Annotated in this window: 208 protein-coding genes, 1 tRNA gene and 2 pseudogenes (1 of these 211 cut by a window edge); 110 read left to right on the top strand and 101 right to left on the bottom strand. The window is 71.2% G+C overall.

The genetic code is table 11. The features are described from left to right. The first annotated feature begins 94 nt into the window (after positions 1-94). From ACIBF7_RS27185 to ACIBF7_RS27165, 5 genes are read left to right on the top strand one after another with little or no spacing between them, the layout of a single operon-like run. Complete coding sequence (locus ACIBF7_RS27185; RefSeq protein ID WP_364225847.1) at positions 95-1639, top strand: acyl-CoA synthetase; 1545 nt, start codon at positions 95-97, stop codon at positions 1637-1639. Between the two features lie 16 nt (positions 1640-1655). Next, a complete protein-coding gene (locus tag ACIBF7_RS27180; protein WP_364225850.1) occupies positions 1656-2549 on the top strand; it encodes an OB-fold domain-containing protein in 894 nt (297 codons plus the stop codon). Continuing rightward, positions 2550-3569: a thiolase domain-containing protein gene (locus ACIBF7_RS27175; RefSeq protein ID WP_271278242.1), complete on the top strand. Its 1020-nt coding sequence runs from the start codon at positions 2550-2552 to the stop codon at positions 3567-3569. It abuts the gene before it with no gap. After that, positions 3569-4717, top strand: a complete 1149-nt coding sequence (locus ACIBF7_RS27170) for a thiolase domain-containing protein (protein WP_364225853.1) — start codon at positions 3569-3571, stop codon at positions 4715-4717. Before ACIBF7_RS27175 ends, ACIBF7_RS27170 begins: the two co-directional genes overlap by 1 nt. Continuing rightward, complete coding sequence (locus tag ACIBF7_RS27165) at positions 4717-6303, top strand: acyl-CoA synthetase (protein ID WP_397198448.1); 1587 nt, start codon at positions 4717-4719, stop codon at positions 6301-6303. The genes ACIBF7_RS27170 and ACIBF7_RS27165 overlap by 1 nt, the downstream gene beginning before the upstream one ends. 43 nt (positions 6304-6346) lie before the next feature. Here the strand turns inward: ACIBF7_RS27165 and ACIBF7_RS27160 are convergent, their stop codons facing one another. Genes ACIBF7_RS27160 through ACIBF7_RS27150 form a run of 3 tightly spaced genes read right to left on the bottom strand, consistent with a single transcriptional unit; the run spans position 6347 to position 15258 of the window. Then, positions 6347-13666 (bottom strand): hypothetical protein, encoded by a 7320-nt coding sequence (locus tag ACIBF7_RS27160; protein WP_397198447.1) that lies wholly within the window; start codon positions 13664-13666, stop codon positions 6347-6349. Between the two features lie 41 nt (positions 13667-13707). Then, entirely contained in the window at positions 13708-14334 is a 627-nt protein-coding gene (locus ACIBF7_RS27155; RefSeq protein ID WP_271279121.1) for a LysE family translocator, read from the bottom strand. Between the two features lie 30 nt (positions 14335-14364). Beyond that, positions 14365-15258 carry a LysR family transcriptional regulator gene (locus ACIBF7_RS27150; protein WP_397198446.1) on the bottom strand — a complete coding sequence of 298 codons (894 nt, stop codon included), beginning with the start codon at positions 15256-15258 and terminating at the stop codon, positions 14365-14367. Positions 15259-15361: 103 nt separating this feature from the next. On the opposite strand from ACIBF7_RS27150, the gene ACIBF7_RS27145 reads away from it, so the two are divergent. After that, the gene (locus ACIBF7_RS27145) at positions 15362-15892 is read left to right on the top strand and encodes a cysteine dioxygenase family protein (protein WP_148034143.1); all 531 of its coding nucleotides are present in this window, start codon (positions 15362-15364) and stop codon (positions 15890-15892) included. On the opposite strand, the gene ACIBF7_RS27140 is transcribed toward ACIBF7_RS27145, so the two are convergent. Together ACIBF7_RS27140 and ACIBF7_RS27135 are read right to left on the bottom strand one after the other, a co-directional pair. Further along, a complete protein-coding gene (locus ACIBF7_RS27140; protein ID WP_397198445.1) occupies positions 15883-16533 on the bottom strand; it encodes an alpha/beta fold hydrolase in 651 nt (216 codons plus the stop codon). The genes ACIBF7_RS27145 and ACIBF7_RS27140 overlap by 10 nt on opposite strands. Next, on the bottom strand, positions 16533-16976 hold the full coding sequence (locus ACIBF7_RS27135; RefSeq protein ID WP_397198444.1) for a pyridoxamine 5'-phosphate oxidase family protein: 444 nt from the start codon (positions 16974-16976) through the stop codon (positions 16533-16535). Before ACIBF7_RS27135 ends, ACIBF7_RS27140 begins: the two co-directional genes overlap by 1 nt. Before the next feature lie 110 nt (positions 16977-17086). On the opposite strand from ACIBF7_RS27135, the gene ACIBF7_RS27130 reads away from it, so the two are divergent. After that, complete coding sequence (locus ACIBF7_RS27130) at positions 17087-17713, top strand: winged helix-turn-helix transcriptional regulator (protein WP_397198443.1); 627 nt, start codon at positions 17087-17089, stop codon at positions 17711-17713. 40 nt (positions 17714-17753) lie between these two features. Then, positions 17754-18254 carry a pyridoxamine 5'-phosphate oxidase family protein gene (locus ACIBF7_RS27125; RefSeq protein WP_397198442.1) on the top strand — a complete coding sequence of 167 codons (501 nt, stop codon included), beginning with the start codon at positions 17754-17756 and terminating at the stop codon, positions 18252-18254. On the opposite strand, the gene ACIBF7_RS27120 is transcribed toward ACIBF7_RS27125, so the two are convergent. Continuing rightward, positions 18255-19595 (bottom strand): M20/M25/M40 family metallo-hydrolase, encoded by a 1341-nt coding sequence (locus ACIBF7_RS27120; RefSeq protein WP_148034138.1) that lies wholly within the window; start codon positions 19593-19595, stop codon positions 18255-18257. Positions 19596-19828: 233 nt separating this feature from the next. On the opposite strand from ACIBF7_RS27120, the gene ACIBF7_RS27115 reads away from it, so the two are divergent. Together ACIBF7_RS27115 and ald are read left to right on the top strand one after the other, a co-directional pair. After that, positions 19829-21214: an aspartate aminotransferase family protein gene (locus tag ACIBF7_RS27115; protein ID WP_271279115.1), complete on the top strand. Its 1386-nt coding sequence runs from the start codon at positions 19829-19831 to the stop codon at positions 21212-21214. Positions 21215-21279: 65 nt separating this feature from the next. Beyond that, positions 21280-22395 (top strand): alanine dehydrogenase, encoded by a 1116-nt coding sequence (gene ald, locus ACIBF7_RS27110; protein ID WP_397198441.1) that lies wholly within the window; start codon positions 21280-21282, stop codon positions 22393-22395. On the opposite strand, the gene ACIBF7_RS27105 is transcribed toward ald, so the two are convergent. Next, positions 22392-23819 (bottom strand): tetratricopeptide repeat protein, encoded by a 1428-nt coding sequence (locus ACIBF7_RS27105; protein ID WP_148034135.1) that lies wholly within the window; start codon positions 23817-23819, stop codon positions 22392-22394. The genes ald and ACIBF7_RS27105 overlap by 4 nt on opposite strands. 53 nt (positions 23820-23872) lie before the next feature. Next, positions 23873-24739 carry a sulfite exporter TauE/SafE family protein gene (locus ACIBF7_RS27100; RefSeq protein WP_397198440.1) on the bottom strand — a complete coding sequence of 289 codons (867 nt, stop codon included), beginning with the start codon at positions 24737-24739 and terminating at the stop codon, positions 23873-23875. 135 nt (positions 24740-24874) lie between these two features. Here ACIBF7_RS27100 and ACIBF7_RS27095 point away from each other — a divergent pair, with 135 nt between their 5' ends. Next, the gene (locus ACIBF7_RS27095; protein ID WP_397198439.1) at positions 24875-25498 is read left to right on the top strand and encodes a methyltransferase domain-containing protein; all 624 of its coding nucleotides are present in this window, start codon (positions 24875-24877) and stop codon (positions 25496-25498) included. Positions 25499-25502: 4 nt separating this feature from the next. Here the strand turns inward: ACIBF7_RS27095 and ACIBF7_RS27090 are convergent, their stop codons facing one another. The 5 genes from ACIBF7_RS27090 to ACIBF7_RS27070 all read right to left on the bottom strand — a co-directional run bounded on the left by ACIBF7_RS27090 (position 25503) and on the right by ACIBF7_RS27070 (position 28421). Beyond that, a complete protein-coding gene (locus tag ACIBF7_RS27090) occupies positions 25503-25874 on the bottom strand; it encodes a VOC family protein (protein WP_397198438.1) in 372 nt (123 codons plus the stop codon). After that, entirely contained in the window at positions 25874-26347 is a 474-nt protein-coding gene (locus ACIBF7_RS27085) for a Clp protease N-terminal domain-containing protein (RefSeq protein WP_397198437.1), read from the bottom strand. The genes ACIBF7_RS27090 and ACIBF7_RS27085 overlap by 1 nt, the downstream gene beginning before the upstream one ends. Positions 26348-26355: 8 nt before the next feature. Next, on the bottom strand, positions 26356-26553 hold the full coding sequence (locus ACIBF7_RS27080) for a helix-turn-helix domain-containing protein (protein WP_271279122.1): 198 nt from the start codon (positions 26551-26553) through the stop codon (positions 26356-26358). 111 nt (positions 26554-26664) lie between these two features. Further along, the gene (locus ACIBF7_RS27075) at positions 26665-27312 is read right to left on the bottom strand and encodes a response regulator (RefSeq protein ID WP_397198436.1); all 648 of its coding nucleotides are present in this window, start codon (positions 27310-27312) and stop codon (positions 26665-26667) included. Then, positions 27309-28421 carry a sensor histidine kinase gene (locus ACIBF7_RS27070; RefSeq protein WP_397198435.1) on the bottom strand — a complete coding sequence of 371 codons (1113 nt, stop codon included), beginning with the start codon at positions 28419-28421 and terminating at the stop codon, positions 27309-27311. The genes ACIBF7_RS27075 and ACIBF7_RS27070 overlap by 4 nt, the downstream gene beginning before the upstream one ends. 95 nt (positions 28422-28516) lie before the next feature. Here ACIBF7_RS27070 and ggt point away from each other — a divergent pair, with 95 nt between their 5' ends. Beyond that, on the top strand, positions 28517-30253 hold the full coding sequence (ggt, locus tag ACIBF7_RS27065) for a gamma-glutamyltransferase (RefSeq protein ID WP_397198433.1): 1737 nt from the start codon (positions 28517-28519) through the stop codon (positions 30251-30253). Positions 30254-30326: 73 nt separating this feature from the next. On the opposite strand, the gene ACIBF7_RS27060 is transcribed toward ggt, so the two are convergent. After that, positions 30327-30503: a hypothetical protein gene (locus tag ACIBF7_RS27060; protein ID WP_187281371.1), complete on the bottom strand. Its 177-nt coding sequence runs from the start codon at positions 30501-30503 to the stop codon at positions 30327-30329. A gap of 104 nt (positions 30504-30607) precedes the next feature. On the opposite strand from ACIBF7_RS27060, the gene ACIBF7_RS27055 reads away from it, so the two are divergent. Both ACIBF7_RS27055 and ACIBF7_RS27050 read left to right on the top strand, forming a co-directional pair. Then, positions 30608-31390, top strand: coding sequence for an SURF1 family protein (locus ACIBF7_RS27055; protein WP_397198432.1), 783 nt, complete (start codon positions 30608-30610; stop codon positions 31388-31390). 2 nt (positions 31391-31392) lie between these two features. Next, the gene (locus tag ACIBF7_RS27050) at positions 31393-31695 is read left to right on the top strand and encodes a DUF3817 domain-containing protein (RefSeq protein ID WP_187281369.1); all 303 of its coding nucleotides are present in this window, start codon (positions 31393-31395) and stop codon (positions 31693-31695) included. A 19-nt stretch (positions 31696-31714) separates the two neighbouring features. On the opposite strand, the gene ACIBF7_RS27045 is transcribed toward ACIBF7_RS27050, so the two are convergent. The 3 genes from ACIBF7_RS27045 to ACIBF7_RS27035 all read right to left on the bottom strand — a co-directional run bounded on the left by ACIBF7_RS27045 (position 31715) and on the right by ACIBF7_RS27035 (position 33969). Further along, complete coding sequence (locus tag ACIBF7_RS27045) at positions 31715-31906, bottom strand: hypothetical protein (protein WP_148034129.1); 192 nt, start codon at positions 31904-31906, stop codon at positions 31715-31717. Between the two features lie 94 nt (positions 31907-32000). Continuing rightward, complete coding sequence (locus ACIBF7_RS27040) at positions 32001-33080, bottom strand: protein kinase (protein ID WP_397198431.1); 1080 nt, start codon at positions 33078-33080, stop codon at positions 32001-32003. Between the two features lie 46 nt (positions 33081-33126). Then, complete coding sequence (locus tag ACIBF7_RS27035) at positions 33127-33969, bottom strand: arylamine N-acetyltransferase (RefSeq protein WP_271280023.1); 843 nt, start codon at positions 33967-33969, stop codon at positions 33127-33129. Positions 33970-34041: 72 nt separating this feature from the next. On the opposite strand from ACIBF7_RS27035, the gene ACIBF7_RS27030 reads away from it, so the two are divergent. The 6 genes from ACIBF7_RS27030 to ACIBF7_RS27005 are packed head-to-tail and all read left to right on the top strand — an operon-like array spanning position 34042 to position 43206. Then, positions 34042-34725, top strand: a complete 684-nt coding sequence (locus ACIBF7_RS27030) for a response regulator transcription factor (RefSeq protein WP_271280024.1) — start codon at positions 34042-34044, stop codon at positions 34723-34725. Next, the gene (locus ACIBF7_RS27025) at positions 34722-38957 is read left to right on the top strand and encodes a DUF4153 domain-containing protein (protein ID WP_397198430.1); all 4236 of its coding nucleotides are present in this window, start codon (positions 34722-34724) and stop codon (positions 38955-38957) included. The genes ACIBF7_RS27030 and ACIBF7_RS27025 overlap by 4 nt, the downstream gene beginning before the upstream one ends. 11 nt (positions 38958-38968) lie before the next feature. Then, the gene (locus tag ACIBF7_RS27020) at positions 38969-40504 is read left to right on the top strand and encodes an amidohydrolase family protein (RefSeq protein ID WP_397198429.1); all 1536 of its coding nucleotides are present in this window, start codon (positions 38969-38971) and stop codon (positions 40502-40504) included. Between the two features lie 36 nt (positions 40505-40540). Continuing rightward, positions 40541-41620 carry an alanine racemase gene (locus ACIBF7_RS27015; protein WP_397198587.1) on the top strand — a complete coding sequence of 360 codons (1080 nt, stop codon included), beginning with the start codon at positions 40541-40543 and terminating at the stop codon, positions 41618-41620. Then, on the top strand, positions 41617-41997 hold the full coding sequence (locus ACIBF7_RS27010; protein WP_148034124.1) for a RidA family protein: 381 nt from the start codon (positions 41617-41619) through the stop codon (positions 41995-41997). The genes ACIBF7_RS27015 and ACIBF7_RS27010 overlap by 4 nt, the downstream gene beginning before the upstream one ends. Before the next feature lie 12 nt (positions 41998-42009). Next, positions 42010-43206, top strand: a complete 1197-nt coding sequence (locus ACIBF7_RS27005) for a hypothetical protein (RefSeq protein WP_271280026.1) — start codon at positions 42010-42012, stop codon at positions 43204-43206. Between the two features lie 35 nt (positions 43207-43241). On the opposite strand, the gene ACIBF7_RS27000 is transcribed toward ACIBF7_RS27005, so the two are convergent. Both ACIBF7_RS27000 and ACIBF7_RS26995 read right to left on the bottom strand, forming a co-directional pair. Further along, on the bottom strand, positions 43242-43784 hold the full coding sequence (locus tag ACIBF7_RS27000; protein ID WP_148034122.1) for a TetR/AcrR family transcriptional regulator: 543 nt from the start codon (positions 43782-43784) through the stop codon (positions 43242-43244). Between the two features lie 4 nt (positions 43785-43788). Continuing rightward, entirely contained in the window at positions 43789-44406 is a 618-nt protein-coding gene (locus ACIBF7_RS26995) for a LysE family translocator (RefSeq protein WP_148034121.1), read from the bottom strand. A gap of 100 nt (positions 44407-44506) precedes the next feature. Here ACIBF7_RS26995 and ACIBF7_RS26990 point away from each other — a divergent pair, with 100 nt between their 5' ends. Then, positions 44507-47242: an AAA family ATPase gene (locus tag ACIBF7_RS26990; RefSeq protein WP_364225912.1), complete on the top strand. Its 2736-nt coding sequence runs from the start codon at positions 44507-44509 to the stop codon at positions 47240-47242. Here ACIBF7_RS26990 and ACIBF7_RS26985 read toward each other — a convergent pair. Further along, positions 47232-47609, bottom strand: a complete 378-nt coding sequence (locus tag ACIBF7_RS26985; RefSeq protein ID WP_364226723.1) for a response regulator — start codon at positions 47607-47609, stop codon at positions 47232-47234. The two genes, ACIBF7_RS26990 and ACIBF7_RS26985, sit on opposite strands and share 11 nt — an antisense overlap. Positions 47610-47724: 115 nt before the next feature. On the opposite strand from ACIBF7_RS26985, the gene ACIBF7_RS26980 reads away from it, so the two are divergent. Beyond that, a tRNA-Arg gene (locus ACIBF7_RS26980) sits at positions 47725-47796 on the top strand. A 435-nt stretch (positions 47797-48231) separates the two neighbouring features. On the opposite strand, the gene ACIBF7_RS26975 is transcribed toward ACIBF7_RS26980, so the two are convergent. The 4 genes from ACIBF7_RS26975 to ACIBF7_RS26960 are packed head-to-tail and all read right to left on the bottom strand — an operon-like array spanning position 48232 to position 50741. Then, the gene (locus tag ACIBF7_RS26975; RefSeq protein ID WP_271278848.1) at positions 48232-49116 is read right to left on the bottom strand and encodes a hypothetical protein; all 885 of its coding nucleotides are present in this window, start codon (positions 49114-49116) and stop codon (positions 48232-48234) included. Next, complete coding sequence (locus tag ACIBF7_RS26970) at positions 49113-49691, bottom strand: RNA polymerase sigma factor (protein WP_271278847.1); 579 nt, start codon at positions 49689-49691, stop codon at positions 49113-49115. The genes ACIBF7_RS26975 and ACIBF7_RS26970 overlap by 4 nt, the downstream gene beginning before the upstream one ends. Positions 49692-49734: 43 nt before the next feature. Further along, positions 49735-49935, bottom strand: coding sequence for a hypothetical protein (locus tag ACIBF7_RS26965; RefSeq protein WP_148034117.1), 201 nt, complete (start codon positions 49933-49935; stop codon positions 49735-49737). Further along, positions 49932-50741: a bifunctional 2-polyprenyl-6-hydroxyphenol methylase/3-demethylubiquinol 3-O-methyltransferase UbiG gene (locus ACIBF7_RS26960; RefSeq protein WP_271278846.1), complete on the bottom strand. Its 810-nt coding sequence runs from the start codon at positions 50739-50741 to the stop codon at positions 49932-49934. Before ACIBF7_RS26960 ends, ACIBF7_RS26965 begins: the two co-directional genes overlap by 4 nt. 103 nt (positions 50742-50844) lie before the next feature. Here ACIBF7_RS26960 and ACIBF7_RS26955 point away from each other — a divergent pair, with 103 nt between their 5' ends. The 9 genes from ACIBF7_RS26955 to ACIBF7_RS26915 all read left to right on the top strand — a co-directional run bounded on the left by ACIBF7_RS26955 (position 50845) and on the right by ACIBF7_RS26915 (position 59285). After that, entirely contained in the window at positions 50845-51336 is a 492-nt protein-coding gene (locus tag ACIBF7_RS26955) for a hypothetical protein (protein ID WP_271278845.1), read from the top strand. Between the two features lie 207 nt (positions 51337-51543). Then, positions 51544-52158, top strand: coding sequence for an RNA polymerase sigma factor (locus ACIBF7_RS26950; protein WP_271278844.1), 615 nt, complete (start codon positions 51544-51546; stop codon positions 52156-52158). Further along, positions 52155-52811 (top strand): hypothetical protein, encoded by a 657-nt coding sequence (locus tag ACIBF7_RS26945; RefSeq protein WP_271278843.1) that lies wholly within the window; start codon positions 52155-52157, stop codon positions 52809-52811. The genes ACIBF7_RS26950 and ACIBF7_RS26945 overlap by 4 nt, the downstream gene beginning before the upstream one ends. Before the next feature lie 242 nt (positions 52812-53053). After that, positions 53054-54487, top strand: a complete 1434-nt coding sequence (locus ACIBF7_RS26940) for an aminotransferase class V-fold PLP-dependent enzyme (protein WP_271278842.1) — start codon at positions 53054-53056, stop codon at positions 54485-54487. 132 nt (positions 54488-54619) lie between these two features. Continuing rightward, complete coding sequence (locus ACIBF7_RS26935; protein WP_271278841.1) at positions 54620-55183, top strand: dihydrofolate reductase family protein; 564 nt, start codon at positions 54620-54622, stop codon at positions 55181-55183. A gap of 166 nt (positions 55184-55349) precedes the next feature. Then, positions 55350-57320 (top strand): hypothetical protein, encoded by a 1971-nt coding sequence (locus ACIBF7_RS26930; protein WP_271278840.1) that lies wholly within the window; start codon positions 55350-55352, stop codon positions 57318-57320. Between the two features lie 14 nt (positions 57321-57334). Further along, positions 57335-57877 carry a hypothetical protein gene (locus ACIBF7_RS26925; RefSeq protein WP_397198428.1) on the top strand — a complete coding sequence of 181 codons (543 nt, stop codon included), beginning with the start codon at positions 57335-57337 and terminating at the stop codon, positions 57875-57877. 4 nt (positions 57878-57881) lie between these two features. Continuing rightward, the gene (locus ACIBF7_RS26920; protein ID WP_364225957.1) at positions 57882-58184 is read left to right on the top strand and encodes a hypothetical protein; all 303 of its coding nucleotides are present in this window, start codon (positions 57882-57884) and stop codon (positions 58182-58184) included. A gap of 150 nt (positions 58185-58334) precedes the next feature. Next, positions 58335-59285, top strand: a complete 951-nt coding sequence (locus ACIBF7_RS26915) for an NAD(P)-dependent oxidoreductase (RefSeq protein WP_271278838.1) — start codon at positions 58335-58337, stop codon at positions 59283-59285. On the opposite strand, the gene ACIBF7_RS26910 is transcribed toward ACIBF7_RS26915, so the two are convergent. After that, positions 59280-59714, bottom strand: coding sequence for an anti-sigma regulatory factor (locus tag ACIBF7_RS26910; RefSeq protein WP_271278837.1), 435 nt, complete (start codon positions 59712-59714; stop codon positions 59280-59282). The genes ACIBF7_RS26915 and ACIBF7_RS26910 overlap by 6 nt on opposite strands. Before the next feature lie 321 nt (positions 59715-60035). On the opposite strand from ACIBF7_RS26910, the gene ACIBF7_RS26905 reads away from it, so the two are divergent. Then, the gene (locus ACIBF7_RS26905; RefSeq protein ID WP_397198427.1) at positions 60036-60863 is read left to right on the top strand and encodes a helix-turn-helix domain-containing protein; all 828 of its coding nucleotides are present in this window, start codon (positions 60036-60038) and stop codon (positions 60861-60863) included. Next, a complete protein-coding gene (locus ACIBF7_RS26900) occupies positions 60854-61060 on the top strand; it encodes a DUF397 domain-containing protein (protein ID WP_219551276.1) in 207 nt (68 codons plus the stop codon). The genes ACIBF7_RS26905 and ACIBF7_RS26900 overlap by 10 nt, the downstream gene beginning before the upstream one ends. Before the next feature lie 168 nt (positions 61061-61228). Here the strand turns inward: ACIBF7_RS26900 and ACIBF7_RS26895 are convergent, their stop codons facing one another. After that, on the bottom strand, positions 61229-61972 hold the full coding sequence (locus tag ACIBF7_RS26895) for an MBL fold metallo-hydrolase (RefSeq protein WP_397198426.1): 744 nt from the start codon (positions 61970-61972) through the stop codon (positions 61229-61231). A 603-nt stretch (positions 61973-62575) separates the two neighbouring features. Between ACIBF7_RS26895 and ACIBF7_RS26890 the strand changes: the two genes are divergently transcribed. The 3 genes from ACIBF7_RS26890 (at position 62576) to ACIBF7_RS26880 (ending at position 65830) form a co-directional block, all read left to right on the top strand. Next, positions 62576-64546 (top strand): hypothetical protein, encoded by a 1971-nt coding sequence (locus ACIBF7_RS26890; RefSeq protein WP_397198425.1) that lies wholly within the window; start codon positions 62576-62578, stop codon positions 64544-64546. 71 nt (positions 64547-64617) lie between these two features. Beyond that, a complete protein-coding gene (locus ACIBF7_RS26885) occupies positions 64618-65088 on the top strand; it encodes a hypothetical protein (RefSeq protein WP_397198424.1) in 471 nt (156 codons plus the stop codon). A 256-nt stretch (positions 65089-65344) separates the two neighbouring features. After that, positions 65345-65830 carry a hypothetical protein gene (locus tag ACIBF7_RS26880; protein ID WP_397198423.1) on the top strand — a complete coding sequence of 162 codons (486 nt, stop codon included), beginning with the start codon at positions 65345-65347 and terminating at the stop codon, positions 65828-65830. A gap of 12 nt (positions 65831-65842) precedes the next feature. Here the strand turns inward: ACIBF7_RS26880 and ACIBF7_RS26875 are convergent, their stop codons facing one another. The 5 genes from ACIBF7_RS26875 to ACIBF7_RS26855 form a co-directional block, all read right to left on the bottom strand. Further along, positions 65843-66229: a TraR/DksA C4-type zinc finger protein gene (locus tag ACIBF7_RS26875; RefSeq protein WP_271278830.1), complete on the bottom strand. Its 387-nt coding sequence runs from the start codon at positions 66227-66229 to the stop codon at positions 65843-65845. A gap of 95 nt (positions 66230-66324) precedes the next feature. Continuing rightward, entirely contained in the window at positions 66325-67437 is a 1113-nt protein-coding gene (locus tag ACIBF7_RS26870) for a winged helix DNA-binding domain-containing protein (protein WP_397198422.1), read from the bottom strand. 265 nt (positions 67438-67702) lie between these two features. Continuing rightward, on the bottom strand, positions 67703-68464 hold the full coding sequence (locus ACIBF7_RS26865) for a ComF family protein (protein ID WP_397198421.1): 762 nt from the start codon (positions 68462-68464) through the stop codon (positions 67703-67705). Then, complete coding sequence (gene dprA / locus ACIBF7_RS26860) at positions 68461-69438, bottom strand: DNA-processing protein DprA (RefSeq protein WP_271278827.1); 978 nt, start codon at positions 69436-69438, stop codon at positions 68461-68463. The genes ACIBF7_RS26865 and dprA overlap by 4 nt, the downstream gene beginning before the upstream one ends. Before the next feature lie 482 nt (positions 69439-69920). Continuing rightward, a complete protein-coding gene (locus ACIBF7_RS26855) occupies positions 69921-70403 on the bottom strand; it encodes a DoxX family protein (RefSeq protein ID WP_397198420.1) in 483 nt (160 codons plus the stop codon). 277 nt (positions 70404-70680) lie between these two features. Between ACIBF7_RS26855 and ACIBF7_RS26850 the strand changes: the two genes are divergently transcribed. Both ACIBF7_RS26850 and ACIBF7_RS26845 read left to right on the top strand, forming a co-directional pair. Continuing rightward, positions 70681-71901, top strand: coding sequence for an erythromycin esterase family protein (locus ACIBF7_RS26850; RefSeq protein ID WP_271279926.1), 1221 nt, complete (start codon positions 70681-70683; stop codon positions 71899-71901). A 78-nt stretch (positions 71902-71979) separates the two neighbouring features. Beyond that, positions 71980-72669 (top strand): DUF998 domain-containing protein, encoded by a 690-nt coding sequence (locus tag ACIBF7_RS26845; RefSeq protein ID WP_271279927.1) that lies wholly within the window; start codon positions 71980-71982, stop codon positions 72667-72669. On the opposite strand, the gene ACIBF7_RS26840 is transcribed toward ACIBF7_RS26845, so the two are convergent. Then, positions 72609-73298 carry a DUF899 family protein gene (locus tag ACIBF7_RS26840; protein ID WP_148034071.1) on the bottom strand — a complete coding sequence of 230 codons (690 nt, stop codon included), beginning with the start codon at positions 73296-73298 and terminating at the stop codon, positions 72609-72611. The two genes, ACIBF7_RS26845 and ACIBF7_RS26840, sit on opposite strands and share 61 nt — an antisense overlap. Positions 73299-73419: 121 nt before the next feature. On the opposite strand from ACIBF7_RS26840, the gene ACIBF7_RS26835 reads away from it, so the two are divergent. The 5 genes from ACIBF7_RS26835 (at position 73420) to ACIBF7_RS26815 (ending at position 82382) form a co-directional block, all read left to right on the top strand. Continuing rightward, complete coding sequence (locus tag ACIBF7_RS26835) at positions 73420-74451, top strand: hypothetical protein (RefSeq protein WP_271279929.1); 1032 nt, start codon at positions 73420-73422, stop codon at positions 74449-74451. 191 nt (positions 74452-74642) lie between these two features. Beyond that, positions 74643-75248: a 2'-5' RNA ligase family protein gene (locus ACIBF7_RS26830; protein WP_219551266.1), complete on the top strand. Its 606-nt coding sequence runs from the start codon at positions 74643-74645 to the stop codon at positions 75246-75248. Between the two features lie 82 nt (positions 75249-75330). Beyond that, positions 75331-78147 (top strand): AAA family ATPase, encoded by a 2817-nt coding sequence (locus ACIBF7_RS26825; RefSeq protein WP_397198419.1) that lies wholly within the window; start codon positions 75331-75333, stop codon positions 78145-78147. Between the two features lie 66 nt (positions 78148-78213). Next, positions 78214-78342 (top strand): hypothetical protein, encoded by a 129-nt coding sequence (locus tag ACIBF7_RS26820; RefSeq protein ID WP_397198418.1) that lies wholly within the window; start codon positions 78214-78216, stop codon positions 78340-78342. A gap of 62 nt (positions 78343-78404) precedes the next feature. Next, the gene (locus ACIBF7_RS26815) at positions 78405-82382 is read left to right on the top strand and encodes a S8 family serine peptidase (RefSeq protein WP_397198417.1); all 3978 of its coding nucleotides are present in this window, start codon (positions 78405-78407) and stop codon (positions 82380-82382) included. Positions 82383-82423: 41 nt separating this feature from the next. Here the strand turns inward: ACIBF7_RS26815 and ACIBF7_RS26810 are convergent, their stop codons facing one another. After that, positions 82424-83824, bottom strand: a complete 1401-nt coding sequence (locus ACIBF7_RS26810) for a M1 family metallopeptidase (RefSeq protein ID WP_397198416.1) — start codon at positions 83822-83824, stop codon at positions 82424-82426. Between the two features lie 237 nt (positions 83825-84061). On the opposite strand from ACIBF7_RS26810, the gene ACIBF7_RS26805 reads away from it, so the two are divergent. Further along, positions 84062-85066, top strand: a complete 1005-nt coding sequence (locus ACIBF7_RS26805; protein ID WP_148034064.1) for a glycoside hydrolase family 11 protein — start codon at positions 84062-84064, stop codon at positions 85064-85066. 49 nt (positions 85067-85115) lie between these two features. On the opposite strand, the gene ACIBF7_RS26800 is transcribed toward ACIBF7_RS26805, so the two are convergent. Both ACIBF7_RS26800 and ACIBF7_RS26795 read right to left on the bottom strand, forming a co-directional pair. After that, entirely contained in the window at positions 85116-86006 is an 891-nt protein-coding gene (locus ACIBF7_RS26800; RefSeq protein ID WP_148034063.1) for a hypothetical protein, read from the bottom strand. Then, positions 86003-86455, bottom strand: a complete 453-nt coding sequence (locus tag ACIBF7_RS26795; protein WP_148034062.1) for a MarR family winged helix-turn-helix transcriptional regulator — start codon at positions 86453-86455, stop codon at positions 86003-86005. The genes ACIBF7_RS26800 and ACIBF7_RS26795 overlap by 4 nt, the downstream gene beginning before the upstream one ends. 62 nt (positions 86456-86517) lie before the next feature. Between ACIBF7_RS26795 and ACIBF7_RS26790 the strand changes: the two genes are divergently transcribed. The 4 genes and pseudogenes from ACIBF7_RS26790 to ACIBF7_RS26775 all read left to right on the top strand — a co-directional run bounded on the left by ACIBF7_RS26790 (position 86518) and on the right by ACIBF7_RS26775 (position 88768). Beyond that, entirely contained in the window at positions 86518-87639 is a 1122-nt protein-coding gene (locus ACIBF7_RS26790; RefSeq protein ID WP_397198415.1) for an FAD-dependent oxidoreductase, read from the top strand. After that, positions 87540-87767 (top strand): annotated as a pseudogene (locus ACIBF7_RS26785) (hypothetical protein); the annotation flags it as partial. The gene ACIBF7_RS26790 and the pseudogene ACIBF7_RS26785, both read left to right, overlap by 100 nt. A gap of 129 nt (positions 87768-87896) precedes the next feature. Continuing rightward, complete coding sequence (locus ACIBF7_RS26780; protein ID WP_397198591.1) at positions 87897-88397, top strand: hypothetical protein; 501 nt, start codon at positions 87897-87899, stop codon at positions 88395-88397. Continuing rightward, on the top strand, positions 88394-88768 hold the full coding sequence (locus ACIBF7_RS26775; protein WP_397198414.1) for a hypothetical protein: 375 nt from the start codon (positions 88394-88396) through the stop codon (positions 88766-88768). The genes ACIBF7_RS26780 and ACIBF7_RS26775 overlap by 4 nt, the downstream gene beginning before the upstream one ends. Before the next feature lie 32 nt (positions 88769-88800). Here the strand turns inward: ACIBF7_RS26775 and ACIBF7_RS26770 are convergent, their stop codons facing one another. Further along, entirely contained in the window at positions 88801-89400 is a 600-nt protein-coding gene (locus tag ACIBF7_RS26770) for a dihydrofolate reductase family protein (protein ID WP_271278429.1), read from the bottom strand. A gap of 173 nt (positions 89401-89573) precedes the next feature. Between ACIBF7_RS26770 and ACIBF7_RS26765 the strand changes: the two genes are divergently transcribed. Continuing rightward, positions 89574-90047: a hypothetical protein gene (locus ACIBF7_RS26765; RefSeq protein WP_397198413.1), complete on the top strand. Its 474-nt coding sequence runs from the start codon at positions 89574-89576 to the stop codon at positions 90045-90047. Here the strand turns inward: ACIBF7_RS26765 and ACIBF7_RS26760 are convergent, their stop codons facing one another. Next, entirely contained in the window at positions 90048-91202 is a 1155-nt protein-coding gene (locus ACIBF7_RS26760; RefSeq protein WP_271278431.1) for a hypothetical protein, read from the bottom strand. It lies immediately after the preceding gene. Between the two features lie 147 nt (positions 91203-91349). Between ACIBF7_RS26760 and ACIBF7_RS26755 the strand changes: the two genes are divergently transcribed. Both ACIBF7_RS26755 and ACIBF7_RS26750 read left to right on the top strand, forming a co-directional pair. Further along, positions 91350-92504, top strand: a complete 1155-nt coding sequence (locus ACIBF7_RS26755) for a DUF418 domain-containing protein (RefSeq protein WP_397198412.1) — start codon at positions 91350-91352, stop codon at positions 92502-92504. Positions 92505-92567: 63 nt separating this feature from the next. Further along, a complete protein-coding gene (locus ACIBF7_RS26750) occupies positions 92568-93167 on the top strand; it encodes a TetR/AcrR family transcriptional regulator (RefSeq protein ID WP_397198411.1) in 600 nt (199 codons plus the stop codon). Between the two features lie 4 nt (positions 93168-93171). Here the strand turns inward: ACIBF7_RS26750 and ACIBF7_RS26745 are convergent, their stop codons facing one another. From ACIBF7_RS26745 to ACIBF7_RS26735, 3 genes are read right to left on the bottom strand one after another with little or no spacing between them, the layout of a single operon-like run. Next, positions 93172-94377 carry a CoA transferase gene (locus ACIBF7_RS26745; protein WP_364226087.1) on the bottom strand — a complete coding sequence of 402 codons (1206 nt, stop codon included), beginning with the start codon at positions 94375-94377 and terminating at the stop codon, positions 93172-93174. Beyond that, positions 94374-95525: an acyl-CoA dehydrogenase family protein gene (locus ACIBF7_RS26740; RefSeq protein ID WP_397198410.1), complete on the bottom strand. Its 1152-nt coding sequence runs from the start codon at positions 95523-95525 to the stop codon at positions 94374-94376. The genes ACIBF7_RS26745 and ACIBF7_RS26740 overlap by 4 nt, the downstream gene beginning before the upstream one ends. A 32-nt stretch (positions 95526-95557) precedes the next feature. Beyond that, positions 95558-96352 (bottom strand): enoyl-CoA hydratase/isomerase family protein, encoded by a 795-nt coding sequence (locus tag ACIBF7_RS26735; RefSeq protein ID WP_397198409.1) that lies wholly within the window; start codon positions 96350-96352, stop codon positions 95558-95560. Positions 96353-96447: 95 nt separating this feature from the next. On the opposite strand from ACIBF7_RS26735, the gene ACIBF7_RS26730 reads away from it, so the two are divergent. After that, on the top strand, positions 96448-97245 hold the full coding sequence (locus ACIBF7_RS26730) for an acyl-CoA thioesterase II (RefSeq protein ID WP_219545583.1): 798 nt from the start codon (positions 96448-96450) through the stop codon (positions 97243-97245). Here ACIBF7_RS26730 and ACIBF7_RS26725 read toward each other — a convergent pair. After that, positions 97229-97777, bottom strand: a complete 549-nt coding sequence (locus ACIBF7_RS26725) for a YceI family protein (protein ID WP_397198408.1) — start codon at positions 97775-97777, stop codon at positions 97229-97231. The genes ACIBF7_RS26730 and ACIBF7_RS26725 overlap by 17 nt on opposite strands. A 59-nt stretch (positions 97778-97836) precedes the next feature. Between ACIBF7_RS26725 and ACIBF7_RS26720 the strand changes: the two genes are divergently transcribed. The 6 genes from ACIBF7_RS26720 to ACIBF7_RS26695 all read left to right on the top strand — a co-directional run bounded on the left by ACIBF7_RS26720 (position 97837) and on the right by ACIBF7_RS26695 (position 103472). Next, on the top strand, positions 97837-98265 hold the full coding sequence (locus tag ACIBF7_RS26720) for a GNAT family N-acetyltransferase (RefSeq protein WP_397198407.1): 429 nt from the start codon (positions 97837-97839) through the stop codon (positions 98263-98265). A gap of 75 nt (positions 98266-98340) precedes the next feature. After that, on the top strand, positions 98341-99162 hold the full coding sequence (locus tag ACIBF7_RS26715) for a hypothetical protein (protein ID WP_271278438.1): 822 nt from the start codon (positions 98341-98343) through the stop codon (positions 99160-99162). Positions 99163-99187: 25 nt separating this feature from the next. Then, positions 99188-99925, top strand: a complete 738-nt coding sequence (locus ACIBF7_RS26710; protein ID WP_397198406.1) for a hypothetical protein — start codon at positions 99188-99190, stop codon at positions 99923-99925. A 98-nt stretch (positions 99926-100023) separates the two neighbouring features. After that, a complete protein-coding gene (locus ACIBF7_RS26705) occupies positions 100024-100431 on the top strand; it encodes a DUF2267 domain-containing protein (protein ID WP_148034047.1) in 408 nt (135 codons plus the stop codon). An 80-nt stretch (positions 100432-100511) separates the two neighbouring features. Beyond that, the gene (locus ACIBF7_RS26700; RefSeq protein ID WP_397198405.1) at positions 100512-103010 is read left to right on the top strand and encodes a molybdopterin oxidoreductase family protein; all 2499 of its coding nucleotides are present in this window, start codon (positions 100512-100514) and stop codon (positions 103008-103010) included. A gap of 3 nt (positions 103011-103013) precedes the next feature. After that, positions 103014-103472 (top strand): hypothetical protein, encoded by a 459-nt coding sequence (locus tag ACIBF7_RS26695; protein ID WP_271278441.1) that lies wholly within the window; start codon positions 103014-103016, stop codon positions 103470-103472. 15 nt (positions 103473-103487) lie between these two features. Here ACIBF7_RS26695 and ACIBF7_RS26690 read toward each other — a convergent pair whose 3' ends face one another. Continuing rightward, positions 103488-104621 (bottom strand): mandelate racemase/muconate lactonizing enzyme family protein, encoded by a 1134-nt coding sequence (locus tag ACIBF7_RS26690; RefSeq protein ID WP_364226095.1) that lies wholly within the window; start codon positions 104619-104621, stop codon positions 103488-103490. 149 nt (positions 104622-104770) lie between these two features. Between ACIBF7_RS26690 and ACIBF7_RS26685 the strand changes: the two genes are divergently transcribed. Beyond that, the gene (locus tag ACIBF7_RS26685) at positions 104771-105988 is read left to right on the top strand and encodes a serine hydrolase domain-containing protein (protein WP_364226098.1); all 1218 of its coding nucleotides are present in this window, start codon (positions 104771-104773) and stop codon (positions 105986-105988) included. On the opposite strand, the gene ACIBF7_RS26680 is transcribed toward ACIBF7_RS26685, so the two are convergent. Beyond that, on the bottom strand, positions 105978-106691 hold the full coding sequence (locus ACIBF7_RS26680) for an SIR2 family NAD-dependent protein deacylase (protein ID WP_397198404.1): 714 nt from the start codon (positions 106689-106691) through the stop codon (positions 105978-105980). The two genes, ACIBF7_RS26685 and ACIBF7_RS26680, sit on opposite strands and share 11 nt — an antisense overlap. 138 nt (positions 106692-106829) lie before the next feature. Here ACIBF7_RS26680 and ACIBF7_RS26675 point away from each other — a divergent pair, with 138 nt between their 5' ends. From ACIBF7_RS26675 to ACIBF7_RS26665, 3 genes are all read left to right on the top strand, one after another. Beyond that, positions 106830-107762, top strand: coding sequence for a hypothetical protein (locus tag ACIBF7_RS26675; protein WP_397198403.1), 933 nt, complete (start codon positions 106830-106832; stop codon positions 107760-107762). Positions 107763-107828: 66 nt separating this feature from the next. After that, positions 107829-108578 (top strand): MerR family transcriptional regulator, encoded by a 750-nt coding sequence (locus ACIBF7_RS26670; protein ID WP_271278445.1) that lies wholly within the window; start codon positions 107829-107831, stop codon positions 108576-108578. Next, the gene (locus tag ACIBF7_RS26665; RefSeq protein ID WP_397198402.1) at positions 108575-109180 is read left to right on the top strand and encodes a hypothetical protein; all 606 of its coding nucleotides are present in this window, start codon (positions 108575-108577) and stop codon (positions 109178-109180) included. Before ACIBF7_RS26670 ends, ACIBF7_RS26665 begins: the two co-directional genes overlap by 4 nt. On the opposite strand, the gene ACIBF7_RS26660 is transcribed toward ACIBF7_RS26665, so the two are convergent. The 6 genes from ACIBF7_RS26660 to tnpA all read right to left on the bottom strand — a co-directional run bounded on the left by ACIBF7_RS26660 (position 109177) and on the right by tnpA (position 115355). After that, a complete protein-coding gene (locus ACIBF7_RS26660; RefSeq protein WP_397198401.1) occupies positions 109177-109800 on the bottom strand; it encodes a TetR/AcrR family transcriptional regulator in 624 nt (207 codons plus the stop codon). The two genes, ACIBF7_RS26665 and ACIBF7_RS26660, sit on opposite strands and share 4 nt — an antisense overlap. Beyond that, the gene (locus tag ACIBF7_RS26655) at positions 109797-110408 is read right to left on the bottom strand and encodes a DUF998 domain-containing protein (protein ID WP_271278449.1); all 612 of its coding nucleotides are present in this window, start codon (positions 110406-110408) and stop codon (positions 109797-109799) included. The genes ACIBF7_RS26660 and ACIBF7_RS26655 overlap by 4 nt, the downstream gene beginning before the upstream one ends. A gap of 71 nt (positions 110409-110479) precedes the next feature. After that, entirely contained in the window at positions 110480-112987 is a 2508-nt protein-coding gene (locus tag ACIBF7_RS26650; protein ID WP_397198400.1) for a glycoside hydrolase family 9 protein, read from the bottom strand. 98 nt (positions 112988-113085) lie between these two features. Further along, entirely contained in the window at positions 113086-114249 is a 1164-nt protein-coding gene (locus ACIBF7_RS26645; protein ID WP_364226119.1) for a macrolide family glycosyltransferase, read from the bottom strand. Positions 114250-114258: 9 nt separating this feature from the next. After that, positions 114259-114786: a hypothetical protein gene (locus tag ACIBF7_RS26640; RefSeq protein ID WP_148034035.1), complete on the bottom strand. Its 528-nt coding sequence runs from the start codon at positions 114784-114786 to the stop codon at positions 114259-114261. A gap of 140 nt (positions 114787-114926) precedes the next feature. Beyond that, positions 114927-115355, bottom strand: a complete 429-nt coding sequence (gene tnpA, locus ACIBF7_RS26635; RefSeq protein WP_148034034.1) for an IS200/IS605 family transposase — start codon at positions 115353-115355, stop codon at positions 114927-114929. A gap of 24 nt (positions 115356-115379) precedes the next feature. Here tnpA and ACIBF7_RS26630 point away from each other — a divergent pair, with 24 nt between their 5' ends. After that, complete coding sequence (locus tag ACIBF7_RS26630) at positions 115380-116534, top strand: RNA-guided endonuclease TnpB family protein (RefSeq protein WP_187281359.1); 1155 nt, start codon at positions 115380-115382, stop codon at positions 116532-116534. A 53-nt stretch (positions 116535-116587) separates the two neighbouring features. Here ACIBF7_RS26630 and ACIBF7_RS26625 read toward each other — a convergent pair whose 3' ends face one another. Then, positions 116588-117589, bottom strand: coding sequence for a hypothetical protein (locus ACIBF7_RS26625; RefSeq protein ID WP_397198399.1), 1002 nt, complete (start codon positions 117587-117589; stop codon positions 116588-116590). A gap of 119 nt (positions 117590-117708) precedes the next feature. On the opposite strand from ACIBF7_RS26625, the gene ACIBF7_RS26620 reads away from it, so the two are divergent. Further along, the gene (locus ACIBF7_RS26620; RefSeq protein WP_397198398.1) at positions 117709-118017 is read left to right on the top strand and encodes a hypothetical protein; all 309 of its coding nucleotides are present in this window, start codon (positions 117709-117711) and stop codon (positions 118015-118017) included. A gap of 61 nt (positions 118018-118078) precedes the next feature. Here ACIBF7_RS26620 and ACIBF7_RS26615 read toward each other — a convergent pair whose 3' ends face one another. Genes ACIBF7_RS26615 through ACIBF7_RS26595 form a run of 5 tightly spaced genes read right to left on the bottom strand, consistent with a single transcriptional unit; the run spans position 118079 to position 124718 of the window. Next, the gene (locus ACIBF7_RS26615) at positions 118079-119302 is read right to left on the bottom strand and encodes an acyl-CoA dehydrogenase family protein (RefSeq protein ID WP_148034029.1); all 1224 of its coding nucleotides are present in this window, start codon (positions 119300-119302) and stop codon (positions 118079-118081) included. A gap of 9 nt (positions 119303-119311) precedes the next feature. Further along, positions 119312-120289, bottom strand: a complete 978-nt coding sequence (locus ACIBF7_RS26610; protein ID WP_148034028.1) for an ABC transporter ATP-binding protein — start codon at positions 120287-120289, stop codon at positions 119312-119314. Continuing rightward, positions 120279-122159 (bottom strand): dipeptide/oligopeptide/nickel ABC transporter permease/ATP-binding protein, encoded by a 1881-nt coding sequence (locus ACIBF7_RS26605; protein ID WP_148034027.1) that lies wholly within the window; start codon positions 122157-122159, stop codon positions 120279-120281. The genes ACIBF7_RS26610 and ACIBF7_RS26605 overlap by 11 nt, the downstream gene beginning before the upstream one ends. Continuing rightward, positions 122152-123093 (bottom strand): ABC transporter permease, encoded by a 942-nt coding sequence (locus tag ACIBF7_RS26600; RefSeq protein ID WP_261808814.1) that lies wholly within the window; start codon positions 123091-123093, stop codon positions 122152-122154. Before ACIBF7_RS26600 ends, ACIBF7_RS26605 begins: the two co-directional genes overlap by 8 nt. Beyond that, positions 123090-124718, bottom strand: a complete 1629-nt coding sequence (locus ACIBF7_RS26595) for an ABC transporter substrate-binding protein (RefSeq protein ID WP_397198397.1) — start codon at positions 124716-124718, stop codon at positions 123090-123092. Before ACIBF7_RS26595 ends, ACIBF7_RS26600 begins: the two co-directional genes overlap by 4 nt. A 139-nt stretch (positions 124719-124857) precedes the next feature. Between ACIBF7_RS26595 and ACIBF7_RS26590 the strand changes: the two genes are divergently transcribed. Next, a complete protein-coding gene (locus ACIBF7_RS26590; RefSeq protein ID WP_271278127.1) occupies positions 124858-125496 on the top strand; it encodes a TetR family transcriptional regulator in 639 nt (212 codons plus the stop codon). Here the strand turns inward: ACIBF7_RS26590 and ACIBF7_RS26585 are convergent, their stop codons facing one another. The 3 genes from ACIBF7_RS26585 to ACIBF7_RS26575 are packed head-to-tail and all read right to left on the bottom strand — an operon-like array spanning position 125497 to position 129308. Further along, positions 125497-126405 carry a rhamnogalacturonan acetylesterase gene (locus tag ACIBF7_RS26585; protein ID WP_219545602.1) on the bottom strand — a complete coding sequence of 303 codons (909 nt, stop codon included), beginning with the start codon at positions 126403-126405 and terminating at the stop codon, positions 125497-125499. 18 nt (positions 126406-126423) lie between these two features. Beyond that, positions 126424-127944 (bottom strand): long-chain fatty acid--CoA ligase, encoded by a 1521-nt coding sequence (locus tag ACIBF7_RS26580; protein WP_271278126.1) that lies wholly within the window; start codon positions 127942-127944, stop codon positions 126424-126426. Continuing rightward, the gene (locus tag ACIBF7_RS26575; protein ID WP_271278125.1) at positions 127941-129308 is read right to left on the bottom strand and encodes a CdaR family transcriptional regulator; all 1368 of its coding nucleotides are present in this window, start codon (positions 129306-129308) and stop codon (positions 127941-127943) included. The genes ACIBF7_RS26580 and ACIBF7_RS26575 overlap by 4 nt, the downstream gene beginning before the upstream one ends. Before the next feature lie 209 nt (positions 129309-129517). Between ACIBF7_RS26575 and ACIBF7_RS26570 the strand changes: the two genes are divergently transcribed. From ACIBF7_RS26570 to ACIBF7_RS26550, 5 genes are read left to right on the top strand one after another with little or no spacing between them, the layout of a single operon-like run. Then, positions 129518-130276, top strand: a complete 759-nt coding sequence (locus ACIBF7_RS26570) for an ABC transporter ATP-binding protein (protein ID WP_271278124.1) — start codon at positions 129518-129520, stop codon at positions 130274-130276. Then, the gene (locus ACIBF7_RS26565) at positions 130273-130983 is read left to right on the top strand and encodes an ABC transporter ATP-binding protein (protein WP_219545605.1); all 711 of its coding nucleotides are present in this window, start codon (positions 130273-130275) and stop codon (positions 130981-130983) included. Before ACIBF7_RS26570 ends, ACIBF7_RS26565 begins: the two co-directional genes overlap by 4 nt. A gap of 2 nt (positions 130984-130985) precedes the next feature. Next, on the top strand, positions 130986-131867 hold the full coding sequence (locus ACIBF7_RS26560) for a branched-chain amino acid ABC transporter permease (RefSeq protein ID WP_219545606.1): 882 nt from the start codon (positions 130986-130988) through the stop codon (positions 131865-131867). Continuing rightward, positions 131864-132889, top strand: coding sequence for a branched-chain amino acid ABC transporter permease (locus ACIBF7_RS26555; protein ID WP_271278123.1), 1026 nt, complete (start codon positions 131864-131866; stop codon positions 132887-132889). Before ACIBF7_RS26560 ends, ACIBF7_RS26555 begins: the two co-directional genes overlap by 4 nt. A gap of 6 nt (positions 132890-132895) precedes the next feature. Then, positions 132896-134182, top strand: coding sequence for an ABC transporter substrate-binding protein (locus ACIBF7_RS26550; protein WP_148034017.1), 1287 nt, complete (start codon positions 132896-132898; stop codon positions 134180-134182). Positions 134183-134251: 69 nt separating this feature from the next. On the opposite strand, the gene ACIBF7_RS26545 is transcribed toward ACIBF7_RS26550, so the two are convergent. Together ACIBF7_RS26545 and ACIBF7_RS26540 are read right to left on the bottom strand one after the other, a co-directional pair. Then, positions 134252-135148 (bottom strand): NAD(P)-dependent oxidoreductase, encoded by an 897-nt coding sequence (locus ACIBF7_RS26545; RefSeq protein WP_148034016.1) that lies wholly within the window; start codon positions 135146-135148, stop codon positions 134252-134254. A 22-nt stretch (positions 135149-135170) separates the two neighbouring features. Further along, on the bottom strand, positions 135171-135734 hold the full coding sequence (locus ACIBF7_RS26540; RefSeq protein WP_271278122.1) for a transcriptional regulator: 564 nt from the start codon (positions 135732-135734) through the stop codon (positions 135171-135173). Positions 135735-135855: 121 nt separating this feature from the next. On the opposite strand from ACIBF7_RS26540, the gene ACIBF7_RS26535 reads away from it, so the two are divergent. Beyond that, complete coding sequence (locus ACIBF7_RS26535) at positions 135856-138450, top strand: M28 family peptidase (protein WP_397198395.1); 2595 nt, start codon at positions 135856-135858, stop codon at positions 138448-138450. Positions 138451-138656: 206 nt separating this feature from the next. Here the strand turns inward: ACIBF7_RS26535 and ACIBF7_RS26530 are convergent, their stop codons facing one another. Both ACIBF7_RS26530 and ACIBF7_RS26525 read right to left on the bottom strand, forming a co-directional pair. Then, a complete protein-coding gene (locus tag ACIBF7_RS26530; RefSeq protein WP_397198394.1) occupies positions 138657-140153 on the bottom strand; it encodes a M28 family metallopeptidase in 1497 nt (498 codons plus the stop codon). Between the two features lie 217 nt (positions 140154-140370). Continuing rightward, positions 140371-141846: an alkaline phosphatase PhoX gene (locus ACIBF7_RS26525; protein WP_271278120.1), complete on the bottom strand. Its 1476-nt coding sequence runs from the start codon at positions 141844-141846 to the stop codon at positions 140371-140373. Positions 141847-141973: 127 nt separating this feature from the next. Between ACIBF7_RS26525 and ACIBF7_RS26520 the strand changes: the two genes are divergently transcribed. Continuing rightward, a complete protein-coding gene (locus tag ACIBF7_RS26520) occupies positions 141974-143644 on the top strand; it encodes a DUF4434 domain-containing protein (protein ID WP_397198393.1) in 1671 nt (556 codons plus the stop codon). A gap of 76 nt (positions 143645-143720) precedes the next feature. Further along, the gene (locus ACIBF7_RS26515) at positions 143721-145073 is read left to right on the top strand and encodes a trypsin-like peptidase domain-containing protein (RefSeq protein ID WP_397198392.1); all 1353 of its coding nucleotides are present in this window, start codon (positions 143721-143723) and stop codon (positions 145071-145073) included. Here the strand turns inward: ACIBF7_RS26515 and ACIBF7_RS26510 are convergent. The 4 genes from ACIBF7_RS26510 to ACIBF7_RS26495 are packed head-to-tail and all read right to left on the bottom strand — an operon-like array spanning position 145065 to position 149504. Beyond that, positions 145065-146444, bottom strand: a complete 1380-nt coding sequence (locus tag ACIBF7_RS26510) for a glycoside hydrolase family 5 protein (RefSeq protein WP_397198586.1) — start codon at positions 146442-146444, stop codon at positions 145065-145067. The two genes, ACIBF7_RS26515 and ACIBF7_RS26510, sit on opposite strands and share 9 nt — an antisense overlap. Positions 146445-146446: 2 nt before the next feature. After that, the gene (locus ACIBF7_RS26505; RefSeq protein ID WP_148034009.1) at positions 146447-147265 is read right to left on the bottom strand and encodes a carbohydrate ABC transporter permease; all 819 of its coding nucleotides are present in this window, start codon (positions 147263-147265) and stop codon (positions 146447-146449) included. Then, a complete protein-coding gene (locus ACIBF7_RS26500; RefSeq protein WP_364226177.1) occupies positions 147262-148230 on the bottom strand; it encodes a sugar ABC transporter permease in 969 nt (322 codons plus the stop codon). Before ACIBF7_RS26500 ends, ACIBF7_RS26505 begins: the two co-directional genes overlap by 4 nt. After that, the gene (locus ACIBF7_RS26495) at positions 148227-149504 is read right to left on the bottom strand and encodes an extracellular solute-binding protein (RefSeq protein WP_271280476.1); all 1278 of its coding nucleotides are present in this window, start codon (positions 149502-149504) and stop codon (positions 148227-148229) included. The genes ACIBF7_RS26500 and ACIBF7_RS26495 overlap by 4 nt, the downstream gene beginning before the upstream one ends. Before the next feature lie 161 nt (positions 149505-149665). Here ACIBF7_RS26495 and ACIBF7_RS26490 point away from each other — a divergent pair, with 161 nt between their 5' ends. Both ACIBF7_RS26490 and ACIBF7_RS26485 read left to right on the top strand, forming a co-directional pair. Beyond that, positions 149666-150679, top strand: a complete 1014-nt coding sequence (locus ACIBF7_RS26490; protein ID WP_148034006.1) for a LacI family DNA-binding transcriptional regulator — start codon at positions 149666-149668, stop codon at positions 150677-150679. Between the two features lie 40 nt (positions 150680-150719). Next, positions 150720-151217 (top strand): DUF6789 family protein, encoded by a 498-nt coding sequence (locus tag ACIBF7_RS26485; RefSeq protein WP_397198391.1) that lies wholly within the window; start codon positions 150720-150722, stop codon positions 151215-151217. Here the strand turns inward: ACIBF7_RS26485 and ACIBF7_RS26480 are convergent. Beyond that, a complete protein-coding gene (locus ACIBF7_RS26480; protein WP_397198390.1) occupies positions 151187-151939 on the bottom strand; it encodes an aminotransferase class IV in 753 nt (250 codons plus the stop codon). The genes ACIBF7_RS26485 and ACIBF7_RS26480 overlap by 31 nt on opposite strands. Positions 151940-152042: 103 nt before the next feature. On the opposite strand from ACIBF7_RS26480, the gene ACIBF7_RS26475 reads away from it, so the two are divergent. Both ACIBF7_RS26475 and ACIBF7_RS26470 read left to right on the top strand, forming a co-directional pair. Beyond that, a complete protein-coding gene (locus ACIBF7_RS26475; RefSeq protein ID WP_148034004.1) occupies positions 152043-152408 on the top strand; it encodes a nucleotide pyrophosphohydrolase in 366 nt (121 codons plus the stop codon). Positions 152409-152434: 26 nt separating this feature from the next. Then, entirely contained in the window at positions 152435-155569 is a 3135-nt protein-coding gene (locus tag ACIBF7_RS26470; protein ID WP_397198389.1) for a BTAD domain-containing putative transcriptional regulator, read from the top strand. 3 nt (positions 155570-155572) lie between these two features. Here ACIBF7_RS26470 and ACIBF7_RS26465 read toward each other — a convergent pair whose 3' ends face one another. Next, complete coding sequence (locus ACIBF7_RS26465; protein WP_271275498.1) at positions 155573-155995, bottom strand: SRPBCC domain-containing protein; 423 nt, start codon at positions 155993-155995, stop codon at positions 155573-155575. 90 nt (positions 155996-156085) lie between these two features. Between ACIBF7_RS26465 and ACIBF7_RS26460 the strand changes: the two genes are divergently transcribed. The 3 genes from ACIBF7_RS26460 to ACIBF7_RS26450 all read left to right on the top strand — a co-directional run bounded on the left by ACIBF7_RS26460 (position 156086) and on the right by ACIBF7_RS26450 (position 157964). Then, on the top strand, positions 156086-156772 hold the full coding sequence (locus tag ACIBF7_RS26460; protein WP_148034001.1) for a helix-turn-helix domain-containing protein: 687 nt from the start codon (positions 156086-156088) through the stop codon (positions 156770-156772). Between the two features lie 25 nt (positions 156773-156797). Next, a complete protein-coding gene (locus tag ACIBF7_RS26455; RefSeq protein WP_271275494.1) occupies positions 156798-157025 on the top strand; it encodes a hypothetical protein in 228 nt (75 codons plus the stop codon). 120 nt (positions 157026-157145) lie between these two features. Further along, a complete protein-coding gene (locus tag ACIBF7_RS26450) occupies positions 157146-157964 on the top strand; it encodes an alpha/beta hydrolase (RefSeq protein ID WP_271275493.1) in 819 nt (272 codons plus the stop codon). On the opposite strand, the gene ACIBF7_RS26445 is transcribed toward ACIBF7_RS26450, so the two are convergent. From ACIBF7_RS26445 to recQ, 5 genes are all read right to left on the bottom strand, one after another. Then, positions 157950-158453, bottom strand: a complete 504-nt coding sequence (locus ACIBF7_RS26445) for a hypothetical protein (RefSeq protein WP_271275492.1) — start codon at positions 158451-158453, stop codon at positions 157950-157952. The genes ACIBF7_RS26450 and ACIBF7_RS26445 overlap by 15 nt on opposite strands. A 68-nt stretch (positions 158454-158521) precedes the next feature. Beyond that, entirely contained in the window at positions 158522-158947 is a 426-nt protein-coding gene (locus tag ACIBF7_RS26440) for an SRPBCC family protein (protein WP_397198388.1), read from the bottom strand. Positions 158948-158956: 9 nt separating this feature from the next. Next, on the bottom strand, positions 158957-159658 hold the full coding sequence (locus tag ACIBF7_RS26435) for an aromatic ring-hydroxylating dioxygenase subunit alpha (protein WP_397198387.1): 702 nt from the start codon (positions 159656-159658) through the stop codon (positions 158957-158959). Between the two features lie 163 nt (positions 159659-159821). Beyond that, positions 159822-160583: an SDR family NAD(P)-dependent oxidoreductase gene (locus ACIBF7_RS26430; RefSeq protein ID WP_397198386.1), complete on the bottom strand. Its 762-nt coding sequence runs from the start codon at positions 160581-160583 to the stop codon at positions 159822-159824. A gap of 1045 nt (positions 160584-161628) precedes the next feature. Next, entirely contained in the window at positions 161629-163437 is a 1809-nt protein-coding gene (gene recQ / locus ACIBF7_RS26425) for a DNA helicase RecQ (protein WP_271275488.1), read from the bottom strand. A 133-nt stretch (positions 163438-163570) separates the two neighbouring features. Here recQ and ACIBF7_RS26420 point away from each other — a divergent pair, with 133 nt between their 5' ends. Together ACIBF7_RS26420 and ACIBF7_RS26415 are read left to right on the top strand one after the other, a co-directional pair. Further along, the gene (locus ACIBF7_RS26420) at positions 163571-163816 is read left to right on the top strand and encodes a type B 50S ribosomal protein L31 (protein WP_364226210.1); all 246 of its coding nucleotides are present in this window, start codon (positions 163571-163573) and stop codon (positions 163814-163816) included. 69 nt (positions 163817-163885) lie between these two features. Next, entirely contained in the window at positions 163886-164089 is a 204-nt protein-coding gene (locus tag ACIBF7_RS26415; RefSeq protein WP_397198385.1) for a DUF3040 domain-containing protein, read from the top strand. On the opposite strand, the gene ACIBF7_RS26410 is transcribed toward ACIBF7_RS26415, so the two are convergent. The 3 genes from ACIBF7_RS26410 to ACIBF7_RS26400 all read right to left on the bottom strand — a co-directional run bounded on the left by ACIBF7_RS26410 (position 164060) and on the right by ACIBF7_RS26400 (position 165873). Beyond that, complete coding sequence (locus ACIBF7_RS26410; protein ID WP_148033992.1) at positions 164060-164317, bottom strand: DUF6343 family protein; 258 nt, start codon at positions 164315-164317, stop codon at positions 164060-164062. The two genes, ACIBF7_RS26415 and ACIBF7_RS26410, sit on opposite strands and share 30 nt — an antisense overlap. Before the next feature lie 17 nt (positions 164318-164334). Then, positions 164335-165039, bottom strand: a complete 705-nt coding sequence (locus tag ACIBF7_RS26405) for a maleylpyruvate isomerase family mycothiol-dependent enzyme (RefSeq protein ID WP_219545631.1) — start codon at positions 165037-165039, stop codon at positions 164335-164337. A gap of 93 nt (positions 165040-165132) precedes the next feature. Further along, entirely contained in the window at positions 165133-165873 is a 741-nt protein-coding gene (locus ACIBF7_RS26400; protein ID WP_148033990.1) for a hypothetical protein, read from the bottom strand. A 185-nt stretch (positions 165874-166058) separates the two neighbouring features. On the opposite strand from ACIBF7_RS26400, the gene ACIBF7_RS26395 reads away from it, so the two are divergent. Further along, positions 166059-166931 carry a sugar kinase gene (locus ACIBF7_RS26395; protein WP_148033989.1) on the top strand — a complete coding sequence of 291 codons (873 nt, stop codon included), beginning with the start codon at positions 166059-166061 and terminating at the stop codon, positions 166929-166931. Here ACIBF7_RS26395 and ACIBF7_RS26390 read toward each other — a convergent pair whose 3' ends face one another. Beyond that, a complete protein-coding gene (locus tag ACIBF7_RS26390; protein WP_397198384.1) occupies positions 166932-169874 on the bottom strand; it encodes a discoidin domain-containing protein in 2943 nt (980 codons plus the stop codon). Positions 169875-170031: 157 nt separating this feature from the next. Between ACIBF7_RS26390 and ACIBF7_RS26385 the strand changes: the two genes are divergently transcribed. From ACIBF7_RS26385 to ACIBF7_RS26350, 8 genes are all read left to right on the top strand, one after another. Then, entirely contained in the window at positions 170032-171021 is a 990-nt protein-coding gene (locus tag ACIBF7_RS26385; protein WP_219545634.1) for a LacI family DNA-binding transcriptional regulator, read from the top strand. A gap of 93 nt (positions 171022-171114) precedes the next feature. Further along, the gene (locus ACIBF7_RS26380; RefSeq protein WP_364226220.1) at positions 171115-172455 is read left to right on the top strand and encodes an extracellular solute-binding protein; all 1341 of its coding nucleotides are present in this window, start codon (positions 171115-171117) and stop codon (positions 172453-172455) included. Positions 172456-172458: 3 nt separating this feature from the next. Beyond that, on the top strand, positions 172459-173325 hold the full coding sequence (locus ACIBF7_RS26375; RefSeq protein ID WP_219545636.1) for a carbohydrate ABC transporter permease: 867 nt from the start codon (positions 172459-172461) through the stop codon (positions 173323-173325). Continuing rightward, the gene (locus ACIBF7_RS26370) at positions 173322-174254 is read left to right on the top strand and encodes a carbohydrate ABC transporter permease (RefSeq protein WP_364226224.1); all 933 of its coding nucleotides are present in this window, start codon (positions 173322-173324) and stop codon (positions 174252-174254) included. Before ACIBF7_RS26375 ends, ACIBF7_RS26370 begins: the two co-directional genes overlap by 4 nt. 2 nt (positions 174255-174256) lie before the next feature. Next, entirely contained in the window at positions 174257-175768 is a 1512-nt protein-coding gene (locus ACIBF7_RS26365) for a glycoside hydrolase family 13 protein (protein WP_397198383.1), read from the top strand. A 24-nt stretch (positions 175769-175792) separates the two neighbouring features. Continuing rightward, a complete protein-coding gene (locus ACIBF7_RS26360; protein ID WP_364226230.1) occupies positions 175793-176320 on the top strand; it encodes a carboxymuconolactone decarboxylase family protein in 528 nt (175 codons plus the stop codon). 194 nt (positions 176321-176514) lie between these two features. Beyond that, a complete protein-coding gene (locus ACIBF7_RS26355; protein WP_364226233.1) occupies positions 176515-176838 on the top strand; it encodes a hypothetical protein in 324 nt (107 codons plus the stop codon). Between the two features lie 28 nt (positions 176839-176866). Further along, the gene (locus ACIBF7_RS26350) at positions 176867-177961 is read left to right on the top strand and encodes a HigA family addiction module antitoxin (RefSeq protein WP_397198382.1); all 1095 of its coding nucleotides are present in this window, start codon (positions 176867-176869) and stop codon (positions 177959-177961) included. Between the two features lie 85 nt (positions 177962-178046). Here ACIBF7_RS26350 and ACIBF7_RS26345 read toward each other — a convergent pair whose 3' ends face one another. Both ACIBF7_RS26345 and ACIBF7_RS26340 read right to left on the bottom strand, forming a co-directional pair. Continuing rightward, complete coding sequence (locus tag ACIBF7_RS26345; RefSeq protein ID WP_364226239.1) at positions 178047-178571, bottom strand: NUDIX domain-containing protein; 525 nt, start codon at positions 178569-178571, stop codon at positions 178047-178049. 118 nt (positions 178572-178689) lie between these two features. Then, positions 178690-179493, bottom strand: coding sequence for a glycerophosphodiester phosphodiesterase family protein (locus ACIBF7_RS26340; RefSeq protein WP_364226242.1), 804 nt, complete (start codon positions 179491-179493; stop codon positions 178690-178692). A 246-nt stretch (positions 179494-179739) separates the two neighbouring features. Here ACIBF7_RS26340 and ACIBF7_RS26335 point away from each other — a divergent pair, with 246 nt between their 5' ends. Then, positions 179740-180915: a PQQ-binding-like beta-propeller repeat protein gene (locus ACIBF7_RS26335; RefSeq protein ID WP_397198381.1), complete on the top strand. Its 1176-nt coding sequence runs from the start codon at positions 179740-179742 to the stop codon at positions 180913-180915. A gap of 26 nt (positions 180916-180941) precedes the next feature. Here the strand turns inward: ACIBF7_RS26335 and ACIBF7_RS26330 are convergent, their stop codons facing one another. Beyond that, positions 180942-182153, bottom strand: coding sequence for a hypothetical protein (locus ACIBF7_RS26330; protein WP_397198380.1), 1212 nt, complete (start codon positions 182151-182153; stop codon positions 180942-180944). 124 nt (positions 182154-182277) lie between these two features. Between ACIBF7_RS26330 and ACIBF7_RS26325 the strand changes: the two genes are divergently transcribed. After that, positions 182278-182760, top strand: a complete 483-nt coding sequence (locus tag ACIBF7_RS26325; RefSeq protein ID WP_148033979.1) for an FBP domain-containing protein — start codon at positions 182278-182280, stop codon at positions 182758-182760. Here ACIBF7_RS26325 and ACIBF7_RS26320 read toward each other — a convergent pair whose 3' ends face one another. The 6 genes from ACIBF7_RS26320 to ACIBF7_RS26295 all read right to left on the bottom strand — a co-directional run bounded on the left by ACIBF7_RS26320 (position 182761) and on the right by ACIBF7_RS26295 (position 189538). Next, the gene (locus ACIBF7_RS26320; RefSeq protein ID WP_397198379.1) at positions 182761-184008 is read right to left on the bottom strand and encodes a phosphatidylserine/phosphatidylglycerophosphate/cardiolipin synthase family protein; all 1248 of its coding nucleotides are present in this window, start codon (positions 184006-184008) and stop codon (positions 182761-182763) included. Between the two features lie 76 nt (positions 184009-184084). Beyond that, positions 184085-185080, bottom strand: a complete 996-nt coding sequence (locus tag ACIBF7_RS26315; protein ID WP_271275475.1) for a LacI family DNA-binding transcriptional regulator — start codon at positions 185078-185080, stop codon at positions 184085-184087. A 33-nt stretch (positions 185081-185113) separates the two neighbouring features. Then, entirely contained in the window at positions 185114-186484 is a 1371-nt protein-coding gene (locus tag ACIBF7_RS26310; RefSeq protein WP_397198378.1) for a GH1 family beta-glucosidase, read from the bottom strand. Further along, positions 186481-187284, bottom strand: a complete 804-nt coding sequence (locus tag ACIBF7_RS26305) for a carbohydrate ABC transporter permease (RefSeq protein ID WP_148033975.1) — start codon at positions 187282-187284, stop codon at positions 186481-186483. Before ACIBF7_RS26305 ends, ACIBF7_RS26310 begins: the two co-directional genes overlap by 4 nt. Continuing rightward, positions 187281-188237: a carbohydrate ABC transporter permease gene (locus ACIBF7_RS26300; protein ID WP_148033974.1), complete on the bottom strand. Its 957-nt coding sequence runs from the start codon at positions 188235-188237 to the stop codon at positions 187281-187283. Before ACIBF7_RS26300 ends, ACIBF7_RS26305 begins: the two co-directional genes overlap by 4 nt. Next, complete coding sequence (locus tag ACIBF7_RS26295; RefSeq protein ID WP_148033973.1) at positions 188234-189538, bottom strand: ABC transporter substrate-binding protein; 1305 nt, start codon at positions 189536-189538, stop codon at positions 188234-188236. The genes ACIBF7_RS26300 and ACIBF7_RS26295 overlap by 4 nt, the downstream gene beginning before the upstream one ends. Before the next feature lie 110 nt (positions 189539-189648). On the opposite strand from ACIBF7_RS26295, the gene ACIBF7_RS26290 reads away from it, so the two are divergent. Then, on the top strand, positions 189649-189867 hold the full coding sequence (locus ACIBF7_RS26290; protein WP_397198377.1) for a hypothetical protein: 219 nt from the start codon (positions 189649-189651) through the stop codon (positions 189865-189867). Here the strand turns inward: ACIBF7_RS26290 and ACIBF7_RS26285 are convergent. Next, entirely contained in the window at positions 189860-190747 is an 888-nt protein-coding gene (locus ACIBF7_RS26285) for a serine/threonine-protein kinase (RefSeq protein WP_148033972.1), read from the bottom strand. The two genes, ACIBF7_RS26290 and ACIBF7_RS26285, sit on opposite strands and share 8 nt — an antisense overlap. Positions 190748-190787: 40 nt before the next feature. Beyond that, positions 190788-192551 carry a class I SAM-dependent DNA methyltransferase gene (locus ACIBF7_RS26280; protein WP_397198376.1) on the bottom strand — a complete coding sequence of 588 codons (1764 nt, stop codon included), beginning with the start codon at positions 192549-192551 and terminating at the stop codon, positions 190788-190790. 75 nt (positions 192552-192626) lie between these two features. On the opposite strand from ACIBF7_RS26280, the gene ACIBF7_RS26275 reads away from it, so the two are divergent. Together ACIBF7_RS26275 and ACIBF7_RS26270 are read left to right on the top strand one after the other, a co-directional pair. Continuing rightward, entirely contained in the window at positions 192627-193397 is a 771-nt protein-coding gene (locus tag ACIBF7_RS26275) for a PP2C family serine/threonine-protein phosphatase (protein WP_148033970.1), read from the top strand. A 135-nt stretch (positions 193398-193532) separates the two neighbouring features. Next, a complete protein-coding gene (locus tag ACIBF7_RS26270; protein ID WP_397198585.1) occupies positions 193533-194351 on the top strand; it encodes a CHAP domain-containing protein in 819 nt (272 codons plus the stop codon). A gap of 2 nt (positions 194352-194353) precedes the next feature. Here ACIBF7_RS26270 and ACIBF7_RS26265 read toward each other — a convergent pair whose 3' ends face one another. After that, positions 194354-195397 carry a glucose 1-dehydrogenase gene (locus ACIBF7_RS26265; protein WP_271275471.1) on the bottom strand — a complete coding sequence of 348 codons (1044 nt, stop codon included), beginning with the start codon at positions 195395-195397 and terminating at the stop codon, positions 194354-194356. A gap of 87 nt (positions 195398-195484) precedes the next feature. On the opposite strand from ACIBF7_RS26265, the gene icmF reads away from it, so the two are divergent. Continuing rightward, on the top strand, positions 195485-198682 hold the full coding sequence (gene icmF / locus ACIBF7_RS26260; protein WP_271275470.1) for a fused isobutyryl-CoA mutase/GTPase IcmF: 3198 nt from the start codon (positions 195485-195487) through the stop codon (positions 198680-198682). On the opposite strand, the gene ACIBF7_RS26255 is transcribed toward icmF, so the two are convergent. Continuing rightward, a complete protein-coding gene (locus ACIBF7_RS26255) occupies positions 198679-199452 on the bottom strand; it encodes an SAM-dependent methyltransferase (protein ID WP_271275469.1) in 774 nt (257 codons plus the stop codon). The two genes, icmF and ACIBF7_RS26255, sit on opposite strands and share 4 nt — an antisense overlap. Before the next feature lie 100 nt (positions 199453-199552). Between ACIBF7_RS26255 and ACIBF7_RS26250 the strand changes: the two genes are divergently transcribed. Then, positions 199553-200323: a helical backbone metal receptor gene (locus ACIBF7_RS26250; RefSeq protein WP_378525229.1), complete on the top strand. Its 771-nt coding sequence runs from the start codon at positions 199553-199555 to the stop codon at positions 200321-200323. Here ACIBF7_RS26250 and ACIBF7_RS26245 read toward each other — a convergent pair. From ACIBF7_RS26245 to ACIBF7_RS26230, 4 genes are read right to left on the bottom strand one after another with little or no spacing between them, the layout of a single operon-like run. Further along, positions 200316-201473 carry an ROK family transcriptional regulator gene (locus ACIBF7_RS26245; protein WP_271275468.1) on the bottom strand — a complete coding sequence of 386 codons (1158 nt, stop codon included), beginning with the start codon at positions 201471-201473 and terminating at the stop codon, positions 200316-200318. The genes ACIBF7_RS26250 and ACIBF7_RS26245 overlap by 8 nt on opposite strands. 4 nt (positions 201474-201477) lie before the next feature. Then, entirely contained in the window at positions 201478-202323 is an 846-nt protein-coding gene (locus tag ACIBF7_RS26240; protein ID WP_271275467.1) for a carbohydrate ABC transporter permease, read from the bottom strand. Continuing rightward, positions 202310-203227: a carbohydrate ABC transporter permease gene (locus ACIBF7_RS26235; RefSeq protein WP_219545671.1), complete on the bottom strand. Its 918-nt coding sequence runs from the start codon at positions 203225-203227 to the stop codon at positions 202310-202312. Before ACIBF7_RS26235 ends, ACIBF7_RS26240 begins: the two co-directional genes overlap by 14 nt. Next, complete coding sequence (locus ACIBF7_RS26230) at positions 203224-204591, bottom strand: ABC transporter substrate-binding protein (RefSeq protein ID WP_271275466.1); 1368 nt, start codon at positions 204589-204591, stop codon at positions 203224-203226. Before ACIBF7_RS26230 ends, ACIBF7_RS26235 begins: the two co-directional genes overlap by 4 nt. A gap of 476 nt (positions 204592-205067) precedes the next feature. Between ACIBF7_RS26230 and ACIBF7_RS26225 the strand changes: the two genes are divergently transcribed. From ACIBF7_RS26225 to ACIBF7_RS26215, 3 genes and pseudogenes are all read left to right on the top strand, one after another. Continuing rightward, the gene (locus ACIBF7_RS26225; protein ID WP_148033962.1) at positions 205068-206102 is read left to right on the top strand and encodes a zinc-binding dehydrogenase; all 1035 of its coding nucleotides are present in this window, start codon (positions 205068-205070) and stop codon (positions 206100-206102) included. Beyond that, positions 206099-206884 (top strand): sugar phosphate isomerase/epimerase, encoded by a 786-nt coding sequence (locus tag ACIBF7_RS26220; protein ID WP_148033961.1) that lies wholly within the window; start codon positions 206099-206101, stop codon positions 206882-206884. Before ACIBF7_RS26225 ends, ACIBF7_RS26220 begins: the two co-directional genes overlap by 4 nt. After that, positions 206815-208059, top strand: a pseudogene (locus ACIBF7_RS26215) (MGH1-like glycoside hydrolase domain-containing protein); the annotation flags it as partial. The gene ACIBF7_RS26220 and the pseudogene ACIBF7_RS26215, both read left to right, overlap by 70 nt. 9 nt (positions 208060-208068) lie before the next feature. Here the strand turns inward: ACIBF7_RS26215 and ACIBF7_RS26210 are convergent. Together ACIBF7_RS26210 and ACIBF7_RS26205 are read right to left on the bottom strand one after the other, a co-directional pair. Continuing rightward, entirely contained in the window at positions 208069-209181 is a 1113-nt protein-coding gene (locus ACIBF7_RS26210; RefSeq protein WP_271275465.1) for a zinc-binding dehydrogenase, read from the bottom strand. Then, the gene (locus ACIBF7_RS26205; RefSeq protein WP_271275464.1) at positions 209174-210124 is read right to left on the bottom strand and encodes a Gfo/Idh/MocA family protein; all 951 of its coding nucleotides are present in this window, start codon (positions 210122-210124) and stop codon (positions 209174-209176) included. Before ACIBF7_RS26205 ends, ACIBF7_RS26210 begins: the two co-directional genes overlap by 8 nt. Positions 210125-210229: 105 nt before the next feature. On the opposite strand from ACIBF7_RS26205, the gene ACIBF7_RS26200 reads away from it, so the two are divergent. Next, positions 210230-211204, top strand: a complete 975-nt coding sequence (locus ACIBF7_RS26200) for a glucosyl-3-phosphoglycerate synthase (RefSeq protein WP_271275463.1) — start codon at positions 210230-210232, stop codon at positions 211202-211204. Continuing rightward, positions 211201-212334 (top strand): glycosyltransferase, encoded by a 1134-nt coding sequence (locus tag ACIBF7_RS26195; protein ID WP_148033957.1) that lies wholly within the window; start codon positions 211201-211203, stop codon positions 212332-212334. Before ACIBF7_RS26200 ends, ACIBF7_RS26195 begins: the two co-directional genes overlap by 4 nt. Here the strand turns inward: ACIBF7_RS26195 and ACIBF7_RS26190 are convergent. Continuing rightward, positions 212306-213100 carry a universal stress protein gene (locus ACIBF7_RS26190; protein WP_261808810.1) on the bottom strand — a complete coding sequence of 265 codons (795 nt, stop codon included), beginning with the start codon at positions 213098-213100 and terminating at the stop codon, positions 212306-212308. The genes ACIBF7_RS26195 and ACIBF7_RS26190 overlap by 29 nt on opposite strands. 77 nt (positions 213101-213177) lie before the next feature. Here ACIBF7_RS26190 and ACIBF7_RS26185 point away from each other — a divergent pair, with 77 nt between their 5' ends. The 3 genes from ACIBF7_RS26185 (at position 213178) to ACIBF7_RS26175 (ending at position 215053) form a co-directional block, all read left to right on the top strand. Further along, complete coding sequence (locus tag ACIBF7_RS26185) at positions 213178-213486, top strand: hypothetical protein (RefSeq protein WP_271275462.1); 309 nt, start codon at positions 213178-213180, stop codon at positions 213484-213486. A gap of 66 nt (positions 213487-213552) precedes the next feature. Further along, positions 213553-214119: a phosphatase PAP2 family protein gene (locus tag ACIBF7_RS26180; protein ID WP_271275461.1), complete on the top strand. Its 567-nt coding sequence runs from the start codon at positions 213553-213555 to the stop codon at positions 214117-214119. Between the two features lie 4 nt (positions 214120-214123). Continuing rightward, positions 214124-215053, top strand: a complete 930-nt coding sequence (locus ACIBF7_RS26175; protein ID WP_364226291.1) for a threonine/serine dehydratase — start codon at positions 214124-214126, stop codon at positions 215051-215053. Here ACIBF7_RS26175 and ACIBF7_RS26170 read toward each other — a convergent pair. The 4 genes from ACIBF7_RS26170 to ACIBF7_RS26155 all read right to left on the bottom strand — a co-directional run bounded on the left by ACIBF7_RS26170 (position 215032) and on the right by ACIBF7_RS26155 (position 217616). Further along, complete coding sequence (locus ACIBF7_RS26170; RefSeq protein WP_261808809.1) at positions 215032-215610, bottom strand: hypothetical protein; 579 nt, start codon at positions 215608-215610, stop codon at positions 215032-215034. The two genes, ACIBF7_RS26175 and ACIBF7_RS26170, sit on opposite strands and share 22 nt — an antisense overlap. Positions 215611-215706: 96 nt before the next feature. After that, a complete protein-coding gene (gene mscL, locus ACIBF7_RS26165; RefSeq protein ID WP_148033954.1) occupies positions 215707-216135 on the bottom strand; it encodes a large conductance mechanosensitive channel protein MscL in 429 nt (142 codons plus the stop codon). Between the two features lie 283 nt (positions 216136-216418). After that, on the bottom strand, positions 216419-216610 hold the full coding sequence (locus ACIBF7_RS26160; RefSeq protein ID WP_397198373.1) for a DUF397 domain-containing protein: 192 nt from the start codon (positions 216608-216610) through the stop codon (positions 216419-216421). Positions 216611-216767: 157 nt separating this feature from the next. Further along, positions 216768-217616: a helix-turn-helix domain-containing protein gene (locus ACIBF7_RS26155; RefSeq protein ID WP_397198372.1), complete on the bottom strand. Its 849-nt coding sequence runs from the start codon at positions 217614-217616 to the stop codon at positions 216768-216770. A gap of 250 nt (positions 217617-217866) precedes the next feature. Here ACIBF7_RS26155 and ACIBF7_RS26150 point away from each other — a divergent pair, with 250 nt between their 5' ends. The 4 genes from ACIBF7_RS26150 to treY all read left to right on the top strand — a co-directional run. Continuing rightward, positions 217867-218133: a hypothetical protein gene (locus ACIBF7_RS26150; RefSeq protein WP_397198371.1), complete on the top strand. Its 267-nt coding sequence runs from the start codon at positions 217867-217869 to the stop codon at positions 218131-218133. Then, positions 218130-218666, top strand: a complete 537-nt coding sequence (locus ACIBF7_RS26145) for a hypothetical protein (protein WP_397198370.1) — start codon at positions 218130-218132, stop codon at positions 218664-218666. The genes ACIBF7_RS26150 and ACIBF7_RS26145 overlap by 4 nt, the downstream gene beginning before the upstream one ends. Before the next feature lie 161 nt (positions 218667-218827). Next, the gene (glgX, locus tag ACIBF7_RS26140; protein ID WP_148033950.1) at positions 218828-220921 is read left to right on the top strand and encodes a glycogen debranching protein GlgX; all 2094 of its coding nucleotides are present in this window, start codon (positions 218828-218830) and stop codon (positions 220919-220921) included. After that, positions 220914-222994 carry the 5' portion of a malto-oligosyltrehalose synthase gene (gene treY, locus ACIBF7_RS26135; protein WP_397198369.1) on the top strand. It continues 88 nt past the right edge of the window, so 2081 of the gene's 2169 nt are visible here — the first part of the coding sequence; the start codon lies at positions 220914-220916; the stop codon falls past the right edge of the window. The genes glgX and treY overlap by 8 nt, the downstream gene beginning before the upstream one ends.

Genomic DNA, 222994 nt, shown 5'->3' with positions numbered 1-222994 from the left:
CACCATAGCCGCGGGTTACGCTGCCCGAAAGAAATGAGAACCTGTTCTTATTTCGCCGGTTCGGGGGCCTCGTACGACCTGGTGAGGAGTACCGATGGGCACGCTCGGTTTCTGGCGGCTGGCGCAGGCGGACCCCGGCTGGATCGCGGCCGTGGACCCCGACGGCACCGAGCACCGGGCCGGTGACCTCCTCGCCCGCGCGAACCGCCTCACCCACGGGCTGCGCGCGCTCGGCCTGCGGGCCGGCGACGGCCTCTGCGGGCTGGTGCCCAACGGCTCCGACGGGCTCGTGCTCTACCTGGCGGCCCTCCAGGCAGGCTGGTACTACACGCCGATCAACTGGCACCTGACCGGGCCGGAGATCGCGTACATCCTGACCGACAGCGAGGCCAAGGCGTTCGTCACCCACCCCCGGTACGCGGCAGAGGCGACGCGTGCGGCGGAGGCCGTCGCCCCCGAGCGGCGCTTCGCCGTGGCGGACCTGCCCGGGTTCCGGCCGCTGGACGAGCTGACCGAAGGGCAGCCGGACACCATGCCCGCCGACCGCACGGCCGGCGCCACCATGCACTACACCTCCGGCACCACCGGCAGGCCCAAGGGCGTGCGCCGCCCGCTGACCGGCCTCGACCCCGACGACGGGGCGGAGCTGATGACGTTCCTGCTCGGCCTGTTCGGCGTCACCCCCGGGCGGCCCAACGCCCACCTGGTCACCTCGCCCAGCTACCACACCGCCGTCAGCCAGTTCGGCGGCACCGCCCTGCACATGGGCCACACGCTCGTCTACATGGACCGGTGGGACGCCGAGGAGATGCTCAGGCTCTGCGAGCGCCACCGGGTCACCAGCTCCCACCTGGTGCCCACCCACTTCAAGCGCCTGCTCGCCCTCCCCGAAGAGGTGCGGGGGAAGTACGACCTGTCCTCGCTGAAGTGGATGATCCACGCCGCCGCCCCCTGTCCCGTACCGGTGAAGCAGGACATGCTCCGGTGGTGGGGCGACGTCGTGTACGAGTACTACGCGGCCACCGAGGGCGGCGGCACCCTGGCCACGCCCGGCGACTGGAAGGCGCACCCCGGCACGGTCGGCAACGCCTGGCCCATCACCGAGCTGCTCATCGCCGACGACTCGGGCGAGCCGGTGCCCGCCGGCACCCCCGGCACGATCTACATGAAGATGATGGGCGCCTCCTTCGAGTACAAGGGCGACCCGGCCAAGACCGAGGCGAACCGGCTCAAGGACTTCTTCACCGTCGGCGACATCGGCTACCTGGACGAGGACGGCTTCCTGTTCCTGTGCGACCGCAAGGCCGACATGATCATCTCCGGCGGCGCGAACATCTACCCGGCCGAGATCGAGAACGAGATCATGATCCACCCGAAGGTCGCCGACGTGGCGGTGTTCGGCATCCCCGACGAGGAGTGGGGCGAGCAGATCAAGGCCGTCGTCGAGCCCGCGCCCGGCGCGGCGCCCGGTCCGGAGCTGGCCGCGGAGATCCTCGCCTCGCTGGAGGGCCGCCTGGCCAGGATGAAGTGGCCGAGAACCGTCGACTTCATCGACGAGATGCCCCGAGAGCCCAACGGCAAGCTGCTCAAACGCAAGCTGCGCGCCCCGTACTGGGAGGGCCGCGACCGAGCCATCTGACCACCCGGGAGGGTGCATGTCCGATCCGCTGACCGCGGAGCACGTGCTGGAGTTCCCCGGCGGCTACACCCGCTCGACGGGACCGGTGATCGGCCGGTTCCTGACCGAGCTGCGCGCCGGACGGATCGTCGGGGTGCGCACCGCCGACGGACGGGTGCTCGTCCCCGCGCTGGAGTACGACCCCGCCACCGGCGACGCGGTGACCGGCGAGTACGTCGAGGTCGGCCCGGCCGGGACCGTCACCGCGTCCGCCTGGGTGGCCGAGCCGCGCCCCGGGCACCCGCTGGACCGGCCCTTCGCCTGGGCCATGATCAAGCTGGACGGCGCCGACACCGCGCTCGTGCACGCCGTCGACGCGGGCAACCCCAAGGCGGTCACGCCCGGCACCCGGGTGTGGCCGGTGTGGCGCGGCGAACGCTCGGGCCACATCACCGATCTCGCCTGCTTCGCCCCCGAGGTCACCAGGATCGTCTCGCCGGTCCGCGTCCCGTACACGCTCCAGGCCGGCGGGGCGCTCCGCGTCTTCCTGGAGGGGATCAGGCGCGGCGTCTTCGTCGGCGGGAGGTGCGCGAGCTGCGGGAAGGTGTACGTGCCCTACCGGCTGTCCTGCCCCGAGTGCGGGATCGCGATCGGCGAGCAGGTCGAGCTGCCCGACACCGGCACGGTCACCACGTTCGCGATCAACAACCTGCCCGACCCGCGCGCCCCCGAGGTGCCCTTCGTCTCCGCGTACGTGCTCCTCGACCGGTCCGACGTGCCCGTGATCGCGCTCGTCGGCGGCGTCCCCGCGCACGAGGTGCGGCAGGGCATGCGGGTCAAGGCCGAGTGGGTGCCCGAGAGCGAGCGGACCGCGTCCATGGCGAACATCCGGTGGTTCGCGCCCACCGGCGAACCCGATGTGGAGCTGTGAATGAGACAGGTCGCGATCGTCGCCTTCGCCCAGACCCGGCACACCGCCCACGACACCGGGCTGTCCGAGCCCGAGCTGATCCTGCCCGTGATCGAGGAGGTCAAGGCGCTGACCGGGCAGAAACGGTTCGGCTTCACCTGCTCGGGCAGCTGCGACTACCTGGCGGGGGCGCCGTTCTCGTTCGTCTCCGCGCTGGACGCGGTCGGCGCCTGGCCGCCGATCTCGGAGAGCCACGTGGAGATGGACGGCGCCTGGGCCCTGTACGAGGCGTGGGTGCGGCTCCAGCACGGCGACGTGGACACCGCCCTGGTGTACGGGTTCGGCAAGTCCAGCCAGGGCGACCTGCGGGCCATCATGACCTTGCAGCTCGACCCGTACTACCTGGCGCCGCTCGGCCTGGACCAGCTCTCGTACGCGGCGCTGCAGGCGTCGGCGCTCGGCGCCGGACGGGCCGAGCTGGACGCGATCGCGCGCCGCAGCCGCGCCGACGGCAGGCGCAACCCGTACGCGCTGGACCTGCCGGAAGAGCTGCCCGACGGGTACGCGGTCGAGCCGCTGAAGGCGTCGGACGTCGCGCCGATCACCGACGGCGCGGCGGCCGTGGTGCTCGCCGCCGGAGACCGGGCCCGCGAGCTGTGCGCCACCCCCGCCTGGATCACCGGCATCGCGCACCGCATCGAGCCGCACTACCTGGGCCTGCGCGACCTCAGCCGGTCGCCGTCGGCGGCCGACGCGGGCCGCGCGGCGGGCGTCGGCAAGGGACCGGTCGACGTGGCCGAGCTGCACGCCCAGTTCGCGCACGAGGAACCGATCCTGCGCCGGGCGCTCGACCTGCCCGACGACACCGTGATCAACCCGTCCGGCGGCCCGCTGGCCGCGAACCCCGTCATGGCCGCCGGGCTGATCCGCCTCGGCGAGGCGGCCCGCCGCATCCACGACGGATCCGCCCGCCGCACCGTCGGCCACGCGGCGAGCGGCCCCTGCCTGCAGCACAACCTCGTCACCGTACTGGAGGCCTGATGGCTGAGCGCTGCGCCGTGATCGGCGTCGGGCAGACGCGCTACACGACCAAGCGCAGGGACGTGTCGATCGCCGGGCTGGTGCGCGAGGCGGCGCTGCGGGCGCTGGAGGACGCCGGGCTGACGTTCAAGGACATCGACGCCGTCGTCATCGGCAAGGCGCCCGACCTGTTCGAAGGCGTCATGATGCCCGAGGCGTACCTCGCCGACGCGCTCGGCGCCGCGGGCAAGCCGATGCTGCGCGTGCACACCGCGGGCAGCGTCGGCGGCTCCACCGCGCTCGTCGGCGCGGGCCTGATCCAGTCCGGCGTGCACGAACGGGTGCTGGTCGTCGGCTTCGAGAAGCAGTCGGAGTCCAACGCCACCTGGGCGCTCTCCACCCACCTGCCGTTCAGCTCGTCGCTGGTGGTCGGCGCGGGCGGCTACTTCGCCCCGCACATCAGGGAGTACATGCGCAGGAGCGGCGCCCCCGGCCACGTCGGCGCGCTCGTGGCCGTCAAGGACCGGCTCAACGCGCTCAAGAACCCGTACGCGCACCTGCGCATCCCCGGCATCGACCGGGCGATGGTCGAGTCCACGCCCATGCTGTGGGAGCCGATCCGCTACCTGGAGTCGTGCCCGTCCAGCGACGGCGCCTGCGCGATCGTGCTCTCGTCCGAACAAGCCGCCACCGGCACCCCGGCCTGGGTGCACGGCGCCGCCATGCGCTCCGAGCCGCTCTCCAGGGCCGGCCGCGACACCGTGAGCCCGCAGGCCGGCAAGGACTGCGCCGCCGACGTCTACCGGCAGGCCGGCGTCACCGACCCGCGCCGCCAGATCGACGTGGCCGAGGTGTACGTGCCGTTCTCCTGGTACGAGCCGATGTGGCTGGAGAACCTCGGCTTCGCCGCCGAGGGCGAGGGCTGGAAGGTCACCGAGTCCGGCGCCACCGCGCTCGACGGGGACATCCCGTGGAACCCCTCCGGCGGCGTGCTGTCCAGCAACCCCATCGGGGCGTCCGGGCTGATCAGGTTCGCCGAGGCCGCGCTGCAGGTGCGCGGCATGGCCGGAGAGCACCAGGTCGACGGGGCACGCCTGGCACTCGGGCACGCGTACGGGGGAGGAGCGCAGTTCTTCGCCATGTGGATCGTCGGACGGGAGAAGCCGTGATGGAGTTCAACCACGCTGACTTGTTCGAAGGGGTGGCCGACGCGATCGGGGACCGCACGGCGGTGGTCTGCGGGCCGGACCGCCGCACCTACGCCGAGCTGGACGCCGAGGCCAACCGGCTCGCCCACCACCTCCAGGACCGCGGCATCGGGCCCGGCGACCACGTGGGGATCCACCTCTGCAACGACATCGAGTACGTGGCCGGCCTCCTGGCCACCCTGAAGCTCCGCGCCGTCCCGGTCAACGTCAACTACCGGTACGTCGAGGCCGAGCTGCTCTACCTCTACCGCGACTCCGACATCCGGGCCCTGCTGTACGACGTCGAGTTCGAGCCCCGCGTGGCCGCCGTCGCCGGCCAGGCGCCCCGGCTGGGCCATCTCATCGCGGTCAACGGCCCGCCCGGCATCCCCGGCGCGATCTCGTACGAGGAAGCCCTGCGGAGCGGCGACCCGGGGCGCGGCTTCGGGCCGCGGTCCGGGCAGGACGTCTACATCATCTACACCGGCGGCACCACCGGCATGCCCAAGGGCGCGATGTGGCACGTCGAGGACCTGTTCATGGCCTTCGGCGGCGGCAACCCGACCGGCGAGCCGCGCGCCACCCCGCAGGAGGTGGTCGACGAGGCCGTCAAGGCGAGCCCGATCGCGATGATGGCCGCCGCGCCGCTCATGCACGGCGCTGCCCAGATGGGCACCTTCATCGCCTTCTGGATGGGCGCGACCATGGTGTACGTGCGCACGTTCGACCCCGACGAGGTGTGGCGGGCCGTCGAGCGGGAGAAGGTGCTCACGATGAACATCACCGGCGACGCCATGGCCAGGCCGCTCGCCGAGGCGCTGGAGCGGGGCTCCTACGACGTGTCGTCGCTGTTCGTGCTCAGCTCGACCGGCGCGATCCTGAGCGGCACCGTACGCGACCGGCTCCAGGAGCTCCTGCCCGACGTGCTGATCCGCGACAACTTCGGCTCCACCGAGGCCGGCTACACCGCCGACGGGATCGACGGGGCCACCCCCGAGACGGGCCTGCGCTACCGGCCCAACCCCCACGCCAGGCTGGTCGTGCTCGACGACCGGCTGCACCCCGTCAGGCCCGGCTCCGGCGACCTGGGCACCGTCGCCAAGGCCGGCCGCATCGCGTTCGGCTACTACAACGACCCGGACAAGACCGCCCGCACCTTCGTCACCACCGAGGACGGCACCCGCTGGCTGCTCACCGGCGACCTGGCCACCGTCGAGGAGGACGGCACCATCACCGTGTACGGGCGCGGCTCGCAGTGCGTCAACACCGGCGGCGAGAAGGTGTTCCCCGAAGAGGTGGAGGCCGTGCTCAAGGGGCACCCGGCCGTCTTCGACGCGGTCGTCACCGGGGTGCCGGACGAGCGGTGGGGCAACCGGGTGGCCGCCGTGGTCGAGCCGCGTCCCGGCGCCGCCGTCACCGCCGAGGAGCTCGACGCCCACTGCCGGAAGCAGTTATCGGGCTACAAGGTGCCGCGCTCGTACGCGTTCGTGCCGCGCATGGAGCGCTCGCCGTCGGGCAAGGCCGACTACCGGTGGGCCAGGGACACGGTGCTGGCCGCGCAATCTTGACCAGCGCAGGGCCGGCGCGGGCCCTGTGCTGGTCAACCACCGGTCAACGGGGCCGGAACCACCGAAGGCTGATGAGGTCGTGCTCCACCAGCGCGACCTCCCCGGCCCGCCCGGCCCGCTCGTTCAACCCCAGCCGCGCCCGCAGCACGTCCCGATGCATCTCGACCAATTCCTCGTCGTACCCGCCGTCCCCGTACCTGTAGCCACCGTCGCGGTCGTCGTCGTCGCCGCCGTCGCCGCCGTCGCCGCCGTCACCGCCGTCACCGCCGCCGCCTTCGGCGTCGAGCAGCTCGCGCAGTCGCGCGTCCGCGGAGCGCAGTGCCGCGTCGGCGGCCTCGTCGCGCCCCAGCCGCAGTTCGCACAGGCCGAGCTGGTAGTGGGCGACCGCGCTCAGGTAGCCGTCCCGGATCACCCGCGTCCCCCGGTGCAGCACCGCGCTCGCCTCCGGCGCCCGGCCCGCCGCCAGCAGCGCGTCGCCCAGCATGAGCATCGCCCTGGCCAGATGGCCGCCCAGCACAGGGTTGCCCGGCGCGTACCGTTCCAGCGCCGTCACCGCCTCACGCAGCGGCGCCACCTCGTCCTCGTACCGTTCCTGCGACGACAGCGCCGCCGCCAGCGACAGGTTGGCGCCCGCCCGCCCGGCGTGCACGCTCTCGGCGCCCACCCCCGCCGCGATCAGCCCGTCGTACAGCCTGATCGCCTCCCGAGCCCTGGCCTCCGCCCGCGGCCCGTCGTCCAGGTGCAGCATGGTGAGCAGCTCCGCGCTCTGCGCGAGCGAGTCCGCGAGCACCGCCCGGTACGTGAGATCGCCAGGAGCCCGCCTGGCGTCCACGATCAGCTCCTCCACCAGCGGAGCCGCCTCGCCCAGCGCGCCGCGCATCAGGTGGCAGCGGACCAGCCGCTGCTTGGCCAGCGCCTGCTTGAGCCTGGCGGCCGGGGATCCGGCGTACCCGTCGACGGCGAGCGCCGCGTACTCCACCGCCTCGCCGGCCCGCCCGTCCGCCAGCATGTCGTCCACGATCACCACCGCCACCTCGGCCTCCGCCAGCCGCCGGGCAGCGGTACGGGGCAGCCGCCGGTACTGGTTGACCGCCTCCACGAGATGGGCGAGCGACTCCCGCTTCCTGCCCATCCGGCGCAGCACCAGCCCGCGCACCTCGTCCGCCCTGGCCCGCGCCGCCGGGTGGCCCTCCGGCAGCCGCTCCTGCTCGGCCACCGACCAGGCGACCGCCTCCAGCGCGGCCTGCGGCCGGTCCAGCGCGGCCAGCGCCGCACCCAGGCAGGAGTACGCCATGGCGGCGACATCGGGCTCGTCCAGCTCGTCGCACAGGTCGGCGGCCCGCTCCAGATGGGCCAGCGCCTCCACCGGACGGCGCGCGCCCAGCAGCGCGTCACCGTAGAGCGTCAGCGTCCTGGCCAGCGCCGCCTTCTCCGGCGTACCGGCCAGCAGGTGGGCGGCCTGCTCCAGGGTGGCGAGCACCGGGCGGGCCAGCTCGTGCTCGATCCCGGCCAGCGCGGCGAGCGCGACCCCCAGCCGGGCCCGGTGGCGGGGGTCGGCCGCCGCCATCCCCAGCCGGGCCCGGTAGCGCGGCCCGGCCGCCGCCAGCCCCTGGAACACCCGCACCGCCGCCTCGGCCGCCGCCGCCTCGCCGGTCAGCGCCGCGTACCGTGCCAGGCAGTCGCCGAGCGACTCGTGCAGCTCCGGACGGGCGCGGACCGGAACCTCGCGCACGAACGCCTCGGCGAACGCGGTCATCGGCCCCAGCAGATCCACCTCGCCCGCCCCGTCCAGAAGGTCGGCGAGATCGTCCAGCAGAACCCGCAGCGCATCCGGGGGCGGCAACGGCCTGACCTCCAGCGCCCGCGCCAGGAACGGCGCCGGATCCTGCTGCAGCTCACCGAGCGCCAGCAGGGCGAGCAGGTGCGTGGCGGCCGGCTCCGGCGCGAGCGGCCCGTGGTCGTCCAGCAGCCCGGCGATCAGCGTGGTACCCCGCACCAGGTCCAGCCCCGCCCGCTCGTCGTCGTCCAACCGCACCCGGCACAGCCCCCGCAGCTGCAGGCACGTCCCGGCCAGCAACCGCCTGGGCACCGTCGCCTCCTCCGGCAACGCCTCGACCGCCCCGCCGGCGGCCTCCAGCGCGCCGCCGAAGTCCCCCCGCGCGAACCGCGCCCCGGCGAGCAGCCGCAACGCGACAGCGCGCCCCAGCGGCTCCCGCACCAGCTCCGCCGCCCGCCCGGCCGCCTCCTCCGCCTCCTCCCACCGCTCCAGCCCGGTCCACGCACAGGCGACCAGCAGCACCCGCTCCGCCGCCCCCTCGTCCGCGTCCACCGCCGCCACCAGGTGCGGCAACGCCTCCTCGAACCGCCCCGCCCCCAGCAACCCCCGCCCCAGAGCCGCCTCGACCTTCCCCCACAACCGCACGTCATCCCCGCGCCGCCGGCGATCCTCGTCCTCTCCTCGCGCGCGAAGGCCCTCCTCCCACACGGGTCCCGGGCGCGCGCGGTCACCCTGCGGCCGGGCGCCATCCCTCCGGTGCCCGAGCAGCAACCCGGCAGCCCGCGAGGCGAGCACCACCGCGTCCCGCGCCCGCCCGGCTCCCGCCCACACCCACGCCAGATGCGCCTGAGCCTCGGCGAGCGCGCCGACGTCCGTCTCTCCTCCCGCCACGAGAACCGCCAACGCCTCCTCGGCCCGCTCCACACTCTCCCCACCCCCCACCGCCACCCCAACCAGCGACAACCCCTCCACGAAGCGCCTGTCATAGGCCCCGCGAAGTGCAAATCCAAAGCCCTCTTCGGGCGTCCCGCGAGGTGTTGGTTTGGGGTTTTCGGCGGGTGTCTCGCGGGGTGTTGGTTTGGGGTTTTCGGCGGGTGTCTCGCGGGGTGTTGGTTCGGGGTTTTCGGCGGGTGTCTCGCGGGGTGTTGGTTCGGGGTTTTCGGCGGGTGTCCCGTGAGGTGTTGGTTCGGGGTTTTCGGCGGGCGTCCCGCGAAGTGTCGGCCCGAAGTCCTCTGCAGGTGTCGCGTGTCGTGCTTGTCGGAAGTCCTCCGCAGGTGGCCTGTTTCTGGCCCGTCCGTCCTCGGCTGCTCCGTACGGTGCCTGCGAGGAGTCCGCCGCCGACGCCTGCCCGTCGTCGGCGATCGTCTGGTGACGCGTCCGTACGGAGTCTGTGGGGAATTCCTCGTCCGGGAGCACAGATTCGGCGAGTGGCAGGGCACGTCCCAGGAGCGCGCGCGAGCGGCGGACCCATCCCGCCACATCCCGCCGCAGTCGATCCTCGTCGCCCAGTTCCCGCAGCAACCCGGCCGCCGTCTCGAACTGCGCCAGCCCGTCGGCGGGCCGATCCAGCTCCACCAGGCACATCCCGAGCAGCCGCCGGCATCCGGCCATCAACCGGTCATGCCCGTCACCGAGCCCGTCGGCCACCCACACGGCCTCCCGCAGCGAGTCCAGCGCCTCCTCAGGCAACCGGCGGAGCAGCAGGTACTCGCCCAGGTCCCGCAGCCGCTCGGCCAGGTCCCGCCCGTGCCGCCCCGGTTCCAGGACGGCCAGCGCCCGCAGGTTCTCCACCGCCTCCCCGGCACTCCGCACCGCGGCCTGGAGATCCCCCCGTTCCCCGTGCACCCGCGACGCCAGCCCGGCCGCCCCGGCCAGCACCGCACGCAACCCCGGCTCCTCCGCCGCGATCCCGCGCAGCCGCACGACCGCCTCACCGGCGACCACCACGGCCGCCTCTCCCCGCCCTTGCCGGTCCAGCCGCGACCCCAGCCGGTCGAGCCGCCGGCACACCTCCAGATCGGTGACCGCCACCCCCCGCACGGCCTTGGCGACCTCCACCGCCAGCCCGGCCCCCAGCCCGACCAGCCGCTCCTCGTCCAACTCATCCAGCGGCCCCAGCACCCCACCCCCCACCAACGCCCACCCCTCACGAGAGCCAGGCGCGGAACCCCCCACCGACCCGTCACCCCCCGGACGCACCCCTCCATACGGCGAGGAACCACCCGACAAGCCCTCCCCACCCACGGGCCGTGCATCATCCCCCACACCCAACGGCACACCAGCCCTTCGAGCACTCACGTACGGTGCGCCATCGTCCAGATACACCCCCGCAGCCCTCCCGTACGGCGGAGGGCCACTCGGTGAGGCACCTTCACGCACCCCCGGAGTTCCGTCGTCTGGCGGCGGACCGGTCGGTGGGGCGCCTTCACGTACCCCTGGAGTTCCTCCGTACGACGGGGTACCGGTTGATGGGGCACCTTCACGCACCCCCGGAGTTCCCTCGTACGGCGGGGTACCGGTCGGGGCACTTTCACGAACCCCAGGAGCTCTGTCGTATGGCGAGGGACCGGTCGGTGGGGCGCCTTCACGTACCCCCGCAGCTTCTCCGTACGACGAGGTCTCGTAGGAAAGGCCGGGAGAGAGCCCGGCCGGGTCGGGCAGCACGGAGAGGACCGCTTCCATGTCCCCGGCCAGCAGCACATCCCCGCCCGCGGCCAGGAACGCCGACACCGCCTCCCGCAGCCGCCCCGTCCCCGCCAGCGCGCAGGCCAGGTTGTACTGGGCCCGCTCCGCGTGCGCCGCGTACCGCGGATCCTCCTCCACCAGGATCCTGAACCGCGCCGCAGCCTCCCGCGCGGGCCTGACCGCGAGCTCCGGCACCCCCGAAAGCAGCAGGCACGCCGCCTGGTTGAACAGCGCCTCCGCCTGCCCCTCCGCCTGCTCGTACGGGGGAGCCGCCGCGAAGATCTCGGCCGCCTCACCCGCCGCGACCACCGCCTCGGGCAACCTCCCCGCCGCCGCCAGCCAGGCCGACGCCGTGGACAGCGCCGTGGCGACGTCGGCCCGTTTCCCGCCCCTGAGCCGCTCCACCAGCATCTCGGCCAGCGTCACCCTCAGCGCCCGCACCCCGGGATGCCCCGCCTGCCACGGCGGCAGCGCCGCGACCGCCCCGGCCACCTCCGGCTCATCCCGCAACAGTTGGAGCACCGCGTTGAGCCGGTCGCCGAGCTGCTCGCCCGGCCCCAAGGCGGCCTCGCACAACATCCTGTCCAGCCGGTGCACGACCAGCGACCGCAGCGCGACCCGTACCCGCCCGTGATCCGCGCAGACCCGCAGCACGTCGAGCATCCGCGCCAGGTGCGCCGCCGTCCGACCCGGATGATCGTGTACGGCGGTCACCAGCGACTCCAGCCCCGCCGTCTCCTCCAACACCTGCCCGACCACCACATCAGGCACATCGATCACCAGCCTGCCGGACAGCCTCTGCCCATCAGAGGCAAGCCGCCCGCTGGAGAACCACCCACCCCGCACGTCGGGGACCCGGCTGCCCTGCGCGTCAGGGGTCTGCTGCTGGGCGAGCCGCTCGTTCTGTACGGCGGGAACCTGCTGTTCGGAGGGCCGCTCGTTCTGTACGGCGGAGGCCTGTTGCTCGGGGGGCCACCCGCTCTGTACGGCGGGAACCCGCTGTTCGGAGGGCCGCCCACCCCGTACGTCCGGCGGGAACAGCCCCGCGACCCACGCCGCGACCTCGGCCCTCCGGTCCTCCTCCAGGCCGGGTACGACGGACAGCAGGGCCCGCAGTTCCCTCGGCGACGGCGCGAACAGCATGGCCACCGCCATCGCCGCGCCCGCCACGCCGTCGTCCGGCGCTCCCGGCGACGCCGACCACCGCTCGCGTTCGCGGTTCAGGAAGCGGTGGACCAGCTCGTTGCCGGGTCCCGCCTCATGGCCGCGCACCCGCATGAGGGCCGCCAGATGGACCCGCAGCGGGACCGCGTACAAGGGGTCGTCGAGCGGAAACGGGCGGATCCGGTCGAGTCCATCACCTGCCCCGGGCCGCGTGGCGAAGGCGCGGATGGCGGCGGCGGCGTGTCCCGCGCGCTCCGGAAGGGTCAGGGGGTGGTCCTCCAGGCGGACGGTCGCGCGGATGAGGCGCTTGAGACGGCCGCCGGCGGCGGTGTCCAGCCGACGCCACCAGGCGGCCGGAGGCGGGGCGGCACCCACGGAGGTACGGGCCACCAGCAGGAGACGGATACGCGGGTTGTGCCGGTGGGCGGCCAGGCCGCGCACCAGCTCGGCCACCAGGGCGGCCGACGGCTCGGGGAAGTCGAGCACGAGCAGGGTGGGCCGCGACGCGTCGAGCCGGACGGTGGGATCCGACAGCGGTCCCACGAGAGCCGTCGCCGGCAGGAGCCCGGCGTCCCACCCGGCCGCCGACAGCTCCGCGCACAGCTCCACCGCCAGCCTGCTCTTCCCGGACCCGCCCGGCCCGGTGATCAGCGCGGCCGACAGCGGCTCGGGCCCGGCGGCCCAGTTTCGCAGCGCCGTCAGCTCCGCCTTCCTGCCGACGAACGGCACCACCGCGTGCCGCGCCACCGGCAACGACCAGTCCGGGCAGTTCTCCGGAGGCTCTCCCGTGGCCGGTTCCAGCAGGTCGGGGAGCAGGACGACCCGCTCGTCCCCGGACACGTCCTCCAGCAGCCCCGACGCGGGAAGGGCGTCACCCTCCACCCATGCGCGGAAGGTGTCGTCCAGGAGCAGCGCCTCCACCGGTACGACATCCGCGTGCCCGTCCTCGTACCAGGAGACGAGGACCCCCACGAGCTGACCCGTCGGCTCCGCCAAGAGGGCCGCGCCCGAGAAACCGAGCCTGAAGGCACCCGGCGGCGAGCCGGGAAACTCGACCCCCAGAGAAGCGGGCACCGCCCCGGCACCGGCGGCCGCCACCACCGAAACCAGCGGCTCACCCCGCGAATCCGCTCGGGCGAAACCCCGGACGACGCACCGCACCCCATCCCCGGTCACCCGCCCCCACCGAACCGGCCCCAAGGACCCCTCCCAGGGCATCCCCGAAGCGTCCGACCCCGACGGGTCCGGCGAGCCGGGATCCCCTCCGCCCCCGCCCGCTCCCCGCGCTGGGGACGGGCGGGCCGCGCCACCACTCCCTCCAGGCGCCCCACCCACCGAAAGCCGGGACGGGCCCGACGAGCCGGGGTTCCGCCCGGACGGGGCCGGTGAGGGTGCCGGTGGGACGGTGGGGACCTCAGGGATGTGGAGCAGGGCCGCGGCGAGGGGGCCGTGGCCGTGCCAGACAGGCTGGGCCCGGGTCCAGGGGCCGGTGCCGCGTACGTGGCAGGGGGCGGCGGGGTCGATCACCTGGGCGGAGGTCAGGATCAGGCCGGGGGCGACCACGTACCCGGAGCCGGTCACGCCCGTGAAATCGTCGTGGCCGGAGTGCACCTGGACGACCCGCTCTGAGGCGACGCGTGCGGATCTGGAGTCGCGTGGTGGCCTGTCCATGGCGCCGTGTCCTGGAATGCCCTGCCCGGCGTCGATGTCGCCCCGGCTCAGGGAGAATTCCGCCACCCGCTCACTATCGCACTACGGCACCGAAATTTCCGGGCTTGTCAGGCCTTCTCACCTGTGAGCCAGGCCGCCAGCCCCAAGTAGACCAGCCCGCTGCCGATGTCGATCCGCCGCCGGGCCCGCACCGAGCGCCGCACCCGGGTGGCCAGCGCCGACGACAGCAGCGCGTACGTGCCGTCGGAGGCCATGCCGAGCGCCATCCAGAGCAGGCCGAGCACCAGCATCTGCGGCGCGACCGCCCCAGCCGCGGGGTCGGCGAACTGCGGCAGGAACGCCATGAAGAAGATCGCGGTCTTCGGGTTGAGCACGTTGACCACGAACCCCTCCCAGAACATCCGCCGCTTGGACTGCTCCGGCAGCTCGACCGTCTCCTCAGCGGTTCCCCGGGCCAGCAGCTTGCGGAGCCCGAGCCAGACGAGGTAGGCGACGCCCGCGTACTTGACGATCGTGAAGGCGGTCGCCGACGCGGCGAGCAGGGCGCTGACGCCGAGGGCGGCGGCGACCACGTGGACCACCGACCCGGCGTGCACGCCGAGAACCGAGACCAGCCCCGCCGCCCGGCCCTGGGCGACGCTGCGCGTGACGATGAAGATCACCGCCGGGCCCGGCACGAGCAGAATCGCCAGGGTGGCCGCACAGAAGAGGGCGAGTGTGGAGAGATCCGGCATGTCGTCATCCTATGGAGCCCGTCAACGGGGTTAAAGGCTGTCGCGCAGGGCCGCGACCAGCACCTCGGTGGCCGACGGGTGCGGCGGGTGGCCGTAGACGGCGGCGAACACGTGCCGGGTGGAGCCCGGGACGCGGCGCGCGGTCACGTCCGGATGGCGGTGCGCGCGCAGCGCGAGCGCCGGCAGCACGGTGACGCCTATCCCGGCGGCCACCAGCGCCTGCACGGCCACGATGTCGTCGCTGGTGAACGAGATGCGCGGCTCGAACCCCGCCTTGTCGCACAGGTCGAACAGATGGCTCCGGCACCGGTCACACCCGGCGATCCACGCCGCGTCCGCGAAAGCCCTCAGATCGGCCTCACCGGACTCCGGCGAACCGGCCTCCACTGACCCCGGGCCCGGGGTGATCAGGTAGCTCGGCTCGTCCCACAGGTGGATCAGCTGAAGCCCGGGAGCCTCCGGCGCCGTGTCGTCGTACCGGAACATGACCGCGACGTCCACCCGCCCGGCCCGGAGCAGCCGCAGCGCCTCCGGCGGCTCGGTCTCGGTGAGTTCGAGCCGCAGCCCCGGGTGCGACTTCCGCAGCAGGGCGGCCGCCTCGGGGATGAACGTGCCGAGCGCCGAGGGGAACGCCGCCAGCCGCACCCGCCCCGTCTGCAGCCCGACGTGCGCGGCCAGCTCCTCGGCGGCGGCGTCGAGCCGTCCGACGATGTCGCTCGCCCGCTCGGCCAGCAGCCTGCCGGCCTCGGTCAGGCGGATGCCGCGCCCGGCCCGCTGGATCAGCTTGGCGCCGGTCTCAGCCTCCAGCCTGGCGAGGTGGTGGCTGACGGACGGCTGCGCGTAGTGCAGCTCCCGGGCGGCCGCGGTGAGCGAGCCGGTACGGGCGACCGCGAGCAGGACACGGAGCCGGGTGACATCCAGCATTCATCAATCATATCTATAGGTCGGCTCGAATACTTCTGTTGGACCTATCGATGGTCAGCGCGAGACCGTAGGAAGAGGAAGCCGCACGACCTCGGGAGGATGCATGGACACCGTCACGACCGTACGGCCCGGCCTGGCCGAGCTGGTGGCGGGCGTCGGCGCGCTGACCGCGCGCCGCCTTCCCGCCCGCGACACCGCACTCGCCGTCGCGGATCTGATGCGCGACCGGCTGCCGAGCCTGGACATCCTGACCGCACAGGAGCGGCTGGGCTCGCCCGAGACGTACGTGTCGTGGCCCCTGCACGCGCAGGACGACTTCTCGATCGTGGCCGTGGTCTGGCGGCCCGGCCAGGAGACCGCCATCCACGACCACATCTCGTGGTGCGCGTTCGCCGTGCTCAGCGGCAACGAGCACGAGACCCTCTACCGGGACGAGGGCGACCATCTGGTGGAGATCGGCCGCGCCGACAACCGGCCCGGCGACGTCAGCGGCTTCGCCCCGCCCGGCGACATCCACTTGGTGCGCAACACCAGCTCCGAGACGGGGGTGTCGATCCACGTGTACGGGGCCGACATCGGCAGGCTGGGCAGCAGCGTCCGCCGCGTGTACGAGCTGCCGGTCGTTCAGAGGTAGCCGGCGAGCCGGTCGGCCAGTTCCTCCGGCCGCGACAGCATGACGCTGTGGCTGCCGCCGATCTCGTCCGGTTCGATGCCCAGCCGCTCGCGCACCATCGGCCGGACGAACTCGGGCGGGAACCACCGGTCGTCGCGGCAGAGCAGGTAGCGGGTCGGCACGTCCGGCCACTTGTCCAGCGGCCACGGCTCCACGAGCGCCTTCTCGGCGTGCCCCCGCCCGTGCCGCAGCGCCTCGGCCGCGAGGTCGGCGGGCACGTCGTGCATGAACAGCGCGACCGGGTCGTCGATGTCCTTGTCGCCGAAGCCGCTGTTCGCCCACCAGTCGGCGGGCGGCTCACCGGGCGCCGGCACCATGCCCGCCAGCAGCACCAGCAGGTCGGCCTTCGCCCGGTCGCAGACGATCGGGGCGACGAACCCGCCCCATGAGTGCGCCACGACGACGAGGCCGTCCAGGTGCCCGACGGCCTTCCGCACCTCGGCGATCACGTGGTCGGCGTGATCGGTGAGCCCGGCGTCCGGATCGTCCAGCGGCAGGTCCACGGCCACCGTGCGGTGCCCCTGCCCGCGCAGGCAGGTCTCCAGCGGGCGCCACGGCCAGGAGGTGCCGCCGCCCCCGTGGATCAGCGCGAACGTCGCCATCACGTCCCCGGGGGCATCTGGCCGGGCAGGCGGGTCTGGAAGTCCAGCACCCCGGCCCACGCAGGCCGGACGGCGATGCGGGCCATGCGGACTCCCGGCCGGTCGGCCTCGGCCACGTTCCTGGCGCCCTGCTCGGGGCCCGCGTAGCGGTGGTGGGCGAGCGCGTACTCCGGCACGATGCCGTCGACGTCGGTCACCTCGGCCCGGCCGCGGATGAGCAGCACCTCCGGCGGGGTGGCCGTGGTGTCGATGGTGATGGCGACCTCGGGCCTGGCCCGCAGCGCGTTGATCTTGACCGCGCCGGCGAACGTGGCCATGACGACCTCCTCGCCGTTCCAGTGGAACAGCGTCGGGTAGACGCGTGGCGTCCCGTCGGCGGCGACGTACGCCACCCGGGCGAGTTCCTTCGAGACGAGCAGCCTGCGTGCGGTCGGATGCTCCAATAGCCGGACATCTCCCTGTGGAAGGGTGTCCAGAGCGTTCATAATCATGGCTCCAATCACGTGTTGGTCCTAAACTAGGACTAACACGTACGAATTCGCAAGGATTTTCGATGCGAACCTACGACGACCCCTGCGGCGTCGCCCGTGCCCTCGACCACGTCGGGGAGCGGTGGGCGCTGCTGATCGTGCGCGAGCTGCTGCTGGGCCCCAAACGCTTCACCGACCTGCGCGCCGGCCTGCCCGGCGCGAGCCAGAACGTGCTCTCCCAGCGGCTGCGCGAGCTGGAGGAGTCGGGCGTGCTGCGCCGCCGCAAGCTGCCGCCGCCCGCCGCGAGCCGGGTGTACGAGCTGACGGAACGGGGGAGCGAGCTGGAGCCGGTGGTGCTGGCGCTGGCCCAGTGGGGCAGCCGGATGCCGCTCACCTCGACCGGGCCGTTGAGCGTCGACGCGCTCCTGTACGCCCTGAAGTCGACGTTCGACCCCGGGGCGGCGGACGGCTTCGAGGGCAGCGTCGAGCTGCGGCTCGGCGAGGAGAGCATCCTGGCGACGGTCTCGGCCGGGCAGCTCACCTTCGCCAGGGACGGCGCAGGAGGAGACGCCGTGCTGCGCGCCGACGCCGAGACGATCAGGAGCGTGGTGTTCGCCGGCCGGAACCTGGAAGAGGCCGAGGTGGAGGGGGACCGGCAGGTGGCCGAGCGGTTCGTCACGCTCTTCCCGCGCCCGCCGATGAGTCCCTGACGTCCGCCGGGTCCACTCCTTGCGAAGGAGGAACACCACCATGAAACCGATCACCGAGCTCGATGCCCGCTTCAGCGCCGGCGGCGCCGCCGCCACCACCTGGGAGGAGGCCGCCGAGCTGCTGGAACGCGCCGAGGTCTGGTGGCTGTCGACCGTACGCCGCGACGGCCGCCCGCACGTCACGCCCTTGCTGGCCGTCTGGCAGGACGGCGCGCTCCACTTCTGCACCGGCCCGGAGGAGCAGAAGGCCAGAAACCTGGAGGCCAACCGGCAGGTCGCGCTCACCACCGGCGCCAACACTCTAAGACAGGGCCTGGACCTGGTCGTGGAGGGCGTCGCCGAGCAGGTCACCGACGAGGGCAGGCTGAAGGCGCTGGCGGACGCCTGGGAGGCGAAGTACGGCCCCGACTGGCGCTTCGACGTCCACGACGGGGCCTTCCACAACAGCGCGGGCGGGCGGGCCCTGGTGTTCGAGGTCGCCCCCGCGCGAGCCTTCGGCTTCCGCAAGGGCGACTACGCGCAGACCCGCTGGCGCTTCTGACTACGGCTGCGCCAGCTCCTGCAGGAAGAGCGCCTCGGTGGTCACCACCCGGCGCAGCTCCTCCAGGTCGACCCGCTCGTTCGGCGCGTGGCAGGCGGCGTCCTCGTCCTCGGCGCCGAACAGCAGGATCTCCGCCGCGGGGAACTGCTTGAGCAGCGTGTTGACCAGCGGGATCGAGCCGCCCGCGCCCACGTCGCGCGGCGGCCGGCCGAAGGCCCGCTCCATCGCCCTGTTGAGCGCGGCGCGCGCCGTGCCGCCCGAGTCGGCCTGGAAGCCCGAGCCGACCGTGAGGTCGCCGAACGACACCCGCACGCCCCACGGCGCCACCTGCTGCAAGAACTCCACCACCGCGTTGACCGTGGTCTTCGGGTCGCCCGCCGGCGGCACCCGCACCGTCACCCTGGCCCGCGCCACCGGCTGCACGGCGTTGACCGCACCCGAGACCGACGGCACGTCGAGCCCGGTCACGGTGATCGCGTACGAGGCCCACAGCCGGTCGGCCAGCGAGCCGGAGCCGACCAGGGACACGCCGTCGGCCACGCCCGCGGTCTTGCGGAACTCCTCCTCCGTCGGCCCCTGACCCAGGAAGCTGCCGCGGGGCAGGCCGGGCACCCGGACGTCGCCGTTCTCGTCGTGCAGCGCGGCGCACATGCGCATCAGCGCCGCCAGCGCGTCAGGAGCGGCGCCGCCGAACGAGCCGCTGTGGAGCGGCTCGCGGAGCGTGCGCACCTCCATGGTGAAGGCCGCCATGCCGCGCAGCGAGGTCGTCACCGCCGGGTCGCCGACGCGCGGGTTGCCGGTGTCGGCCACCACCACCGCGTCGGCCCGCAGCAGGTCGGGGTTGCGCTCGACGAACGCCTCCAGCCGCTCGCCGGCGTATTCCTCCTGGCCCTCGATGATGACCTTGACGCCGACCGGGAAGCGGCCCTGGAAGACGCGGAGCGCGGCGACGTGCGACATGACGCCGGACTTGTCGTCGGCCACGCCGCGGCCGTACAGCTTGCCGTCGATCAGCGTGGGCTCGAACGGCGGCGTGCGCCAGGAGGCCGGGTCGCCCGCGGGCTGCACGTCGTAGTGGGCGTACAGCAGGACGGTCGGCGCGCCGGGCGGCGCGGGAGCCTCGGCGAACACGGCGGGGAAGCTGTTGTCGACCGGGACGCGCTGCACGCGGGGCAGGCCGGTGCTGCGCAGCAGCTCCTCCACCGCCGCCGCGGCGGCGTGCACGGGCTCCTCGGGGTGGCCGGGGAAGGCGACCGACGGAATGGCGGCCAGCCGCTTGAGCTCCTCGACGGTCTGCGGCATCGCAGCCGCAACGGCGCTCTCGATCTGCTCAGGAGTCACGGGACGGTCCCCCGGGGGTCTTCTCGGTAGTCGGGCGTTCCATTGGATCACACCGTCGCTCACAGCAGGTGAAAGGGTGTGACCACTGCGCCAGAGTACCTGCGGATTTCGTAGTTGTTACCGAAAAGTTCTGCGGATCTCGGTTCACGTCACTGGAGTAGCGACGCAATCCCTTGGCAAAGTGGCTGGTGAGGTTGCACACTGGTGTGCAGATCGAACGAGGGAAGATACACATGACGCAGCCGGAACACGACGTCCTGAAGGCCGCGCAGGACAACCTGTGGTTGCACTTCACCAGGCACAGCTCCTACCAGAAGTCCGAGGTGCCCACCATCGTCCGCGGTGAGGGCTCCTACATCTACGACATCCACGGCAAGCGCTACCTCGACGGTCTGGCGGGGCTCTTCGTCGTCCAGGTGGGCCACGGACGCGGCGAGCTGGCCGAGGCCGCCGCCAAGCAGGCGCAGGAGCTGGCGTTCTTCCCGCTCTGGTCGTACGCGCACCCCAAGGCCGCGGAGCTGGCCCAGCGCCTGGCGAGCCTGACGCCCGGCGACCTCAACCGCGTGTTCTTCACCACCAGCGGCAGCGAGGCCGTCGAGAGCGCGTGGAAGCTCGCCAAGCAGTACTACAAGCTCATCGGCAAGCCGCTCAAGCACAAGGTCATCAGCCGCCAGATCGCCTACCACGGCACCACGCAGGGCGCCCTGTCGATCACCGGCATCCCGGCGTTCAAGCAGATGTTCGAGCCGCTCGTGCCCGGTTCCGTGCGGGTGCCGAACACCAACCACTACCGCGCCGACGAGACCACCGGCGTCCCCGGCATGACGCCCGAGGAGTACGGCTACTGGGCGGCCGAGCGGGTGGCCCGCGCCATCGAGATGGAGGGCCCCGACACGGTGGCCGCCGTCTTCGCCGAGCCGGTGCAGAACGCCGGCGGCTGCTTCCCGCCGCCGCCCGGCTACTGGCAGCGGCTGCGCGAGATCTGCGACGAGTACGACGTGCTGCTCGTCTCCGACGAGGTCATCTGCGCCTTCGGCCGCCTCGGCACCATGTTCGGCGGCGAGAAGTTCGACTACGTCCCCGACATCATCACCTGCGCCAAGGGCATGACCAGCGGCTACTCGCCGATCGGCGCGATGATCGCGCACGACCGCCTGTTCGAGCCGTTCAAGAACGGCGACGAGATCTTCGCCCACGGCTACACCTTCGGCGGTCACCCCGTCTCGGCCGCCGTGGCGCTGGCCAACCTCGACATCTTCGAGCGCGAGGACCTGCTCGGCCACGTCACCAGGAACGAGCCGCTGTTCAGGGCTACGCTGGAGGGCCTGAAGGACGACCTGCCCATCGTCGGAGACGTGCGCGGCTCCGGCTACTTCTGGGGCATCGAGCTGGTCAAGGACCGTGACACCAAGGAGACGTTCAACGCCGAGGAGTCCGAGCGGCTGCTGCGCGGGTTCCTGTCGCAGGCGCTGTTCGACGCCGGCCTCTACTGCCGGGCCGACGACCGCGGCGACCCCGTCATCCAGCTCGCGCCGCCGTTGATCGCCGGGCCGCAGGAGTTCGAGGAGATCGGCGGAATTCTTCGAAGTGTGCTGAAGGAGGCGTGGGCGCGCCTCTGATCGACAAAATATCCGGTACGGGATCCCGTACCGGATATTTTTTTCTCCGAAAGGACAGACAGCCCATGAAGATCGGCGTACCTGCCGAGGTCAAGAACCACGAATACCGCGTCGCCGCCACCCCGGCCGGGGTGCACGAGCTGGTCGAGCGCGGCCATGACGTGACCGTCCAGCGCGGCGCGGGCGAGGGCTCGCACATCACCGACGAGGAGTATCTCGCCGCCGGAGCGAAGATCCGCGACAGCGCCGACCAGGTGTGGGCCGAGGCCGACCTGGTGCTCAAGGTCAAGGAGCCGATCGCCGAGGAGTACCACCGGCTGCGCGAGGGCCTGGTGATCTTCACCTACCTGCACCTGGCCGCCTCACGGCCGTGCACCGACGCGCTGCTGGCCGCCCGCACCACCGCCATCGCGTACGAGACCGTGCAGGTCAACGGGGCGCTGCCGCTGCTCGCGCCCATGTCGGAGGTGGCGGGCAGGCTGGCGCCGCAGGTGGGCGCGTACAACCTGATGCGGTTCAACGGCGGCCGCGGCGTGCTGCCCGGCGGCGTGCCGGGCGTGGCCCCCGCGAAGATCGTCGTCATCGGCGGCGGCGTCTCCGGGCTGAACGCCGCGCAGATCGCCGTCGGCATGGGCGCGGACGTCACCGTGCTCGACACCAACGTCGACCGGCTGCGCTTCATCGATGCCGTCTACCAGGGCAGGCTCAAGACGCTGGTGTCGACCGCGTACGCGATCGAGCGGGAGGTCCTGGCCGCCGACCTGGTCATCGGCGCGGTGCTCATCCCCGGCGCGAAGGCCCCGACGCTGGTCTCGAACGAGTTGGTCGCCCGCATGAAGCCGGGCTCGGTCCTCGTCGACATCGCCATCGACCAGGGCGGCTGCTTCGCCGACTCGCGGCCGACCACGCACGCCGAGCCCACCTACCGGGTGCACGGCTCGGTCTTCTACTGCGTGGCCAACATGCCGGGCTCGGTGCCCAACACCTCGACCTACGCGCTCACCAACGCCACGCTCCCGTACGCGCTCAAGCTGGCCGACCTGGGCTGGAAGGACGCGCTCAAGGATGACGCGGGCCTCGCGGGCGGCCTCAACACCCACGACGGCGCCCTCACCAACGAGCCCGTCGCCCAGGCCCTGCACCTGCCGCACACCAAAGTCGCCGACGTCCTGGCGGCCTAGAACCCGGGCATGCGGGCGTCGGCGCCGTCACGGGCGGCGCCGGACAGCCCGAGCCTGCCGCGCAGCTCGCGCGCCGTCGACAGCACGTGGGCGACCTCCACCGGGCTGGGCCACGGGGCGCTGCCCGGGCGCAGCAGCGTGCCGCGCACCGACGCGAGGTGCTCGACCGCGCTCGCGTGCAGCCCGCTCCGCGCCACCAGCCAGGCGATCACCTCGCCGTGGTCGAGCAGCGGCCTCGTCACCAGGTCCCAGGTGCCGAGGATCTCGTTGAGCTCCGCCACCTCAAGGGCCACGCCGCCACGGCGATCGGTCGCCAGCGCCGCCAGCTCGGCCCTGGCGGCCAGCTCCGGCTCGGCCGTCCGGTCCCAGACGGGCGGCGGCGGGTCGGTCAGCCACTCCTCGGCCTCGGCGCCCCGGCCCGCCGCCGACAGCAGCCCGGCCAGCTCCAGCGCCGCCCGGTGGTGGCCGGCCAGCGCCGCCTGCCGGAACCAGTGGCGGCCGCCCTTCAGGTCGCCGAACTCGGCGATCAGCAGCAGCCCGAAGTTGAACGCCGACTCCGGGTCTCCGGCCGCCGCGCCCCGGCCGAACCAGTGGCTGGCGCCCTTCGCGTCGCCCAGCTCCACGCAGACGAACCCGGCCATCCGCTGGCCCTCCAGCCGCCCCGCGTACGCCGCCTGCTCGTACCAGCCCCTGGCGGTGCGCAGGTCGCGGCGCGACAGCGCGATGGCGCCGAGCTGGACCGCCGCGCCGGGATGCTCGCTCTTGGCGGCCAGCCGGTAGTAGGCCTCGGCGCCCTCCGGGTCGCGCCCGGCCTGCAGGAGCAGGCCCAGGCAGTAGGCCGCGCCGGCATGACCGGCCCGGCAGGCGGTCTCCCACCAGCGCACGGTCTCGGCGTCCTCGCCCGCCGAGTAGGCCAGGAAACCCAGGTCGTGCGCGGACGCGGCGTCGCCGCCCGCCGCCGCCTGCCGGTGCCAGTCACGCGCCGCCACGAGCTCGCCGGTGTCTTCGCAGATCAGCGCCAGCCTGCGCGCCGCCGTCCGGCTGCCCGCCTGAGCCGCGCGCTCGAACCAGATCCTGGCCCTGCCGGGGTCGCCGCGCTGCTCCTGCAGCAGCGTCGCCAGGTTGACCGCCGCCTCGGCGTCACCCGCCGCCGCCGCGCGTTCGTACCAGCCGAGCGCCTCGTCGAGCGTGCCGTGCTTCTCGTGCCACAGGCCCAGGTTGTAGGCGCTGTCGACGTTCCCGGCCCCGGCCGCGGACTCCCACCAGTGGCGGGCCGCGCCGCGGTCGCCGCGCTGGGCGTAGAGCCTGCCGAGCCGGTGCGCGGCCTGGGCGTCGCCCCGCTGCGCGGCCATCAGCAGCTCCGCCTCGTCACCCACGCGCGGCGCCGGGACGGCCGGCCTCGTCGCATCACCTTGCCAGAGCATGCCAGAAGGGTGGCATGTGATCGCCCGATTGCGAACCGTAATCGCCGAGCGCCTCAGGAGAACTTGATTATCCCGGTGAACATGCCCATGCCGCAGGCGTAGCGGAGCGTGCCCGGCGGCTGCGGCGGCAGCCGCACGGTCGCGGGCAGCGCCAGGTCCCGCCCGGCGAACGCCACGGTCTCCGTGCAGCCCCGGTCGACCAGCTTGAACACCACCTCGACCGGCACCCCGGCGGGCGCCTCCACCGCCGCCGGACGGTAGCCGTCGCGCAGCGCCCAGATGGTCACGACGGGGCTCCGCGCGCCGGTCGTGGTCGCGGTGGCGGGCAGCCAGCCCCCGAGGTTGACGCCCGTGCCGACCGTCCACAGCCCCGCCGCGACGGCCAGCACCGCCGCCGCCCTCGCCAGTCTCGTACGGGTGACGCGCCGCAGCAGCCAGCCCAGCAGCGCCAGCGCGGGCGCGGTGCCGAGCACGAACCCGGCCATCACCGCGGCCCCCGACAGCGCCGAGCCGCTGGTGATGGCGACCAGCTCCATGCCGATCGTCACCCCGCACGGCACCAGGATGGTGGCGGCCCCGAGCAGCGGCGGGCCCAGCCCGCCGAACGCGCGGCGCGGCGGCTGGCAACCGGGGCGGCGGTAGAGCCTGACCGCGAACGCGATCACCATGAGGCCCGCCGCCACCAGCAGCACCGCCCGCGCCTGCGGCGGCGGCTTCACCGCCGAGCCCGCGAGCCCGAGCAGCGCGCCCGCCGCCGTGTAGGACAGCAGCCGGCCCGTCAGGAACCACCCCAGCACCACCCGGTCGCGCTCCCCGGTCAGCCCGACGAGCAGGCCCCCCTGCACGGCCGTGCACGACGCGGTCCCCGCCACCAGACCGGCGACGAGACCACTGCCGAACAGGGCCGCCGCCTGCATCATCGTCCCCTCCGCCGAAGGTCTCCTCCGAACGTAACGGCCCTGGCCCGGACGCGGCCAGTGACAGTTCTTTCACCCTCCGTGCCGTTTACCTCCTTTGCTTCCGTTCGCCGTCCCGTACGCCCGAGGATGTGCGTCATGGACTGGCAGACCTGGCACGACGCGTACGACCTCCCTGGTTCGTGGCTGGCGCGGCGGCTGCGGGCCGTCCAGGAGCGGGTCGGGGCGGCGCTGGACGCCTGCGCCCCCGGCCCGGTGAAGGCGATCAGCCTGTGCGCCGGCCAGGGCCGTGACGTCCTCGGCGTGCTGGCCGGTCATCCCCGCCGTGCCGACGTACGGGCGCGCCTGGTGGAGCTGGACCCGGGCAACGCCGCGATCGCCCGGCGGGCGGCCGCGGCGGCGGGCCTGGACCAGGTCGAGGTGGTGACGGCCGACGCCGCCCGCACCGACTGCTACGAGGGCATGGCGCCCGCCGATCTGGTGCTCGCCTGCGGGCTGTTCGGCAACATCACCGACGAGGACGTCCGGCGCACCGTCGGCTACTGCGCGCGGCTCTGCGCCACCGGCGGCACCGTCATCTGGACCCGGCACCGCACCCCGCCCGACCTGGTGCCGCTGATCTGCGAATGGTTCGGCGAGCGCGGCTTCGAGCTCTCCTGGCTGTCGGACCCGGAGGCGGGGTTCGGCGTGGGCGCGCACCGCTTCACGGGGAGCCCCGAACCCTTGCTGCCGGGCGAGCGCATGTTCACCTTCGGGCCGTGAGGGTTCAGAAGACGCAGAACTCGTTGCCCTCGGGGTCGGCCAGCACCGTCCACTCCTCGCGCCGGTCCAGCACGGTCGCCCCGAGCCCGGCGAGCCTTCCGACCTCGGCCTCCCGGTCCTCGGCCTGAAGGTCGAGATGGAGGCGGTTCTTGCCCGCCTTGTGCTCCGGGACCCGCTGGAACCACAGCCGCGGAGGCCCGCCCTCCACCAGGACCGTGGGGTCGTCCTCGGGGTCGTCGATCCCCTGGGCGCGCAGCCTGGCCAGCTCGGCGTCGTCGTACGGAGCCACCTCGTAGCCGTCGAGCGCGGCGGCCCAGAACCGGGCGAGGGAGGCGGGGTGCGCGCAGTCGACCACCACGTCACGCAGTCCGGCCATCAGGCGGCCTGCTCCAGGCGGGAGCGGACGGCGGCGCGGTCGACGCCGAGGTGGTCGATCAGCTCCGCCACCGGGTCCGGGTGGCGCTGGTCGAGGAGGGCGAGCAGGAGGGCGCTCGGCCCGGTGCGGTCCCTGGTCTTGCGGGACGTGGCCTTGACGGCCTGGTTGATGACGGCGCGGGCGCTCGACGTCAGCGCGGTGCCCGGCAGCGACGGGTGCCTGCGCGGCCTGGCGTCCGCCACCGAACCGGGGTCGACGCCGATGGCCCGCAGCGCCGCCCGGTCCAGCTCGTCCAGTGCCGCCCTGGCCGCCTCCGCTCGGACCCCGAACGCGCCGGCCGGCGGCCCCGACGGGTCGCGCAGCACGCCGAGCAGCAGGTGCTCGGTGCCCATCCGCCGGTCACCGCGCCGCCTGGCCTCTTCCATGGCGGCCTTGACGGCCACCGCGAACGGGCTCTTCTCCATGCCGAACATGCCTGGCCTCACTTCCCGTACTTGGCGTGCACCGACTGGCGTGACATGCCGAGCGCGTCGCCGATCTGCTCCCACGTCCAGCCCTGCTCGCGGGCGAGCGCCACGGAGACGGCCTCGACCTGCTCGGCCAGCCGGTGCAGGGCGCCGACGGCCCTCAGCCCTACGGCGGGGTCGTTGGACCTGATGCGCTCAGAGAGTTCTCCCATGTCCACGCTGTCAGGCTAGGCTGACACTCACGTGACTGTCAACCTAGCCTGACGAAAACCCGTCCGGCCTGGTGCCGCTGATCCGCGACTGGTTCGAGGAGCGCGACCGGGTCACAGCCAGCCCGGTTTCACCAGGCCCGACTCGTACGCGATCACCACCAGCTGCGCCCGATCCCGGGCGTGCAGCTTCATCATCGCCCGGCTCACATGCGTCTTGGCCGTGGCCGGGGACATGAACAGCTTCGCCGCGATCTCGTCGTTGCTCATGCCGCCGCCGACCAGGGTGAGCACCTCGCGCTCGCGGTCGGTGAGCTGGTCCAGGTTCTCGGCGGCCAGCGGTTCCTTGGCGCGCGACGCGTACTCGGCGATCAGGCGGCGGGTCACGCTCGGCGACAGGAGCGCCTCGCCGGCCGCGACCACCCGCACCGCCTGGATGAGCTCGGCCGGCTCGGTGTCCTTGACCAGGAACCCGCTGGCCCCGCCGCGCAACGCCTCGAAGACGTACTCGTCCAGCTCGAACGTGGTCAGGATGATGATGTGCGGCCCCTCCGGCATCTGCCGGGTGGCGGTGAGCCCGTCCATGCCCGGCATGCGGATGTCCATGAGCACCACGTCGGGCCCGTGCTCGCGGGCCAGCCGGATGGCCTCCGCGCCGTCGGCCGCCTCGGCGACCACGCCCATGTCGGGCTGGGCGTCGAGCAGGGCCTTGAAGCCCGCCCGCACCAGCGCCTGGTCGTCGGCGAGCAACACCTTGATCATGCTTTCTCCTCGGGAAGGGGCAGGCGGGCCGCGACCCGGAAGCCGCGGCCTGATGGACCGGCCACCAGCGTCCCGCCCAGCGCGACGGCCCGCTCGCGCATGCCGGGGATGCCGTTGCCGCTGCCCTCTCCGGCCAGCACGGGGGGTGTGGTGGAGCCGCCGTCGGTGACCTCGATGACCAGCTCGCGGGCCCCGTACGCGAGCAGGACCGTCACCGCCGCGCCGGGGGCGTGCCTGGCGGCGTTGGTGAGCGACTCCTGGACGATCCGGTAGGCGGCCCGCTCGACCTGCGGCGGCAGCGCGCGCGAGCCGGCGCGTTCCAGCTTCACGTCCAGGCCGGAGCGCTCGAGCAGCTCGTCGAGGCGGTCCAGCCCGGCGGTGGGGGAGCGGGGGGCGCCGTCGCGCAGCACGTTCAGCACCGAGCGCATCTCGCCGAGCACCTCCTTGGAGGCGGTCTTGATCGTGGCCAGCGCGGTGCGGGCCTGCTGGGGGTTGTCGTCGATGAGGTGCAGCGCGGTCGAGGCCTGCACGTGGATGAGCGAGATGTTGTGCGCCAGCACGTCGTGCAGCTCCTGCGCCATGGTCAGCCGCTCCTCGCTGGCCTGCCGCCTGTTCTCCTCCTCGGCCGCCCGCTGCTGCTGGGCGCGCCGCTCCCTGACGATCCTGGTCAGCTCCGCCACCACCATGAGGAGCAGGACGAACGCGGTCACCGCCAGGTCGTGGAAGAGCCCCGTCGGCTCGCCCGACCGGATGTAGCCGTAGGTGATGAAGACCACGATGGTCACCCCGGCCATCACCCACGCCTTGACCCGCTGCCCCAGGGTGACGAGGGAGAACAGCAGGATGATCGGCGACAGGTAGACGGGCCCGTACGGGTATCCGGACCAGGTGTAGGCGTAGGTGGCCGCGAGCGCGGCGACCGCGGTCCCGACCGGATAGCGCCGCCGGAGCAGCACGCCCACCGGCCCCACCAGCAGCAGCGCGACCGCCAGCCAGTCCAGCGGCTCGCGGAAGTCGCGCTGCCCCCAGTACGCGCCGTACGAGAGCACGAGCTGGGCGGCCGCCACCACCAGCGCGTTGTACGGGTCCAGCACTGACTTCTTGCGCACGACCACCACGCTAGGCCCGGGTGCCGGCCGGCGCATCCCCCGGGTGTCGCAGGGGGCCCTACCGCCCGGGGCGTACCTAGGTCATCGTGGAGTCCATGCGCCACGTGATCGTTCCCGCAGCAGCAGTCCTCGTCACCCTGGCCCCCGCCGCGCCGGCGGTGGCCGGACCACATCACCAACCGCAGAAGGTCCCGGTCGCCGAGGGGTACGGAGGCGCGGTCGCGACCGTCGACCTCGACGCCTCCAAGGCGGCCGTCGACGTGCTCAAGAGAGGCGGCAACGCCGTCGACGCCGCCGTGGCCGCCGGCGCGGTGCTGGGCGTCACCGAGCCCTACTCCGCCGGTCTGGCCGGCGGCGGCTTCATCGTCTACTACGACGCCCAGCGCCGGAAGGTGCACACCATCGACGGCCGCGAGGCCGCGCCCCGGGCCATGACCGCCACCTCGCTGGAGGGCATCCCCTTCGAGGAGGCGGTCACCAGCGGCCTGTCGGCCGGCGTGCCTGGCGCGGTCGCGCAGTGGGACCTGGCCTTACGCCGGTTCGGCACGATGTCGCTGAAGCAGGCGCTCCAGCCGGCCGTCACGGTCGCGTCCAGGGGATTCGTGGTCGACCAGACGTTCCACGACCAGACCGCGCAGAACGCCGCCCGCTTCAAGGACTTCACCTCCACGGCGAAGCTCTACCTGCCGAACGGCGCGCCGCCGCCCGTCGGCTCCGTCTTCAGGAACCCCGAGCTGGCCGCCACCTACCGCGAGCTGGGCCGGCGCGGCACCGGCTGGCTGTACGGGGGAGAGCTCGGCAAGGAGGTCGTGGCCACGGTCAAGCGTCCGCCGGTCGCCCCCGGAGCCACCAGGAACGTCAGGCCCGGCCTGATGGAGCTGCGCGACCTGCGCGACTACCGCGCGCTGATGCGCGAGCCGACCAGGTCCGGCTACAAGGGCCTGACGGTGTACGGCATGGCGCCGCCGTCGTCGGGCGGATCGACCGTGGGGGAGGCGCTCAACATCCTCGACGCGCTGCCCGAAACCGGGGTGCACGAGTATCTGGAAGCGTCCAGGCTGGCCTTCGCCGACCGCAACGCCTACGTCGGCGACGTGCCTGGCGTGCCGCTGAAGGAGCTGCTGTCCGACGGCTTCGCCAAGGAACGCGCCTGCCTGGTCGGCGACCGCGCCATCGCGCACCCGGCCGCTCCCGGCAGCCCCGACGGCTCGTACGAGACCTGCCCGGCGCCGCAGGGCACCGCCGCGGAGATCACGGCCGAGGGCCCGGAGACCACGCACCTGGTGGTGGCCGACCGGTGGGGCAACGTGGTCGCGTACAACCTGACGATCGAGTCCACCGGAGGCAACGGCATCGTGGTGCCGGGCCGCGGCTTCCTGCTCAACAACGAGCTGACCGACTTCACCTTCGGCCCGGCGCCGGGCGACCCGAACCTGCCCGCCCCCGGCAAGCGGCCGCGCTCGTCGATGGCGCCGACGCTGGTGTTCGACCACGGCAGGCCGGTGATGGCGCTCGGCTCGCCGGGCGGTTCCACGATCATCACGACCGTGCTGCAGATCCTGGTCAACCGGTACGAGTTCGGCATGTCGCTGCCCGAGGCGCTGGCCGCGCCCAGGGCGACGCAGCGCAACACCGCGCAGACGCAGGCCGAGCAGGGCTTCCTCGACCGCTACGAGCAGGAGCTGGAGGCCAGGGGCCACGACCTGGTGCTGAACCCGGAGATCGGCGCGGCCACCGCGCTGGAGTTCCTCCGCGGGGACCGCGTCCAGGCGGTCGCCGAGCCGTCCAGGCGCGGCGGCGGCAGCGCTCTCGTGGTGCGTCAGCGCCGCTGATCAGAGGGCCCGGGGCATGACGAAAACCCGCCACGGTCCGTGGCGGGTGGCCCCCCGTGACGTGAAGGGAGGTCTACCGCAGCAGGAGGAACGCCGCCACACCGATGACGGCGACGACGACGACCACCGCGATGATCGGCAGAACCGGCGACTTCTTGGCAGCGGAGGCGGCAGACTCCTGCTCGGACCGCTGCGCGAACGCGCGGAACTGCTGGGTGTTGCCCGCGGGATCGATATGCTGGTCAGACATGGCCAGCAGCCTAGCGTGATCGCCTGCCGCATTTGCGCGTTTTATCGCCTTCCCTGCGGCGGGCTGGTTACGAGACCGGTCACGTGGGCGGATACTTTTAATCCATGCTCAAGACCCTGCTCTCGCCGCGCCTGCTTGGGCTGCACCTGCTCACGATCGGGGTCGTGATCGCGTTCATCATGCTGGGCCGCTGGCAGCTCGGCGTGTTCGAGGACTCGGGGCGGCCGGTGATGACCACCGACCCCGCCCCGGTCCCCGTCACGGAGCTGGCCCCCCTCGGCGCGCAGATGCAGGGCACCGCCGTCGCCCGCAAGGTCACCGTCGAAGGCGTCTACGAAGCCGGCCGCCAGCTCCTGGTCGCCGACCGGCGGCCCGACGTCGACGCGCCCGGCGGCAAGGTCTCGCGCGACCACGGCTACTGGGTGCTGACCCCGATCAGGCTCGACGACGGCACGCTGATGCCGGTGGTGCGCGGCTGGGTGGCCGACGCCGCCGACCCCGCGGCCACGGCCGTGCCGGCGGGCCGGATGAGCGTGCCGGGCCGGCTGCGCCCGCAGCAGGGCAGCGACACCGTCCAGCGCAGGCAGGAAGGACTGCCCCCCGGCCAGGTGCAGACGGTGGCGACCGGCGAGCTGGTCAACCTGTGGCAGGGCGAGCAGGTGCGCAACGGCTACGTCGTGGCCGAGCCGCCCTCAGGCGCGCTCACCCAGGTCGCCTCGCCGCCGCCGATGGCCGGTGGCGAAGTCACCTGGCGCAACCTCGCCTACGCCGCCAACTGGTGGATCTTCGCGGGGTTCGCCGTGTTCATGTGGTTCCACTTCGTACGCGACGCCGTACGAGCGGATCGGGACCGTGAAGAGTCCCCCGAAATGGTTCTGGAAGGTTAACGGTGGAATCGGCTCTCAAGCCCTTCCGGGTGCTCGCCTACATCGTCGGCGTCATGCTGCTCGTGCTCTGCGGCGGCATGGTGCTGCGCTACGGCTTCGACATCCCCGGCCCGTCGAAGGTGATCTCGCCCATCCACGGCGGCCTCTACATGCTCTACCTGGTCGCGGTGATGAACCTGGGCATGAAGGCCCGCTGGGCGTGGCCCTACATGCTGGGCGTCATGCTCGGCGGCACCGTGCCGTTCCTGTCGTTCTACGTCGAGCGCCGCGTCACCCAGCGGGTGGCGACGGCGGCGGAGGCCTGAGGGCCCCCGCCGGATCGCCTCAGCGGCCGATGCCGCGCCGGCGGGCCCTCTTGAGCCGCTCGCGCTGCGACGGGTCGAGCATGAAATAGCCGACCACCGGGGCGGCGACCACGCCGAGGACAACGAGCAGGGTCAGCCAGCCCGGAAGGAAGATCCACGAGAACAGGACTGCCACGCCGGCGCCGATGGCGTACTTCTGGATTGGCGACATACTCAACATCCTCCGAACGCGGAGCGCACGCCCCGCCTCTCCCACATTCTGCGTCGTGCGGACAACGAGCGAGCCCACCGCCGGGGTTCCCCGATCACGATATATCGCAACGGGCCAGTACGTCGAGCAGCTGCCGCCGCAGCGCCTCCGGCGTGGGCCGCCCGGCCGGCGGCCCTGACAGCAATCCGACCAGATACGGCGCCAGCGGCCCCGCGCGCAGCAGCGACGCGCCGGGAGCGGGCGGCCTGCCCTCCACGGCCAGGAACAACGTGGCCCCGAGCGCCCACAGGTCGCCCGCCGGACCCGGCACCACCTCCGGCGGCAGGTAGGCGGGCGGCGGCGCCGGCACCGGCGGCGGGACCAGCGCGGCCCGGCCCTCGGCGTCGATCAGCACGGTGCCCGGCTGCACCCCGCCGTGGTGCTCGCCGCGCCCGTGCCACGCGGCGAGCCGGTCGAGCACCGCCAGCCCCACGCCCGCCACCCGCGCGGGCGGCAGCGGCCCGTCGGCCGCGACCACCTGCTCCAGGGAGCGGTCCGACGCGAGCCGCCCCAGCGTCCACTCCAGCGCGTCCACCGGCGGCACGGCCGGCGTGAGCATCGCCCTGATCAGCGCCCGCAGCGGGTCCGAGGCCTCGGCCGGCACCTGGCCGGGCGGCCTGCCCTCGACCGCGAAGTGCAGCGTGGCGGCCAGCGACCACAGATCGGCGCCCGGCCGCATCCCCATCGAGGGCAGCCCGAACCCGGTCAGCAACGCCCGCCCGGTCGGCGACAGCAGCACGTTGCCCGGCTGCACCCGCCCGTGCACGATCCCGGCCGCGTGCGCCGCCGTCAGCGCCGACAGCACGTACACGCCCACCCGGGCCGTCTGCCGCACCGGCAGCGGACCCCGCCCGCGCACCGTCTGCTCCAGCGACGAGCCCTCCGCGAACGCCGTCACCAGCCACGGCTCGCCGTCCTCCACCGGCACGTCGAGCAGCGGCGCGATCGCCGGATGCACGAACCCCACCGTCCGGCGCGCCTCCCGCACCGCCGTGTCCAGGCTCCCGGCGGGGGCGCGCAGCCGCCGCACCACCACGTCACGGTGCTCCACCTCGTCGAAGGCCAGCAACAGCTCGCCCCCGCCGAGGGGGTTCAGCAGCCGATAACGCCCCGCGAGCTTCCCGGTGTCTCCCATGGCCACGTGCACCAGCGATACGCCTCCCGACGAGCTGTGTACCCCGTCAGGCAAGCCACGCCTCATGCGCGGCGTGCAACCTGCCCCACAGCTTCTCCTTCTCCCTGCCGCTCACGTCCTCCAGCGGCAGGGAGAAGACGTCGGCCAGCGCGGCGAAGTAGTCGCGGGCGCTGTCCAGCGTCACCCTGTCGGCCCCCACGCCGAGCCGCGACAGCACCAGCCCGCGCAGGCTGTCGATTCCCCGCGCGTCCCGCCGCTGCACCACCGCGACCCGCACGAACCCCGACTCCGGCGACGTGGTCAGGTGCTCGTGCTTGGCCGCGAAGTCCGCCATCACGGCCGGTTCCATGCCGAAGTCCATGCGGATGAACGAGCCGCTCGGGTCGTGGTCCAGCCGCCACCCGCCGGGCGCCAGGTCCGACGGGCGCAGCCCGTACTCGTGCGGGCCCTGACGGTAGACGCCGGAGACCAGCGGGAGCGGCTCGTGCAGCCCGTCGCCCAGCCCGACGTCCGCCAGCCAAGCGCCACCAGGGTTGGTCTCGTCCGGCAGCCCCGACACGGTCAGCACCAGGTGGTTGCCGGTGATCCCCGGCTCCTCGCCCCGGCCCTGCGCCCCGCCCACATGACGCGTCACCGCGTAGCCGAGCTTCGCCAGCAGCTCGGAGAACGCCCCGTTCAGGTGGTAGCAGTAGCCGCCGCGGCCGCCGAGTATCCGGCCCGCCGACTCCAGCGGATCCACCGTCGTGGGCCTGCCCAGCCAGATCTCCAGCACCTCGTACGCGACCCGTTCCACGTGCGCGGTGTGCAGGGCGCGCAGGGCGGCGGCGGAGGGCGCGGCGTGCTCCAGTTCGGGCAGGCCGAGACGGCGCAAGTATCCAGGGATGTCCACTGCCCAAGTCTGCACCGGATGTGCACGAATTGGGGAGTGCCGTCTGCACACCCCGCTTCTAGGCTCTCGATTGTGACGCAGCGGCGACGCATTCTCGTGGTGGAAGACGACCAGACGATCGCGCTGGCCGTGCGCGACCGGCTGGCCGCCGAGGGGTTCCAGGTCAGGACGGCCGGCGACGGGCAGACCGGGCTCGCCGAGTTCGACCGGGCCGAGCCCGACCTGGTGATCCTGGACCGGCTGCTGCCGGGGCTCGACGGGCTGGAGGTGTGCCGCAGGATGCAGGCCGCCCGGCCGGTGCCCGTCCTCATGCTGACCGCGCTCGGCGAGGAGACCGACGTGCTGGTCGGGCTGGGCGTGGGCGCGGACGACTACCTGGCCAAGCCGTTCAGCATGCGCGAGCTGGTGGCCAGGATCCACGCGCTGCTGCGCCGGGTGGAACGGGCCGGACAGCTCGCCGCCGAGGACACCGTGATCAAGGTGGGGGAGGTGCGCATCGACACCGCCGCCCGCCGGGTCTTCGTCCGCGGCGCCGAGGCCCAGCTCACCCGCACCGAGTTCGACCTGCTGCGCCGCCTCGCCGAGCGGCCGGGCCAGGTGTTCGAGCGGGAACGGCTGCTGTCGGACGTGTGGGGGTTCTCCGAGGCGGCCGCCACCCGGACGGTCGACAGCCATGTGCGGGCGCTGCGCCGCAAGCTCGGCTCCGACGTGGTCCGCACCGTGCACGGCGTCGGCTACGCGCTGGTGCGGCCATGAGACCGCTCGACTTCCTGGGCCGGATCAAGGTCAAGCTCGGCATCGTCATCGTGCTGGCCGTCGCCACCGCGTTCGTGGTGAACGAGGTCGGCATCAACTCGGGGCTCTCGCGCGAGGTGCGCATCGGCGTGGCCGTGGCGCTCGCCCTCATCATGGTGCAGCTGCTCGCCATGGGCATGACCAGGCCGCTGCGCGAGATGGCCAGGGCCGCCCAGACCATCGCCAAGGGCCGCTACTCGCTGCGCGTCCAGGCCACCTCGCGCGACGAGGTGGGCGAGCTGGCGCGGGCCTTCAACGCGATGGCCGCCGACCTCGGCGAGGTCGACCGGCAGCGCCGCGAGCTGGTCGCCAACGTCAGCCACGAGCTGCGCACGCCCATCACCGGCCTGCGCGCCGTCCTGGAGAACGTCGTGGACGGCGTGTCCGCGCCCGACCCCGTCACCATGCGCACCGCGCTCGCCCAGACGGAACGGCTCGGCCGGCTGGTCGCCCAGCTCCTCGACCTGTCTCGGCTCGACTCCGGCGCGCGGCTCATCGAACCGGAGGCGGTCGAGCTCCGGCCCCTGGTGGAGCAGGCCGTCCTGGAGGCGGCGCTGGCGCGCGAGGACGTCCGGCTCGCCACCTCGGTCCCCGCCGGGCTCGTGGTCCTCGCCGACCCCGACCTGCTGGCGCAGGTCCTGGCCAACCTGCTCGACAACGCCGTACGGCACAGCCCGCCGGACGGCACGGTCACCGTGACCGCCTCGCCTTCCGGGGCCGGTGTGTGTCTCTCCGTCGCCGACCGGGGGCCGGGCATCCCGGCGCCGGCCAGGGCGCGCGTCTTCGAACGCTTCTCCAGGCTCGACGCCGGGCGCACCGCCGACGGCGGGGGCGCCGGGCTGGGCCTGGCCATCGTCAAGGAGATCGTCGAACTGCACGGCGGTTCGATCCGCATCGACGACTGCGCGGGATGCCGCATGCTCGTCGACCTACCAGGGAGGACTGCGATGGCGCCCGAAGAGGCCCGCCCGCCACGTTCCCAAGATCCCGCGCCTTCCCCCATCACGGCATCCGCCTCCACCTCGACAGATCCAGCCACCGCCAACCCCGAACTGGCCGGCGCCGTACCGGCCGGCGCCGCGCTGGCTGGCGCCGAACCGGCCGATCCCGAACCCGCTGACGCCGAACCGGCTGGCGCTGTGTCGGCTCGGGCCGTGCCTGCGAGTTCCGGCGGCATCGATGCCCTGCGCGTCGACTCCACGCTTACGACCGCTGGACGTGCCGAGGCTTCGGATGCCGACCCCGCGCCGCCCACGCGGGCCGGTTCGGAGTACGTCGGCTCGGGGCGGTCTGATGCGTCGCATGCCGGGTCCGGTCTCGCGTATGCGTCCGGGTCGGTCGGCGAGAGTTCGGGGGGCGTTGATGCGCTCGCGGTGGAGGCCGGGCAGGAGGGCTCGGCGAGTTCCGGGCGGCCCGACCCCGCTGGGGCGGGCTCCGCGCTGGGTGACTCCGGATGGTCTGACGCGTCGCGTGCCGGGTCCGATCTCGCACACGCGCCCGGGTCGGCTGGCGCCATGGCGGCGAGTTCGGGGGGCGTTGATGTGCCTGCAGTGGACGCCGGGCAGGAGGACTCGGTGCTGCCTAGTTCCGGGGGGTCCGATTCCGCGCGGGCGGGCTCCGCGCTGGGTGACTCTGGACGGGTCAGCGCGTCGCGTGCCGGGTCTGGTCTCGCGCACGCGTTGTCCGGGCGGGCCGGCTCCGTGCCGGTGGGCGGCGATGCTTCACGGGCCGGTTCCGCGCTCGCGGGTGCTGGGGGCGACCCTCTGGGTGTGGGCTCTGCGGCCGCCGCGCGGGTGAGGGCCGGGCGGGGTGACGTGGTGGGTGTCGGTGGGGATCCGGGGCTTTCTTCAGCGGGGCGGGGTGGCTCCGGGGTGGTGGGCGGCGTGCCGCCGGTGCCGGGGGATGACTCGCCGATCAAGGGGCTGGTCAAGATCGTGGCTGGGGGGATCGTCGGGCTGGCCGTGGGGTTCGTGGCCGGGCTGCTCGCCGCCGCTTTCGCGAGCGTGATCTTCGGGGACTCGGCCGCGGTGGTCACGCTCGTGTGCGTCACCGCGTTGTTCGGGGCCATCGGAGCGTCGCTGGGCGCCAGCGCGGCCCGCCGCGCCGCCGAGCACGCTCACCTGGTCGCGACGTACGGGCCGGTCGCGCAGGCGTACGGATCGGCTGGTCCGGGCGGGGAGGCCGGGCTGGGCGGGCGTGCGCAAGCGGGTGCGAGCGGGCAGACGTACGCGGCAGCCGGTGCGGGTGTGCAGGGGTACGGCCCGGTCAGTTCAAGCGGACAGGTGCCACCAGGCGGGCCGGGGTCCGCTGGACAGCACGACCCGGGATCCGCAGGACAGCTCGGGCCGAGGCCCGGAGGGCAGCTCGGGTCGGGATCTGCAGGACAGCACGGATCGGGGTCCGCAGGACAGCACGACCCAGGAGCTGCAGGGCAGCACGGGTCGGGATCCGCAGGGCAGCTCGGGTCGAGGTCCGCTGGGCAGCACGGGTCGGGATCCGCAGGGCAGCTCGGGTCGAGGTCCGCTGGGCAGCTCGGGTCGGGATCCGCTGGGCAGCACGGGTCGGGATCCGCAGGGCAGCATGGGGCGAGGTCCGTAGGACAGTACGGGGCGGCGTCCGTAGGGCAGCACGGATCGGGATCGGCGGGTCAGTACGGGCTGGGAGCGGGCAATGCGTACGGGCCGCCGCCGGTTTATACGCCGCCGCCGCTTTTCCCGCGGCCGGAGCTGCCCGAGACGCCTCGGTGGCTGTTGCCCACGGCCGGAGGGGCGGGGGTGTTCGCGGCGATCGCGCTGCCCGATGCCCAGATCGGGCTGGGGATCGTGCTGGTGTGCGTGGTGCTCGGGGCCGCCGCGCTCCCGGCCGTCGTACGGCGGATGACGCCGTGGACGATCGCGTTCGGACTCACCTCGTACTGGCTGATCGCGATGGCGGCCGTCAGGGACGCCGACTGGCTGGTGACGATCCTGCTCCTGGCGGGGGCGGGGCTGGCCGCGCTGGCCGTGTCGGGGGCGGGGCTCGGATGGCTGGGAGTCATCAGGGGAGGCGCCTCCATCCTGCTCGCGTTCGGCCCGCTGCCCTGGTTCCTGGCCGCGCCGCTGAAGGGCCTGGCGGCCAGGCGGCGGATCCTGCCGACGCTGACCGGGCTCGGCATCACGGCGGTGCTGCTGGTGGTGTTCGGGCTCCTGTTCTCCTCGGCCGACCCGGTGTTCGCCTCCTACGTGGAGCGGCTGACCACCACGCCCGACTGGGCCGAGTCGCTGCCGGCGCGGATCGTGCTGTTCGCCGTGTTCGCGGCGCTGCTGGCGGCGGTGGTGCTGGTGGCGCTCCGGCCGGTCGCCGACCCCGTGGGCCCGGACATCAAGATGCCGGTGAGCAGGTCCATCTGGCTGGTGCCGCTCACCGCGGTCAACCTGCTGTTCGCGGCGTTCGTCGCGGTGCAGATCACCGCGCTGTTCGGCGGCGACGCGTGGGTGCTGAAGACCGCGGGCCTCACCTACGCCGAGTACGCCAGGCAGGGCTTCTTCCAGCTCGTCGTGGTCAGCCTGGCCGTGCTGGGCATCGTCGCGGTGGCCGCCGGCGTGATCAAGACCGAGCGGCGGGAGCGGTGGGTGCTCGCCGGGCAGCTCGGCGTGCTCTGCGGGCTGACCATGGTGGTGCTGTTCTCCGCGCTGCACCGGATGGACCTCTACACCGACGCGTACGGGCTGTCCCGGCTGCGGCTGTCGGTGGAGGCGACGGTCTACTGGCTGGGCGCGCTGTTCGCGCTGGTGCTGCTGGCAGGGGCGGGGCGGCTCGCCGGGCGCGGCTCGGGATGGCTGCCGCGCACCATCGTCCTGGTGACCGGGCTGGCCCTGGGCGCCTTCGCGGTGGTGAACCCGGACCTGCGGGTGGCGGAGTCCCAGGTGGCGGTGCGCGGCGTGCAGAAGCTGGACTCCGACTACCTCGGCGACCTCGGGGCCGAGGCGGTCCCGGCGCTGGACCGGCTGCCCGAGCCGCTGCGCAGCTGCGTGCTCGCCGACGTCGTGGCGGCCAACGGGCTGGACCGGCCCGACTCGTGGAACGGCTGGAACCTGGACAGGACCGCGGCCCGAGCCCTCCTCGCCGAACGCCCGATCATCGGCAAGGATCTCTCGGACCCGACGCTGACGCGTTCTGACGGGTCGTGTTTCGTACAGGCTCCTGGTGGTTGAATCTTGGGGTGATGTTCGACGTAGTCATCAGCGGCGGGCGGGTGCTCGACGGCACCGGAGCTCCCCCGTACCGGGCGGACGTGGGGATCACCGGTGACCGGGTCACGGCGGTCGGCCGGCTCGACGGCGCCGGTGCGGCCGCCGAGATCGACGCGGCCGGGCGGCTGGTGGCTCCTGGGTTCGTCGACTGCCACGTGCACGGCGACGCGGTGGTGTTCGACCGGTCGGTGCAGCTCGCGGCGCTCCGGCAGGGCGTGACCACGTTCGTGCTGGGCCAGGACGGGCTGTCGTTCGCGCCCGGCTCGGCCGAGACCGTCGCGTACGCGTCCCGCTATTTCGCGGCCGTCAACGGCCCGCTCGGCGAGGGCCCGCTGACCGTGGCCGAGCTGCTCGGCGGCTACGACCGCGCGGTCGCGCTGAACACCGCCTACCTGCTGCCGCACGGCACGATCCGCTACGACGTGATGGGCGCCTCGCCCGCCCACGCCTCCCGCGACGACCTGGCGCTCATGCTGGCGGCGGTCGAGCGCGGCCTGTCCGAGGGCGCCGTGGGGCTGTCGAGCGGCCTGGAGTACCTGCCGGGACGTTACGCGGGCGCCGACGAGCTGGCCGAGCTCTGCCGCCCGCTCGGCGGTCTCCCGTACGTCACCCACATGCGCGCCTACGGCGCCAGGGCCGAGACCGGCATCAGTGAGGTGGTGGAGATCGCCACCCGGTCCGGCGCGGCCGTGCACGTCTCCCACCTGCACGGACCGGCCGACCTGCTGCTGCCGCTGCTCGACCGGGCGCAGGCCGGGAGCGTCGACCTCACCTTCGACACCTACCCCTACCTGCGCAGCAGCACGATCCTGGCCATGGTGGCGCTGCCGCCCCAGGTGCCCGCCGCCGACACCGAGAGGGCCCTGGAGATGCTCCGCTCCGGCGACCTCGACTCCTGGTGGCCGGAGCTGGAGCGGACCTGGCCGCGGCTGACCGTCTCGCACGCGCCCGGCCTGGAATGGTCCGAGGGCATGACCATGGTCGCCGCGGCGGAGCGCGCGGGGGTGGAGCCGGCCGAGTTCTGCCGCCGCCTGCTCGTCGAGACCCGCCTGGAGGCCGGCTGCGTGTCGGCCCGTCCCGACGAGGGCCCGGCGGGGGAGGAGTCGGTGCGCCGCGTGCTGCGCCACCCGTCGCACACCGGCGGCTCCGACGGCATCTACGTGGGCGGCCACCCGCACCCGCGCGGCTTCGGGGCGTTCGCCCGCTTCCTCGGCCGTCATGTCCGCGAGCTCGGCGACTGGACGTGGGAGCAGGCCGTGGTGCACCTGTCGTCCCACCCGGCGCGGCGGTTCGGGCTGGCGGACCGGGGGCTGCTGCGTCCCGGGTTCGCCGCCGACGTGGTGGTGCTGGACCCGCGCACCGTCGCCGACAGAGCCACGTACGAGGCGCCGCGCACGCTCGCCGCCGGGATCGGCGACGTGCTGGTGTCGGGGGAGCGGGTGCTGGCGGACGGCGAGCTGACCGGGGCCACTCCCGGCAGGGCCCTCCGGCCAAGATCCGCAGGATAAGGTCAGAACCGGGCAGAGGGGGAGTGCGTGCCGGAGATGCTGGGGCGTTCGGTGTTCGGCGGGGAGCTGGGCTTCCCGCTGATGGTCGTGCACCGCGACGCGCTGCACCACAACATCGCCACCATGGCCGCCTTCGCCCGCGACCACGGCATGGAGCTCGCCCCGCACGCCAAGACCCACATGTCACCCGAGATCTCCGCCCGCCAGCTCGACGCGGGCGCGTGGGGGCTGACCGTGGCCACGCCCGCGCAGGCGCGGACGGTGCGCGGGTTCGGGGTCAGCCGGATCATGGTGGCCAACCAGGTCGTGGACCCCGCGGGGCTGCGCTGGGCGGCTGCCGAGCTCGACGCGGACCCCGGGTTCACGCTGATGTCCTTCGTCGACTCCCCGGCGGGGGCCGACCTCCTGGCCGCCGCCGCCGGCTCGCGGCCGTTCCAGGTGCTGGCCGAGCTGGGCCACCCGGGCGGCAGGGCGGGGTGCCGTACGCTCGACGACCTGCTGGCGCTGGCCGCGCACGTCCAGCGGACCGACGGGGTCGAGCTGGTGGGGGTCGCCGGGTACGAGGGATCGCTCGGCACGGCGCAAGAAGTCCGGAAATATCTGGATCTGTTGCAGGAGGCCGTCGAACACCTCCGCATCCGCACCCCCATCCTCACCGTCGGCGGCAGCCAGTGGTTCGACGTGATCGGCCGCCACCTGGTCGCCACCCATGCCAAGGTCCTCCTGCGCAGCGGCGCCTACGTCACCCACGACGACGGCTACTACCGCGAGCGCACCCCCTACAACCGGATCGACGGCGAGCTGCGCCCCGCGCTCGAGGTGTGGGCGCACGTCCTGTCGACCCCCGAACCCGGCCTCGCGGTGGTGGGCATGGGCAAGCGCGACGCCCCGTACGACGAGGGTCTGCCCGTGCCCAGGCGAGGCGGCGTCACCGTCGTCAAGATGCAGGACCAGCACACGATCGTGCGCGCCGACGGGCTCAAGCCCGGCGACCTGCTCGCGTTCGGCATCTCCCACCCGTGCACCGCCTTCGACAAGTGGCGCGAGCTGCCCCTGGTCGACGGCGACTACCGGGTTGCCGGCACCATCACCACCCGTTTCCAGGAGCAGCCGTGAAGAAAGAGCTGAGAACGACCGAGGGCGCCGCCCCCATCGGCGCCTACTCGCAGGGGCTCGTCGTGGGCGACTTCGTCTACACCTCCGGCATGGGCCCGCTCGACCCGCAGACCGGCGAGCTCGCAGGCGACGACATCGTCACCCAGACCCACCAGGTGATGCGCAACCTCGGCGCCATCCTGGCCGCCCACGGCCTCGGCTTCGACGACGTCGTCAAGGCGACCGTCCACCTCCAGCACCTCAAGCGCGACTTCGCCGCCTACAACGAGGTCTACCAGTCCTACTTCACCCAGCCCTACCCCGTACGCACCACCGTCGGGTCGCAGCTGCTCGACATCCTGGTGGAGATCGACTTCGTCGCGCACAAGAGCGCCTGAGGGACGCCCGTCGTGGACAGTTCGGTGTTCGCCTTCGTCGAGGACCTGCGCGGCGAGGGCGTCGAGCGGGTGCTCGACAGGATCAGCGGGTACGGCGCGGCCGGCGTCACGGTCGGCGCCGTCCACCACGCCGCCCGCGACGTCACCCCGCACGGGCTGTCCCGGCTGACCGTGCGCCGCGACGGGGCCCACTTCCCCCCGCCCGGCGACCTGTTCTCCAGCCTGCGGCTGCGGCCGCCGGCCGGACACCAGGACGCCTTCGACGGGCTGCGCGAGGCGTGCGGCGAGCGCGGCCTGCGGCTGCACGGCTGGACCGTGTTCCTGCGCAACGCCACGCTCGGCGAGGCGCACCCCGACGTGACCGTGCGCGACTGCTTCGGCGACCGCGGCTCGCCCGCCGACCTGTGCCCCGCCCATCCTGACGCGCGCGCGTACGCCGTCGCCCTCGCCAGGGCGGTGGCCAGGCTCGGCGTCGACTCCGTGGTGGCCGAGTCGCTGCACTTCAGGCCGCTGCGGGCGGAGCGCTCGTTCGTGCCGCTCGGGCCGATGGACGCCTGCATGTTCGGGCTCTGCTTCTGCGACTACTGCATGCGCCGCGCCGCCGATCTGGGCGTGGACGCCGAGGTGGCGCGCGAGGAGTGCGCGAGGATCCTCGGCGGCGTGCTCGACGGCGACCCGCCCGCGCAGGGCGAGGTGACCAGGGCCGCGCTCACCGCGTACGCCGGGCCCGACGTCGTCGCCTACGCCCGCGCCCGCTCCGAGACCGTCACCACCCTCGTCTCCGAAGTGGCGTCGGCCGTCGGCGACGAGGGGTCGAGACTGGTGTTCGCCGACGCGACCGGCGGCGTCAAGGGCTACCGCGACGGGCTGCCCACCCCCGGGCTGGCCGCCCACGACGCCTGGCAGCTCGGCGTTGACCTGGTGGCTCTCGGCGACCTGGTGCCCGCCTTCGCCGTGCTCGCGTACGCGCGCGACGCCGCCAGGGTGGCCGACGACGTCGGCGCCTACCTGCGCTCGGTCGGCAAGGACCGCGAGGTGCGCGCGGTGCTGCGGCCCGGCTACCCCGACACCGACTCCGCCGACCGGCTGGTCGCCAAGGCCCGCGCGGCCAAGGCGGCGGGCGCGTCGGCGGTCGACTTCTACGCCTACGGCCTCATGCCGCACCCGGTGCTCGACCGCATCCCGGCCGCCCTCTCGGAGATCCGCTGACCTGACGTACGGCCCGCTCCCGCCGTACGCGGCCTTCAGCCGACCCCGTCCAGCACCGCCGCGACCGCGTCCCGCGCGAACCCGTCAGGCAGGGGCACCCCTCGGAACACCGACCTGACCCACACCGCCCCGGCCAGCAGGTCGACCACGAGCATCGGGTCGACCGACTCCTTCAGCTCGCCCCGCCGTACCGCACGCTCGAAGATCTCGCGTTCCCTGGCGAACCGGTCGGCGAAGAACCGCCGCGCGTCCAGCTCCGGATGCTCCACCGCCGCGCCCAGCGCGGCCACCGCGACATCCGCGGCCGGCGGCTCCGACAGGAGCCGCACGACGCCCTCCACCAGCGCGACCAGGTCGCCGCGCAGGCTCCCCGTGTCGGGCGCCGTGAACCCCAGCAGGTCGGCCTCGACCAGCGCCGCGCCCAGCAGCGCCGCCTTCGACGGCCACCACCGGTAGATCGTCGTCTTGTTCACCCCGGACCGCTCCGCCACGCCCTCGACGGTCAGCCCCGCGTAGCCCTTCTCGGCCACCAGACGCAGCGTCGCGTCGAAGATCTCCTGCTGCTTCCTCGGCGCCATGCGATCATTTTCTCCCGGCGAACGCGGTGGCCACGCCCAGACCGAGATAGACGACACCGCTCACGTACCTCAAGGTCCTGGCCCTGCGGGCGAGCCGGCCGCCCAGAGCGCCCGCCGCGACCGCGTACACGACGTCCGAGATCAGCCCGAGCAGCAGCAGCGTGAGGCCGAGCACCACCACCTGCAGCGCCGGCGACCCCGCCGACGGGTCCACGAACTGCGGCAGGAACGCCAGGAAGAACAGCGTCACCTTGGGGTTCAGCACGTTGACCAGCACGCCCTCCAGGAACACCTGCCGCAGCGGCTGCCGGGGCGGCTCCCGCGTCGTCTCGTCGTCCTTGGCGGTGAACGCCCTGATCGCCAGATAGACGAGGTAAGCGACGCCTGCCCACTTCACGATCGCGAACAGCGTCGCCGACTGCGAGATCACGTACGACAGCCCCAGCGCCGCCGCGGCGATGTGCACCAGCGTGCCCGCCTCCACCCCGAGCGCGCTCGCCAGCCCCGCCGACCGGCCCTGGGCCAGCCCTCTGGCGGTGATGTAGAGGTGGTTGGGCCCCGGGACCAGCACCAGGGCGAGCGAAGCGGTGGCGAACAGCAGGAACGTCGTGAGGGAGACCATGCGCTGACTGTACGAGCACGTTTGGTCCCCATATAAGAGCCAATCCGCCCCGCTTGAGGTGGGCCAATCGATTGTCGGCCCCGCATGGCATAGTGACGGCGTGAACGGTTCTCTCGTCGGGCGAGCGACCGAGCTTTCCCGGCTCGTCCGCGTGCTCGAAGCGGCCGCGGCCGGCACCGCCGGGGTCGCGCTCGTCGGCGGCGACGCCGGCATCGGCAAGACCCGCCTCACCACCGAGCTGGTGGCCGAGGCCCGCGAGCGCGGCTTCCGCGTGCTCGTCGGCCAGTGCGCCGAGCTCGGCGACACGCTGCCCTACCTTCCGCTGGCCGACGCCCTGCGCGGCGCCGAGCCCGCGGTGGCCGCGGCCGCCGCCGCCCACCCGCTGCTCGGCCAGCTCCTGCCGGGCACCGAGACCGCCCCGCAGGCCGGCCTCACCCAGCAGCGGCTGTTCGGCTCGCTGCTCGGCCTGCTCAACGAGGTCCAGCCGGTGCTGTTCGTGATCGAGGACCTCCACTGGGCCGACCGGTCCACCCGCGACCTGCTCGTGTTCCTCAGCCGCATGGTGCAGACCGAGCGGGTCTGCGTCGCCGGCACCTACCGCACCGACGACATCCACCGCCGCCACCCGCTCCGCTCGGTCCTGGCCGAGCTCAAGCGCCTGCCGACCGTCACCAGCGTTGAGCTGGGCCCGCTCGGCGCCGGCGAGATGTCCGACTACGTGTCCACGCTCGGCTCCGTCGCCGCCCGCGACCTCGGCCTGATCATCAGCCGTGCCGACGGCAACCCGTTCTACGCCGAGGAGCTGTTCGCCGCCCTGGCCGAGGGCGACGACCTGCCCGACGGCCTGGCAAGTTTGCTGATGTCCCGGGTCGAGGTGCTCTCCGAGCCCGGCCAGCGGGTGCTGCGCGCCGCCGCCGTCGCCGGCCGCCGCGTCGAGGACGAGCTGCTGCGCGAGGTCTCCGGGCTGCCGCTGCCGGAGTTCGAGGAGGCGGTGCGGGAGATCGTCTCGCGCGGGCTGCTCCGCGTCCACGGCCAGGGTTACGCCTTCCGCCACGCCCTGCTGCAGGAGGCGGTCTACAACGACCTGCTGCCCGGCGAGCGCACCCGGCTCCACGCCGCCTTCGCCCGCCTGCTCACCTCGCCCGCCGAACTGGCCCACCACCACCTCGCCGGGCACGACCTGGCCGGCGCGCTGGCCGCCTCCGCCGAAGCCGGCCGCCAGGCCGAGCGCCTCGGCGCCCCCGCCGAGGCCCACAACCACTACGACCGCGCGCTCGGCCTGTGGGACCGCGTCGACCGCGCCGAGGAGCTGGCCGGCGAGACCCGGGAGACGATCGCCCTCCGCAGCGCCGTCGCCGCCGCCGACAGCGGCGACAACCACCGCGCCGTCACCGCCCTGCGCGCCCTGCCGCAGACCTCCGAGGTGAGCGAACGGCTCGCCTACTACCTCGCCGAGATCGACCACCTCGACGCCGCCGTGGTGGCCGCCGAACACGCGGTCGCGACCGCGTCCGACCAGGTCTCGCTGGCCAGAGCCCTGGCCACGCACGCCCGCGCCCTCCTGTGGACCCCACGCCACGCCGAGGTCGAGGAGCTCGCCCACCGCGCCCTCGACACCGCCCGCCGCGCCGGCGCCAAGGACGCAGAGACGAGCGCCCAGATCATCCTCGCCATCTACACCGAGCTCCACCACGGCCTCACCAAGGCCCACGACCTGGTGCGGCTCGTCACCACCGAGCGCACCGGCGACCTGGCGATGGACCTGCGCGCCCGCTTCCACCACGCCCGCATCCACTACGACCAGGGCCTCATGGCCGAGGCGGCCGAGGTCGCCGACGCCGGCATCCGCCTCGCCTACGAGACCGGCCTCAACTGGAGCACCTACGGCACCGAGCTGCGCTTCCTCCGCTTCCTCATCCACTACGCCTCCGGCGACTGGGACCAGGCCGAGGCGGTCGCGTCCGGCTTCGCCGCCCGCGTCGGCACCATCCCGGAGGCCACGCTGTCGTCGTTCGCCCTGTTCATCGAGGTCGGCCGAGGCAGCCCCGCCGTGGAGAGCCGCCTGGAGTGGCTGAGCCCGTTCCGGCACGACCAGTTCATCGCCTACATGTTCCGCGGCCTGGCCGCCGAGCACGCCCTCTGGAAGGGCGACCCGGCCGCCGCCCTCGACCACGTACGCGCCGCGCTCGACGCCCTGGTCGCCGGCGACGCCGCCAGCATCCGCATCGCCGCCGTCGGCCTCTGGGCCCTCGCCGAGCTCGGCACCACCGACGGCGCCGACGACCTCCTGGGCACCGCCCGCCACGCCGCCGAGTCCGGCATCGTCGGCGAACGCGTCCAGATGGGCCCCGAGGGCCAGGCGTGGGCGCTGCGCGCCGAGGCCGAATGGCACCGCGTCCACGGCCGCCCCGACCCCGAGCTGTGGCGCCAGGTCGCCGACGCCTTCTCCTTCTTCCCCTACGAGGAAGCCCGCGCCCGCTGGCGCCTCGCCGAAGCCCTCCTCGCCTCAGGCGACCGCGACGCCGCAGAGGCCGAATGGTCCCGAGCCGACGCGACCGCCACCCGCCTGCGCGCCGAACCCCTGCGCCGCGCCCTCGCCGACCTCGCCCGCCGCGCCCGCTTCGGCGGCGGAGGCACGGACGGCCTGCTCACCGCCCGCGAGCAGGAGGTGCTCGGTCTCGTCGCCGAAGGGCTGACCAACAAGGAGATCGCCGCCCGTCTTTTCATCGCGCAGAAGACGGTCAGCGTCCACGTCTCCAACATCCTCGCCAAACTCGACGTCTCCACCCGCACCCAGGCCGCGGCCATCGCCCGCCGCGACGGCCTCATCCCGTGACGAGGTCCCGCACCACCTGGATCAGCTCGGCCGGATCGAACGGCTTCGTCAGATAGGCGTCGACCCCGATCTCCCTGCCCCGGCGCTTGTCGTCGTCCTGCGCCCTGGCCGTGATCAGCACCACCTTGATGTGCCGCGTCGCCTCATCGTCACGCAGCCGTGCCGCGGTCGTCCACCCGTCGAGCATCGGCATCATCACGTCGAGCGTGATCAGATCCGGCCGCACCTCCAGCACCCGATCCAGGCAATCCTGCCCATCGGTGGCCGTCTCCACCTCGAACCCCTCAAGGTTGAGATTGACGGCGATGAGCTGACGAATGACCTCGTCATCGTCTACGACCAGAACTTTGCCAAGAACGTCACCCACGGCGGTCAAGCTAGCGGTAGCGGGGCGGTCACGTGGGGTTTTCTGTGGATGTGTTGGCGGACGGTTATCTGGTGCGGAGTGGGTGCGGGATACTGGTAGCCTTGGTTCTCGTTGAGCCCCCTTAGCTCAGGGGATAGAGCACCGGCCTCCGGAGCCGGGTGCGTAGGTTCGAATCCTACAGGGGGCACTCACGATCAGCCGGGCCGGACATTGTCTGACCTGGCTTTTTGCTTTGTTTCCGTATCCATGTGACCTTGCCATCCTGCGACACCGGTAGACGAGATGCGCGAGTCATGGCGCGATTCCTTGATCATCGGTCGTCCTCTCGGGCGCGGTCCATCCGCTCGATCGACACTTCGTCGTAGGCGGCCATGCAACGGTGGTAGAGCCGCTGCAGCACCTCCACGCTGTGCCGGCCATTGGGCTACCTGAGCCGCGGGCACACCGACAGGAGTCGGCGCAGGTCGTGCCGACCATCGTTGAGCTTGTGGACCGCTGGCGGCGAGTTGGAGGCGACGTTGGCTTGCCCTGATTCGCCAGGTTGCCAGATAACCGGGAAACGAAGCTCCACCCGTCGGCGACGCCGGATTGTGAGGCCGGCGCCGCCGCGGGTGGCCAGGTTTCAGTCGCGTGTGGAGCCGCCTGTGGCAGACGTATTCAGCTGCGCGCTCGTCCAGCCGGTGAGCTCCTCGAGGGAGACGCTGTGCCGTGACCCGTCCTGAAGGATTGCCGTGACGCTCTTGACACCGCCACGAGGTGAAACTCTCTCGCGCTGCTCCGTCGTCGGCGCGTCCGGCCACCAGGCCGCGAAGTAGCCGCCGGTGACGGTCGCGGTCACGCTGCCTTTCGCCTCCGTGGAGAGCTCCAGACCCACCACGTCCTCGCCGACCCTGCCGGTCACGGTACGCACGCTCTCCTCACTCGTGCTCATGACCGCGCCGAGGGCGGCCCGCGCCGACTCCGCGGGAACCGGCGGAAGCGGTTGTGCGTCGGGCCCCGGTGTGCTGCCGTGCGAGCCGACGAGGTCGCCATCGTGGAGCAGGCAAGTGATCTCGGCCAGGTAACTGCTGTCGTCGTTGACGTAGACGAGCGTCCACGGCCCCCGGCCCTCGGTCACCACGGGCCGGAAGCCGAGCTCGCGCCCGGTTGTGCGCTTGGCGGTGTCTCGGGCGTTGTCGAGGCACTTCTCCTGGGCGTCGGCGGCCCGGTCACCGCTCACCGTGTGCGGCGTCGCGGTCCACGCTGCCATCGCCGAGCCGCCGCCGAACACGCCGGGCAGCAGCAGCGCTGCCGTGATGCCGACGGCCACCCCTGCGCCGACAGCGGTGAGGCGCCTGGTGGTGAGCAGGCGCGGGCTGCTGGTCGTCGGTACGGGTGCCTCCATCGGGTCGGTGGCCACCACCCGGGCCAGCAGGGCCCGAGCCTTGGGGTCGATGTTGGTATCCAGGTCAGCGGGAGTGACGGCCGGGTCGAAGTCGCGCAGGGCGTGGTCGAGGGTGTCGTTCATCGCATGCTCCGGGAGTCCACGGTGGCGGTTGCCACGGGCTGGGTTGTAGTGGCGGGGGCCGCGTCGGCGTGGCGGCGCAGAGCACGCCGGGCCCGGGTGAGCCGAAGCCGGAACGCGACGGGAGAAATGCCGAGCACCCGCGCGGCCTGTGGGGCTGTGAGGCCGTCCCACACGGCCAAGGCGAGCGCCTCCTGGTGGAGCGGGCTGAGCCGCCGCCACGCCTGGACGAGGTCGAGCCGGCGTGCCACCGACTCGGGGTCCAGCCCGGCCGCCGCGGCGCCGGTCAGCTGGCTGTCGGCGATGCGAACGGTGAGCGCCTGCCGCCGCTGGTCGGCCCGCAGCCCATTGCGCAGAGTGAGGTGCGCCACGCCGAACAGCCAGGCCCGCGCCTCCTCCGCCGCCGGCGGCACGTCATCTAGGCGCCGCCAGGCGACGAGGAACACATCAGCGACCACGTCCTCGGCGTGGGAGGGGTGGACGCGACGCTCGACGAACCGCAGCAACGCGGCATACGTCTGCTCGTAGAGGTGGGCGAAGCGCTGGGTGCGCGGCGGCCCCGTGTCGGTGACGTTCATGTCTAGGTCATGTCCGGCAGGCTCACAGGTGTGTCATGACCCGTCACGACGAGGCGTCGGTCACGGCCTCCTCCGTGCTCTCGCCGGTGACATCGTGTGCCGCCCTGGCCGGCAGCGTCGACCACATCCGGATCGCCATGACGGCCGATAGGGCCGCAAGCACTGAGATTACTTCCTCGCGAACCACTGGCAGTTTTTCCGGGCTCAACACGGCGGCCTGGAAGGGCAGGTCCTGACGGGTCATGGCGCCGATCCCTGTCGGCTCGCCTTGATGGAGAACATCAGCGGGATGCGCGGCCGGCCCTCCGGCAGCCGGTAGACCGGGCCGTGGGCCTCCAGGTTGCCGAAGCGCCTGAAGAGCGTGTGGTCGTGCTCGTGCAGGAAGTCGATGCGCAGCCCGGCCCAGGCCAGTGCGGAGACCACCTCGCCCAAGGTGTGCTGGAACTGGACGGACGTGGTGTTGGCCAGTTCTTCGGAGCCGGTGTAGGTGTACGGCTCGTCCCAGATCTGCGGATCGCTCCTGAAGTAGTCGAACGTGACGGTCGATCCCTCGGCGTCGTCCAGCATGTCGGTGAAGGGGTGGAACTCCGACAGGTACAGGAATCCGCCCGGCTTGAGCAGGGCGGCTACCACCTCGGCCCAGCGCCGCATGTCGGGGAGCCAGACGAGCGCGCCGATCCCGGTGTAGACGATGTCGTAGGCGCCGCCCAGCGCGACGGGGGCGTCGTAGACGTCCGCGGCCACGAAGCGGGCTTCCAAGCCGCACTCCTCGGCCAGGGCGGTGGCGGTCTCGACGGCCTTTTCCGACAGGTCGAGCCCGCAGACCTGGGCGCCTCTCCTCGCCCAGGCGAGGGTGTCGAGCCCGAAGTGGCATTGCAGATGCGCCAGCGACTTGCCGGCGACGTCGCCGACCTCTTCGATCTCGAAGTCCCGCAGCGGGTCGCCGCCCGCCTTGAAACCGGGGACGTCGTAGAAGTCGCTGGCCACGTGGATGGCCACGCGTTCGTCCCAGTTGGCGCGATTGACGGCCAGGTAGTCGATCTCGCTCATGGCGGTCGAGCCTAGGGTCCCGCCCGGCGGTGACCCAACCGGATATCGCCAGCCTGAGGGCGGTGATAGGGAATGCATAGGACGCCTGGGTACCATCGCGATCATGCAGGTTCCTGGTCCGCACTATTCCCCGTTTCATCCCCACAGCCGGCCGATGCCGCCCCCTGCTCCGCCCGTCAACCGGGCGCTCGCCGGTTCCGCTCTGGTCTCCTCAGTCGTGATCGCGATCGGCGCTTTCCTGCCGTGGAGCAAGATGCTGGTGCGCGGTTCGGCGATCGAGGAGGTGACCGGGTTCGAGGATGCCGGCGTGGCGCCGCTTTTCGTCGCGTGGCTCGGTGCCATGTTCGCGGTCGCGGCACTGACCGCGGGCAAGACGACGAACGAGGCCGAGGTCGTGCCGGGGGCGGTCGGCTTGATTCTCTGCGGATCCAGTTGGCTCCTCACCGTCCGGAACTCTGACGAGGCTGTTCTCCGATGGGTCAGCGACGGGCTCTTCGTCTCCCTGGCCGGCTCGGTCGCGCTGTTCGTCATCGGCTTCATGGCGATCGTCCATGACCGCCGGTGGCGCAGGGCGGCGGTGACACGGCCGGCTTGACGGTCACGCCGCCTGCCATCGTGGGAAGGGCGCTCGTCCCTGCGAAGGCCGGATGTCGTGGTTGCCGGCGAACAGGTGGGCGGGGTCGTACTGTCGTTTGACCGCCGCGAGTCACTCGCGGACGGCCCTCGGACAGATCGCGGCGCCTCCTCCTCGGTGGCGGAAACCCGGCGGGAATGAGGATGACCGGTCGGACAGTGCTTGTGTATGGACATGTCACTGCGCGCCCGGATACGTGACGGGGATGCCGAGGCGTTCGAGGTGCTCTTCGAGGAGATGGCCCGGCCGGTGTTCAGTCACGCCTTCCGATTGACCGGGGACTGGTCGGCCGCCGAGGACGTGCTGTCGCTGACCTTTCTCGAGGCGTGGCGGCTGCGGCATCGGATCGACGCCGACGGCGGATCCCTGCGGCCATGGGTGCTGGGGATCGCGACCAACGTGGCGCGGAATCTGCGCCGGGCGGCGAGGCGGTACGACGACGCCCTGGCCAGGATGCCCAGAGGCGATCCCATCCCCGACTTCGCCGACCAGATCATCGGCCGGATCGACGCCGCCGAGCAGTTGGCCGCGATCCAGCAGGCCTACGGCTCGCTGCGCCGTCAGGAGCAGGAGGTGTTCGCGCTCTGCGTGTGGTCGGGGCTCGACCATGCCGAGGCGGCCCAGGCGCTGGGCGTCGCCGTGGGGACCGTCAGGTCCCGCCTGTCCAGGGCGCGCAAGAAGCTGGAGAAACTCGCCGCGGAACGGCAACAGGCCTCCGGGTCGCGACAGGTAAAGGGTGACCACGACAGCGTGGTCCGGTCCGTACGGGAGGAGAACCGATGAACAAGGCCGAGCGCGAGTCCCTGGCCGGGTTGCTGCCGTTCGAGGCGGAACCGCAACTCCCGAACGGCCGGCAGCGTCTACTCAAGGAGTTCGTCATGGTGGAAATCCGCAGGTCAGCGGAGCGCCCTCGGCGGCGCCTGGTCCGCCCCGCCCTCCTGGCCCCCGCGCTGGCCCTGGGTGTCGCGGTGGCAGTGGGCGTCCCGACGCTCCTCGGCGGTGGGACACCCGCGTACGCGGTGTCGAAGAACGCTGATGGGACGCTCACCATCACCATCAACCAGGCCAAGGACCCCAAGCCGCTGGAGGCCACCCTCCGAGGCATGGGAGTCAACGCGGTCGTCGACTACATCCCCGGAGGGAAGCGATGCTCGCCGCAGCCGCGTAGCACGAGTTTCCTGTCCCGGCAGGAAGCGCAGAACCCGGCCGACGGCAGGCCGTTCCACATCTGGCCGCCCAATACGGACGAACCGGGGTTCCGCATCGACCCGGCCGCGATCAAGCCCGGGCAGACGGCGGTGCTGGAGTTCAGCGTCTCCGCCGACGATAAGACCGCCGGCATCTGGGCGAACATCTCCAACGGGCCCGTCGCCGCCTGCACGCTCGTGGACAGCGACGAGGCGCCGCTCGGCCCCCCGCCCGGCTGGGACGACTGACCGGGGGCACACACGATCAGCCAGGTCAGATGCCGTCTGACCTGGCTTTTTGCTTGTTTCCTCAGTCGTGCCTCGCCATCCTGAGACGCTGCCGGATCCTCGCGGCGATCAACGCCGTGCACACCACCACCCGGGACGTCCGCGTACCAACTGGTGGGCAACAGTGCCGGTGGACAGGTCGCCCAGTACGGACACGGTCCGGCGGGCTCGGCCGGTACAAGCGCGATGTAAGGATACGGATCATGTCAGATGCCACGCAGTACCCCCTGGAACCGGGCCCGGAGCAGGTGCGCCTGATGGGCGAGGCCGTGCTGGCCTTCGTCGAGGACTTCCTGCGCGACCTGCCGGAGCTGCCCGCCTTCGACCCGGCTCGCTCCGCCGCCCTGGCGGGGGTGCTGCGGGAGCCCGCCCCTGAGCTGGGCAGCCCGCTGTCCGGCCTGCTGTCCACGCTGCACGCGGCGGCCCGCGACGGCGCCGCCAGCGCCGGGCCCGGCTATCTCGCCTACGTGCCGGGCGGTGGCCTGTACGCCGCCGCGCTCGCCGACTTCCTGACCGCGGCCATGAACAAGTACGTCACCGTCTGGCAGCTGGCCCCGGCCTGCGCGCAGATCGAGGCCACGGCCGTCCGCTGGCTCTGCGACCTGTTCGGCTACCCCGAGGAGGCGCGCGGCATCCTCACCTCAGGCGGCTCCATGGCCAACTTCTCGGCCATCGTGACCGCCCGCGTCGCCCGGCTCGGCGAAAGCTTCCTCGACGGCACCGTCTACGTCACCGACCAGACCCACGCCTCCTGTGCCAAGGCGGCCCTGCTGGCGGGCTTCCCGCGCGCGCACGTACGGGCCGTGCCGGCGGGCCCGGACCTGGGGATGGCCCCGGACGCGCTGGCCCGGATGATCGCGGACGACCGGCAGGCCGGCCTGCGGCCCTTCCTCGTGATCGGCAGCGCGGGAACGACGAACACCGGAGCGATCGACCCGCTCGCCGAGCTCGCCGCCGTCGCGAGAAAGGCCGGGGCGTGGTTCCACGTCGACGCCGCTTACGGTGGCCCGTTCCAGCTCACCGAGCGCGGACGCGCCCGGCTGCGCGGCATCGAACTGGCCGATTCGATCACCCTGGATCCGCACAAGGCCCTGTTCCTGCCGTACGGGACCGGCGCGCTGCTGGTGCGCGACGGCGCCCTGCTGCGCCAGGCCCACCACATGGACGCCGCCTACCTGCAGGATCTCGGCGACGAGGACGACATCCCCAACTTCACCGAATACTCCCCTGAGCTGACCCGCGACTTCCGCGGCCTGCGACTGTGGCTGCCGATCAAACTGCACGGCCTCGACGCCTTCCGCCAGGCTCTGGACGAGAAGCTCGACCTGGCCGAACTGGTGCACGACACGCTGCGCAAGAACGGCTTCGAGGTCCCGTGGCGACCGAGCCTGACCGCCGTCGCCTTCCGCTGGGTGCCAGGGGAAGGCGACGCCGACGCCTTCAACGCCGAGCTGCTGCGCCGCGTGACGGCCCGGGGCCGTGCGCTGCTGTCCAGTACGCGGATCGACGGCCGGTACATGATCCGGGTGTGCGTCGTCAGCCACCGCACCCACCGCGACCGGGTCGAGGAGCTCCTGGACATCGTCAGCGAGACCTGCGCCGCGCTACAGGCCGAACACCCGGCGGGTCCCCAGTGAAGCAGGCGTAAGGCTCCGGTCGTAGGTGTGGTTGTCGACGCGGGGACGATGCCCTCCGTATGGACCGATGAGGTTCCGCGGTGGAGGCGGTCTCCATACGTACGAGCCAAGCAGCCGGCAGAGGAGATTGCAGTGGACGACATCGAAAAGCAGACCGCGAACGGCAAGGTGCTCTGGCACTTCACCATGTCGCTGGACGGGTTCGTGGCCGGGCCGAACCACGAGATGGACTGGATGATGACCGGCATCTCACCCCAGCCGGGCGCGATCGAGGAGTACGTCGCGACCACCGGCGCGATCCTGGGCGGCCGGCGCGGCTGGGACGCCTTCCCGGATCCCGGCATGGTCTACGGCGGCGCCTGGACCGGACCCATCTTCGTGCTCACCCACCATCCCGAGGACGCCAAGCCCGCCGACGGCGTCACCTTCCTGGACTGTGACGTGGCCGAGGCGGTACGGATCGCGCTGGCGGCGGCCGGCGGGAAGAACGTCGAGGTGCATTCGCCGACGATCGGCGGCCAGCTTCTCGAACGCGGGCTGCTCGACGAGATCGACCTGCACATCGCGCCCGTGCTGCTCGGCGACGGCATCCGGCTGCTGGACCTCCCCGGTGGCCGGCCGCACTACCTCCACCGCCTCGGCGTCGATGACCCCACGGCCGAGCTGGGTGTACGGTACCGGCCGGTCAGGGCGTGACCGGCCCTGTATTCGATTCTCATACGCTTGAACTTTCAGAGCCTTCGCTCACGTACCATCGGCTGACGGATCCGCAGTAAGGCCATATCGGTCGTGACCGGAGAATCCAACGAGCGGCCGACCCAGGAGTACGCTGGCCCTGCCGTCAGTGTGCATCCCGCCGTTCGTGCTGGAGGCCCGCATGAGCTCTCCGGATCCACGCCCTCATCTGGGCGGGGATTACTCCGGCATCGACCCCGGCTTGATGGACCTTTTCGAGCCGGCTCTCGGCCGTACGGGCGCGACCATCGAAAGCAGTGAACCGCAGATCAGGCGTACCCTTCAGCAGTTCGACCTGGATACTTCATACCTGACCGCGTTCAGAGAAGCCGCCAACTGGATCAGCGCGAAGCGTCCTGAATTACGCCGGCGCAAGGAGACCATCTCCGCCGAAAAGGCGGACTGGGGTGCTCCCGGCCAGGCTGTCAATGGGATGGTCGCGTTCGACGAGGCCCGCTACAGCAAGGCCTTCAACGATCCCCATGTCTACGCCGCTGTCAGCCACCTTTCCGCCGACGGCAAGATCAGCGACTCCGTCCTCGCTGCGCTGGAAAAGCGAGCGCAGGACCCGGAGTTCGTCACGAAGCTCATGCATGCCCTCGGCCCGGAGACTTACCTGGCGCTCATGCGCAGGACGGTGTCTCAAAGGGATGAGAAGCGCCTTGAAGCCGCTCTGAGCAAGGCTCTCGGCGCGGCGAGTCCCCGCCTGGGCGCCGACTGGCGGAAAAGCTTGACGGCCGACCTCGATCGGGAGGAGTACTTCGCGCTCGCGCGGGCGCTCAAACATGGGACGTTCGACCACGGCTTTCTGCTGTACGTGGCCAGGAAAGTGGATTCAGCGTCGCGGGCCGAAAAGGATCCGTGGTTCGCGGGCCGGCAGGTGAGAACGCCTTTGCCCGAGGCGATGTACCAGTCCGCGATGAAGGACGTTTTCGAGGCGCTGGGCCGGCATCCGAAAGCGGCCCAGGAATTCTTTGCCTACGACCGGTCGGCGCTGAGGTTCTACGTGATGGAGAAGCCGCTGAAGGACGGTGGTGTGGCGCTGGGCCGGGCGCTGGAGGCGGCCACGATGACGTTCCGCGACCATGCGGGCACCGCCCTGGACCCGTCGCGCGGCTACCTCTCGGCCGGACTCGCCTCCGACCTCGTGCATCTCCAATTTGAACGGATCAAGGCGGACGAGCGCCCTTCCTTGGTGGCTGCCGGGTCCATCGGGCGGATTCTGGCGGCGTACATATCCGACGTGAACCGGGTTGCCTTTGTCGGCCTCGAACAACCAGGCGTGTTCATGGAGGACTATCCGAACCTCCCAGGGCGGGAGGACTGGGGAGCACGGTTCAACAAAGGCGAACTCCGCGCCGTGATGCAGGAGGCGTTCAAGGAGGACGAGAAGGCATTCGGAGTGGTGACCTCGGCTCAAACGGCATGGAGCGACAGACTCCTCAACCATGGCGCAGGTCAGGTGGCCGCAGGTCAGGGCGCCGACAGCTTGAACACCGCAGGGCTGGAGATCGGTGCGGGATTCGGCCTGATCACCGACGCGGCCGGTCTCGCCCGTATCGAGAAGGGGCACGAGCTCGACGAGACCCAGAAACGGAACATGAAGATCCTCACGGCCGTGGTCAACACCGGTCTGGCTATCCCGCAAGCAGGGTCATGGCCCATCGGGGCGAGTGTGACGGGCGCGTGGACCGGCATGATCGAAGACGCTGTTCAGGGCAACGCGCGAAAGGAAGCCGTATTCGCCGCCAACAGCACCGTCGAACAGACTCGGTTCCTCGTCCATCAACTCACTGCTCAGGCCATGTTCGACCATGGTCTTTTCGGAGCGGCCGACCCACCCGCGAAGACTCACCCATGGGCGTCACTCAGCGACGTCGAACCCGGTGACGATCCGCGCAGCGCACCGAACAACTTCCTCAAGCCAGACGGCAAGACGCTGATGTCGTTCGACGAGATGAGCGCCGGCGATGGTCGACGCTACGACGCCTACCACACCTGGCTCTATAAACGTCCTGAGGACAACCCGTGGAAAACACTCGGAGTTCAAACCGCTCTCGACGACGGTTACACCACCGGATTCGTGCGGTATCAGTGATCAAAGTCAGTCGGATGGCCATCCTGGGATGCGCCCTCATCAGTGCTTCCGCTTGCATGGGCGGAACCAGCAAGGTCGACGCCACCCCGCTGCCCACGGTTTATGCCCCACCCTACATATGCGATCATGTTCCCAAAGTGGCGGTCGAGCGGGTGACCGGAGTCGTCGATCCACTCGTTACCGGTTCTCTCCCTCTCCCGGGTGAGGACCGCCCCGTCGTGGGCGCTTGCTCTGCCTTCGAGCCGACCGGCGAGCGTCGGGCAGTACTCCGCATCATGCTTGACACCGGCGGAAGTCGTGGCCAGATAGAGAATCAGTTGCGCGACGGAGTCTCCGAGCAACTACCGGAAATCGTCCCCGACGGCTTCGGCTTCTACACAGTGGACCCGAATGAGGAAACCCGGGCGGGCGCGATGCTGGTGAAAGGCAAGGCGCGTTTGTCGATCGAACTCGTGAAGGGCGTCGAGGGCCGCGACAACGCCGCCGACGTCGTGGCCCTCATGAAGCTCATCGCCCCCAAGCTCATCCCGGCCGCCGGCACCGACGAGAATGGCTGACCTGATGACGGACATGGTGCCCAACCCGCTCTACGAAGCATTACGCGAAGCAGAGCAGAAGATCACCCCGCTCATCGAGAACGCGACCCGGGCGATCGAGCAGTCCTACAAGGAGTTCCACTCCGGCCGGATCTGGGTGGGCCCGACGGCCAAGCTCTTCGACGCCCAGCTAGAACTCCACCGCTCCCGCGTGGCCCGCGCCGGTGCCGACATCCTGGAGGACATACGCGAGAAGATGGCCGGTCTACCACGCCAAGTGGACGAGAAGCAGGCGCTGGCCCTCACGCGGCAGTACGACCTACGGTAACGGCCGTGCTGACGAGTCCGCTTCGGGGCGGCTGTCGAGACGGTTTACCTGCGCTGACCTGGGAGAAGTTCCAGGTGAGCGCGGATGCCGAGGAAGTCCGCGCGATCGCCTCGGCGGACGGCCGGACCCACAGTCGCTCAAGGAGTTTCGATGACCGACTCGACGACGAACCGGTCCAGGCCGCGGGTCGGCTGGATCGGGACCGGTCGCATGGGAGTCGCCATGGCCGCGCGGCTCGCCGACGCCGGTGTGGACGTGACCGCCTGGAACCGCACCATCGCCAAGGCTGAGCCGCTCAAGGAGCACGGCGCGTCGGTCGCGGAGTCGCTCGCCGCGTTGCGCGACCGGGACGTGGTGTTCACGACGGTTTCCACGTCGTCCGTCCTCGAACAGGTGCTGTTCGGCGACGACGGGCTGCTCACGGGCGACGCGGCGCCGGGAGTAGTGGTCGACTCCTCGACCGTGTCCGTGGAGTCGTCGGCCGAGGTGCGCCGGGCCTGTGCGGCGAAGGGCGTCGCCTACCTGGCCGCGCCGGTCAGCGGCAACCCCAAGGTGGCGCGGGCCGGCGCGCTCAGCCTGGTGGTGTCCGGTCCCCGGGAGACCTATGACCAGGTCGCCCACCTGCTGCGGTCGCTTGGCAGGTCCGTCACCTACGTGGGGGAGGGCGACACCGCCCGGCTGGTGAAGATCGCGCACAACCTGATGCTGGGCGTGGTGACCCAGACGCTGGCGGAGATCACCGTACTGGCGGAGAAGGGCGGCGTCCCGCGGCACGCCTTCTTGGCGTTCCTCAACGACAGCGTCATGGGCTCGGCGTTCACCCGCTACAAGTCCCCGGCGTTCGTGCACCTCGACTACACGCCGACGTTCACGCCACCCCTGCTGCGCAAGGACTTCGACCTGGGCCTTGCCGCCGCCCGCGCCCTGGACGTGCCGATGCCGGTCACCGCCCTCACCGCCCAGCTCGTCCAGGCCAGCGTCGGCACCGGCCGGGTGGACGAGGACTTCGCCATCCTGCTCGACCTGCAGGCGGCAGCCTCGGGGCTGGATCTCAAGCCGGAGGACGTCGCGGTGGACGACGGTCTCGGAGACCGTTCATGACCGCCATGTCTGGATCACCTCAGTTCGTACGTGCTCGGCCACCCGGAACCAGACCGATCCGCCGGTCGTGTCCTGATCCGCGCCCCACGCGGTAGCGAGCAGGTCGACCAGCCAGAGGCCGCGGCCACCGTCGTCGTCGGCGTCCGGCACGCGCATCGTCCGCGAGCTGGTGGTCGATCCACTGTCGCGCACCTCCACGCGGACGCCTTCGGCCTCGCAGGACACCTGTACGGTCACCGGACCGGCCTTCGTGCTTCCCGAGTCCGAGTGTGTGACCGCATTGGTGACGAGCTCGCTCAGCAGCAGCACCACGTCGTCGAGGAGCGGGGCGGCCATGCGCCCTTCCAGCAGAGCACGTGCCCACTCCCTGGCCTCGGAGACGGACCTCTCCTCTCCGGGGAACTGCCGCAGCCCAGGACCGGTCAGCATGCCATCAGGCCGGGAAGCTCCGTGAGGCCTGATGGGGACACCTCCAGCCAGGTGACCGAATCTCTCGTACTGCTCGCCCGCTGTCATCTACCGCCTCCCTCGACGCTTCCGCCCTCCGGGGATTTCTGACAGGCCCAAAAGGTGAGGCTCGGCCTTTCCCTGAGCGGAAGGTTCGCGTCTAGACTGCCTTTTCGTTATTAGGGCGGTGAGTGGTTCGGAAGTCCGAAACAGAAAGGCTCATGACACTCTCTGGTCTGCCCTGGACTGGATAGGGCGCGAAATCCAGCGGCAGGCAATTCGTCTATTTCAGGAGGAAATTCGATGGATGTTGTGCCGTCTCTCGATCCCGGGTCCCCGAGAGTCCGCTTCGGCGCCGAGCTGCGCCGCCTGCGGGAGGCCGCGCAGCTCTCGCAGGCCGCGGTGGCTTCTCGCCTCGGCTGCACCCAGACCCAGGTGAGCCGCTTGGAGAAGGCCACCCGGAGCCCGTCGAAGTCAGACGCCGAGCGACTGGACCGGCTCTTCGGTACGCCCGACGGTGTTTCCTTCACCAGGCTCTACCAGCGCATCGTCGCCCAGCCCGGCGGCCCGGTCTGGTTTCGCAGCTGGGTCGAGGAGATCGAACCCACGGCCCGCATCCTCCGCTCCTGGGATCCCCTCCTGATCCCCGGCCTCCTCCAGACCGAGGCCTACGCTCGCTGCATCTTCAGTCAGGAACCCCGCATCACGGCCGAGGAAGTGGAGGAGCGAATTCAGGCCCGTACGCGACGGCAGCAAATCCTCGAACGGGAGAATGCTTTCACGTTCCTCGTGATGATCGACCTGGGGGTACTCCGACGCGAAGTCGGCGAGCCCGAAGTGATGCGTGAACAGCTTGACCACCTGCTGAAGCGTGCTCGTCAGCCGACTGTCTCCATTCAGATCGTCGATCCGAAATGTCTAGCAGGCCTCATGGGCGCTTTCATGATCGCTGAGTTGCCGGATGGGCAGCCGGATGTCGTTCATGTGGATTCTTCGACCGAGGGTCAGATCACCACGGACCTCGATACTGTGACTGCGATCTGGAAGCGCTATGAGGCGATTCGGCTCTGGGCCTATCCTGAGCGCATGTCCCTCAGAATGATCGAAGAGGCGAGATGCGGATGGACTTGAGCGCTGCAGTCTGGCGGAAGTCGTCGCGTTCCGGGGGCAACGGCGGTCAGTGTGTGGAAGTGGCCTCCAACCTGCCCGGAGTAGTCGCCGTACGCGACAGTAAGAACCCGGACGGCCCCAAGCTGACCTTCACCCCCGCCGAGTGGAAGGCTTTCCTCGGCGGCGTCAGGGCTGGCGAGTTCGACTCCCTGGGTTGAACCGCCAGCCGCGATTTCCATCACCCATGGCAGTCACCGGTGCGACGTCTCCATGCACGCCAGGTCACCACATGAGAACGCTTCTTGAGGTCGGTGCGGCGGCGTTTGACCTGGATGGCCTGGGCGGCAAATCGGCGTCACTGCTGTCGAAGCCTCAGGAAGGCCTGCTCAGGAAAGATCGATGGTGAGACCGGAGGTGGCGATGCCGATCTCGCCGTCGTATTCGGCCCCAGCAGCGGCTCGTGCGGCTGTGGCGTCTGTGCCCGGCTGCAGGTGAGTCAGTAACAGGCGTCGGGTATCGGCTTCCTTGGCTTGCCGACCTGCCTGGCGGGCGCTCGACAGGTGGCGCCGCGAACCCTGCGGGACCTGGTCCACGAATGTGGCCTCGGCCAGGAGCAGGTCAGCGTCGCGCGCCAGGTCCACCACATCAGGGCTCGGGCCGGTGTCCCCGGTGTACGTGAGCACTCGCTCACCCGCTGTCAGCCGTATGCCCGCATTGGGCACCGAGTGCGGCAGTAGACGGGTCTGCGCGCGGAACGGGCCGATGGCGATCTGGTCGCCGGCGTTGAACTCGTGCAGGACATAAGCGTCGGTCAGCATCCCCGGGCGGTCCAGCGCGAGCACCGCATCCAGGGCGCTGGGCAGCGAGTACACCGGCAACGGCGCCGGTGGGTCATCACGCAACGCACGCGCACGCAACAGCGGGTTCAGGTCGGCACAGTGATCGGGATGTCCGTGACTGATGAACACCGCGTCGACCTGATCGGCGGTGATCCGTTCCAGCAGTCGCGGCACCGTCGCGTATCCAGGGTCGACGAGCAGCCTGAACCCGTCGTGCTCCACGAGGTAACCGCTGCAGGCCTGACCCGCCGCCGGCCACGCGCCGCATCCGCCAAGGATAGTCAGCAGCATCCATGAACTCTAACGGCCGGCTCACCAACCATGGCGCGCCCGCATGAGCCGTGCGCGTTCGCTCGTACCTGGCTGTGCACGTCAGCCCGTACGCCGACACACGCAGCCATCGGCCTGACCCGCATCATCGGCTGGACCGACCACTACCGCAGCCACCCTGCCGACGGTCTTCAACTACTCGGTCTCACCATGTGAAAACGCTTCAGCCCTGCCATGCACGCGCTGGAGATATTCCACAGCGGCTCGGCAGCCGGATCGTGGGTTCAGCCGCTCACGGTGGAAGTGGAGACGATCCGCGCAGTCGTCGATGATCTCACTCCTGCTCCGCGGCGATCGTCACGCAGGACTCCTCGTTATGCCCCCGTCCCTCTCTGAAGTCTGGTGTGGTCCACGCCGTCAACGTCTTTCCTGGCCATAAGTTCTGGGGCTTCCTATTCGTTTCCCATACGTTGAAACTTCAGAGCCTTCGTTCACGTACCGTCGGCTGACGGACCCGCAGTAACGCCATATCGGTCGTGACAGGAGAACTCAACGAGCGGCCGGCCCGGGGGTACGCTGGCCCTGCTGACCGTGTGCATCCCGCCGTTCGTGCCGGAGGCCCGCATGAGCTATCCCGATCCACGCCCTCATCTGGGCGGGGATTACTCCGGCATCGACCCCGGCCTGATGGCACTTTTCGAGCCGGCACTCGGCCGTACGGGGTCCACGATGGAAAGCAGCGAGCTGGAGATTCGCCGAGCCCTTCAGCAGTTCGACCTTGACACCTCGCACCTGACCGCGTTCCGGGAAGCCGCCAATTGGATCAGCGCCAAGCGTCCAGAATTACGCCGGCGCACGGAGACCATCACCGCAGAAAAGGCGGATTGGGCAGCTCCCGGCCAGGCAGTCAACAGAATGGTCGCGTTCGACGAAGGGCTCTACAGCAAGACGTTCAACGATCCCGATGTCTATGCCGCTACCAGCCACCTGACCGCTGACGGCAAGATCGGTGACCCAGCCCTCACCGCTTTTGAGAAGCGCGCGCAGGATCCGGAGTTCGCCACAAAGCTCATGCATGCCCTGGGGCCGGAGACCTATCTGGCGCTCATGCGCGAGGCGATCTCTCAAGGGGACGACAAGGGCAAGCGTCTCCAGGCCGCCCTGAGCAAGGCTCTCGGCGCCGCGAGTCCCCGTCTGGGCGACGGTTGGCGGGACGGGTTGACGGCTGACCTCGACGAACGGGAGGAGTACTTCGCGCTCGCGCGGGCGCTCAAGCATGGCATGTTCGACCATGACTTCCTGCTGAACGTGGCCAGGAAGGTGGATTCGGCTTCGCGGACCGAGCAGAACTCCTGGTTTGCTGGTCAGCAAGTGAGAAGACCTTTGCCCGAAGCGTTTCACCAGTCCGTGATGAAGGAAGTGTTCGAGGCACTGGGCCGACACCCGAAAGCAGCCCAGGAATTCTTTGTCTATGACCCGTCTGCGCTCAGGTTCTATGTCATGGAGAAACCGCTGAAGGACGGTGGCGTGGCGTTGGGCCTGGCGCTGGAGGCGGCCACGATGACGTATCGCGACCATGCGGGCACCGCCCTGGACCCGTCCCGCGGCTACCTCTCGGCCAAGCTCGCCTCCGACCTCGTTCACCTCCAACATGAACGACTCAAGGGGGACAAGAATCCGAAATCCCTGGTGGCGGCCGGCTCCATAGGCCGCATCCTGGCGGCGTACATCCCCGATGTCACCCGCGTAGCGGCCACCCCCGGCCCCGAGCCCTCTGGCGTATATCGACAGGACAACCCAAACCTTCCTGGACGGGAGGACTGGGGAGCGAGATTCAACAAGACCGAACTCCGGGCTGTGATGCAGGAGGCGTTCAAGGAGGACAAGAATGCCTTCGGAGTGGTCACAGCCGCCGAGACGGCGTGGGGAAACCATCTCCTCGACCACGGTGCCGGGCAGTTGGCGGGGAAACGCGGAGCCGAGATATTCGAAACCGCGTCGTATCAGGTCGGAGCCGCCTTCGGCCTCATCACCAACGCGGCCGGGCTCGCCGGCATAGAGAAAGGCCGCGAACTCGACGAGGACCAGAAGCGGACCATGAAGATCCTCATGGCCGCGATCAACACCGGGATGGCATTGCCGCAGGCAGGAGCATGGCCTGTCGGAGCGGCCGTGATAGGCGCTTGGACCGGCACGATCGAAGATGAGGTCAAAGGCAACGCGGAGAAGGACGCCGTCTTCGCGGCCAACAACGCCGCAGAACAGATGCGCTTCTCAACCCATCAACTCGGCGCCCAGGCCATGTTCAACCATGGCCTCTTCGGCTCAGCCGATCCTCCCGGGAAATCGCATCCGTGGTCTTCCCTCACCGACCTCGGACCTGGCGAGGACCCGCGCAGCGCATCGAACAACTTCTTGAAAGAGGATGGCACGACGCTCATGACCCACCAGCAGATGCTGGCGGGCGACGGCTCACGCCACGACGCTTACCGAACCTGGCTCTACGATCGCGCTGAGGACAACCCGTGGAAAGAGCAGAACGTACAGACCAGCTTCGACAACGGTTTCACATTCGGTTTCGCCGACTATCCCTGAGCGCCACCAGGTTCGGAACGCTCCTCGCTTGCGCTCTGGTCAGCGCTTGTTCGGGCTCTGGCGAGGCCGACATGACCCCGATGCCCGTGGCATACGGCCCGCCCTTCATCTGCGACTACATCCCGAAAATCGCGGTGGAGCGGATGACAGGGGTCACCGACCCCCGTGTCTCTGGATCGCTTGGGCTGGAAGACCCTCCTGCCGTCGGTGCCTGCATCGCTTACGAGCGAACCGACGAACGACGGGCAGTGCTTCGCATCGCACTCGATACCGGAGGCGTTCGCGGCTATGTGGAGAGCCTTGTCCGCGATGGCGCGGGCAAGCGACTACCGGAGATCATCCCTGGCGCTATCGGCTACTACGGCAGTTACCCCGGCGAAGAAGGCCACGTGGGCTCGATGCTGGTGAAAGGCAAGTCGCGACTGTCGGTAGAGCTGTTGAAAGGCGTCAAGGGCCGCGACAACGCCGCCGACGTCGTCGCCTTCATGAAGCTCATCGGCCCAAAACTCATGCCTACCTCCAGCGCCGGTGAGGACGGCTGATCCGATGTCGGAGTTCCACTCCGGCCGTATCCGGGGTGGGCCCGGCCAAGCTTTTCGAAGCCAAACTCGAACTCCACCGCTCCCGCGTCGTCCGCGCCGGCAACGACATCCTGGAAGACATACGCGGCCGGACACCCGGAACCAGACCGATCGGCCGGTTGTGTCCCCGACATCGCGGCTGAAGGGCAGCGAACCCTGCCCGGCTGCGGCATGGAAGAGCGACGAGAGTGTTTGGTCTGGGTGAGGGATGGTCGGCGTGCCTGAGCGCTTGCGAATCGGCCAAGCCGTAACTTTGCGCTGGTCGTTCCTGCTGTCGGTGCTCGGCGAGGGCAGCTTCCTCAACCTGCTGTCCTTCCTCGACCGGTACGCGCCCGACCCGGTCACGCGGCGGATCGTGGCCCTGGCCCACCAGGACGAGGCCCGTCACGTGGCCTTCGGCATCGCTCACCTGGAGGAGCAGGCCCGCGCCGATCCCGCCTTCCGGGGCACGCTCAGAGGAGCGATCGAGCGGCGGCACGACGCGCTGGCCGACACCGCCGGCATCAACGCGGACGTGCTCGACGCCCTGACCGTGCTGGCAGCCGGTGAGTGGAGTCCCGCCGCGATCGCCCGGGGGCACGCGGCGGTCCAGCTGCTCCAGACGGAGATGCTCGAAGGGCGCAGGAACCGGCTGGTCCGTCTCGGTTTCCCGGCTGACGAGGCCGCCGACCTGGCCGCCCTGCACACCCGCAACTTCATGTGAGAGCGGGGCGGGTCAGCGGCGGCGGGAGGCGCACTTCACGCAGGTCTTGATGGCCGGGAGGATCTTCAGGCGCTCGATGGGGATGCGTTGCCCGCACCTCGCGCACGTCCCGTAGGTGCCGTCGCGTAGCCGCTCGGAAGCGAGGTCCAGCTCGGCGAGGTGGGTCAGAGCCTGATCGAGAAGGGCCTGGACGTGGGCCCGCTCGAACGCCGTGGACGTGCCCTCGGGGTCGTGCTCGTCGTCGGAGGCCGTCAGCGCCGACGAGGTGACGATCTCGTCACGGTCGCGGCCCAGCAGGGCGATGCGCTCCGTGGTTCTGCGGCGGTCGGCGTCGAGCAGGTCACGTATGGTCGCCTGCTCGGAGGGGGAAAGCGCGGCGTCCCGATCGTGTTCGGCCATCACGGCTCCTCACCTTCCCCACCAGATTATTCGCCGCCCCTCCCTGGAGATGACCTGGGCTGGCGCCATCGCCCGCGAAGACCACGGCCGCCGGGTCACGGCCAGCGCACCTCCGGGGTGCGTTCCATGAACCGCGCGTACGGCTCGAACGCCCGCTCGACCTCCGCCCGGTCGCTTCCGCCGAGCGGTGAGAGCGGCTGGACGGCGATCCGTACCCCGCTCTTCGTGAGGGTGCGTGTCCAGGTGGCCACGACCCGGCCGGCGCGCACCACGGTGGACCGGAAGACCCCGTTGCCACCGGGGATGATGGCCGCCTTGTGCTCGTCGGCGACCATGAGCGAGCGGTCCTTGTAGCCCAGCAGGTATTCGTCGAACCCTGGCAGCACGAGCACCTCGTCGTCGCCGGCCGGGGGAGGGGCGGTGTCGAGGAGCGCGGCGTCGACGTACGTCTCCACCCCGTCGACGGTCACCCGGGCCAGCGCGTCACCGGCCACGGCGATGCCGCGTTTGGCGTCGGCCGCGGTCAGGCCGGTCCAGCCCGCGAAGTCCTGCCGGGTGGTCGGTCCGTGGCCGCGGAAGTAGCGCAGGGCCATGGTGCCCAGCGCCTCGTCGCGCTCCGGCCGGTGCGGGTCGGGGACCCACTCGTCGAGCAGCACGAAGCTCTGCTCGTTGCCGAGGTTGGGGGCGATGCACAGCAGGCCCCGCTGGCTGGCGTACCACAGCAGGTGGTAGCCGCGCTGGCCCCCGGTGCCGATGCCCTTCTCGGTCAGGACGGCCAGGCACTCCGACCGGCTCAGCCGCCCGCCGCCGGCCAGGGCCGCGCCCAGCACGTCCATGGCCTGGACGGCGGTCTCCTCCGAAAGACCGAGTTGTTCGCGCCGCCTCGCCGCGCCGTTCAGCACCCGGACGCCCATCAGCTCGACCATCCAGCGGGCGTCACGGGGCGGGACGAAATGGATGGTGCCGCGCATCGGCCACGTGCGCAGCGCCTCCCGCCGCTCCAGCGCGGCGGTGACGTCGGCGGCGGTGTGTCCGGGCAGCCGCGCACCGAACGACCACAGCCCGCTGGCCAGGTCCTGCGCCTGCATCGCCCCGAGCCAAGTCACCACCTCGGCCACGCCCGCCGCCCCGCCGGCGCCGCCGGACGACGCCCGGAGCAGCAGGCTGGACATCCGCAGGCCGAGCACCTGCTGGGGGGAAAGTTCCACTGGTTAACGCCTCCTCGCGCTCACCGTAGCCTTCGCCACCGACAATCAGGCCTACGATGCGCGCCCGCGTCCTCGACGGCCCGGGGGCACCTGAGGTCGCCGAACTGCGCGAGGCGTACCGCGAGCTCTGCGCCCCTGCCACCCAGCCTTCATGACGATCGCTTGGCACGGTGAACTTGAAGATCAATTTCTCGGTTGGGCGAGAACGCTCCCACGGTTTCCCGTCACGTTCAGTTCGCCGCCGCTCCCGCGACTTCGCCGGCAGTCAGCGCCACCGAGCGCGAGCCAGAGTGAGCCCGTACACGTTCACCGCGCCGCTCGCCTTGAGCCGCATGGCCACCGCGTTGAGGCTACTACCAGCGGTGAAGACGTCGTCGTAGACCATGACGCGTCGGCCTCGCACACGAGCCGGGTCCGGCACACGTAGCGCGGCGTACAGCTCATTCGCCGCGATCTGACGCTCGATAAGGGAGGTCGTGTCTCGCATTCGGGGAGTGGCTCGCGTCTTTTCGATGAGCGGCGGGTCTAGCACGAATGGGAGATCCTCATCCTCTTCGAGGATCGCCCGTTCGATGACGTACCCAGTGTGATCATTGCCTTTGCGTGCCTGGTGTGACTCACGATAGGCGGGCATCGGGATGATGGCGTCCACCTCGTCGACGAGCTCGGGGTGGGTGTAGAGGTGACCTAAGATGATCCGTGCGAAGATCATCCCCCACCCGTATGCTCCGCGCTTCAGTCGGAGAACTCCCTGCTCCAGGGTGCCGGCCTTGACCCCGACGACAGCCGTCCACTCGAAAGCACGCTGTGGGTCGCTGCAGAGCCTGTTGGAGCAAGCGAGCTCGCCACCCCGCAACACCTGGTGGCAGATCCGGCAGTTGGGTTCGTTCGGCGGCCGGAAGCTCTCCGATGCGCACTCGTGGCAGATGCGGACGTGCCCTGCCTGCAGGTAGGGACATTCGCCGCAACCGCCGAACCCGGCGGGGGGTGGGCCGTCGCCATAGGCCAGCCGCCCTGGTTTGGTCACCACAGCGCCCCGGGCGATGGCGCCTCCAGTTTCAGATCTTCGAAGTCGAGGGTCATCTGAGCGCGGGACTCGTTGACCGCTTGGATCCGATCCGGGCTGGACAGGCTCTTCACGACATCGTCCACGTCCTCCACCATGAGCGCCCCGCGCTTCTTGACGTACTCCTGCGCCCACGGCTGAGCCTCGGTGAGACTACGTAGCAGGAACACCCTTTTGCCATGCTCCAGCGCCAGCCGCGCCTGCATCTTCGCCCCGGACGTGCTTGCGGCTTCGATCACCACCGTGCCTTGCGCGATGCCGGACATGGTGACATTGCGGCGGGGAAAGGTATGGGTCGCGCCGTTGGCTTCCGGCCAGAACTGGGAGACCACGGCTCCGTTCTCGGCGATCCGGTCGGCCAGGGCGCGGTTCTCGGCCGGGTAGCAGCGCAGGATGCCCGTCCCCACGACCGCGATCGTCCTGCCGCCGGTATCGAGCGCTGCGGTATGCGCCGCGGTGTCAACGCCTCGGGCGAGGCCGGACACCACGGTGACCTGACGTTCGGTGAGCAGGCCGGACATCCGGCGTGCCCGGCGTAGTCCGTCCTCGCTCGCCTGACGGGTACCGACGACGGCCACGCTGCGTAGGTCCGCTTCGCGGAGTTCGCCCCGGACGAACAGGAACGGTGGAAGGTTGAAGATCAACCGGAGGGTGGCGGGATACTCCTTGTCCACGACAGTGACGAGTCGAGCCCCGCTGTCGGCCGCGAGTTCGGCCTGCTGAACGGCAGATTCGACGTAGCGATTGAGCTCCTGGGCGCTGTTGGTGATGAGGGCTCTGGCTTTGGTCGCCTCAGGGGAGGACTCGATGATGTTGCCCGACCATAGGCGGGCCAAGCCGTTGGGACGTTGAGCCTCTCGCGCGATGAGGTACCAGCTGACGCCTTTGACCATGCATATCGCGAGCAGTCGTGACTGCTCTTCAGTGATCCGCATCCTACTCTCCAAACACATGTTCGAATGCGTGTCTTATGGTACTGGAGATGCTTATGTCGCCCGAAGATATGTCCATATTGCCAAGTAGTACTAGATATCTGACGAGCTGCATCGATGATCGATATGGCGGCAAGCCATGATCGATATCGGCTAGCCAGTTTTGAGGTAGCTCAGAGACATTGAGTTCTTACGGTGAGTATACGAACGATGTGTCTGGCGGCCCGTGCCTACCGAAAATGTCATCCGCGTGCCGCGTGACGCCGCTCACCAGACGTTGTCCGCCCGCCTGGCCGATCTCCCCACCGCTGCTTCGGTACTCCGTGAACCCGTGCGGTTCACGGTCTCCGCGAACTGATGGAGCTCCGTGTCAGAGCCGGGGCCGGATGCTCAGGCGAGGTGGGGTCCAGCAGCCGGACGCGGGCTATGTCTCAAGCGGAACGGTGCCTCCCGGAACCGGTCCGGGAGGCACCGTCGGGGAGGGGTCAGGCCGCCGCGTGAACGCGCTCCGTGCGGCGCTCGCGGGCCGGGACCAGCCGGGCGCCCAGGGCGCGGGCGCCGATGACCATGGCGGCGGCGGCCAGGACGATGTCCTTGAAGATGTACTGCGCCTCCAGGGTGGGGGCGCCGGGGAACAGGTCGGTGAAGAACAGTGCGTACGGTGCGAAGAACCCGGCCAGTGCGCCGGTCATCACGACCAGTCCGGTCTTCAGGAGTCTGCCGGTCACCAGGGTGAGGCCGATGAAGACCTCCATGCCGGCGATCACGAGCTGGGCGGCGTAACCCGACAGCATGCCCAGGGACAGCTTCTCCAGCGTGGCCACCGAGAGGGCCTCGGCCGGGCTGACTCCCGGGAAGAACTTGAGGGTGCCGAAGGCGACGAAGACCAGGCCGAGGCTGACGCGCAGGATGTCGATGCTGTGCCTGGACAGCCAGGTGGTCAGCTTTGAGGTCGCGTTCTCGATCATTTCTTTCTCCCCGTCGGTGTCGTTTCCGTCTGGATCCAGACTGGCGAGACGGCCGGCGGAGAACATCCGGCGACGGGAGGCAGTTGGTCTACGCCTTCACAGGTACGGCGGGTCACGCGCCTACTGCCTCACGCCTAAGGGTCCGCCCTAGGGGGAGGTCCGGTCCGATCCCCTAGGGCGGCGGGCGTAGTTCGCGATGGGACGCCCGGCGGACGCGCCGGCGCCGGGCCGAGCAGGACTCTGGGCTCACCGTCCCTTCGCAGAAACGGGAGTCATCATGGTGCGCTTGCTCATGGCAGGTGTCCTGGCCGTCGATCCGCACGTCGTCGACTGGATCGACAAGAACGCCCAGCAGCAGGTCACCAGGGAGGCGATCGGCGCGGCCACCGTCGTGGGCCTGGGGGAGTCCAGCCACGGCACCCACGAGGAGGCCACGATCAAGTTCGGCGTCCTGCGCTTCCTCGTGGAGGAGATGGGGTTCCGCTCGATCGCGTGGGAGGAGGACTGGACGACGAGCGTGCGGGTCAACCGGTACGTCCTGACCGGCGAGGGCGACCTCGACGCGCTCATGGGCGAGCTGACGACGACGTGGCGGAACCGCGAGGTGCGCGACGTGCTCGCCTGGCTGCGGGCGTACAACGCGGGCCACGACGACAAGGTGCGGTTCGTCGGCGTGGAGTACTACGCCACCCGCTCCCTCGCCTACGACGCCGTCTCCTCGTACGTGACCGAGGCCGCCCCGCAGCGGCTGGGCGAGTTGCGGAGGCACCTGCGGCCCATCCGGCCCCGCCACGAGGACGCCGGGGCCAACCTGAGGTGGTACATGGGGGTGACCGACAAGCGGCCCTACATCCGTCACGCCCACGCGGTGTACGAGCTGGTCGAAGGGCTGCCCGGGAACGACCGGCAGCGGCTGGCCCTGCACCACGCCCGTCAGATCCTCTCCTGGTACGAAGCGTTCAGCCTGCCCTTCGAGGACGTCTACGCCTACCGCGACGCCCGCGCGGCCGAGAACCTGCGCTGGTGGCAACGCCGCACCGGCGACAAGGTGGCCTACTGGGCGGCGAGCGCGCACACCGCCGCCGCGCCGGGCCTGCGGATGGTGCTCGGCGGCGAGGCGGTCGCCTTCGACAGCGCGGGCTCCTACCTGCGCCGCTGGTACGGGGACCGCTACCGCTCGATCGGCGTGCTGTTCGACCACGGGAGGCTGAGCACCGGGGACGGTTGCGGCGTGGCCCCGGCGCCGGTCCCGCGCCCCGACCCCGGCTTCGCCAACCGCGTGTTCGGCGACGTCGGCCGCGCCCGGTACGTCGTGGACCTGCGCGCGAAGGCGCCGGAGGCCGTGCGCGAGTGGCTGCGCGCGCCGGCGAAGGTACGCGGTTACTCGGACTACGTCCCGGCGGCGGCGCAGAATTCGTACATGGAAGGCGGGTCGCTGGCGCAGTGGTTCGACGTGGTCATCCACCGGCAGGTGATCACTCCCTGCACGCCCCTCTAGGGTCGGCGCCCGTGTCCATCCGGCGCCTACCCGTTCGTCGTCATGCGGTACGCACCCTTTCGTGAAAGGACCGGACCCATGACCGCCCAACACCGCCGAACCACGCTCCTGCTGAGCTGCGGCGCGCTCGCCGGGATGCTCTTCCCCGTCGTCTCGTTCGCGCAGGCCTTCACCCGCGCCGGCTTCGACCTGCCCCGGCACGCGCTGAGCTCGCTGACACTCGGCGATCTCGGCTGGCTCCAGATCGCGAACTTCGTGGTCACGGGCTTGCTGGCCGTCCTCTTCGCGGCCGGCATCCGGCGGGCGCTGCACCCCGGACGGGCGGGCACGTCCGGGCCGGCGCTGGTCCTCGTCTACGGCGTGGGCATGATCGGCGGCGGGATCTTCGCCCCCGACCCCGCCCTGGGCTGGCCGGTCGGCGCCCCCGAGGGTCTTCCCGGGCATCTCAGCGTGAACAGCCTCCTGCACACGGTCTTCGCGGCCGCGGCGTTCCTGTCCCTGATCGCAGCCGGGCTCGTGTTCGCCCGGCGGTTCGCCGGTCAGGGACGCCGCGGCCGGACGGTGTACAGCGCTGCGACGAGCGTCGCCACGTTCGTCCTCACGGTGCCGCCGTGGAGCGAGGACAGCGCGAGCCTGCGGTTCGCCGCCGCCGCGGTGATCATCTCCAGCTGGCTCGCCGTCGTCTCCTGGTGGTTGCGCGCCGGGCCTCAGGCGTTGTCGTCGCCGTACTGCGCCGCGATGTCCTCGGAGGAGGCCCAGCGGCTGTAGGTGGGCGACTGCGGCCAGCCGTCGGGCGAGTCCTGCCACTCCTCCTGCCGTCCGTACGGCAGGAGGTCGATCAGCGCGAAGGTGTGGGTGAGCTGCTCGGTGCCCCGGCCGTTGGTGTGCCAGGTGCGGTAGACGGTGTCGCCGTCGCGCAGGAACACGTTGACGGCGAAGCCTTCGCCGGGCGGCGCGCCGACGTCGGCGCCGAACGGGCTGTTCGCGGTGGAGTACCAGGTCATCTTGTTGCCGACCCGCCGCTTGTAGGCGAGTGCCTCGTCGATGGGGCCCTGGGTGACGATGACGAACCGGGCGTCGTAGTCGTCCAGGAACTCCAGCCGGGTGAACTGCGAGGTGAACCCCGTACAGCCCGGGCACTGCCACTCCTTGCCAGGGAACCACATGTGGTTGTAGACGATCAGCTGGCTCTTGCCTTCGAAGACGTCCACCAGGCGGACGGGTCCGTCCTCGCCCTCCAGCGTGTAGTCCGGCATCCGCACCATCGGCAGGCGGCGGCGCTGGGCGGCGATGGCGTCGAGCTCCCGGGTAGCGGCCTTCTCCCTGACCCGCAGCGCTTCGAGCTCACGCTGCCAGGTGGCGGCGTCGACGACGGGCGGTAGTGCTTTCGTGTCCATGTCTTCTCCCTGCTTGCCGTGTCCGAAAGAGGTAGACCTGCCCCGGCCGTCGAATTCATCGGCAGGCGTTCCTCACGTTTCGGTAGGAATGCCGCCAACCGCGATCCTTTAGGGTGCAGGCGTGGAGAGGATCTTGGCGGCGGCCGCGGCGGTCCTGGGCGAGGAGGTCAGCGGGCCGGTCGATCTCGGCGGGAGTTCGCGCAGCCACGTCCTGAGGTGTGCGACCCCCGGCGGCGGCACCGTGGTGGTCAAGGCGTACCGGGAGGTCGCGGGGTTCGCGGCCGAAGCGGCCGGGCTGCCGTTCTGCGGCGGGTCGGGGCCGCGGTTGCTGGCGGTGGACCCGTCCTTCCCGCTCGTCGTGATGTCGGATCTCGGCGTCGCGCCGAGTCTGGCCGACCTGCTGCTCGGGGAGTCGGCGGAGGCGGCGAGGGACGGGCTGCTCGCCTGGGCCAGGACGTACGGGCGGATCGCCGTGGCCGGCGCGGGGAGGCGGCGGGAGTGGGAGCGGGCGCGGGCCGTCTACTCCGGGGGCGAGGCGAGACGGCGTCTCCTGAGTGGTCTCGGAGAGGTGTTGCCCTCGGTGCCCGCGGGCCTCGACGCCGAGCTCGCGGCCCTGGAGGCGGACCAGGAGCGGTTCCCGGTCTTCTCGCCGGGTGACATCTGCCCGGACAACAACCTGCTGACAGCGGGCGGGATGCGCGTGCTCGACTTCGAGAGGGCCGGATACCACTCGGCCTTTCTCGACGCGGCCTACGTGCGCATGCCGTTCGCGACGTGCTGGTGCGTGTTCCGGCTGCCGCCCGGGCAGGCGGCGGAGATCGAGGACGCGTACCGCGAGGAGGTGGTCGTCGTCCATCCCGAGCTGGCCGACGACGGACTCTGGGCGGCGGGGGTGCGGCAGGCCGTGGCCACCTGGACCATGTTCATGACGTGGGCCATGCTGCCGGGGGCGCGTGAGCGGGACCGGCCCACGCATTCCACCCGGACGCCCGTGCCCAGCAGGCGCCAGCTGCTGCGCCACCGGTGGGGCTACCTGCTGGAGCATCTGGACGCGGGCGAGTTCCCCGCTGTTCAGGAAGCCGTACGGGCGTGCCTGGAGACCACCGCGCACTGGGAGGTCGCCGAGCTGCCCTACTACCCCGCCTACCGGTAGGCGGGCGGTCTCTCCTGTCGCGCTACAGCATCGTCTGGCGCAAGCCACAGGACTGAGCCGGGCCGGGCGAGCGATTGGCCGTCCTTCGCGCGCGCGGCTCCGATATCGTGACCACGCTACGTGAGCAGATCGGCACGTTTAGACACGTTCAACCCCGCTCGGGCTCTGCCCGCCCCCACCGAGGAGGATGTGTGAGCTCACTCCCCACGCGTATGGCCGACCGCTGGGAGAGACGGCGACCGCAGGACCGGCTCTACTGGCAGGTCCTGCTGGGGGATGACCCGGGCGCGCGGGCCATCGTCCAGGAGGCCCACGACCGCCTGGCCGGCGTGCCCGGTCTCGATCGGGTGCCGCCCGAGTCCGTGCACCTCACCACGTTCGTCGCCGGCCGCTCGGACGAGATCACCGGCGACCAGGTACGGGTGATGGCCCAGGAGGCGGCGGGCCAGCTCGCCAGGGTCGAGCCGTTCACCGTCACGCTGGGCCGGGTGCTGTACCACCCCGAGTCGGTCGCGCTGGAGGCGCGGCCGGTCGAGCGGCTCCGGCCGCTGCTCGAAGCGGCGAAGTTCGCCACGCGGGCGGCGACGGGCCGCGACGGCGTCCTGGACCACGAGCCGTGGACTCCCCGGGTCACGCTGGCCTACAGCAACTCCGACGGCCCCGCGGCCCCCGTCATCGACGCGCTAGGGGAGCGGCTGCCGGACCGTGAGGTGACGATCCGCAGCATCCACATCGTCGACCAGGAGGCGGCGCTGAGCTGGCGCCCGGTGGCGGAGGTCCGGCTCGGCGCGTCATGAGGTCGTCCTGGAAACCGCCCATAGGGTGACGATTGATCTGTGAAAGCGCGTGCAGTTGAATACTCGGGTGCGAGCTGGCCGAGTGATCTCCCCGGTTCTGGTGGGCAGGGAGAAGGAGCTCGCCCGGCTCGTCGCGCTCGTAACCACCGCGCCCGCCGTGGCGGTGATCGAAGGCGAGGCCGGCATCGGCAAGTCGCGCCTGGCCGCCGAGCTGCTCGGCGACCCGGCGGTGGCGGGGATGCGGGTGCTGAGCGGGTCGTGCGTGCAGATCAGGGAGCCGTTCCCGCTGGGGCCGATCGTCGAGGCGCTGCGCGGGCGCGCGCCCGATCTGGCCGGGGCGGAGCTGACGCCGGTCGCGGGAGCGCTGCGCGACCTGCTGCCCGAGCTCGCCGGGGTGCTGCCCGAGAAGCCCCGGCTGCCCGACGACCGGGCGGCCGAGCGTCACCGGCTCTTCCGGGGGCTCGCCGAGGTCATGGCCGCTCTCGGTCCCGCCGTCCTGCTCGTGGAGGACCTGCACTGGGCGGACGGGCAGACGGTCGAGTTCCTCACTTACCTGATGTCCGTGCTGCCCGGCACGCTCCGCGTGGTGCTGACGTACCGGGGCGAGGAGGCGCCGGCGGCGGTGCGCGCGATCACCGCGCGGACGGCCGACGCGATCAGCGTGGCGCACCTGGTGCTGCCGCCGCTCGACGCCGCCCAGACGCGGATCATGGCGTCGGCGATCCTAGAGGCCGACCAGGTGACGGCCGAGTTCGCCGAACACCTCCGCGCGCGGGCGTCCGGCCTGCCGCTCGCGGTGCAGGAGCTGCTGGCGCTGCTGCGCACGCGGGGGACGCTCATCAAATGGGAGGGCGGATGGGCGCGGCGCGCGCTCAACGAGCTGGACGTGCCGAGCGGCGTCCGCGTCACGGTGCGCGAGCGGGTCGCGCAGCTCTCCGACGGGGCCAAGCGCGCCGCGGAGCGGGCGGCCGTGCTGCGCACGCCGGTGCCCATCGAGGTGCTCGCCGACGGTGACGCCGGGGCGATCGACGAGGTGCTCGGCTCGGGGCTGTTCGCCGAGACGGGCGGCGCGGTGGGGTTCCGGCACGTGCTGGCGGCGCAGGCCGTCTACGAGGCGATCCCGCCCGGCCGCCGCCAGGCGCTGCACGCCGCCGCCGCGGATCTCGTACGAGGGCTTCGACCGGTGCCGCTGGGCCGCCTGGCCCACCACCTGCGGCACGCGGGACGGGCCGAGCAGTGGGTGGAGACCGCCATCGAGGCGGCCGACCAGGCGTCGAGGCTGGGCGACGACGCCGAGGCCGCGCGCCTGCTGGAGGACGTGCTGCGCGACACCGACCTGCCGGCGGCACGGCGGGCGGAGCTGACGGTGAAGCTGGGCTGGGCCGCGCTGGAACTGCTGCGCCCGCCGCCCGTCGCCGACCTCATCACCGGCGCGCTGGAAGGGGATGTGCCGCGCCCGCTCCGCGGCAGGCTCCGCTTCCTGCTCGCCCTCCACCTGGAACGCACGCGGACGGACATCGCGCGCATCGGCGACGCCTTCGCCCAGGCGGTCGAGGACCTGGACGAGGAGCCGGGGCTGGCCGCCTGGGCCATGGTCGGAGTGGGCCGCCCGCCCAGCGACCTGCCGCCCGCCGAGAGCAGGGCCTGGCTGGAGAGGGCGCTCGCGACCCTGCCCGCCGTCGGCGACCCCGCCATGCGGATGCTGGTGCTCGGCAAGATCGCGATGATCTTCGTGGTGATCGGCGATCCGCGCTGGGACGGGCTGGCGGAGGACCTGCTGCGCGAGACCGGCGGGCGCGGGCTGCTGCGCCGCGAGGTCAACGCCTACCGGTCCATCGGGGGCGCGGCCCTGTTCAGCGGTCACCACCGCAAGGCCCGCCGCCTGCTGGCCGCGGCGATCGAGGACGGGGCCGAGCCCGATCTCCGCGGGCGGCTGGAGCTCCGCTGCCTGGTGAACCTGGCCGCCGCCGACTACTTCGACGGCTCGTGGGACGGGCTGGCGGCGCGGCTGGAGGAGCTGCGCGGCCATTTCGGCGACGAACCGCACGAGCGCATCCTGGTCGACATCGTGGCCGCCTGCCTCGGCGCGGTGCTCGGGCGGCAGGAGGCGGCGCTGCCGCCCCTGCTCGACGCGATCGCGATGGCCCAGTCGCGCGGCCAGTTCGACGACCTCGTTCTGCCCATCAGCATGCTGCTCAGGCTGGCCGCCGCGCGCGGCGAACCGGAGCAGGCGATCGCGACGGCCGCCGAGGCGGCCTCCCACTGGGAGGCGGGCGGGCTGTGGCCGGTGGCCGTCCGCGCCCTGCCCGCGCTGACGGAGGCGCTGCTGGCGGCCGGCCGCGCCGCGGAGGCGGCGGACGTGATCGACAGGCACGCGTCCCAGCTGGCAGGGCTCGACGCGCCGCTGGCCGGACCGGCTCTCGGCCACGCCCGCGGCCTGCTCGCCGCCGACGGGGGACGCGGCGCCGAGGCCGCGCGGGAGTTCGCCGCGGCGGCCGAGGCGTTCGAGCGGATCCCGGCGCTGTACGAGGCCGCGCAGGCGCACGAGCACGCGGCCGCCTGCCTGTTCGCCCTGGACGACCCCGAGGCCGCCGTCCACCTGGGCCGGGCCGTCACGCTGTACGGCGGGCTGCGCGCCCGCTGGGACCTGGACCGCGCCACGGGACTGGGCCGCCGGTGGGGAGTCCGGCCGCCCGCGCCCGCGCAGAACGGCGGCGACCAGGCGCTGTCGGCCCGCCAGGAGCAGGTGGCCCGGCTGGCGGCGGAGGGGCTGACCAACCAGGAGATCGCCAAGGAGCTGTTCCTGTCGCCGAAGACGGTGGACAAGCACGTCAGCGCGGCCATGCGCAAGGTCGGGGCGCGGTCACGGACGGAGCTCGCCCGCCACCTGAATTCCTAGATTGGGGATTTTTCCCCATAGGGCTCCCCATACCCCATTCCGCCGGGCTGTGGCGACACTTGCGGCATGTCCGAAACCACCTCCGAGCCCGGCCCCGACGACCGCCAGGAAGAGGCGACGGAGCCGACCGAGCCGACCGAGCCGTCAGAGCCGCCTGAGCCGCTCCTGCCGCCCGACGGCTTCGAGCCCGCCTGACCACCCCCTCCAGAAAGGCCACCATGGCACTGCCCCGCCCCCCGTTAGCGCGCCGCGCAGGCATGATCCTGACCGCGGCCACGATGCTCACCACGGCGCTGGCCGCCACACCCGCGTCGGCCGCCGACGGGACCACGCCCACCCCCGCGCCCGCCGCGCAGGCCCGGACCCAGACCGTCACCCTGTCGGGCGTGCGCGCCGGCAAGGTCGTCGTCACCCTGATCACCGGTGACAAGGTCCAGCTGAGCCGGTCAGAAGCCGGCAAGTATCGGGTGGAGACCGCCCCGGGCACGCGGGACGAAGGCCGCCGCGTCAACCTGTTCACCCAGTTCACGCCCGACGGCGTCTTCGTGCTCCCGGACGACGCGGTCTCCGCCGTCCAGGCGGGGCTGCTCGACAAGCGGCTGTTCGACGTCAAGTATCTGGCCGAGAACGGGTACGCCGACGACGCGACCAAGCGGGTGCCGGTCATCGTCCAGTATCCGGAGGGCCAGGCCGAGGCGTCACTCAAGCGCTCGGCCGCGGCCATCCCCGCCAGTGAGCCCACCGGGACGCTGGAGAGCATCCACGCCTCCGCCCTCGACGTCGACAAGGCCGAAACCGGCGCCTTCTGGGCGGCCGTGCGCGAGCGGCCGGACGCCAGGCGGGGCCTGGCCGCGCCCGGCACGCTGGGTGGCGGCATCGCCAAGCTCTGGCTGGACGCCAAGGTCAAGGCCGACCTGGACGTGAGCGTGCCGATGGTCGGCGCGCCCCAGGCGTGGGAGCGGGGGCACGACGGGACCGGCGTGACGGTCGCCGTCCTGGACACCGGCGCCGACGCCGCCCACCCCGACCTGACCGGAAGGATCGCCGACAGCCGGTCGTTCGTCCCCGACCAGCCGGTCCAGGACGGGCACGGCCACGGCACCCACGTCGCCGCCACCATCGCCGGGACCGGCGCGGCCTCGGGCGGCAGGCACAAGGGCGTCGCCCCCGGCGCGCGGCTCGCGGTCGGCAAGGTGCTGAACGACAACGGCGAGGGCATGGAGTCGTGGATCATCGAGGGCATGGAGTGGGCCGCGCGCAGCGGCGCCAAGGCCGTCAGCATGAGCCTCGGCGGCACGCCCACGGACGGCACCGACCCGCTCAGCCAGGCCGTCGACGACCTGACCGCTGAGACCGGCGCCCTGTTCGTGGTGGCCGCGGGCAACCTCTACAACGAGGAGACCGTGAGCGCCCCGGGCGCGGCGGACGCGGCGCTGACCGTGGCCGCGGTCGACAAGGACGACCAGCTCGCCCCGTTCTCCAGCCGCGGCCCGCGCGTCGGGGACTCCGGGCTCAAGCCCGACATCGCGGCTCCCGGCGTGAACATCGTGGCCGCGCGGGCGGCGGGCACGGCCATGGGCACCCCCGTCGACGAGCACTACACGGGCGCCAACGGCACCTCGATGGCCACGCCGCACGTGGCCGGCGCCGTCGCCATCATGGCGCAGCGGCACCCGGACTGGACGGCCCAGCAGCTCAAGGCCGCGCTGATGTCGACCGCCAAGGACGACGGCTTCACCGTGTACGAGCAGGGCGCCGGCCGGCTGGACCTGGACAGGGCCACCGGCCAGCGGGTCTTCACCACCGGCGGCGGCGTCGACTTCGGCCTGCTCGAAGGATCGGGTGAGCCGAAGACCGGCGAGGTCTCGTACACGAACCTGGGCGACCAGCCCGTCACGCTCGCGCTGAAGGCGCAGATGAGCGGTGGGGCGAAGGTGGGCGTCGCGGACGCGACGCTGACGATCCCCGCGGGCGGCACGGCGGGCACGACCGTCACCCTCGATCCGGCCGGGCTGGAGCTGGGCAAGTACAGCGGGGCCGTGATCGCCGAGGCTGATGGCGTCCGCCTCACCACGCCCATGGGCGCGGTGCGCGACGTCCCCAAGTTCGACCTCACGATCCGCACCCTGGACAGGGACGGCAAGCCGCGCACCCCGACGGCCATGAGCGTCGTCGACGTCGACGGGACCAAGGGCGAGCTCGGCCCGCATCGCGTGCACGACGTGGGCGTTATCGTGACGCGGGTGCCCGCGGGCACCGTGAGCGTGCTGCAGGTGCTCGACTGGGTGGACGGCGACGACCGCGCCAACCGGGGCTGGCTGTTCGAGCCGGAGCTCACCGTCACCGGCGACACCGAGATCACCCTCGACGCCCGCGAGGCGTCCCAGATCCGCTTCACCACGCCGAAGACCGCGGAGCCGCTGAACAACAGCTACGAGGTCTTCTTCCAGCGGACTCTCCCCAGCGGGCAGATCTACGGCGGCACCCTGCTCAACGGGGCGCCCGTCGGGGCGTGGGAGAAGGTGTGGGCGCTGCCGACCAAGAAGGTCACCAAGGGCGCGTTCCGCTTCACCGGGCAGTGGGAGCTCGGCGTGCCCGAGGTCACGATGACCGCGCGGACGCCGAAGCGGCTGTCGCTGAACCCGGTCTCCAGGGTCCACGTCCTCGACCGGGCGGAGCTGCACCCCGGATACGTCCCCTTCGAGGGCACGCGGGACCTGCGGGTCGTCGACGCCGGCAAGGGCCGTCCCGAGGACCTCGCGGGCAAGGACCTGCGCGGCGCGCTCGTCCTGATCGACGCCGAACCGGCCGAAGGGTCGCTCGGGCCGCAGTGCGGTCTCCAGATCGAGCGCGTCGGGCCGATCAGGGACGCCGGCGCCGCCGGCATCCTCGCCTTCAACGAGCGGCCGGCCTCCTGTCCGATCCCGCTGGCCCTCGCGCAGAAGCCGTTCAGCGGGCCGCTGCTGCCGGTCAACCTGCCGATCGCGTACGTGTCGCACGCCGAGGGCGTGAAGGTGCGCGAGGAGGCTCGCCGGGGCCGGGTCACCATCCGGGTGGAGGGCACGCCGCACACCCCGTACTCCTACGTGTTCAAGCCGTACGCGGACGGCCGGATCCCGGACTCCATGCACTACAAGGTCACCGACCGCCAGCTCCACCGCGTCGACTTCGACATGCACGCCGGGCCGTACAGGAAGGCCTCGGTATGGCGGAGCACGTGGCGCACCGACGACGTGACCTACACGGGCACCGGCACGGACGCGGTGAGCTGGTCACTGCCGCTGCCGCAGCGCAGGCACCAGTGGGTCTGGCCGCTGGACCGTACGATCGTGCACTCGACGGGCATGTCGGCCCTGACCACGCCCGATCCGGCGGCGGAGACCGAGGAGTCGCGCTACCGCGTCGACGTCTTCGACAAGCCGGGACGGACGACGCAACGGTGGTTCACCACCCCGAGCACGCCGGGCGCCGCGACCGCCTCGGAGAAGGTGTTCAAGCTCGCCGACCCGAAGGCCGCCCCGCTGGAGAAGCTGGTGGTCGGGGTGCCGTGCGCGATCTGCGTGCACGACGGCAACCTCTGGGTGACCCCGTCCATGGTCAGCGGGGTCGGGGAGCGGCGTGACGACGGCGTGGCCTTCGGGGACCTCCAGCCGCGGTACGAGATCCACCTGTACCGCGACGGCCGGGAGATCCCGAACGCACCCGTCGAGCCCTTCGCCACCCTGCCGCGTTACCCGCTGCCGGAAGGCCAGGGCGTCTACCGGCTGACGGCCAGGAACGACCTGCAGGACGTCGAGTGGACGTTCACCGCCCCGCCGGGCGAGGACCACGTCAAGCCCGGTCTCAACTGCTACGCCTGGTGGATCGACGGCCCGGTGGAGCACTGCCGCACCACCCCCGCGGTGTACGTGAGCTACGACCTCGGTGACAGCCTGTCCACCGGGAACACGGTGGCCGCCGGCCGCAAGCACACCTTCGAGCTGGAGGCCTACCACGGGCCGTCGGCCGCGAAGATGCCCGCCATCGCGGGAGTCCGGCTCTGGACGAGCACCGACGACGGCGCCACCTGGCAGCCCGCCGATCTCAGGCGCGGCCGGGACGGCGTCTACACCGCCGGGGCCAGGTATCCGGCCTACCGCGCCACCAAGGGCGCGGTGAGCCTGAAGGTCGAGGCGTGGGACGCGGCGGGCAACCGCGTCAAGCAGACCACGCTGCGCGCGTTCGACCTGCGCTGACCCCTCGCGCCGGCGCCCGTCCCCGGTGGGGCGGGCGCCGGCTAGTCCTCGGGGCTGGTCCTGGAGTCGAGCCAGGCGTCGATCAGCTCCGTGAAGTCCTCGCCCGTGTGCTCGTTGACCCAGGCGGTGAACGACGCCCGGTCCTGGCCGGTGTTGCGGTGCTCCTGGACCCAGGCGCGGGTCAGGGCGAAGAACCTGTCGTCGCCGATGCGCCGCCTGATCTCGTGCAGCATCACCGCGGGGCCGTAGTAGACGTTGTGGTCGGCGAACCGCTCGGGCCGGTAGTCGCCCGGCGGGCCCGCCAGCCGGCGCGCGAACCTTTCCTCCAGGCGCAGGTCGTCCATGTGGTCGTCCATCGAGCCCGGGCTGTGGTCGGCGGTCCACTGGATCTGGAAGTACATGGCGAAACCCTCGTTCAGCCAGACGTCCTTCCAGGTGCGCGGGCCGACGCTGTTGCCGAACCAGTGGTGGGCCAGCTCGTGCAGCACCACCTCGGGGCGCAGGTAGTCGCCGCCGAGGGTGATCATCTGCTGGGTCTCCATGCCGGAGTCGCTGGTGGCGACCAGGCCCGCGCTGGGGAACGGGTAGGGACCGGCCTTCTTCTCCATCCAGCGCAGCAGCTCCGGCATCCGGCGTATCACCGGCAGGGCATGCCTGTCCTCGCGGCGCACCCAATAGGTGATGGGGAGGCCGCGCGGGCCCTTCGCCCGGTGCATCCGGTACTTGTCGACGGTGAACAGGGTCAGGTAGCTGGCGACCGGGTCGGTCGACTTCCAGCGGTAGGTGACCTTGCGCCCCTTCTCGGTCTTGCCGCCGTACGTGCCGTGCGCGACGCCGGCCCAGCCCTTGGGCACGGTGATGGCGACGTCGTAGAGCGCCTCGTCCGACGGGTGGTCGTTCACGGGGAACCAGGTGAACGCGCCGAAGGGCTCCTGCAGCGCCCAGGCCGAGCCGTCCGCGGACGAGCGCAGGCCGAGCCGCGCGAGGTCGTAGCGCATCTGCCCGGAGTTGTGGGGTTTCGGTACGCCGTGGTAGCGGATCACCACCCGGGCGGACTTGTTCGCGGCGAGGGTGGCGCGGAGCGGGATCGTCAGGTCGTCGCCCCTGCGCCCGGGCTTGGCGGTCTTGCCCGCGACGGTCACGTGGTCGATCTTCAGGGCGCGGCCGAAGTCGAGCCTGATCTCCTTGATCGGCTTCACGGCCCGGACGGTGAGGGCGGCGGTGCCCGTCAGGCTCCGGCGGTCGGGCTGCCAGCCCAGTTTCAGCCCGTAGTGCAGGACGTCGATCGACGGGTTGCCGTATGCGGGGAACACCGGGTCCTTGACCGGTTGCGAGCGCCCTTTGGCGTAACGGGCGGGTTCGCCGGGAGTGGCCGCCGAGGCGGTGCCGCAGCAGGTGGCGGTCAGCGCGCCGACCAGGACCAGTAAGGGTAATCTCCGCATTCGCGACATCATAGTGATCACCGCCGGCGTCGGCGGGGGATTACTCGTCCTGCGATGCCGGTGAAACTTTCACCTCCGACACGGAGATCCGATAGGCCAGGTAGAGCCGGTGGCCAGGTAGGTAACCTGACACGCCGTCTCCGATATGTTTCGGGAATCGTTGACAACTTTCGGGGCCGGATGAACACTGTCGCCAGTTCGCATCACGCTCTCCGCCTTCGCGAGGAGGAAGCACACATGAACGGCGCCCCCGCCCCCCAGAGCACCCGCAGACGCGGCGGCATCACATCCTTCGTCCGCCGATCCTGCGCCGTAGCCGCAGCGCTGGTCATGGCGGTCGCGATGCCCGGCATCGCGCACGCCGCCCCGATCACCTCCAACCAGACCGGCAACAACAACGGATACTTCTACTCGTTCTGGACCGACAGCCAGGGAACGGTCTCCATGGAGCTGGGTTCCGGCGGGAACTACAGCACCTCATGGCGCAACACCGGCAACTTCGTCGCCGGCAAGGGCTGGAACCCCGGAGGACGCAGGACGGTCAGCTACTCGGGCAGCTTCAACCCCTCGGGCAACGCGTACCTGACGCTCTACGGCTGGACGAGAAGCCCGCTCGTCGAGTACTACATCGTCGACAACTGGGGCACCTACCGGCCGACCGGCACGTACAAGGGCACGGTCACCAGCGACGGCGGCACGTACGACATCTACGAGACGACGCGCTACAACGCCCCCTCCATCGAGGGCACCAGGACGTTCCAGCAGTACTGGAGCGTACGGCAGTCGAAGCGGACGGGCGGCACCATCACCGCCGGCAACCACTTCGACGCGTGGGCCAGGAACGGGATGAACCTCGGCAACCACGACTACATGATCATGGCCACCGAGGGATACCAGAGCAGCGGAAACTCCAACATCACCCTGGGCAGCACCGGCGGCGACCCGGGTAACCCCGGCAACCCCGGCAACCCGGGCGGCGGCTGCACCGCGACCCTGTCGCAGGGCCAGCAGTGGAGCGACCGCTACAACCTCGGCGTCTCGGTCAGCGGTTCGAGCAACTGGACCGTGACGATGAACGTGCCGTCACCCGCGCGGATCCTCTCCACCTGGAACATCAGCGCCAGCTACCCCAGCTCCCAGGTGCTGACCGCCAGGCCCAACGGCAGCGGCAACAACTGGGGGGTGACGATCCAGCACAACGGCAACTGGACCTGGCCGACGGTCTCCTGCAGCGCGGGCTGACCTCGTACCCCGTGGCGCGGCGGCCCGGCGGCCGCCGCGCCGCTGTCACTCACGGAGGCGCGACCGCCCGCAGGGCCTCCCGGCCGTCCGGGGCGGCGTCGGCGACGAACCATGCGGCGACCCTGCGGAACACCTCCTCCTCGGTGTCCACGTCGAGCAGCAGTTCGGGGCCGATGAGCGCGGCGACCTCCTCGAACGCGTCGCCATGGTCAGTCAGCTCCCAACCCGGCCACCGGGCGGGCAGGTCGCGCGGGTCGAGCGAGCAGTCGAGCGACCACCAGTCGAGCCGCCGGCCGGGGGCGTCCACGTAGAGGCCGTTCCAGGGGACGTTCTCCAGCGCCGCGAACGGGACGGCCTCCTCCTGCGGGGTCAGCAGCACGCCCGGTCCGGCGAGCAGGGGCTCGGCCAGCCCGGCGGCCCACCAGCCCCCGAACGACAGCCGCTCCCCGTCGCGGGCGGCGATGAGGACGTCGGCGACGGCGGACAGGTCGTCCTCCGCGGGCGCCTGGGCCCAGCGGGCGCGCGGCGCCGGTGTCTCGTCGAGGTAGAGCACGGTGTCGTACGGGAGCGCGAGGTAGTCCATGACCTGGTGCAGGCCGCGAGCGGCCCAGGTCACCGTCCAGCCCGGCCAGAGGGCCGCGACGAGCCGCAGCCAGGCGCGGACCTCCAGCACCGAGGTGTGCCGGTCGGGCCCCGGGATCCACTGGTCGGTGTGGACGAGCAGGCGGCGGGCGGGCAGGTCGAGGAGCGCGACGCCCTGCCACCAGATCGAGTTCATCCAGTGGTCGCGGTGACCGCCCCGCTGCTCGCGGATGAAGGCGATCACGCGGTCGGGGCCGCGGAGGAGGTCGTGGTAGAGGGTCTCGGCCGCTCTGTCGCGCGACCAGACGCGGTGACCGGACCCGTCCACGATGACGTAGTGCGCGTGGCCGCCGCTCATGCAGGCTTCCCGCGCAGCTCCCTGGTGGCCGCGCGGTGGGCCTCGCCGACGCGGGCCAGCATGTCGAGCAGCAGCGGCGCCTGCTCCGGGGTGTAGTGCGCGCCGAGCGTCGCCAGGTGCCGCCTGGACGACTCGCAGGCGGCCTCGTAGTCGTCGAGCCCGCCCTCGACCAACTGCACGGTGACCATCCGGCGGTCGCGTTCGCCGCGCACCCGCCGCACGTAGCCCGCCTTCTCCAGCCGGTCGATCAGCCGGGTCGTCGAGGCGGACGGCAGCCCGAGCTCCTCGGAGAGCGCGCCCGCGGTCATGGGCCCGCGCGTCTCCAGCAGGATGGCGGCGGCGACGTCGACCGGCTGCAGGCCGAGCCGGTCGGCCACGGCCTCGTTGTGCAGCAGGACCGCGACCAGGAACTCGCGGAAGATCGCGTCCTCGGGTTGCTTGTGGGGCACTTTCCCAACCTACTCCACCCCGGAGTATCTTCGAATCGAAGATACTCCGAGTTGGAGAAGATATGGACATCCTTGTCATGGGAGCAGGCGTCGGGGGCCTCGCCGTCGCCCGGGTGCTGCTCGCCGCCGGGCACCGGGTGCGCGTGTACGAGCGGGCCGCGGAGTGGCGCACCGGCGGCGCGGCCTTGATGATCTTCAGCAACGGCGCCGCCGTGCTGCACGACCTCGGCGTGAGCCTCGACGACGTGGGCGGGCGCGTCGACCGGATCGACGCGATGACCGCCGGCGGCCGGCTGCGCGTCAGCATGGACATCGCCCACGCCGCCGCCCACCACGGCTTCGAGACCAGGGCCGTCTCCCGCCGCGACCTCATGGAACTCCTCGCCGACGGCCTGCCCGGCGACCTCGTCCAGTACGGCAAGGCCTGCCAGGACGTCACCCAGGACCACGACCGGGTGACCGCGACCTTCGCCGACGGATCGACGGCCACGGGCGACCTGCTCATCGGCGCCGACGGTCACCACTCGGCCGTGCGGCACCGGCTGTGGGGCGACGCCGGCGTCCGACCGGCCACCTTCGGCACCTGGCAGGGCCTCAGCCCGATCGACATCGAGCTCACCCGTACGCACCGCCACCTCATGATCACCGGACGGGAGGGCGCGTGCGGCCTCATCCCCGCGGGCAAGGGCATGCTGCAGTGGTGGTTCGACGTGCCGTGGTCACCCGGCGACCGGCGGCCCGACGCGCCGCTGGCCGAGCTGCGGCGCCGGTTCGGCCACTGGGCGTCACCGGTGCCCGAGGTGCTCGCCGCCGCCACCGAAGCCGATCTCACCTTCTTCGGCCACCACTGGCGCAAGGTCGGCCCGGTGTGGGGGAAGGGCCGCGTCACCCTGCTCGGCGACGCGGCCCACATCATGCCGCCCACCCTGGGCCAGGGCGCCAACCAGACCCTGGAGGACGTCTGGGTGCTCGGGCGCGAGCTGGCCAGGGACGGCGACCCGGCGGTACGGTTGCGCGCCTACGAGAAAGCCCGATACCCGCACATCTCCCTGGTTTCCCGGATGGCCAAGCGCAACCCGGCCAACTGGCGCATCCCACCGCTTCTCGGCAGGCTGATCCCGGAGACGTCCCAGACCGCCATGCTCGCCCGCTACAGCAACCGCCTCACCGCGCGATCCCGCTGAGGTGCAACCTTCCGCCCGGCGGACCGCGCCTGCTCACCGGAGACCCTCATCTCGCGGAGGACCTGCTGCAGAGCGTCCTGGCCAACGTCGCAGGGCAGTGGTCGAAGCTCGACAGGAAGGGCAACCCCGAGGCGTACACCCGCAAGGCGCTCGTCAACCAGTACATCTCCTGGACGCGCCGCGCCCGCCCGGAGTTACCCAGCGCCCACCCGCCCGAAGCGGGCGTCTCCCACGACGAGGCCACGCCGGACCGCATCATGCTCCGCCGGGCGCCGGCCCAGCTGACCCGCAAGCAGCGGGCCGTGATCGTGCTGCGCTTCCGGGAGGACCTGACCGAGGCGGCGGTCACGGCGCTGGCGGCGACGACGGCGGGCGCGGTGGCGGTCTGGCCGCACCCCGCCGGCATCGTCGCGACACAGGGGCAGGACGTGCCGGACCTGCGGGGCAAGGTCGGCGCGATCCGCTACGCGTACCAGACGCCGTGCGAGATCGACGAGATGACGCGGCGCTCCGACTGCAGTGCCGTGGAGTGGCGGGTGGTCACCCAGAAGGGGACGTACCGGCTGCCGCAGGCGCTCACCTCCTCCAAGAAGGCCCCGCGGGTGCCGGTCGCGATCAGCCGGGACGGGCGGAGGCTCGCCTACTACAGCCGCGACGCCGGGGCGCACGTGATCAGGGACATGGCCGAAGGCGAAGAGGTGGTCTCCCCCGTCAAGGTGGCGGAGGAGCGGATCGGCGCCGGATCCACCTGTGGGTGACGCCGGTGACCGGAGGCGGCAAGCCGGTGCGGTTCGACGGCGTGTTCATCATGTTCAGCGAGCTCGCCCCGGACGGCCGCACGGTCGTCGCCGTCGAGTTCGACGAACTCAAGCCGGGCAGGCTCACCCTGCTCGACGCCAGGACCGGGCGGACCCAGCGCAAGGTCTCGATGCGGGGCCTGCCGCCGGGCGACCGGATCGACGGGACCGGCATCTGGCTGAACCGGGACGAGGTCACGGTGGTCGCGGGCAGCCGGGAGCTCGTCGCGTACGCCCTCGATGTCACCACGGGGCGCACGCGGCGCCTGGCCTCGTACGGAAACGAGCGCAGGTCCCTGACCCTGCCCGGGGTCAACCGGGACTTCAGATAGCCGGGCGGGGCGGCGAACGCCCCGCCCGTCCGCTACCTCACCGGCCGGTACGTGAGGTGGGTGACGAGCGCGGTGCGGGAGGGCTCGCCGAGCGGTTCGAGGTCGATGTCCGCCAGGCCGTCGAACAGCCGCTCGCCGCGGCCCAGGAGCACCGGCGCGACGTGCAGGCGCAGCTCGTCGATCAGCCCCGCCGCCAGGTACTGGTTCACCGTCATGCCGCCGCCGGCGATGGCGACGTCACGGTCGCCCGCCGCCTCGCGCGCCAGGCGCAGGGCCTCCTCGGGACCGCCGGTCACGAAAGTGAACGTGGTGCCGCCCTTCATCGGCAGCGGCTCGCGCTCGTGGTGGGTCAGCACGAAGACCGGCGCGTGGTACGGGGGCTCCTCGCCCCACCAGCCGCTCCACTCCAGGTCCCAGGCGCCGCGGCCGGGGCCGAACATGTTGCGGCCCATGATGAAGGCGCCGGCGGCGGTGATGGCCTCGATCTCCGCCTTGTGGAGCTCCGGCTCGTCGACCATCCACCGGGTCAGCCGCCCGTTCTCTCCCTCGCCGAACGGATTGTCCAGGCTCTGGTTCGGCCCGGCCACGAAGCCGTCGAGGGACATCGCCATGTCGCAGATGACTCTGCTCATCTCATCGCCTTTCAGTTCCAGGCGCTCCTTCTCGCGCCTGCCACCGGGTGGTCGGAGCCGCCCGGCGGTTCTCTACATCCGGCGGGGGAGCATGTTCCCCCGTGCGGGGGAGGCCGGGGCCGGGAGGCCCGCCGATCCTGGAAACACCGAACTCGAACTCCAGGGAGCTGCCCATGACCGTGCGCCAGGCGCGCTGGCCCGCGTACACGACGGCGGTGCTGTTCCTCGGCTACGCCGCCGGCAAGGCCGTCTACGCCGCGCAGGGCAAGCTGGGTTTCCCCGGCGGCCCGGTGGTTCCGGCGGCCGACTACGAGCGCTACGCCCGCGAGATGATGGACGTGGCGGCCGCGCAGTGGATGGCGGCCGCCAACGGCCTGCTCGGCGCGGCCCTGGTCCTGCTGACGGTGACCGGGCCGGGCCGCCGGGTGCCACGCGCGCTGATGCTGCTCGTGCTGGCCGTCGCGCTGGCGGGCGTCGGCGCCGGAGCCGTGATCATGGTGGCGGACGGGTTCGTCGGCATCGGGATCGGCTGGCAGTGGCACCACGGCGTGATCGGGATCGTCGCGCTGGGGCTCCTGGCCGCGACGACCCACTCCTATGCGCGCGCGACCCGGCCGGGGCATGCCGAGCTGACCGGCCGGTCGTGATCAGACGGGTTTCGCCACGTCGGACGGCAGGAGCTGTTCGGTGAGCAGGCGGCGGACGTTGGCCGGATCGGCCAGCCAGGGCCGCAACAGCTCCCATCCGTGGAAATATCCGAACATGTACGGGCTCATCGCCGACGGCCGCAGCAACGGCAGCGCCCTGGCGATCTCCGCGTCGTCGTACAGGCACCAGCGGGCCAGATAACCGGCCAGCTCCTCGTCCGTCCGCCCCTCGGCGGCGAGGAAGGCGACGTTGCCCCACACTCCCCACAGCGCGTTCTTGACCAGGTGGATCGCCGCGAAGTCGCTGCCGTCGGGCCGGATCCCCAGCTCGGCCAGGACGTTGTCGGTCAGCCACGCCTGCGCCTCGTCCCCCGGGAAGAGGATCTCCTCGGCGCACAGCCCGAGCCCCTCGCTCAGCGCGAACGACGGGGCCAGCATGAACCGGACCCGCTGGTCCGTCCGGGTCGCCCCCAGGTCCTTCAGCATCGACTCGGCGATGTGACCGGGATGGCCCTCGTGGGCGACGACGTAGAACAGGTCGGCCACGTTGAACGGGATGCCGGTGTTGATGAAGATCACCGACTTGAGGTCGCCCGCGTAGTGCCCGGCGGCGTGGAAGTGCGCCTCCGGCACGAGGTGGCAGCCGACGACCTCGTCCGGCGGCAGCGGGACGATCGCCTCCGTCCGGGCCCGGGTCTCTGCCACCGCCTTGTCCACCAGCGCGGGCAGCCGGTCAATCTGGTCCAGCGCGTGAGCCGACTGCCAGGCGTGCAGCCGGTCGGACAGCGAGCCGGCGGCCCTGGGCAACGCCGCGTCCAGCCGGTCGTGCGCCTCCTCGAACACGAGCTCGGGCACCCACCGCGGCCGCAGCCCCAGCACGAGCTCGCCGTAGTCGGTCAGCGGGAGCCGCTCGCCGTCCAGATAGCGGGCCACCGCGCGCATCGCGACCACCTGGGCCCGCAGGTAAGGGGTCAGCTCCCGGTCCAGTAACCGGTCGGCGCCGGCGATCAGGTCGCCGGGCGGCCGGACCGGCTCCGCCTGTGCCCGCTTGCTCCACTCGGCCGGCCCCCGGTAGACGAGCCCGGCTCCGTTCAGGTGCCGGTTGAGCCGGAGAGCGAGCATCGCGTATTCCTGCTGCCATTCCTGTTCGTCCATGCCCGCCACGCTAGTGGCACCGAACGCGCCCGGGCCGAAGGTGCATCTAGGTCTACCCCTGTCGTATTTCTAGCCGGATTCCCCGCGGGTGATCGCGTCCGTAGCGTCGGGGCCACGAGAACGTCATCGGAGAACGGGGTGCTTCCTGTGTTGCAGACGTCCGAACCGGCCAGGCCGGCGACCACGGCCAGGGCCCTGGCCCCCGACCTGGCGCGCGGTTTCATGCTGCTGGCCATCGCGTTCGCGCACGCGCCGCTGTTCGTGGTGGCCGTCGACCGGGGCTCCGCCGCGGCCAACGCGGTCTCCGAGTTCTTCCACGTGCTGTTCGTCAACAACCACGCGCGGCCGATGTTCGCCTTCCTGTTCGGCTACTCGCTGGTTCAGCTCCTGAACAGCCGGACCAGGCGCGGCGCCGACTGGGTGACGGTCCGCAAGCTGCTGCGCCGCCGGGGGTGGTGGCTGATCGCGATCGGGTTCGCGCACGTGGCGCTGCTGGTCCCGATCGACATCCTGGCGCCGTACGGGCTGGCGGCCGTGGTGCTGACCGGGATGCTCCGGCGCGGGGACAAGGCGCTGCTGTGGACGGCGGGGACGCTCATGGTGCCCGCCACGGCCGTGGTCGGGTTCGCCATGTGGGTGGCGCTGATGCAAGGGCTCTCCACCTTCTCCCTCGGCACCATCGCCGCCGGGGCGCGGGGCTTCGGCGAGCTGTTCGTCACCAGGATGGCCGGCTGGCCGTTCGGCCTGGTCCTCGGCACCGTCATCGTGCTGCCCGCGGTGCTCTTCGGGATGTGGGCGGCCCGGCGGCGCATCCTGGAGGAGCCGGAGCGGCACCGGCGCCTCCTGGTCCGCTTCACGGTGATCGCCACTGTCGTGTCCGTCGTGGGTTCCGTCCCCGCCGCGCTCATCCAGACCGGCCTGTGGACCGGGGCGTCCGGCCCGGCCGTGGTGGCGGCCTCGATCGCGCAGCCGCTCACCGGATACTTCGGCGGCATCGCCATGGCCTGCGCCGTCGGCCTGATCACCCCGCTGGCCGCCCGCGGCCGTGGTCCCCTGATCACCGCCGTCGAAGCGCTCGGCCGCCGCTCGATGAGCCTGTACCTGTTCCAGTCGATCGCGTTCGTCGTGGTGTTCTTCCCCTTCGGGCTCGGCCTGCAGGACGACCTCGGCATCGCCGGCGCCACCGGCGTGGCCGTGGCCACCTGGCTCGTCTCGCTGCTGATCGCCGACCTGATGCGCCGCGCCGACCACCGCGGCCCCGCCGAGATCCTGCTGCGCCGCCTGGCCTACCGCCGCACCTGACGCCCTGCGAGTACGACGAGAGCCTTCCGGAGGGTGATGGTTTCATCACTTAAGGTGATGGTCATGGATGCGGAGACGGACCGGCTGATCGGCGTGGCGACGAGGATGTTCGCCGAGGTGGGATACGACTGGACGTCGATGCGGATGATCGCCGAGGCGGCGGGGACCGACGTGGACCGGCTGGTCGAGACGGTGGGCGAGAAGCCGGAGCTCTACCACGAGGTGATGGTCCGCGCCGTCAACGCCGAGCGGGCGGCCATGGAGCCGGCGCTCAGGTCCTTCGTCCCCGGGGTCCAGGGGGCGCTCGACCTGGCCGACGCCTATCTCGACTACAACATCGCGCACACCGACTATCTGTCGCTGTGGCTGCACCGCTGGACGGGCGACGCCGCCGACACGCCCGACTTGGAGGGCATGTTCTCGCGCCCGCTCGCCTTGGAGGTGGCGGAGACCATCCGGGAGCTGACGCCGGACGACGTGGACGGCGACCACCTCGTCTGGACCGTGGTGTGGTGCGTCTACGGGTTCCTGTCGGGCGGCATGCGCCACGTGTCGCCCGACTGGCCGCAGAAGCGCGGCGAGCCGGTCCAGCCGGGCGTGGTGGAGTCCTTCCGCGCCTACCTGCACACCCTGATCCGCCGCATGATCGCGTCCGCCGGGTGACGGGTCAGCCGATCGCGCCCTGGTCGCGCAGCGCCGCGAGGCGCGCCGCCGAGTAGCCGAGCTCCTCCCGCAGCACCTCGCCGGTGTGCTGGCCGACGGACGGCGCCGGGCGCGGCGGGCTTTGCTCGCCGTCCACGACCACCGGCGAGCCCGCCGAGAGGTGCGGGCCGACGCCGGGCTGGTCGAGCATCCCCAGGACGGGGTTGCCGGCCAGCAGCGCATCGGGGTCCGCGGCCAGCTCCTCGAACGTCCGGTACGGCGCGTACAGCAGCCGCCTGGCCGACAGCGCCGCGTCCACCTCGGCGAACGGCCGCCCCGCGAACCACGGCTCCAGCAGCCCGCCGATGACCGCGCGGTGCGCGTACCGGTCGGAGTCGCGGCGGAAGTCGGCGCCGAGCGCCCGCTCCACCGCCTCGACCGCGGCGGTCAGTCCCGTCAGGGCGAGCAGGTCGGACCAGTGGCGCGAGGTGAGCACCACGAGCATGACGCGCCGGCCGTCGGCGGTGCGGAAGTCGCGCCCGTAGCCGCCGTAGAAGTGGTTGCCGTCCTTCGTCCGCGGCTCGCCGCCGAGCTGGGCGTCGGCGAGATAGCCGAGGTTGGCGACCATGGACAGCGCCACGTCGCGCAGCGCCACCGTGATGCGCCGCCCCTCGCCGGTCAGCAGCCGGTGGCGCTCGGCGGCCAGCAGCCCGGTCGCCAGGTAGAGCCCGGCCGCGATGTCCCAGGCCGGCAGCACGTGGTTGACCGGCCCCGCCTCCCCGGCCGGCCCGGTCACCGCGGGCAGCCCGGTCTCGGCGTTGACCGTGTAGTCGACCGCGGTGCCGCCGTCGCGCCTGCCGGTGAGCAGCGCGTGGATCAGGTCCTTGCGGCGCTCACGGAGCTTCTCGTACGAGAGCCCCGGCAGATCGGCGTTGGCCACCACGACGCCGCGCCGCTCGACCAGGTCGGCGATGACCGCGCGGCCCTCGTCGGAGCGGAAGTCGACCTCGACGGCCCGCTTGCCCTTGTTGAGCCCGGTCCAGTAGAGGCTGGTGCCGGACGGGCCGAGCGGCCATCGGGAGCGGTCGGCCTGGCCGCCGATCGGCTCCACCCGGACCACGTCGGCGCCGAGCTGCGCCAGCGTCATCCCGCACAGCGGCGTGGCCACGTATCCGGACAGCTCGACGACGCGCAGGCCCTCCAGCGGGGCGGACATTCCGGCCGGGGTCACGCGCGTGCCCCGCGCATCAGCTCGCGCCCGACGATCAGCTTCTGGATCTCGCTGGTCCCCTCGTACAGGCGCAGGAGGCGCACGTCGCGGTAGATGCGCTCGACCGGCACGCCGCGCATGTAGCCGCTGCCGCCGTGCACCTGGACGGCCAGGTCGGCGACCCGGCCCGCCGACTCGGTGCAGAACAGCTTGGTGGCGGACGGCGCGAGCCTGCGGTCCTCGCCGGACAGCCAGAGCCGGGCGGCCTCGGCGGCCATCGCCCGGCCGGCCATGCACAGGGACTTCTGCTCGGCGAGCATCGCCTGCACGAGCTGGTAGTCGCCGACCGGCCGGCCGCCCTGCCGGTTGTGCGCGGCGAACGCCACCGACTCGTCGAGCGCCCGCTCCATCAGGCCGACGGCCATCGCCGACATGTGCAGCCGGCCGCGCGCCAGCACGGTCATGGCCGCCCGGAAACCGGCGTCGACCTCGCCGCTGACCAGCGCGTCCGCGCCGACCCTGACCTCGGTGAACGTGACATCGGAGGTCCAGGCGCCCTCCTGGCCCATCTTCGCGTCCTTGGGCCCCACCGCGACCCCGGGAGCGTCGGCCGGCACCAGGAACACCGCGATGCCGCTGCCCGCCGCGTCCGCCGGGCGGACCCGGGCGAACACCACGAACAACCCGGCGATCGGGGCGTTGGTGATGAACCGCTTGCCGCCGTCGATCACCCAGCCGTCGCCGTCGGGCGCCGCCGTGGTCTTCAGCCCCGACGGGTCGGAGCCCGCCTCCGGCTCCGTCAGCGCGAACGCCGCGGTGACCTCGCCGGAGGCCAGCGACGGCAGCCAGCGGCCCTTCTGCTCCTCGGTGCCGAACCCGACCAGGACCTGGCCGGCGATGCCGTTGTTGGTGCCGAACATCGACCGGAACGCGAGACTGGTGTAACCGAACTCGAAGCCGAGCCGGACGTCCTGGGTGATGTCGAGCCCCAGCCCGCCGTACTCGGCGGGGATGGCGTAGCCGAACAGGCCCATGTCGGCCGCCTGGCGGCGGAGGTCGTCGGGGATCGCGTCGGAGTCGGCGATCTCCTGCTCTCTCGGCACGACCCGGTTGCGGACGAACTGGCGTACCTGCTTGAGGATCTCTTCGAACTCGTCGGCTGCGACCATGCTCCTGGCCTATCGAATAATGTTCTGCCGTGTCAACGGTTGCGGTAGTCGCCGGGCCGCTTCTCGCGGAACGCGCTCATGGCCTCCGCGTAGTCGTCGGTCGCCTGCACGATCGCCATGTGGGAGGAGATCAGGTCAAGGCTGGTGCGCAGGTCGGTGCGCATCGACTGGTGGACCGCCCGCTTGATCATCGAGATCGCGATCGGCGGCTTGGCCGCGATGCCCCTGGCGAACTCCATCGTCTCCGCCATGAGCGCCGCGTCGTCGTAGACCCGGTTGACGATGCCCAGCCGCAGCGCCTCGTCGGCGTCGACGAAGTCGCCCGTCATCAGCAGCTCCATCGCCTTGGCCGGGCCGACCAGCCGGGGCAGGAAGTACGCGCCGCCGTCGCCGGGGACCAGGCCGATGCGGATGTAGCCCTCGGAGAACCGGGCCGACCGGGCGGCGAACCGCATGTCACACATGAGCGCCATGTCCATCCCGGCGCCGACCGCGACCCCGTTGACCGCGGCGATCAGCGGCTTGTCCAGGTCCTCGACCGCCCGCGCGACCTTGTGGACCCGGTCGGTCAGCATGCGCTTGCGCTCGATCGGCGTCGCCTCGATCTCGTCGAGCGCCCTCAGGTCGACGCCGCTGCAGAAGCCCTCGCCGGTGCCGGTCAGCACGACCACCCGGACGCCCTCGTCGTCCTGCGCCTCGCGCAGCGCCCGCGCCCACGCGTCGATCATCGGCCAGGTGAACGCGCCCAGGGAGCGCGGGCGGTTCAGCCGGATCACCGCCACCCCGCCGTCGACCTCGTAAACCAGCTCGTCCTCGGCCTCGGCCACCGGACACTCCTCTCATTCCGGACAACCCGCCGAGCTTCTCACAGCGGCCACCCCCGGCTCGCGCCAGGTCCGCCGCGTCCTCTACCGTCTGCCTCATGCCGACCTTCAGCCCCGTGGCCGCTCCCACCGTGCTCGACCTGCTGACACTGGAGAAGCTCGAAGAGGACCTCTACCGGGGCACGACCGTCTTCGAGGAACCGTTCCCGCTGTACGGGGGACAGGTGGCCGCGCAGGCGCTGGCCGCGGCGGGCGACACGGTGGAGCCCGACCGGTTGCCGCACTCACTGCACGGCTACTACCTGCGCAGCGGCGACGCGGCCCGGCCGACCGTGTTCCGCGTCTACCGTGACAGGGACGGCCGGTCGTACTCCGCCCGGCGGGTGGTCGCCATCCAGAACGGCAAGGTCATCTTCAACATGTCGGCGTCCTTCCACGTCCCCGAGGCCGGCGCGGACGTGCAGATCCACCCCGCGCCCGACGCGCCGGACCCGGACGGGCTCGAACCCGTCCGCCTGCCCCGGTTGTTCTCCATGGACAGCCGGCTGCCGCCGCAGCCGTACGAGGCGGCCGAATGGCCCACCCGGTTCTGGGCCCGCTGCACCCAGGACCTGCCCGGTGGTCAGCTCCTGCACGCGTGCGTGCTCACGTACCTCTCCGACATCTCCAGCGGGGTGACCGGCGTCCCGCACGGGGAGGGCGCGCGTTCGGGCTCCAGCCTGGACCACGCGGTCTGGTTCCACCGGCCGGCCCGCATGGACGAGTGGGTGCTGATGGACCTGGTGCCGCACACCGTGTCGGCCGGGCGCGGCTGGTACACCGGCACCATCCACACCCGCGACGGCCGGCTCGCCGCCAGCATCACCCAGGAGACGCTCTTCAGGAAGCCGCGCTGACCAGCTCGACGTCGAAGCGCACCTCGACGTCGTCGTCCAGCTTGAGCGCGCCGAAGAACGCCGAGTACGGCTTGACGCCCCAGAGGCTCTGCTTGACCGTCGCGCGGCCCCGCACCCGCTCGCCGTCGAACCGGCAGTCGAGGGTGAGCGGCCGCGTCTGACCCGCCATCGTCAGCTCGCCCTCCACCCGGAACGACTCCCGCGTCCCGGTGACCTGCCGCGACCGGAACGCGATCGCCGGGAACCGGCCGGTGTGGAGCACCTTCTCCTGGATGTTGCGCGCGATGTCGCGCCGGTCGGAGTCGGTGAGCGGCTTCACCCCGCCCGTCCCCGACACCACCCGCAGGGACCCGGCCTCCACCTCGACGCTCACCCGGCTCGCCCCCGGGTCGTCGAGATCGACCACGGCCTCGCCGCGCCATCGGTCCGCCTCGATCGTCAGGTCATGACCGGCCTTGGCGCCCAGACCGGTACGCCTCGTCTCGACCAGCAACTGCCCCGTCTCCGGACCCAGCGTGTATGAATCCCCCATACCCCGCACGCTACCCACCGTTGCGACGACAAGACCGACGGCTTCCGTAGGGTCGTGGCATGAGTGTCGTGATCGAGGCCGTGCGTGACGCGAGTGACGAGGTCGTGGCGGCGTTCGGGCGGCTGCTGCCCCAGCTCTCCGCCGGGGCGGCGATCGACCGGGAGGCGGTGGAGCGGGTAGTCCGCTCCGAGGTGAACACCGTGCTGGCCGCGCGGGCCGGGGGCGTCGTCGTGGGCCTGCTCACGCTGGTGGTCTACCCGCTCGCCTCCGGGGTGCGGGCGCGGATCGAGGACGTCGTGGTGGACGGGGCGGCGCGCGGCCAGGGGGTGGGGGCGGCGCTCACCGGGCGGGCGCTGGAGCTGGCCAGGGAGCGGGGGGCGCGCACGGTCGACCTGACGTCCCGGCCGGAGCGGGAGGCGGCGAACCGGCTGTACGAGCGGGCGGGGTTCCGGCGGCGGGATACGGCGTCGTACCGGGTCGTTCTCTGAACGGGGGTGGAACGGCTGGGTCGCATGATCGGAAAGCTTGGGTCGCTGTGGTGAAATTTCAGCAGAATACGGGATATGTCGTTTTCAGCGGGCGACGATCCGCCATCCCGGGACGACCACGCTCGCGAGCCCGTGGGGGAGGGGCGGGGCGGGAGGTTCAGGAGGGTGCTGCGGCGGGCCGGTGGGAGGTACGCGCCCGCTGACTTCGGGGTTCCCCCGTACGCGCCGGACGGGCCCGCGCCGCGGTTGTACGCGCCGGAGCGCGAGACCGACAGGAGGCGGCGGGGTGCGCTGGCGGTCGGCCTGGCCGTCACCGCGGCCGTGCTCGCCGGCGGCGGGGCGGTGGTCGCGGCGATCACGTACCAGCTGCACGCGATCCCGGCGCCGCCCGCCGATCCCCCCACGCTGACGCCGCACCACACGACGGCGGCCCCGGTGGACACGCGGCTGAGCCACGAGGAGTTCGGCGACCGTGACCTGGGCCGCGAGCTCACGGCCGCCAAGGTGGGCGGCTGGGACCACCCCACCTGCGACCCCGTGGACGGCAGGGGCCGCGTGCTGGGCAGGAACCACTGCGACCACGCCGCCCAGATCGCCTACTCCGCCCGGGACGGGAAGCTCCGGGCGGTCCAGCTCCTGCTGGCCTTCCCCACCGAGCACCGCGCCCGGGCCGCCGCCGTCAGCCTGTCCAAGCGGACGTCGGACGCGATCCGGTGGCGGCGGGGCGGCACGCATGCCAAGTACGCGTACGGCAAGGCCGGTGTGGCGGGCGCCGGCCCGTACGTGGTGGTCACCGTGGTCACCGCGACCGGCCGGGCCGGCGGGCAGGCGCCGGCGTTCCACCGCGTGCTCCACTCGGACACCGTGCACCGTTTCGCGGCTCTGAACAGATCCTGAAGGTCGATGCCCTACCGTGCTCACCGTGAGCCGGAAATCAGCGATCACGAGCGTCCTGGCCCCCCTCCTGGCGATCATGCTCGCCGCCTGCGGCGCGATGGGCGGCGGCGGCGCGGAGCGGCAGTCCCCGGCCGCGCGGTCGGCCACGCCGGAGAGCGCGCCCCCCGAGCCGACGGGCTGCCGGCACGGCGAGCTCATCCCGGCGGTCGACATCCCGGCCGTGCACGCGGACCCGGTGGTGATCCCCGAGGTACGGATCGGCGGCGAGGTCGTCCCCGAGGTGACCATCCCGGGGGTGGACCTCCCCGCCCAGCGGATCCCCGCCCAGTGCACCGAGATCAAGCCCGCGCCCGGCGGCTGCCTGGGGGCCGCGTCGATCCCGCCGGTGTCGATCCCCGCCGTCGAGATCCCGCCCGTCGAGATCCCCGGCCTGGACGCGGGCGGCATCAAGCTCGACCCGGTGCGCGCCGAGGGCGCAAGCGCGCCCGCGCAGCACGCCGAGGGCGTCTCGACGCCGGAGGTGTGCCAGGCCGAGCCGAAGGACGGAGGCGTCGTCCTGTCCGTGGTCAGGCCTCCCCTCGTCCGGGCGCCGCTGGTCCGGCCGCGTCTGATGCGCGGCAACCTGATCAGGCCGTACGCCTGCAACGACCGGAACGAGTGCGTCCCGGCCGTCGAGGTGCCCGCGCTGGAGGTGCCCGCCGTCGAGGTGCGGGCCGTCGAGATCCCCGCCGCCGAGATCAGGGCGTACGAGGTCGGCTCCTAGATCGTCAGTGCTGGTGGAGCTTTACCGATTTCTGGTGTCAGCCCCTCTGTGATGGTCCGGTGACCGGGTAGCCGCTGGTAAGGACAAAGGGGGAAATCATGAGACATGACGACTTCGTTGGCCAAGTACAGGCCCGAGCCCGTCTGGGCGACCGGGCACACGCCGAGCGGGCCATCCGGGCGTCGCTGGAGACGCTCGGCGAACGGCTGCCGGAGAGCCTGGCCGACAAGCTCGCAGCCCAGCTGCCACACGAGATCGGCGAGAACCTGCGCCGCACCGAGGTCTACGGCGGCCTCGGCACCGGGGAGCACTTCGGCCGCGAGGAGTTCATCCGCAGGGTGGGCGCCAGGGCCGGGGTCGACGATCGAAGAGCGGTGTTCCTCGCCCGGGTGGTGTTCGAGGTCACCGACGAGGCCACCCAGGGCCGCATCATGACCAAGGTCCGCGAGAGCCTCACCGAGGAGCTGCGCGAGCTGGCCACCGCGGGCAGCCAGGGACACCTCTGACAGGTCCGTGTTCCTAGCGCCGGTCAGGGTAGCTGCCCCGGGCATCCCCCTGACCGAGCGTCGTGGAAAGGACCGCCGACATGTCCGATCGCATCGCAGATCCGTGGGGGAGGCGCACCCCCTACGGCCCGCCCTCGGCGGCCGAACGGGTGGCGGCGTCGCTGCCCGGACCGGTGCGCCGGGTGCTGCCCCGGGAGATCGGACAGCGCGCCACCTGGCCCGTACGGGTGGACATGTTCCTGGAGGAGGGCGTCGCCGAGGCCGACGTGGACCGCTGGGTCCGGGCGGCCTCGATCCTGCACAGCAACGGCGACGCGATGGACATCGCGGTCGCCGGAGGACGGATCGTCGGCGTGCGCGGGCGCGCCGGCGACCGTGTCAACCGGGGCAGGCTCGACCCCAAGGACCTGTACGGCTGGCAGGCCAACAACAGCCCCGACCGGCTCACCCGGCCGCTGGTCAGGCAGGACGGCCGGCTGGTCGAGACCGGCTGGGACGACGCGATGGGCCGGATCACGGCCCGCTCGCGCGAGCTGCTCGACGGGCCGGGCGGCTGGGGCCACTTCGGCTTCTACACCAGCGGCCAGCTGTACCTGGAGGAGTACTACACGCTCGGCGTGATCGGCAAGGCCGGCATCGGCACGCCGCACATGGACGGCAACACGAGGCTGTGCACCGCGACCGCGGCGGCGGCGCTGAAGGAGAGCTTCGGCACCGACGGCCAGCCCGGCTCCTACACCGACGTGGACCACTGCGACGCCATCGCGCTGTGGGGGCACAACGTGGCCGAGACGCAGACCGTGCTGTGGATGCGCATGCTCGACCGCCGCCGCGGCCCCCGCCCGCCCGCGCTGATCGCCGTCGACCCGCGACAGACCGCCGTCGCCCGCGAGGCCGACGTGCACCTGGCCGTGCGCCCCGGCACCAACCTGGCGCTGATGAACGCGCTCGTCCACCGCTTGCTCGACAGGGGCTGGTACGACGAGCGGTATGTGCGCGCCCACACCCTCGGCTTCGACGAACTGGCCGAGACGGTGCGCGACTGCACGCCGGAGTGGGCCGCCGAGATCTGTGACGTGCCCGTACGCGACATCGAACGCGCGGCGGAGATCATCGGCACCTGCCGCAGGCTGCTCTCCACTGTCCTGCAGGGCTTCTACCAGTCCAACCAGGCCACCGCGGCCGCGTGCCAGGTCAACAACCTCCACCTGCTGCGCGGCATGCTCGGCCGCCCGGGCGCGGGCCTGTACCAGATGAACGGGCAGCCCACCGCGCAGAACACCCGTGAGACCGGCGCGGACGGCGACCTGCCCGGCATGCGTAACTGGGACAACCCCGCACACATCGACGAGCTGGCCCGGCTGTGGAACGTCGACTCGTCCGTCATCCCGCACTGGGCGCCGCCGACGCACGCCATGCAGATCTTCCGCTACGCCGAGCAGGGCTCGATCAAGCTGCTCTGGATCTCGGCCACGAACCCCGCCGTCTCCCTGCCTGACCTGGCGCGCATCCGCCGCATCCTGGCCCAGGAGAACCTGTTCGTCGTCGTCCAGGACATCTTCATGACCGAGACGGCGATGCTGGCCGACGTGGTGCTGCCCGCCGCCACCTGGGGGGAGAAGACCGGCACGTTCACCTGCGCCGACCGTACGGTGCACCTGTCGGACAAGGCGGTGGACCCGCCCGGCGAGGCCCGCTCCGACCTGGACATCTTCCTGGACTACGCGCGCCGCATGGACTTCCGCGACAAGGACGGCGCCCCGCTGATCAAGTGGCACGACCCGGAGTCCGCGTACCGGGCCTGGCAGGCCTGCTCGGCGGGGCGGCCGTGCGACTACACCGGCATCACGTACGAGCTGCTGCGCGGCGGCGGCGTGCAGTGGCCGCTCGGCACCGAGCGGCTGTACGCGGGCGGCAGGTTCAACACCGACCCTGACTACTGCGAGACGTACGGGCACGACCTGGTCACCGGCGCCGCCCACGGCGAGGAGAGCTACCGGGCCAAGGAGCCGCGCGGACGCGCGTTCCTGAAAGCGGCCCCGTACCAGCCGTCGCCGGAGGTGCCCGGCGAGGAGTATCCGCTGACGCTGACCACCGGCCGCACCGTCTACCAGTTCCACACCCGGACCAAGACGGGCCGCGCCCCGCAGCTCGCCGCGGCGGCGCCGGAGCCGTGGGTGGAGATCAGCCCGGCGGACGCCACCGAGCTGGGGGTCGGCGAGGGCGACCTGGTGCGGGTGGAGTCGCCGCGCGGCGCGCTGGAGGCCAGGGCGCGGGTGTGCGGCACCCGTAAGGGCACGGTGTTCGTGCCGTTCCACTACGGCTACTGGGACCGGGACGAGTCAGGGCCGGGCGACGGGGCGGCGCGCGCCGCGAACGAGCTGACGATGACGAGCTGGGACCCGGTGTCCAAGCAGCCGATCTTCAAGGTGGCCGCGGTCCGGCTGAGCAAGGTGGCCGCGGCGGAGGGTGCGGTGTCGGCCGCGCCCACCGTCGGCAACCGGCCGGCCGACCCACGCGTCCCGGTCACCGCCGGCGGGCCCGCCGCCGAGGCGGACGAGCACGTCGAGGAGGAGTGAGCCATGCATCTCGCCCACTACCTGGGGCTGCTGCACCGTTCGCAGACCGAGCTGGCGTCCGCCTTCCGTGAGGTCGGGGAGCAGCACAAGGACGAACCGGACGTGTTCCACGTGTGCGAGCGGCTGGCCGCCCAGTGCGACGCGCACGCCGGTCGGCTGCGGCCGTTCGCCGAGTGCTACTCGGAGGAGTCGCCGGACGAGCCGGAGCGGCTGCACTCCACCCTGTTCTCCGGCTCCCGCACCGGCGGGCTCGGGCTGCTGCGCGACCTGCACGACCTCTACCTGATGGCGGCCGAGTGCGACATCTCGTGGACGCTCATCGGCCAGGCCGCGCAGGGCGCCAGGGACCGGGAGCTGCTGGGCGTGGTCTCCGTGTGCGAGAGCGAGACCGCCGCCCAGATGCTGTGGCTGCGCACCCGGATGAAGCAGGCCGCGCCGCAGGCGCTGGTCGTCGCCGCCTGACCCCCGGCCCGCCGATCAGGCCGGGCGGGTGAACTCGCGCCGCTCGGCCGTCCACCCGGCCGCCTGCTCGCTCAGCGTGAGGCCGAGCCCCGGCCGGTCGGGCACGAGCATGCGCCCGTCGCGGATCTCCAGCCGCTCCTCGAACAGCGGCTCCAGCCACTCGAAGTGCTCCACCCAGGGCTCCTGCCCGTACGCGGCAGCGAGGTGCAGGTGGATCTCCATGGCGAAGTGCGGGGCGAGCTGCACCCGGTGGTGCTCGGCGAGCGCGGCCAGGCGCAGGAACGGGGTGACGCCGCCGATCCGCGGCGCGTCCGGCTGCAGGATGTCGGCGCCGCCCGCGCGCAGCAGCTCGGCGTGCTCGGCGACGCTGGTCAGCATCTCGCCGGTGGCGACGGGCGTGTCGAGCGCGGCGGCCAGCGCGGCGTGCCCGGCGTGGTCGTGCGCGTCGAGCGGCTCCTCGATCCACACCAGGCCGAACTCTTCCAGCGCCCGCCCCATCCGGGCCGCCGCCGGCCGGTCCCACTGCTGGTTGGCGTCGACCATCAGCGGCACCTCCTCGCCCAGCAGCTCGCGCGCCGCCCGCACCCTGGCCAGGTCGGCCCGCCCGTCGGGCTGGCCCACCTTGATCTTGATGCCGCCGATGCCGCGCTCCAGCGCCGCGGCGGCGTTCTCCAGCACCCGCTCGATCGGGGCGTGCAGGAAACCGCCCGAGGTGTTGTAGCAGCGCACCGAGTCGCGGTGCGCGCCCAGCAGCTTGGCCAGCGGCAGCCCGGCCCGCCTGGCCTTCAGGTCCCACAACGCGATGTCGAAAGCGGCGACGGCCTGGATCGACAGCCCGCCGCGGCCCACGGACGCGCCGGCCCACACCAGCTTCTCCCACAGCCTGGGGATGTCGTTGGCGTCCTCGCCGATCAGCTCGGGGGCGATCTCGCAGGCGTGCGCGTACTGGCCGGGGCCGCCCGCCCGCTTGGAGTAGCAGAACCCGATCCCCTCCAGGCCGCCCTCGGTGATGATCTCGGCGAACAGGAAGGCGACCTCGGTCATCGGCCGCTGCCGCCCGGTGAGCACCTTGGCGTCGCTGACCGGTGTGTCGAGCGGCAGGTAGACGGACGACAGGCGGACCCGGGCGATGCGGTCGAGGGGATTCATGAGGGGATCATACGAATCCGGTTGTCATGGCGCAGGGATGACAGGTGTCATGCCCGGCCGGTGACTGAGCGGACTGGCCCCGGCGGCCCATGATCGACCAGGCTCGTGCGTGACGTTGACGCCGAGTCCGGAGGTAGCAGATGTCGATCATGACACGCGTGCTCGCGGGGGTGAGCGCGCTGGTCGTGGCCGGGGCGGTCGCCGTTCCCGCCCAGGCGGCCGCGCCCGGCGGGGGCGAGCTGCGGGAGTCGCTGGACGCCGTCCACGAGGCCGGCATGTACGGGGTCTACTCGGCGGTACGCGACGGGCGCGACACCTGGAAGGGCGCCTCCGGCGTGGCCGACGTGCGCACCCGGCGGCCGGTGAAGCCCGACATGGTGCACCGGGTGGGCAGCATCACCAAGACGTTCACCTCGGTCGCGGTGCTCCAGCAGGTCGAGCGCGGCACGGTAGAGCTGGACGCGCCGGTGAGCCGCTACCTGCCGGACCTGGTCCCCGGCGACCGGATCACGGTGCGCATGCTGCTCAACCACACCAGCCACATCGCCGACTACATCCCCGGCGCCTTCCCCTCGCTGCTGGAGGGCTCCACGGCCAGCCTGGACGAGCACCGCTTCCGCCGCATCGAGCCCGAGGAGCTGGCGCGTCTCGGTCTCCAGGCCGCGCCGACGGGGCAGCCGGGGGCGACGCCCGGCTCGTACTCCAACACCAACTACATCCTCGCCGGACTGCTGCTGGAGAAGGTCACCGGCACGGACGCCGAGGCGTACATCACCCGCCACGTGATCCGCGAGGCCGGGCTGCGGCACACGTCTTTCCCGCGCACGCCGCGCATCCCCGGGCCGAGCTCCGGCGCGTACGAGTCCATGTACGGGCTGATCGACCCGCCGCGTGACTACGGCGTCTACGACATGTCGTGGGCCGGGACGGCCGGGGCCGTCGTGTCGACCATGGACGACCTCAACCGCTTCTACCGCGCGCTGCTCCAGGGTGAGCTGGTCGGCGCCGCCCAGCTCGCCGAGATGCGGCGGACCGTGCCCGTGTCCGCCGGGGGCGGCGTCATCGAGTACGGTCTCGGCCTCTACGCGCTCGACCTGCCCTGCGGCCGCTTCTGGGGCCACGACGGCGGCGTGTTCGGCATGATCACCCAGTCGCTGTCGAGCCCCGATGGCAGCCGCCAGATCTCCGTGGGCCTGAACCGCGCCAAGTACCAGACCGTCGACGAGAACGGCCAGATCGTCCCCCACCCGATCGACGCCGCCTTCGTCGGCCACCTCCTGCTCGCGCTCTGCGGGCCGGGCCAGGCCAGGACGCTGTCGACGCCCGTCACCCCGTTCCCGGCGGACCGGCTCCAGCTCAGCCGATGAGCCGCGCCACCAGCCGGGGCACCGCCTCGCCGATCGGGTCCCTGATCACCTCGTCGGCCAGGTCGTCGTACGGGGTCGGCCCGGCGTTCACGATGACCAGCCGCGCCCCGTTGCGCTCGGCCAGCGCGGCGAGCGACGCGGCGGGCATCACCTGCAGCGACGTCCCGACGGCGACGAACACCTCGGCCCGTTCGGCGGCCTCGGCCGCCTCGGCGATCACGTCCTGAGACAGGTTCTCGCCGAACATGACCGTGGTCGTCTTCAGGATCCCGCCGCACTCCCGGCAGGCGGGATCCTGCTCGCCGTTGTCGATCCGGTCCAGCGCCTCGTCCAGCGTCGAGCGGTCGCCGCATCCGACGCACACGACGCCGAACATGTTGCCGTGCAGCTCCAGCACCCGGTCAGGGCTGGACCCCGCCCTCTGGTGCAGGCCGTCGACGTTCTGCGTGATCAGCCGATCGAGCCGCCCGGCCCGCTCCAGCTCCACCAGCGCCCGGTGCGCGGCGTTGGGCTCGGCCGTCCGCGCCGGGCTGCCCCGGCGGAACGCCCAGGACCGGCGCCGGATCTCGGGATCGGCGAGGTAGTAGCCGATGGTGACGAGCTTCTCGTGGTCGGGGTCCTGGCGCCACAGCCCGCTGGGACCGCGGTAGTCGGGGATCCCGGACCCGGTCGAGATGCCGGCCCCGGTCATGACGGAGATCATCACCCCATGGTAGGGACAACCGGTAGTTCGGCATCAGCTGTGCCTGTTAACGGCCCCGAATAGGGACTATGTGAGAAATGAACTGCTTTCATGTCTATGTCCGATAAGTCTTACGTGTAGGGCTTCTGTGCCATGGGCATGACCATCACGCTCAATGCGACTCATTTCACCATCAGTCCGATTCGGGGGAACGGCTCGATGTATATAAACGGAATTCGCGCCATCATCGGAGGCGCCGTTCTCTCGGCCGCCGCGCTCGCGGTCGGAGCGCCGGCGGCCGGCGCGGGGGCGAGCGTACCGTGCTCCGGGCGCGCACTGGTGAAGGCGATCGACAACGCCGCGTCGGGCGCGACGCTCTATCTGACGCCCGGCTGCAGATACGTCCTGAACGACTTGACCGGCCCGCTTCCGGCCATCGACGCGCCCCTCACCATCCGCGGGGGCAACAGCACGATCCAGCGGGACCCTGCGGCGGACGCGTTCCGCCTGTTCACCGTCAACAGCGACTTCAACCTCGACCGGGTCAAGCTCCTCGGCGGTGACGCGAGGACCTCCCCAGGGGGATTCGGCGGAGCCGTCGCCGTCAACAGCGGGACCACGAACCTCAACAGAGTGTTCATCCGGAACAACACCGCCACCTTTTCCGGTGGTCTCGGCGGCGTCGCCGGAGCCGTCGTCAACGTGTCGAACAGCAATATCCAAAACAACTCCGCGACCAGGAACGGCGGCGGTGCGGCGAATGACGGGAGAATGACGTTCATCGACACCATCGTCAACAACAACCGCGCCGGGGAGAAAGGCGGAGGAATAGCCAGCGACGGAATCCTGGTGGTGACCGGAAGCGTCGTCAACGACAATACGGCCGGCACCGCCGGAGGGGGCGTGGCGAACATCGGTCCCGGCACCGCGTCCATCATCCGCAGCATCGTCAACGGCAACACGGCGAACAACGCCCCGGGAGGCATCGACAACGAGGGCGCCCCCGGCGCCGTGACGCTGACGCGGTCGATCGTGCGGGGCAACACCCCCACCAACTGCGCGCCCACGTTCGTCCAGGGGTGCGTCCACTAGGCTGATCGAATCCCCCCGATCATCCCGGCTTGACCTTGACGTAGCGTCAAGGTCTCTAATGAGGGCATGCGGATCGGCGAGCTCGCCGCGCTGGTCGGGGTGTCCACCCGGACCGTGCGACACTACCACCAACTCGGGTTGCTGCCCGAGCCGGCGCGGACGGCCGGCGGCTACCGGGACTACCGGTTGCGCGACGCCGTGCTGCTCGCCCGCGTCCGCCGGCTGGCGGAGCTGGGGCTGTCGCTGGACGAGATCCGCGACGTGCTCGCCGACGACCGGGGCAGGGACCTGCGCGAGGTGCTCCTGGAGCTGGACTCCGACCTGGCCAGGCAGCAGGAGCTCATCGCGGCGCGCCGGGTCCGGCTGGCGGCTCTGCTGGAGGAGGGGGAGCTGCGGGCCGACTCGGCGGTCTCCCCGGACATGGCGGCGGTGCTGCGCGACCTGGACACGGAGGGGTCGACGTTCGCCGAGATGGACCGCGAGATGCTCACGCTCATGGACACGGTCGCCGACCCCGGGATGCGCGACGAGATCGTCGAGCTGATGCGGCCGCTCGCCGAGCCGGGCATGCGCGAGCGCGCGCACGAGCTCTACCGGCGCCTCGACGGGCTGGCCGACGCCGAGCCGGGCGATCCGCGGGTCCGCGAGCTGGCCGCCGACCTGGCCGCGCACATGCCTGACGAGCTGGTGCGCGGGGTGATCGAGCACCTGCCGCCGGAGGGCGGGCCGTGGCTCGACGCCATGCTCGAAGAGCTGACACCCGCGCAGGGCGAGGTGTTCCGGTTGATGGTCGACATGCTGAAGGAGCAGGCGTGAGGGTGCTGCGCAGGATCGCCGGGTTCGACGCCAAGGGCATGGCCAGCCTCGCGCTGTGGGTCGCCCGCCGCAGGGACGGCGTGCCGCCCGGCGCGCTGGCGGTGTCCTACTCCAGGGCCCAGTCCGCGACGATGATCCTCCTCCTGGTCATGATGGCCGTCGAGGTCGTGGTGGTGGAGGTGGTGCTGCGCGCCTTCGACGTGCCGGCCTGGATCCGCGTGCCGATCCTGGTCGCCGACCTGTACGGGCTGCTCGTCGGGTTCGCGGTGGTGGCCGCCTGCGTCACCCGGCCGCACGTCGTCACCGGCCGCGAGCTGCGGATCAGGTACGGCGCCTTCTTCGACCTGCGCATCCCGCGCGAGCTCGTCGCCTCGGTGCGCACGGTGCGCTCCTACAGCGAGGCCGGCCTGTTCAGGGTCGAGGACGAGCGGCTGACCGTGGCGGTGGCGTCGCAGGTGAACGTGGTGGTCGAGCTGTCGGAGCCGGTCACCGCGGTCCGCCCGCTGGGCGCCGAGGCAGAGGTCACCACGGTGCGCTTCTTCGCCGACGAGCCGGCCACGCTGGTGGCGGCGCTGCGCCCGGCCCAGGAGAAGGCGGTCTAGCCCGCGCCGATGGCGTGGTCGATGAAATCGAGGAGCACGGCGGTCTGCTGGTCCAGGTCGACGCCGGGGTCCATCGCCCATGACTCCAGCACGCCGTCGACGCAGCGCACGATGATGTTGGCGACGCCGCGCGGGTCGAAGGACCGCAGCTCGCCGTCGCGCTGGCCCTGGGCGAGGATCTCGGCGATCCCGTCGACCTCCTCGGCGAGTTCGTCCGAGTAGGCGTACGAGCCGTCCTCGCCGCGGTGGTTGGCCATGATCTCGCTCATCGCGAGGAACTCGACGCGATGGGCCTGGAAGAACTCCAGCTGCGACCCGATCCACGCGCGCACCCGCCCGGCGGCCGTCTTCTCGGCCGCGATCCGGGGCTCCATGTGCTGCCAGCCCCGGTCGAAGAGCCGGGTCACCACCAGGCGGAGGATCTCGTCCTTGCCGCCGAAGTGGTAGCTGATCACGCTCTTGCTGATGCCGGCCTTCTCGGCGATCCGCGCGAACGAGGTGTGGGCGTAGCCCACCTCCGCCACCACCTCGGCGGCCGCCTCGACGATCTGGGCCCGCCGGGCCTGCTCGATGAAGGACGGCCGCTTCCGCCCCGGCGGCTCGTGGCCCGGCCGGCTCATCCCGACACGTCCGCCGCATGGGCGAACAGCAGCCCGAGCCAGACCCAGCCCACGACGATCGTCGCGCGCTGCACGAGCCCTGCCTTCGGGTGGTCGGTCTCCCACGCGTGCCCGAAGGCCAGGAAGCCGGCGGTCCCGGCCGCCGCCGTGAGGGCCGAGTACCACTTCCACCCGGTCTCGGGCAGGACGAACGCCGCGATCAGCGCGGCGGCGGGCAGCGCGAAGAAGACCAGCGCCCCGGCGTAGTCGTGCAGCTTGTGCGCCGTCGACACCTCCGTGGGCGTCTCCTCGGAGGTTCCCGGCGGGTAGCCCCGCATGGGGTCCATCGGGAAGACGCCCGAGGCGACCAGCGAGAGCCCGAACACCCCGATCACGACGGCGAGCGGCACGCTGCCGAGGGCGCCCGCGACGGCGACCGCGCCCGCCGTGATCGCCGCGCCGCACACGATGAAGTTGGCCCCTTGCACCCATCCGCGCGGCCCGAGGGCCAGCGCGCTCACGGCGTGCCGGACCGGCCGGTATCCCGGCCGGGTCCAGCCGTCCAGCACGAACGTGACGACGAACAGCCACGAGCCCAGCGTGCCCAGCCACAGGACCGTCGTGGTCATGAGCCCAGTCCGTCCGTCTTGATTTCAGGTCGCATGGCCTGATTTTAGAGCAGTCGGACTGATTTCGCGTTCTAGCGGCAGCGGTCTCCGTTCACGTGGAACACCTCGGGTGACGGGTTCGGGCCTGCGGGGGCGGTGCCGGCGAAGCCGAAGGCGGCCGTGGCGCCGGGCCGGAGCTTGCCGTGGCCCTTCGCGGTCACGACCGGCCCGTCCTGGGAGACTGCCGCGCCCCAGGAGTCACGGACACGCTGGGCGCCGGGGAACGACCAGCGCAGATTCCAGCCGTCGAGCGACTTGCCGCCGGTGTTGCGCACGGTGACGTGCGCGACGAAGTTCCGGCCGCCCTGCGCCGTGTAGCGGACGTCGCAGCCGGCGTGACCGGACCGGTCGGCCAGGAACGCGGAGATCCAGGCCAGCGGGGCGTTCCAGTTGATGGTCAGCTCGTTCGTGGCCCACGACTCGATGTGGTCGACGTAGCAGAACTGCGGCTCACAGCCCTGGAGCAGCCGCTGGGCGACCGGGTCCTGGATGGCCGAGTTCGGCCCGCCGGAGAGCGTGCCGCGTGGCGGGTTGGGCAGCGACGCGTCGAGCTGGCGGGCGTACCAGCGGCTGTGCTGGTTCTGGGACGACACCTCGCCGTAGCCGGTCACGTACGACTGGTTGAGCGCGTTGCGGCCGAGGATGTAGTCCATGCCCTCGCGCACGCCGGCGCGGTACTTCTCCTTGCCCGTCAGGTCGTAGGCGACGGCCATCACCACCATGTTGTTGAGCACCAGGTTGTTGGAGCCCCAGTCGTAGTCCGGCGGCCCGTACGGCTGCCCGTAAGCCTGGTCGCGCTGCACGGCGAGATACTTCTCCGCGCCCTCCAGCACCGAGCGGCGCACCCGCTCGCGGTCCCGGATCGCGTTCGGCACCGTCGCCAGCTCCAGGCGGCCGAGCTGGGCGGTGTTGCCCCAGTCGAAGCCGCGCTCACGCCAGATGTCGCCGGTGTGGTGCGGCGAGGCCAGCACGAACTGGGCGAACTCCTTCTCTCCCGTGGTGATGAACAGCTCGGCGGCCGCCCAGTAGAACTCGTCGCTCACGTCGGTGTCGGAGTAGGCGCCGCCGCCCACGCCGTCGTTCGGGTCGGCGAGCAGGTCCGGGTTCGCCACGGCCGCGGCCCACGCCCGGCGGGCCGCCGCCAGGTTGCGCGCGGCGAACGCGGCGTCGTACGGGGCGAACACGCGCGCGGCCTGGGCGGCGGTCGCGGCCAGGTTGAGCGTGGCGGCGGTGGACGGCGGGTGCAGCTCACGCGGCTGCGGGTCCAGGTGCGGCATCAGCGGCAGCCCGGTCCACTGCGCGTCGTGGATCTTGTGGTGCGCCATGCCGGCCAGCCGCTCGCCCTGCGGGACCTGCATGCTCAGCAGGAACTCCTGCTCCCAGCGGGCCTCGTCCAGCACGTCGGGGACGCCGTTGCCGCTCTCCGGGATGCGCAGCTGACGGTCCGCGAAGGCGGCCTTGTCGCGCTCGTACAGGCTCATGAGCTGGTGGACCGAGATGCCGCCGTTGACCACGTACTTGCCGTGGTCTCCGGCGTCGTACCAGCCGCCGCTGACGTCGAGCGAGTAGTCGCAGACGCCCGGCTGGCAGGGCACGGAGGTGTCGCCCCGGTTGGGGGCCGTGCCGACATGGCCGGCGGGGCGGCCGTAGCCGGGCCGCAGGTCGTCGCGGATGTCGATCCCGCTGCGCTGGGTGTAGTAGAACTTCAGCGCGTCCACCCGCATCTCGTCATACAGGTTCTCGGCGATGTCGAACGGGCGGCTGGTTTCGCCGTCGGCGGTGAGCGTGTAGCCGGTGCCCGGCTTGCGGTGGCCGCTGAAGTCGATGCTCTGCACGTTCTGTCCCGAACTGGCGTCGACGCCGCGCGGGTCGCTCTTGCCGCGTGCGACGGTACGGCCCGACGAGTCCTTCAGCTCCCACTTGAGCGGCTCGGTCGCCTCGGTGACCACGGTCGCGTTCTTGGGGCCGGACGGCAGGTAGCCGACCATGTTGACGCGCACCCGGGGGCCGGTGTCAGGCTCGTACTCCTCGGGCTCCGCGCCGCCCCGCAGCGACACGTCGTCCATGCAGAACCTCCAGGGCTCGGCGCTGCCGCCCATCTGGAAGGCGACCTGGGCGTTCGGCAGCGAGACGGGGGCGGTGAAGGTGTAGCGGTAGACGTTGCCCGACACGCTCATCTCCGGCGCGGCCGACAGGTACTGCGTCCACGGGTCGACCGGGAGCTGCACCAGCGCCCTGCCGACCTTGGCCGGGGTCGCCGAGGCGTAGAACGCGAACGCGTACGTCTCGCCCTCGACCAGCGGCAGGTTGTCCTGGCCGATGATGACGTCCCACGGGTTGGCGGTGCCGCCGGGGACGTCCACGCACATCCGGCCGTCGTCGACGCCGAGCGTGAGGTTGCCGGTGCCCCACCAGGGGCCGGTGCCTTCGTCGAAGGTGCCGTTGACGATCTGTTCCGGGCCCTCGTCGGCGGCGTGCGCGGGAGTGGCCAGGGCGAACGCGGTGAGTAAGGCCAGTGCGGCGGCCAAGCGTCGAATCATGGGGATCCTCGGGTTTTGGGAGCGCTCCCAGGATCTTCTGGTGTCAGTGCCGCCCCGTCAACGAACCGTCACATCCGCCCTGGTCGGCGGTGAAACTTTCACACCCTGGTTAGTTCGGCCTCGATGAGGTCGGCGGCCCGGATCGTGCCGCCCTCGGCACGGGACTCCTCGCGCAGCCGATCGAGCCGCCCGGCCACCTCCGGGTCGGCGGTCAGCTCGGCCAGGGCGCTCCTGAGCGCGCCGGCCGTCGCGTCGGCCGTGTCGATCCGGCGGGCCACGCCCAGCTCCACCAGCCGGTCGGCGTTCATGAACTGGTCGACCGCCTGCGGCACCGCGATCATCGGCACCCCGGCCAGCAGGCCCTCGCCGCAGCCGCCCATGCCCGCGTGCGTGACGAACGCGTCCGCCCGCTCCAGGATCGCCTGCTGCGGCACCCAGGAGTGGACCTCCACGTTGCCCGGGATCGGACCCAGCTCGGCCGGGTCGGTGTGCTTGCCGATCTGCAGCACGACGTGCCAGCCGGGCAGGTCGCCGAACGCGGCCAGGCACTGCCGGTAGAACTCCGGCTGCCGAGTGTAGGCCGTGCCCAGCGAGATCAGCAGCACGTTCGCCGCCCCCGCCGGGCGCTCCCAGGCGCCGGTGGGCTTCTTGCAGGGGCCGACGAACGTCACCCCGTCGTGCACGCGGTCGGCGTGCGGCTGCATCGCCCGGGGGATCAGCGCCAGGCAGCGGGCCGGCCGGCCCGAGAAGGCGTCGGCGTCGGTCGTGGTCGCGCCGTTGCCCGCCAGCCACTCGGCGAACCGCGCCCGGTAGGCGTCCGCGCCGGGCAGCTGCCAGAGGTGCGCCGCCACCTCCTCGTCGTAGCCGTCCCAGCCGACCATGGAGGGGGAGAGCTGCACGAGCGGCCGTCCCTGCCGCTCGGCCAGCGCCCGCGCCGCGTACCCGCCGATGTCGTACAGGTAGAGGTCCGCCGGGTCTTTGTCGTACGCGGCCTCCAGTTGCGGCAGCAACTGGATGTTGTCCTCCAGGAAGATCCGCATGGCCGCGATCGGGTCGTCCGGCCAGTCGTGGTCGGCGACGGGCAGCGTCGAGGTGCAGGGCACCAGCTCGGCGCCCGCGCCGGTGACCATTTCGGCCACGACCGGGTCGTTGGCGTAGGTCACGCGGTGCCCGCGCGCCACCAGCTCCCCGATCACCTCGATGCTCGGCAGGACGTGACTGATGGCGGGGATGCCGACCATCGCGATGTGGGCGCTGCTCATAAGGTGATCCTATTGACCGTGCTTCCGTGTCAACGTCCACGTCAGCACGGCCACCGTCGCGGCCGCCGTCAGGACGGCGAGCGCGACGGGGAACACGGGCTCCGAGGGCTGCGTCGCCCGCGGAGCGGCGCCCGCCGCCACGGCCGTCGGCCCCGCACCCGGCGCCAGCACCTCGTTGCCCGAGCAGAGCGACGTGGTCAGCCCTTCGTCCCCCTCGCGGGCGAACACCAGATAACGGGTCCCCTCGGTGAACGCGTAGCCGCAGGCGGGCCCCTGCGCCCTGGTGACCACCTCGAACTCGTCCCGCTCCGGGCCCTTGTACACGCGGTCGGCCCGCAGCGTCGCCGTCACCCGCCCGCCGTTCAGCATCGGCTCGTCCACCCGTACGGCCGTGGCCGTCGCGGTGAGGACGACATCGGCGTCACGCATCCGCTCGGCCGGCTCGCGCGACGCGCACGAGCAGGCGTGCGCCGTGCCCCCGCCCGCCACGAGGAACCCCGCCACCAGCGTCAGCACGGCCAGAAATCGGATCATCATGCCTACCGGAACGTGCCGCGGGCGAGATCGGTTCAGCGTGATCTGGCGTGGGACCCCGGGCGTTCACGCCCGGGAGGAAACGACAGCGCGGGAGGGCCGCCAAGGCCCGAGCGGTGGTGACCGGCCGGCCGTCGAGCGGCTCAGCCCGGGCGTCTCTGTTTGTCGATGTACTCTTCGATGATCGATAGGGGTGCGCCGCCGCAGGAGGCGGCGAAGTACGACGGCGACCAGAAATGCCCGCCCCACAGGTACTTACGGATATGTGCCGGATACTCCTTGCGCAGGAGCCGGGCGGACACGCCCTTGAGGCTGTTCACCAGCGTCGAGAGGGCGACTTTGGGTGGGTAGTGCACGAGCAGGCGCACGTGATCTTCCTCGCCGTTGAACTCGGCCAGCTCCGCTCCGAAACTGTCGCACACCTCGATCATGATGCCTTCGCAGCGACGCAGAATCTCGTCGGTGAACACACCTCGCCGATACTTCGGAATGAAGACCAAATGCGCATGAAGCGAGTAGACAACGCTTCGCCCCCTTCTCACCTCAGAATCCGGTGTCCATCTCGGTGACATGGACCTAATGCTAGTGTGTTCGAGGTGAAGCTGGTGGTGCAGGTCAAGCTCCTGCCGACGCCCGAGCAGGCGGCGGCGCTGAAGGCGACACTGCGCGCGGTCAACGACGCGGCCACCTGGGTGGCGGCGCTCGCCCACGACCGGCGGGTGTTTCGCAACTACGACCTGCGCAAGCACGCCTACGGACAGATCAAGGACGGGTACGGGCTGGCGGCCCAGGCCGCGCAGCACGTCATCAAGAAGGTCGCCGACGCCTACACCACCCTGCACGCCAACCTCCGTAACGGCAATCTGGGCAGGCCCGGCTCCGCGCGGCGTGAGCGGGTCCTGGCCAGGCCGATCATGTTTCGCCCCGGCGCGGCCCAGCCGTTCGACGACCGCTGCCTGTCCTGGCAGATGGACGCCCGCACGGTGTCGATCTGGACCGTGGGCGGGCGGATGAAGGGTGTGGCGTTCACCGCCTCGGCCGATCAGCTCGGCACGCTGGCCGCTCACCGCAAGGGCGAATCAGACCTCGTCTACCGCGATGGCATGTGGTTCCTCATCGCCACCTGCGACCTGCCGGACGTGCCGGTGCGGGCCCCGGACGGATTCATCGGGGTGGATCTGGGGATCGCCAACATCGCCACCACCGCCACCAGCACCGGTGCTGGTGTCCGTCACAGCGGCAAGACCCTGAACGCGGTCCGTCACCGCCACCGGGAACTGCGCCGCCGCCTGCAGGCCAAGCAGACCAAGTCCGCGAAACGGCTGCTGAAGAGACGACGCCGCGCTGAGGCGCGTTTCGCCGCCGACATCAATCACACCATCGCCAAGCGCATCGTGACCGAGGCTGCACGCACCGGGCGCGGCATCGCCCTGGAAGATCTCCAGGGCATCCGCGACCGGGTACGGCTCCGCAAGCCCCAGCGGGTCACGCTGCATTCATGGAGCTTCCACCAGCTCGGCCACTTCGTCACCTACAAGGCGGCCCGCGCCGGTGTCGCTCTGGTCTGGGTGGACCCGGCCTACACCTCGCAGGCCTGCTCGGCCTGCGGGCACGTGGACAAGAACAACCGGCCCGGCCAGGCCGAGTTCGCCTGTACGTCGTGCGGCTTCGCTGAGCACGCCGACGTCAACGCAGCTCGTAACATCGCCGCACGCGGTGTCACCAGCTGGGCAGTGAGTCACGCTGCCTGACGCGGACTGGACCGTCGAAGCCACCGACGGCGAGGAGTCGCAAGCTCAGTCCTTCAGGGCTGAGAAGCTGACCGGACGAAGTTGACCCGCTCCAGGTGGGGTTCGTACTCGGCGGGCCCGGCGACGAGCTTCTCCCTGATGAGGTCCAGGGTGGCTCCGCTGGACAGGGAGACGCGCTGGAAGATCTGCGTCCTGCCGCGCACCCGCATCACGATGACGTGCTTCTCGTCGTACCAGCCGGCGAAGGACTCGGCGTATCCGCCGACGCGGTGCACGACCCTCCCCGTCGCGGCGTCGACGACGCCGATCCGGCGGCCCTTGTCGTTCTCGCCGAGAACGGTGGCGAACAGGCGGCCCGAGGGAGAGGCGACCGTCACCGCCGCCCATTCGTCGAACGCGCCCACGCCCTTGTAGAAGCGTTGCCGCCGGCCGTTCATGTCGTAGACGGCGACCCCGCCCTTGTGGTCGTGCCGGGCCATCACCCGTCCGGGGCCGGCGAAGAAGAAGCGGAAGCCGCGGCCGATGTCCCAGTCCGCCACCCGACGCTGGGGGCCGGTCCTGACCAGGCGGGGGACGCGGTCGCGCGCGTCCAGCGTGACGAAGCCGATGACGGTGAGAGCGCCGTCGCGGTGCTTCCGGTACGCGGTGAGCAGCAGGGTGCCGCCGTCCGCCGACCACTCGGGCGAGGTCACCGGAGCGGGCATCCTGACGGCGTGCGTGCGGCCGGTACCGCGGTCGATCAGGTCGATCTTCTCGGTGGCCCGCCACAGCCGTCGGTCGGGTACGCCCGCCACCCACCGGCCACCGGGCGCGACCAGCGCCTCCCGGTACCGGGTCTTGACGAACGTCCTCCCCTCGCGCAGGTAGCCGTGGAAGGCCTGGCCGGCGTCCCAGATCAGCGAGTACGAGGCCAGCCGCACCGGTAGCCCGTCGTTGACCGTGCCGACCGTCCCAGCGAGCCTCACCCAGGGCTTCTCCCCGGCGGCGGCCGACGGCGCCCCCGCCACCCCGACCACCAGCGCCATGAGCACGGCGGCCACGGATCTCTTCAGCATGTCGCCCCCTCTTCGATCACCTGCTTAGACCCGTGATCAAGAGGGGTGGTTCGGGGGGTGCTCGATCCGTCGGGAACATGATCGAATCACCGCTAGGGTGTGGCGGGTTCTATCCGGACTTGTGGGTCGAAACGTACGCCCGCCGCCCGCCGATGGAGACCAAGGGCTGGGCACACGTCGTCGAGGTCGGCTACCACAGCCCGGAAGGCAGCATCGTCCTGCACGACGGGCTGGCCGGCGCCTTGCTCCCCGACCTCGCCGCCCACGGCAAGGGCCACTACCGGATCCGTGTCCATATGAGCCGGATCCCCTGGGAGGGGGAGGAACGGGGCGCACAGCGGCTGCTCATCATGTCCTACCCCGGCCGCGGTGACCGCGTCGTCGACCACCGCTCCCGCACATCTGGCGGACCACAACCAGGCACTTGAAGTGCGACGAAACCGGGTGACGGCCGCCGCCCGGTGGCAGGTGTGGGCGGCGGCCGTCGGTTCACAGGGGTAGGTCACCCGTGGCCGAGGCGGTGGAGCCGGTGGCCTGGTAGGCGGCGATGGTGCGTTCGGCGATGCGCATCTGGTGGATCTCGTCGGCGCCGTCGGCGAAGCGGGCCCAGCGGGCGTGCTGGAACATGTGGGCCAGCGGCGTGTCGGTGGAGTAGCCGAGCGCGCCGTGGACCTGGATGGCCCGGTCGATGATGCGGTTGAGGCTGTTGGCCACGAAATGCTTGGCCATGGACACCTCGGTGCGGAAGTCCTCGCCGCGGTCGATCTTGTAGGCGGCGTGCAGCACCATGAGCTTGCACTGGTAGAGCTCCATCGCGGAGTCGGCGATGAGCCACTGGACGCCCTGCTTCTCGGCCAGCAGGGAGCCGTGGCTGTGGCGGTTGAGCGCCCGGTCGACCATCATGTCCAGGGCCGTCTCCGCCTGGGAGATCCAGCGCATGCAGTGGGCGAGCCGGGCGGGGCCGAGGCGATACTGGCCGAGGCGGTGGCCGTTGCCGCGTCCGCCGAGTATCTGGCTGTCGGTCACCCGCAGGTCCTTGATGACGATCTCGCTGTGGCCGGTCGAGCCGTGCATGGTCTCGACCTCGCGGACGTCGTTCCAGCCTTCCTGCGGGAGGTCGATGAGGAAGGCGGTGTTGGCGCCGCGGTGGCCTTCGGGGACGTCGTCCTCGGTCCTGGCGATGAGGATGGCGAAGCTCGCCCGGCGGGCGTTGGAGATGAACCACTTGTGCCCGTTGATCACCCATTCGTCGCCGTCCTTGACGGCGCGGGTCTGGATCAGGGTGGGGTCGGAGCCGGCCACCTCGGGCTCGGTCATGGCGAAGCAGGACATCTGCCGGCCTTCGAGGAGCGGCCGGAGGTACTTCTCCTTCTGCGAGTCGTCCGCCCAGTGCAGCAGTGTGTGCATGTTGCCCTCGTCGGGGGCCTGGCAGTTGAGCACCCACGGGCCGAGCCGGGTCTTGGCCGCCTCCGACTGCACCATGGCCAGCTCGACGTGGCCCAGCCCCATGCCGCCCCACTCCTTCGGCATGTGCGGCAGCCACAGGCCCTCCGCCTTGGCCTTCTCGCGCAGCGCGAAGATGCCGCGCAGGTAGGCGTCCCGGTCGCGCTCGCTCAGCTCGTCGCTCGCGGGGATCACGACCTCCTGGATGAAGGCGCGTACCCCCTTGCGGATCTCCTCGTGCTCCGGGGCGAGGGTGAAATCGATGGCCATGGCATTCTCCTAGATGTCGGGGAAGTGGCAGGCGACGTAGTGGTCGCCGCCGTTCACCGGGCGGATCTCGGGCTCCTCGCGCGCGCATCTCTCGGCGGCGCGCGGGCAGCGGGTACGGAAGCGGCAGCCGGACGGCGGGTCGACCGGCGACGGCGGCTCGCCGCTGATGAGCCGGTCCGCCGGCGGCAGGTCGAGCCCGCTGCCGGGGATGGCGGCGAGCAGGGCCTTGGTGTACGGATGGGCGGGCCGGGCGATGAGGTCCTCGCTGGGCGCGAGCTCGCACGTCTTGCCGAGATACATCACCAGGATCCGGTCGCTGACGTTCTTCACCACGGCCAGGTCGTGCGCGATGAACACCAGCGTCAGCCGGTAGCGCTCCTTCAGGTCCTCCAGCAGGGCGAGGATCTGCGCCTGCACCGACACGTCGAGCGCCGACACCGGCTCGTCGCAGATCACCACCTCCGGCTCCAGCACCAGCGCCCGCGCGATCGAGACACGCTGGCACTGCCCGCCGGAGAACTCGTGCGGCCGCCGCACCGCCGCCGTCGCCGGGTCCAGGCCGACGGCCTCCAGCACCTCGTCGACGTCGAGGGCGCCGCGCCCCCACACCTTCGGCCCCTCCTCGACGATCTCGCGGACGCGGCGGCGCGGGTTCAGCGACGAGATCGGGTCCTGGAAGATCATCTGCAGCCGCCGCCTGACCCGGCGCAGCGCCTCGCCGCGCAGCGAGGTCAGGTCGAGCCCGTCCAGCCGCACCGAGCCGGCCCGCGGGCGCGGGAGCTGGATGAGCGCCCGCGCGGTGCTCGACTTGCCGCAGCCGGACTCGCCGACGATGCCCAGCGTCTCGCCCTTGGCCAGGTCGAAGCTCACGCCGGAGACCGCCCTGACCGTGCGGCCGCGCCCGGCGGGGAACTCCACGTACAGATTCTCGACCTGGAGCAGCACTTCGTCACGCGGGCGCAGGTGCGCCGTCCCGCTACCGGCCATGGCTCTCGGCTCCTTCCGGCGCGCCGGCGACCGCCGATCCGGTCGGGTGCCAGCAGGCGTAGAGATGGTCGTGGTCGCCGGTCAGCGGCGGGGCCTCCGCGCCGCACCGGTCCTGGGCGTACGCGCAGCGCGGCCGGAACGGGCAGCCCGGCGGGACGTCGGCCAGGTCCGGCGGACGGCCGGGGATGACCCGCAGCCGGTGGTGCGACGGGTCGGTGAGCCGCGGCGCCGCCTGCAGCAGCGCCTCGGTGTACGGCATCCGGGGCCGGGCGAAGACCTGTCCGGCGGGGCCGTGCTCGACGACCTTGCCCGCGTACATGACGATCACCTCGTCGGCCCACTGCCGCACTACCGACAGGTCGTGGCTGACCAGCACCACGGCCATGTCGCGCTCCTCGCGCAGCCGGTGGATGAGGCGCAGCACCTGGTCCTGGATGGTGACGTCGAGCGCGGTCGTCGGCTCGTCGGCGAAGAGCACGTCGGGGCCGCAGGACAGCGCCATGGCGATGGTGACCCGCTGGCGCATCCCGCCGGAGAGCTGGTGCGGGTAGCGGCCCAGCGTGCGGGCCGGGTCGGGGATGCCGACGGAGGCGAGCAGCCGCGCCGCCTCCTCGCGGGCCCGCTTGCGGCTCATGCCCAGGTGCACCCGGAGCGGCTCGGTCACCTGGGTGCCGATGGTGCGGACCGGGTTGAGCGCGGTCATCGGGTCCTGGAAGACGGTGCCGAGCCGGCGGCCGAGCACCTGGCGCATCTCCTCGGGCGTGAACCTCGTCAGGTCGTCGCCCTCCAGGCGGACGTGCCCGCCCCTGGACACGTCGGCGGCGGGCAGCAGGCCGAGGATGGTACGGATCAGCATCGACTTGCCGGAACCCGACTCGCCCACGATGGCGAGGGTCCGGCCGCGCTCCAGCGTGAAGGACACCCCGTCGACGGCCTTGACCGTGCCGCGCGGGGTGTGGATGTGCGTGCGCAGGTCGTCGACCTGGAGCAGGGCGCCGGTGACGGGCTCCGCCACGGGGGCCGCGGGCAGCGGCGCGGACTGCCGGGCCGGCTCCAGCCCGCTCTGCCGCACGTCGGTCAGCGCCCGCAGCCGGTCGCCGACCAGGTTGAACGACAGCACGGTCAGGAACATGACGATCGAGGGCGCCAGCACCACGTGCGGGGCGGTCTCCATCAGCGTGCGGCCCTCGTTGATGAGCCCGCCCCAGGTCGGGGTGGGAGCCTGCACCGACAGCCCGAGGAAGGCCAGGCTGCCTTCGGCCACGATGACCACGGCCATGCCGATGAAGGCGTAGGAGGCGGCCGGCACCGCCACGTTCGGCATGATGTCACGCCACAGGATGCGGCGGTCCCGTACGCCGAGGACGCGGGCGGCGAGCACGAACTCCCGCTCGGCGAACGACAGCGTGGCGCCCCGGATCAGCCGCACCCAGGCGGGGATGCCCAGCACGCCGAGCACGATGAGCACGTTGCGCAGGCTGGCCCCGGCGAAGGCCACCACGGCCAGCGCGAACACCAGCGAGGGGAAGGCCAGCGCGATGTCGTTGACCGCCATGATCACCGCGTCGGCGAAGCCCTTGCGGTATCCGGCCAGGACGCCGAGCGGGGCGCCGAGCCCCAGGCCGAGCACCACCGCGCCGATGCCGACGCCGAGTGAGACGCGGGCGCCGTGCACGACGCGGCTGAACACGTCGCGGCCGAGGCCGTCGGTGCCGAAGGGGTGCTCCGCGCTCGGGCCGGACCGGGGCGGGCCGACCAGCGTCTCGTCGTAGCCCGGGATGGGCAGCAGGTCGGCCAGCGCGGCCGCGGCCACGACCAGCGAGATCCACGCGGTCGCGATCCAGAATCCGGCTCCGAAGCGCCTACGCACGACGGATCCTCGGGTCGACGGCCGCGTACACGACGTCCACCAGGAAGTTGACCAGCACGTAACCGACCGAGATCAGCACGACGCCTCCCTGCACGGTCAGATAGTCGCGGGAGAAGATGGAGTCGACGATGAGCCGCCCGATGCCGGGCAGCCCGAAGAGCGTCTCGATGATCACCGTGCCGCCGATGAGCGCGCCGAGGTTGAGCCCCACGGCGGTGATCAGCGAGATCGCCGAGGGCCGCAGCGCGTGCCGCCACAGGATGCGCCGCGGCGACAGGCCGCGGGCCCTGGCGAGCGTGATGTAGTCCTCCTGCAGGGTCGCGATCAGGTCGGCGCGCAGCAGCCGCGCGTAGACGGCGAGCTGCCCGCAGCCGAGCGTGATCGCGGGCAGCAGCACCGAGGTGAGGTTCCAGCCCAGGTCCACCGAGATGGGCGTCCACCCGGTGGCGGGCACGACCTGCCAGGTCACCGCGAAGATCAGGATGAGCAGCACGCCGAGCACGAACACCGGCGTGGACAGCAGCGCGAAGCTCATCGCGGTGAGCGCCTGGTCGAGCGCGCCCCCGGCCCGGCGGGCCGCGGCCACGCCCACCGGGATCGCCAGGCCGAGCGCCACGAACTGCGCGGCGACGAGCAGCTCCAGCGTGACCGGCAGCCGCTCGGCCAGCTCGTCGGCGACCGGCACCCGGGAGATGTAGGAGGTGCCCCAGTCGCCGGAGAGCAGGCCGCTCAGCCAGTCGGCGTAGCGGACCATCAGCGGCTGGTCGAGCCCCATGTCCGCGCGGAGCTGCGCACGGGCCTCCTCGGTGGCCGAGATGCCGAGGATCTGCGTGACGGGGTCGCCCGGCAGGAGGTTGAGCAGCCCGTAGGACAGGAACGTCACCACGAGCAGCACCACCACGAGCCGGACGAGCCGGTGGACGACGAGGATCACTGTGTGCTGATCCAGACCCCGGAGAACGGGTGGTAGGGGATCGGCGCGCCGGTCAGCGGGAGACGCTTCTCCCCGTCGGGCAGCACCTGCTCGTCGATGCCGCGGACCTTGGTCTTCGCGATGATCGCCCCCGTGGTGAGGTGGTCGAGGAAGACGTACGGCACCTGCTCGCGCAGCCGCTCCTGGACCGTGGCGTACGCCTGCTTGCGGGCGGCCTCGTCAGGGGAGACCCGGCCGATGTCGAGCGCCTTGCTGAGCTGCTCGTCCTTGAGCCGGGTGAAGTTGAGCGAGACCTTGCCGACGGGCTGCGCGTAGGCCTGGTGCAGCCAGATGTATTCGCCGTCGGGGTCGGAGGAGGAGAACGCGGTCCACACGGTGGCCTGGTAGTTGCCGATGACGGCACGGTTGATCAGGTCCGGCTGGTCGGCCTGCTTGATCGTCACGTCGATGCCGGCCTTGCGCCACATGTCCTGGACCAGTTCGACGCCCTGCATGGTGTTGGGGTCGGGCGTGGAGATCACCTCGAACTCGACCGGGCCCTTCTCCGCCTCCACCTCCTTCACCAGGGCGGTGGCCTTGGCCAGGTCGAAGGCGGGGTAGGCGCCCTGGTCGGAGTACCACTTGGAGTCCTTGGTCCAGGGACCGTCGGCCGGTTCCGTCAGCCCGCCGCGCAGGGTCGAGACGACGGCGTCGCGGTCGGTCGCGTGCGCGAGGGCCCGGCGCACCCTGACGTCGTCGAGCGGCGGGACGGCGGTGTTGAGCATGAACGTGTACTCGGGCGCCGGCATGCCCTGCGTCCGGTACACCGCGTAGGCGTCCTTCTGCTCGCCGTACTTGACGATGTCCTCGTCGCGGGTGGTGCCCATGGCGTCGACGCCGCCGGCCTCCAGCGTCTGGGCGCGGGTCTGGCTGTCGGGCAGGACGCGGAACTCGATCTCGTCCAGGTACGGCAGGCCGCTGCGCCAGTAGCGGGGGTTCTTGGTGACGACCATCCGGCTGTCCGGCACGTACTCCTTGAACACGAACGGCCCGGTGCCGACCGGCTTGAGGCTGGCGGCCTGGGGGTCGGCCAGCGACGAGGGCGGCACGATCATGCCGACCTGCGCGGCCAGGTAGTAGGGGAAGGCGACCCAGGGCTGCTTGAGCTTGACCGTGACCGTCATCGGGTCGGTCAGCTCGATGGAGTCGAGCGGCTGGAAGACGGCCGTGTTGAGCGGGGACGCCTTCTGCGCCTCCAGGTTGGCCTTGACGATGTCGCCGGTCAGCGAGATGCCGTCATGGAAGGAGATGCCGTCCCTGACCTTGATCGCCCATTCGTCGTACGTGTCGTTGGGGGTGAGCGACTCCGCCAGGTACGGCTTCCAGGCGCCTTCGGCGTCCATGCTCACCAGCGGTTCGATGATCGTGGTGACCATGCTGTAGCTCTGCGCCGCGAACTGGTCGGTCACCGGGTTGAGCCCGTTGGCGTCGGCGCTCAGCGCGTACACGAGCTTGCCGCCCGCCTTCGGCCCCGACGAGTCCGACGGCGACTCGCCCGCCGGCGCCGCGCCGGGCCGCTGCCCGCTGCACGCCACCAAGGTCACAGCCGCCAGCACGAGGGCCAACGGCCTGGTCCAGCGTTTCATCCACGCCTCCTCCCGGTCATCCCCCGAGAGCAATTTCACCGATAGTACTATCGGTGAAACTTCGCACAAGCGCCAGAGGGCGGATCGTTACCGGGGATCGGTCCAACTACAGTTATCGGTGGACGAGAGAAGGTAACCCGTGACCAACACACCGCTCACCAGGAGCGAGGCCAAGGACCTGACCAGGCGGAGGCTGATCAGGGCCGCCCTGGAGATCCTCGACAAGGAGGGTGAGGCGGGCCTGACGACGGTCAAGGTCGCCAAGGCCGCGGGCATCGCCCAGTCCAGCTTCTACGTGCACTTCAAGGACAAGCAGGATCTCCTGCGCGCCCTCGGCGACGAGGGCGGCGAGCGCCTGCGCCGCGCCATGCGCGAGGCCCGCCGCCAGGCCCGCGAGGCGCCCACCGAGCTGGAGAGCCACCGCGACACCTTCCGCATCCCGCTCGACGCCATCTCCCGGCATCCGGAGCTGCTGCGCATCCAGCTGCGCGCCCGCCACGACCCGTCCTCGCCGCTGCGCGAGTTCGCCACGGAGACCGCCAAGGCCTACCGCGACCACCACGCGGCCGACCTGGCCGCGCTCGGCTACACCGCCGACAACGAGCGCGACCGCCGCCGCCTGGAGATGATCGCCGAAGGCATCAACGCGGCCACCAACGCGCTGGCGATCGGCCACATCGAGGGCCGCTACCCGGAGATCGAGGAGGCCGTCGACGTGCTGGTCGCGCTGTCGAGAGGCGCGCTGCGGTGGCTGCGCTCCACCCAGACGGGCTCCTGATCAGATCATGTACGGGGCCACCAGCCCGAGCCTGCGCAGCCCGGCCGCGACCAGGTCGGCGAAGAGCGTCGCACCGTGCTCGGAGGTGTGGGTGTCGTCGCCCTTCTCCCGCGTGAGGTAGAGGCGCTCGGACCCCTCGGGGCCGAGCCCCTCGACCAGCGCGCGGCTCTCGGCGGTGAGGTCGATCAGCGCCACCCCCTGGGCCGCGGCCACCGCGCGCACCTCGGCCGGCAGGTCGACGCCCAGCCCGTTGACGATCAGCCCTTCCTGGTCGAGGCACCCGCCCCGGAACCGGCGCCGCACCACGGGCGTGACCAGCACCGGCGCGGCGCCCCTCGCCTCTATGCCGTGCACCAGGCGGGTGAGGTTGGCGCGGAACTCCACCGCGCTGGTGTGCTTGTCGTTGTGGCCGAACTGGACCAGGGCCACGTCGCCGGGGCCGAGCTGGTCGCGCATCGCCGCCCACATGGCAGGCTTGGCCAGGAACGACGCCGACGACTCGCCCGAGCCCGAGTGGTTGACCACCGACAGCCCGCGCCGGAAGTGACGCGGCAGCCGCTGCCCCCAGCCGGTGTAGGGGGCCGTCGCCTGGTCGGTGACGGTCGAGTCGCCCGCCAGGAACAGGCTCCGCCCCCTGGCCGGGCTCAGGTGCACCGAGCTCACCTCGGGATCCGGGCCGGTGAACGTGAGGGTGAGACCGGGGCTGCCGTCGCCGTCGAAGCCGTTCTGCTGGCTTTCCGGGGTGCGGACGTTGACCGTGAAGTCGCGGCGCGCGGGCCGGTCGCCGGGCGACGCCCACACCATCAGCCGCCTGGCCTCCGCCAGCACCTGGGTCGTGGCGCCGCCGATGACCACGCTGACGTCGTAGTGGCCTGGCTCCACGTCGAAGATGTGGGTGATCGGCTTCACACGGGCCCTCCTGCGCGGTCAGCCGCGAGCTGCACGCCCGCTGGCACGGGCCGGCGGGGGGAGCGTGCTGAGCGGCAGCGCGATCGCACGCTTGAGGATCTTACCGGTCGGGCTCACCGGAAGTTCGTCGAAGACCGAGATGTGGCGGGGATACTTGTACGGCGCGACCCGTTCCTTGACGAAGGCGCGTAGTTCGTCCGGATCCACGGGCTCCCGCAGCGCCACCACGGCGGCGATCTCCTCGCCGAGCTCCGGATGCGGCACCCCGATGACCGCGGCCTGCCGCACCGCCGGGTGCTCGTACAGCACCTCCTCCACCTCGCGCGGGTAGACCGTGTAGCCGCCGCGCAGGATCACGTCGCGGCGCCGGTCGACCAGGAAGAAGAACCCGTTCTCGTCCACCCGGCCCAGGTCGCCGGTGTGGAACCAGCCGTCGCGGATAGCCTCGGCGGTGGCGGCCGGATTGTTCCAGTAGCCCTTCATCACGTTCGGGCCGCGCACCACGATCTCGCCGATGTCGCCGCACGGAACCTGGCGCCCGTCCTCGCCGACCACCCGCATCTCGATGCCGCGCACCGGCCACCCGATCGAGCCGGGCCGCCGGCCGTCGCCGCCCCTGTTGGTGGCGGCCACCGCGGAGGTCTCGCTGAGCCCGTACCCCTCGACGATCGCGCAGCCGAAGCGCTCCTCGAAGGCGCGCAGCACGTCGAGCGGCAGCGGGGCGCCGCCGGAGACGCAGATGCGCAGCAGCGACAGGTCGGCGGCGCCCGGGTGGTCGAGCAGCGCGATGTACATGGTCGGCACGCCCTGGAAGACCGTCACCCCGTCGCGGCGCATCATCTCCAGCGCCCGGCCCGCCTCGAAGCGGCTCATCAGCGTCAGCCGCGCCCCGGCGTGCACGGTCGCGTTGAGCGAGCACGTCTGGCCGAAGGAGTGGTAGAGCGGCAGCGCGCCCAGCACCACGTCGTCCACGCCGAGCGCGTGCATGCGGGCGATGGTCGCGGCGGTGCCGCCCAGGTTGCCGTGGGTCAGCTCGATGCCCTTGGCCCGGCCCGTGGTGCCGGCCGTGTAGTGGATGACGGCGGTGTCGCCGTCGTCGCGCGCGGCCACCCCGGGGTCGGCGGTCAGGCCGCGCAGCAGTCGGCGGAACTCGTCGGGCACCACGAAGAAGCAGTCGGTGCCGGTGGCGGCGGCGCCGGCCTCGGCGGTCTCGGCGAAGGCGTGCCAGGCGATCAGCAGGCGCGGCCCGCAGTCGCTCACGTACGCGGCGATCTCGCGCTTGCGCAGCAGCGGGTCGAGCGGCACCACGACGGCGCCCATGCGCAGCACCCCGTAGTAGACCGCGGCGAACTCCGGCACGTTGGGCAGCATGATCGCCACCCGGTCCCCGGTCCCGATGCCGCGGCCGCGCAGCAGCGTCGCCACCCGCGCGGACATCGCGTCCAGCGCCCGGTAGCTGAGCACCGCGTCGTCCAGCGTGATGACCGCTCTCTCACCGAGTCGCTCGGCGGAGGTGTGGAGCCGGTCGGCGAGGTTCATGGGAACGACCGTACGTCCGAGGTCCCCCGGTCCTCATTGGTCGCGGTGGCCAGTCTTTTCCGCTCGGGATTGGTGGGAGGAAGCGAGTCCTGCAGCGCGATCGCGACCAGCAGCTCGACGAGGTCGTTGATGTGGCGCAGGCTCCGGCCGGTGCGCTCCTGGATGCGGCGCAGCCGGTACTGAGCGGTGTTGGGGTGGATCTGCAGCCGCTCGGCGGCGGTGCGCAGGTTGAGGTCGGCGGCGGCGAACGCGCGGATGGTGGCGGTGAGCACGCCGCCCCTGGCCCGGTCCTCGTCCAGCAGCGAGGTGATGCGCGGGTCGACGAGGTTGCGTGCGGTGTCGTCGGCGCCCAGGGCGAGGTACTGGAAGGGGGTGATGCGCGGCAGCGCGGCCACGCCGCCGTCCTCGGGCAGGAAGTCGATCACCGCCCGAGCCTCCTGGTAGGCCTGCGGGATCCGGGCGATGCCCCCGCCGACCGTGCTGATGCCCATCGCCAGCACGATACCTTCGGCCAGCAGCGACTCGCGGAGCGCCTGCAGCCGGTCGCACAGCTCCTCCGGGTCGCCGTTCTGGCCGAGCACCGGGACGGCCACGATCTCCGACTGGCGCACCACCGACAGCGTCCGCCCGCCGGTCCTGGCGTTCGCCCCGGTGTTCAGCCGCGCGAGCGCCGCGCACGCGGCGTGCCGGGCGTCGGCGCCCCGGTCCGGCCCGCGCGGCACCGCGGTGCGCGGGCCGAGCACGACCGCGACCACCACGAGCAGCGGCGTGCGGGTGTCCTCGCACAGCCCGTGCGCCTGCGCGGCGGCGAGCTGCGGCCCGCGCGTCGGCACCGCGCCGGCCAGCAGCGTCTCCAGCAGGTCCCGGGTCTCGCGGACGGCCTCCGCGGCCGCGTACTGCTGGAACTCCATGTACGCGTGGGCGGCGTGCGTGCTGGCGAAGTCGCAGTACCGCATGAGCGGGGCCGCCAGCGACAGCGCGGCCTCGCGCCCGGCGGCGGTGTGGCCCGCCCTGGCCAGCACCGACTCCCAGAACACCTGCTGGCCGACCCTGAAGGCGTTGATGTAGTCGGCCAGCGCGATCCCGGCCCTGGCCCGGCGCATCGCGGCCTGGCGGACGTAGGCGATGTCGTCCGGCTTCACCGTCCTGTCCTCGAACAGCACGGCGAGCTTGCCCCGGTAATGGCGCACCACCTGGTCGCGCACGTCGGCCAGGAACTCCTCGCTCTGGGCCGCGTAGGCCGGGATCTCGGCGCGCATCGTGACCACGGCCGCCCCGGCGAGCTTTTCGACGTCGGAGAGTAGTTCGGAGAGGATCCGCGCGCGCTGCGCCCGGACCGGCTCCGCACCAGTGAACGTTTCCATACCGGAACCACTGGACATGTCCGGGATGATCCCCGGTGGTTGCGGGGAGGTCAACGGCTCGTAACCGCTCCGAGACAGTCGCTGTGTCCTGTGGACAACCTTCGGTGCACATGTTGGGTCGCCGTGCCCAATGCGGCCGGAGACGGGCCGAACCTACGCTGACCCCAACTTCAGAACATTCTTCCGCTCGCTGTGCCCCAGGAGGCCGGATGCTGGAAGTACACGATCTTACCGTCCGGTTCGGCGGCATCACGGCGCTCGACGGCGTCGGATTCTCCGTGGGGAACGGCGAGATGGTGGGCCTGATCGGACCCAACGGCGCCGGCAAGACCACCCTGTTCAACTGCCTGACCCGGCGCTACCAGGCCGACGCGGGGCAGGTGCGCTACGAGGGCGAGGACCTGCTCGCGGTGCCGCCGCACGCCATCGCGGCGCTCGGCATCGCCCGCACCTTCCAGAACCTCGGCCTGTTCCCGCGCATCTCCGTACGGGACAACGTGCTGGTCGGCGCGCACCACCGGGGCACGGCCGGGTTCCTCACCGCGGCGCTGCGGCTGCCGGGCGTGCGCGGCGAGGAGCGGCGGCTGCGGGCCCAGGCCGACGCCGTGCTGGAACGGCTGGGCCTGTCGGCCGTCGCCGACCACCCGGCCGCCGGGCTGCCCTTCGGCACGCTCAAACGGGTGGAACTGGCCAGGGCGCTGGCCGCGGAGCCGCGGCTGCTGCTGCTGGACGAGCCGGTCAACGGGCTCAGCTCGGCCGAGGTCGAGGAGTTCGCCGGCACCCTGCGCGCCATCCGCGACGACCTGGACCTGACCGTGGTGGTGGTCGAGCACCATATGGGCTTCGTCATGAGCACCTGCGACCGGATCGTCTGCCTGGACTTCGGCAAGAAGATCGCCGAAGGCCCGCCGGCCGAGGTCCAGCGCGACCCCGGCGTCATCGAGGCCTACCTGGGGACGGCGGTATGAGCGAGCTGGTGGTCTCCGGGCTGAACGCCGGATACGGCGGCGCCCAGGTGCTGCACGACGTCAGCCTCACCGTGGGGGAGGGCGAGATCTGCGCGATACTCGGCCCCAACGGGGCGGGCAAGACGACCCTGCTCCGGGCGCTGTCCGGCATGGTCAAGGGGCGCGGCGGCGTCCGGCTCGGCGACGCCGAGCTGCTCGGCCGCTCGCCCGACGCGCTGGCCAGGATGGGCGTCGCGCACGTGCCGGAGGGCCGGGGCACGTTCATGCCGCTCACCGTCGAGGAGAACCTGCGCCTGGGCGCCTACACCCGGCGCGACCGCCTGGAAGAGGACCTCGACCGCATCTACGGCTACTTCCCCGCGCTGAAGCCCCGGCTCAAGCAGGCGGCGGGCAGCCTGAGCGGCGGCGAGCAGCAGATGCTCGCCCTCGGCCGGGCGCTCATGCTGCGCCCCCGGCTGCTCCTGCTGGACGAGCCGTCGCTCGGCCTCGCCCCGCTGATCACCCGGGAGCTCTTCCGCATCGTGCGGACCATCAACGAACAGGAGCGCACCACCGTGGTCGTCGTCGAGCAGAACGCCCATCTCGCCCTGGGCATCGCCCAGCAGGCGCACGTCCTGGAAACCGGGCGGATCGTGCTCTCGGGCACGGCGGCGCAGATCCAGGAGGACGAGCAGGTCGCCCAGTCCTACCTCGGCTACCGGGTCTGACCATGACCGGATTCCTGCAACAGGTCATCCAGGGGCTGAGCACCGGCGCCATCTACGCCAGCCTGGCCCTCGCGCTCGTGCTGATCTACCAGTTCACCGGGATCGTCAACTTCGCCCAGGGCGAGCTGGCCATGTTCTCCACCTACATCGCCTGGCAGTTCACCGCGGCGGGCATGCCGTTCTGGCTGGCGCTGGTGCTCACGCTGGTCGTGTCGTTCGCCGGCGGCATGCTCATCGAACGGGTGATCATCCGGCCGGTCGAGGGGGCGCCGGAACTGACCCTGGTGATCGTCACCGTGGGGCTGTTCATCTTCGTCAACGCCGCCGCCGGATGGATCTGGTCGTTCCTCATCAAGGACTTCCCCAACCCGTTCCCCGGCGGCGCCTTCGAGGTGGGCGGGCTGACCGTCGGCTTCCAGACGCTGGGCGTCTTCGCGGTCGTCGGGATCGTCATGGGCCTGCTCTACCTGCTGTTCCAGCACACCAAGATCGGGCTCGGGATGCGCGCGGTGGCGACCAACCCGGTCTCCGCCCGGCTGGTCGGCATCCGGGTCGGCGTGACGCTGGCGCTCGGCTGGGGGCTGGCCGCCACCGTCGGCGCGGTCTCCGGCGTGCTCGTCGCACCGCTGCTGTTCCTGGAGCCGAACATGATGGGCGGCGTCCTGATCTACGCCTTCGCCGCCGCCACGCTCGGCGGCTTCGACAGCCCGGCGGGGGCGGTCGCCGGCGGGCTGATCGTCGGCGTGGCCGAGACCCTGGCCGGCGCCTACGTCGGGGCCATCGGGCCCGACCTCAAGGTCGGCGTGCCGCTGGTCATCATCCTGGGCGTGCTGCTGCTGCGGCCCCAGGGCCTGTTCGGGCGAGCGGTGGTGGAGCGGGCATGAGCGAGTCGACACAGGTCACCAGCAGGGCCGGCGCGCCTCCACGGGGGCAGGCGCAGGCGCCGGGCCGACGGGTCCGCCGGCAGTGGATCGTGGCCGGCGTGCTGCTGGCCGCCGCGATCTACGCGCCGTTCCAGCTCGTGCCGTTCCACGTGTTCCAGCTCACCATGGTGCTGGTCTACGCGGTGGCGCTGCTCGGGCTGAACGTCCTGGTCGGGCACGCCGGGCAGATCTCGCTCGGGCACGGCGCGTTCTTCGCCGCCGGGGCGTACGCGGCAGCGATCATGATGTTCCACTGGGAGCTGCCGTACCTGGCGACGCTGCCCGTGGCCGCCGCCGTGGCGTTCCTGCTGGGGCTGGTGCTGGGCGTGCCCGCGATGCGGCTGCGCGGCCTCTACCTGGCGCTCGTCACACTGGCCATCGCGATCTTCCTGGTGCCGCTGCTCAAGCGGTTCGAGGAGGTCACCGGCGGGTCCATGGGGCTGTCGCTGGCCAAGCCGGCGCCGCCCGCGTGGAGCGGCCTGGCCGAGGACCAGTGGCTGTACTTCCTCGCCCTGGCCGTCGCCGTGGCGGCGTTCCTGCTGGCCGCCGGGCTGCTCCGGTCTCGGGTGGGGCGGGCGCTGCACGCCGTGCGCGACAACGAGATCGCGGCCGAGGTCATGGGGGTGCGGCTCTCGTACTACAAGACGCTCGCCTTCGCCTGGAGCGCGATGTTCGCCGGGGTGGCGGGCTGCGTCTACACGTGGGTGATCGGGTTCGTCTCGCCGGACTCGTTCCCCGTCACGCTGTCGATCACGCTGCTGGCGGGCATCGTCGTCGGCGGTCTCGGGTCGCTGTCGGGCCCGGTGCTCGGCGCGCTGTTCGTGATGTTCGTGCCCAGCCTCTCGCAGGACGTCAACGAGGCCGCGCCCGGCGTGATCTTCGGCCTGCTGATCATCGCGGTGATGTACGTGGCCCCGACCGGCCTGGCCGGCCTGGCGGGGCGCGCGGCCAACTCTCTCAAGAAGACCCTCCGGAAGGGGTAACACGACATGCGTTTTACTGCGATCGGCCGTACGGCGGTGACGGCCACCCTGGTGATCGCCGCGGCGGCCTGCGGGGGTCGAGGGGAGACCGGAGAAGGGCAGGCGACGACCAGCGCCGCCCAGGGACAGTGCCAGGGGCAGCAGACCACCGGCATCACGGACACCACGCTCAAGCTCGGCGGCATCTACCCGCTGTCGGGGCCGGCGTCCGCCTACGGTGACATCCCCAAGGGCATCAAGGCGTACTTCGACTACGTGAACGCGGAGAAGGGCGGCGTCGACGGGCGCAAGGTCGAGCTGGTCGTCCGCGACGACGGCTACCAGCCGCCGAAGGCCGTCGAGGAGGCGCGCAGGCTGGTCGAGCAGGAGCAGGTGTTCGCCCTCTTCCAGACGCTGGGCACCCCCTCCACGACCGCCACCTGGGACTACACCAACCAGCGCAAGGTGCCACAGGTCTTCGTCGCCACCGGCGCCTCCCAGTGGGGCACCGACACCGAGCACCCGTGGACCATCGGCTGGCAGCCGAACTACGTCTCCGAGGCCCGCGTCTACGCCCAGTACCTCAAGACGGAGAAGCCCGGCGCCAAGGTCGCCGTCCTCTACCAGAACGACGACTTCGGCGAGGACCTGTTCGGCGGCTTCAAGCGGGCCATCGAGGGCACGGACGTCACCGTCGTGGCGGAGCAGAGCTACGAGGTCACCGACCCCAGCATCGAGCCGCAGATGCGCAACCTGGCCGAGTCAGGCGCCGACGTGTTCCTGAACGTCACCACCCCGAAGTTCGGCTCGCAGGCGCTGGCCGCCGACGCCAAGAACACCAAGTGGAACCCGCTGCACATCGTCAACAACGTCGCCGCCTCCGTCACGGTGCTCAAGCCGGTCGGCTTCGAGAACGTGCAGGGCGTCGTGTCGTCCTCGTACTACAAGGACCCGAACGACCCGCAGTGGGCGGACGACGCGGAGATGAAGCTCTACAAGGAGAAGATGGCGCAGTACGCGCCCGGCGCCGACCCCAACATCCCGTACCACACCTTCGGCTGGGCCGTGGCGAGCAGCTTCCACAAGGCGTTGGAGGCCGCGCCCTGCAAGACCCGCGAGGGCCTGATGGAGTCGGTGCGCAACCTGAACAACGTCCAGGTCGACATGCTGCTGCCCGGCGTGACCATGCAGACCTCGGCCGACGACGCCTTCCCGATCGAGTCGATGCAGCTCATGGAGTTCAAGGGTGAGCGCTGGGAGGTGTTCGGCGAGGTGATCGACACCCGTAAGGAGTTCGGTCCGCTCAGCAACTGACGCCGGTCAGGGGCCGTCCGCCTTCGGAGGCGGACGGCCCTTCGGCGTCCGGCGGTCAGAGGCGAGGCGTCACGGGCGCGCCTTCTCCGGCAGCGGCCGCCCGTCCTCGCCGAGGTAGTCGCGCCAGGAGCGCGACGGCCGCCAGCCGAGCAGGCGGACGGCCTTCTCGCAGGAGATGCCGGACGCGTCGGGCCTGGACAGCGGCCTGATCGGGATCGCCTCGCCGTAGACCGTGGTGATCAGGTCGGCCAGCCCGCGGTTGGCCGCGTTGTCGGGCGAGGCGATGCAGAACACCTCGTGACCGGGCAGCCCGGACTCGACGGCCAGCACGATCGCGTCGGCCAGGTCGTACACGTCGATGTAGCTCCACAGCCCCGCGCTCGGCTGGTAGGGGTCGCGGAGCTGCGGCCCCAGGTTGCGGGCGTAGTTGCCCTCGTGCTGCACCCAGCTCGGCCGCAGCGACACGCACGGGATGCCGGTGCGGCGCACCGCGGCGTCCATGAGCTGCTCGCCGAAGTGTTTCGAGAGCGCGTACGGATCCTGCGGCGCGACCGGGTGGTCCTCGTCGATCGGCGCGTACGACGGCAGGAACGGCCGATCGGCGAAGAAGAAGCCCGGCACGGTCTCGCTGGAGATGTTGACGAACCGCGTCACGCCGAGCGCCACCGCGGCCTCGATCATGTTGAACGTGGCCATCAGGTTGTTCTGGAACACCACGTGCGGCGGGTTGTGGGTGGGGTCGGGGATCGCGGCGGCGTGCACCACCGCCTCCGCCCCGCGCACCACCGCGAACGCCTGGCCCGCGTCGGTCAGGTCGGCCTGCCGGTAGCCGGGCTCGGCCGGGTCGGGCCGCTCCCAGACCGGGCGGGTGACGTCGACCGCCGTCACCTCGTGGCCCGCGCCCATCAGCGCCCGCACGGCCGCGCGGCCGACCTTGCCGTGCGCTCCCGTCACGACGACCCGCATCGCACCCTCTTCCCGTGATGGCTCACCCGTCGGACTCCGGATAGGCGAAGAAGCGGGTGTGGACGCGCCGCGCCCCGGGGCCCGCCTCCTCGGCCGTCTTGTCGTACTTGCCGAGGAGCGCGATGTATTCCTCGAAGAACTCCGCCAGCTCCTCCAGCGTCACCCGGATCGTGCCCCGGGAGTAGGGGAAGGCGTCGCCCCAGCCGCCGGGATCGACCGCCGCCTGCGCGCGGCGGAACGCCTGCATGTCGTCGGTGATCGCGCGGGCGTTCATCTCGTCGATGATCGCCCTGGTCTCCTCGTCCTGCTCGCTGCGGAGCGGGAAGCGCAGGTCGGCGGGGACGAAGCGCCACCAGCGCTCGCGGCCGTGCGCCTTCTCCGGCAGCTCCTCGACGAAGCCGTGCTTGGCCAGCTCGCGCAGGTGGTAGCTGGTGGCGCCGGTGTTGAGGTCGAGCTCGCGGGCCAGCTCGGCGGAGGTGGCGGGGCCGTGGGCGCTGAGGTGGTTGAGGATGCGCTGGCGGCGGGGGTGGGCGAGCGCGCGCAGCGCCTCAAGGTCGTCGAGCTTGCGCGTGCCGTGCTCAGCCATGGCGTCAACCTAACTGTCGCGTGAGTTCTGTGCAACTTTGCCCGCTGCTAGCTGGGGTTCGGGGGTGAATTGTGCACAAGCCAGCTTGCACAATCCATTGTGCACAGTTCATTATGCATCTATGGATGCTCTCTCCCGGCGGCTGCCGGCCGCCGTCGCCCTCGTCGCCGTCACCCTGCTCGCGGTCGCCGCCTGGCTGGCCGAACTGCCGCCTGCCCCGGCCGGGCGGGACGCGCCGCCCGGCTCGTTCAGCGTCGAACGGGCCTGGCCCGTCCTCGAACGCATCGCCGGCGAGCCCACGCCCGTCGGGTCCGCCGCCGGCGACGCCGTCCGCGACCATCTCGTGGCCGAGCTGACCCGGCTCGGGTTACGGCCCGAGGTGCAGACGGGGGCCGGCGCGCACCCGTTCGGCGGGGACGTGGTGGCCGGGGTCACCGAGAACGTGATCGCCGTCGTCCCCGGCGCGGACTCCACCGGCCGCGTCGTGCTGGCCGCCCATTACGACTCCACGCCCACCACGCCCGGCGCCAGCGACGACAAGGCGTCCGTGGCCGCCATCCTGGAGATCGCCCGCGCCCTGCGCGCCGGGCCTCCGCTCCGCAACGACCTGGTGCTGCTGCTCAGCGACGGCGAGGAACCCGGGCTCATCGGGGCCGAGGCGTTCCTCCGTCACCCCATGGCGCGGGACGGCGGCGTCGTGGTCAACCTGGAGGGGCCGGGGAACGCCGCCCCGTCGTCCGTCTACAACGTGACCCCCGGCGGCGGCGCCCTGGTGGGGGCGTTCGCGCGGGCCATGCCGCACCCGGTGGGCGAGTCCGCGATGGTGGGGGCCTACCGGGGGACCGGCTTCCACTCCGACCTGACCGTGCTGGAGGAGAACGGGTGGATCGGGATCGACCTGGGGCTCGCCGGCGGGCGCGCCTACTACCACCATCCCCGTGACACCCCTGCCGCCCTCGACCGGGCGGCGCTGCAGATGCAGGGGGACAACGCGCTCGCCATGGTCCGCGAGCTCGGCTCGGCCGACCTGCGTGAGCTCCGGCAGCCCCGGGACGAGGTGTTCTTCACGATCTTCGGCGTGGTGTTCCGCTACCCGGCGGGACTCGCCACCCCACTGGCTGTCCTGGCCGCCCTGGCCGTCCTGGCCCTCGCCGCGTACACCCGCCTCTCGGCACGACCCCGGAGGGCGGAGCCGGCGTCCGGCGGCACCCACCAGCCGGACGTCCCCCGCTCCAGGTTCGGGGGTGGTGCGCCTGTGACGGTGCCGCGGTTGGTGGCGGGGGTGGTCGCCGTGCTGGGGGTGCTGGTCGTGGTCACCGGGCTGAGCATGGGGTTGTGGCCGGCGCTCGTGGCTCTGGAGCCGGGGTACGGGGATCTGGTCAGCGATCCGTACCGGCCGGAGCCGTATCGACTGGGCCTGGTCATGATGGCGGTGGCCGTCGTGTGGGGGGCGTACGTGGCGCTGCGGCGATGGCTGAACGCGGTGGTCCTGACCGTCGGGGTGCTGTTCTGGCTGGCGGTGCTCGGGGTCGCGGCGGCGTTGCTGATGCCCGGGGCGTCGAACTACGGGTCGCTCACCGCGCTCGCCGGGGCCGCGGGGCTCGCGGGCGCGCTGGCGCTGCGGCGGCGGCCCGTGCTGGGGACGGTCGTGCTGGCGTGCGGGGTGGCGCCGGCGGTCGTGATGTTCAGCGTGGGAGCGCGGTCCATCAGCACCGCGATCGGGCTGGTGATGGCCGCCCCCGCAGGTCTCTTCTACGCCTTCGCCGCCCTGTCGGCGCTCCCCCTGCTCGCCGCCGTCACCCCGGGAGGTGGCCGGACCCCGGCGGCTGTCCCTGCGCGCGGCGAAGCCCCGGCGGCCGTCCCTGCGAGGGGCGGCGCGCCGGTCCAGCCGACCGGCGTCGGGCCGAGGACGGGCGCGGAAGGTGGTCCGGGTGTGCGCGTCGGGCGCCGGTCGGGCGGAGAAGGTGGTCTGGGTGTGCGCGTCGGGCGGCGGACGGGCGGGGGAGGGGGCGGGCGCTTCTGGCGGTGGGTCGGGGTGTGGGGTGGGCCTGTGGTGGCGGGGGTGCTTGCTCTGGTGCTGGGCGGGGTGGGGCTGGGGGTCAACCGGTTCGGGGAGGAGCGGCCCCGGCTGGCGCATCTGGCGTACGTGCTCGACGCCGACGCCCGGCAGGCCGCGTGGGTGAGCATGACCGAGCCGCCGCACCCGTGGGCGGCCGAGCGGGCGCCGGACGTGCCCGGCTCCTGGGACCTGCCGCTTCCGTACCGGCAGGTGCCCGCCCGCGTGGGGACCGCGCCCGCCGCCGGGCTGCCCGCGCCCGAGCTGACCGTGCTGGAGGAGCGGCGTGACGGCGGCGAGACCACACTGCGGGTACGGGTGCGGTCCCAGCGGGGGGCCTACCAGCTGAACCTGCATGCCGACGTCGCGGTCATCGGTGGCTCGTTCGAGGTGCCGGGGCTGGCGCCGGTGACGCTTCCCGCGTACGAGCCGGAGGGCGGGGCGTGGCCGTTCGAGGTGCAGTTCTTCGCGCCGCCGGAGGAGGGGGTGGAGTTCACGCTCCGGTTCGAGAGCGCGACGCGGCCACGGCTGGCGGTCGCCGACATCACGCTCGGCCTCGACGGCGTCCCGGGGCACCGGCCGCGCCCGGCGGGGGTGGACATGACCCCGTCCGGCGGCGGGCTCCCCACCGACTCGGTGACGGTGGTCAGGGTGCTCTGAGCATCCTGGGCGCGGAACTTCGCACCGAAGGTCAAAAGCTGAAAATCTTCTTGGGAAACCCCTCGGGCTGAGCGCCGTAAGCAAGCCTTCGGCCTGCCCGGCCCGCCGTGGTCCGGGAAGAGCACATCCCGCCTCGGGACAGAGTCCTGACCGGCGGTATGGAACGGCGGGGTCCTGTGAGGGCAGGGCCCCGCCGTTCCGGGGAGTCAGTTCTGGGCGGTTGCGGAGGAGAGGGCGGCGCGGGCGCCGGCCGGGCGGTCGGGGATGGTGCGCAGGTCGAACGCGTACCGGGCGGTGGAGTCGGCGATCGCGTCGGAGTTCACGTCCAGCGCGAACGCGTTCACGTTCGTGAGGGTGTCGCAGGCCACGTGGTAGCACGGGTCGTAGGCCTGGCCCGCCGTGCCGCCCCACAGGGCCGCTTCATCCGGCGTCTTGATGCCTTCCGCGCCGGTGAAGATGCCGCCGGAGGGGATGCCGACCGCGATGAACGGCCCGTAGTCGGAGCGGCCGTCGAAGTCGGTGCCGCGGGTCGGCACCTTGCGGTCCTTGAAGAACTTCTCCAGCCGCGCCTCGATCTGCGCCGATCCGGGCGGGCCGGCGGGCGCGCCGGCGGCGTCGGAGTCGTCGCCGTCGTAGAGGAACAGGCCGTAGTTGGGCGAGGCGACCATGTCGAAGTTCAGGTAGACCCTGATCCGGTCGCGCTGCGCCTGGGTCAGGCTCTCCACGTACTGGTCGGAGCCCAGCAGGCCGATCTCCTCGGCGGCCCAGAAGGCGAAGCGGACCTTGTTCTTGACCGGGAAGTGCCGCATCTGCAGCGCGGTCTCCAGGATGGCGGCGCTGCCGGAGGCGTTGTCGTTGATGCCCGGCCCCTCGGGGACGCTGTCCAGGTGGGCGCCGACCATGACCACGTCGCGCGAGTCGCCCCAGCGGCTCTCGGCGATCACGTTGTCGTTGGTGCCGAGCGTGAGCGTCGCGTCGACCGCCAGGCGCACCGGCGTGGCCGTGGTGGCCAGCGCGTTGCCGACGGCGAAGTCGGCGTAGATCATCGGGATCCCGGCCCGCCACTCGCCGATGTCCAGCGGGTTGGCCTCGGTCCGGCCCGGCTGACCCTCGTTGAAGACGATGATCGCGGACGCGCCGGCGAACCCGGCGTTACGGACCTTGGTGGCGAACGGGCAGGTGCCGCGCTGGATGAGCGCGATGTTGCCCGCGGTGAACCCCGCGAAGTCCGCCATCTCGCAGCCGCTGGTCGAGGTCGGCGTGGGAGTCGGCGGCAGGGTCAGGTCGACGCCCTGCACCGGGGCGGTCACGTCGCCGGCCGGCGACGGCTGGAAGGTGAAGAAGTCCTCGTTGGGCGTGTAGTCCGCCAGGACGGGCGGGCTGTTCTCGACCCAGCCCTCCACGAAGTCGATCGGCTGCAGGGTGACCTTGTAACCGGCCTTGCGGAGCTTGTCGGCGACGTAGTCACGGGACGCGTCGTAACCGGAGGTGCCCGCCGCCCGGTTGCCCCCGTTGGCGTCGGCGATGGCCTGGAAGGCCTTGAGATGCTTGCTGACGTTGGCGCCCTTCACCTGCTTCACCAGCAGCTTGGCGAAGACCTCGTCGAGCCCTCCGGCGGCCTGGGCCGGAGACGTGAGAGAGAGCGGGAGAGCGAGTGCCGTGACCAGGGCGAGGGCACGGACGACGCCTCGGCGAATTGTCATGTCGCACTTTCCATGTGACGGCAGTGGAGTCATGCGCCCGTCTGGGCGCGGGGCCATCTCAGGGGATGGCTAGAGGGAGATCCGCACGGCAACTCATGCCCCCGAAGCGTGCTGAACGGAACGTATGCCCGCGGGCAGCCCCTGAGAAGGCCCAGTCAGCCCATCACATGCGGCAGATTTGGGACACTCTCGCAGTTGACGACCCCGCGTACGAGGTCTATAGGGGTCCTCGCCGCCACGGCCCCCTGATCGCGTACGTGCGCCCTGGCGGATCGAGCGAGGCCGTCGAGCCGAGCTGGTTGACGAAGAGCACCGACCCGTCGGGGCTGAAGCACGCCCCGGCGAACTCGCTGTCGTCGGCGATGTTGACCGCGAACTCGAAGGGCCGGCCGCGGCGCGGGTCCAGCCCGATCAGCCGGTTCACGTTGGCCAGGCCGGGGGCCAGCGGGTGCGGGTCGGCGTCGGCGTCGGAGGCGTCGTCCTCGCACAGCACGATGCCGCCGCGCGGGGTGAACGTCAGGTTGTCCGGCGAGTCCAGCTCCTTGCGCCCCGGCGACTCGTACACCAGGACCAGCGTCCCGCCCTCGCGGCCGGGGATGTACCGCCAGACCTGGCCGTACCCCTCCACGTAGCCGTCGGCGCCCGGCGCGTCGCCGTTCTTGGCGTCGCCGCCGCTGGTGGAGTTGAAGAACACCGAGCCGTCGCCCCACCAGCAGCCCTCCAGCCGGTTGAACTTCGCCCCGCCCTTGGCCAGCCCCTGCTGCGTGCAGGTGGGGGCGCCGCCCTCCAGGTCCGGATCGGGGTCGTCGACGCGCACCCACTCGACCGGCAGCCGGGCGCCCATCCGCTGGCCCTCGCGGCAGTCGTAGCCGTCCACGCCGCGGATCTTGAGCATCTCCAGCACGCCGCCCCGGGCCAGGTTCTCCGGGTCGCGCGGGCGGAACCGGTAGAACCCGTCGGGCTTGCCCGAGTCGTCCTCGGTCTCGTACACGTACCCGGTGCGCGGGTCGACCGCGACCGCCTCGTGCGAGAAGCGGCCCATCGCGGTGAGCGGCATGGACGCGGCCGGTCTGCCGGGGGAGGGGCCGCGCAGCGGCACCTCGAAGATGTAGCCGTGCTTGCGCTGCCATCCGCCCGCCGGCCCCGCGGTGGTCTCCTCGCAGGTCAGCCAGCCCCGGTCGCCGAGCATGCGGCCGCCGGCGCAGTTGATGATCGTGCCGTTGAGGCTGACGAAGTGGCGCAGGACCTCGCCGCTGCGCAGGTCGACCTCCAGTGTGGTGGTGCCGCCGACGCCCAGTTCGTCGTACCGGGCGGAGCCGGGCACGTGCACGCGGCCCTCGGGCGTGCCGGGGGCGGTGCGCACCTCGTGGTTGCGGATCAGGCGGACGGTGTGCCGGCGGGTGCCGGGGAAGGCGGCCATGCCGTCGTGCGCGATGGGCGTGAGCACGCCGTCGGACATCGGGGTGCCGGTCCTGCCGAGCACCACGTACGAGAACCCGGACGGCAGGGCGAGCAGTTCCTCGCCGGTGTTCGCGCTGGGGGCGCGGCGGAGCGGGCCGTAGCCCTCGCCGCCGGTGGCGGCCTCGCGGCCCGTCTCGGCCCAGGAGGCGTGCGCGGCCAGGGTCTGGACGGCGACGGCGGTGGCCAGGGCGCCGCCGGTGGAGAGGAAGGATCGTCGATCGAGCGCGGTCATGGGGAGTTCACCTCGCTGACAGCTCGGGTTCACAAAGCGTAGACGCCGGATTCGAGGGCAAGGAGGCCCAACTTGATCGGGCCGCGCGAAGTAGCGTGTGAACCGTTCCCGGCGCGAAGGGGCAGGTGTGCTGCAGCGGATCCTGCGGATGGCGGTCGCCGTCACGGTGGTGGTGCTGGCCCTCGTGCCCGACAGCCTGGTCGGCCGGGTGGCCGGGGCGGGTCCCGGGGAGTGCCCGCCGCGCGACACCCGGGTCCTGGCCCGCTACCCGATCACCGGTTACTGGATGATCCCGCGCTCCGACGCGTGCGTGACCCGGCGGATGGTCGAGGCCATCCACGGGGTGGGCGCCGACACGCTGATCACGTTCGGCGCGCGGCTGCTGCCCGCGTCCGTCGGCCCGGACGGGCGGGTGGGCGGCGCATTCGACGACTGCGTCGAGGACGGCAGGACCTGCTACCAGGCTGCCCGCGACACCGGCAGAACGATCCGGCAGGTCTACACGTACACGGCGAGCGAGCACTTCGGGGCCGGGGTGCTGCGCTGCCCCGGCCTGGACCGGCGAATCGAGAACGGCGGGCGCGTCTACTACCGGCTGATGCTCGGCGACTCGTGCGAGGCGTCCACGTACGACCTGCTGCTGATCGCCGCCGACGGCGACGGCGTGGGGCACATGATGACCGAGGCCGCCGCGCAGGGCATGAAGGTCTTCCCCGGCCTGCCGGTGCCCCCCAAGGACGGGGCCAAGCCGTGGCTGCCCGACCTGGCCCACCTGCCGGCGCTCAACGCCTTCACCGCGCGGGTGGTCGCCGACTACCGGCAGCGGTACGGGGCCTCGCCCGCGCTCGGCGGCCTCTACCAGTCGTTCGAGCTGGCCATGCGGGGCCGGGCCGGCGACGACCCGATCATCGCCCTGTACGCGGCGCAGCACGAGGTGGTGGCCGGCGCGTGGCCCGGGGTGACGATCATGGTGAGCCCGTTCTGGGACGCGCGCCGGGGCCGCGGCTTCCCGCCGGAGCAGGTGGAGAAGGGGTTCGACGAGATCGCGGCCACCCGGGCGGGGGCGCCGATGGTCATCGCGATCCAGGACGGGCGCGGGGTCGGCAAGGTCCCGGTGCACGGGCCTGACGAGGCGGACGCGCCGGTGGACCCGCGGCTGGAGCCGGTCACGGGCAAGGTGACCAACCGGCAGGCCTACTACGGCTCCGCCCGCGACTACATCGAGGCCGCGGCCCGGCGGGTGACGCCCGGCGTGCGGCTGTGGGTGAACGTCGAGGTGTTCGAACCCACCCAGGTGGCGGGCGAGTGCGGCCGGGCCGACCCGTTCCCGCTGCGCGGCCGTACCACCAAGGCCCGGGTGGACGAGCAGGTCGCGGCGGCCGCCGCGCACGGCACCAAGATCATCGCGTACGGCTGGGACCCGTTCCTGACCTGCCGTGACGACCCGTCGGCGCCGTCGCTGGCGGACGAGCTGGCGGCCGGCTGGCAGGAGCCGATCGTGGCGCGAGCGACCCCGGCCGTGCGGGACGGGGTGGTCGGCGTCCTGGTCGAGGGCTACCACCTCGGGGGCGGCACGCTGCGCTTCGCCTACCACCGGGCGGGCTCGGGGCCGGTGACGGTGGAGGCGCCCCAGGAGTGGCACGACCCCGGCACGGGCCGGGGCATCCCTCTGGAGTCGGCGTGGGCCGCCTTCGAGCCGGAGGATCCTGATCCGGCGCGGCCGTGGGTCACCATCACCGCCACCAACGGGGCCGGGCACACCGCCACGTCCGGTTACGCCATGGCCGTCAGTCCGTGACCTCGTGGCGTCGCTCACCTATCGTGTCGTCGTCGTGACTTAGTGTGCTTCTGGGATTCGTTCTGGAGGGGGACCGATGTCACGCCGAAGCACCCTGGTCGCGCTGGTGACGGTGAGCACCGCGCTGGTCGCGCCGCCCGTGGAGGCCGCCGCCGCGCCGCCGCCCGTGCCGGGAGCGGAGGTCTCACCGGTCATGGATCCGCAGCGGGCGATCGACTACTGGACGGCCAGGAAGCAGTCCAGGGCCGACGCCGTCGACCTGCCGGAGAACGTCGTCATCCCGCGGTCGGCGGGGTCGAGGGTGAGCGTGCCGCGTAACGAGCGGCTGACGCCCGGCTCCGACGTCAACGGTTACGCCCGCGTGCGCAAGCCCTACCGGCGGACGCTGGAGGGCAGGGCCACCGGCCGGCTGTTCTTCCTGGACGCGGCCGGTGACCGCAGGTCGTGCAGCGGCGCGGTGGTGCGCTCCGCGCGCAAGCTGCTGGTGGCGACGGCCTCGCACTGCGTGTACGGGGTGGCCGGACGGGGCGGGCGCGCCACCTGGTCGGAGCACATCGCGTTCGTGCCCGCGTACGACGGCAAGGCCGCGAGCCTGCGCGAGCGCGCCCCGTACGGCGTGTGGGGAGCGCGGCGCGTCTACAAGCCGCGGTCCTTCACCGGCGTGTCGCCCTACGACTGGGACTCCATCTACGACCTGGCGCTGGTCGAGGTCGGCAGGCGGGGCGGCGCGACGCTGCAGGGGACGGTGGGCGGGTTCACGCCGCTGCGCAACGAGGGCGGCCGCCACACCGTCGCCAGCCTCGGCTACCCGAGCGACGCCCCGTACGACGGCACCCGCCAGCTCTGGTGCCTGGCCCGCACCCGGCCGTGGGCCGGACACGCGGTGCGCGGCGAGACCGGCGGGCGGCTGCGCACCGACAACTGTCACCTGTACGGGGGCAACAGCGGCGGCCCCTGGCTGACCAGGGACGACGGCCTGCTGATCGGGGTGCTGACGTCCGGGGCGAACGACGAGGCCGGCCACGGCTACGCGGTGGCCAACCCGCTCGGCCGGGACAGCTTCGGCGCGGTGGTGCGCCGGGCGGACCCGGCGGGCGTGTACGACGCGCTGTCGGTCGAGGGCTCGGGCACCGCCCGCGAGGTCACCGCCACCGTGACCATGAGAGGGCTGATGGCGGCGGCCCAGGTGCCGGTCACGTTCACGCTCCCGCCCGGCTCGCGGGCGGGGGACGCGCCGGGCTGCGAGGGCGAGGGGCGGCGGGTGACGTGCACGCTCGCGCTGATCCGCCCGGGTGAGTCGGTACGGGTGAGCGTCCCCGTCCGGATCCCGCGGGATGACCGGCCGACCGCGACCGTGTCCGTCGGCTCCACCTTCCTGGACCCGGACCCGCGCGACAACAGAGACACCTTCCAGCTCGCGTCACGGTGACGCGGCCCCGTCCAGGGCGGCGCCCAGCAGGTCCAGCAGGGGTTCCCGGCGGCGGCAGTTCTCCAGCGCGAACGAGTCGGCCAGCGCGATGAGCTCGGTGTCGTCGAGGCCCCTGAACAACTCGGCGTACTCGGGCAGCAGCGCCTGGGCGATGAGGATGTGCCTCACCAGGTCGTCGGTCTGGTAGCGGGCGCCCCACGGGTACGGGTCCCAGGCGGGGAACTCGGTCTCCACCAGCGCGTGCAGCGGGGCGAGCGCCTCGGCGCCCTCCTCCATCGTGGAGCCCCATCGATCCGCGCCGAGCCGCCGCTTCTTGTCGATGAACGGGCCGAACCTCTCCAGGTACGGCCCGCCCGCGCACACCAGGCCCTGCAGGCCGACGTCCTTGTAGGTCCACAGGGACCAGCCGGCCTCGTGGCGGTCGTAGATCTCCAGCTGGTCGCGGAGGATCTGGTAGCGCTCCCCGTCCCGCTCCGGATCCCCGGTGTAGACGGGCCCGAACTCGCCCACCCACAGCGGGGTGCCGGTCTCCCGCTGGAACCGCGACCGCTGCTCGAACGTGCGCTCCAGCTCGTCCTTGTCACACCAGCGGCCCTGGGTGTAGCCGGGATAGCCGCCGCCGTGGGCGAACCCGGCCAGGGCGTAGTCGTGACAGACGAACACCGTGTTCTCGTACACCTCCCTGAAGATCGAGAAGTCGGTCGAGTAGGTGTTGCCGTCCAGGAACAGCACGTGCCGGGGATCGGCCGCGCGCACCGCCTTGACCAGCCGGTCGTAGAACGGGCCGATGACCTTGCCGGTCGGGTCGCCCGGCTCGTTGACCGGGTTGTAGCCGGCCACCCACGGGTTGTCGCGGTAGTGGTCGGCGATGGCCTCCCACAGGTGCACGGCCCGGTCCTGAAAGTGCCGGTGCTGCCAGAAGGCGGCCACGTGCGTCGGGTTGTCGGAGTGCCAGTGCTGGTTCTGCGAGCCGGGCAGCGCGTGCAGGTCGATCACGCTGTAGATGCCGTGCGCGCCGAGCAGGCCGATCACCCGGTCCAGGTGGTGGAACCCGTACTCGATGATCTCGAAGGGCCGGTCGTCCGCCTCGAAGTGCCGGTAGCTGATCGGGATGCGGACGCAGTTCATGCCGAGCCCGGCCAGCAGCGCCGCGTCCCGCTCGGTGAAGAAGGAGGTGAGCAGCCGCTCGAAGAAGAGCGCGGCCCGCTCCTCGCCCAGCACCTGACGCACCGCCGCGCGCATCGACGCCTCGTTGGCCGGGTAGCCGGTGATGAAGTTCTCCATGTTCATCCAGCCGCCCAGCCCGACCCCGCGCAGGCGTACGGGCCGGTCGTCGGCCGTGCGGAGCCGAGCTCCGGAGACGTGCAGCATGGTCACCCTTTCGTCGCTCCCGCTGTGAGACCACCGATCAGGTGGCGTTCCGCTATGGCGTAGAACCCCAGCGCCGGCACCATGGCCAGCACGAGGTAGGCGAGGACCCGCGCGGTGTCGGAGCTGTACTGGCCCTGGAACTGCTGCACGCCGAGCGGGAGCGTCCAGCTCAGCTCGTCGCTGAAGACGACCAGCGGGAGCATGAAGTTGTTCCAGCTCCCCACGATCGCCAGCACCGACACGGTGGCCAGCGCCGGGCGGGCCATCGGCAGCAGGATCCGCCAGAAGAAGCCGAACGGCGAGCAGCCGTCGATCGTGGCCGCCTCCTCGATCTCTCCCGGGATGCTCCTGAAGAACTGGCGCAGGATGATGATCGTCAACGGCAGCCCGAACGCGGCCTGCACGAGGATCACGCCCAGCGGGTTGTCGATCAGGTTCAGCGTGCGGAGCATCACGAAGATGGGCAGGATCGCGACCGCGAACGGGAACATCAGGCCCGCCGTGAACAGCGTGAACAGCGCCTCCCTGCCCCGGAAGGCGAAGCGGGCGAAGACGAACGCGGCCAGCGCCGACAGTGCGACGACCAGCACGGTCGTCGCGACGGCGATGAACGTGCTGTTCCAGACCTGGCGCCAGAACGACCCTTCGGCCAGCACCTCGGTGTAGTTGCCCGGCTCCCACGGGCTCGGCAGGCCGAACGGGTTCACCGAGAGCTGCTGGGTGCTCTTGAAACCGCCGAGCAGCGCGTACACCACGGGGATGAGGATGAACGCGCCGACGACCCAGGCGATCGCGTGCAGGGGCAGGGTCGTGCGCTTCATCGTTTCCCTCCCATGGCGGTGGTCGCGCCCTCCAGGTCACGCCGCATGACCAGGCGCTGGTACGCCAGGGCGAAGACGAGGCTGAGCCCGAACATCACCACGCTGATGGCGCTGGCGTAGCCCACCTGGGCGCGCTCGAAGCCGAGCGTGAACATGGTGACGGCGAGCGTCTCCGACGCGTGCGCGGGCCCGCCCTCGGTGAGGATCCACACCAGGTCGAAGAGCTGGATGGTGTAGATGACGGAGAGGAACACGCTGATCCTGATCGTGGGGCCGAGCAGGGGCAGCGTGACGTACCGGAAGATCTTCCAGCCCGCCGCTCCGTCGATCTTGGCGGCCTCGATCAGCTCGTTCGGGATGTTCTGCCGCCCGGCGAGGTAGATCATCATGTGGAAGCCGAAGTACTTCCAGGTCATGACCACGAAGATCGACCAGAGCGCGCTGTCCGGGTGCGACAGCCACTCCGACTCCAGCCCCAGCGGGCCGAGCAGCTGGTTGGCGATGCCGTTCTCCGGCGACAGGATCAGCGAGAACAGCACGCCGGTGATGACCTCGGACAGCACGTACGGCGCGAAGAACACCAGCCTGTAGAGCGCCCGCCCCCTGATGCGCTGGTGCAGCAGCATCGCGATGCCCAGCGCGAACGGGAGCTGGATCACCAGGGTCGCCACGATCAGCAGCAGCAGGTTCCCCAGGTCGGTGTAGAAGATGTCGCTCTCGAAGAGCCTGGTGAAGTTGCCGAAGCCGATGAAGTCGGTGGGCAGGCCGCCGAAGCCGTTCCACCTGAACGCGCTGGCGTAGACGGCGACCAGGATCGGGGCCACCACGAGCAGCAGGAAGAGGGCCAGCGCCGGCAGCACGAACAGGGCGATCGTCAGCCGGTTGCGGGGTCTTCCCCGCCTGCGGCGGCGGCGCGGACCGGCCGGAAGCGTCTCCGCTTCCGGCCGGCGGGTCACGGTCGTCATTCGCTCTCGCTCTTGGCCACTTCGGTGATGTCCTGCGCCACCTGCTCCGGGGTCTTGGCGCCCGCGAACAGCTCGGCCACGCTGTCGTTGACCTCGGCGCCGACGGCGGGCGGGTACGCCTGGTCCAGGTAGAGCTGGAAGCCGGTGGCGCTCGCCAGCGACTCGGCGACGACCTTGAGGTTCTCGTCCTTGACCGCGCTCTCCACGCCCTTGAGGACGGGGAGGACGGCGCCGGACTCGACGGCCTTCGTGTGGTTCTCGGTGCTGGTGAGGAACTTCAGGAAGTCGAGGGCCTCCTTGGGCGCGTCGGCGCCCACGGCCATGCCGCCGCCTCCGCCGAACGCCTCGGTGATGGCGCCCTTACCGCCCTCGACCTCGGGGAACGGGAAGAAGCCGAGGTCCTCGCCGAGGCCCTCGCCGGAGTCGGCCTGCACGGTCGGCGCCCACTGGCCCATCAGCTCCATCGTGGCCTTGCCGTTGGCGACGCTGGCGGACTGGCCGTCGGGGGTCGAGTAGCCGGCCCCGAGGAAGCCGCGCTGGAACGGCTCCAGGTCGACCAGCGCCTTGAGCTGCTGTCCGGCCTGGACGAACTCAGGCTTGGTGAAGTCGTGGTCGGTGCCGGCCTGCTGCAGCGCCGGCAGCCCGGCGATGCGCATCGCGAGGTAGGCCCAGTAGTAGTGGCCGGGCCACTTCTCCTTGCCGGCCAGCGCGATGGGGGTGATGCCGGCGGCCTTCAGTTTCTTGACGGCGTCGAGGAAGCCGGTCCAGGTCGTCGGCGGCTCGGCGATGCCCGCCTTCTCGAAGTGCTTCTTGTTGTACCAGAAGCCGACCATGCCGATGTCCGTGGGCAGCGCGTACGTCTTGCCGTCGAACTGGTACGCGGCCATGGAGGCCGTAGTGAAGTTCGTCAGATCGACGTCGGCGCTGATGTCCTTGATGAGCCCGGCGTCGACCTGCTGCTTCAGCACACCGCCGCCCCAGGTCGCGAAGACGTCGGGCGCCTTGCCCGACTGGGTCAGCGTGGTCAGCTTGGCCTTGTACGCCTCGTTCTCCAGAACCGTCATCTTGACGGTGATGTTCGGGTTGGCGGCCTGGTATTCCTTGGCCCGGGTCTCGTAGATCGTCTTCAGCGGGTCGGACGTCGACAGGTGCCACCATTCCAGGGTGACCTTGCCGGGCGCACCGCCTTCCTCGGGTTCAGTGGTGGCGGTCTGCCCGCCGCCGCACCCGGCCACCAGGACGGCTGCCGCTATCAACGCACAGGTTCTCTTCATAGGGGTTCCCTCCTCGGCTGGCGAAAGTTTCGTGAACCCCCCGATATTTTCATTGACCGGAGCATAGGTATATGGCTGACAAAGCGTCAATAGCCGCGTCGGTCGCGATCGGATCACGACCGGTTATCCGGATTCCGAAAGTTTCGGCTAAACTCCGGATCATGTCTGGGAAGAGGCGGGTGACGATCGCTCTGATAGCCGAGGAAGCCGGGGTGTCGATCCCCACGGTGTCCAAGGTGATCAACGGCCGGCCCGAGGTCGCCCCGGCGACCCGCCATCGCGTCGAACGGCTGCTGCACAAGCACGGCTACCAGCGGCGCATCAGCCAGGACGAGACCCCGGCCGGGCTGGTCGACCTCGTCTTCACCGAGATGGAGTCGCCCTGGGCGATGGAGATCGTGCGCGGCGCGGAGAGCGCCGCCCACGAGGCCGGGGCCAGCGTCGTCATCACCGTCCTGCACACCCACGCGGGGCCGGGCCGCGACTGGCTCGAACGGCTCGCCGGCCGCCGGACCGACGGCGTGGTGATCGTCGCGTCGAAACTGTCGTCCGGCGTGCAGGACCAGCTGAGCGCCCGCTCGCTGCCGTTCGTCGTGGTCGACCCGGAGGGCGAGCCCGCCCCCGGCGTCGTCTCCGTCGGCGCGACCAACTGGAACGGCGGCCTGGCCGCCACCCGCCACCTGCTGGAGCTCGGCCACCGCCGCATCGGCATGATCAGCGGGCCCGCCGACATGCTGTGCAGCCAGGCCCGCATCGACGGCTACCGCGCCGCGCTGGAGACGGCCGGGGTGCCCGCCTCGCCCGAGCTGATCCGCCGCGGCACGTTCATGGTCGACTCCGGCCACGACCACGGCCACGCGCTGCTCTCCCTCGACGACCCGCCGACGGCGATCTTCGCGGGCAGCGACATGCAGGCGTTCGGCGTCCTGGAGGCGGCCCGCCAGCGCGGCCTGCGGGTGCCCGAGGATCTCAGCGTGGTCGGCTTCGACGACATCCCGCTGGCCAAGTCGGCCTGGCCGCCGCTGACCACGGTGCGCCAGCCGCTGCAGGAGATGGCCGCGCTCGCCACCCGCACCGTGCTGGCCATGCGGCGCGGCGAGACGCCCGAGGCCCGCCGCGTCGAGCTGGCGACCGAGTTGATCGTGCGCGAGAGCACCACCCCGCTGCCCGCCTGACCCGGGTTTCGGCCCTGGCGGCGCGGGCAGCCGCAGGGCCATGATGCGCAGACTCGCGAACGGTGCCATCAGCGGCGCCGCGGCCACCATGACGATGAGCACGGTCATGCTGGCGGGCCAGAAGGCCGGTTTCATGCCCGGCCAGCCGCCCAAGCACATCGTCCGCGGCCTGCTCCCCGGCAGCAAGGCCCGCCACAAGCCGGGCGAGGGCGTGCTGGGCGCGGTGGCCCACCTCGGTTTCGGCGTCGCCTCCGGCATGGCCTTCGCCCTGCTGTCGCGCCGGCCGCGCCGCAGGGTGCCGTTCGGCGTCGGCTACGCGCTGCTGATCTGGGTGGTCAGCTACGAGGGCTGGGCGCCGCGGCTGAGCGTCCTGCCGCCCATCGACCGCGACCTCCCGGGCCGCCCGGCCGTGATGGCCGCCGGCCACATCGTGTACGGGGCCACGCTCGCGGCCCTGCTCAACCGCCTCGAACCCGGTGAGAAGCCACCGGTGAAGGAGGAGGCCGTTCAGAAGGAGTCCCAGCCCGCGCTCTCGTAACAGCCGGTCACCCGCGCCATCAGCGCCTCGTCCACCTCGATCCGGTGGCCGTCCACCCGGTCCACGGCCACCACCCCCCACGAGTTCGCCAGGAACACGGCGGGGAACTCCGTCAGGTCGGCCACCCGCAGCACCCGCCGCTCGCACGGCACGCCGGCCCGTGCCAGCTCGCCCTCCAGCAGTCGCATGGTGACGCCGCGCAGCATCGGCGCGTCCGGCCAGATCACCCGGTCGCCGTCGAAACACCCCAGGTTGGTGACCGCCCCTTCCGAGATCACCCCGTCGTCGGACGTCAGCAGCGCCTCGTCGTACCCCTCCCGCTCGGCGAGCCTGCCCAGGTAGCCCTGCGGGAAGCCGCCGGTGTGCTTGATGTGCGGCAGGAACCGCTGGTAGCGGACCGACCTGAGCCTCTTCGGGGTCGCCGCGAGCCGCACCGGCGGGCCGGACACCGCGATCACCCGCACCCCGCCGGCGTCGCACACGAACACCCGCACGCTCGCGTCCACCGCCTCCAGCGCCCGGACGGAGGCCCGCACCAGGTCCAGGTCGAGCTCCTGGCCGAACAGCTCACGGGTGGCGCCGCTCAGCCGGTCCAGATGCGCCGCCAGCCCGCGCACCTTCCCGCCCCGCACCTGCATCGCCGTGAAATGCCCGTATCTCGCGGACATGGCGAGCGCCACGTCGCCGGCCTCCGCCGCCCGCCCGTCGATCACCGCACCCATCAGGCCTCCCACGCCGCTCCAGGATCATTATCCCGAGCTGAAATATTCAGCGCACCTTCCTCGAAAGTTTCGCACCAGGCGAGGACTCGTAAGGTCGTCAACCATGACGACGGACTTGGACGGGCTGGCGGAGCGGCTGCGGGCGTTCGCGCGGGCCCGCGACTGGGAGCAGTTCCACACACCGAAGAACCTGGCGATGGCGCTGGCGGGCGAGGTGGGTGAGCTGGTGGCCGAGCTCCAGTGGCTCACCCCTGACGAGTCGCGCGACCCCGGCCCCGAGACCCTGTCCCGCATCACGGCGGAGCTGGGCGACGTCACCGCCTACCTGGTACGGCTCGCCGACGTCCTGGGCGTCGACCTGGTGGCGGCGGCCCACGCCAAGCTGGACGCGGGCGAGCGCCGCTACGACCCCGCCCGCTACCGCGGCTCCGCCAGGAAGGCCCCGCACCTCCCGCCGGACGCTTTCTGACGGACCCGGCGCGTAGGGTGACGGGCATGCGTTTCGGGGTGCTGGGCCCGCTGGCCGTCTGGACCGACGCGGGAGAGCCCGTGACGGTGCCAGGGCTCAAGGTGCGCGCGCTCCTCGCCGACCTGCTCGTGCACGACGGGCGGCCGGTCTCCACCGACCGCCTGCTCGACGACCTGTGGGGCGACGACCAGCCCGGCAACCCGACGGGCGCCCTCCAGGTGCGGGTCTCCCAGCTGCGCAAGGCGCTGGAGGACGCCGAGCCGGGCGGCAAGCACCTGGTCGTCTCCAAGGCCCCCGGCTACCAGCTCGCCGCGGGCAAGCAGGTCGACGCCGCCCGCTTCACCGACCTGCTCGCGCGCGCCGAGACCGCCGACGACCCGCGCACCCGCGCCGGCCTGCTCGCCGACGCGCTCGACCTGTGGCGGGGCCCCGCCTACGCCGACTTCGCCGACGAGGAGTTCACCAGGGCCGCCGTCGTGCGGCTGGAGGAGCAGCGCCTCACCGCGCTGGAGCTGCGCGCCGAGGCGCGGCTGGAGCTGGGCGAGCACGGGCTGCTGGTGGGCGAGCTGGGCGACCTCGTCTCCCGCCACCCGCTGCGCGAGCGGCTGCGGGCCGCCCACATGCGCGCCCTCTACCGCGCGGGCCGCCAGAGCGAGGCGCTGGCCGGCTACGCGGAGCTGCGCGAGCGGCTCGCCGAGGAGCTCGGCCTCGACCCCGGCCCCGAGCTGGCGGCCCTGCACCAGGCGATACTCGGCCAGGACCCGGCGCTGAGCGGCCCCGCCGAGCGCCCGGCCACCAACCTGCCCGCCTCGCTCAGCAAGCTCATCGGCCGGGGCGACGCGCTGGCCGAGGTGCGGTCGCTCGTGCGGGAGGAGCGGCTGGTCACCCTCACCGGCACCGGCGGGGTCGGCAAGACCCGGCTGGCGCTGGAGGTGGCCGGCGAGCCGGCCGAGGAGTTCCCCGACGGGGCGTGGCTGGTGGAGCTGGCCCCGCTCGACCGGCGCACGGCGTCGCTGCCCGAAGCCGTCATGGCCGCGCTCGGCATCCGCCAGGACGACGCCGCCGCGCCCGCCGACCGGCTGGCCGACGCGCTGCGGGCCCGCCGGATGCTGCTCGTGCTCGACAACTGCGAGCACGTCGTCGAGCAGGCCGCCGAGCTGGCCGCGCGGCTGCTGCGCGCCGCCCCCGGCCTGCGCGTCCTCGCCACCAGCAGGGAGCCGCTGGCGGTCGACGGCGAGGTGCTGTGGGCGGTGCCGCCGCTCAACCTCCCCGCCAGCACCGACCTGGCGGTCATGGCCAGGTCCGACGCGGTGCGGCTGTTCGTGGCGCGGGCGGCGGCGTCGGCGCGCGGGTTCGCGCTGAACGCGGGCAACGCGCAGGCGGTGGCGCAGCTCTGCCGCCGGCTCGACGGCATCCCGCTGGCGCTGGAGCTGGCCGCCACCCCGGTGCGGGTGCTCGGCGTGCGGGGCGTGGTGGACCGGCTCGACGACCGGTTCAAGCTGCTCGCCTCCGGCCGGCGCGGCGCGCCCGCCCGCCAGCAGACGCTCATGGCCGTCATCGGCTGGAGCTGGGACCTGCTCACCGAGCCCGAACGGGCGGTGCTGCGGCGGCTGGCCGTGCACGCCGACGGCTGCACCATCGAGGCCGCCGAGGCGGTGAGCCCCGATGAGGACGTGCTCCACCTGCTGGCCCGGCTGGTTGACCGGTCGCTGGTGGTGGTCGTCGACGGCGCCGCGGGCGTGCGCTACCGGCTGCTGGAGTCGGTGGCCGAATACTGCCTCGCCCGCCTCGCCGACGCGGGCGAGCTGGAGAGCGCGCGAGCCGCGCACGCCCGCCACTACCTGGCCCTCGCCGAGCAGGCCGCGCCACACCTCTACGGACACGAGCAGCGGGCCTGGCTGCAGCGGCTCGACCAGGAGGGCGCCAACCTGCGCGCCGCCCTCGACACGGCCGTGGAGCAGGGCATGACGGACGTCGCGCTGCGGCTGGTGAACGCGCTGGCGTGGTATTGGTTCCTGCGCGGCCGGCTCGCGGAGGGCCGGCGGTCCCTGGAGACGGCGCTGGCCGCGGCCGGGTCCGACGGCGGTGACGCGGCCGCCCGCGCCGCGGGGTGGCTGGCCGGGTTCACCGCGCTGCTCGGCGAGGAGGTCGACTGGGAGCCGGTGTTCGCCCGGATCGACGACCGCGCCGCGCGGGCCAGGGCCACGCTCTTCGTCGGCCTGGTCGTCCTCGACCTGCCGTCGAGCGAGGAGCTCGTGGGCAGGGCGCTGAAGGAGTGCCGCGCCCTCGGCGACCGGTGGGGCGTCGCCGCCGCGCTCAGCAGGCAGGCCAGGACCGCCTTCGCCACCAGCGACCTGGAGACGCTCAAGGAGGTCGGCGAGGAGAGCGCCCGGATCTTCCGCGAGCTGGGCGACCGCTGGGGCCTGCTCCAGGCCACCGAGTGGCTCGCCGGGATGGCCCAGACGGTCGCCGACGGCGAGCGCGCCAAGGAGCTGTTCGCCGAGGGTCTCCACATGGCCGAGGAGCTGGGGCTGTGGCCCGAGGTCGCCCGGCGCACCTCGTGGCTCGGCTGGCTGGCCATGTACGAGGGCGACCACGCGCGCGCGATGGAGCTGTGCGGCAGGGCCATGCGGCTGGCCGTCTCCCACGGCTACCAGGAGGGCCGGATGATGTCGGAGATGGGGCTCGCCTTCGCCGCCCAGAAGGCGGGCGAGCTCGACCTGGCGGAGCGGCACCTGCTCAACCTGCTCGACGGCGTCCCGCGCGGCCCCGGCGTCGAGCCCGCCCTGCACCTGCCGACCACCCTGGGCGCGCTCGGCTACGTCACCGAGCAGCGCGGCGACTGGGCCGCCGCGCTGGCGCTGCACCGTGAGGCCTACGACGCGTGCCGCAAGCTGGGCGACCCGCGCACCACCGCGTTCACCGTGGAGGGCATGGCCAGCGCGCTGGCCGCCGGCGGCTCCCACCTGGCCGCGGCCCGCCTGCTCGGCCTCGCGGCGGCGGCCCGCGCCCGGCACCGCACGCCGCCGGTGCCCTCCGAGCAGGAGGAGATCCAGCGGGTCGCCGAGGCGTGCTGGGAGGCGCTGGGCGAGCCGGCGTACGCGGCCGCGTACGCCGAGGGTGGCAAGCTGGAGCTGGACGAGGCGACCGCGGCGCTCTGACCGTCAACCGGTCAGGTGCTCGTCGAGCCGGTCGAAGAACTCCATCCAGCCCTGCCTCGACTCCTCGCCCGCGTTCGCCCCGTGCTCGCGGAAGGTCATCGCGGTCCTGCCGTCGTCGTCCGCCAGCCCGACCGTCAGCACCGAGACGGGATCGTCCGGTTCGCCGGTGGTGAAGACGAGCCGCGCGGGCGGCGCCACCTCGCGGTAGGCGCCGTCGAACGTCACCTCGAAGCCCTCCTCGGCGGTCAGCGTCACCTGCCATCGGCCGCCCGGACGGGCGTCCAGGACGATCCGGTCCACCGGCGCGGCCATGAACCGCGGCCCGAACCACCGGGCGAACCGCTCCGGCGTGGTCCAGGCGGCGAACACGTCCTCGCGGGGCACGTCGAACACGCGGATGATCTCGTACGAGGCGGTCTGCGTCATGGTGGCCTCCCTCTCCATGTCGGCGAGGGCCCACCATGACCGGGCGGGCTTACGATCCACTTCATCCGGTCTTAAGGCTAGGCTGCGCGGGTGGACAGCGCAGAACTCAAGGAACGCGTACGCGAGCTGCGGGCCGAGGGCCGCTCGCCCAAGGAGATCGCCCGCGCGCTCAAGGTGCCGCCGTCGGCCGTCGCCCCGCTGGTGCGGGCCATCGCGGCCGAGAACGCCGGCGGCGGGGACGACCGTGAGGCCGAGCTGATCGGCTGCTGGATGAGCGTCGGCTGGAGCAACGGACTCGGCGTCGACCCCGCCCGAGGCTGGACCGACGAGGCGCCCGACGCCGAGGGCGGCAAGGTGTCGGTGCTGGTGGTGCGGCGTCACAACTGGGACAAGCTGACGGTCGTCGGCTGCCTGGCCGACGTCTACTGCACCGGCATCAAGCACATCATCGGGCCCGACGTGGTCGACGAGCGGGAGCTGCGCCGGTTCAGGGAGTTCTTCTTCTCCGACTACAAGGGCTTCCAGGAGGTGCCCGTCGAGCTGGCGCGCCACCTGGTGTTCGGCGCCGACGACTACGCCCGCTCGCTGGGCGTCGAGTCGCACGAGGAGATCGGGCAGCTCTCCGGCCTGCTGGGCGACTGGGAGGGGCCATCGGCGATCACGTTCGGCCGCCGGGGCAGGCCCTACTACGTGCCGGACACGTACGACGACCCGCAGAAGGTCGTCCACATCCTGCGCCGCAAGCTCTCCTACGACGAGTTCGACTACGACATCTAGCTCTTCTCGCCGGAGAACCTCTCCCATGGCGGCGCCGATCCGCGCCCACGAGACGCCCCGGTCGCGCAGCCGGTCGACCCAGACCTGGAGGTTGGCGTCGACCTGGGCGCTGACGGCGGCGATGCGCGGCAGGAAGTCGAGGATCTCCTGGTCGGACATGGTGTCCGGCCAGGGGATCTCGGCGGTGGACGACGACTCGCGCGGCATCTCCAGCACGGCGTTGCACAGCCCGACGCACTCGTCGCAGATGTAGACGCCGGCGCCGGCGATCATCTTGCCCACCTCGTCCTTGGCCCCTCCGCTTCCCGATACGGTGGCGCTACCCGCCTGGCACAGTGCCCCCCGCCGGGGCGTACGCACGAAGGAGCGCGACATGGCCGAGTCACGGGAGCACAGGTTCGTCGGCACGCGAGGTGAGAACGTCGTGCGCGAGTGGCCGAACGAGCGGCCCCGCTACGTCGCCGTCCTCGTGCACGGCTACGGCGAGCACATCGGCCGGTACGAGCACGTGGCCGACGCCCTCGTGCGCCACGGCGCCGCCGTCTACGGCCTCGACCACATGGGACACGGCAAGTCGCAGGGCGAGCGGGTGCTGATCGAGGACTTCGAGGACGTGGTGACCGACGTGCACGCGGTGGACGAGCGCGTCCGCGCCGACCATCCCGGCGTGCCCGTCGTGCTGATCGGCCACTCGATGGGCGGCCTGATCGCCGCCCGCTACGCGCAGCGCTACGGCGACAGTCTGGCCGCGCTGGTGCTGTCCGGGCCGGTGATCGGCTCCTGGGAGGTCATCCCGCAACTGCTCGCGCTCGACCCGATCCCGGAAGTGCCGATCGACCCGGCCACGCTCTCCCGCGACCCCGCCGTCGGCGTCGCCTACGCCGAGGACCCACTGGTGTGGCACGGCGCGTTCAAGCGGCCCACGCTGGAGGCGCTCGCCACCACCATCGAGGTCATCGCCAAGGGCGGCACCTTCGGCCCGCTGCCGACGCTGTGGATCCACGGCTCCGACGACCGGCTCGTCCCGCTGTCGGGCACCCGGCCCGGCATCGAAGCCGTCAAGGGCGGCGACTTCACCGAGATCATCTACCCGGAGGCCCGTCACGAGGTCTTCAACGAGACGAACAAGGACGAGGTGCTGGCGGACGTGACGACGTTCGTCGACCGCGCCCTCGCGTCACGCCACCCGTAGCCAGGCGTGCCCCGAGCCCTGGGTCCTGGACAGCTCCACCTTCCAGCACCCGGGCGCGGGGAACACCCACCCGGTGCCCCACTCGTAGCCGGGCCGCCGCCAGTTGGACCCGCCGTGGTCCTCCAGCCAGACGAGCTTGGCCCGCTTCCCGCCGGGCCCCGTCGCGGAGACCTTGAGCGGGCCGTCCCCGGTCATCCGCCACACGATCTTCACCTCGGCCCCCGCCTCGAACGGCACCTCGGCGAAGAGCAGCCCCCACAGCTCGGCGTCCTCGGAAGTGCCCCGCACCTCGGTGAAGCCGTCGGCGGGAGTGAGCAGTTCGGTCCCGTTGCACGTCTCCCCGGTCTTCACGGCGCCGGCCACCGGCCCGTCCGCGCCCGGTGGAGGCGCGTGCGTGGACTCGCCCGTACCCGTCGTGCCCGCCGCGCACCCGCCGACGAGCACGACCACCGCCACCACCGCCACCACCGCCATCGCCAACGCCCGCACCGACGCTCCTCCCGGCCGTTCCGTCCATCCCTTCCTCTACACACGGACGGCCGGAAAGGTTCCTGCGTTCAGGGGGAGCGTTCGAGTTCGCGGCGGTAGGCGTCGAGGACGAGGCCGTGGAAGTGGTGGACCGCGTGCTCCGACAGGCCGGACCCGCCGGGATCGTAGACGATCTTTCCTTGGGTGAACGCGGGGCTGCGCATCCCGCGCTGGACGCTCTCCACCAGGGCGATGTCCTCCTTCTGGAGCACCTCGTCGATGTAGCGGATGCTGTCCACCTCGGCCTCGTCGGGCTCGGCCGTCTCCAGGTAGAAGTCCCAGGTCTCGCGGGTCCGCTCCGGGCCGTCGGGGACGATCTGCAGCACCATGAAGTTGCCCCGGCCGGGATAGCGCAGCAGGCAGGTGTTGGGCCACAGCCACCAGACCGCGTGCTCGGTGACCGTCGCCCCCGACACGTCGTAGGCGGAGTTCTCCGCCTTGCCGGCCTGGGCCATGTGGCTGGATCAGATCCCGTGGGTGGTGACCTCGTAGGTGCTCATGTCGACCAGGGACACGAAGTCCTTGTGCGCCACGTGGCAGTGGTAGCACTCCAGGAAGTTGTCGACGACGTTCTTCCAGTTGGAGGCGATGTCGTAGGTGAGCCGGCGGGCGAGGGTCAGCTTCGCCACGTCCGGCGCCCGCGCCAGGATCTCCGCCTCCAGGTCCCCGGCCTGTTCGGTCAGGGGCGCGGCCCCGGGATCGAGGTTGACGTAGACCATGCCGCCGAACTCGCCGGCCTGGACCTGGTTCAGGCATACGGCGGAGGCGTCGAACCCGGGCATGTCGCCGGTGTTGCGCGCCCGCCGCAACCGGCCGGTCAGGTCGTAGTTCCAGGCGTGGTACGGGCACACGATGCTGCGCCGGACACCGGACCCCGTCAGCAGTTCGTGCGCCCGGTGCTTGCACACGTTGTAGAACGCCCGCAGCGCGCCGGCCTCGTCGCGGACGGCGACGATCGGCAGGCCGGCGACCGTGCCCGTGACATAGCTCCCCGGCTCCCGCAGCTTCTCCACGTGACACAGCCACTGCCACGTACGAGCGAAGATCGCCCGCTGGTCGACGTCGGACCAGCGTGGATCGGTGTAGGCGTCTGCGTGCAGGGACATCGACAGGGCGGGGTCGGGGTCGTATCCGGTGGAGATGTGATCGAACGGATCAGGTGTCACCGTACCTCCAAGACCTGACACCAGCGCCCGGGATCCGCGTGGCGACACCCGAATCCGGCGCCAACTCAATCGAGGCTAATGATCCTTGAGGCGAATAATCAACCCTTTGATCACTTAATCGGCGGCCTCGCGGTTTTCCGCCCGTTTCGCAGGTGCTGCTGCCTCAATCCCGGGCCTCGGGGTCCAGCCCGAGCACCGAACGCCCCCCGTCCACCGGCAGCGTCACCCCGTTGACGAAGGACGCCTCCGGCGAGAGCAGGTACGCGACCGCCGCCGCGATCTCACCGGCCGTGGCCACCCTGCCGAGCGGATGCAGCCGCGCCATCTCCCGCTCGACCTCGGCCGCCGCCTCCGCCGGCTGCCCGGCCAGGAACTCCTCGTACCGTTCCGTTGCCACCGACCCGGGTGCGACGGCGTTGACCCGGATTCCCCGCTTGCCGTACTCGACGGCGAGCGCCCTGGTCAGCCCTTCTATCCCGGCCTTGGCCGTGGCGTACGGCAGGCTGCCCGGCACCGCGCGCCGGGCCTGGTGGGAGGTGACGTTGACGACGGCGCCGCCGGTGCCGGCATCCAGGAAGCGGCGCACGGCGACCGCGCAGCCGACGACCGCCAGGTCCAGGTTCGCCGCGATGAGTCCGCGTACCTCCTCGATGGGCGCGCTGTGCACGGAGGCGTCGCGGAAGACGGCGGCGTTGTTCACCCAGCCGGCCAGCGTGCCCGCCTCCTGCGCCAAGTCGGCGGCGCGGCCCGCGACACCCTCGTCCGCCGCGTCGCCGACCACCCCGACCACCCGCTCGTCGGCCCAGCCCAGCGCATCGGGGTCGCGCTCCACGACCACCACCGTGTGCTTCTCTCCCAGCAGGCGCTCCACGACAGCCCGGCCGATCCCTCTGCCTCCACCGGTCACCACATACGAAAGGCTCATGATTGGACGATATGTGGATCTAGCCCTCATCTCTTGCAGGCAGCGCCAACGGGCCCCAAGCATGGGCTTCACCCATCAGCGCTCCGCGCCGGACAGCTCAGGCTGCGCCCCTTTGGGGGGCGCGCCCCCCAAACCCCCATCTCAGACCCCGCTTCGCCGCTTCGTATGAAACCTGGCCCTCGACTCCTTGCAGGGAACAGCCTGCAAACCCCGCTGAAGCAGGTCATCAACGTGCTTCACCGGCGGGTGTGTCGAGTCGTCCGTGCACTCGTGGCCGGAGACTCCGGCGTGAGCCGCAGGGGGGCCCAGACGGTCCGGCCGTATCCGTCGCCGTGCACACCCCAGCGGGTGGTGAGTTGCTCGACGAGATGGAGGCCGCGGCCGTTCAACTCGTGGTCCTGGGCCTGGTGCAGGCGAGGGACCGATGGGCCGCCTTGGTCGAGGACGGCGAGGACCACCAGGTCGTGGCCGGTGTGGACGGCGATGCCGAAGATGCCGCTCGCTGTACCGCTGAGGGAGTGGCGACATGGGGCTTGTCCTGGCTGGGACAGCGTCTCAGGAGCTGAGACCACCATCCGGCTCGACGGTCTGAGCAGCCGGTTCATGGATGGGGGAGATCCCTGCCAAGCTTCGGACCTCCACGCCGAGAGCTTCCACACCCGATCCGCGATCTACCACCTCACATCCGGGGGTGCAGGGGGCCGGGAGGCCCCCGCCAAGGGGTGCGGGGAGCTCGGCTCCCCGCTGAGAGGAGCCCGAGCCGGTCCGCGCGGAGCGCGCCTCCCGGCGAGGACCATGCCTGGGGCAGACCGGCAAGGGCCATGCCTGGGGCAGACCGGCAAGGGCCACGCCCGGGGCGGACCTGCGAGGAGCACGCCCGGGGCGGACCGGCAAGAGCCAGGCCCGGGGCAGACCTGCGAGGAGCACGCCTGGAAAAGACCGGCAAGCATCACGCCCGGGGCAGACCGGCAAGGACCACGCCCGGGACAGACCGGCAAGGACCACGCCCGGGACAGACCGGCAAGGGCCACGCCCGGGACAGGGGTCAGGAGTCGGACAGGGTGGCCAGGACCTGGTCGCCGTACTTGGCCAGTTTGTTCTCGCCCACCCCGCTCACCGTGCCCAGCTCCTCCAGTGACGACGGCCCCAGCGTCGCGATCTCACGCAGCGTGGCGTCGTGGAAGATGACGTAGGCCGGGACGCCCTGCTCCTTGGCCGTGGCCGCGCGCCAGGCCCGCAGCCGTTCGAAGATGGGGGCCGCCTCCGGGGGCAGGTCGGCCGCCGGGCGGGACTTCGGGGCCGACGCGGCCTTGGCCGGGCGGCGGGGGTCGCGGCGCAGGCGGACCTCGTGCTGGCCGCGCAGCACCGCCGCGCTGGCGTCGGTCAGGACGAGGGCGCCGTAGTTGGGCTCGACCGCGAGCAGGCCCTGCGCCAGGAGTTGCCGGGCCACGCCGTGCCATTCGGCGTTGCCGAGCTCGGTGCCGATGCCGAAGACGGTCAGCGAGTCGTGGCCGTGCTGCAGGACCTTGGCCGTCGTCTTGCCGAGCAGGATGTCGACGATCTGCCCCACGCCGAACTTCTGTCCCCGCTCGCGGGCCAGCCGCAGCACCGTGGAGAGCACCTTCTGCGCCGGCACGGTACCGTCCCAGGACTCGGGCGGCGTCTGGCAGGTGTCGCAGTTGCCGCACGGGGAGCCGCCCGGCTGGCCGAAGTAGTCGAGCAGCATGACCCGCCGGCACGTCACGGTCTCGCACAGGGCGAGCATCGCGTCGAGGTGGAGGGCCTGGCGGCGGCGGTGCTGCTCGTCGCCTTCGAGGGCCATGCGCCGGTGCTGGACGACGTCCTGCAGGCCGTACGCCATCCACGCCGTGGCGGGCAGCCCGTCGCGCCCGGCCCGCCCGGTCTCCTGGTAGTAGCCCTCGACGGACTTGGGCAGGTCGAGGTGGGCCACGAAGCGCACGTCGGGTTTGTCGATGCCCATGCCGAACGCGATCGTCGCCACCACGACCAGCCCTTCCTCGCGCAGGAAGCGGGCCTGGTGGTGGGCGCGGGTGCGGGCGTCGAGGCCGGCGTGGTAGGGGAGCGCGGGGATGCCGTTCTCGACCAGGAACGCGGCGATCTTCTCGGCCGACGAGCGCGACAGGCAGTAGACGATGCCGGAGTCGCCGGGGTGCTCGGCGCGGAGGAAGTCGAGGAGCTGCCGCTTGGGCTCGCTCTTGGCGGTGATCCGGTAGTGGATGTTGGGGCGGTCGAAGCCGGCGACGAAGTGGCGGGCCTCGCCCTCGCGCAGGCCGAGGCGCTCGGCGATCTCGGCGTGGGTGGCCGGGGTGGCGGTGGCGGTCAGCGCGATGCGCGGCACCTCGGGCCACTGGGCGTGGAGCTCGGACAGCGCCAGGTAGTCGGGCCGGAAGTCGTGGCCCCACTGGGAGACGCAGTGGGCCTCGTCGATGGCGAACAGCGAGATCGCGCCCTTCTTCAGCAGCCGCACCGTCGACTCCAGCCGCAGCCGCTCGGGCGCGAGGTAGAGCAGGTCGAGCTCGCCCGCCAGGAACTCGGCCTCCACCAGCTGCCGCTCGTCGAAGTCCTGCGTCGAGTTGAGGAACCCGGCCCGCACCCCGAGCGCGGTGAGCGCGTCCACCTGGTCCTGCATGAGCGCGATCAGCGGCGAGATGACCACGCCCGTCCCGGGCCGGACGAGCGCGGGGATCTGGTAGCACAGCGACTTGCCGCCGCCGGTCGGCATGAGCACGAGCGCGTCGCCGCCCGCCGCCACATGCTCGATGATCTCCTGCTGCCCCGGCCGGAACGTGTCGTAGCCGAACACGCGGTGCAGGACCTCGGTGGCTGTATTCATGCGGCTACCTTACGTGTTCGGAATCGCTCTCGAGCCGGGTTCGCCCACGGCGATCGTAGCCGCTGCGCATCGTCCTCCCTTGCCCCTTTCGCGGCGTGGGAATGAAAACCGTTCCCATCTGGTTGACGGGCACATGAAGAAGAACCTGCATCCCGCGTACCGTCCCGTCGTCTTCCGCGACCCGAGTGCCGGGGTCGCCTTCCTCACCCGGTCCACCGCGACCGGCACGGCCACCGTGGAGTGGGGGGACGGCCGCACCTACCCGGTGATCGACGTCGACGTGTCGTCGGCGAGCCACCCCTTCTACACCGGCCGCGGCCGCGTCCTCGACAGCGCGGGCCGGGTCGAGCGCTTCAACAAGCGTTACAGCAGGCCATGACCCCGTACTGAACGGCCCGTCCCTGGGTAGCAGGGGCGGGACCGGCGGTGGGAGCGGTGGTGATGGCATATGGCCCTGTCGGAGCGGGAGCGCCGCATCCTTGAGGAGATCGAGGATGCCCTGGAACGCGACGACCCCAAGCTCGCCAGGCGCGTGTCGGGGGTCGCCTCCGGGGCGGGCCGTCTCCGGAGGCTGCTCCTGAGTGGCTGGTTCATGGTCGCGGTCATCGTCGTGACAGTCGCCCTACTGGTGCTGGCGGTCGCGCTGGCGTGAGAGGCGGCGCTGGATGATGACCAGGTCGACGGCGGCGAAGACCGCGACGGCCGCCGCGATCGCGGCCTCCCATGCCCACACCTGCTCGCCCGTGCTCATCGCCTGCGTGATGAAGTAGACCGCCGCCGCGGTGCCCAGCACGAGCGCGGCCAGGGACAGGATCCGCCGCAACCGGTAAGGGCTGCGCGCGGTCAACGGCTCCGTTCCCGCGCGGTTGCGCAGCCACATGGGGATTCACACTCCTCTCAGGCGAGACAACGCAGCGCCGACACGAGCCGCGGGCTGAGCCCGTTGCCCGGAGGGAGCCGGCCCACCGTCGCCTCGACGAAGTCCGGATAGGACAAGCTGGCTTCGGCGTCGCCGAAGTGCACCCAGATCTGCTCGGCCGTCTGCTCCACCTGAACGCTCGGGTCCTGCTCGGCCAGCGCGAACCGGCCGACCGCGACCCGCCAGAACGTGCGGTCGTCCGCCTCGTCCGGGCGGACGGGCGCGCCCACGTCGTCGGCGTGCGTGGCGTACTCGGAGTCGTAGTGGAAGGCCTGCTCGCCCACCGGATAGGGCCCGGCCATGGTCTCCAGGAGGGCGTCGCGGCCGAGCGCGCGCATGCGGCGTCGGGTGTCGCCGTTCTTGTCGCGCCACTCCCGCAGCACCTCTTCGACGGGCAGGTCACGCCGCTGACGGACGCACCACTCGTTGAACTCGTTGTAGCCGCCGATGCCCTCCGCCTCCATCAGCAGCCGCAGCTCGCCGAGGGTGCCGTCGAGGCAGGCCTGGTTGTAGAGCTCCTCGCCGGCCAGGTGGCCGAGCACGTCGCGGACGGTCCATCCGGCGGCGCGGGAAGGGCGCCGCCAGCCCTCCTCGTCCAGGCCGGAGAAGAACCAGTCCAGCCGGGACGCCTCGGCGTCGAAGATGTCGAACGGGTCGTACTCGCGCAGCAGATCCTCTGGCATATCCGGTCGCTACCCGCAGGATCCCGGAACTCACCGGGCCCGGGCACGGCGAAGGCCCGGCCGGAGCCCGGCCGGGCCTTCACTCAGTGGTGCTTACCGGCGCCAGCTGTAGACGCGCACGTAGTCGGTGCGGCTGGTGGCGTCGTCGAGCTTCCTGTCGCCCTTGAAGACGGCCTTGTAGCTGCCGCTACGGTAGGCGCGGTCCTTGGCGTAGAACTTGCCGTGACGGTCGGTGCGGTCGGAGGCGACCCACTTCCAGCCACTGGAGCCGTTGGCCTTGTAGTAGACGTGGACCTTCTCGTAGCCCACGGCGCGCCAGTGGTCACCGCGCTCGGCCAGCAGGCGGCCGGAGAAGTAGACCGACTTGCCCTTGCGGACCTTCGACGGCGAGGCGTCGAAGCTCAGCCGGGTGTCGGCCTTGCTCCAGCCCTTGCGGACGTCGACGTAGAAGAACGACGTGTCGTGGGCGACACGCTTGCCCTCCTTGTCGAAGGCGGTGGCGATGGCCTTCCACTTGCCTTCGGGGTCGTGCGAGGTGAACGGCACCGAGAAGAGCCAGTTCTCCAGGGGCTTGACTTCCTTGCCCCGCAGGGTGCGGAACTTGCTGTCGGCCGGCTCGACGCTGAGCTCGACCTTCTCGACGTCGGAGCTGGCGCCCACCTTGAAGCGGGCGACGGTCTCGCTGCCGTGCTTGACGACGACAGGGTTCGGCGAGACATCGAGGATCTCGACCTTAGGCGCCTTGGTGGTGGTGGCGGCGACGGCGCTGCCACCAGACATCAGCATGGTCCCGCCCGCGAGAGCGGCGACCAGGCCTACGGCGATCTTTCGCATGAGGGTGCTTCTCCCCGTAAATCTTGTGGCACCGGCCCGGGATGACCGGTTCCCTTTACTGCTTAGAGCCACACTAAGGGGGAAAGGTTCGCTAAAGTTACGGAAAAATTTTGATCACGGTGGTCACCTGCACTGATGGAAAAAAATCCGTTTTGAGGCCACCTGACCGACTAGGCTCGGAGCCCATGACCGACGTCTACACCCTCGGAGAGGCGCTCGGGGTGGTCTCCAGCGGCCGGGTCCGCCACGAGACCGAGGCCAGGCTGGACATCTGCGGCCCCGAGTTCACCCTGGCCGTGGCCCTGGCGCGGCTCGGTCACCGGTGCGCCTTCGCCGGCAAGGTCGGTTCCGATGAGCTGGGCGCCCGGGTGCTGACGGTGCTGCGCGGCGAGGGCGTCGACGTCACCGACACGCGCGTCACCGAAGGGGTGCCGACCGGGCTGCTGCTGCGCGACGCGCGGGTGGGCCGCGAGCCGCTCGTCACCCACTACCGCGCCGGCTCGGCGGGCTCGACGCTGTCACCCGGCAACGTGCCGATCGACCGGGTCGGCGCCGCGCGGATGTTGCACGTCACCGGCGTCACCGCGGCTCTGGGCAGGGATCCGCACGACGCCGTGCTGGCCGCCGTGAGCGCGGCCAAGAGCGCGGAGGTGCCGATCTCGTTCGCCGTCGAGTACCGCCCCGAGCTGTGGGCGTCGGTGCGCGAGGCGGAGGAGGTGCTCACCGAGCTGGCCTGCCAGTCGCACCTGCTCTTCGTCCGCCAGGACGAGCTGGACCTCGTCAAGCCCGCGCTCACCCCCGAACGCGAGGTCGTGGTCGCCCGCGGCGCCAAGGGCGCGAGCGTGCGGGCCGACCGGATGCGCTACGACGCCCCCGGCCCGCAGACGCCGGTGGTCGACTACGGCGGGGCCGGGGACGCGTTCGTGGCCGGTTACCTCAGCGCGGCCCTGGACGGGCTGACCCCGCCGGAGCGCCTGGGGCGCGCGACGCAGCTGAGCGCCGCCGCCGCGTCCACCGCCAGCGACTGGCAGGGCCTGCCGGCCAGGGGCGAGCTGTAGCTACTCGATGTTCAGGGTGAACGTCGAGGTGGTGTTCTTGATGTTCTGCGCGTTGTCGGCGAAGCGCAGGCCGCGGAACGTGGCCGAGCCGACGGCCGGGCCCTGACCCTGCTCCGGCAGTTCGTTGACCCAGATGCCGAAGCCCGACTTGGCGTCGTAGGCGTCGCCGCTCCTGCGCGCCCCGGTGATCGACACGTCCGTGAAGACGGTGTCGGTGACCGGGTTCACCGGCCGCGCGCCGTCGTACATGGTCTGGAACATGATCCCGCTGTACGTGGGATCGACGATGTCCAGATTGCTGACCCGGATGCCCTGGAACGTCTTCGACGCCGAGAACAGCCACATCGCCGGGAAGGTCTGCGCGCCCCAGAAGTGGCCGCCGGCCCGGACGAGCGAGATGTTCTCGAACCGGGTGGGCGGGTTCGCCCCGAAGCCGTGCATGGGGTAGCCGAAGTCGAGCGAGCTGATCGTGACGCCCGAGTAGACCAGCGTGTCGGCCACGTAGATGTCGCGGAAGGTGTTGCCGTACCCGCCGTAGACGGCCACGCCCGCGGCCCGCCAGGTGAGCAGCGAGGTCAGGCTCTCGTAGACGTTGCCGTGCTGCTCACCCGCGTTGTTGTCGGTGGCGGAGAACAGGGCGAAGCTGTCGTCGCCGGTAGACCGGGTCTCCACGTGGGTGACGTGGTTGCCGGTGCTGCCGTTGGTCATGTTGAGCCCGTCGGCGAACACGTTCCTGATCCGCGAGTTCCTGATCGTCATGTCGTCCGTGTTCGAGCCCCAGTACATGCAGACCTGGTGCTCCACCCACAGGTTCTCGATCGTCATGTCCGCCACGTTCGTGAAGTCGAACACCTTGCCCGGCCCGTCGATGCGCGAGGTGTAGTTGCCGAAGTAGGCGAAGCCCGCGAACGTCGAGCCGTTGGCCGTCGCGTCCGCGCGGAAGCCGACGTCGGTGTTCGACTGCCCGGCCGGCGCGTGGAAGCGGGTGTACCAGGGCCCGGCGCCGACGATCCTGACGGCCTTCCCGTACACCTGGAACTTGCCCGTCGTCTGGTAGCCGCCCGGCGGCAGGTAGACGCCGGTGAGCGCGCTGTCCATGCGGGCCCGGTCGAGCGCGTTCTGCACGTCCTGGTGCCCGAACCCGGTCGGTACGGCGTACTTCGCCGGGTCGGGGTTGCCGATGGGGGAGACCTGCTCGAAGTCGACGAAGTCGATCGTGTAGGTGGAGGTGTTGGCCGCGTCCTTCTGCAGCCTGATCTTGCGGCCCGCCGGGACCGTGGTGTCCAGCATCAGGTTGGCCTCGTCGTAGACGTGCCGCGGCGGGCCGGAGCCGGGGTTGTTGTCCGGGCTCGCCTCGGGGCCGTACAGCCAGGCGAAGCGCGAGGTCAGGTTGATCGCCTTGTGGAAGGCGCCGTCGACGTACACGTTCAGCGTCGCGTCGAGGCCGCCGCCGCCCGGCGCGTCCGGGATCGAGAAGCGGGTGACGAGCGTGTTCGTGGCCGCCTTGGTGGTGAACTCGACGTAGGAGCCGGTGGCGGCGAGCGTCACCGCGCGGCGGCCGGACGCCTCCCCGGCCAGGTCGCCGATCGTCCTGTTCGGGCCGATCCGGGTGGCGCCGCCGCCGACGACCGCCTCCTCGGCCTCGTACGTGTCGTACGGCATGTTCGCGCCCCTGCCGATGGACAGCGGGTGCGTGCTGGTGTTGTTGTCCCGCTTGTCAGGCAGTTCCCTGGGGTCGTCGGCGAGCACCACGCGGACCGTGTGCCGGCCGTCGGCCGCGGTCCAGGTGCCGAGCGGGACCGGGGCGGTGGTGGCTCCCGGCGCGATGACGCCGCTGGCGGAGCCGGTCAGCGTGCGGACGGTCGCGCCCGAGCCGTCGAGCACGGCGAGCGTGATGCCGTGCGAGCCGGTGCTGGAGGCGATGGTGCCCTGGTTCCTGATGGCGACGGTGAAGGTGACGGTGTCGCCGGGGTCCGGGTTGCCCGGGGTCCAGCCGACGTCGGCGACCAGGTCGGCGGTGTCGGGGAGCGGGACGGCCGTGCCGAACACCTGGAACTCGGCCACCTGCCCGCCGGGCGCGCCGGAGTTCGCGGTGATCCGCAGCCGCACGTCGGCGGCCCGCGCGGTGACCGGGATCGTCACGCTGTTGCCGGTGGCGGGGTCGAAGACGTACGCGGCGGGCGCGACGAGGCGGGAGAAGCCGGCGGCGCCCCGCGCGCGGCCGAGCACCTCGACGGTCTGGGTGCGCCTGGCCCAGACCGCGTCCGGGTTCAGCTTGAGCACCACCGAGGTGAGGTCGGCGTCGCCGCCGAGCGCGACGGTCAGCGTGTTCGGGTAGGTCTGGCCCTCCCAGTACGTCCTGACGTCACCGTCGTTGGCGTTGCCGGCCACGTACGTGTGGGTGTGCGAGGAGGCGGCGATCCCCTTGCCGGCGGCCAGGTTCGTGCCCGGCTCCGGGTCGGGGCCGGGGCCGCCGCTCTCCCCGTACACCTCGAACTCGGCGAGCTGGGCGGCGGGCCAGCCGGTGTTCGCGGTGAACAGCAGCCGGACGTACCGGGCGCTGCCGCTCAGCGTGATCGTGGCGGACGGCGCGAAGCCGTACGTGGCCGACGGCTTGAGCGTGGTGAAGCCGGAGCCGTCCGCGCTGCCCTGGACGGTGAGCGTCTGGGTGCGGCTCGGCCAGCCGGCGGGCAGCTTGAGGGTGAGTCCGGTGAGCGTGGCGGCGGCGCCGAGGTCCACCTGGACCCACTGCGGGAACTGGCCGTTGGCCGACTCCCAGTAGGTGGCCTGGTCGCCGTCGGTGACGTTGGCGGCCCGGTAGACGTCGGTGAAGCCGCTCGCGGTGGCGGCCTTCCCGGCGGCCAGATTGGTGGCGGCGGCGGCCGGGGGCGGGGCGATGAGGAGTCCTAGGACGAGGGTCAGGGCGGCTAAGAGTGCGCGCATGGGGGGTGGCCCTTCGCAGGAGTACAGTTGGCCGCACCATAGGCTTTCCAGCAGATGTGAGCAATATCTCGACTGGATTGCGCAAGAAATGAATGCTGCTGTGATGCTCACGTAAGTACTTGCAATGGTTTGCGCTGACAGTCGTATAGTTTGCGTCATGACGCGACGACTCGCAGAGGTGGCCAAGAAGGTCGGGGTGAGCGAGGCGACCGTGAGCCGCGTGCTCAACGGCAAGCCGGGGGTGTCCGACGCGACCCGGGAGGCGGTGCTCACCGCCCTCGACGTGCTCGGCTACGAGCGCCCCACCCAGTTGCGCGGCGACCGTGCCCGGCTGGTCGGCCTGGTCCTCCCCGAGCTGCAGAACCCGATCTTCCCCGCGTTCGCCGAGGTCGTCGGCGGCGCCCTGGCCCAGCAGGGGTTCACCTCCGTGCTCTGCACCCGCACGGTCGGCGGCGTCTCCGAGGCCGACTACGTCGATCTGCTGCTCCAGCAGCAGGTCAGCGGCGTGGTGTTCGCCGGCGGCCTGTACGCGCAGGCCGACGCCGCGCACGGCCACTACGAGCTGCTGCACGAGCGCAAGCTGCCCACGGTCCTGGTCAACGCCGCCGTCGGCCACCTGGACTTCCCGCAGGTGTCGTGCGACGACGTGGTGGCGGCCGAGATCGCGCTGGGCCACCTGCGTGCCCTCGGCCACGAGCGGATCGGCATGGTGCTCGGCCCCAGGGACCACGTGCCCTCGCGGCGCAAGCTGGAGGCGTTCCAGGCCGGGGGCGGCGACGCGGACCTGGTCGAGCACACCATGTTCTCCCTGGAGGGCGGGCACGCGGCGGCCGCCCGGCTGGTCAGGCGCGGGGTCACCGCCGTCGTGTGCGCCAGCGACCTGCTCGCGCTCGGCACGATCAGGGCCGCCCGCCGCGCCGGGCTGAGCGTGCCGCGCGAGGTGTCGGTGGTCGGCTTCGACGACTCGGCGCTGATGAACTGCACCGAGCCGCCGCTCACGACGGTCCGCCAGCCGATCGACGCGATGGGCCGGGCCGTCGTCGACCTGCTGGTGGCGCAGATCGACAAGGCCGTCGTGCCCGCGGACGAGCTGCTGTTCGAGCCTGAGCTGGTGGTGCGCGCCTCCACGGCGCGAGTCCGTACGTGATGTAGTCGTTATCTTGCAATCTTCAGTCTGAATATTGCGGAGATAAGTCGCTGATCCTATGGTGTGGGCAATTCGCATCAGAAGGGTCAGATCATGAAGAGATCCGCTGGGCTCTTAGTCGCATCCGCGCTCGGACTCGCCGCCTGCGGCTCCGGGCAGCAGGCTCCCCCGGCGGGCGGGGCCGACCAGGTCACCATCACCGTCGCCTGCCAGCCCGCCAAGTCCGCGCCCAAGGAGCGCCAGGCGTGGGACGACGACGTGGCCGCGTTCATGAAGGCGAACCCCGGCGTCACCGTCAAGAGCACCGACCAGCAACCCTGCTTCGACCCCAAGACGTTCGGCCCCAAGCTCGCCGGCGGCCAGATGGAGACCGTCTTCGTGGTCCCCGTCACCAACTACGACGACGTGATCAGGCAGGGGCAGGCCCTCGACATCACCGCGTACACCGGCGAGATCAAGAACTGGGACGACCTGCGCCAGGACGTGCGCGACCTGGTGACCAAGGACGGCAAGGTCTACGGCGTGCCCAACGTGCACTACGGCGTCGGCCTGGTCTACAACCGCAAGCTGTTCGCCGAGGCCGGCCTCGACCCCAACACGCCGCCTGCGACCTGGGCCGAGATCCGCGAGGCCGCCAAGAAGATCGCCGCGCTCGGCCCCGGCCACGTCGGCTACGGCGAGTACTCCGGCGGCAACACCGGCGGCTGGCACTTCACCCAGGCCATCTACGGCCGCGGCGGCAGCATCCTGACGGACGACGGCAAGAAGGCCGCCTTCAACTCGCCCGAGGGCAGGGCCGTCCTGCAGACGCTGCACGACATGCGCTGGGTCGACGACAGCATGGGCACCAAGCTCCTGGTCGGCTGGGAGTCGCTCATGGTGGCGATGGGCAGCGGCAAGGTCGGCATGATGCTCGGCGCCCCCGACGTGGTCACCGACGTGGTCGGCAAGTTCAAGGGCAGCGTCGCCGACTACGGCATCACCGGCTTCCCCGAGGCCAAGGCGTCGCTGAGCGGCGGCGAAGCGTTCATGATCAACCCCAAGGCCACGCCCGAGGAGGCGAAGGCGGGCATGCGGTGGCTCGACTTCCGCTTCAACACCGTCGGCAAGGGCCGCTTCGACTTCGCCCGCGGCAAGGCCATCGGCAACCCGGTCGGCGTCCCCGACAACGCGGTCTACGGCGACTCGCCCACCGGCCAGGCCATCCAGGCCGACCGGGTGAAGAACGCCTCCCTGCCGGTCGAGAACTACGACCCGTACGTCAAGGCCTCCGCCGCCATCCCGCCCAAGGCCGAGCCGGTCCACGCCCAGGAGATCTACGCGATCCTCGACGTGGCCATGTCCGGCGTGCTGTCCGACAAGGACGCCGACATCGACAAGCTGCTCGCCGACGCCGAGACCAAGGTGAACGCCGTGCTGGCGGCCAAGGGCTGACCCATGGCTGTTCTGAGGCGCAACCTGACGGCCTACGGGTTCCTGTGCGCGGCGCTGTTCTGCTTCGCGGTGTTCGCCTGGTATCCGATGATCAGAGAGTTCATCCTGAGCTTCCAGGAGACGAACCTGATCGATCCGCCCACCTGGGTGGGGCTGGACAACTTCGAGTACGCCGTGGGATACCCGGGCTTCACCGAGGCCTGGATCGCCACCCTGCAGTTCACGTTCCTCGCGCTGGTGTGCGGCTTCGCCGTGCCGTTCGTCGTCGCGCTCGTGCTCAACGAGCTGCGCCACGCCCGGGCCTATCTCAGGTTCGTGGTCTACCTGCCGGTCATGCTGCCGCCGATCGTCGCGGTGCTGCTGTTCAGGTGGTTCTTCGATCCGGGGCCCGGGCTGTTCAACCAGCTGCTCGGGCTGGTCAACCTGCCCGGCCTGGCCTGGCTCGACTCCCCGGCCACCGCGCTGATCTCCCTGGTCATCGTCTCGACCTGGATGAACATGGGCAGCGCGACCCTGATCTACCTGGCGGCGCTGCAGAACATCCCGCCGGAGCTGTACGAGGCGGCCGAGCTGGACGGGGCCGGGATCCTCAAGCGGATCAGGCACGTCACGATCCCGCAGACCAGGCTGATCCTGCTGCTCATGCTGATGCTGCAGATCGTGGCCACCATGCAGGTCTTCATCGAGCCGTACATGCTCACCGGCGGCGGGCCCGCGGGCTCGACCGTCACCGTCGCCTACATGATGTTCCAGTTCGCCTTCACGAACCAGAACTACGGCGTGGCCGGCGCGCTCGGCATGATGCTCATGATCGTGCTGCTCGTCTTCGCCGCGTTCCAGCTCCGGCTCACCCGGGAGGACAAGGCATGATCTCCGTCGGCGCCCGGGCCGCCGCCGGCCGCAGGCGGGCGGCCCGCCGCCCGAAACCCATCCACACCGGGCAGTTCCGTACGATCATCTCCCCGCTCCAGCTCAACAGCCGATGGGGACGGCGCGTCTACTGGGCCGTGCTCGTCACGGTCGTGGTGACCTTCACGCTGGCCTTCGTCTTCCCGCTCTACTGGATGATCACCGGCGCCATGAAGACGGGCGAGGAGATCGCCCAGATGCCGCCGACGCTCTTCCCCGCCGACCCCACCCTCGACGCCTACGCCGAGGCGTGGAACCTGTTCGACCTCGGCACGCTGCTGTGGAACACCGCCTACTACTCGCTGGGCGGCTGGATCTTCTGCATGCTCGTGGACGTGTCGGCGGCGTACGCGCTGTCGAGGCTGCGGCCGATGTTCGGCGGGGTGATCCTGGGCGCGATGCTGGCCACGCTGATGATCCCGGCCATGGTCGTGCTGATCCCGCTCTACGTCACCGTCGTCGACCTCGGATTGTTGAACAATCCCTGGGGGCTGTGGTTCCCCGCGGCCGCCAACGGGTTCAACATCTTCCTGCTCAAACGGTTCTTCGACTCGATCCCGCGCGAGCTGATCGAGGCCGCGCGGATCGACGGCGCCGGCGCCTTCCGGGTGCTCTGGTCGGTGGTGCTGCCCGTGTCGAGGCCGATCCTCGGCGTGGTGTCGATCTTCACCATCGTCACCTCGTTCAAGGACTTCGTCTGGCCGCTGCTCGTCATGACCGACAGCGACAAGATGACGCTCAGCGTCGGCCTGTCGCAGACCGCCGGCATGGTCACGCAGAACGCCGTCATGGGCGGCCTGGTCGTCGCGAGCATCCCGACGATCATCGTCTTCTTCGTCTTCCAACGTCACATCATGGCGGGTCTCACCGCCGGATCTATCAAAGGGTGATCATGTCGAAAACGTGGTGGCGGGGGGCCGCGATCTACCAGGTCTACCTGCGCAGCTTCGCCGACGGCAACGGCGACGGCGTCGGCGACCTGGCCGGGCTCCGGTCCCGCCTGCCCTACCTGAAGGACCTCGGCGCCGACGCCATCTGGCTCAACCCGTGGTACCCGTCGCCGATGGCCGACGGCGGCTACGACGTGGCCGACTACCGCGGCATCGAGCCGGTGTTCGGCACGCTCGCCGAGGCCGAGACGCTGATCGCCGAGGCGCACGAGCTGGACCTGAAGATCATCATCGACGTTGTGCCGAACCACAGCTCCACGGCCAGCGACTGGTTCCAGCAGGCCCTGGCCGACCCGGCCGCCCGCGACCGGTTCTGGTTCCGCGACGAGCCGGGCGACTGGCAGTCGATCTTCGGGGGTCCCGCCTGGACGCAGGTGCCTGACGGGCAGTGGTACCTCCACCTGTTCGCCCCGGAACAGCCCGACTTCAACTGGGACAACCCGGAGGTGCACCGGGAGTTCGAGGACGTGCTGCGGTTCTGGTTCGACCGCGGCGTGGACGGCGTCCGCATCGACTCGGCCGCCCTGCTCCACAAGTCCGACACCGCGTGGGAGGACCTCGACCCCGTCCACGACGTCTACCGCCACTGGCGGACCATCGCGGACTCGTACGAGGACCGCGTGCTGATCGGTGAGCTGTGGCTGCCCGACCAGGAACGCTTCGCCCGCTACCTGCGGCCCGACGAGCTGCACACCGCCTTCAACTTCGACTTCCTGTCATGCCCCTGGGACCCGGAGGAGCTGCGCCGCGTCATCGACCTCACCCTCACCACGCACGCCACCGTCGGCGCCCCGCCCACCTGGGTCCTGTCCAACCACGACGTGACCCGCCCCGTCACCCGTTACGGCCGCGCCGACACCAGCTTCGCCCACGGCGGCGCCCTCCACGGCACCCCCTCCGACCCCGAACTGGGCTACCGCCGCGCCCGCGCCGCCGCCCTCCTGGCCATGGCCCTGCCCGGCGGCCTCTACGTCTACCAGGGCGAGGAGCTCGGCCTGCCCGAGGTCGAGGACCTGCCTGACGAGCTGCGCCAGGACCCCATGTACGCCCGGTCCGGCGGCACGAACCCCGGCCGCGACGGCTGCCGCGTCCCCCTGCCCTGGTCCGGCGACGAGCCGCCGTTCGGCTTCGGCGGGCCGTCGCCGTGGCTGCCGCAGCCGGAGAGCTGGCGCAAGCTCACGGCCGAGGCCCAGCTCGCCGACCTGGACTCGATGCTCAACCTGTACCGCACGGGGCTGCGCCTGCGCCGGGAGTGCTTCGGGGACGGGACGCTCGCCTGGCTCCCGTACGGGGACCGGGTGCTGGCCTTCACCCGCGACTCGGGCGTCACCTGCGTCGCCAACCTGGGCCCGGAACCCGTCCCGCTGCCGGACGGGGCGGTGCTCCTGGCGAGCGGCCGGCTGGAGGACCGCCTCCTGCCTCCGGACACCACCGCCTGGCTGCGCACCCCATGATCGGGGCGGGCTAGCATCGGTGCGGTGAAGCGCCTTCGCCCGATGCCGCCCGCCCAGCTCGACGCCGACGCCCGCGCCCTCTACGACCGCATCAACGCCGGCCCACGCGGCGCCTCGATGCTCGACGACCAGGGCGCGCTGGTCGGCCCCTTCAACGCCATGCTCCTCAGCCCCGCCCTGGGGGACCCCCTCCAGGAGCTGGGCGCCGCCATCCGCTACCGCTCGTCCATGACGGACCGGTGCCGCGAGCTGGCCATCCTGATCGTCGCCGCCCACTGGTCCAGCACCTTCGAGCTCCAGGTCCACGAGAAGATCGCCACCGGCCTGGGCTTCACCGACGCCCAGCTCGCCGCTGTCCGTACGGGAGAGCCGCTTGCTCTGGAGGACCCGGAGGAGGCCGCCGTCCTCCGCGTCACCCGCGCCCTCGTGACGAACGGGGACCTGGACGACGAGGAGTACACCCTCCTACCGGCGCCGGCCCTCTTCGAGCTGACCACGCTGACCGGCTACTACGCCACGCTGGCCCTCCAACTCCGCGTCTTCCGCGTCTGACCGCCTCTAGTCGTCGAGCTGTCTCCACGGTGGCGCCCGTGATGGCCGGCGCGGGGATGACTGAGCTTGATCATCTGTAGCCCGCTTGGGACTCCAGCTGACGATCCCTCTGATGATTACTTAAAGTGATGTTAATGTTCCTCTCCGTGGAGGGTCTCGTTTACCAAGTTGGTTAATAATGGGGGTCGGCGCAGATGGAGGTGTTCTATGCGAGCAGTCGCCTGGAGCTCCTGTGCCTGTCCGCCCGGGAGCTGGTCAGGGCCTATGGTCGTGAGGGGGCTCGCAAGGTGGGGCAACGTCTGCAGGCGCTGCGGGCTGCCGAGACTCTCGACGAACTCTTCACCATGCCAGGGCGGTGCCACCCCCTGCGAGGAACGTACGCCGACTGCTACGCCATGGATCTCCATCAGGGATGGCGGATGGTGTTCAGGCTCATGACGTCGGAGGAGAAGAAGGAACGGGGGATAGAGGAAGGGGCGGCAGCTCTGGTCATAGAGATCGTCGACTACCACGGCTGATCAACGCAGTTCGAGAGGAGCGTGAGGGATGGCGGCCATCGATTTTCACACGTCCGGCGTTCCCGATTACGCCGTGCCTCCAGGGGAGACGATCCGCGAGTTCCTTGACGATCTCGGTATGAGCCAGCGTGAGCTTGCGGCACGGCTCGGCCTGAGCCCGAAACACGTCAACCGACTCATTCAAGGGTTGGTGCCGCTGAGCAGCGATGTCGCTCAGCGGCTTGAATTGGTAACCGGCATGCCTGCTCGGTTGTGGAACCGTCTTGAGGCGGACTACCAGTCTGCGCAGCAGAGGCTGCGGCTTGAAGGCGAATTGGCGGCGGCGGTTCCTTGGGCGAGAAGCATGCCCGTTCGTGAGCTGGTCAGGCGAGGGATTCTTCCTGAAGAGCCCAAGGATGACCTTTCCCGCGTGCAGCAATTGCTGGCCCTGTTCGGTGTCGCTCACCTGTCCACGTGGCAGGATCTCTACGAAAGCCCCGTCGCGTCCTTCCGTCAGACCAGATCGTTCGAGGCCATCCCGAGCGCGGTCGCCGTGTGGCTCCGTCTCGGCGAGCTCGCTGCCCGTGATGTCGAGTGCCGGGAGTTCGACGCGGCAGGGCTTCGCGCTGCTCTGCCGCGGCTACGTCAGCTGACTACTCAGCCGCCCGGACTCATCGCCCCGATCATGCGTGACATCTGTGCCCGGCATGGTGTGGCCGTTGTCTTCGTACGCGAAATCACCGGCGCGCGGGCCAGTGGAGCCACCTGCTGGCTTTCCCCGGGTAAGGCCATGCTCCTGCTCAGCCTCCGGTATCGGACGGATGACCATTTCTGGCTCACCTTCTTCCACGAGATGGGCCATATCGTCCTGCACGGGAAGAACGACATCTGGATCGAGGACAGCGTGTCGGCCGATGACCCGAAGGAAGCGGAAGCGGATCGATTCGCCTCTGATCTCTTGATCCCGCGGACGCTTCTGCCCAGGCTGTCTTCTCTCAAGTCCCTTGGCTCGGTTGAGGAGTTCGCGCATGAACTGGGCATCGCGCCGGGGATCGTCGTCGGGCGCCTTCAGCACGACGGTTTCTGGCCTGCGAGCCAAGGCAACAGGCTGAAAAGAAAAGTGGATCTGGAGAGCGACTTCTAGGAGCATGTTCACTGGATGACGTCCTCGCCGAGTTCGGTTACCCCGCGAACAGCTGTAGATGATCCGGACGATGATGCGGCAGCGCCTACACCTCGGTGAGCAGGTAGAGCAGTGCGTTCATGCTTGTCCCGCTCACGATGTCGCGCTTGTCGATCAGTCGCCGGATCTCCGAGAGCGGCACCCACTCGATGCGCTCGGCCTCCCACGGCTCGGTGGGCGGGCCGATGTGCCGGGCGGTGTCGGCCCGGAAGATGTGGTGCTCGGAGTCGGAGATGCCGCTCGTCGGCTGGGTGTAGAGCAGCGGGCGCAGCGGGCCGGGACGCCAGCCGGTCTCTTCCTCGACCTCGCGGGCGGCGGCCGCGATCGGCTCCTCGCCCTCGTCGACCTTGCCGATCGGGATCTCCCAGCCCCACGTGTCGGTGATGAACCGGTGCCGCCAGATCAGCAGCACCCGGCCCCGCCCGTCGGTGACGACCGCACCGGCCCCGGGCGCCGTACGGATGAGCCGGTGATCGAGGTGTCTGCCGTCCGGCAACTCCACATCGGCCACCCGGACGTCGATCCAGCGGTCAGAGTAGAGCGGTTCTTCCGAGTGGACCTGCCAGCGCATGCGGCTGCTCCCAGCGTGGACGGCTGCGTCGGCACCACGCTACAAGGAACCCTGGTCACCTCAACGCGTTGATCACCGTCAGCTGCCGTTGAAGATCACTGACCTGCGGCGAACGGCGCTAGCCGCACTTGCCGGTAAGCCAGGCGCGGTATTCCCTCGGGTAGTTGGTCATCACGCTCTTCGGGGCCTGGTTCAGCACCTGCTGCCATCGGCTCGCGTTGCCGCTCCACGCGGGCGGCGGCTCCTCCCAGCCCACGCCGTCGGTCCAGCGGGCCTCGGAGCCCTTGAGCAGGCCGGGGTGGCGTCTGGCCAGTTCGGCCTGGATCCAGGAGTCCTGCGAGTAGACGAGGATGCGCTGCGCGGCCTGGCGTTCGGTGATCGGGTCGGAGATCTCCTTCCAGGCCGCCGTCGCGTACGTGGGGTCGGACAGCGCGCCCCGGGCCTCGGGCTTGACTTCCAGCAGCGCTACCAGGCCGCGTGAGCGCACGTGGTCGAGCCACTGCCGCAGCGTGTAGACCTGCTCTCCCTGGTACGGGCCGCGCGCGACGCGCCGGTCGCGCAGGTTGTCGCTGCCGGCCGTCCACCAGAGGGCGGTGATGTTCTTCCTGGTGCCCGTCAGGCCGTTCGTGGTGGTGTTGTGCCACATGACGGCCTTGGTGCCGTGCCTGGTGAGCTGGACGTCGCCTTCCACCCCGTCGGCGCCCCATGCTTTCTGGTCGTCCAGGGCGCGGACGTTGTTGGGCTGGCGGATCTTGTCCCGGTCCCACGGGTTGGAGCCGGAGGGGTAGCCGCCGTGTCCGAAGACCTGCGGGCAGGCGACCACGCGAGCCGCATCCGTACGGGCGTGCGCCGAGGGCGGGACGGCCGCCCAGGTGATCGCGGCCAGTGATGCGGCGATGGCCGCGTTCGTCCTGATCGTCATAAGGGTCCGACTCCGTACGTGATCGAGGGGGTGATCCGCAGGCGCAGCGTACGTGCCGGGTACCACGTGATCAAGAGGGCGTCGGCACGGCTCCGTCAGGTTGCCTCGCCCACCGATAGACGTGAGAATCACTGACCCATGGCTGTCTTAAGGATCACAGGCACTGTCGCGATACTCTGCCTTGCGCTCTCGTCAGGCTGCGGATTGCTGCCCGGAACACCGAACACGTCCGAAGGCCCGCACCGGGTGCCGGTCGAGTCACCGGCCCGGCCCGGCGACGACGGCGCCGGTGTGCCGGAGGCCCTCTCGCATCACTGGGTCGGCCTCAACCCGGTCTGGACGGTCGAGCAGATCGACAAGACGCCCCAGCACTACGGCCTGGTCTCCGACGGCGTCCGCTTCGTAGCGATGCGCAAGGAGATCAAGGGCGGTGCGCGCGGCGAGCTGACCGGCTACGACGGCGCGACCGGCAAGCGGCTGTGGCAGCGGGAGCTGGCCTGGAGCGGGTCGAGCGCGCCGGTCGCCGAGGACGAGACGATGGTGGTCGCCCTCGGCGACGAGGTGGACAACAGGATCGAGGTGCCCGCGGAGTTCGTGGCGCTCGACACCACCACCGGCGAGGAGCGGTGGCGTGCCAAGGTGCGGCAGCGCGCGTTCATGACCTCCCACCTCTTCCTGCCTGCGCCCGCGCAGGGCGCCATCCTGGACGGCGTCTTCTACTACGCCGACGGGGCCAAGCTGTACGGGCGTGACCTCGTCACCGGCAAGGTGCGGCACCAGCGCACCAGCAAGACGCACCTCGCCGTGGCGGGGCCCGTGGCCGCCGGGGATCGGCTGGTGATCCTGGTCCGGCCGGACCCGTTCAGGCATCAGGAGAACCTCGATGGCAACGTCCGCAGCGCGGCCGTGCTCAGCAAGACACTCACCCCTGTGCACCAGCTCGACCTCCCGAAGGGAACCGAGGCCACTCAGGTGACCTCCGGCGGCGACATCGCCGTCGTCAGCGAGGGCGGCGGTACAAACCGGCACATGTGGGGCATCGACGCCCATACGGGCAAACTGCTGTGGAACCAGCCGCTCGGGAAATCCCAGTTCGTCGGCCCGCCGGTGGGGAACGTCCTGCCCCTCGTGGACTCCTCGCGCAACCACGAGCAGCAGTTCGTCGGCCACGACCTCCTCACCGGCCGGAAGCTGTGGAAGCTCGCGCCCCGCCAGGCCGAGAACCGCGTGGACAGGAGCCGGGCGATGGGCGTGGCCGACGGCACGCTGTTCGGCCTCGGCCACGGCGTCGAGATCGTCGATCCGTCGACCGGGAAGATCACGTTCGCCGCCCAGTTCACCCCGCGCGGCGGCGGCCTGGTCACCGCCGCAGGGGGGCGCATCGTGATCTACAACCACGACGGGCTCATGGGCTTCGACTGACACTTCCGGGACGATTCGACGGATCGCTAAGGGAATGAACGGCGGCGGCGGAGGAGCAGGCCGCCCGCGCCGGCGGCCAGGACGAGAGCGGACCCGGCCAGGACGAACATCCGCCCGTCGGGGCCCGCGTCGCCGCCGGCCCCGGTGGCGACCCCTTCACGGGGGGTGATCGACCTCCGGGGTTCCTCGGAGTCGTCCTCGGTGGGGGTCACGGTGACGACGGCCGTCTTGGTCGGGGTGGCGGAGGCGGAGGGCGAGGCGGAGCCGTCGCCGATGGTCAGGGTGTAGGTCTTGAGCGAACCAGGGCTGGTCGGCTCGCACTCGATGAGAGGCTCGGTCGGCCGCGGCCCGAAGTTGACGGAGGCGGGTTTCACGGTCGCGGTGCCCGCGCGCCCCGAGGTCGTCTTCATGTCCACCGAGGCCGGCAGCGCGATCGGCTGACCGACGGCGACGCCGCTCAGCTCGCCGACGCCGGTGGCCGAGGTGAGCCCGGTCAGGCCGGAGATCGACGCGTACGCGTACATCTTGAGACCCGTCGTCGGCAGCCCGTTGGGCGCTTCCAGCTCGGCGCCGCTCTCGTACGTGCCCTTCCAGCCGATCGTGAACTGCTCGCCGACCTTGGGGTTGGCGGCCGGCAGCGTCAGGGTGGTCCTGATGCGGACGGTCTGGGGGGCGCCGGAGGTGGGGGTGCAGGTGTAGTCGACCACGTCACCGGTGCCGCCGCCGCCTCCGTCCTGGCCGACCGTGACGGTCACGCTCTCGGTGCCGGTGGTGGTGCACGTCGTCACGTCGGTGGGGGTGACGGCCAGGGCGAGCTTGAGGCTGCCGGTCTCGGTGGAGGGCTTGATCGTCACCTGGCCGCCGGTGGTGGCGGTGATCTGTACGGTGCTCGTCACCTGGCCCGCGGGCACCGCGGTGGTGCCGGGCGTGACGCTCGCGCCGGTCTTCGACAGGTCGGCGTGGGTGCCGCCGGTGACCGCGAGCTTGCCGTTGACCTGGACCTGGGTGGTGGCGGTCGGCGCGGTGCGCAGGGTCAGCGCGGGGATGGCCCACTTCGCCTCGAACGAGCCGCTCGCGGTGTCCGGCACGACGATCGGCACGCTCAGCGTGGTGTTGCTGAAGGGGCCTCCGGAGCAGGTGTACGCCACCGTCAACGTCTTGTCGGCCGCCTGCGCGGGTGCGGCGGCGGACAGGAGCACCAGGCCGATGGCCGATGCCACCACGGCGAGCTTCGGCACGATCCGTCTCCCTGTCGATGGGATGAAAGGACCGCACCACGATGGCATCCTTTGGTCACATCTGTATCGAGATCAGCATCCTTCGGCAAATAATCGCTTGCCTGGGCCTCCTAGCCTGGAATTCATGAGACCTCTCACCGAACCCCAGATTCGCACCTCGTTCGTCAACTGCACCAAGGGTGAGGCGTCCCGTCTGCACGTGCCGCGTGACCTGCCCGGCCAGCCCTGGGACGACCTGGACTTCCTCGGCTGGCGCGACCCGAAGGCCCCCGACCGCGCCTACCTGGTGGCCGAGCGCGACGGCGGCCCGGTCGGCGTCGCGCTCCGCCTCGTCACCGCCCGCCACGGCCACCAGCGCCGCAGCATGTGCTCGCTCTGCCTCACCACCCACACCGGCAGCGGCGTCGCCCTCGTTTCGGCCCGCAGGCGCCGCGGCGAGGCCGACTCGGTGGGCGCCTACGTGTGCGCGGACCTCGCGTGCCCGCTGTACGTACGAGGCAGGCGCAAGCCGGAGTTCGGCGAGCGCCTGGAGGAGTCGCTGACCCTGGACGAGCAGGTCGACCGCATGACGGCCAACCTGCATGCCTTCCTGGACCGCGTGGCCTGATCAGGTGCGGTTCTTGCAGGTGTCGCGCACCTTGTAGAAGTACGACAGGTACTCGGTGTGCACGTCCCGCCCGGAGATCCTGATCTGGGCGTCGTCCGCGTTCTCCAGGTGGGTGAAGTTGGCGCTGCCGGTGTAGACGCGGGGCGTGATGTCGTCGTCGTAGAAGCCGTCGGTCATCATCAGCTTCAGGTGCGGCACGACCGAGCGGCCGCCGGCGGTGAAGCGGCAGGGGGTCACCTGGATGCGGCGGCCGTTGACGGTCTTGGCCAGCTCGGCGCGGATGGTGGCGTCGGCGTTGCCGGTGCCGTCGGCGCTCTTGTAGTAGACCAGGTCCACCCAGCAGTTCTCGCCCCGCAGCCGGACCAGCTCCTGGGCGATGGCCAGCCGGTGCTGGTTGAAGTGGGTCAGCACGAGCCTGATGTCGGTCTGGCGGTAGACCCCGTCGGTGTCCTGGTAGCGGCACTCGACGAGCTTGAGGATGTTGGCGATGGGGTCGCCGCTCGACCTGGCGCGCGGGAAGAACGTGGCCCGGTACTTCGAGCCGGTCGGGGTGGTCCAGTAGTAGGCGGGGTTGGGTGCCTGCCGTCGGCCCAGCCGCAGGTCGTCGAAGTACTTGTAGTAACCGTTGTAGACGGCGGCGTCGGTCAGGGTGAACGCGTCGTTGTAGGAGTTGTACAGATACCAGTCGGACAGGTTGGACGAGGTCTGGAAGACGACGTTCCCGTGCGTGGTCCCGTCCACCTCGATGCCGGAGAACAGCGCGAACTTGCTGTGCAGGTAGTCGCGGCCGATGCAGCCGCGGTCGACCGCCGACGGGTTGGGATACTCGCAGCCGATCACGTACGAGCCGGCGCTCTCGTTCGCGCCGAGCACGGCCTTGAGGCGGGCGGTGATCTCGTCGTTGGCCCCGTTCTCCATGTCGTCGAGGATGACCTTGACGCGGACGCCGCGCTGGTGCGCCTGGATGAGCGCGTCGGCCACCTCGGTGGAGCGCTGGCCGGGGGAGAACTGGTGGTTGACGAACCTGATCTCGCTGGCCGTCCTGGCGGCCCTGATCAGCCGGATGAGCTGGTCCATCACGGCCGACTGCTGGGCGCTGGGCGTGCCGGGCACGCCGGAGTCGGCGACCGGGTCGTTGAACACGGGCGCGTTCAGCACCGGCGGGCCGGTGACGTCGGCGGACGCGCTGCCGGCGGGTAACAGGGCCGCGGCCAGGCATAAGGCCACGAGCGTGGCGATTTTCTTCATGAAGAGCGCCTTTCTGCGTGACAGTTTTCGCTGCTCGACTGTCATACGCGGAAAGATCGCCTGTCAAGGGCCCCTGTCAGGTGGACTCGCGGATCACCAGCTCCGTCGGGAGGACGACCGGCTCGGCCGGGAGGCCCTCGAACAGGTCCAGCAGCAGCCGCACCATCGCCGCCGTCTGCTCGATGACCGGGTGGCGGATCGTGGTCAGCGGCGGCTCGGTGTACTTGGCCGCCTCGATGTCGTCGAAGCCCACCAGCGCCACGTCGTCGGGCACCCGCCGGCCCGCCTGCCGCAGCGACTGCAGGGCGCCCACCGCCATCAGGTCGTTGGCCACGAACACCGCGTCGAGCTGCGGGTCGTCGCCGAGGAGCTGCCGCATGGCGACCGCGCCGGATTCGCGGGTGAAGTCGCCCACGGCGACGATCGAGCGGCGGTCGGAGTCGCGCAGCACGTTGCGGTAGCCGGTGAGCCTGTCCTGCCCGCCGATCATGTCCTGCGGCCCCGCGATGGTGGCGATGCGCCTGCGCCCCTGCTCCACCAGATGGCGCACCGCGGCCTCGGCCCCGCCCACGTTGTCGTTGTCGGCGTACGGGATGTCGACCGGGACGGCGGGCCGGCCGTACGAGACGACCGGGACGCGCAGCCGGGACAGCGCGCTCGGCAGCGGGTCGGCGCCGTGCATGGAGATGAGCATGACCCCGTCGACGTGCCCGCCCGCGATGTAACGCTCCACCCGGGCGTGGCTCTTGGCCGACGAGGCCAGCATGAGCACGACCTGCTTGTTGACCGTCTCCAGCTCCAGGCTGGCCGAGCGGATCACCGTGGAGAACAGCGGGTCCTCCGAGAACACCCTGGTCGGCGGCTCGGAGACGACCAGGGCGATCGAGTCGGTGCGCTGGGTGACCAGGCTGCGCGCCGCCGAGTTGGGCACGTAGCCCAGCTCGTCGATGGCGCGCAGCACGGCGTCGCGGATCTGCGGGGCCACCGTCGTCTGGCCGTTGACGACACGGGACGCGGTGGCCCGCGAGACGCCCGCGCGGGCCGCGACCGCTTCCAGGGTGGGACGTCTCATGGCAACACCAAAAGGGAGGGCACGGAAGGAAATCTACAGGCGGTTCGCGGCGATCACATCGCGATACCACAGCGCGCTGTCCTTGAGGACCCTGACCTGCGTCGCGTAGTCCACGTGCACGATGCCGAACCTGCGCCGGTAGCCCTCCGCCCACTCGAAGTTGTCGAGCAGCGACCAGACGAGATACCCCCGGAGGTCGGCCCCCGCCTCGATGGCCCGGCCCACCTCGCGCAGGTGGCCGCGGAGGAAGGACACCCGGTCCGCGTCGTGGACCCTGCCGTCCTCCACCACGTCGTCGAAGGCCGCGCCGTTCTCGGTGACCATGAGGCCCACGTCCGGATAGTCCTTCGACAGCCGCACCAGCAGCCGCGACAGGCCGTCGGGCACGATCGGCCAGCCCATCGCGGTGACCGGCGCGTCGGCGGGGGCGAAGCGGATGTCCTCCGAACCCGGCCAGGCCGCGTCCGCCGGCAGCCCGGGCCCCGCCTCGACGACGCACGGGTTGTAGTAGTTGATCCCGATCAGGTCGATCGGCGCGTTGATCGCCTCCAGGTCGCCGTCCAGGATGTGGCCGGTGCCGCCGTTGCGCCCGGCGGCGGCCAGCACCTCCTTTGGGTAGCGGCCGTGGAGCGCGGGGTCCAGGAACTGCCGGGTCAGCAGCGCGTGGACCCGGTCGACGGCCGCCGCGTCGGCCTCGTCCGGCACCGCCTCGTGGTCGTTCACCTGGGCCGGGGTGAGCACGGGGGAGGAGTTGACGACCAGCATGATGCTGGCCGCGCCCGCCTCCCGCAGCCGGGCCGCCGCCAGGCCGTGGCCCAGCAGCAGGTGGTGGGCCGAGCGCATGGCGGAGGCCGGGTCCTTGCGGCCGGGCGCGTGCACGCCGTTGCCGTAGCCGAGGAAGGCCGCCACCCACGGCTCGTTCAGCGTCGCCCAGTTCTGTACGCGGTCGCCCAGCCGGTCGTGCACGACGGCCGCGTACTCGGCGAAGCGGTGGGCGGTGTCGCGGTCCGCCCAGCCGCCCCGGTCCTCCAGCGCCTGCGGGAGGTCCCAGTGGTAGAGCGTGAGGTACGGGGAGATCCCGGCCTCCAGCAGCTCGTCCACGAGCCTGTCGTAGAAGGCCAGCCCGCGCGGGTTCGCCGGCCCGCGCCCGTCGGGCTGGATGCGCGGCCAGGCCACCGAGAACCGGTAGGCGGCCAGGCCCAGCTCGCGCATGAGGGCGACGTCGTCGCGGTATCGGTGGTAGTGGTCGCAGGCGACGTCGCCGGTGTCGCCGTCGGCCACGTTGCCGGGGGCGTGGGAGAAGGTGTCCCAGATCGACTGGCCTCGCCCGTCCTCCTTGACCGCCCCCTCGATCTGATAGGAAGCCGTAGCGGCACCCCAGACGAAGTTTTCCGGGAAAATCATCCCTTGACCGCTCCTTGCATGATTCCGCCGATGATTTGCTTGCCGAACAGGGCGAAGACGATGACGAGCGGCAGGGTCCCCACCGCCGTGCCCGCCAGGCCCAGTACGTAGTCGTTGACGTATCCGCTGGCCAGTGTCGACAGCGCCACCTGGACCGTCGGGTTGTCCGGGGTGAGCACGACGAGCGGCCAGAAGTAGTCGTTCCAGGCCGACATGAACGTCAGCATGCCCAGCACGGCCGCCGCGGGCCGGGCGGCGGGCAGCACGACGTGCCAGAACAGCCCCCAGGTCGTGCAGCCGTCGACCCGCCCCGCCTCCAGCAGCTCCGTCGGCAGCGCCCTGCTCAGGTACTGCGTCATGAAGAACACGCCGAAGGCGTTGACCAGTGCCGGCACGATCAGCGCGTAGTTGGTGCCGGTCCACTCCAGCTTGATCATGAGCATGTAGAGCGGGATGATGCCCAGCTGGGCCGGCACCATCATGGTCGCGACCGTGATCACGAGCATGATGTTCTTGCCCCTGAAGCGCAGCTTGGCGAAGGCGAACCCGGCCAGCGTCGAGAAGAACATCACCGCGATCGAGATCGACCCGGCCACGATGAACGAGTTGAGCAGCGCCAGCCCGAACGGCACCGTGTCGAAGACGCGGGCCACGTTGGCGAAGAAGTTGCCGCCGGGCAGCAGCGGCGGCGGCACCTGGGCCAGCGCCGAGTTGTGCCGGGAGGCCACCACCACGCTGTAGTAGAGCGGGAAAGCGGAGAAGAACGCCACCGCCGTCAGCGTCAGATAGCGCAGCTTCATATCACTCCGCCCTTCACGCGCCTGGTCACCAGGTAGTTGATGCCGGCGACGACCACGACGAACAGGAACATCACCCACGAGGCCGCCGAGGCGTAGCCGAAGTCGAACTTGGTGAACCCGTGCTCGTAGACGTAGAGCGCCAGCGTCTGGAACTGCCGGTCGGGCCCGCCCGTGACGAGGCCGCCCCCGCCGCCGCTGCTGGTGCCGAAGAGCAGCGGCTCGGCGATGACCTGCATGGCGCCGATGGTCGAGACGATGACCACGAAGATGATCGTCGGCCGGATCATCGGCACGGTGATCCTGACCAACTGCTTGAGGTTGCTCGCCCCGTCCAGGGTGGCGGCCTCGTACAGCTCGCGCGGCACGGCCTGCATGGCGGCCAGGAAGATGAGCGCGTTGTAGCCCGTCCACCGCCACATGATCATCACCGAGAGGGCGAGGTGCGAGGTCGCGGTGCCGGCGGCCCAGTCGATCTGGCCCACGCCGAACCACGACAGCACCCAGTTGATCAGGCCGAAGTCCCGCCCGAACAGCTGGCTGAAGATGACCACCACGGCCACGACGCTGGTGACGTTGGGCACCAGCAGCGAGACCCGGAAGAGGGTCTGGAAGCGCAGCCGCCTGTTCAGCAGGTGCGCCAGCCAGATGGCCAGCACGAGCTGCGGCGCGGTCGACAGGATGCCGATCGACAGGGTGTTGAAGGTGGCGTTCCAGAAGTAGTCGTCGGCCAGCAGCGTCCCGTAGTTCCGCATCCCGACGAAGGTCTGCTCCTCGTCCAGGAGCGTCCACTCGTGCAGGCTGACCCAGGCCGTGTAGGCGAGCGGGAACAGGCCGAACGCGGCGAACAGCAGGAAGAAGGGCGCCACGTAGGCGTACGGCGACACCCTCGTGTCGAGGGTGTGCCGCACACTTGTCCTACGCCTCCGCCCTACAGCGAGAGGGAGGGTGCTCATTTGATCTTCTTGACGTCCTCGAGAACCTGCGCCCACGCCTCGTCCGGGGTCTGCTTGCCCTGCTCGACCCGGCCCAGGCCGTTGCCGATGGCGACCCGTACGTCGGCCTCCTTCGGGCCGAGGTGCTGCGGCTTCAGCGCCTTGGCGGCCTCGGAGTAGATCTTGCCGATCGGGGCGTCACCGAAGAACGGCTTGGTGAACGACTGGATCGACGGGTCGTCGTACAGGGCGGGGATGGACGGGAAGGTGCCCTCCTCCTTGAAGACCTTGGCCTGGTTCTCCTTGGAGGTCAGGAAGTCGATCAGCTCGGCGGCCTCCTTCGGGTGCTTGCTCTGCGCGGGCACCATCAGGTGGGAGCCGCCGCTGTTGCCGGAGCCGCCGGGCACGGTGGCGATGTCCCACTTGCCGGAGGCGTCCTGGGCCTGCTCCTGGATGAACCCGGTCATCCAGGCCGGGCAGATGATGGTGGCGAACGAGCCCTTGGCGAAGCCGGTGTTCCACGGCGGCGAGAAGGCCGCGAGCTTGGCGGTCAGGCCCTCGGTGGTGATCTGGTTGGACAGGTCCCAGGCCTTCTTCACGTCCGGGTTGGAGTCCACGATGATCGTGTCCTGCGCGTCGTAGAGCCCGACGGGCGCCTGGTTCACCATGGCGCGGAAGATCTCACCGGGGGAGTCGACGAACTTGGCGCCCTCCACGTTCGCGGCGGCGAACTTCTTGCCGGTGGCGATGTAGTCGTCCCACGTCGGCCAGAGCTGCCCGACCTCCTCCCGGTCCTCGGGCAGCCCGGCCTTCTTGAACAGGTCCTTGCGGTAGCACATGGCCAGGCCGCCGACGTCGGTGCCGAGGCCGAGCAGCTGCCCGCCGTCCTTGCTGAGGCCCTGCTGCCACTTCCAGTCGAGGTACTCCGGCTGCCGCTTGTCGAGCCCGAACTGCTTGAGGTCGGTGAACTTCTGCGGCTGCGCGGTGAAGGTGCTGATGTAGCCCACCTCGACGCCCTCGATGTCGGCGGCGCCGGCGTTCGTGGCCAGCCGCTTGACGAGGTTGTTGTGGTGGTCGTTGAACTGGGTGACGTTCTCGACGATCTCGACGTTCGGGTGGGTCTTCTTGTACTCCTCGTAGAGCGGCTTGAAGCCGAAGTCGCCGAAGAGGTTGACGGTCAGCTTGATCTTCTCCGCGGGCGCGGCGTCGGCGCCTGCGGTGTCGCCGCCGCCACCCCCGCCGCCGCCACCGCACGCGGTGGCGAGGCCGAGCAGGGACGCGGTGATCAAGGGTACGGCGATGCGCCGGAAACGAGGAGCCATGGAGCCCTCCGGGACTGGGAGCCTTGGGGAAGTTGCGAGAGAGCGCTCTCCGAAAACTTTCGGCCAGATCACCGCGGGCTGTCAACGGCTGTTGGGTAACGATCCCTGTTATGAAGAGAGCGATCTCAGGATCGGGAAGGCCCTCGCAGGCGGGCGGTGGCGGGTCCTTCCGGCCCTGCTCGGTGACCAGGCCGAGGCCGGACCTCCTCGAACACCGCGATGCCCGGCGCGCGCCGGACCCGCGGCCCGTACTCGCCCAGGGAGCGCTCTCTCAGCAGGTCGAGGGCGCGCAGGCGCACCGACTCGGCGCGGCCGCGGTCGTCAGCTGAGCACCCGGCCGACCATCCGCGCGTACATCCGCCCCGGGCTGGGAGAGGACGTGAGGAAGCCCGGCAGCATCGGCAGCGCCACCGCGAACGGTTCCAGCAACCGGTAGAGCTCGTCGGCGTCGGCGGGCCGGTCGCCCGGCTGCTTCTCCAGCAGCCGGGCCAGGAGGGCGCCCAGCCCGGCGGGAAGCCCGGGGATGGCCGGTGGCCGCTCCTTCACCTGCTTCTCGAACACCACGTAGTCGGTCGGCCCGGTGAACAGCTGCCTGCCCGTCAGCATCTCGTGCAGGACGCAGCCCAGGGAGTAGAGGTCGCTGCGGGGCTCGGCGACGCCGTGCTGGATCTGCTCCGGGGCCATGTAGGCGGGCGTGCCCAGGATCTGCCCGATCCGGGTGAAGGTGGTCACGTCGGCGTCCCGGAGCATCGCCAGGCCGAAGTCGAGCACCTTGACGCTGCCGTCGGGGCAGAGCATGAGGTTGGTCGGCTTGAGGTCGCGGTGACAGATCGACAGCGCGTGCGCGGCCGTCAGGACGGCGCAGGCCTGCGCGGCGATGGCGGCGGCCCACGGCACCGGCAGCGGCCCGTGCTCGCTCACCACGTCGGCCACCGTGACGCCCTCGATGAACTGCATCACCTGGTAGAGCCGCTGCTCGTGGGTGCCGAAGTCATAGAGGACGGGAGCGCCCGGGTGTTCGAGCCGGGCCAGGATGCGCGCCTCGCGGGTGAAGCGGAGCTCCAGCTCCTGATCGGGGCCGCTGGGCAGGCGCAGCAGCTTGACCGCGACCTTGCGATCGAGGTGGCGGTCGTGGCCCGCGTAGACGGCGCCCATGCCGCCCTGGCCGAGAGGAAGATCGTCGAGCACATAGCGGTCGCCGATGACCATATGCCCCCCTCCCGCGCCCTTCCGGGGAAAAACTACACCGTCAGGACTGTGGGTGCAGGTGGCCGTCGGTGAGCCCGTCGAGACCCAGCCGGATCAGCGTCTGGCCCAGCTCCGACGTCTCCCGCAGCGCGTCTTCGAGCACCGCGAGCTGCCGGAACGCCTCCCCGTACGGGCGCTGCTCCTTGAGCGAGAGCCGCGGCAGGCGGGTGCGCCGCACGTCGAACCTGCTGGAGCCGGTGGACGCGCGGCTCCCGGCCGCGCGCAGGAAGCCCGCCAGGAAGTCGGGGTCGAGCCTGCGGGCGTCGACGCGGTAGAGCGTCAGCTGCGGGCCGAGCACGCCGCCGCCGTCGGAGATCACCCGTACGGAGGAGTAGGAGGCGACCACGTCACCCGGCTGGATCGGGACCAGGCCCCGCTGGCTGATGGTGCGGCCGGACGGGGGAGCCCCGGCGGACAGGTCGTCGGCGGTCAGCACCGGGAGGTCGCCGTCGCCGACGGCCATCCTGGGCGGGGCCTGCGAGACCGCCACCAGGCCCTCCTTGATCAGGTCGCCGACCGTGGTGGCGGGCTGGTCGAGCGGCTGCTCCAGCACCTTGAGGTCGGGCGGCGTGGTCGCGGCCGCCAGGAACCGGTCGCGGGTCTCGGCGAACGCCCGGCCCACGTTCTCCCGCCGCTGGTGGCGGGCCGGGGTCATGTCGACCTCGTCGGCCAGCAGGTCGATGATGCGTACGGTCTGGCCGGAGCCGTCGCGCAGGTAGGCGCGCCAGGCCGGCTCCACGACGGACGGGTCGGCGGCGGCGTCGAGGATCAGCACGTCGGACGGCGGCCGCTCGCCCGCGGCCGGGCGGCGCAGCAGCCACAGGTCGCAGCCGGGCAGGGCCACCACGGCACGCAGCGCACCGGCGCGCAGCAGGTTGGCGCGGATGCGCCGGCCGGCCTTGCGGCTCGCGGCGGCGGGTGGCATGAGGATCGCGACCAGGCCGCCCGGCTTGACGTGGGTCAGGCAGTGTTGCACCCAGGCCAGCTCGGGCTCGCCGCGCGGCGGCAGGCCGTACTCCCACCGGGGGTCGCCGACCAGCTCCTCGTAGCCCCAGGCGCGCTCGTTGAACGGGGGGTCGCAGACGACCGCGTCGGCCTTCTCACCGGCGAACGCGTCGTGCCGCATGGCGTCGCCGGACGTGATGGTGGCGTCGGCGTCGCGCAGCCGCAGCCGCGAGGCCGCGATCGCGGCGGAGCTCTCGCTCAGCTCCTGCCCGAGCAGCCGCCGCGTCACCGCCCCGCCCCCGCCGGCGGCGTGGAGCAGGAGGGTGCCGACGCCGCAGGCGGGGTCGAGGACGGTGGGGGCGTCGCCGACGAGGGCGACCATCAGGCCGGCGATGTCGTCGCGGGTGACGGAGAGCTGCCGGGAGTGGGCCTCCAGATAGCGCTCGACGAGGAACTCGTAGGCCGTCAGCGCCCCGTGGCGCTCGGCCAGCTCCGACACCGGCTCCGCCTGCTCGGGCCCGAGGTCGCCGCCGCCCGAGGTCAGCAGGGCGCCGGCCTGGGCCACCACCTCGCCGAGTCGCAAATCTCCCGCGGTTTTCAGGCGTTGCCACGCACGGTCCGCCACCGACAACTGGTAGGACTTCCCGTAGCGGCGCAGCCACGCCTCCACTTGCGGCAGCGAGAAGAGGGGTTGATTGGCCGTGCCGCCTATGGGCAAGGGGAAGTCGTCGTGGCGGCGGCGCCAGTTGCTGACGGCGGCACGCCCGACACCGGCGAGCCGGGCGATGTCCCCGGCGTTCAGGGTCGGGTCGTGGCTCATGGGGCCACCATAGTTCAATGGAGTCTTCAGCGCATCTGCTTGTGAAGTCTTTCAACCAGTGATTTACTGCGGGGTATGAAGCACAACATCCGCTATGCCGCCGGATCAGATGTGGGCCGCCGCCGGGAGCAGAATGAGGATTCCGGATACGCGAGTGGCCGGTTGCTCGTGGTGGCTGACGGGATGGGCGGACACGCGGCCGGCGAGTTGGCGAGCGCGGCGGCGATCGCCGTCATGCGCGAGCTCGACGCCACGCTTCCCGAGACGGGGTGCGACCTGGAGTCGGCGCTCGACGGCGCGGTCCGCGAGGCCGGGCGCAGGCTTGTCGAGCTGGCCGAGATCGACCCCGCGCGCAGGGGCATGGGCACGACGGTGACCGCGATGTTGTTCGACGGCTTCCGGTTCTCGCTGGCCCACCTGGGTGATTCTCGCGGATACCTGCTTCGCGACGGCGCTCTTTACCAGATGACCAAGGACCACACGCTCGTCCAGTCGATGGTCGACGAGGGGCGCATCACCGAAGACCAGGCCGCGGTCCACCCGCGCCGCTCGATGGTGCTGCGTGTGCTGGGCAGCGAGGGCAGGGCTGACGCCGACCTGGCGCTGCGTGAGGCCGACCCCGACGATCGCTACCTCCTCTGCTCCGACGGGCTCACGACGGTGCTCGGGCCCGAGGTCCTGCACGAGGTGCTGACCACGGTGGCAGACCCGGCGGCGGCCGTCCAGCGGTTGATCGATCTGGCCAACGAGGGGGGCTCGCCCGACAACGTGACCGTCATCGTGGCCGACGTGGTCGCCCCCGGCGCGGGAGACGACCAGATCTACCGCGTGGGCGCGGGCGCGTAACACCACCGGTCCCACCTGCCTCTGGTCTCACTTGCGCACCACAACCGAAATATCGGCTCATAGCTTGACACTTTCCGGGTGTCACGCGCACATCCGAGATGCCGCGATTACAGTCCATCGTGATCTGCCACGCCTCTGGGGGGAGTCGAGCTGGACCCGATCGCGGATAAGTTACTCAAAACGGTCCGAAAGGAACTCGGGTACCGGGAGAAGGACGGCCAGCACACCAAGTTCGGCCACTGGTACGCCGAGCGCGTCCAGGACCCCCAGTACAAGGACGCGCCGTGGTGTGACATGTTCATCGCCTGGGCCGCCGACAAGGCCGGCATCGGTGAGTACGTCGGCCAGTTCGCCTGGACACCGTCCCATGCCGTCTGGTTCATCGAGCAGGGCGCCTGGACGAAGAAGCCCGAACCCGGGGCGCTGGTCTTCTTCGACTGGCGGGGCGGCAAGAGCTACAAGGGCGTCGACCACGTCGGCATCGTCGAACGGGTCGAAGGCGGCAAGATCCACACCATCGAGGCGAACGTCGACCGCGTGTGGCTCAAGCGCAAGGTCCGCGACACCGACAAGGTCGTGGGCTACGGCCTGCCGCGGCTCGTCCAGGCCAACGCCGAGCGGACGGAGATCCGGGAGACCGAGCACCCGTTCCCGTTACGCGAGCGGGCCGACAAGCCCGGGAGCAACCCGCTCGACCTGATCGGCACGCCGGTGGCCCTGCTGCTCCTCATCGTGGTCACCACCGTGGTGATCGCCTTCCGCCTCGCGGGCCGTCGCCGCGGCCATCATCGTCACGGTCCGTGGAACGAGCCATCGGCCCAGCCGGAGATCGAGCGGATCGGACCCCAGTACGTCATGCGGAGCCCGGTGCCCACCCAGCCCGGGCCGCCGCCGCGGGAGTCGGTGGGCGCGGGCGCGCCCCGTCGCCGTCGTCCCTACGACCCCCAGCCCTGACCTCAGGACTCCAGGGAGATGACGACCTTGACGTGGTCGCCCTTCTCGAAGGCCGCCTCGTACTCCTTCAGCGGGAGGCGGCGGGTGATGAGGGCGTCCAGCCAGGAACGGTCCGCTTCCTGAAGGGCCTTCGCGGCGTCCCGGTAGTGGCGCAGGTTGGCGTTGACGGTGCCGAAGACGACGTCGTTCTCCAGCACGATGTCGCGGTTGATCTGTCCCGCGTCCGCCCGCAGGTGCCGTCCGCCGCTGGAGACGCCGGTCAAGCAGACGATGCCGGCCGCCGCCGTGTTGAGCATGGACTCGAAGACGAGTGACCCGGAACCGGTCGCCTCGATGATGATGTCGGGCCGGTAGCCGCCGACCGCGTCCAGGCTGCTGCCCGAGTGGTAGGTGGCGCCCAGGCCGGTGACCAGCTCGGGCTTGAGCCCGCTCTCCGCCCGGTCCAGGACGTGCACCTCCAGGCCGCGCTGTTTGCTGAGCAGCGCCGCCAGCAGCCCGATGGGCCCGGCCCCGGTGACGAGCACCCTCTCCGGCTGGAACCAGGCCCGCGAGCCGATCCGCTCGATGTGCTCCCACGCCTTGGCCAGCACGGACGTGGGCTCGACCAGCACGCCGAGCACTCCCAGCGCCGGGTCCACCTTGACCGCGTAACCGGCCTCGACCGTCCACTGCTCGCTGCCGTAGCCGTCGCGTTCCTTGATGCCGCGCTCGGTGTACTCGCCGTTGCGGCACATGTCGAACTCGCCCCTGGCGCAGGCTCCGCAGGGCACCGGGTCGGGCCGGCGCACCACCCCCACCACCAGGTCGCCGGGGGAGAACGCGGACCCCTCCGGCGCCTCCAGCACCCGCCCCAGCGACTCGTGCCCGAGGATCATCGGCTCGTCTCCCGGGAAGCCGTACTCGCCCGAGACGAGCTCCCTGTCGGTCCCGCAGATGCCCAGCGCCAGGCCCTGGACAAGCAGCTCGCCCGGCTTCGGCCGGGGATCGGGAACCTCCGTGACGCCGAGCGTGCCCTGCTTGCCCGGCACCAAAGTCATCGCACGCATGAGGCACCCCTACCCAGGGAAGCCTGGGAAATAGTAGGACGTCCTAGTATCTTCATGACAGGGCCACTGACGAAGGAGTGAGCAGGCGTGCATGTACCCGTGCATCCCGTACGTTTCGTGACGGCGGCGGCGTTGTTCGACGGTCACGACGCGGCGATCAACATCATGCGGCGCATCCTCCAGACCCAGGGGGCCGAGGTCATCCATCTCGGGCACAACCGCTCGGTGGAGGAGATCGTCGACGCCGCGATCCAGGAGGACGTCCAGGGCGTGGCGATCAGCTCCTACCAGGGCGGCCACGTGGAGTTCTTCACCTACCTGGTGGACCTGCTGCGCGAGCGCGGCGCGGGCCACATCAGGGTGTACGGGGGCGGCGGCGGGGTGATCGTGCCCGAGGAGATCGAGCTGCTCCACTCCCGGGGCGTCGCGCGGGTCTTCTCGCCCGAGGACGGCCAGCGGCTGGGCCTGCCCGGGATGATCAACAAGTTGGTCGAGGAGTGCGACGTCGAGCTGGAGGGCGCGCCCTCGGTGGAGGCCGTGGTCTCCGGCGACCAGGCGGCGCTGGCCCGCGCGATCACCCTCATCGAGTCGGGACGGGCCCCGGCGGAGCTGGTCGAAGGACTGCGCGCGGCCCGCAGGAACGCCCCGGTGCTGGGCATCACGGGCACCGGCGGGTCGGGCAAGTCCTCGCTCACCGACGAGCTGGTCCGCCGGTTCCGGGTGGACAACGACGACAAGCTGCGCATCGCGGTCATCGCCATCGACCCGACGCGCAGGCGGGGCGGCGGCGCGCTGCTCGGCGACCGGATCAGGATGAACAGCCTGAGCCCGCAGACCTACTTCCGCTCGCTCGCCACCAGGGGCGCGCCCAGCGAGGTGCCGGCCTGCCTGGACGACGTGATCATCGCCTGCCGGGCCGCCGGGCACGACCTGGTCGTGGTCGAGACGCCCGGCATCGGGCAGGGCGACGCCGGCATCGTGCCGCACGTGGACGTGCCGATCTACGTGATGACGCCGGAGTTCGGCGCCGCCTCCCAGCTGGAGAAGATCGACATGCTCGACTTCGCCGAGGCCGTGGTGATCAACAAGTTCGAGCGGCGCGGGGCCGAGGACGCGCTGCGCGACGTGCGCCGCCAGATGGTGCGCAACCGGGAGGCGTTCGGCGTCAGGCCCGAGGACATGCCGGTGTTCGGCACGATCGCGGCCCGCTACAACGACGCCGGCGTCACCGCCCTCTACCACCACCTCAAGGACCTGCTGGCGGAGAAGGGCCTGCAGGCGGGCCCCGGCCTGCTGGCGCCCGTCCAGGGCCGTACCTCGCAAGCGTCCGCGGCCATCGTGCCGCCGTCGCGGGTGCGCTACCTGGCCGAGATCGCCGAGAGCGTGCGCGCGTACCACGAGGAGACCCGCGCGCAGGCCGAGGTGGCGCGCCGCCGCCAGCAGCTGGAGGCGGTGCGGGCGCTGCTCGGCGAGGAGGACGAGCGGCTGGCGAGGCTGAGCGAGCAGGCTGAGCGCGAGCTGACCGAGGAGAGCCGGGCGCTGCTGGCCGACTGGCCCGGCACCAGAGCCCGCTACAGCGCGGACGAGCTGGTGGTACGGGTGCGCGACCGGGAGATCCACACCCCGCTCTGGCGCGAGACCCTGTCCGGCAACCGCGTCCCCCGGGTCGCGCTGCCCCGCTTCGAGGACCACGGCGAGCTGCTGCGCTGGCTGCGCGCCGAGAACCTGCCGGGCCGGTTCCCGTTCACCGCGGGCGTGTTCCCGTTCAAGCGGGACGACGAGGACCCGACGCGGATGTTCGCCGGCGAGGGCGACCCGTTCCGCACCAACCGGCGCTTCAAGCTGCTGTCGGAGGGCCAGCCGGCGACCCGGCTGTCGACCGCGTTCGACTCGGTGACGCTGTACGGGAACGACCCGGACCTCCGGCCCGACATTTACGGAAAAGTCGGGACGTCGGGGGTGTCGATCGCGACGCTCGACGACATGAAGGTCCTGTACGACGGCTTCGACCTGTCGTCACCCAGCACGTCCGTGTCGATGACCATCAACGGCCCCGCGCCGACGATCCTGGCCTTCTACCTCAACACCGCCGTCGACCAGGCGCTCGACCGCTTCCGCGAGGAGCACGGCCGCGAGCCGTCGGCGGAGGAGGCGGGCGAGCTCCGCGCCCGCACGCTGGCCACCGTGCGCGGCACCGTGCAGGCCGACATCCTCAAGGAGGACCAGGGCCAGAACACCTGCATCTTCTCCACCGAGTTCAGCCTGCGGATGATGGCCGACATCCAGGAATGGTTCATCCGCAACCGGGTCCGCAACTTCTACTCGGTGTCGATCTCCGGCTACCACATCGCCGAGGCCGGCGCCAACCCGATCAGCCAGCTCGCCTTCACCCTGGCCAACGGCTTCACCTACGTGGAGGCGTACCTGGCGCGGGGCATGGACGTGGACGACTTCGCGCCCAACCTGTCGTTCTTCTTCTCCAACGGCATGGACCCCGAGTACAGTGTGCTCGGCCGGGTGGCCCGGCGCATCTGGGCGGTCGCCATGCGGGAGAGGTACGGCGCGGGGGAGCGGTCGCAGAAGCTCAAGTACCACATCCAGACCTCCGGCCGGTCGCTGCACGCGCAGGAGATGAACTTCAACGACATCCGCACCACCCTGCAGGCCCTGATCGCCGTCTACGACCACTGCAACAGCCTGCACACCAACGCCTTCGACGAGGCCGTCACCACCCCGTCGGCCGACTCGGTGCGCCGGGCGATGGCGATCCAGCTCATCATCAACCGCGAGTGGGGCCTGGCGCGCAACGAGAACCCGCTGCAGGGCTCGTTCGTCATCGACGAGCTGACCGACCTGGTGGAGGAGGCGGTGCTGAGCGAGTTCGAGCGGCTGTCCGACCGGGGCGGCGTGCTCGGCGCGATGGAGACCGGCTACCAGCGCGGCAAGATCCAGGACGAGTCGATGCTGTACGAGACGCGTAAGCACGACGGGTCACTGCCGATCATCGGGGTCAACACGTTCCGCAACGGCGACGACCACGTCCCGCACAAGCTGGAGCTGGCCCGGGGGACCGAGGAGGAGAAGCGCTCGCAGCTGGATCGGCTGACCGCCTTCCAGGAGCGGCACCGCGACGAGGCCCCGGCGGCGCTGGCCCGGCTGCGCGAGGTGGCGATGTCCGACGGCAACGCCTTCGAGGTGCTCATGGACGCGGCCCGCGTGTGCACGCTGGGCCAGATCACCGAGGCGCTCTTCGAGGCGGGCGGGCAGTACCGCCGCAACGTCTAGTTCCTGCGGGCGACGCCGCACAGGCCCAGCGAGGAGGAGGGGTCGTCGACGAAGTCGATGGTGTCCTCCTCGGTGGGCCGCCACTCCGGCAGCCACACCAGCCCGGGTTCCAGCAGCTCGAAACCCTCGAACAGGGCCGCGATGCCGGCGCGGTCGCGCAGGACGAGCGGCGAGGTGGCCCTGCTGTAGACCTCGGTGCCCTCCTCGACGGCGTCCGGCCGGGAGTCGCTGGCGCCGTGGCTCAGGACCAGGTAGCTGCCCGGGGCCATCGCGTCGCGCAGCGTCCGGATGATTTCGCGCGGGTTCTCGGACTCCTGGACGAAGTGCATGATCGCGACCAGCAGGACGGCGACGGGCTCCCGGAAGTCGATGATCCTCCGTACCTCCGGGTGGTCGAGGATCTCCTTGGGATTGCGCACGTCGCCCTGGACGGCGGCGTTGTCCTGGCCGTCGAGCATCATCCTGGCGTGCACCAGGACCACCGGGTCCAGATCGACGTAGACCACCCTGGAGCCGTCGGCCACCTCGTGCACGGCGCCCTGGCTGGGCAGGCCGGTGCCGATGTCGAGGAACTGGCGGATGCCCAGACCGGTCAGGTGGCGTACGGCCCTGCCGAGGAACGCCCGGTTGGCCCGTGCGGCCAGCTTCGCTTCGGGCACGATGCGGAGGATCTGCTCGGCCGCCTCCCGGTCAGCCGGGAAATGGTCTTTTCCGCCCAGGTAGTAGTCGTACATCCGGGCGACGTTGGGCGTGTTCGGATCGAACTCCATGGAAGCTGACTCCAACCGGCTGCCCCCCAGGTCCGGAGATGAGAATATCTTTCCAAGATTCTATGCGCCAGTAATGTGATTTGTGGGGAAGATGTCTGGTTTGAAAAGCGAGAATTCCGCCCTGCGAGACGACACCGGAGTTCCCGTCCAGATACCGGAGACGGTTTCCGGCATCGTCTCCCTCGTGCCGTCGCTGACCGAGTCGGTCGCCGCCACCCTGCCCGGCGCCCTGACCGGCGCGACCGACTGGTGCACGCACCCGGCGGACCTGGACGTGACCAGGGTCGGGGGCACCAAGAACCCGGACCTGGAGGCCATCCGGCGGCTGCGCCCCGACGTCGTGCTGGCCAACGCCGAGGAGAACCGCGCCCCCGACATCGAGGCGCTCCGCGCGGCCGGCGTGCCCGTCTGGGTGACCAGGATCGAGACCCTCGACCAGGCCTTCACCTCGCTGGCCCGCATGTTCACCGGCGCCTGCCGGACGACCGTCCCCGCCTGGCTGGCCGAGGCCGGGGAGGTCTGGCGCGAGCCGTACCGCGGCCCGCGGCGCACGGCGGTCATCCCGATCTGGCGCCGCCCCTGGATGGTCGTCGGCCGTGACACCTTCACCGGCGACGTGCTGGCCAGGCTCGGGGTGCGCAACCTGTACGCGGACCACCCCGAGCGCTATCCCAGGATCCCGCTCCCCGAGCTCGCCGGGGCCGGCCCCGACCTGGTGGTGCTGCCGGACGAGCCGTACGCCTTCAGCGACACCGACGGCCCCGAGTCGTTCCCCGGCCTGCGCTGCGTGCCGGTCAGCGGCCGGCTGCTCACCTGGTACGGGCCCTCCCTCACGGAGGCCAGGGCGGAGCTGGAGCGGGCGCTCAGGTGACGGCGCCGGACCGCGCGGCCAGCGCGGCGTCCACGGCCCGCGGCGACAGCACGTGCTCCATGACGATCACCGCGGTGCCCACGATGCCCGCCCGGTCGCCCAGCGAGCTGGTGACGATGTCCAGGTTGCGGGTCGTGTACGGCAGGCTCCTGCGGTAGACGCTCTCCCTGATGCCCGTCAGGTAGTGTTCGCCGGTCTCGGCCATGTCGCCGGCCAGCACCAGCACGCCGGGGTTCAGCAGGCTGACCGCGGTGGCCAGCACGACGCCCAGCGTCCGCCCGCCCTCCTGGACGCGCGCGATGGCCGCAGGGTCACCGCTGTGGACCAGCCGCACCACGTCACGGCTGGTGTCGCGGCCCAGGTCGGTGGCGATGGCGTGGCCGCTGGCCAGCGAGGCCACGCAGCCGCGCGAGCCGCACGTGCACACCCGGTCGTCGGACTCCGACAGCCGGACGTGGCCCAGGTTGCCGGCCGCCTCCTCGACGCCCCGGTAGACCCGGCCGTCCAGCACGATGCCGGTGCCGATCCCGGTGGACACCTTGACCAGGACGAGCGACGCGCAGCCGCGCCAGGACGACCACCACTCGCCCAGCGCCATCGCGTTGGCGTCGTTCTCCACCAGGACAGGCACCTCGAACTCCGCCCGCAGCGCCTCGCTGATCGGATGGTCGTCCCAGCCGGGCATCAGGAACGACCTGATCATCCGCCCCGAGGCGTGGTCGACCGAGCCGGGCAGGTTGAGCCCGATGCCGCAGACCTGGCCGGCGGGGCGGCCGGTGCGGTCGAGCAGCCGCCGGAACGCCTGCCGCACCCACGTGAGCACCGCCTCCGGACCCCGCGCGATGCGCATCTCGATGTGCTCCTCGGCCATCGGCCGGGCCGCGAGGTCGGTCAGCGCGACCCGGGCGTGACTGGCGCCGAGGTCGGCCACCAGCGCCAGCCGGCTGGTGGCGTCGATGTCGAGCACCGAGGGCGGCCGCCCGCCCCTGGAGGTCGCGACGCCGGACTCGTGGATGTATCCGGCCTCGATCAGCCGGTCGACCCGGTCGGTGACGGTTGACCGGGACAGGCCGGTGACCTCGATCAGTTCTTTGCGGGTGCGGCAGGTGCGGTCGCGGATGAGCTGGAGGACCTGCCCCGCCGTCAGCATGGGTCTATCCTTTCTCCGCTCCCGCCGTGAGCCCTTCCGTGAGGAGCCTCTCACTGGCGAAGAAAATGATCACGATGGGCAGTGTCAGAACCACCGATCCTGCCATGAGCACCGTCGTCGGGATCTCGATACTGCCCGCAAGCTGTGAGAGCCCGAGCGAGACGGTCCAGCTGTCCCGCTTCTCCACCAGGAAGAGCAGGGCGAACAGGAACTCGTTCCAGGCGATCATGAACACGTAGAGGCCGGTCGCCATGAGCGCGGGCTTGGACAGCGGCAGCACCACCCGCCAGATGGTCGACAGGCGGCCGCAGCCGTCGATCGCGGCCGCCTCCTCCACGCTCTGCGGCACGGTCTCGAAGTAGTTGCGCAGCATGTATACCGTGACGGGCACGGTCTGTGCGATATAAACCAGGATCAGGCCGACGAGCGACCCCCGCAGCCCGAGCATGGTGAACAGCACGAACAGCGGAATGGCCAGCACGATCGCCGGGAAAAGATAGACCGCCAGAAACAGGAAATGCACCTGGCGGCGCCCGAAGAACTCCAGCCGGGCCACCGCGTACGCGCCGGGGATCGAGATCAGCAGGGTCACCGCCACCGACGCGACGGCGACGATCGCGCTGTTGCGTATGAAGGTCAGGAACCCCTGCCGGTCCAGGACGTCCGCGTACGTGTCGAAGGTGAAGCTCCGCGGCCAGAGCGAGCCGGGCTCCAGGATCAGCTCCTGGATGTCCCGGAACGACAGCATGACCATGTAGTAGAAGGGGAACGCGGTGGCCAGGAAGAGCACCGCGATGACCACGGGCCGCAGCACCCTGAACAGCGCCCGCTCGAACCTATCCCTGCTCACCGCGTTCACCTCCGCCGAAGAACCTGAGATAGACGACGAGGAACACGACCAGCACGACCGCGAGCACGATCGCCTGGGCGGCCGAGGCGCCGATGTCGTCGCGGGCGGTCAGGAAGTTGTAGACCCGCACGCTGACCACCTCGGTGCCGGCGCCGCCCCCGGTCAGCAGGTAGACGTCGTCGAACTTGGTGAACGTGAACACGAACCGCAGCACCGACAGCAGCGCGATGATCCGCCACAGCTGCGGCAGGATCACGTAGCGGAAGCGCTGGGTCGGCGTGGCCCCGTCGACCACCGCCGCCTCCTCCAGCTCCGACGGCAGCGCCTGGATCCTCGCCAGGATGAACAGGAAGGCGAACGGGAAGTAGCGCCACGCCTCGAAGGCGATCACCGTGAGCAGCGCCACCGGCACCTCGACGCCCAGGAAGGTGCCCCGGGCCTGGGTGAGGAAGGCGATCGGCTCCTCCAGCCAGGTGTTGACGATCCCGTACTGCGGGTTGAGCATCGTCTCCCACAGGAACGCCACCGCCACGACCGGCGCCACGTACGGGATCAGGATCGAGGCCCGCACCACCGTGCGGCCCCTGAACCGGCCGCGCAGCGCCAGCGCCGCGACCAGCCCGATCACGATCGACAGCGCCGTGCCCGCCACCGTGTAGACGAGCGTGTTGACCAGGGCCGACCAGAACCCCGGCTCGGCGAGCACGTACGCGAAGTTGTCCAGCGTGTAGTCGCCGAAGAGCCCGGACTGGCGGATGTTGATCAGCCGGACGTCCTGGAACGCCAGCATGATCGCCCACAGCAGCGGCACGACCACCACGACCAGCGTGATGACCAGGGTGGGCGAGATGAGCGCCAGCCCGGCCCTGCCCTCCTGCTCCGGCAGGGTCCGCCCGCGCCTCACTCGCGGATCCCGCGCTTGATGGTCTCGACCTCCCGTGCGGCCTGGGCGGCGGCCTGCTGAGGAGTGATCGATCCGGCCACGACCGCGCTCAGCGCGGTGGGCACGGGCAGCTCGCCCATCACGGCGCCGACCAGCTTGCCCTGGCCCTGCGGGATGCCCCACCGGTCGAACGTCTCGGGGCTGGTGCGCAGCGCTTCGAGCACCTCGGGCGGGTAGATGTCGCCCAGCGGCTTCTTGGTGTCGACGCCGGCCTCCAGCGCCTCCCACTTCTCCGCGTAGCCCTGACGGGTGGGGAACTTGCCCTCCGGCGCCATCCCGAGCCACCGCTCGTAGCCCTCGTTCATCATGTACGAGACGAACCTGCTCGACGGGTCCGTCTTGGCGTCCCGCATGATCGCCCACGATACGATCTCGCCGTACTGCGCGGGCGCGCTCCCGTCGGGCCCCTTCAGCGCGGTCACGACGCCGGTGTTCTCGGCCAGCCACTCGGGGTTCTCCCGGCACTGCTCGCAGCTCGGCAGCGCGTCCTTGCGCAGCCCCGCCAGCTCGTCGAGGATGAACGACGACCAGATGGTCATGGCCGCCTTGCCGGAGAAGTAGGTGGCCCTGGTGGAGTCGACGTCCTGATTGCCCTTGACCGAGTAGTTCTTCGCCAGGTTCGTGTAGAACTCGAAGGCCTTCACGCACTGCGGCGAGCCGAGCGTGACCTTCCCCGCGTCGTCCACCAGCTCGCAGCCGTTGGCCAGCGCCACGTGCTCGAAGCTCTGCGCGGTGAAGGAGTCCTTCGGCGCCACGGCGAGCGTGATGCCCGCGACGCCGCCGGTGTTCAGCTTGGCCGCGGCCGCCTCCAGCGCCTCGTAGGTGTCGGGCGGTCGCAGGCCGGCCTTCTCGAACAGGTCCTTGCGGTAGAGGATGAGCTGGGCCCAGCCGTCGCTGGGCACCGCGAGCAGCTTGCCGTCGCCGGTGTCGAGCTCCAGCGCCCGGGCCGAGAACGTGTCGCGGCCGAGCTGGTCGACGATCTTGCCAGGGGTCTCGGTGTCCAGGAGGTCGTTGGCCTCCAGCTCGCGGACGGACGCCAGGGGCAGCGCCCCGATCACGTCGGGCAGGTCGCCCGCTGCCGCGGCCGAGGTGACGACCTGGCTGAACTGGTCCTCGGCGATGCCCACGAGCTCGACCTGGATGCCGGTCCGCTGGGTGAACTCCTTGACGATCTGCTGTTGCACGGCCATCCGGTCCTCGAGGTTCTCCTCGGTCCAGACCGTGATCCGGTTGCCGGCTTCCTGTTCGTTGCCGCCGCCGCAGGCCGCCAGGCAGGTCGCCGACAGCAACGCGACGGAGAGGACGGCGGTTACCTTCTTCGGCATGACGCGCTCCTCCGGATGGGGATATGCGGCCACTTACCCTCTGATCAGGTCGCGCAACGCAGCGGAGGCGTTTCCGCACCTCCCGCCGCACTGGGCGCTGACCACGACCGTCCCTTCCGCCGCCCGCGGTTGGTACTCACGGCCCGGCGAACCGTAAAGGGAGGGTCTGCGCAGGGCGAAATTCTCGTATCCGTCAGACGCGGCAGACGACGCCGAAAGGATCAATCTGATCGGATTTCGGTCATCGAGGCGAAGTGGTTCCGGCTGGTACCAGCGGCCGGGACCCTCTCTGGAGCTGCTCTGCCGCAAATAGCGGGTAAGGTCGCTTTCCAGAACTCGATGTCTGAAACCCCTTTTTGCTGAAGTTTCTCGTACGGAAGTCGTAGACTTTAGAGTGATCCGCCCCCGACTACGGTGTGCGGAGCAGTACTAATCCCGTGACTTTTGATTGATCAATAAGCGTAAGTTGTTGGGGAATGCGCGTCATCACCTTCGAAGAACCGGGCCAGGTCTCCGTCAGCCTGGAACCGCCCGCCGAGCTCGTCCCGGGCAGCGTACGCGTCCGTACGATGTACTCAGGTGTCTCCGCGGGCACCGAGCTCACCGCCTACCGCGGCACCAACCCCTATCTGAACCGCAGGTGGGATGTCGAGCGACGCCTCTTCCTCGATGGGCGGACGCACGCCTACCCGCTGACCGGCTGGGGCTACCAGGAGGTCGGCGAGGTGGTGGAGGCGGCGCCCGACGTCGCGGAGCCCGCCGTCGGCAGCGTCGTCTGGGGCATCTGGGGCCACCGCGCCGAGGCCGTCGTGCCGGCCGCCCGGCTGGCCGGCCACGTCCTGCCGCCCGGCGCGACCCCGCTGCACGCGGTCTTCGCCCGGGTGGGCGCGATCGCGCTCAACGCCGTGCACGCCGCCGACATCCACCTCGGCGACCAGGTCGCCGTCTTCGGACAGGGCGTCATCGGCCTGCTCGCCACCCGGCTGGCCGTGCTCAGCGGCGCCCGCGTGGTGGCGGCCGACGCCATCCCGGCCCGCCTGGAGCTGGCCAGGCAGTTCGGCGCGGCCGAGACCTTCGACGTGAACGCCGGCTCGGTCGCCGAGTTCATCCGCAAGCGGATCGAGGGCGCCGACACCGCGATCGAGCTCAGCGGCAGCCACCTCGGCCTCCAGGAGGCCATCCGCACCGTGCGCCGGGGCGGCCGGGTCGTCGCCGCCGGCTTCTACCAGGGCGACGGGCTCGGGCTCCGGCTGGGCGAGGAGTTCCACCACAACCAGGTGCAGCTCATCTCCTCCCAGATCGGCGGCGTCGCCTCCTGGCTGTCCCACCGCTGGGACGTCGAAAGGCTCCAGCGGACGTTCATGGAGGTCGTGCACCGGGGCGAGCTCGACGTCAGCGGCCTGGTCACCCATCTGGTGCCCGTGGACGAGGCGCCCGCGGCCTTCGACCTGATCGACAAGCACCAGTCCGAGGTGCTCCAGCTCGTCTTCACCTTCGAGGAGTCACAGTGAAGCTCGCCGCCCAGGAGCAGCTCCTGCCGGGCCGGTCCCTGCAGGAGAAGTTCGCGTTCGCCGTCGAATCCGGGTTCGACGCCATCGAGCTTCGGGGCAAGGGCGACTTCCACTTCGCGGGCCGGCTCACCGAGCTGAAGCGCGCGCTCGCCGACGGCGTGGTCATGCCGACCGTGTGCGTCGACATGCCGCACTTCATCGGCGACTTCGACCCGGCCAAGCGCAAGGACGCCATCCAGCAGCTGCGCTCCCAGCTGACGGTCATCGGCGAGCTGGGCGGCGTCGGCGTCATGACCCCCGCCTCCTGGGGCCAGTTCTCGCTCCGGCTGCCCCCGTTCACGCCCCCGCGCAGCGCGGCCGACGACCGCGAGGTGCTCGCCGAGGCGCTGGGCATCCTGGGCGAGCACGCCCAGCGCAACGGTGTGCTGATCATGCTGGAGCCCCTCAACCGGTACGAGAACCACATGGTCAACACCCTGGCCGAGGCCGTCTCGTACTGCGCCATGGACTCGATCAGGGTCGTCGGCGACACGTACCACATGAACATCGAGGAGGACGACCCCTGCCGCTCCCTGGTGGAGGCCGCCCCCTACCTCGCGCACATGCAGATCAGCGAGTCCAACCGCAACCAGCCGGGCACCGGTCACCTCGACTGGGGCGCCCAGCTGGCCGCCCTCGACGCTGTCGGCTACGACGGCTACCTCGCGCTCGAATGCCGCCTGCGCGGCGAGCCCGAGATCGTCCTCCCCCAGACAGCGGCCTTCATCAGGAAGTTCCTATGATCCTCCGCGACGCGCTGCGCGTCCTGATCGACAACTGGGACGGCAGCCACACCGTCCCCTCCCGCACGCTCTACCCCCACCAGTGGAGCTGGGACTCCGCCTTCATCGCCATCGGCCACGCCCGCTGGTCGCCCCGGCGGGCCAGGACCGAGCTGCTCAGCCTGTTCGGCGCCCAGTGGCACGACGGCAGGGTGCCGCACATCGTGTTCAACCCGGCGGTGCCCGAAGGCGCCTACTTCCCCGGTCCCGGGTTCTGGGAGGCGCGCTCCCCGTCCGGCTGGACCACCTCCGGCATCGTGCAGCCGCCCGTGCACGCGCTGGCCGCCTGGCGGGTCCACCTGGCCGAGCCCGACCCCGCCTTCCTCGCCAGGATCTACCCCAGGCTGGTGGCGCAGCAGGAGTTCCTGCGCGCGCAGCGGCGCGGGCCCGACGGGCTCGTCTCGATCGTGCACCCCTGGGAGTCGGGCATGGACAACAGCCCGTCCTGGGACCTGCCGCTGACCGCGGTGGAGCCGGTGCCCAACGGGGTGGAGCGCCGCGACCTGTGCCACATCGACCCGGCCGAGCGGCCCACGGACCGCGACTACGAGCGCTACATCGCGCTCGCCCGCGCCTACCGCGACACCGGCTACAGCCGCGCGTGCGCCTTCCAGGTCGAGGACCCGCTGTTCAACGCCGCGTACGGGATCGCCGAGTCGACCCTGGCCGAGATCGCGCGGGTGATCGGCCGTGATCCCGCGCCGCACCACGCCGAGGCCGAGACGGTCACCGCCGCCATGGTCGAGCACCTCTACCAGGACGGCCTGTTCCACTCCCGTGACGCCATCACCGGCTGCCTGATCCGCTCCGGCAGCGCCGCCGGTCTGGTGCCGCTCATCCTGCCGGGCCTGCCCCGCGACGTCGCGAACGCGCTGATCGGCACCGGGCTGGACCTGTTCGGTCTCAAGGACGGCGTGCTGCCGAGCTACTCCCCGGCCGCCCCCGGGTTCGACCCGGTGCGCTACTGGCGCGGCCCGAGCTGGATCAACGTGTCGTGGCTGGTCTGGCAAGGGCTCAAGGCCCGCCGCCCCGACCTGGCCGGCGCGCTGGCCGACGGCATGATCGGCGCGGTGGGCCGGTCCGGCTTCCGCGAGTACTTCCACCCCTTCACGCTGGAGGGGCACGGGTCCGGCGACTTCAGCTGGTCAGCCGCTCTGATCGTCGACGTGATCGCTGAGCACGGCCTGGAGGGCGTGCCGCTCACGGCTCGCGAGCTGGGCCATCAGGCGGGGGCCTTCGTCGAAGCCGACCACGTCGGTGATCAGGTGCCGGCGTAGCAGCTCGCCGCGGCCCGCGAGCAGGACGACGCTCTCGTACGAGAGCCGCTCCCGGTCCCAGGCGTGCGCCAGGCCGCGCGGCACCCGCCCGATCTGCGCGCAGCGCAGCGACAACCCGTTGTGGTGGAACTCCTCGCCGAGCCGCACCTCCTGGGCGCCGTCGGTGTAGAAGGCCAGGTCGACGGCCACCCCCTGGGGCCGCAGCAGCTTCAGCGCCAGGGCCAGCGCCCTGGCCCGGCCGCGGCACTGGAAGACCACGTCGGCGCCCCGGTCGTCGGGACCGTGGCGCCAGCGCCGCTTCAGCTCGACCGCCGGATCGGCGTCGGCGGCCAGCGTGTCGGCGCCCAGCGCGGCGGCGACCGCCAGCCGGTCAGGCGTCTCGTCCACGACCACCACTTCCGCGGCCCCGTACGAGATCGCGAACGACGCGGTCAGCAGCCCGACCACGCCCGCGCCCACCACCGCGACCCGCCGCCCGCGCACCCCGTCGCCGAGATGGTGGACGTCCTGGCCGTACAGGTCGGCGGCGGCGTGCAGCAGCCCGTTGGCGCAGATGGGGCCCATGTGGGCGACGTAGATGCCGAGCATCGGGTCGAGCTCGCCGGGCAGCGGCACGAACCGGTCGCGCATCGGGTCGGCGACGTAAGCGCTGCGGTGCCCGTACGCCATGGCCACCAGCGCGCCCTCGGCCACCGCCCGGGTGCGGGTCTCGACCACCCGGCCGACCTGCATGTAGCCGATGCCGCGCACCGGGTAGGCGATCGACGGCGTGCCGTCCAGGAACAGGCCGAGGCCGCGGTCCCAGGTCGAGGTCAGGTAGGGGTTGTCGCCCTTGACGTAGGTGAGCTCGGTGCCGGCCGACACGCCGCTGTGGACGGTCTCCACCAGGAACCCGCCGTCGGGCACGTCGCCGAGCTTCTCCTCGACCAGCGTCACTTCGCCGGGCGCCTCGATGCTGAGGACGGTCGCGACGTCATGCATCGAGCATCACCGGCTTCCGTTCGCGTGCGGACCGCGCCAGCGCCAGAGCCAGCCGGTGGGTCTTGAGCGCCTCCCGGTACGGGACGCGCACGTCGGCCTCCTTACCCTGGACGGCGTCGACGAACGCGCGATCCACCGCCACTTTGGCCTCGCCGCCGTCCCGCAGCCGCTGCTCGCCGTCGACGACCAGCTCGGTCTCGCTCAGCTCCAGCGCGATGCCCTCGGCGTGCACCTCCAGGCCCGCCCGGTGCTTGCGGTCCAGCAGGCAGCAGGTGGCCAGCAGCCCCGTGGCGCCGGCCGCGAAGCTCATGACGGCGGCGGTGGCCCGGTCCACCTCGCCGTCCACGGCGTTCCCGGCGGGCACCGCGTGCACCATCGTCACCTCGCCCACGAGCAGCCGCGCCAGGTCCAGCACGTGGACGGCCTGCTCGACGGTCTGACCGCCGGACCTGCCCGGATCGAGCCACCAGGCGACCGGCGGCACCTTGTCCAGCCAGTGGCCCAGCGCGAGCCGCACCGGCCGGTCGGCCAGCAGGTCCCGGGCGCGGTCGAGGATGTCCAGGTAGCGCCAGTGGTGGCCGACGGCGGAGGGCAGCCCGCGCCGGTCGATCTCGTCCGCGATCGACTCCGCGGTGGCCAGGTCGAGCGAGAGCGGCTTCTCCACGAAGATCGGGAGATCGCAGGCCAGGATGTCACGCTCGGGGTCACCGTGCGCGAAGGGAGGCACGCACACGTACACGGCATCCAGCCCGCCCGCGCTCAGCAGGTCCGCATGGTCGCCATAGGCGGGGGAGCCGTGCTTGGAGGCCAGCGCCTCGGCTCTGCGAGGATCTGTATCGGCGATCCCGGCGATCGTCACGTCGGGGAAACCTGATAGGACGTCGGCATGACGGGCGGCGACATTGCCGGCCCCTACGATGCCCACACGGATGGCGGGAGACATAACCCGGCATATCCCACGCCCTCCAGAAAACAAACAAATACGTTCGAAGAGTCATCAAGGGGGCAGTTGTCGCCGACCTGACCTCCAAAGATCGGGGTTGACTGCATGAAATCAGATCTGGAGGCCTTGACGAGGGTCCGGGAATGGTACGGACTCCACTCCAGCACGGCCGCCGAATGGCCGGTCGACTCTCTCCTGCTGGCCAAGGGAGCCACCACGGTGAGCGTGGTGCTGCCGGCCCACAACGAGGAGTCGACGGTGGGCGACATCGTCACCGCGATCCGCCGCGACCTGGTGGAACGGGCTCCGCTCGTGGACGAGATCGTCGTGGTCGACTCCCTGTCCACCGACGCGACCGCCTCCAGGGCGGCCGCGGCGGGCGCCCGGGTCGTCGCCCAGGAAGCGGTGCTCTCCCACCTTCCGCCGCTGACCGGGAAGGGCGAGGCGCTGTGGAAGGGGCTGGCCGCCACGACCGGGGACATCGTCGTGTTCGTGGACGCGGATCTGCGCGACTTCGGCTCGCACTTCGTCTCCGGCCTGCTCGGGCCGCTGCTGCTGGACCGTGACATCCAGTTCGTCAAGGGCTCGTACGAACGCCCGTACACGGGCGCGGACGGGGTGGCCCACCGCGGCGGCGGCGGGCGCGTGACCGAACTCGTGGCCCGCCCGCTGCTCAACATGTTCTGGCCGGAGCTGTCCGGCTTCGCCCAGCCGCTCGGCGGCGAGTACGCGGCCCGCCGCGAGGTGCTGGAGCAGGTCCCCTTCGTCACCGAGTACGGCGTCGAGTTCGGGCTGCTGGTGGACCTCCTGCAGCTCGTCGGCCTGGACGCGATGGCCCAGGTGGACCTGGGCGTACGGGTCCACACCCACCAGTCGGTGGCCGCGCTCGGCCGGATGGCCGGGCAGATCATGCTGACCGCCTGGTCCCGTCTGGAACGCCAGGGCCGCCTCGTCTCCCCGGAGTCGCCCGCCCACACGCTGTTGCAGTTCGGCCTGGATGGGCAGGCGGACCTGGTGGACGTGGGCGTGGCCGAGCGGCCGCCCCTGGCCACTCTCGTCTTAGAGGAGGACGTGGCTTGAACATCCTGCTGAACGCCGGGCCCTGGCTCCCCGTACCGCCTCCTGGATACGGCGGCATCGAGAACGTCGTCGCCACCCTGATCCCCGAACTGCGCGCTCGGGGGGTGCGGGTGGTGCTGGCCTCGGTGGGGACGAGCGCCATCGAGGTGGACGAGCTGATCAGCGTCTACGCCGACGGCCAGTTCCCCCACCTGCAGAAGCCGTACAACCAGGTCATGGGCATCGCCCACGCCCACCAGGCGCGCGTGGCCGAGGAACTGCGCCGCCGCGACGACATCGACCTCGTCCACGACCACCTCGAAGTGGTCGGCCCCGGCGTGCTGGCGGCGCTGGACGGCCCGCCCGTCCTGCACACCCTGCACTGGGACCTGCACAAGCACGCCGCCTTCTACGACTCCTTCCCTCACAAGATCGCCGTCAACGGCGTCTCCCACTCCCAGCTCGCCCGCGCCCCCGAGGCGCTGCGCCGGGCCGCGCTGGGGGCCGTGCACCTGGCCACCCCGCTCGCGGGCACCGGCCTGCGGGTCGAGCGGGGCGAGCACCTGGTGGTCATGGGCCGCGTGTGCGGGCTCAAGGGCCAGCACGTGGCCGCCCGCATCTGCCAGAAGCTCGACCTGCCGCTGACGCTGGCCGGCCCGGTGAGCGGCCTCGACACGCCCGCCGAGCTGGAGGCCGTCGCCCAGGACCCGTCCCACCCGCTCTACGGCCACCCCGACGTGCGCTACCTCGTCGACCACGTCTCCACCTACCTCGACGGCGACCGCGCCACCTGGATCGGCTCGGTCGGCGGCGAGGACCGCGACCGGCTCTACGCCTCCGCCCGCGCCTCGTTGTTCCCCATCCAGTGGGACGAGCCGGGCGGCACCGCCGTCGTCGAGGCGCTGGCCCTGGGCGTGCCGCCGGTCGGCCTGCGCCGCGGCTGCCTGCCGGAGATCATCGACCACGGCCGCACCGGCTTCCTCGCCGACACCGAGGAGGAGCTGGCGGAGTGGATACTCCGGGTGGACGAGATCGACCCGGAGGAGTGCCGCCGCGAGGCCGCCCGCCGCTTCTCACCGGCCGTCATGGCGGAGCGCTACCTGGAGCTGTACGAGCGGGCGATCAGGAGAAGCCCCGTGGCAGCACGGTGACCGGGACCGGGGCGGCGCGCAGCATCTTCATCGCCAGCTCGCCCAGGAACACCCGGTGCGGCTGGGCGTCCTCGCTCGCCGCGCAGATCAGCAGCTCGCCCGGGAGCCACGTGGCGGTCTCCATCGCGGCCGCCACGTCGTGGCCCTCGGCGACGTCGGCCTCCGCCTCGATCCCCGCGGTCTCCCAGGCCAGGCGCACGGCCAGCGCCAGGTCGTCGCGGATGCGCTCGGGATCGTCGGTGCGCAGGTCGAAGGTGATCAGCCGCAGCGGCACGCCCAGCCGCAGCGCCGCCTGCGACATCCGCGCCACCGCCTCGTCACACTGCGGCCGGTGCACGTACGCGAGCGTGAGCCTGGACAGCTCGCCGGTCGGCGCGAAGCCGGACGGCGCCACCATCACCGCCTCCGGCGACAGGTGGAGCAGGTGGTCGCCGGTGCTGCCGAGGGCGATGCGGCCGTGCTGCCCGCCGGCCGCCGACCCGACCACGATCAGGTCGGCCTTGATCCGGCTGGCCAGCACCCCCAGCCCGCGGCCGGCGCCCCGGCTCTCGAACGCCATGTACTCCGACGGGACGTCCTCCAGCGCCACGCCCGCCTCCGCCAGGTTCGCCTGGGCCTCCACCGCCCGCCCCGGGCTGCCGGGCGGGTAGATCGAGGCCACCGTGAGCTCGCCGCCGGTGACCCGCGTGATGGCCGCGCCGAGGGCCAGCGCCTCCCGCCCGCCCGCGTCGTGGGTGTAGCCGACGATCACGTGCTCTCCGATCACGAAAGCGTCTTTACCCGCTTCGAGCAGGGAATACGCCGTCATTGCAAAGCGTTGCACAACAACGGAGGCGAAAGGAATTGAAGATCACTCTTGACACCAAGTTCATGGGTTCGTCCGGCATGATCACCCTGCGTGACGCCGTCGGGCAGCTGAGGGCCCAGGACCTCGCCTGTACGGTCGCGGGTGACAAGGTAGGGGCGAAGGCGCGGATGTTCGCCGAATGCGTCGAGCGCGGTTTCACGCCGCTCCGCAGCGAGATCATGGCCGCCTGCTACATGGCCGAGCGCGACGCCGTCACCGAGTCCTTCGAACGCGGCCTCATCACCCGGGGCGAGCTGGAGCAGACCCAGCTGGCGCTGTCGAGGCGCTTCCTCGGCTCCACCTGATCTTCCTCCTTTCTGACGGCACATCGCGGTGCCATCTCCTCGTAAAGTCGTGTCCATCACCTGTTAATGGATTGGACACGTGTGTACCGCGACATCGTCGACTTCGCACTCACCACGCCGGCCTGGCTGCACACCCTGGCCGAGGTCGGCACCGACGCCGGCCTGTTCATCTTCGCGGCGTTGTTCCTCGTGTGCTGGTGGCGCGCCCGCCACGCTCCCGCGCGGGACCTGGCGATCGCCATCGCCGGACCGGCCGGGATCGTGGGCGCGTACGTGATCAGCGAGGTGCTGAAGCTCCTCGTCAGGGAGGACCGGCCGTGCCGGGGCGGCGTCGTGACGATCGCCGCCTGCCCGCCGGCGGCGGACTGGTCGTTCCCCAGCAACCACTCGGTGATCGCCGCCGGGGCCGCCGGAACCCTCATGCTGGCCTGGCGCGCGCTCGGCTGGGTGGTGGTGCCCCTGGCCGTCGTGATGGCGTTCTCCCGGGTGTTCGTCGGCGTGCACTACCCGCACGACGTGATCGCCGGGTTCGTGCTCGGCCTGACCCTCGCGCCGCTGCTGGCCCTGCTGATGGTCGGCGCCGTCACCCCGGTGGTCCGCCTGGCCCGCGCACGCCTGTCCGCCGTAGGTTGAGCGCATGGAACTGGTGACGGTCGAGGACATCCGGGCGGCCGCCGGGCGGATCGAGCCGGTCGTCGTCCGCACCCCGCTGGTGCCGGTCGGAGACCTCCTGGTCAAGCCCGAGAGCCTGCAACGGGTCGGCTCGTTCAAGATCCGCGGCGCCTACAACGCGGTGGCCCGGCTGCGCCCCGCCGGGGTCGTCACCCACTCATCGGGCAACCACGGCCAGGCCCTCGCCTACGCGGCGGCGAGCTTCGGCGTGCCCTGCGTGGTCGTGGTGCCCGAGGGCACGCCCCGCGTCAAGACCGACGCCATCCGCCGCCACGGCGCCGAACTCGTCGTGGTGCCGCCCGACCGGCGCCTGGCCGCCGCCGCCGAGGTGGCCGCCGGGCGCGGCCTCACGCTGGTGCCGCCGTACGACCATCCGGATGTGATCGCCGGGCAGGGCACGATCGGGCTGGAGATCCTGGCCGACCTGCCCGACGTCGAGGTGGTCGCGGTGCCGGTCAGCGGGGGAGGGCTCGTCTCCGGCATCGCCGCCGCCGTCAAGGCGCTGCGCCCCCGCGCCGCCGTGATCGGCGTCGAGCCCGAACTGGCCGCCGACGCCGCCGAGAGCCTGGCCGCCGGCCGGCTCATCACCTGGGAGCCCGCCCGCACGTTCCGCACCAGCGCCGATGGCCTGCGCGCCGAGCTGTCGGAGCTGACCTTCGCCCACCTGCGCGCGCACGTCGACGCCGTCGTCACCGTCACCGAGGACGAGATCCGCGCCGCCATGCGCCACCTGGCCACCGCCGGCCGCCTGGTGGCCGAGCCGAGCGGCGCCGTCGCCACGGCCGCCCGCCTGTCGGGCAAGCTGCCGCGCGGGCTGACGGTGGCGGTGCTGTCGGGCGGCAACGTCGACCCCGCCCTGCTGTGCGAGGTGCTTCAGACCGCCGACCAGGAGTGACGGCTGAGGAACCCCCGCTCGCCCGTCGCGTACTCGTGGAAGGCGCGCCGCACCTCCTCCAGCTCCGCCACCTCGGCGCGCACCATCGCGCCCTCCTTGTACTCCAGCTCGTAGCCGGGGGAGACCTGGATGAAGTGGTGGCCGAACGTCACCAGCGCCACGAACGGGTTCTGCGGCGACATGGTGCCGAGCACGTCGTGCACCAGCCCCAGATCGGGATCGTGCACGATGAGCCCGTCGCCGGTGTGGAGCTGCATACCCTGGTAGACCCCGAGCGGTGCCACGTTGTGGACGAGGTCGCGCTGCGGGTCGTAACACACCAGCCCGTACGCGCGCGCGACCTCGAACACCTGGGCCGACATCTCGTCCATGGTCTCCAGGTCCATCGTCACCAGCACGTGGTCCCCGTAGACGGTGACGGTGCCCGGCAGCTCCTTGGCGACCTCCGGCAGCTCCCTCTGAACGGGCTCGCCCTTGCGGACCTCCAGATAGGCGGCCCGTGCCTGGTCCCTGGAGACGGGCACGGGCGCGTCCCACACCATCAACTCAACGCTCACCCGTCCATCTTGTCGGACCAAGGCCGCACTTGATGGGGTACCAGCTGGAACCGAGCCGAAACCGCGCCCTGACGCAGCCCGCCCGGCGTGGCGTCGCTACGTGGTGGCGGCCGGCTTCTCCGTCTCGGGCACCAGCTGGATCGTGCAGTGCATGCACCGGCGGGCCTCGATCGGGATCTCGCCCAGGCACTCCGGGCACTCCTTCGTGGTGGCCGCCTTGTCGCGGTCGAACAGGGTGACGAGCCGCGTCATCGGCAGCACGACCAGCCAGTAGACCACCGCCGCGATGATCAGGAAGGTGATCAGGTGGTTGAGGAAGTCGCCGTACTTGAACTCGCTGCCGTTGACGGTGAACGAGTATTGCGCGAAGTCCGGCTGGCGCCCCCCGGTGACGGCGCCGATCAGCGGCGTGATCAGGTCGCGGACGAGGGCCTGCACGAGCCCGCTGAAGGTCGCGCCGACGATGACGGCCACCGCCAGCTCGACGATGTTGCCGCGCAGCAGGAATTTTCTGAAACCAGCCATAGCAGGCAACCGTATGTAGGCGGCCAAGCACAGGTCAACATGGGGTTTCAGACGGCGTCGAAGCGTCCGGCTTTGACCGTCTCTCGGTCGTGGTCGAGCGCCATTGCTGTCGTGGATGAGGATTCTGTCACTATTGCGCCACGTATACGCAATTGCCGGTCGTTCGCAGGAGGGTCGGGTGGAAAAGCGGTAGGTCGGATACCCGTGTCTACCGCTTTTTCCTGAATGGGCTAGTTCTCGCGTCCCTGGCGGGAAGAAGAGCAGAAGCGGCGTCTTTCCCTGATCAGCTATTTTTGATCTTGTCGAGGAACGCCGTATAAGCCTGATGTGAAAGAACGATCATGTGGTCGTCGGTCCGCTTGTTGTCCCGGATCGCGATGCGGTCACCGGGAAGTGCGGCGACCTCCACGCAACTACCGTTGTTGCACCGGCTCGAACGGCGCCATGATCTGCCGTCCTGGTTGTTCTTGCCCAATGAGCGCTCCTTGCTGACTGGCGGGCTCCTCGGATGGAGTCGCCGGACTGAGGCAAAGATTTCGGGACATGCCCTGGGCGGCTTTGGGCGTCGTAGAGACGTTTTGTTGCCGCTTGCCTTGCATGGTACTTGCCTCAGGTAATTGCCAGCAGAAGTTTCACATTTCCTTGTTCATGAAGTAGTCGCGCCGGGCGAGGATCATCTTGACGGAAGCGGCAGGGCTGAGCGCATCTGCGCGGAGATGATCTATTACCTCCCGGAAACGACTGACTTGGTTGGGTTTCTCCTCGAAGATGTGACCCGCCCTCGTTTCCATGAACACCATGTCCGCGATATCGACATTCCGGTCGAACTCCAGGAGCATGAAGGCGCTGTCGAACCCCATGTGCGCGCCCACTTCGAAGGGCACCACCTGGATGGTCACTTGCGGTTGCTCAGCGACCTGGGCAAGTTGGTCCAGTTGCCGCTTCATGACCGCGGCTCCGCCGATGTGCCGGTGGAGAGAGGATTCGTCCAGCAACACCCAGTAACGCGGCGGGTTCGGCCGCCGAAGGAGCTCCTGGCGTCGCATGCGCACGTCCACCTGCCGCTCCACGAGCGACGCGTCCTTGCCCGGGAAGAATCCCCGGATGACGGCCCGGGCGTAGTCCTCGGTCTGCAGCAGGCCGGGGATCGTCGTCGTCTCGTACTCGGTGATGGCCTTCGCTTCGTTCTCCAGGTCGATCAGCGGCCCGAATTCGATGCCCTCGCCCTGGTGCCACCAGCCCTGCTGCCGGGCGTCCTTGGCGAGCTCCATGAGCTCGGTTGGATTCTCGACCCCGTAGAGCCGGCCGAGATCGCGGACGTCGCGAAGGCTGGCACGCCGCTGGCTCGTCTCGATGCGGCTGATCTTGGCAGGGGAACAGAGGAGGTGCTCAGCGACCTGGGCGATGCTCAGGCCCGCCTCCTGGCGTAGATCGCGCAGTCGCCGGGCGAGCTGGCGTTGACGGAGTGTCGGGCTGGTCATCGATCTCCGTCCGCTCGCCTGTGGACTGCGGCGCCTTCTGCAGTGTCGGGCGATCGGGTGTCGTTCGAAGGGCTGGGATGTGCACAGGTCATAACGGCCCTCTGTGGTGCGACGCTTACGCTCGTTCTAACCCAAGCCAGGTGCCTGAGGCAAATGAGTAAGGCAACCGTCACTGTCACAGCCTATCGGCAATTGCCATATGCATGTAGCAATGGCAACAAACAAGACGGTATCCCCAAGGATCAAACCTATGCATGTGACCGGCACGATCACTGAGAAGGGCGTCCACATCGGCTTCGGCTCCACCCTGCTGCGCTTCCTCGATCGATGGGCCTGCCGCCGCTTCGACGAGCGCGCGAGAGCGGCAGGATGGCGCGTACGCAGCCCGGCCCCGCTGATCAGGATCTACAGCAGGACCGTGGAGCAGGCGCTGGTCACGTGCCGCGCCTGTCGTGGCACCGGATCCACCGGCCGCGGGCCGTGCCTGGACTGCTTCGGGTCAGGAGAGAGCCCGTGAGCATCCTCGAAGACCTGCGTCTGCTCACCCCTCCGATCCTCCGCCCGCACCCGCCGACCGTGCTCTGGCGGTGGAGGTACGAGATCGGCCTCGCCGGGGTCCTGGCGTACGCGGTGGCGGTGGCCACCGGGCCGGCGCTGATCGCCATCGCGGCGGTGCTCGTGATGGTCGCCCTCTGGCCGCCCGCGCGGTCGGAGGTGTGGGGGCGGATCCGGTGCGTGGTCACCGCGCACCGGATCCGGGTCGGGTTCGTCGAGGCGTACGTCGTCAGCAGGCGAGGCAAGATCCCGGCCATCCTGTGGTGCGCGCCCGCGCCGTTCGGGGAGCGGGTGTGGGTGTGGTGCCGGGCCGGCATCACCGTGGCGGACATCGAAAGAGGCCGGGAGAGGATCGCCGGGGCGTGCTGGGCGGCCGACGTGGTGGTATGCCCGCATCCGCGCACTCCGCACCGGGTCATGCTGGAAGTGGTCCGCCGTCCCCGGGCGTGGGATCCGGACCCGTACGAGAGGGCTTCGGCCCGCGGTTCCCCGTGAACCGTCCAGCCGGCGGTGAGCCGGGCGGCTCACCGCTCGCCCGTACGAGGTGATCGGAGCGGAACGAGGGGAAGGTACTGGTCGCGTCAGCGGGAAACGAGGCCGGGCTTGTCCGGTAGGGCGGGGGAACGGAACATGGGAGGGACCGGGAGGAAGCCTCGATGATCGAAATCTGGCCGGGAGATCCTTACCCGCTCGGGGCGACCTATGACGGCGCCGGCACCAACTTCTCGCTCTACACCGAGGTCGCGGATGCGGTGGAGCTGTGCCTGTTCGACGAGGACAACCGCGAGGAGCGGGTGAAGCTCACCGAGGTCGACGGCTTCATCTGGCACGGCTACCTGCCGGGCATCGGGCCCGGCCAGCGCTACGGCTACCGGGTGCACGGTCCGTACGACCCGGCGCACGGGCTGCGCTGCAATCCGAACAAGCTGCTGCTCGACCCGTACGCGATGGCGATCGAGGGCGGGGTGACCTGGCACGAGGCGGCGTACGGTTACCGGTTCGGGCATCCCGACACCCGCAACGACCTCGACTCGGCCCCGTACGTGCCGCGCTCGATCGTCGTCAACCCGTTCTTCGGCTGGGGTCACGACCGGCCGCCGGCGACCCCGTACCACGACACCGTGATCTACGAGGCGCACGTGCGGGGGCTGACCATCAGCCATCCGAAGATCCCCGCGCGGGTGCGCGGCACCTACGCCGCGCTCGGCCATCCGGTGATCACCGACCATCTGACGAAGCTGGGCGTCACGGCGCTGGAGCTGATGCCGGTCCACCAGTTCGTCACCGACCACGTCCTGGAGCAGCGCGGGCTGTCCAACTACTGGGGCTACAACTCGATCGGCTTCTTCGCGCCGCACAACCGCTACTCCAGCACCGGGCAGCGCGGCCAGCAGGTGCTGGAGTTCAAGGCCATGGTGAAGGCGCTGCACGAAGCCGGCATCGAGGTCATCCTGGACGTCGTCTACAACCACACGGCCGAGGGCAACCACCTGGGGCCGACGCTGGGCTTCCGCGGCATCGACAACCCCAACTACTACCGGCTGGTCGACAACGACAAGCGCTACTACATGGACACCACCGGCACCGGCAACAGCCTGCTCATGCGCTCACCGCACGTGCTGCAGATGATCATGGATTCGCTGCGTTACTGGGTCATCGAGATGCACGTCGACGGGTTCCGGTTCGACCTGGCCTCGACGCTGGCCCGGGAGCTGCACGAGGTCGACCGGCTGAGCGCGTTCTTCGACCTGGTGCAGCAGGACCCGGTGCTGTCGCAGGTCAAGCTCATCGCCGAGCCGTGGGACGTCGGGCCCGGCGGCTACCAGGTGGGCAACTTCCCGTCGCGGTGGACCGAGTGGAACGGCCGCTACCGCGACACCATCCGCGACCTGTGGCGCGGCCAGCCGGCCACGATGCCGGAGTTCGCCTCCCGCTTCACCGGGTCGAGCGACCTCTACCAGGCCGACACCCGCCGCCCCGCCGCCTCGATCAACTTCGTCACCTGCCACGACGGCTTCACGCTGCGGGACCTCGTCTCGTACGACCACAAGCACAACGAGGCCAACAAGGAGGGCAACCGCGACGGCACCGACGACAACCGGTCCTGGAACTGCGGCGCGGAGGGCCCGGCGGGCTGGGCCATCGAGTCCCTGCGCGAGCAGCAGAAGCGCAACTTCCTGACCACGCTGTTCCTGTCGCAGGGCGTGCCGATGCTGTCGCACGGCGACGAGCTGGGCCGCACCCAGCAGGGCAACAACAACGGCTACTGCCAGGACAACGAGCTGACCTGGGTCGACTGGTCGGACGTGCGGGAGAACTGGCTGCTGCTGGAGTTCACCCAGAGCCTGGCGGCGCTGCGCAAGAAGCATCCGGTCTTCCGCCGCAGGCGGTTCTTCTACGGCAAGCCCGTACGGGGACTCAGCGACATCGCCTGGCTGACCCCGTCGGGCGAGGAGATGACCGACAGCGACTGGAACGTCGGCTACGCCAAGTCGCTGGCCGTCTTCCTCAACGGCGAGGCCATCACCGAGCCCGACCGGCGCGGCCGGCCCATCAGGGACGACTCATTCCTGCTGCTGTTCAACGCGCACCACGACACCATCCGCTTCACGATCCCCAAGGACTACGGCGAGATGTGGCAGACCGAGATAGACACCGCGATGCCGATCAGATTGGACGTGCGCATGTGCCGCGCCGGGGAGGGCGTGGCGGTGCCGGGGCGGAGTGTGCGGGTGCTGCGCCGTGTCTGATTCCCTGACCAGGCCCGTCTCGACCTACCGGCTGCAGCTGACCCCCGACTTCGGCTTCGCCCAGGTGGCGGAGATCGCCGGCTACCTGCGCGACCTCGGGGTCAGCCACGTCTACCTGTCGCCGATCCTCCAGGCGACGCCCGGCTCCCTGCACGGCTACGACGTCACCGACCACTCCAGGATCCGCGAGGAGTTCGGCGGCGCGAAGGGCTTCCGCGAGATGGCCGAGCAGCTCGCGGCGCACGATCTCGGCGTCGTGCTCGACCTGGTGCCCAACCACATGAACACCAGGAACGCCGCGTTCTGGTCGGTGCTGAAGGACGGCCCGGAGTCCCCGTACGCGCGCTGGTTCGACATCGAGTGGGAGGACGGCAAGGTCGCGCTGCCCGTGCTCGGCGACGACACCGAGCCGGTCGTCGACGGCGACGTGCTGCGTTACCACGAGCACGAGTTCCCCTATCCGGGCCACTACCGGCTGGTCGACTGGCGGGAGGGGCCCGGCTACCGGCGTTTCTTCGACGTGTCCACCCTGATCGGGCTGCGGGCCGAGGACCCGGAGGTGTTCTTCGCCACCCACGAGGTGATCTTCTGGCTGCTCGACGAAGGGCTGGCCGACGGGCTGCGGGTCGATCACCCCGACGGCCTCGCCGACCCCCGGGGCTATCTGGAACGGCTGCGCGCCAGGTCCGGCGGCACCTGGACGGTCGTGGAGAAGATCCTCATCGGGGAGGAGCGGCTGCCCGCCGACTGGGCGTGCGACGGCACCACCGGCTACGAGACGCTCAACCGGGTCACCGGCCTGTTCGTCGACCCCGGTGGCAAGCGGCCGCTGGTCGAGCTGTTCACCCGGCTGACCGGCGAGCCCGCCGACTACCGGCAGGTCATGACCCTGGCCAAGCAGGAGGTCGTCGACCTGTTCTTCGGCGCCGAGGTGAGCCGGCTGGCCCGCGCCGCCTCCTGCGACCCGGCGGCGGTCGCCGAGCTGCTCGCCGCCATGCCGGTCTACCGGGCGTACGTGGTGCCGGGCGAGCCGCCGCCCGCCGTGTCGGTCGAGATCGTCGAGGGGGCGGCAGCGGTCTGCTCCTCCGCCGTCCACCCGCTCGTCGAGCAGGTCCTGCACGGGCCGCCCGAGGTGATCACCCGGTTCCAGCAGGCCTGCGGTCCCGTCATGGCCAAGGGCGTCGAGGACACCGCGCTCTACCGGTGGTTCCCGCTGTCGTGCCTGAACGAGGTCGGGTGGGAGCCGGACCACTTCGGCGTGCCGGTCGAGGAGTTCCACGACTACTGCGCGGCCATGCCGCCGCACACCATGACCACGCTGTCCACCCACGACACCAAGCGCTCGGAGGACGTGCGGGCCCGGCTCTCGGTGCTGTCGGAGCTGCCCGAGGAGTGGGAGAAGGCGGTGTCGGAGTGGTCGGCGCAGGTCGCCTTCGACCGCCGGCTCGACTACCTGGCCTGGCAGAACCTCATGGCCGCCTGGCCGATCTCGGCCGGCCGGTTCACCGACTACCTGCTGAAGGCGGCGCGCGAGGCCAAGACCGCGATCTCGTGGGTGCGCCCCGACCCGGACTACGAGCGGGGGCTGCGCGCGTTCGCCGAGGCGGCGGTGCGGCTGCCGGTCGGCGAGTTCACCGAGCGGATCGACCGCTACGCGATGGCGAACTCGCTCGGGGCCAAGCTCGTGCAGCTCATGATGCCCGGCGTGCCCGACGTCTACCAGGGCAACGAGACGACCGACTTCTCCCTGGTCGACCCCGACAACCGGCGGCCCGTCACATATCCGCGCACCCCCGCCTCCGCCTGGGACGCCGCCAAGCTCCGGGTCACCACCCAGGCGCTGCGCCTGCGCCGGCGCGTCGGCCCCGCCGCACCGTACACGCCGCTGCGCGCGGACGGCGCGGCGGCGGAGCACGTGATCGCGTTCGCCCGAGGCGGCGACGACCCCACCGGGACCGGTGTCGGCGCGCGGGCCGTCGCCGTCGCCACCCGGCTGCCCGTCGGCCTGGAGCGGCGCGGCGGCTGGGGCGGCACCACGCTGTCGCTGCCGCCGGGCACCTGGCGCGACCTGTT

Source organism: Nonomuraea sp. NPDC050478 (assembly GCF_044458265.1).
Classification (GTDB): Bacteria; Actinomycetota; Actinomycetes; order Streptosporangiales; family Streptosporangiaceae; genus Nonomuraea; species Nonomuraea ferruginea.
Note: the sequence above shows the minus strand (reverse complement) of the source record. Positions and strands in the feature narration are given on the sequence as shown.

Excerpts from the sequence above, each read along its gene's own strand:
- ACIBF7_RS26575 (WP_271278125.1), bottom strand. The coding sequence starts at position 129,308 with ATGGAAACGTTCACTGGTGCGGAGCCGGTCCGGGCGCAGCGCGCGCGG.
- ACIBF7_RS26660 (WP_397198401.1), bottom strand. The coding sequence starts at position 109,800 with ATGAGCCGGCCGGGCCACGAGCCGCCGGGGCGGAAGCGGCCGTCCTTC.
- ACIBF7_RS26350 (WP_397198382.1), top strand. The coding sequence starts at position 176,867 with ATGGCGGCCATCGATTTTCACACGTCCGGCGTTCCCGATTACGCCGTG.
- ald (WP_397198441.1), top strand. The coding sequence starts at position 21,280 with ATGAAGATCGGCGTACCTGCCGAGGTCAAGAACCACGAATACCGCGTC.
- ACIBF7_RS26415 (WP_397198385.1), top strand. The coding sequence starts at position 163,886 with ATGGCCCTGTCGGAGCGGGAGCGCCGCATCCTTGAGGAGATCGAGGAT.
- ACIBF7_RS27180 (WP_364225850.1), top strand. The coding sequence starts at position 1,656 with ATGTCCGATCCGCTGACCGCGGAGCACGTGCTGGAGTTCCCCGGCGGC.
- ACIBF7_RS27000 (WP_148034122.1), bottom strand. The coding sequence starts at position 43,784 with ATGGCGCCGAGGAAGCAGCAGGAGATCTTCGACGCGACGCTGCGTCTG.
- ACIBF7_RS26355 (WP_364226233.1), top strand. The coding sequence starts at position 176,515 with ATGGAGGTGTTCTATGCGAGCAGTCGCCTGGAGCTCCTGTGCCTGTCC.
- ACIBF7_RS26535 (WP_397198395.1), top strand. The coding sequence starts at position 135,856 with ATGGATGCTCTCTCCCGGCGGCTGCCGGCCGCCGTCGCCCTCGTCGCC.
- ACIBF7_RS26300 (WP_148033974.1), bottom strand. The coding sequence starts at position 188,237 with ATGAGCACCCTCCCTCTCGCTGTAGGGCGGAGGCGTAGGACAAGTGTG.
- ACIBF7_RS26580 (WP_271278126.1), bottom strand. The coding sequence starts at position 127,944 with ATGAACCTCGCCGACCGGCTCCACACCTCCGCCGAGCGACTCGGTGAG.
- ACIBF7_RS26205 (WP_271275464.1), bottom strand. The coding sequence starts at position 210,124 with ATGTCTCCCGCCATCCGTGTGGGCATCGTAGGGGCCGGCAATGTCGCC.
- ACIBF7_RS27175 (WP_271278242.1), top strand. The coding sequence starts at position 2,550 with ATGAGACAGGTCGCGATCGTCGCCTTCGCCCAGACCCGGCACACCGCC.
- ACIBF7_RS26645 (WP_364226119.1), bottom strand. The coding sequence starts at position 114,249 with ATGAGCAGCGCCCACATCGCGATGGTCGGCATCCCCGCCATCAGTCAC.
- ACIBF7_RS26905 (WP_397198427.1), top strand. The coding sequence starts at position 60,036 with ATGGATGTTGTGCCGTCTCTCGATCCCGGGTCCCCGAGAGTCCGCTTC.
- ACIBF7_RS26365 (WP_397198383.1), top strand. The coding sequence starts at position 174,257 with ATGTCGAAAACGTGGTGGCGGGGGGCCGCGATCTACCAGGTCTACCTG.
- ACIBF7_RS26310 (WP_397198378.1), bottom strand. The coding sequence starts at position 186,484 with ATGATTTTCCCGGAAAACTTCGTCTGGGGTGCCGCTACGGCTTCCTAT.
- ACIBF7_RS26245 (WP_271275468.1), bottom strand. The coding sequence starts at position 201,473 with ATGCTGACGGCGGGGCAGGTCCTCCAGCTCATCCGCGACCGCACCTGC.
- ACIBF7_RS26485 (WP_397198391.1), top strand. The coding sequence starts at position 150,720 with ATGATGCGCAGACTCGCGAACGGTGCCATCAGCGGCGCCGCGGCCACC.
- ggt (WP_397198433.1), top strand. The coding sequence starts at position 28,517 with ATGCGCCACGTGATCGTTCCCGCAGCAGCAGTCCTCGTCACCCTGGCC.
- ACIBF7_RS26525 (WP_271278120.1), bottom strand. The coding sequence starts at position 141,846 with ATGACCGCGCTCGATCGACGATCCTTCCTCTCCACCGGCGGCGCCCTG.
- ACIBF7_RS27100 (WP_397198440.1), bottom strand. The coding sequence starts at position 24,739 with ATGATGCAGGCGGCGGCCCTGTTCGGCAGTGGTCTCGTCGCCGGTCTG.
- ACIBF7_RS26155 (WP_397198372.1), bottom strand. The coding sequence starts at position 217,616 with ATGACCAGCCCGACACTCCGTCAACGCCAGCTCGCCCGGCGACTGCGC.
- ACIBF7_RS27020 (WP_397198429.1), top strand. The coding sequence starts at position 38,969 with ATGTTCGACGTAGTCATCAGCGGCGGGCGGGTGCTCGACGGCACCGGA.
- ACIBF7_RS26150 (WP_397198371.1), top strand. The coding sequence starts at position 217,867 with ATGCATGTGACCGGCACGATCACTGAGAAGGGCGTCCACATCGGCTTC.
- ACIBF7_RS26845 (WP_271279927.1), top strand. The coding sequence starts at position 71,980 with ATGACCGCCCAACACCGCCGAACCACGCTCCTGCTGAGCTGCGGCGCG.
- ACIBF7_RS26670 (WP_271278445.1), top strand. The coding sequence starts at position 107,829 with ATGCGGATCGGCGAGCTCGCCGCGCTGGTCGGGGTGTCCACCCGGACC.
- ACIBF7_RS26790 (WP_397198415.1), top strand. The coding sequence starts at position 86,518 with ATGGACATCCTTGTCATGGGAGCAGGCGTCGGGGGCCTCGCCGTCGCC.
- ACIBF7_RS26925 (WP_397198428.1), top strand. The coding sequence starts at position 57,335 with ATGGCCATCCTGGGATGCGCCCTCATCAGTGCTTCCGCTTGCATGGGC.
- ACIBF7_RS26545 (WP_148034016.1), bottom strand. The coding sequence starts at position 135,148 with ATGCGGGTCGTCGTGACGGGAGCGCACGGCAAGGTCGGCCGCGCGGCC.
- ACIBF7_RS27015 (WP_397198587.1), top strand. The coding sequence starts at position 40,541 with ATGCTGGGGCGTTCGGTGTTCGGCGGGGAGCTGGGCTTCCCGCTGATG.
- ACIBF7_RS27185 (WP_364225847.1), top strand. The coding sequence starts at position 95 with ATGGGCACGCTCGGTTTCTGGCGGCTGGCGCAGGCGGACCCCGGCTGG.
- ACIBF7_RS26915 (WP_271278838.1), top strand. The coding sequence starts at position 58,335 with ATGACCGACTCGACGACGAACCGGTCCAGGCCGCGGGTCGGCTGGATC.
- ACIBF7_RS26490 (WP_148034006.1), top strand. The coding sequence starts at position 149,666 with ATGTCTGGGAAGAGGCGGGTGACGATCGCTCTGATAGCCGAGGAAGCC.
- ACIBF7_RS26910 (WP_271278837.1), bottom strand. The coding sequence starts at position 59,714 with ATGCTGACCGGTCCTGGGCTGCGGCAGTTCCCCGGAGAGGAGAGGTCC.
- ACIBF7_RS26855 (WP_397198420.1), bottom strand. The coding sequence starts at position 70,403 with ATGATCGAGAACGCGACCTCAAAGCTGACCACCTGGCTGTCCAGGCAC.
- ACIBF7_RS27075 (WP_397198436.1), bottom strand. The coding sequence starts at position 27,312 with ATGATCAAGGTGTTGCTCGCCGACGACCAGGCGCTGGTGCGGGCGGGC.
- ACIBF7_RS26850 (WP_271279926.1), top strand. The coding sequence starts at position 70,681 with ATGGTGCGCTTGCTCATGGCAGGTGTCCTGGCCGTCGATCCGCACGTC.
- ACIBF7_RS26255 (WP_271275469.1), bottom strand. The coding sequence starts at position 199,452 with ATGGAGTTCGATCCGAACACGCCCAACGTCGCCCGGATGTACGACTAC.
- ACIBF7_RS26900 (WP_219551276.1), top strand. The coding sequence starts at position 60,854 with ATGGACTTGAGCGCTGCAGTCTGGCGGAAGTCGTCGCGTTCCGGGGGC.
- ACIBF7_RS26895 (WP_397198426.1), bottom strand. The coding sequence starts at position 61,972 with ATGCTGCTGACTATCCTTGGCGGATGCGGCGCGTGGCCGGCGGCGGGT.
- ACIBF7_RS26395 (WP_148033989.1), top strand. The coding sequence starts at position 166,059 with ATGACCGACGTCTACACCCTCGGAGAGGCGCTCGGGGTGGTCTCCAGC.
- ACIBF7_RS26440 (WP_397198388.1), bottom strand. The coding sequence starts at position 158,947 with ATGGCCCAGGCCGGCAAGGCGGAGAACTCCGCCTACGACGTGTCGGGG.
- ACIBF7_RS26750 (WP_397198411.1), top strand. The coding sequence starts at position 92,568 with ATGGATGCGGAGACGGACCGGCTGATCGGCGTGGCGACGAGGATGTTC.
- ACIBF7_RS26285 (WP_148033972.1), bottom strand. The coding sequence starts at position 190,747 with ATGGTCATCGGCGACCGCTATGTGCTCGACGATCTTCCTCTCGGCCAG.
- ACIBF7_RS26560 (WP_219545606.1), top strand. The coding sequence starts at position 130,986 with ATGACCGGATTCCTGCAACAGGTCATCCAGGGGCTGAGCACCGGCGCC.
- ACIBF7_RS26815 (WP_397198417.1), top strand. The coding sequence starts at position 78,405 with ATGATCCTGACCGCGGCCACGATGCTCACCACGGCGCTGGCCGCCACA.
- ACIBF7_RS26320 (WP_397198379.1), bottom strand. The coding sequence starts at position 184,008 with ATGAAGAAAATCGCCACGCTCGTGGCCTTATGCCTGGCCGCGGCCCTG.
- ACIBF7_RS26725 (WP_397198408.1), bottom strand. The coding sequence starts at position 97,777 with ATGGGGGATTCATACACGCTGGGTCCGGAGACGGGGCAGTTGCTGGTC.
- ACIBF7_RS26940 (WP_271278842.1), top strand. The coding sequence starts at position 53,054 with ATGTCAGATGCCACGCAGTACCCCCTGGAACCGGGCCCGGAGCAGGTG.
- ACIBF7_RS27085 (WP_397198437.1), bottom strand. The coding sequence starts at position 26,347 with ATGTTCGGCATGGAGAAGAGCCCGTTCGCGGTGGCCGTCAAGGCCGCC.
- recQ (WP_271275488.1), bottom strand. The coding sequence starts at position 163,437 with ATGAATACAGCCACCGAGGTCCTGCACCGCGTGTTCGGCTACGACACG.
- ACIBF7_RS26955 (WP_271278845.1), top strand. The coding sequence starts at position 50,845 with ATGCAGGTTCCTGGTCCGCACTATTCCCCGTTTCATCCCCACAGCCGG.
- ACIBF7_RS26475 (WP_148034004.1), top strand. The coding sequence starts at position 152,043 with ATGACGACGGACTTGGACGGGCTGGCGGAGCGGCTGCGGGCGTTCGCG.
- ACIBF7_RS26265 (WP_271275471.1), bottom strand. The coding sequence starts at position 195,397 with ATGCGTGCGATGACTTTGGTGCCGGGCAAGCAGGGCACGCTCGGCGTC.
- ACIBF7_RS26565 (WP_219545605.1), top strand. The coding sequence starts at position 130,273 with ATGAGCGAGCTGGTGGTCTCCGGGCTGAACGCCGGATACGGCGGCGCC.
- ACIBF7_RS26655 (WP_271278449.1), bottom strand. The coding sequence starts at position 110,408 with ATGACCACGACGGTCCTGTGGCTGGGCACGCTGGGCTCGTGGCTGTTC.
- ACIBF7_RS26615 (WP_148034029.1), bottom strand. The coding sequence starts at position 119,302 with ATGGCCATCGATTTCACCCTCGCCCCGGAGCACGAGGAGATCCGCAAG.
- ACIBF7_RS26995 (WP_148034121.1), bottom strand. The coding sequence starts at position 44,406 with ATGGTCTCCCTCACGACGTTCCTGCTGTTCGCCACCGCTTCGCTCGCC.
- ACIBF7_RS26885 (WP_397198424.1), top strand. The coding sequence starts at position 64,618 with ATGACCCCGATGCCCGTGGCATACGGCCCGCCCTTCATCTGCGACTAC.
- ACIBF7_RS27140 (WP_397198445.1), bottom strand. The coding sequence starts at position 16,533 with ATGGCGACGTTCGCGCTGATCCACGGGGGCGGCGGCACCTCCTGGCCG.
- ACIBF7_RS27040 (WP_397198431.1), bottom strand. The coding sequence starts at position 33,080 with ATGGGAGACACCGGGAAGCTCGCGGGGCGTTATCGGCTGCTGAACCCC.
- ACIBF7_RS26680 (WP_397198404.1), bottom strand. The coding sequence starts at position 106,691 with ATGATCTCCGTCATGACCGGGGCCGGCATCTCGACCGGGTCCGGGATC.
- ACIBF7_RS26765 (WP_397198413.1), top strand. The coding sequence starts at position 89,574 with ATGACCGTGCGCCAGGCGCGCTGGCCCGCGTACACGACGGCGGTGCTG.
- ACIBF7_RS26325 (WP_148033979.1), top strand. The coding sequence starts at position 182,278 with ATGAGACCTCTCACCGAACCCCAGATTCGCACCTCGTTCGTCAACTGC.
- mscL (WP_148033954.1), bottom strand. The coding sequence starts at position 216,135 with ATGGCTGGTTTCAGAAAATTCCTGCTGCGCGGCAACATCGTCGAGCTG.
- ACIBF7_RS26180 (WP_271275461.1), top strand. The coding sequence starts at position 213,553 with ATGGATTGGACACGTGTGTACCGCGACATCGTCGACTTCGCACTCACC.
- glgX (WP_148033950.1), top strand. The coding sequence starts at position 218,828 with ATGATCGAAATCTGGCCGGGAGATCCTTACCCGCTCGGGGCGACCTAT.
- ACIBF7_RS26740 (WP_397198410.1), bottom strand. The coding sequence starts at position 95,525 with ATGGTCGCAGCCGACGAGTTCGAAGAGATCCTCAAGCAGGTACGCCAG.
- ACIBF7_RS26385 (WP_219545634.1), top strand. The coding sequence starts at position 170,032 with ATGACGCGACGACTCGCAGAGGTGGCCAAGAAGGTCGGGGTGAGCGAG.
- ACIBF7_RS26540 (WP_271278122.1), bottom strand. The coding sequence starts at position 135,734 with ATGGCTGAGCACGGCACGCGCAAGCTCGACGACCTTGAGGCGCTGCGC.
- ACIBF7_RS26430 (WP_397198386.1), bottom strand. The coding sequence starts at position 160,583 with ATGAGCCTTTCGTATGTGGTGACCGGTGGAGGCAGAGGGATCGGCCGG.
- ACIBF7_RS27105 (WP_148034135.1), bottom strand. The coding sequence starts at position 23,819 with ATGCTCTGGCAAGGTGATGCGACGAGGCCGGCCGTCCCGGCGCCGCGC.
- ACIBF7_RS26345 (WP_364226239.1), bottom strand. The coding sequence starts at position 178,571 with ATGCGCTGGCAGGTCCACTCGGAAGAACCGCTCTACTCTGACCGCTGG.
- ACIBF7_RS26340 (WP_364226242.1), bottom strand. The coding sequence starts at position 179,493 with ATGACGATCAGGACGAACGCGGCCATCGCCGCATCACTGGCCGCGATC.
- ACIBF7_RS26370 (WP_364226224.1), top strand. The coding sequence starts at position 173,322 with ATGATCTCCGTCGGCGCCCGGGCCGCCGCCGGCCGCAGGCGGGCGGCC.
- ACIBF7_RS26945 (WP_271278843.1), top strand. The coding sequence starts at position 52,155 with ATGAACAAGGCCGAGCGCGAGTCCCTGGCCGGGTTGCTGCCGTTCGAG.
- ACIBF7_RS26465 (WP_271275498.1), bottom strand. The coding sequence starts at position 155,995 with ATGACGCAGACCGCCTCGTACGAGATCATCCGCGTGTTCGACGTGCCC.
- ACIBF7_RS26505 (WP_148034009.1), bottom strand. The coding sequence starts at position 147,265 with ATGAAGCGCACGACCCTGCCCCTGCACGCGATCGCCTGGGTCGTCGGC.
- ACIBF7_RS26480 (WP_397198390.1), bottom strand. The coding sequence starts at position 151,939 with ATGGGTGCGGTGATCGACGGGCGGGCGGCGGAGGCCGGCGACGTGGCG.
- ACIBF7_RS26280 (WP_397198376.1), bottom strand. The coding sequence starts at position 192,551 with ATGAGCCACGACCCGACCCTGAACGCCGGGGACATCGCCCGGCTCGCC.
- ACIBF7_RS26890 (WP_397198425.1), top strand. The coding sequence starts at position 62,576 with ATGAGCTATCCCGATCCACGCCCTCATCTGGGCGGGGATTACTCCGGC.
- ACIBF7_RS26315 (WP_271275475.1), bottom strand. The coding sequence starts at position 185,080 with ATGAGACGTCCCACCCTGGAAGCGGTCGCGGCCCGCGCGGGCGTCTCG.
- ACIBF7_RS26920 (WP_364225957.1), top strand. The coding sequence starts at position 57,882 with ATGACGGACATGGTGCCCAACCCGCTCTACGAAGCATTACGCGAAGCA.
- ACIBF7_RS26695 (WP_271278441.1), top strand. The coding sequence starts at position 103,014 with ATGCATCTCGCCCACTACCTGGGGCTGCTGCACCGTTCGCAGACCGAG.
- ACIBF7_RS26495 (WP_271280476.1), bottom strand. The coding sequence starts at position 149,504 with ATGAAGAGAACCTGTGCGTTGATAGCGGCAGCCGTCCTGGTGGCCGGG.
- ACIBF7_RS26400 (WP_148033990.1), bottom strand. The coding sequence starts at position 165,873 with ATGCGAAAGATCGCCGTAGGCCTGGTCGCCGCTCTCGCGGGCGGGACC.
- ACIBF7_RS26500 (WP_364226177.1), bottom strand. The coding sequence starts at position 148,230 with ATGACGACCGTGACCCGCCGGCCGGAAGCGGAGACGCTTCCGGCCGGT.
- ACIBF7_RS26405 (WP_219545631.1), bottom strand. The coding sequence starts at position 165,039 with ATGCCAGAGGATCTGCTGCGCGAGTACGACCCGTTCGACATCTTCGAC.
- ACIBF7_RS27170 (WP_364225853.1), top strand. The coding sequence starts at position 3,569 with ATGGCTGAGCGCTGCGCCGTGATCGGCGTCGGGCAGACGCGCTACACG.
- ACIBF7_RS26450 (WP_271275493.1), top strand. The coding sequence starts at position 157,146 with ATGGCCGAGTCACGGGAGCACAGGTTCGTCGGCACGCGAGGTGAGAAC.
- ACIBF7_RS26805 (WP_148034064.1), top strand. The coding sequence starts at position 84,062 with ATGAACGGCGCCCCCGCCCCCCAGAGCACCCGCAGACGCGGCGGCATC.
- ACIBF7_RS26685 (WP_364226098.1), top strand. The coding sequence starts at position 104,771 with ATGACACGCGTGCTCGCGGGGGTGAGCGCGCTGGTCGTGGCCGGGGCG.
- ACIBF7_RS26970 (WP_271278847.1), bottom strand. The coding sequence starts at position 49,691 with ATGAACGTCACCGACACGGGGCCGCCGCGCACCCAGCGCTTCGCCCAC.
- ACIBF7_RS26730 (WP_219545583.1), top strand. The coding sequence starts at position 96,448 with ATGCCGACCTTCAGCCCCGTGGCCGCTCCCACCGTGCTCGACCTGCTG.
- ACIBF7_RS26275 (WP_148033970.1), top strand. The coding sequence starts at position 192,627 with ATGAAGCACAACATCCGCTATGCCGCCGGATCAGATGTGGGCCGCCGC.
- ACIBF7_RS27145 (WP_148034143.1), top strand. The coding sequence starts at position 15,362 with ATGGACACCGTCACGACCGTACGGCCCGGCCTGGCCGAGCTGGTGGCG.
- ACIBF7_RS26455 (WP_271275494.1), top strand. The coding sequence starts at position 156,798 with ATGGCGGCGCCGATCCGCGCCCACGAGACGCCCCGGTCGCGCAGCCGG.
- ACIBF7_RS26570 (WP_271278124.1), top strand. The coding sequence starts at position 129,518 with ATGCTGGAAGTACACGATCTTACCGTCCGGTTCGGCGGCATCACGGCG.
- ACIBF7_RS26290 (WP_397198377.1), top strand. The coding sequence starts at position 189,649 with ATGAAGAGAGCGATCTCAGGATCGGGAAGGCCCTCGCAGGCGGGCGGT.
- ACIBF7_RS26295 (WP_148033973.1), bottom strand. The coding sequence starts at position 189,538 with ATGGCTCCTCGTTTCCGGCGCATCGCCGTACCCTTGATCACCGCGTCC.
- ACIBF7_RS26390 (WP_397198384.1), bottom strand. The coding sequence starts at position 169,874 with ATGCGCGCACTCTTAGCCGCCCTGACCCTCGTCCTAGGACTCCTCATC.
- ACIBF7_RS26705 (WP_148034047.1), top strand. The coding sequence starts at position 100,024 with ATGAGACATGACGACTTCGTTGGCCAAGTACAGGCCCGAGCCCGTCTG.
- ACIBF7_RS26780 (WP_397198591.1), top strand. The coding sequence starts at position 87,897 with ATGCTCCGCCGGGCGCCGGCCCAGCTGACCCGCAAGCAGCGGGCCGTG.
- ACIBF7_RS26200 (WP_271275463.1), top strand. The coding sequence starts at position 210,230 with ATGAAATCAGATCTGGAGGCCTTGACGAGGGTCCGGGAATGGTACGGA.
- ACIBF7_RS27025 (WP_397198430.1), top strand. The coding sequence starts at position 34,722 with ATGAGACCGCTCGACTTCCTGGGCCGGATCAAGGTCAAGCTCGGCATC.
- ACIBF7_RS26380 (WP_364226220.1), top strand. The coding sequence starts at position 171,115 with ATGAAGAGATCCGCTGGGCTCTTAGTCGCATCCGCGCTCGGACTCGCC.
- ACIBF7_RS27045 (WP_148034129.1), bottom strand. The coding sequence starts at position 31,906 with ATGTCGCCAATCCAGAAGTACGCCATCGGCGCCGGCGTGGCAGTCCTG.
- ACIBF7_RS26640 (WP_148034035.1), bottom strand. The coding sequence starts at position 114,786 with ATGATGATCCGATTTCTGGCCGTGCTGACGCTGGTGGCGGGGTTCCTC.
- ACIBF7_RS26720 (WP_397198407.1), top strand. The coding sequence starts at position 97,837 with ATGAGTGTCGTGATCGAGGCCGTGCGTGACGCGAGTGACGAGGTCGTG.
- ACIBF7_RS26700 (WP_397198405.1), top strand. The coding sequence starts at position 100,512 with ATGTCCGATCGCATCGCAGATCCGTGGGGGAGGCGCACCCCCTACGGC.
- ACIBF7_RS26875 (WP_271278830.1), bottom strand. The coding sequence starts at position 66,229 with ATGGCCGAACACGATCGGGACGCCGCGCTTTCCCCCTCCGAGCAGGCG.
- ACIBF7_RS26210 (WP_271275465.1), bottom strand. The coding sequence starts at position 209,181 with ATGCATGACGTCGCGACCGTCCTCAGCATCGAGGCGCCCGGCGAAGTG.
- ACIBF7_RS27150 (WP_397198446.1), bottom strand. The coding sequence starts at position 15,258 with ATGCTGGATGTCACCCGGCTCCGTGTCCTGCTCGCGGTCGCCCGTACC.
- ACIBF7_RS26375 (WP_219545636.1), top strand. The coding sequence starts at position 172,459 with ATGGCTGTTCTGAGGCGCAACCTGACGGCCTACGGGTTCCTGTGCGCG.
- ACIBF7_RS26175 (WP_364226291.1), top strand. The coding sequence starts at position 214,124 with ATGGAACTGGTGACGGTCGAGGACATCCGGGCGGCCGCCGGGCGGATC.
- ACIBF7_RS27095 (WP_397198439.1), top strand. The coding sequence starts at position 24,875 with ATGGACTGGCAGACCTGGCACGACGCGTACGACCTCCCTGGTTCGTGG.
- ACIBF7_RS26225 (WP_148033962.1), top strand. The coding sequence starts at position 205,068 with ATGCGCGTCATCACCTTCGAAGAACCGGGCCAGGTCTCCGTCAGCCTG.
- ACIBF7_RS26625 (WP_397198399.1), bottom strand. The coding sequence starts at position 117,589 with ATGCTGAAGAGATCCGTGGCCGCCGTGCTCATGGCGCTGGTGGTCGGG.
- ACIBF7_RS27080 (WP_271279122.1), bottom strand. The coding sequence starts at position 26,553 with ATGGGAGAACTCTCTGAGCGCATCAGGTCCAACGACCCCGCCGTAGGG.
- ACIBF7_RS26650 (WP_397198400.1), bottom strand. The coding sequence starts at position 112,987 with ATGATTCGACGCTTGGCCGCCGCACTGGCCTTACTCACCGCGTTCGCC.
- ACIBF7_RS27165 (WP_397198448.1), top strand. The coding sequence starts at position 4,717 with ATGGAGTTCAACCACGCTGACTTGTTCGAAGGGGTGGCCGACGCGATC.
- ACIBF7_RS27055 (WP_397198432.1), top strand. The coding sequence starts at position 30,608 with ATGCTCAAGACCCTGCTCTCGCCGCGCCTGCTTGGGCTGCACCTGCTC.
- ACIBF7_RS26760 (WP_271278431.1), bottom strand. The coding sequence starts at position 91,202 with ATGGACGAACAGGAATGGCAGCAGGAATACGCGATGCTCGCTCTCCGG.
- ACIBF7_RS26550 (WP_148034017.1), top strand. The coding sequence starts at position 132,896 with ATGCGTTTTACTGCGATCGGCCGTACGGCGGTGACGGCCACCCTGGTG.
- ACIBF7_RS26530 (WP_397198394.1), bottom strand. The coding sequence starts at position 140,153 with ATGACAATTCGCCGAGGCGTCGTCCGTGCCCTCGCCCTGGTCACGGCA.
- ACIBF7_RS26420 (WP_364226210.1), top strand. The coding sequence starts at position 163,571 with ATGAAGAAGAACCTGCATCCCGCGTACCGTCCCGTCGTCTTCCGCGAC.
- ACIBF7_RS26960 (WP_271278846.1), bottom strand. The coding sequence starts at position 50,741 with ATGAGCGAGATCGACTACCTGGCCGTCAATCGCGCCAACTGGGACGAA.
- ACIBF7_RS26715 (WP_271278438.1), top strand. The coding sequence starts at position 98,341 with ATGTCGTTTTCAGCGGGCGACGATCCGCCATCCCGGGACGACCACGCT.
- ACIBF7_RS26515 (WP_397198392.1), top strand. The coding sequence starts at position 143,721 with ATGTCACGCCGAAGCACCCTGGTCGCGCTGGTGACGGTGAGCACCGCG.
- ACIBF7_RS26230 (WP_271275466.1), bottom strand. The coding sequence starts at position 204,591 with ATGCCGAAGAAGGTAACCGCCGTCCTCTCCGTCGCGTTGCTGTCGGCG.
- ACIBF7_RS27155 (WP_271279121.1), bottom strand. The coding sequence starts at position 14,334 with ATGCCGGATCTCTCCACACTCGCCCTCTTCTGTGCGGCCACCCTGGCG.
- ACIBF7_RS27125 (WP_397198442.1), top strand. The coding sequence starts at position 17,754 with ATGAAACCGATCACCGAGCTCGATGCCCGCTTCAGCGCCGGCGGCGCC.
- ACIBF7_RS26595 (WP_397198397.1), bottom strand. The coding sequence starts at position 124,718 with ATGAAACGCTGGACCAGGCCGTTGGCCCTCGTGCTGGCGGCTGTGACC.
- ACIBF7_RS27090 (WP_397198438.1), bottom strand. The coding sequence starts at position 25,874 with ATGGCCGGACTGCGTGACGTGGTGGTCGACTGCGCGCACCCCGCCTCC.
- ACIBF7_RS26675 (WP_397198403.1), top strand. The coding sequence starts at position 106,830 with ATGACCATCACGCTCAATGCGACTCATTTCACCATCAGTCCGATTCGG.
- ACIBF7_RS27130 (WP_397198443.1), top strand. The coding sequence starts at position 17,087 with ATGCGAACCTACGACGACCCCTGCGGCGTCGCCCGTGCCCTCGACCAC.
- ACIBF7_RS27060 (WP_187281371.1), bottom strand. The coding sequence starts at position 30,503 with ATGTCTGACCAGCATATCGATCCCGCGGGCAACACCCAGCAGTTCCGC.
- ACIBF7_RS26770 (WP_271278429.1), bottom strand. The coding sequence starts at position 89,400 with ATGAGCAGAGTCATCTGCGACATGGCGATGTCCCTCGACGGCTTCGTG.
- dprA (WP_271278827.1), bottom strand. The coding sequence starts at position 69,438 with ATGCGGATCACTGAAGAGCAGTCACGACTGCTCGCGATATGCATGGTC.
- ACIBF7_RS26965 (WP_148034117.1), bottom strand. The coding sequence starts at position 49,935 with ATGACCCGTCAGGACCTGCCCTTCCAGGCCGCCGTGTTGAGCCCGGAA.
- ACIBF7_RS26610 (WP_148034028.1), bottom strand. The coding sequence starts at position 120,289 with ATGGCCGGTAGCGGGACGGCGCACCTGCGCCCGCGTGACGAAGTGCTG.
- ACIBF7_RS26510 (WP_397198586.1), bottom strand. The coding sequence starts at position 146,444 with ATGCTGCACGTCTCCGGAGCTCGGCTCCGCACGGCCGACGACCGGCCC.
- ACIBF7_RS26555 (WP_271278123.1), top strand. The coding sequence starts at position 131,864 with ATGAGCGAGTCGACACAGGTCACCAGCAGGGCCGGCGCGCCTCCACGG.
- ACIBF7_RS26840 (WP_148034071.1), bottom strand. The coding sequence starts at position 73,298 with ATGGACACGAAAGCACTACCGCCCGTCGTCGACGCCGCCACCTGGCAG.
- ACIBF7_RS26810 (WP_397198416.1), bottom strand. The coding sequence starts at position 83,824 with ATGCGGAGATTACCCTTACTGGTCCTGGTCGGCGCGCTGACCGCCACC.
- ACIBF7_RS26305 (WP_148033975.1), bottom strand. The coding sequence starts at position 187,284 with ATGAAGCTGCGCTATCTGACGCTGACGGCGGTGGCGTTCTTCTCCGCT.
- ACIBF7_RS26820 (WP_397198418.1), top strand. The coding sequence starts at position 78,214 with ATGTCCGAAACCACCTCCGAGCCCGGCCCCGACGACCGCCAGGAAGAG.
- ACIBF7_RS26470 (WP_397198389.1), top strand. The coding sequence starts at position 152,435 with ATGCGTTTCGGGGTGCTGGGCCCGCTGGCCGTCTGGACCGACGCGGGA.
- ACIBF7_RS26950 (WP_271278844.1), top strand. The coding sequence starts at position 51,544 with ATGGACATGTCACTGCGCGCCCGGATACGTGACGGGGATGCCGAGGCG.
- tnpA (WP_148034034.1), bottom strand. The coding sequence starts at position 115,355 with ATGTCACCGAGATGGACACCGGATTCTGAGGTGAGAAGGGGGCGAAGC.
- ACIBF7_RS26800 (WP_148034063.1), bottom strand. The coding sequence starts at position 86,006 with ATGAGCGGCGGCCACGCGCACTACGTCATCGTGGACGGGTCCGGTCAC.
- ACIBF7_RS26975 (WP_271278848.1), bottom strand. The coding sequence starts at position 49,116 with ATGAACGACACCCTCGACCACGCCCTGCGCGACTTCGACCCGGCCGTC.
- ACIBF7_RS26690 (WP_364226095.1), bottom strand. The coding sequence starts at position 104,621 with ATGAATCCCCTCGACCGCATCGCCCGGGTCCGCCTGTCGTCCGTCTAC.
- ACIBF7_RS27115 (WP_271279115.1), top strand. The coding sequence starts at position 19,829 with ATGACGCAGCCGGAACACGACGTCCTGAAGGCCGCGCAGGACAACCTG.
- ACIBF7_RS26410 (WP_148033992.1), bottom strand. The coding sequence starts at position 164,317 with ATGTGGCTGCGCAACCGCGCGGGAACGGAGCCGTTGACCGCGCGCAGC.